The following is a 228151-nucleotide window of genomic DNA, read 5'->3' on the forward strand; positions in this document are numbered from 1 at the left end:
GCGCATCATCCGCGTGTATTACACCGAGCAGCTGGCCGGTCGCCTGGATGGGCAATTCGATGAGGTGTCGGCACGCCGTCTGCTCACGGCCAAGGTGCAGGCGCCGGTGGGCGTGGTGCTGGCGCGCTACCGTGATCTCTCGGCCGCACGTGACCTGCTCTCGTCGAACTACATGCTGCTGCTGGTGGACCTGCCTTTCCTGGCGTTGTACCTGGTGGTGCTGGGCTTGATCGGCGGCCACATGGTGTGGGTACTGCTGGTGGGCGGCGGGCTGCTGGTGGGCATGCAGCTGCTGCTCAAAGTCCCGGCCAATGATTATGCGCACGCGGCCATGAAGGCCGGTACCGGCAAGGTCGATAAACTGGCCAGCATCGTCTACGGCATGGAAACGCTCAAGACCACCCCGCTGCAGGACCGCCTCATGCGCGCCTTCCTGGCCGATGCCGGCGCCAATGCCGTGGCGCAGGCCAAGAGCCGCTTCTGGATGAATACCAGCTATGCCATCTCTACCGTGGGCTATACCTTCATCTCGGTGGCCACGCTGGTGGTGGGCGTCTATCTGGTGGAGGACAACCTGCTCACCGTCGGCGCCCTGATTGCCTGCTCGCTGCTGATCAGCCGCGCCACCACGGTATTGTCGTCGCTGGCGGCACTGCTGGGCCGCATCGAGATGTTCCGCCGCGCCCGCGCCGAATTCGACCAGCTTTTCGAAGAGCAGGAGCAGACCCCGACCGCCGATGTACTGCGCCAGGAAATGCGCGGCCTGATCCAGGTCGGCAACCTGCTGCTGCACCTGGACCAGAAAGAAAACGCCACCTTGAAGAACATCTCGCTGACCATCCAGCCTGGCGAGAAAGTCGGCCTGGTGGGGCGCTCGGGCTCCGGCAAGTCCACGCTGCTGCGCGCCCTGGCCGGCCTGCACAAGCCCGATGAGGGGCATGTCCTCATCGATGGCGTGGCCGTGACGGCCTATGCGCCCGAGGTGCGCATGCGCTGTATCGGTTTCAAGCCGCAGGAACCCTTCCTCTTCGATGGTACGGTGGCGGCCAACATTTTCGTGGGTGACCGCGTGCCGGGACAGGTCTACGAAGCGGCGCTGGCGGTGTCTTCGCTGGATGACCTGATCGCGCGCGGCGAGCTGCGCCTGGACCAGGCCATCAAGGCGCCCGGCAATCTCTCCGGTGGCCAGCGCCAGATGGTGGCCCTGGCGCGCGTGATTGCCTGCACCCCGCGCATCCTGCTGCTGGACGAACCGACCACCGGCGTGGACCAGCAGACCGAGGCCCGCATCATCGAGCGGCTGGCGGCCTATGCAGGCCCGCGCACGCTGGTGGTGGCCACCCATAGCCCGGCGCTGTTGCGCCACGTGGACCGCATCATCGTCATCGATGGCGGGCGCATCGTGGCAGATGGACCGCGCGACCAGATTTTGCAGTGATCCTGCGTGGCAGGTTCACCTTGAACCAGCTCCAGATTTTGATTCAGATTCAGATTCAGATTCGACATCCGAACGATCTTCGATAGCGAGGAAACATGGCAACCGCAAGCTCATCACAAGCGAACTCCGCGGACAAAGTGGCAGGACCCGTGCGCGTGGTCATGCCCGACCAGGCCGGCAGCTTCCAGGTCAGCGCCAACCGCGCGGCCGTGCAGCACGTGCAGGTGGTCGACGTGGACATGGTGCTGCACATGGCCGATGGCACAAAGGTGGTGCTGGCCGGCGGTGCCATGGAGGCCATGGACGACAAGTCCAAGGTCAAGTTCAACGACATCAGCGCCGATACCGGCAAGCTGCTCGATACCGTCGGCAAGATCTCGCTCAAGCCCAATGACCAGTCGCGGGTGCTCAATTCCGATCCGGTGGTCGCCCCGCCCAACGTGGCACCGGCCCAGCAGGTCACGGTGGACCGCAACTCGGCCAGCATCGGCAATGAAGGCGCGACCCAGTTCGCCCAGATCATCAGCGACAATTCAGCCTCGCTGACCACCAGCAGCGGCACGTCCAAGTCTTCCACCTCGGCCGGCGCGGTCGTCGGTGGCGATACCACCCACACCACCGTCGGGGCCACGGCAGCGGCCGCGCAAAACCTGGTGTCCAATACGCCTCCGGTGTTTTCGCCCCAGATCAATCCGAATTCCAATGATGCGCCGGTCAAGCCGACCGAACCGCAGCTGCCGCCGGAACGCCCTGGTACCAAGCCCTCCACCATCGTGGTGGATCCGTCCCAGCCGTCCATGGCGATCAAGCTGGTCAACCTGGCCACCACCACACAGACCGGCGACACGCTTTACGGCAGCGGCGGCATTCCTGTCTCGGCCACGGATGCGGGGCTGCCCTTGCAGTTCAGTACCCAGGTCATCAATGCCCCTGACAGCGTGCGTACCATCTACGCGGCAGGCAACAATGCCGGCACCTTCATCAAGGTCTTCGATGTCACCATCACCGGCAACGGCACGGTGCTGTCGGTGACGGTCTCGGGCGTGCCGGCGGGCATGTCCATCGTCAACGGCACCGACCTTGGTGGCGGACGCTTCCAGATGACGGTGGCTGCCGGCCAGACCGACTTCCCGATACAGTTCCAGTACAGTACGGTGGAAGCCAATTCAGCCTCACCGGTACACCAGGCCTTCGACCTGAGCTTCAGTACCGTGGTGGCTACCTCCAATGGCCAGCTCACCCTCAGCGACACGCGCCATGTGGCCGTCAAGGATGCCACCGCCTATGGCGACCTGAGCTACCTCGATCCGGCCACCGGCGACCCGGTGCTGGTGCTGCCGGCCCAAGGCCTGCCGCACGAGATCCATGCCGGCAACGGCGGCGTGACCGTCTATGGCAGCAATGCCAATGACCTGCTCTACGGCGGCAGCGGCAACGACGTGCTCATCGGCGGGACCGGCAATACCTTCTTCCAGGGCGGTGCCGGGGCCGACCAGATCGTGGGCGGCGTCAACAGCACCGGCACCAACGTCAACACCGCCAGCTATGCCGGTTCCTCGGCCGGTGTGACGGTCAACCTGGTGACTGGCGCCGGCACCGGCGGCGATGCCCAGGGCGACCAGCTGAGCAACATCCAGAACCTGCGCGGCAGCGCCTTCGACGATACCTTCGTGGCCAATGCAGCAGTCAACCGGCTCGACGGTGGCAGCGGCGGGTCCGATACAGTGTCGTACACTTCATCGAACAGTGCCGTGACAGTCAACCTGGTCACCGGCACCGGCACCGGCGGATACGCGCAGGGCGACACCTATACACATATCCAGAACGTCATCGGCAGCGACTACAACGACGTCTTTGTCGCCAGTGGCGAGGCCAATCGTTTCGATGGCGGGCTGGGATCCAACACGGTGTCCTATGCCAGCTCCAACGCCGGGGTGAACGTCAACCTGCAAAGCGGCGTGGGCAGCGGCGGGGCGGCGGCGGGTGACAGCTACGTGCGCATCCAGAACATCATCGGTACCGCCTACAACGATACCTTCGTGGGCAGTGCGGACGTCAACAGTTTCGATGGCGGCAGCGGCGGCAGCGATACGGTCAGCTATGCCGGATCAACGGCTGGGGTGTCGATCAACTTCGTCTCCGGACGCGGCACCGGTGGCTATGCCGAGGGCGACAGCTACAACCACATCCAGAATGCGATCGGCTCAGCCTTCGATGACGTCTTCATCGCCGGTGTGGACAGCGTGCACTTCGACGGTGGCAGCGGGGGTTCCGACACGGTGAACTACGGCGCCTCCACCGGTGCGGTCACGGTGAACATGATCACCATGAGCGGCAGCGGCGGCTACGCGCAGAACAATACCTACACCAACATCCAGAACATCGTCGGCAGCTCCTATTCCGACACCTTCATCGCCAGTGCTGCCGCCAACAATTTCAACGGCGGACTGGGCGGCTCGGATACGGTCAGCTACGCCAGTTCCAACGCCGCAGTCACGGTCGACCTGACCCATACGGACGGCACCGGCACCTTCGGCGGCTATGCCCAGGGCGATGTGCTGGCGCATATCCAGAACCTGATCGGCAGCGCCTACAACGATACCTTCATCGCCAGCGCCGACGTCAACAATTTCAATGGCGGCGGTGGCTCCAATACGGTCAGCTACATCTTCTCGACCGGTGGCGTGACGATCGACCTGACCAATGCGATTGGCACCGGCACCGGCGGCTACTATGCCGCAGGCGACTCCTTCAGCAACATCCAGAACCTGATCGGCAGCGCCTACGACGACACCTTCGTGGCCAGCGCCGACGCCAATGCCTTTGATGGCGCGGGCTCCAACCACAACCGCGTCAGCTATGCCGCCTCCACCACCGCAGTGACGGTGGACCTGAACTACGCCGACGGCACCGGCACCTCCGGCGGCTACGCGCAGGGCGACAAGCTCTCCAACATCCAGGACCTCACCGGCGGGGTCGGCAACGACACCTTCGTGGCCAGTGCGGCGGCCAACAACTTCGACGGTGGGGCCGGGTCGAACCGCGTCAGCTATGCCGCATCGAACGCCGGCGTCATCGTGGACCTGGTATTGGGCAGCGGCAGCGGCGGCTACGCCGACAACGATACCTACGTCAACATCCAGAACGTCACCGGCAGCGCTTCCAACGACACCTTCATCGCCAGCCTGGCCGCCAATGATTTCGTCGGCGGAGGTGGCACCAATACGGTCAGCTATGCCAAGGCCAGCGACGGCAACGGCGTCACCGTGGACCTGTTCCATGGCACCGGCAGCAACGGCTTTGCGGGGGGAGACACCTACAGCGGCATCCAGAACGTGATCGGCTCGGCCTACGACGACACCTTCATCGCCGACAGCAACACCAATGTCTTTGCCGGCGGGCTCGGTTCCAATACGGTCAGCTACGCCTTCTCGACGGCAGCGGTGACCGTCAACCTGGTCACCGGCAGTGGCAGCGGCGGCTTTGCCGCAGGCGACACCTATACCGGCATCCAGAACGTGGTCGGCTCCTCGCTGGACGACCTGATCATCGCCAGCAGCGAAGCCAACAGCATCGATGGCGGCACCAGTACGGCCAGCTCGCACAACCGCGTCAGCTATGCCAGTTCGGATGCGGGCGTGACGGTGGACCTGAACTTCACCAATGGCAACGGCACCTCCGGCGGTTACGCCACCGGCGACAAGCTCGCCAACATCCAGGATCTCACCGGCAGCGGCTTCGACGATACCTTCGTCGCCAGCCTGGCGGCCAACAACTTCGACGGCGGCGGCTCCTCGCACAACCGGGTCAGCTATGCCAGCTCCAACGCGGCCGTCACGGTGGACCTGAATTTCACCAACGGCACCGGTACCTCGGGCGGCTATGCGGCTGGCGATACGCTGACCAACATCCAGGACCTCACCGGCAGCAGCTTCGATGACACCTTCGTGGCCAGCAATGCGGCCAACCGTTTCGATGGCGGCACCAGCACGGCAAGCTCGCACAACCGCGTCAGCTATGCCAGGTCGGATGCGGGCGTGGTGGTCGACCTGAACTCCACTGACGGCACCGGTACCTCCGGTGGCTATGCAGCGGGCGATACCCTGGTCAACATCCAGGACCTCACCGGCAGTGACTTCAACGACACCTTCGTGGCCAGTGCCGCCGCCAACAATTTCGAGGGCGGTGCCGGGACCAACACGGTCAGCTATGCGCGCGCCAATGACGGCGTCGGCGTCACCGTGGACCTGTTCCAGCACGTGGGCAGCAACGGTTTTGCGGCAGGCGATACCTACAGCAACATCCAGAACGTCATCGGCAGCAGCTACGCCGATCTCTTCATCGCCGACAACAACGTCAACAGTTTCACTGGTGGCGGTGGTTCCGATACGGTCAGCTACGTCAATTCGACAGCGGCGGTCACGGTCGACCTGGCCGGCGGAACCGGCACCGGTGGCTTCGCCCAGGGCGATAGCTACAGCGGCGTCCCCAACGTCATCGGTTCGTCCTTCAACGACACCATCCTGGCCAGCAGCGTGGCCAATGTCATCGACGGCAGCGGCGGTACGCACAATCGCGTGAGCTATGCCAGCTCGGATGCGGGCGTCACGGTGAATCTGAACTTTACCGATGGCACCGGCACCTCGGGCGGCTACGCGGCCGGTGACAAGCTCTCCAACATCCAGGACCTGACCGGCAGCGCCTTCGACGATACCTTCGTGGCCAGCAGCGTGGCCAACAACTTCGACGGCGGCACCGGCACCCAGCACAACCGCGTGAGCTATGCCAGCTCCGACGCGGCCGTCACGGTGGACCTGAACTTCACCAACGGCAACGGCACCTCGGGCGGTTATGCCACCGGCGATACGCTGACCAACATCCAGGACCTGACCGGCAGCATCTACGACGATGTCTTCGTCGCCAGCGCCTTGGGCAACCGTTTCGACGGTGGTACCGGCTCGCTGCACAACCGCGTCAGCTATGCCAGGTCGGATGCGGGCGTGGTGGTCGACCTGAACTCCACTGACGGCACCGGTACCTCCGGTGGCTATGCAGCGGGCGATACCCTGGTCAACATCCAGGACCTCACCGGCAGTGACTTCAACGACACCTTCGTGGCCAGTGCCGCCGCCAACAATTTCGAGGGCGGTGCCGGGACCAACACGGTCAGCTATGCGCGCGCCAATGACGGCGTCGGCGTCACCGTGGACCTGTTCCAGCACGTGGGCAGCAACGGTTTTGCGGCAGGCGATACCTACAGCAACATCCAGAACGTCATCGGCAGCAGTTACGCCGATCTCTTCATCGCCGACAACAACGTCAACAGTTTCACTGGTGGCGGCGATTCCGATACGGTCAGCTACGTCAATTCGACAGCGGCGGTCACGGTCGACCTGGCCGGCGGAACCGGCACCGGTGGCTTCGCCCAGGGCGACAGCTACAGCGGTATCCCCAACGTCATCGGTTCTTCCTTCAACGACACCATCCTGGCCAGCAGCGTGGCCAATGTCATCGACGGCAGCGGCGGCACGCACAACCGGGTCAGCTACGCCAGCTCCAACGCGGCCGTCACGGTGGACCTGAACTTTACCGATGGCACCGGCACCTCGGGCGGCTATGCGGCCGGTGACAAGCTCTCCAACATCCAGGACCTGACCGGCAGCGCCTTCGACGATACCTTCGTGGCCAGCAGCGTGGCCAACAACTTCGACGGCGGCACCGGCACCCAGCACAACCGCGTGAGCTATGCCAGCTCCGACGCGTCCGTCACGGTGGACCTGAACTTCACCAACGGCACGGGCACCTCGGGCGGCTATGCCACCGGCGATACCCTGACCAACATCCAGGACCTGACCGGCAGCATCTACGACGATGTCTTCGTCGCCAGCGCCCTGGGCAACCGTTTCGACGGCGGTACCGGCTCGCTGCACAACCGCGTCAGCTACGCCAGTTCCAATGCGGCGGTCACGGTGGACCTGAACTTTACCGATGGCACCGGCACCTCGGGCGGCTATGCGGCGGGCGACACTCTGGTCAATATCCAGGACCTCACCGGCAGCAACTTTGACGATACCTTCATCGCCAGTGCCGCCGGCAACGCGCTCGAGGGCGGCCTTGGCTCCAATACGGTCAGCTACGCCCGTTCGACCAGCAGCAATTCCACCGGCGTCACGGTGGACCTGAGCGCGGGCACCGGCTCGGGCAACTTCGCCCAGAACGATACCTACAGCAACATCCAGAACGTGATCGGCAGCGACTTTGCCGATACCCTGACCGGCTTTGCGACCCCAGGCGTCTCCTCGGTACTGACCGGCGGCAAGGGGGCCGACAGCATCACGGCGGTGATCGCCAACCGGGCCGACACGTATGCGTCCTACGCAGGTTCCACAGCGGGCGTGAGCATCAACCTGCAGACCGGCGTGGGCACGGGCGGCGATGCTGCCGGTGACCGGCTCTACAATATCGACAACCTGATCGGCAGCAGCCTCAGCGATACCTTCTTCGCCAGCGTCAATGCCAACAAGCTCAATGGCGGCGCGGGTGGTTCCGATACGGTGAACTACTCGCTCTCCACCAGTAGCGACGGCACCACTGGCGTGACCGTGAACCTGTCCACGGGGGCGGGCAGTGGCAACTACGCGCAGGGTGATACCTACGTCAACATCGAGAACGTGGTCGGCAGCGCCTTCAACGACACCCTGACCGGTTTCGCCACGTCCGGTACCCAATCGGTGCTGGAAGGCGGCGGTGGTGCTGACACCATCACGGCGGCTCTCACCAATCGTGGCGCCACCTATGCCTCCTATGCCGGTTCGGGCTCGGCGGTGACCATCGATCTCCAGAATGGCACCGGCACCGGCGGCGATGCACAGGGAGATACCCTGGTCAACATCGACAACGTCATCGGCAGCGCCTTCAATGACCTCTTCAAGGCCAGTACCCAGTTCAACAAGTTCGATGGCGGCAGTGGCGGGGTCGATACGGTGAGTTACGAGTACGATACCGGTGGCGTGACGGTGGACCTCACCAACACCATTGCCGCCATCGGCGCCTATGCGGCCGGTGATACCTTCACCAACATCGCCAACCTCATCGGCGGCTCCGGCAACGACACCTTCTATGCCAGCAGCGTGGCCAACAGCTTCAACGGCGGGACGGGCAACAACACGGTCAACTACGCGCGCTCGGGCAGCACGCCGGTCGTGGTGGACCTGTTCCACGGCACCGGCAGCGGCGGCTACGCGGCGGGGGATACCTACGTCAACATCCAGAACGTCACGGGCAGTGCCGGCAGCGATACCTTCTACGCCAGCAGTGCGGCCAATACCTTCAACGGCGGGGCCGGGGGCAGCGATACCGTGAGCTACCTGTATTCGACCAGCGGGGATATCAACGCCAGCCTCGCATCGGGCAGCGGCAGTTCGGGTGATGCCAGCGGCGACATCTATATCGGCATAGCCAATCTGGAAGGCAGCGCCAGCGTCAACAGCACCCTGACCGGCAACGGCGGGGCCAACATCCTTTCCGCACGCGGCACGGCCACCACCAACGTGCTCAGCGGCGGTGGGGCGAGTTCAGGGACCGATGTGTTCAACGTGGTCGATGGCGGCACCAATACCGTCACGGTCGGCAGCGGCAACAACCTCATCAACGTCAGTGCTGGTTCGCACAGTGCTGGGGGCGCGCAGAGCGACATGGTCAACCAGACCACCGGCACCTCCAATATCAACAGCATCAGCGGTGGCGCAGGTGTGACGACGCTGCACTTTGCCGACCTGGGGTCCACACTGAACCTGAGCAATTTCTCCAGCAAGGTCACCGGCATCACCACGCTGGATGTGAGTGCGGGTAGCGGCACCAACGTGATCATCACCGCCGATGATGTACGCCAGATGGGCATGGCGGGTACCGGCATCTCCAAGATCCTCACGGTCAAGATGAGTACCTCCGAGAGCTTGCAGATCATGGCCAACGGCTCGGACCACTACGTCTACTTCCCCGGTTCGACCGACTATGCCTTCTACAACGCCAGCAACCAGGAAATCGCCCGCATCCACCTGGTGACGGCCTGATGCACTGATGCGCTGATGGCCTGAGAGGCAAGCGCAGGAAGGGCGATGGTTACCGATCCATCGCCCGTTCCAGGAAGCGCCAGATGCCGGGGTCCGACATCCCGGCCACGTTGATGCGCATGCGGGTGGAGGGCAGTTGGGCGGGGGAGAACAGGCTGCCCGGCGCCAGCAGGAATCCTTCTTCCATTGCCTCTTCGGTCAGCACATTGGTATCGCGGCCGGTCTCCACCCACAGGAACATGCCACAGGGCGGCGGGTCGCCCACCTCCATGCCCATGCGCTCGAGCTGGCGCATCACCTTGTCGCGCGCACCGTTCAAGCGTGCGCGCAGGCGTTCGGCATGCTTGCGGTAGTGCCCTTCGGAGAGCACCCGGTAGGCTACCCGCTCGCCGATCTCGCCCGTCGTGAGGGTTGAGAGCAGCTTGCGGTCAGCCAGGCTGCGCGCCAGTTCGGCCGAGGTGGCGATGAAGCCCACACGCAGGTTGGCCGAGAGCGTCTTGGAAAATCCCCCCAGGTAGATCACCCGCTGCAGCTGGTCCAGCGCCGCGATGCGTGTGGCCGCCTGTACCGCCGAGCCCGGATGCATGTCGCAATAGATGTCGTCCTCGACGATGATGAAGTCATTTTCCTCGGCGATGCGCAGCACCTGGAACGCCTTGGCGGCCGACAGGGAAGTGGAGGTCGGGTTGTGCAGCACCGAGTTGATCACGTACAGCTTGGGCTTGTGGATCTCCGCCAGTTCGCGCAACTGGGCGATGTCCGGGCCGTCAGCCAGGCGCGGGATGCCCACGATCTTCGCACCCAGCGCGGCAAAGGAACCGAACATCAGGAACCACGCAGGATCATCCACGAACACCACATCCCCCGGCCGCAGGAAATGCCGCGCCACCGTATCGATGGCTTGCGTCACGCCCGTGGTCAGCACGAACTGCTCGGGTGCTGCGGCGATCTCCAGTTCGGCCAGCTTGAGCTGCAACTGCTGGCGCAGCGGCAGGAATCCCAGCGGCGTGCCATAGCCCAGCAGCAGGGAAGGATTGTCGCGGCTGATGGCGCGCAGGGCATTGGCGATCAGTTCGCCGTCGAGCCAGTCCGGCGGCAGCAGGCCGCCTCCGGGCATCTTGTGCGGCGGCATCTGGCGGAACATGTTGCGCACCAGCCAGACCACATCCAGTCCGCGCTCGGCCTCGGCGACCGCTTCGGCCTGTGCGGCCATGTTGCCGTAGCCGTTGGCAATGGCCACCCGCTCCTTGACGTAGAAACCCGAGCCCCGCCGCGACTCCAGGTAACCCTGGGCCACCAGCCGGTCGAAGGCTTCCACCACCGTGAAGCGCGAGATCTCATGGGCATCGGCAAACTGCCGGATCGAAGGCATGCGCGCGCCGCCCCGCAGCAGCTTGTCGTCGATGCGCGCGCGCACGCCGCGCACGATCTGCTCCACCAGGGATTCGCCGCCCTCGCGAATGAGCAGGGGCCAGCCGGGCAGGCCGCTGTCAGGGACAACTGTCTTGGCGGGGATGCTGCGCAGATGCTTGACTGTATTGGTCATTTTACCGTGACAATGTTTGAAACTATTTGGAAAAGTGTATAGGTACTGTACTGGTATTGTCGGCTAGGATGTCAGCCAATGCAAGAGTAAGTGGCCTGGTGGAAATGCGCTGGATTGCGCTGCGATCACTGCTCTTGTTTCGCATCTTTTCGAGGAGACCATCGTCATGACCAGCCTGTCCATCCAAGCCAGCCAAGTTACCCGCACGGCCAGCGACCTGCTGCCCGGCCTGGGCGAGATCGAGCAGGCGGCCGGCATCGTCTATGCCGGCATGGCCCCGACCCCGCAACTGTGCTGGCCGCTGCTGAACCAGGCGCTGGGTGCCGAGGTGTGGGTCAAGCATGAGAATCATGCGCCGACCGGCGCCTTCAAGGTGCGCGGCGGCATGGTCTATCTGCATCACCTGGCCCGGCAGCAGCCGCAACTGTCCGGCGTCATTTCCGCCACACGCGGCAATCACGGCCAGTCGGTCGGCCTGTCGGCGCGCCGCTTCGGCATCCCCGCCACGATTGTGGTGCCCGAAGGCAACAGCCGCGAGAAGAACGCCGCCATGCGCGCGCTCGGCGTGGACCTGGTCGAACATGGCCGCGAATTCCAGGACAGCCGCGAACACGCCCAGCGCCTGGCCCGCGAGCAGCAGTTGCACATGATCCCTTCCTTCCATCGCGACCTGGTGGCGGGCGTGTCGACCTACTGGATCGAACTGTTGGCCGCCCAGCCCGCGCTGGATGTGGTGCTGGTGCCCATCGGCCAGGGCTCGGGCATGTGCGGCGCGGTCGCGGCCCGCAATGCACTGGGGTTGAAGACACGCATCATCGGCGTGGTCTCGGCGCATGCGCTGGCCTACAAGCTCTCTTTTGAAGCCGGCCGCAAGATCGAAGCGCCGGTCTCGACCCGCATCGCCGATGGCGTGGCCTGCCGCGTACCGGATGAGGCGTCGCTGCAGGTGATGTTGTCGCAGGTCGATGAGGTTGTGGCCGTCACCGACGACGAAGTCATGGATGCCATGAAGCTGGCCTTCATCGCCACCCACAACGTGGCCGAGGGCGCGGGAGCCTGTGCGCTGGCCGCGGCCCTGCAACTGCGCACGCGGCTGCGCGGCAAGAAGATCGGTGTCACGCTCTCCGGCGGCAATGTCGACCATGACGTGTTTGCCCGTGTCCTGGCGCGCTCCAGCGAGGCCGCCGATACACTGCTGGCGCCGGCACAAGTGGTGTCGCTGGCGCAGGCTGCGCAAAGGAGAAACGCATGATCGAAGCCTTGCTGCCGCTGATGTCGTTTGCTTTCGTCTCCTCCATCACACCGGGACCGAACAACATCATGCTGACCTCCTCGGGCATCTGGTTCGGCTTCCGTCGTTCCCTGCCGCACATGCTGGGCGTCACGTTCGGCTTCGGCGTGCTGCTGGCCGTATGCGCATTCGGTATAGGCGAACTGGTGGTGGCGCTGCCGCAGGTGGTGCTGCTGTTGAAGGCGCTCGGCTGCGCTTACCTGCTCTACCTGGCCTGGCAGTTGCGCCGCATGGCCGTCTCCGGGGCGGGTGAGCGGGCGGTGCGGCCGATGTCGTTCCGGGCGGCCGCCATGTTCCAGTTCGCCAATCCCAAGGCGTGGGTGATGGCCATCACCGGTGCTTCGGCCTTCATGCCGTTGTTGCATAAGCAGTCCGGATGGCTGGCCATCCTGGTCTACTGTGCGGTGTTCTGTGCCATCAACCTGCCTTGCGTGTCGGTGTGGGCCGGTGCCGGTGCGCTCTTGCGGCGCTATCTCGAACAGCCCCGGTGGCGCGCGATCTTTGCGGCGGTCATGATCCTGCTGACACTCTATTCGGCGCTGGCGATCTGGCTGTAGCAGAGGCAGGGCAGGGAAATCATTTATATCAATATCAATAAGGCGTTTTGAACCCAGGGGACCTTCATGCAAGCCAGCAGCAAGACCAGTCATCCCGCAGCAGCGCCCGGTACCGCTACGGCCCGCCACGAGAGCCGCGGCATGTGGCTGGGCCTGATCGGCGTGGCCATCTTCAGCCTCACGCTGCCCTTCACGCGCATTGCGGTGGCCGAGCTCAACCCGGCCTTCGTCGCCTTCGGCCGTGCGGTTGTGGCAGGCGTCTGCGCCCTCGTGCTGCTGGCCTGGATCAAGGCCCCGCGTCCGACCCGGCAGCAATTGCGCGGCCTCATCATCACCGCCTTGGGCGTGGTGGTGGGTTTCCCGCTGTTTTCTTCGATTGCCATGCGTTACGTCCCGGCCGCCCATGGTGCCGTGGTGGTCGGCCTCCTGCCGCTGGCCACGGCCCTGTTTGGCGCGCTGCGCTTCGGTGAGCGGCCTTCGAAGGGTTTCTGGCTGGCCGCGCTGGCGGGCTCCGGCATCGTGATCGCCTTTGCCCTGCGCGAAGGGGGCGGCAGTTTCCATCTGGCTGATTTCGCCCTGTTTGCCGCCGTGGTCACCGCCGCCATGGGCTATGCCGAAGGCGGGCGCCTGGCGCAGACCATGGGCGGCCAGAACGTGATTGCCTGGGCGCTGGTGGTGGCCTTGCCGGTGATGCTGCCGGTGTCGGTGTGGCTGGGCTGGCAGTACGGCGTGAGCGCTTCGTCGCCGGCCTGGCTGGCCTTTGCCTACGTATCGCTGTTCTCGATGTTCATCGGCTTTTTCTTCTGGTACAAGGGCCTGGCCCTGGGCGGTATCGCCCGTGTGGGGCAGGTGCAATTGTTGCAACCTTTCATGAGCCTGCTGGGCGCGGCGGTGATCGCCCACGAAGCGCTGGATGCGAGCAACATGCTCTTTGCCCTGGCCGTGATCGTGGTGGTGGCCATCGGCCGGCGCATGGCGGTGCGCCGCTGAAGGCCGCGCAGCCAGGGGGGCAGGAAGCCGCTGACGCAGCTCTGACCGGGTTTGCGAGCCGAAATAGTTCAGCTGGTACGGGCTAAAGCGGCAGTTTTTTGAGATAATCGAACACTTGTTTTTTCACATTTTGTCAACGCGCAACGCGCGAGCCAACTGCCTTTTGGCCGCAAGCGGGCGCTGTCCAACAGGGAGTACCGCATGTCCGTCTATGAAAAGCTGAAAGCATTGAACATCGAACTGCCCGCCGTGGCCACCCCGGCAGCAGCCTATGTGATGTATGCACAAACCGGCAATACCGTCTTCCTCTCCGGCCACCTGGCCAAGAAGGATGGCAAGGTATGGGTCGGCCAGCTGGGACGCGACATCGGCACCGACGACGCCAAACTGGCCGCACGCGCCGTGGCGGTGGACCTGATCGCCACCCTGCAGGCGGCCTGTGGCGGTGACCTGACCCGCGTCAAGCGCATCGTCAAGCTGATGAGCCTGGTCAATTCCACCGGCGAATTCACCGAGCACCACCTGGTGACCAATGGCGCCTCCGAGCTGATCGGCGAAGTCTTCGGCGACGCCGGCAAGCACGCCCGTTCGGCCTTCGGCGTGGCGCAGCTGCCCATGGGCGCTTGCGTCGAAATCGAAATGATCGCCGAGATCGCCTGATCGCCTTGCATGACAGGGCCGGGGCGGCCACAGTAGCCGCCCGGCCGCACGACCTTACACACCGAACACAGACTGAACGACCCGTATGAAACTCGAAAATCCCGCACCGCTGCAGTGGCAGTTCTCCCAGCGCGCCGAAGCCATGAAGAGCTCGGCCATCCGCGAAATTCTCAAGGTGACGATGCGTCCCGACATCACCTCCTTCGCCGGTGGCCTGCCGTCGCCGCTGACCTTCCCGGTCGAGCACATGAAGGCTGCCTTCGACCGCGTGCTGAGCCAGCAAGGCAAGATGGCCCTGCAATACGGCCCCACCGATGGCTACCTGCCGCTGCGTGAATGGATCGCCGCATCGCTCTCCACCAATGGCGCCCAGATCACCGCCGAACAGGTGCTGATGGTTTCCGGTTCCCAGCAAGGCCTGGACCTGCTGGGCAAGGTGATGATCGACGAAGGCAGCAAGGTGCTGGTCGAGACTCCCAGCTACCTGGGCGCACTGCAGGCCTTCTCGCTGTATGGCGCCAAGTTCGAGTCGGTGCCCAGCGATGAATTCGGCCTGCAACCCGAGACCATCGAAGCCATCGCCGGTGGCGCGCGCATGCTGTATTCGCTGCCCAATTTCCAGAACCCGACCGGCCGCACCCTGCCCACCGAGCGCCGTTTCAAGCTGGTGGAAACCTGTGCCCGCCTGGGCCTGCCGCTGATCGAAGATGATCCCTACGGTGCCCTGAGCTACCAGAATGCGCCGCTGCCCAAGATGCTGTCGATGAATCCGTCGGGCGTGATCTACATGGGTTCCTTCTCCAAGGTGCTGACCCCCGGCATCCGCCTGGGCTACGTGGTGGCACCGCGCCCGCTGATCCTGAAGATGGAGCAAGCCAAGCAAGCCACCGACCTGCACACTGCGCAGCTGACCCAGATGGTGGTGTACGAAGCCATCAAGGACGGCTTCCTGGACCAGCACGTGCCGACCATCCGCAAGCTCTATGGCGACCAGTGCCAGGCCATGCTGGACGCGCTGCAACAATACTTCCCGGCCAGCTGCAGCTGGAGCAAGCCGGAAGGCGGCATGTTCATCTGGGTGACCCTGCCCGAGCACCTGGATGCCAGCGCGCTGCTGAACGAAGCGGTGGAACAGGAGAAGGTCGCCTTCGTCCCCGGCGCACCGTTCTACGCCAACGTGGCGCAGAAGAACACGCTGCGCCTGTCCTTCGTGACGGTGCCGCCGGAGCAGATCCGCGCCGGTGTGGAGCGCCTGGGCAAGCTGATCGCTTCCAAGCTGTAAGCTGGGCCGGTCGGTTCACGGATGAAGATCGCCAATCTGCCCTTCGGCACCACCGACTGGAGCCAGGTCCCCGCCACCGAGCATGCCGGCGTGACCGGTACTGCGTGGTGGCGTACCTGCCAGTTCGGCGACCTGCGCGTGCGCATGGTCGAGTACACGCCCGGTTACCTGGCCGACCACTGGTGCGTGAAAGGGCATGTGCTGCTCTGCCTGGAAGGGGAGCTGCATACCGAGCTGGAGGATGGCCGCACTTTTGTCCTCAAGCCGGGCATGAGCTACCAGGTGGCTGACGGGGCTGAGCCGCACCGGTCGTCGACGGCGGTGGGGGCGAAGTTGTTCATCGTGGATTGATTGGCGAGGGAATGGTGGATAACGACGTTGTCCCCGCCACACAAAATGAAAGCTGGACCTGTAATCAGGTCCAGCTTTTTTTATATCAAGGCCGGTGACGATTTGCCGCGCGAATCATCTTCTCATTCGGCTCTGACTCGCTATTGAGCAACTCCAGCAGAAATTCGGCGTCTCGTGGCGTCACTGGAATGTAACCTTCGACGTTACTCCACTCCCGACAGTCTGCTTTTCGGTGGAGCGAAGATTGTTTGGGCAATGAATTTCCCGGAACTATCGGTTCTCCGCTTTCTACAGAGAACGCTGATCTATCTCTCATATCGTCTGATCCTGATTGACACACATTCTTCTCAGTCTTTAGGTGAACGCGGAGCATATCCCGAACATATAACAAGGCTAGTAACGTCGCTCGATTTTAATGAGGTTTTTCAGAAAATTTTGGGCTAGTCGCTGAGCTTCAAAGTCTCCCCATGCTTGAGCGCAACAAACTGCTCCTGCGGCAACCCCGCCTCACGCAGGGCCTTGGCCAGTTCCTTGGGCGGTTCGTCGAGCGGGTCGTCGGCCAGTTCGAAGGTCCCCCAGTGGATGGCTACCGAACGCTTGGCCCGCACGTCCTCATGGATCAGGACGGCCTGGGCCGGGTCCACGTGCTGGTTCTGCATGAACCAGCGTGGCGCGTAGGCCCCGATGGGGATGAGCGCCAGGTCGAATCGTCCGAAGCGTTCGCCGATGTCGCGGAAGTCCTTCGAATAACCCGTATCGCCCGCAAAATAGACGGAGAAGGGCTCGCCACCCGCTTGCTGCGCCGCCTGGATCACCCAGCCACCCCACAAGGTCTCTGAACGGTCGAACACGCCACGCGCCGACCAGTGCGTGGCCGGGACGAAGTAGATGTCCAGGTTGTCCAGCACGGTCTTGTCCCACCAGTCCATTTCCTTCACGTTGGTGATGCCCAACGCCAGGAACCACTCACGCACCCCCAGCGGCACCAGGAACAGCGGCGGCCCGCCCGCCTGAAGATTCAGTTGCTCCACGCTCGCCTGGTCCAGGTGGTCGTAGTGGTTGTGCGAGATCACCACCACGTCGACGTGCGGCAGCTCGCTGATCTGTACCGGCAGCGGCACCTTGCGGGACGGCCCGATGAAGGAGAAGGGCGAGGCCCGCTGCGAGAACATCGGATCGGTCAGCACGTTCTTGCCGCCCAGTTGCACCAGCGCCGTGGCATGGCCGATCCAGGTCACGCTGGGACTGCCGTGGTTGGCCTTGAGCCAGGCCAGGTCGGGCTTGACGACCGGGAACTGGTAATTGTTCCCGGGCGGCTTGGGCAGGCCCTGGGTCAGGCGTTCCCACTGCCATTTCCAGAAGGAGCCGCGTTCGGGTTGCGGGTAGTTGTTGCGAAACCCCGTCTCGGTGCGATTGCTCTTGTTGGGATCGTAGTACTTGCTGGAGGAAGAGCAGGCAGTCAGTCCGGCGGCCAGCAGCAGGACTGCCAGGCCACGGGCGAGAGGTCGCAGGGGCTGCCTCAGGCAGGATGTCGCAGGGGGCATGGAGGAGGCGCGGCAGCCGCGCAGTGATGACGATGAGCGACATCCTAGCAGGCCGCAGCGCGGCCTGCAGGCGCTGAGCCCGGTGGCGCTACATCACGTACTGCGCCAGTCCGCGCCCGAATGACCAGTTGCCCTTGTCGCCCTCGACCAGGCTGATCATCACGTCATCCGGCGCGATGCCCGGGTCCTGCTGCAGGCGCGCCACGATGGAGGCGTAGAGCGCGTTCTTCTGCGCCTGGCTACGGGTATTGCTGACCGTCAGCTGGATCAGCACGAAATCATCCGTACGCGCCATGCCCATGTAGCTGCGGCTGAAGACCAGGTCTTCCGGATCGTGTTCGGTAATGACCATGAAGCGGTCTTCCTCGGGCACATTGAAACTCTCGCGCAGGGCTTCGTAGATGTTGTCGGCGATGGCGCGGCGATCGCTGCGGGACTTGCCGCGCAATACGGAAATGCGGACCAGGGGCATGATGTTCTCCTTGCGGGTTGTTGAAAATGGCGGAGCGCTTGCTCTCCATGCCTTGCATGCTATGCTGGAGCAATCATTTGAAAAACCACTGATTGATGATTTCAATGATTGAAATTCGTCATCATTGAATCTGCACCGCGAGGGCCCTGCATCATGGATAAACCGCTGGATCTGGACGCCGTCCAGGCTTTCGTCCTGGCCGCCGATCTGCAAAGCTTCACCCGTGCGGCCGAGGCGCTGGACAGCACGCAATCGGCCATCAGTTTCAAGCTCAAGAAGCTGGAGCAGCGCCTGGGCCGTCGTCTGCTGGAACGCACGCCGCGCCAGGTGCGCCTGTCGGCCGAGGGGCAGCAGTTCCTGCCGGCCGCGCGCAGCCTGCTGGCGGCGCATGACCGCGCGCTGGAACAGCTGGACCAGGGACCGGTCCGTTTTTCGGTCGGCATCAGCGACCATGTGGCCGGTGCCACCTTGCCGCGTGCGCTGGCGCAGGTGCATGCGGTTGATCCCGGCGTGGTGGTGGAGGTGCGCGTGGGTTCTTCGCATGACCTGATGCCGGCCTATGAGCGCGGCGAGCTCGATGCCGTCATCGTGCGGCGCGAACCGCAGGACAAGGGCGGCAAACTGGTCATGGAAGAACGCATCGGCTGGTTTGCCCATCCGGATGCGCAATGCTGGGCCGGTCCGGCCTTGCGGGTAGCGACGTTTTCCTCGGCCTGCCGCATCCGCGAGCTGTCCTTGCGGCGGCTCGATGCGGCAGGCATACCGTGGGTGGAGGTCTTCGTCGGTGGCGGCATCCTTGCCGTGGGGGCAGCGGTCAGTGCGGGCCTGGCGGTGTCGGCGCTGCTCCACCGCAGCGCCCCGCCTGGTGCGGTGGAGGTGGGCGAGCGCTTGGGCTTGCCCAAGCTGCCACTGGCACAGGTAAGACTGCATGCACGGCTCAAGGAGCCGCGCTTGCAGACCGCGCTGCGCACGCTGGTGGCGGCGTTGAAGTCGTCCTGAGGCGCGGCGCTTTACTCCATCATGAATGCATCATGACCCTGCATGGACCAGTCGATCAATGCCAGCAATGATGTTTGAACTGGTCCATGTCAGGCCGGCGCCAGCAGGGGCAGGATGCGCCGTGCCAGCTCGGCGGCGCGGCGGCGGCTGTCGATGTTGGTGAAGCTGAGCATGATCATTGGCGCCACACCGGCGCGCGGTGCCAGCAGGCACTCCGACAGGGCGCGGCTGAACATGCCGTGCTGGCGCATCTTTTCGGCCAGCAGCCGGTCCGAGCGGCGGCCCTGCAGGCGCAATAACAGATGCATGCCGCCGGGCGGCGAATCGATTCGGACATGGGAATGCAACACGCCTTCCAGGCCGGCGATGGCCATGGTGCGGCGCTGGGCATAGAGGCGCCGCATGCGCTGGATGTGGCGGGCAAAATGTCCCTCGGCCATGAAATCGGCGACGATATGCTGCGTCAGGGCCGGCGCGGCTCCGGAGAAGAGTTGCGCACTGCGCCTGAAGCGCTCCACCTGCGATCGCGGCACCACCAGGTAGGCCAGGCGGATGGCCGGGAACAGCACCTTGCTGAAGGTGCCGGCATAGAGGACGCGATCCTCGCGGTCCAGGCTCTTGAGTGCGGGCAAGGGGCGGCTGACGTAACGGTATTCGCCGTCATAGTCATCTTCCACGATCCAGGCCTGCTCACGCGCTGCCCATTCCAGCAAGGCCAGGCGGCGCGGCAGCGACAGGGCCACGCAAGTCGGGCTCTGGTGCGCCGGGGTGACCACGGCGGCGCGTGCGCGGGCCGCGTGGCGCAGTCCGTACTCGACCTGCATGCCCTCGGCGTCCACCGGTATGCCAGCCAGCTGCATGCCGGCCTCGCGCAGCAGCGCGGCGCTTGGTGCATAGCCGGGGTCTTCCACCCAGATCTTGTCGCCCGGATGGAGCAGGGTGCGCGTGATCAGGTTGAGGCTGTCGCGATAGCCCGAGGTGACGAAGACCTGTTCGGCCCGGCAATCGATACCGCGTGACAGTTGCAGGTAGCGCGCAATCTCCGTGCGCAGCGCCATCAGTCCGGCCGGGGAGGGATAGAGCATGTCGGCGGCTTGCGTAGCCCGCACCGCCCGTGCGGCCAGGCGTGCCCAGATCTTGCGCGGAAAGGCGTCCAGCGCCGGGATGCCCATCTGGAAGGGGCGCGGGCCTTTTGCTTCGTCCTGTCCCTCTTCCGGCAGCAGAGGATGACGCGCCGGTACAGCGACGGTCCGCGGGCGCGACGCTGTTGCCTTGCTGGCCGCTGCCTGCACGGCCGGGCGGACCCCGGCGGCAATGACCGTCCCGGCTTGTCCGCGCGCCTCCACGTAGCCTTCGGCGGCCAGCAGCGAGTAGGCGGCCTCCACCGTGCCCCGTGCCAGTCCCAGTTCAGCGGCCAGCGCCCGCGCCGAGGGGATGCGATCCCCCGGCTGCAGCAGGCCGTCAGCCACGGCGCTGCGCAGGCGGGTGTAGATCTGGCGGTAGTAAGCTTCGCCGGTGCTGCTGTCGAGGCGGAACAAGGATGAGGGAGGATGGGACATCATGGACCAGTCAAAATGTCATTTCTTGGATCTCCCGATTATGCCATCGGCTCATTAGGATGAAGCTCCTTCCACTCTGATGGCATCGATGCTCCTACCATGGACCCATTTTCCGAGATCACTCCTGCGCCCGATTGGCGCCTCACCGACGTCGCCCTGCGCCACGCCGATATCGTCTCCGACCAGCTGGCCTGTTTTGCGGTGATGCACGAACTGCGTCCGCACCTGCGCGACAGCGACGAATTCCTTGCGCGCATCGGCCGTGCCGCCTCTCAGGGCTACCGCATCCTGGCCGCCTGGGAGCAAGGAAAGGTAGTTGCCCTGGCCGGTTACCGCTTCCAGGAGAACCTGGTCTATGGTCCCTTCCTCTATGTCGATGACCTGGTGTCCGCCAGTACTGAGCGCGGCAAGCGCTGGGGCGAACGGCTGCTCTCTGCGCTGGAGGATGTGGCGGCCCAGGCCGGTTGCGTGCGCCTGGTGCTCGATACCGGCATGGCCAATGCGCTGGCACAGCGCTTCTATTTCCGCCAGGGCATGCTGACCGGCGCACTGCGCTTCGGCAAGGCCATCGGAGGTGCCGCATGAAGATCCTGCATCTGCTGGCCTCGCCGCGCCAGGCGGCTTCCAATACCTGGTGGCTGTCGCGCCAGATCGTCGAGCGCCTGGCCGCACAGCATGCACAGGCGGAGGTCATCCTGCGCGACCTCTATGCCAGCGGGATTGCGCATGTCGATGCGGCCTATGCCGATGCCCTGGGCTCCCCGGTTGCCTTGGACGGCAGCGATGCGGGGCAGGGCACGCTGACCCTGTCGGATCGTCTCATCGACGAGCTGGAGCAGGCCGACCAGGTGGTGATCGGCACACCCATGCACAACTACACCGTCCCGTCGGTGCTGAAGGCCTGGATCGATCACGTGGTGCGGGTGCGCCGCACCTTTGCTATCACGCCGGACGGCAAGGCCGGTCTGCTGCGCGACCGGCCGGTCCATGTGGCGGTGGTGTCCGGCGGGCGCTTCACCGGCGCGTTTGCACGACAGCCGGATTTCCTCACGCCCTACCTGAAGGTGGCGCTGGCGACCATCGGGCTGCATGACCTGCGCTTTACGGCCATGGAGGGTTTGGCAGCGGGCGCGCAGGCGGTGCGCAACGAGCGCGAGCGTGTTGCCGTGGAGCTGGATCGGCAAATTTCAAGAGGTTGACGGGGCTTTTCCTGAAGGAAAAACGGGCGACCTGGCCGCTCGATTTTTTTCGAAAAAAATCCCTTGAAAACCAAAATCCCCATCCCTAGATCGGTACCAGCAGATGCTCGACGTTGAGGTCTGCGACGAAAACATCGCTTAACTGAAAGGATATTTTTATGCGTACTTTTGATCTCTCCCCCCTGTACCGTACCGCTATCGGCTTCGATCGCCTGGCCCAGATGTTCGACAACGCCCAGCGCGCTGATCAGCCCAGCTATCCCCCGTACAACATTGAACTGGTGGCCGAAGGCAAGTACCGGATCACCATGGCCGTAGCCGGTTTCGCCCGCAGCGAAATCGACATCGAGACCGAAAACGAGACCCTCAAGATCACCGGCCGCAAGCAGAAGGAAGACAAGCAGGTCAACTTCCTGCACCGTGGCATCGCCGCCCGTGACTTCGAACAGCGCTTCCAGCTGGCCAACCACATCAAGGTGGTCGGTGCCAACCTGGAAAACGGCCTGCTCAACATCGAGCTGGTCCGTGAAATCCCCGAAGCACTGAAGCCGCGCAAGATCGAAATCGGTGCCGTCGAGGACAGCAACGTGCAGCGTCTGGAACGCGCCGCCTGATCACCGACCTGGCACCGGGCGGCAGCCATTTAAGGCAGCCGCCTCACCATCACCGCCCGTTTCACCGGGCGGTTTTTTTGCGTCCATTGACATGGTTGTGATTGACGCCGCTTACCTGCTTGGTTACGTTACACACTCTGCACCGCAGTTCAGTCACCGCTCACGACCCGGCATCGCCGGACCAGCTGCTCAAAAGAAATTGGCACAGGAGCAATATCTTGCGTATATTGCGTCGGCCACAGGGAGAAACGCGTGAACGACCACCATTACCAGCATATCAACCCCGAACCCTTGCTCGATGCCATGGGCGGGGATGTTGCCGCCTGCCGGCACATGTTCGGCACCTTCCTCAAGAGCGCACCGGCCACCTTCGCGCGGCTGGATGCAGCCATCCAGCAGGACGATGCGGTCCAGGTCAAACGCGAAGCCCACAGCCTCAAGAGCACCACGGCCCTGGTCGGTGCCGGCGTACTGACTGAGATGCTCAAGGCCGTCGAGGTACAGTCCCGTGCCGAACCACCCCAAAGCGCCGTGGCCAGCCTGCCCGAGCTGCGGACCCTGTTCACTGCCGTCGTCGCCGAGGCGCAGCATTACGTGGATCAGGTGGGCGTGCCGCAGTAAGGCCGCGTCGCCCCACGCGCTTCTCGCACTTTTCGCACATCCCCCCGCAAACGGCCACCCCCCCGGCCTATCCCCGTCACATCCTTCATAAATTACCGACTCATCAGTCAGTAACCTGACGTACATCAATCGGGTTTTCAGCAGGCCTCTTCATAATGTGGACACACAAGACGAAGCATTGCGTTACCACATTTCCCGCCCGAGCCGAGATAAACGATGTGCGAGCCCTCTCTGCGAATCCGCCCCTTGCTGGCTGCCTTGCCGCTGCTGCTGGCGGCCTGCCAGTCCATGGCGCCGGACTACCAGCGGCCTGCCGCGCCGGTGGCGGCGCGCTATCCGCAGCAGGCCGATGACGCGGGTGAAGCCGTGCCGGCACTCGGCTGGCAAGCCTGGTTCCGCGATCCGCAACTGCAAGCCATCATCGCCCAGGCCCTGGCCAACAATCGCGACCTGCGCGCGGCGGCCTTGCGGGTAGAAGAGGCGAGGGCGCTCTACGGGATCCAGCGTGCCGACCTGTTTCCTGCCATTGGCGCCCAGGCAGGCCTGGACCGCTCGCGTACCCCCGCCGACCTCAACCTGACCGGCCGTCCGCTGGTGGGCAGCGCCTATCAAGCCGGTGTGGGGCTGAGCAGCTGGGAGCTGGACCTGTGGGGTCGCCTGCGCAGCCTGGATGACGCCGCGCTGCATACTGCGCTGGCCAGCGAAGCCACGCGCCGGGCTGCGGCCCTGAGCCTGGTGGCCCAGGTGGCCGATGCCTGGCTGGAGCTGGCCGAGATCGACGAACGCCTGGCCATCACCCGCGACACCATCGCCAGCCGCCAGGAGAGCTACCGCATCTTTGCGCGCCGGGTCGAGGTTGGGGCCACCTCGCGCCTGAACCTGACCCAGATCGAAACCCTGCTCACGCAAGCGCAGGCCTTGGGTGCACAACTGGAGCAGCAACGCGCGCAGCGTTTGAATGCCCTCACGCTGCTGGCAGGTTCAACCGTGGAACTGCCAGTCGGCCAGGCCCGGCCGGCACTGGATGCGGTGTTCCCGGAGCTGCCACCGGGTACGCCCTCGCTGCTGCTCACGCGCCGCCCCGACGTGGCCGCCGCCGAACACCGCCTGCAAGCGGCCAACGCCAACATCGGTGCCGCACGTGCGGCCTTCTTTCCCAGCATTTCGCTCACCGGCAACCTCGGCACGGCCAGCGCTGAACTGAGTGGATTGTTCCGCGATGGCAGCCATGCCTGGAGTTTCTCGCCCAGCGTGTCGCTGCCGATCTTCACGGCCGGCCGCCTGCGCAACAACCTGGACCTGGCCGAAGTACGGCGCGACCTGGCCGTGGCCAATTATGAAAAAGCCATCCAGTCTGCCTTCCGCGACGTCGCCGATGCGCTGGCCGCGCGCCAGTGGCTCACTCGCCAACTGGCCATCGCCGAGACGGCGGTGCAAGTCCAGACCGAGCGGGCGCGCCTGTCCACGCTGCGCTATGACAACGGCGCTGCGCCTTTCCTCGACGTGCTCGATGCCCAGCGCGACCTGCTGAGCGCACGCCAGCAGCGGGTGCAGATCCGGCGTGCGCTGCTGTCCTCGTCGGTGGCGCTGTATGCCGCGCTGGGTGGCGACAGCAATGCGCCCACGGCCTTCCCCCTTTCTTCCGGACCTCGACCATGACGCTCCCTCACGCCAAGAAACCTTTGCTGGCCGCTGCGCTGGCCGTGATCCTCGCCGGCGGTGCGGCCTATGCCTGGCTGCGCCTGCATCACAGCGGCCCCGGCGAGGGACTGGCCAGCGGCAACGGCCGCATCGAAGCCACCGAGGTGGACGTGGCCACCAAGCTGGGCGGCCGGGTCGATGCCATCCTCGTCAATGAGGGCGACTTCGTCAGCGCCGGCCAGCCGCTGGCCCGCATGCAGGTGCTCTCGTTGGAGGCACAGCGCGACGAAGCCCAGGCACGCCAGCAGCAATCGGTCTCGGCCGTGGCCAGTGCCGAGGCCCAGGTGGCCGTGCGCGAGAGCGATCATCAGGCCGCACTGGCGCTGGCCGCGCAGCGCGCCAGCGAGCTGGATGCGGCACGGCGTCGGCTGGCGCGCTCGGAGGTACTGGTCAAGGAGGGCGCCTCTTCGCTGCAGGAAGTGGACGATGACCGAGCTCGCGTGCTGGGCATGGAGGCGGCCGTCACCGCCGCCAAGGCACAGGTGACCGCCGCCCAGGCCGCCGTGGCAGCGGCCCGCACCCAGGTCAGCGGCGCACGCGCCACGGTGACCGCAGCCGTGGCCACGGTCCAGCGCATCAAGGTCGACATCGACGACAGCACCCTCGTCGCGCCGCGCGCCGGGCGCGTGCAATACCGCATCGCGCAGCCGGGCGAAGTGCTGGGCGGTGGCGGCAAGCTGCTCAACCTGGTGGACTTGAGCGATGTCTACATGACCTTCTTCGTTCCCGAGACCGTGGCCGGCAAGCTAGCGCTGGGCAGCGAAGCACGCATCGTGCTGGACGCCGCCCCGCAATACGTGATCCCGGCGCGGATTTCATTCGTGGCCAGTACCGCCCAGTTCACCCCCAAGACAGTGGAGACCGCCAGCGAGCGGCAGAAGCTGATGTTTCGCGTCAAGGCGCAGATCGATCCGGCGCTGCTGCGCCAGCACCTGACCCTGGTCAAGACCGGCTTGCCCGGCGTGGCCTGGGTGCGCACCGACAATGCGCGTGACTGGCCCGCCACGCTGGCGGTGAAGGTCCCGCAATGACAGGGACCCATGGCCCAAGCCTGGTGGCGCGCCTGTCGGGCGTATCACTGCGCTATGGCCAGAAGCCGGCCCTGCAGGCGATCTCGCTGGAGATTCCGGCCGGTTGCATGGTCGGCCTGATCGGGCCGGATGGCGTGGGCAAATCCAGTCTGCTGTCGCTGGTGGCCGGTGCACGCGCCCTGCAGGACGGCGACGTGGAGGTGCTTGGCGGCGACATGCGCCGCACCGGGCATCGTGAAGCGGTCTGCCCGCGCATCGCCTACATGCCACAGGGGTTGGGCAAGAACCTGTATCCGACGCTGTCGGTGGAAGAGAACCTGCAATTCTTTGGACGCCTGTTCGGCCAGTCCGCGCAGGAGCGCCGCCAGCGCATCGACACGCTCACCGCCGGTACCGGCCTCGCGCCTTTCCTGGCGCGCCCGGCCGGCAAGCTCTCCGGCGGCATGAAGCAGAAGCTGGGATTGTGCTGTTCGCTGATCCACGATCCTGACCTGCTGATCCTGGACGAGCCGACGACCGGCGTCGATCCGCTTTCGCGTGCGCAGTTCTGGGACCTGATCGCGCACATACGCCAGCAGCGGCCCGGCATGAGCGTCATCGTGGCCACGGCCTACATGGAAGAAGCGGACCGCTTCGATTTCCTGGTGGCCATGGATGACGGCCAGGTCCTGGCCACCGGCACGCCAGCCGAGCTGCATGCGCGTACCGGCACGGCCGCACTGGAAGAGGCCTTCATCGCCTTGCTGCCACCGGACAAACGGCGCGGCCACCAGCCCGTGCGGGTGACTCCGCTGGACCCGGCGCGGCAAGCGGACATCGCCATCGAAGCGCGCGGCCTGACCATGCGCTTCGGCGATTTCGTGGCGGTGGATCATGTGGACTTCCGCATCCGGCGTGGCGAGATCTTCGGATTCCTGGGCTCCAACGGCTGCGGCAAATCCACCACCATGAAGATGCTGACCGGCCTGCTGCCCGCCAGCGAAGGCCAGGCCTGGCTGTTCGGCCAGGCCGTCGATCCGCGCGACATGGCCACGCGTGCGCGGGTGGGCTACATGTCGCAGGCCTTTTCGCTCTATGGCGAACTGAGCGTACGCCAGAACCTGGTGCTGCATGCACGGCTCTATCGCGTGCCGCACGACCAGATTGCCGCCCGCACCGAAGAGATGGCGCAGCGCTTCGGCCTGCTGGAGGTGATGGACAGCCTGCCCGAGAGCCTGCCGCTGGGTATCCGTCAGCGACTCTCGCTGGCCGTGGCGATGGTGCACAAGCCGGAGCTCTTGATCCTGGATGAACCGACCTCGGGCGTGGACCCGATTGCGCGCGACCTGTTCTGGCAATTGATGATCGACCTGGCGCGGCGCGACCAGGTGACCATTTTCATCTCCACCCATTTCATGAACGAGGCCCAGCGCTGCGACCGCATCTCGCTCATGCACGCCGGCCGCGTACTGGTCAGCGCCACGCCGGAGGAGCTGATCCGCCAGCGCGGGGCGGCGAGCCTGGAACTCGCCTTCATTGCCTACCTGGAAGAGGCGGCGGGGAAGGGCGCAACGACGCCTGCGCCGGAAGTAAAAGTCACATCGGCCCCGGACCACGCTCCTGCTGGTGCCAGTCGCCTGCGCACCAGCCTGGGCCGTGCGCTCAGCTACAGCCAGCGCGAAAGCCTGGAACTGCGGCGCGATCCGGTGCGCGCCACCTTGGCCTTGCTGGGCACGGTGATCCTGATGTTCATCATCGGCTATGGCATCAACCTCGATGTCGAAAACCTCAGCTACGCGGTACTCGACCGCGACCAGACCGGCCTGAGCCAGAACTATGCGCTCAACCTCTCGGGCTCGCGCTACTTCATCGAGCAGCCGCCCATCCGCGATTACCAGGACCTGGACCGGCGCATGCGCAGCGGCGAGATTTCGCTGGCCATCGAAATCCCGCCCGGCTTCGCCCGCGACATCGCGCGCGGCAAGCCGGTGGAAGTGGGGGCATGGGTCGATGGCGCCATGCCCACGCGTGCCGAGACCGTGCGCGGCTATGTGCAGGGCATGCATCAACTGTGGCTGGCCGACATGGCCACGCACCGGCTCGGCCAGCGACTGGCGCAGCCGGCCACCATCGAGACGCGCTATCGCTACAACCCGGACGTGAAGAGCCTCCCGGCCATGGTGCCGGCCATCATTCCGCTGTTGCTGATGATGATCCCGGCCATGCTGACGGCGCTGTCGGTGGTGCGCGAGAAGGAACTTGGCTCCATCCTCAATCTCTACGTCACGCCGGTCACGCGCACCGAATTCCTGCTGGGCAAGCAGCTGCCTTACCTGGTGCTGGGCATGCTCAATTTCGCCATGTTGACGCTGCTGGCAGTGACCGTGTTCGGGGTGCCGGTCAAGGGCAGTCTGGCCACGCTGACGCTGGCGGCGCTGGTGTTCATCATCTGCTCGACCGGCTTTGGCCTGCTGGCCTCGACCTTTACGCGCAGCCAGATTGCCGCCCTGTTCGTGACCATGATCGGCACCATCATTCCCTGCGTGCAGTTCGCCGGGCTCTTGAATCCGGTCTCTTCGCTCGAAGGCATGGGGGCGCTGATCGGGCAGGTCTATCCGGCCACGCATTTCCTCACCATCAGCCGTGGCGTGTTCAGCAAGGCACTGTCGGTAGGCGACCTGGGGGCCTCGTTCTGGCCGCTGGTGCTGGCCGCACCGGTGATCCTGGGTTTGTCGGTGTGGCTGTTGAAGAAGCAGGAGCAATGAGATGCAGCGCGCGCCTGCCAGCCTGTCCAACATTTTCCGCCTCGGCATCAAGGAGCTGTGGAGCCTGCTGCGCGATCCGGCCATGCTGGTCCTGATCGCCTATACCTTCACGCTCTCCATCTACGTGGCTGCCACGGCCATGCCGGAGAGCCTGCACAATGCCGCCATTGCCATCGTCGACAACGATGGCTCGCCGCTGTCGGCGCGCATTGCGTCCTTGTTCTATCCGCCGCATTTCAAGGTGGCCCGGCTGGTGACGGCGCGCCAGGCCGATGCCGGGCTGGATGCGGGGGACTACACCTTCGTATTGGACATCCCCGCGGATTTCCAGCGCGACGTGCTGGCCGGGCGCGCGCCGGCGGTGCAGCTGAATGTGGATGCCACGCGCATGAGCCAGGCCTTCACCGGCAACAGCTACATCCAGCAGATGGTCAGCAACGAGGTCACGCAATTCGTCCAGCGTAGCGAGGCCACCGGCAGTACGCCGGTGGGGCTGGCCTTGCGCATGCGCTTCAATCCCAACCTGGAGCAGTCCTGGTTCGGCTCGCTCATGGAGATCATCAACAATGTCACCATGCTCTCCATCATCCTGACGGGGGCGGCGCTCATTCGCGAGCGCGAGCACGGCACCATCGAACACCTGCTGGTGATGCCGGTGAGTCCGGCCGAGATCATGCTGGCCAAGGTGTGGGCCATGGGTTCGGTCGTGGCGCTGGCGGCCTTGATGTCGCTGCTGCTGATCGTGCGCGGGGCCTTGCAGGTTCCCATCGAGGGCTCGTTGACGCTGTTCATGCTGGTGACGGTGCTGCACCTGTTTGCGACTACGTCGATGGGCATTTTCATGGCGACCTTGGCGCGCTCGATGCCGCAGTTCGGGATGCTCACCGTACTGGTGCTGTTGCCGCTACAGCTGCTGTCGGGAGGCTCCACGCCGCGCGAGAGCATGCCTGTACCGGTACAGGACATCATGCTGGCCGCCCCGACGACGCATTTTGTAGCGGCAGGGCAAGCCATACTGTACCGGGGCGCTGGCCTGGAAGTGATCTGGCCGCAACTGCTGGCTATCCTGGCAATTGGCCTGGTCCTGTTTGTAGCTGCACTGGGCCGGTTCAGGAAGACCATCAGCCAGATGGCGTGATGGAGGAGGGCACGCAACGCTGCCGTGCCCGCATGAATAGCGATGAAATCAAACGGGAGCAATCATCATGGACTTCAACAGCCCCTCTACCTGGATACCGCTCATCAGCATTGCACTGCTGCTGATCGGCTATGGTCAACGCGCGCAACGCTGGGCACCTTATTGCATTCTGGCGGGGGCGTTTGGATTGCTGGGGGTGTTGGTGTATCGGGTGTCGGTGGCGATTGGGTGAAGTGGTTTCAGGTGCCGCCATTGGCATACGCTTCGCCGATGGCGCGCAGTGCCAGCAACGCGGCAGGGCGATCATCCGGACTGTCCAGTGACTCCAAAGCAGCCTTCAGGTACTCGATGGCCAGCAGAGGGTTCGCGCGCAGTTCGGCGATTTCACGCTCGTGGTGAGAAACCGCTGCCTTGATCTTGTTCATGGTTGACTCACTGATGTTGCCTGTTGCTGGCATAAATCATTTAAATAATATTTCCGGTCGCCATTGGCAGGCGCGGGGCCTTGCAGATCTTCATTCGGGAGTCGCTTGAAAGAGGACCAATGTCTTCGTGGCAGCGATACGAATCCGCTTTGGCACACGGCTGAAATTGCTTGTGGGTTTTCGCCACAACGCAGGTCATTGTTGATGACACAGCGTTCAGCCTCGGCGATGCCCAGTGTGGGGAGTGGTTCCTCTGAAATCACCATGAGGCTGTATTCGATATCCGGGTAAACCTGCTTGCCATGCAGTCTCCAATATTTCTCGTGAAGGCCGTAGGCATACATCGAGAGGGCCGGTAGCAGAACGGTGGCTGCCAGTGCTGCAGCAACCAACATGGTGTTGGCGACCGTGTGCCGCGTCTTTTTGCGCAGGAGATGGCCGATAACGGGAAATGTGATGGAACACCCCAGCGCCCACAGCAGCGGGTCGTCCGGGCAACTTTCTCCGCAATTCGTGATGAAGGCGGTATTGAGCGCTCCCGCTGCAGCTCCGCATGCAATGCCCACAATACTAAGTAATGGAGGTGCAAAGCAGCTTCTCATTTGATCTCCCAAAAAAGAATTTGGGTCGCCTTGCCCAGATCCGAATAAATCAGGCCGTTGTCGAAACCTAGCGTAAATCTGCTGAATGTCGTCAGCCTTGCCCTGAGGCTGCCGCTACCTGTCGTCAACCTGTTGCCATTCCAGAGATCGATATGATCGCCGGTGGGCTGACTTTCTTCGGTGCCGTTACGGTTTGTTCGACGCCAGTAATCCGCGAAATAGACGATCCCCGTCTTTTCCTTTATTCGCTCTTGCCAGTCAGTGCCTTTGATGTCGATGGGTTTGGTACAGCCTACAAACGGCTGGAGTTTGAGCCAATCTGCAAGCTCTCTGGCTCGGAGCAAGTGATCTGTATGGCCTTTGAACCAGCATTTCCCCTTGCTCGGATAGGATTTGAACGTCACACCGACTTTCTTTAAAGCGACACCTACGCGAATAGCACACTGATCGCTAAATGCTGGCTTCCCATCCTGTTCTTTTCCATCGCAAGGACTTCCCCCTGGATAAGAGGCCCATAGTTCGGAGAACCTTACCGAAGGAGCCTCAACCCTGCACACTGAATCCTTGATTGAGTTGGTGCGTACCTTTATCTGCTGCACCAGTTTTTTTTCTGTCATGATGAGCTCCTTTGACTCTTTGCCAGAGCATCGTCTCCCCATAAAACTGTGTATTCATCTTCATCATAAGTATCGATTCGGGGAAGTAGTCCATTAGCCACAATACGGCCGGAGAATCTGCGACCGTCAGTTGTTTCGATGTGGTATGGAACCCCTTCTATCGTTGGTGCGACGATGTGCAGTTGTTCGTCGTAGGGCTCGTCGGGAGGGCAATGCGCGGTGATACCGGTCCACTGCCCATCGGCATTGCGGAAGTATTGTTCAGCGATAGTTTCTCCGTCGCTATTTCCTACGCCATCGATGTCGTTAAGCGAGGAAAGGCATGGACAGCCGCCACTGGTTTTCATGCCATGAATGACCTGCGCACGCCCATTGGTCAGCGTCGAGCGCACGAACCCTTGCGCAATGACGCAATTTTTGGGGCAAGCCATTCGCGCACCGACGAACGCATAAGCCCGCCCATGGCTGCGACAGGTAGGGTCGCCCTCGATAACCGTTGCGCCGCAAGCGGCCCGGTCGCCTTCACGAATCCATCCGATGATTTTCATCTTGCGCACTCCTCGCTTTCAACAATGAGCGCGCATTCTCCCCAGCAGGCGTTGGCTCTTCCACGCCATCACCCCAAACTCCACCCCGCATTCGAATTGCTTCGACCACCCCATGCCCACGAAGCAATCAGTTGTGCAAGCCATCAAAAAAATCGCCCCCTGCCAAACTGCACAGGGGGCGACTTCACCGCAAAAAGAAACCGGGCATCAACCCTGCGAACGCAACCCCGTCGCCTTGATGCGCGACTCCAGCACGCGGCCCTTGCGTGCGCGCTTGCCCACGTGCGCCAGCAGCTTCTCGCCGCTCAAGGCGATCTCCTTGGGCTTGCTCATGTTGCCGGTGCCGTGGACCACGACACCCTTCTGGCTGATGGCCTGTGCGGCAACCAGCTTTTCGTTCTTTTCCAGCTCCATCAGGTTTACGCCACGGCCACCGGAAGACAGGGTCTTCATCTCGTCCAGGCCAAACACCAGCAGGCGGCCATTGGCCGAGACGCAGGCCACGGCGCTGGCGTCGGCGGCCACCGGCGTCGGTGCCAGCGGCAGCGCACCTTCATCGAGCGTGAAGAAGCTCTTGCCGCCCTTGACGCGGCCAAACATGTCGGACGCCTTGGCGATGAAACCAGCCGCCGCATCAGAGGCCAGCAACAGCGTGGTATCGGCCGGACCGGCAAAGTAGTGCTGGATGCTGCTGCCGCTGGCCAGTTCGATCAGCGTGGTGACAGGCACACCATCGCCGCGCGCATTGGGCAGCGCATTGACCGCAATCGTGTAGACCCGGCCGTTGGAGCCGAAGGCCAGCAGGTTGTCCACGGTGCGGCATTCAAACGCGCCATACAGGCTGTCACCGGCCTTGAAGGTGAACTGCGTCGCATCGTGGCCATGGCCGGTGCGCGCGCGCACCCAGCCCTTCTGCGAAATGATCACCGTCACCGGTTCATCGATCACCTTCTGCTCGAAGGTGGCGCGCTCGGCTTCTTCGATGATGGTGCGGCGGGCATCGCCGTAGGTCTTGGCGTCGCCTTCGATTTCCTTGATGACCAGACGCTTCATCGAGGAAGGATTGTCCAGCAGGTCCTGCAGCGTGGTCTTCTCGTTGCGCAGCTCGGCCAGTTCCTGCTGGATCTTGATGGCTTCCAGTCGCGCCAGCTGGCGCAGGCGGATTTCCAGGATGTCTTCGGCCTGGCGGTCGGAGAGCTTGAAGGCGTCCATCAGGGCCGGCTTCGGTTCGTCCGATTCGCGGATGATCTTGATGACCTTGTCGATGTTCAACAGCACCGCTTCCCGGCCTTCCAGGATGTGGATGCGGTCGTCCACCTTCTGCATGCGGAACTGCGTGCGGCGGGTCACCGTGTCGAAGCGGAAGCTGATCCACTCGGTGAGGATATCGGTCAGATTCTTCTGGCGCGGACGGCCATCGCCGCCGATCATCACCAGGTTCAGCGAGGCACTGGTCTCCAGCGAGGTCTGTGCCAGGAGCGTGTTCATGAACTCGGTCTGGTCCTGGTTCTTGGACTTGGGCTCGAACACCAGGCGCACCGGCGCTTCGCGGCCGGACTCATCGCGCACTGCATCGAGCAGGCCCAGGATGGCAGCCTTCTGCGCCTGCTGTTCAGGTGTAAGCGACTTCTTGCCCAGCTTCAGCTTGGGGTTGGTCAGCTCTTCGATTTCTTCCAGCACGCGCTGCGAGGAAACGCCCGGCGGCAGTTCGGTAATGACCGCCTGCCACTGGCCGCGCGCCAGGTCTTCGATCTTCCAGCGCGCACGCACCTTCAGGCTGCCACGGCCGCTCTGGTACATCTCGGCGATGGTCGATTTCGGGGTGATGATCTGGCCGCCACCGGGGAAGTCCGGGCCGGGGATCAATTCCATCAGCTCGGCGTGCGTGATCTTGGGATTGCGGATCATCGCCACGGCCGCCTTGGCCACCTCGGTCAGGTTGTGCGAGGGGATTTCAGTGGCCATGCCCACGGCAATGCCGGAGGCACCGTTCAAGAGCAGGAAGGGCAGGCGCGCCGGCAAGAGGCGCGGCTCTTCGGTGGAGCCATCATAGTTGGGCTGGAAATCCACCGTGCCCATGTCGATTTCATCGAGCAGCAATTTGCTGATGGGGGTCAGGCGTGCTTCGGTGTAGCGCATCGCCGCTGCGCCATCGCCATCGCGCGAACCGAAGTTGCCGTGGCCGTCGATGAGGGGATAGCGCAGTGAAAAATCCTGCGCCATGCGCACCAGCGCGTCATACACCGACTGGTCGCCGTGCGGGTGCAGCTTGCCCAGCACGTCACCGACCACGGCGGCGGACTTGCGCGGCTTGGCCGCCGAGTTCAGCGACAGTTCGTTCATCGCGTAGAGGATGCGGCGCTGTACCGGTTTCTGGCCGTCGGCGACATCAGGCAGGGCGCGGCCCTTGACCACCGAGATCGCGTAATCGAGATAGGCGCGCTCGGCGAAGGTGGACAGCGTCAGCGATTCGCCATCGGGCGCAGCCGGGGCTTGGTCAAACAGGGTCGGTTGATCGGTCATGGAGCTTGTCTTGTTGTGTTCGTAATGACAGGGTTAATCGTTGATGGCGGGCTCGCGCGGCGGCAGCGTCACTTTCAGGCGCGCATTGCCGCTGGCGTTGGCATTGCCGCGCTCGCCCGCGGCCAGGCGCACCGCGCCGGCAGGCCGGTACAGTTCATAGAAACGCGACACCAGCCGCACATAGCCCTGGGTCTCGGGATAGGGCGGGATCTTGTTGCCATACTTCTGCACCGCGCCTTCCCCGGCGTTGTAGGAGGCAATGGCCAGTTCCACGTGCTGCGGGAACATTGCCATCAGGTCGCGCAGGTAGCGCGCGGCCAGGCGGATGTTGATCTTCGGGTCGGTCAGCTTCTGGTGCAGCGTCTTGCGGCGATCGCCCTGCAGGCCGTAACGCTCGGCAGTATCGGGCAGGATCTGCATCAGGCCCACCGCACCCTTGCTGGACACCGCCGTGGCATTGAAGCCGGATTCGGCCGTCATGACGGCCTTGAGCAGCGCCGCATCCAGGCCGAATTCGCTGGCCGCTTCGGTGAGCAGGCTGTCGTACTTGCGGGCATCGCGATGGGCCAGCATGGTCTTGACGAAAGGCGGATCGGCCGGCGTCACCGCTTCCTTGCTGCCGGGATGATTGAGCAGCGATGCACTGCTGGCCATGAGCTTGTCCGGGTCGTCCAGGGTCTGGGCATAGAAGTGCACCGCACCCTCGGCATCGGTGTACCGGTACACAATGGTCTTGGACTTCTTTGCAGCGGCAGCCGTACCGGTACTGGCCCGGCCACTGTCCGCTGCTTCCACCCGCATGTGCTGTACACCATCGGCATCGGTGTACCGGACCACTTGCTGCGACTGTACCGGTCCGGCGCAGAGCAGCGCCGCCGCGCCCAGGAGGGCGGCGACAGCGCTGGTGTGCAGGAACGCGGCGCGGCGCATGTCAGATGTCCGCTTCGGCTTCGTTGCCGTGCTCTTCGATCCAGGCGCGGCGGGAAGCGGCTTCGCCCTTGCCCATGAGCATGTTGAAACGCTCTTCGGAAGTCTGCACGCCAGGCTCGCCGAAGCTGATCGGCAGCAGGCGGCGGGTGTCCGGGTTCATGGTGGTTTCCCACAGCTGCTCGGCGTTCATCTCGCCCAAGCCCTTGAAGCGGGAGATGCTCCAGGCGCCTTCCTTCAAGCCATCCTTGCGCAGCTTGTCTTCGATGGCTTCGAGTTCGCCATCGTCCAGCGCATAGAGCTTCTGCACCGGCTTCTTGCCGCGTGCCGGCGCATCCACGCGATACAGCGGCGGGCGCGCCACGCAGATGTGGCCGTTCTCGATCAGCTTGGGGAAGTGGCGGAAGAACAGCGTCAGGAGCAGCACCTGGATGTGTGAACCGTCCACGTCCGCATCTGACAGGATGCAGATCTTGCCGTAGCGCAGGCCGGACAGATCCGGCGTGTCGTTGATGCCATGCGGATCGACGCCGATGGCCACGGCGATGTCGTGGATTTCATTGTTGGCGAAGAGGCGGTCGCGCTCGGTTTCCCAGGCGTTCAAGACCTTGCCGCGCAAGGGCAGGATGGCCTGGAATTCCTTGTCGCGGCCCATCTTGGCCGAGCCGCCGGCGGAGTCACCCTCGACCAGGAAGATTTCATTGCGAGTCACATCCGAGGATTCGCAATCGGTCAGCTTGCCCGGCAGCACGGCCACGCCTGAAGATTTCTTCTTTTCGACCTTTTGCGCCGAGCGCAGGCGGCTCTGGGCCTGCTTGATGACCAGCTCGGCCAGCTTCTTGCCGTATTCCACGTGCTGGTTCAGCCACAGCTCCAGCGCCGGACGCGAGTAGCCGGCGACCAGCCGCACGGCATCGCGCGAGTTCAGGCGTTCCTTGATCTGGCCCTGGAATTGCGGGTCCAGCACCTTGGCGGAGAGCACGAAGGAGACGCGCGCAAAGACGTCTTCGGCCAGCAGTTTGACGCCCTTGGGCAGCAGCGAATGCATCTCCGCAAAACTCTTCACCGCCGAGAACAGGCCTTCACGCAGGCCCGATTCGTGGGTGCCGCCGTTGGAGGTGGGGATCAGGTTGACGTAGGATTCGTGCACCACGGCGCCTTCTTCGGTCCAGGCCACCACCCAGGAGGCGCCTTCGCCCTCGGCGAAGCCTTCGGCATCCTTGCCGGCGAACTGTTCGCCTTCAAACAGCGGGATCAAGGTTTCGCCGCTGCCGGTCTGGGCCAGCTGCTCCATCAGGTAGCCGCGCAGGCCTTGATCGTACTGCCAGTTCTGGGTGTCGCCGGTTTTGGCGTTGATCAGCGTGACCTTCACGCCCGGCAGCAGCACCGCCTTGGAGCGCAGCAGGCGTTGCAGCTCGCCCAGCGGAATGGTGGCCGAGTCGAAGTATTTGGCATCCGGCCAGACGGTCACGCGGGTGCCGGACTTCTTGTCCTCGCGGGTGGCGGGGCGCGACTTCAGTTTCTCGATGACGTCGCCGCCCGAGAAGGCCAGCGTGTGCACGCCGCCTTCGCGCCAGACCGTGATTTCCAGGCGCGTGGCCAGCGCATTGGTGACCGAGACGCCCACGCCGTGCAGGCCGCCGGAGAAGGCGTAGGCGCCGCCCGACCCCTTGTCGAACTTGCCGCCCGCATGCAGGCGGGTGAAGACGATCTCGACGGTCGGGACCTTTTCTTCCGGGTGCAGGCCGACCGGGATGCCGCGGCCATCGTCCTCGACGCTGACGCTGCCGTCGGCGTTGATGGTGACGATGATGCTCTTGCCGTAGCCGCCCAGCGCTTCGTCGGAGGCGTTGTCGATCACTTCCTGGAGGATGTGCAGCGGATTCTCGGTGCGCGTGTACATGCCCGGACGCTGCTTGACCGGCTCCAGTCCCTTGAGGACACGGATCGATGATTCACTGTAATCGGACGGGGTTGTTTTTTTGGTTGCCATGCAGATGAGTGGTCGTGGCTGATGCCGGAGGGTTGTTGTCTGTTCATCCAGCGCAGCGGCCCGCCTGGGGGCCATCTTGCGCTGCAAAAGCGCATTCTAATGAAAATTCCGTGGATTCGGCGTCTGGCAAGGCGGATTGTTCCCTACCGGGCAGGACTTGTCGGTAACAGCATGTAAATGCGGCTAAAAGCGCACACAAAAAAGGCTTGCGCGCACGAAAGCCTTGTCAAGGGAGCAAATCCGGGGATCAGGCGGCCAGCAGTCCTTCCACCGCCAGGGCAATCGACAGCAGGCGCTTGTCCTCACCGCCGGCCGCCGCCAGCGACAGCCCGACCGGGGCGCTGCCCGGCGCATGGCAGGGCAGGGAGACGGCGCAGCCATCGAGGAAGTTGATCAGCGTCGGATTGCGCAGGATCTTGCCGTTGGCGGCGTAATAGGCATCATCGCTGGCTTGCAGTTCGGCAATGCGGGGCGCAACGATGGGGACGGTCGGCATGACCAGCGCATCGTAGCCGGCCAGTTGCGCCTGCACCTGGGCGATCCAGCGCGGACGGGCGTGCAGCACGTCGAGCAGGTCGGCGGCGCTCATGTCCTTGCCGCGCAGGATGCGCGAGACCACGCGCTGGTCGTAGCCGGCGGCGTTCTCGGCGATCAGGGCGCGATGCCAGGCGTAGGCTTCGGCAGCGGTGAAGCCGCCCTTGGCGTTGATGGCGGCCAGGGCGTTGAAGGCCGGTACTTCGGCTTCGACGATGACGGCACCGGCGGCGGCGAGTTTGTCCAGCGCGGCGCGATAGGCCTTGCCGACGGTCTCGTCCATGGCGTCCAGCACCACGTTGGTCGGGGCCAGCAGGCGCAGGCCGCGCAGCGGGTGCGGGACCACAGGCACATACGTTTCACCGGCCAGTACAGCGTCCATGATGGCGCAGCATTCTACCGATACAGCCAGCGGGCCAATCGAGTCCAGGTAAGCGGACAGTGGCAGTACACCTTGCATGGACACTCGCGCGGCCGTGGGCTTGAATCCGGTCAGGCCGTTCAGTGCCGAGGGGATGCGCACGGAGCCGCCGGTATCGGACCCGACCGCGGCGAAGGCCATGCCATCGGTCACCGAGATGGCCGCGCCGGAAGAAGAACCGCCGGGAATGCGGCCGCCTTCGACATTGCGCTCCCAGGTGTTTTGCGGCGTGCCGTAATGCGGATTGATGCCCAGGCCCGAGTAGGCGAACTCGGTCATGTTGGTCTTGCCGATGACGATGGCACCGGCCTTGAGCAGGTTCTGCACCACCGCCGCATGTGCGGTGGCAGCGGGCTTGCCGCGCAGCACGACCGAGCCGGCCAGCGTGGTTTCGCCGGCGACATCAAACAGATCCTTGACCGAGACCGGTACACCTTCCAGCGGCGAGCGGCACAGTTTGGCCGCGCGCAGGGTGTCGGAAGCACGGGCGGCAGCGCGCGCCTGCTCGGCGTAGACGCTGGTGAAGACGCGCGCGCCTTCGCCCGCCGGATCGGCGATGCGGGCCAGGGCTTGTTCGGTCAGTTGCAGGGAAGTGATGCGGCCGGCATCGAGGTCGGCGGCCAGTTGGGAGAGTGTGCTCGGCATGATGAGGAAGTCGTGTGGTCGGACGAAGACATTTCGCAGATGCGCAAGTATCGCATTGCCTGGCGCATCCAACAAAGGCACAAGGGCGGCCCGGCTGGACCGCCCTGGAAAATCAGGCCACTTCGGCCAGCGACTCGGCCACGTAATGGTGGCGCAGGGCGCGCTGGCGGCGCGGGTCGAACAATTCCATGGTGAAGGAGGCCGCAGCACGGATGCCGCCGATGGCCCCCACGGTGCCGCAGGTCATGCCGCAGCCCTCGGGCAGGGTGGCGCCGCCTTGCGTGAAGCGCGCGATCAGGTCGCCGGGCGTACGCAGCGAGGCCAGCGTGCCTTCCTGGTAGAGCTTGGTGGCGCCGTCTTCCTCGATCCAGGAGCGGATCACCAGTTCATCCCAGTACTCGGCCACCTCCGAGAGCTTCCATGCGCTGCTGCCCACGGGCTTCACGCAGGCCTGCTTGGAGAAGGCCACGCTGTGCGCTTCCAGCTTGCGGTCGGTGTGGTCGGAGGCGATCGAGACATACAGTTCGCCACTGCAGTTGAAGACGAAGGTCTCCACTTCGCCGGAAGACGCCTCGCCCAGCACCTGCACCTGCGCGGCTTGCGAAAGCTGGTTGGCCGAGACGCGATAGAACAGCGGCACCGCGCTGGGACGCGAGATGCCCAGGGCTTCCAGTTCTTCGATGTGATGCTCGATGGCCGCCATGTCGCGGCCGGCCCAGCCGGCGATGACCAGCGTGTCGATGTCGGCCTGGAGGGTGGATTGGTCGGGGAGGGTAAAGGTCAGCTTCATGAGTTTCTGTTCCTACAGGGTGATTCAGGGGAGGCTGGCCGGGGAGGCGGCCAGCCAAGGGGGAGATCAGTGCATCATCAGTGTTTTTTGACGAATACCACCACCAGGAAGCTGGCGAGGAATTCAAGGGCGGCCACGAAATACAGGCCCGACGAGAGCGACCCGGTGCTGGTCTTCAATGCGCCGATCATGTAAGGGGCCACGAAGCCGGCCAGGTTGCCGATGGAGTTGATCAGGGCGATGCCACCGGCCGCAGCTGTGCCGGCCAGGAACGCACCGGGAATCGACCAGAACACCGGGAAGGCTGCCAGGATGCCGATGGCGGCCAGCGTCAGCGAGCACAGGGCCAGCGTCGCATTGCCCAGCGTCATGCCGGTAGCGATCAAGCCGATGCAGGCGATGAGCGTGGCGATGGCGCTGTGCAGGCGGCGCTCGCCGGTCTTGTCGGAGTGGAAGCCGTTCCACACCATGGCCAGCGTGCCGGCCACGAAGGGGATGGCCGAGATCAGGCCGATCTGCAGGTTACCCTTGACGCCGATTTCCTTGATGATGGACGGCGCCCAGAAGGCGATGGTGGCATTGCCGCTGACCACGCAGAAATACACGGCGGCGCAGATCCAGACGCGGTAGTTGGCACAGGCGTCCTTGAAAGAAAAATGCTTGCCCGGTGCGCTGTTCTCGGCGGCCAGCACTTGCGTGACGGCGGTTTTTTCAGCATCGCTGAGCCACTTGGCATTGGCCGGCTTTTCCGGCAGCCAGGCCAGCACGGCGAAGCCCGCCAGGATGGACGGAATGCCCTCGATGATGAAGAGCCATTGCCAGTTGGCCAGGTGGCCCACGCCTTCCATGCCGCTCATGATGAGCCCGGCAATGGGGCCGCCGACTGCACCGGCGATGGCGAACGAGGTCATGAAGAGGCCATTGACGCGGGCACGGCGCTTGGCCGGGAACCAGTAGGTCAGATACAGCACCACGCCGGGGAAGAAGCCGGCTTCAAAGATGCCCAGCAGGAAGCGCAGGATGTAGAAACTGGTCGGCGTGGTGACGTAGGCCATGGCCATCGAAGCCAGGCCCCAGAGGATGGTGATGCGGGCCAGCGTCTTGCGGGCACCGATTTTTTCCAGCAGCAGGTTGCTGGGCACTTCAAAGAGGAAATAGCCGATGAAGAAGATGCCCGCGCCCAGCCCGTAGACCGCCTCGGAGAACTGCAGGTCCTGCAGCATCTGCAGCTTGGCGAAGCCGACGTTGACGCGATCGATCCAGGCCAGCACGAACAGGAAAACCAGGAAGGGAATCAGGCGCCAGGCGATCTTGCCGTAGGTGGCCTCGAGGCTGGCGCTGCTGCTGGCCGCGGGCACCGCGGTGGCCGCAGCGGATGGGGAATAGGACATGGAAAACCTCCTCAAGTGTGGCCGGCGTCCGCGTGACGGCGCCGTGTCGTGTTCTGCATGGTTGGGATGGGAGCGGCTGCAGGCATTGCAGGGCTGGGCATTCCGGAGCCAGCCCGAAGGCGCCGGTCTGAATTCAGTATGGGGATGCAGGGCGGGCGCTGTCCAACAAGAAAATCTGAACGGCCTTGATTGAAAAATCTTATGAGCAAAAGCAGGGCGCCGTTTGCTTCAGGATGGTGCTGTCCAGGCGCGCCCGCTCATCGGCGCGCAGGCCAGCGTGCAGGCGGGAGGACGGGCGACCTCAGCCGAGCGGGGCGGGCAGCCGCGCAATCTCCTGGCCCCAATTGAGTGCGAAGTCGGACGCCGTTTCCTGCGCGATGCGGGCCACGGTTTCGGTCAGCGGGTTTTCATGATCGGCGCGGAAACAGGCGATCAGCGCCAGCGCCGGAAACTCGGTATCCACGCGCAGCAGGTGCAGGCTCTCTTCGTTGAGTTCGCGCTGGATGATCGCCGGTGGCACGGCCGTGATGCCGAAGCCATCGGTGGCCAGCCGGATCATGGTGGCCACCGAGGCGATGCAGTTGATGTGCAGCGTGCGCTCACCGCGCTCGCTGCCCGAGAACAGGCGCTCGATCACCGCATGCGGCCCCGAATTGCGGGCGAAGCTGATGATGGGAAAGGCCGCCAGGTCGGCCAGCGAGAGCGTCTCGCTGCCGATGTCGAGCTTGGGGCTGCCGACCCAGCGCATGGGGAATTCGCACAGCGCGATGTTGCTGACTTGCGGCCCGATCACCGGCTCGGCCTGCAGGACCAGGTCCAGGTTGCTTTTGCTGAACTGCTCGTGCAGGTGGATGGTGGTGTCGCTGACGATCTCGATCTGCAGGCGCGGAAAGGCTTTATGCAGGCGCCCGAGGAAATCCGGAAACCAGCTGTGCACGATGGATTCGATCACGCCGATGCGAATGACGCCGGCAAACACTTCACGGTCGGACATGTCGTCCTTCATCTCGCGCATGAGCTTGACCATGCGTTCGGCATACACCAGCGCCTTGCTGCCATCAGCGGTCAGCGCGACTTCGCGCGCGCTGCGGTCGAACAGGCGCACGCCGAAGTCCTGTTCGAGCGAGGCGATGCGGCTGGAGACGGCGGCCTGCGTGGTGTGCAGTCGCTCGGCGGTGAGCCGGAAATTGCGCAAGCGGGCCAGCCAGACGAAGGTTTCGAGGAAGCGGATATTCATGAGCGGGCAGGGCTGGGGGAAGGGGCGTATTTTATCGTCTTCGGATCGGCCTTCGGCCTGTCATTTTTGGTGCGCTGCGCAATGAATCTTCGTTGATCCGGCGCACATCTGGTGCATTTCATGCGGGCAATCGCGTGCTTCTGGTGCGTTATAAGGATATTCGGTTTTTGAAAGTATTTTTTCTTTACTCGCGGGGAAAATGAAAATATATTTACATTTTTTCGGCGGGACTGATGCAAATGACAAGTCCTGCGCGATGATAAAGACGTCCGCCCCAGCGGGCGCAACAGGACAAGAACAGTGGTGGCAGGGCTCCCTGCAAACGAGATAAACGAAATAAATGATTTGAACGATTTATTTCTTTTGCGCTTTGTTTGCAGGAGGCGGTGAATTCAATGACGACGGGGTAGCGGGCGGTGACACAACAGCCGAAGAACATCAGTTTGCAGGGAGCCGGTGCGGTAGCGCAGGCCGTGGGCAAGCTGTATCCGCAATTGTCCAAGTCGCACCGCAAGACGGCCGACTACGTGCTGGGCAATCCCTTCCGCGCCGCCACCATGACCATCGACGAACTCTCGGAAGCGGCCGGCATCTCGGTGGCCACCGCCAACCGCTTCGCCCATGCGCTGGGCTTCGACGGCTATGCCTCTTTCCGCGCCGCGCTGGTTTCCGATTTTGCGACCACCCTGGCCCCGGTGGAAAAACTGCGCGAGCAGGTCCAGCGTACCGCTACCAGTGCCGAGATCATGGCTGCCGCCTTCGACAGCGACATCGCCAACATCGAGGCCACGCGCCGCATGCTCACGCCTGAACACTGCGAGCAGGCGGTCGACATGATCCTCTCTGCGCAGCGCATCTTCATCACCGGCTTTGGTGCCTCGGCCTATCTGTCCGGCCTGATGGCCCATACGCTGGAACCCTATGTGCGCACCGTCAGCTCGGTGGCCATGGCGGGCGGCCCCTCGCAGGCGGCGCGCCAGTTCTTCAAGCTCGACAGTGATGACCTGGTGATTGCCATGGTCTTCCCCCGCTATGCGGCTGACACCGTCTGGCTCACCCAGCGCGCGGTGGAGAAGGGGGCACGGGTGATCGCACTCACCGATACGCCCGGCTCGCCGCTGGTGCCGCTGGCCGACGTCGCTTTGTATGCCCAGACCCATGGCCGCCTGGCGCCCACTTCGGATGCGGCCGCACTGATCCTGATCCAGGCCCTGTGCGATGCGGTGGCGCATCGCGCACGCCGCTCGGTGCAGGCGGCGACACAAATGACTGAATTCGTGCTGCCCTGGCTGTACCTGGCCCAGCAGCAACAGCGCGGCGGCGCCACGCCGGTCGGCAAGCCCGTGCGGGCCACTGCCAAGCGCGCTCCAATCAAAGGAAAGACCAACGCATGACCACTCCGGTAATTGCCATCCATGGCGGCGCAGGTACCATCACGCGCGCTTCGCTCACGGCCGAGGACGAGGCCCGCTATCACCAGGCCCTGTCCGACATCGTCGCGGCCGGCCAGGCCGTGCTCAACGCCGGCGGTTCGGCGCTGGAAGCCGTCACCGAAGCCGTGCGCCTGCTGGAAGACTGCCCGCTCTTCAACGCCGGCCATGGAGCCGTCTACACCAGCGAAGGCAAGCATGAGCTGGACGCTTGTGTCATGAATGGTGCCGACCTCGCCTCGGGCGCGGTGGCCTGCGTGACCAAGCTGCGCAACCCCATCCTGGCCGCACGCACGGTGATGGAAAACAGCGAACACGTCCTGCTGGTGGGCCCCGCCGCCGAAGCCTTTGCGGCGCGCCACGGTGCGGTCACGGTCGAACCCGCTTACTTCCATACCGATGCCCGCCACGAACAATGGCAGCGGGTGCGCGGCCAGTCGCGCGCGATGCTGGACCACGATGCCTCATCCTTCGCCTTCGCGGAAAAAGCCGCCGAGCCCAAGGAGCCCATCGACCCCGACAACAAGTTCGGCACCGTCGGTGCCGTCGCGCTGGACCAGTTCGGCAACCTCGCTGCGGCCACCTCGACCGGCGGCATCACCAACAAGCAGCCCGGCCGCGTAGGCGATTCGCCCATCATCGGGGCCGGCTGCTATGCCAACAACGCCACCGTGGCCGTGTCGGCCACCGGCACCGGCGAAGCCTTCATGCGCACCGCCGCCTGCTACGACATCGGCGCGCGCATGGCCTATGCCGGCCAGTCGCTGGAAGACGCCAGCCGCGCCGTGGTCTTCGAGACCTTGCCCAAGGTGGGCGGACGCGGTGGCCTCATCGCCATCGACCGCCACGGCAACCTGGCCTTGCCCTTCAATACCGAAGGCATGTATCGCGCCTGGGGCTGTGGCGAACTGGCCCCGGTCACCGCCATTTACGCAGCACCGGCCTGAAGCGGCCGAGCAGGAGAGAATCAAGATGCAACAGTCCCAACGCGTGCTGGATGTCCGTCAGCTCAATGTCCGCTTTGCCACCTCCGAACGGACGGTCGATGCGGTGCGCGACCTGTCCTTCCACGTCAACCAGGGCGAGACCCTGGCCATCGTCGGTGAATCGGGCTCGGGCAAGTCGGTGTCGTCGCTGGCCATCATGCGCCTGATCGAACACGGCGGCGGCAAGATCGCCAGCGGCAGCATGCAGTTCCTGCGCCGCAGCGGCCAGTCGCTGGACCTGGCGCAGGCCGACAACGCCACCATGCGCAGCATCCGGGGCGCGGAGATCGCCATGATCTTCCAGGAACCGATGACCTCGCTCAATCCGGTCTTCACCGTCGGCGAGCAGATTGCCGAATCGATCCGCCTGCACCAGGGCATGAGCCGCGCCGCCGCCCAGGCCGAGGCGCTGCGCATGCTGGAGATGGTGCGCATTCCTGAAGCCAGGCGCGTGCTGGGCCGCCATCCGCACCAGCTCTCCGGTGGCATGCGCCAGCGCGTGATGATCGCCATGGCCTTGTCCTGCAAGCCTTCGCTGCTCATTGCCGATGAACCGACCACGGCGCTGGATGTGACCATCCAGGCCCAGATCCTGCAACTGATCCGCTCGCTGCAGCAGGAGATGCAGATGGGCGTGATCTTCATCACCCACGACATGGGCGTGGTGGCCGAAGTGGCCGACCGCGTGGTGGTGATGTGCCGTGGCGAGAAGGTCGAAGAGAACGAGGTCAAGCCACTCTTTGCCGCTCCTGCGCATCCCTACACCCAATCCCTGCTGGCGGCCGTACCGCGCCTGGGTTCCATGCGCGGCACCGACAAGCCGCTGCGCTTTGGCATCGCGCCCCAGGCCGAGGTACGTCCCGACCTGATCGCCAGCGAACTGCAGGCCCAGGCGGAGATTGCCGCGCAGCGCCAGCCCATCCTCAAGGTGCGCGACCTGACCACACGCTTCGACGTGAAGAGCGGCATCTTCGGCCGCGTCAAGCAGCGCGTGCATGCGGTCGAGAAGGTGAGCTTCGATCTCTATTCCGGCGAGACCCTGGCCATCGTCGGCGAATCCGGCTGCGGCAAGTCCACCACCGGGCGCTCGTTGCTGCGCCTGGTCGACATCGCCGGCGGCAAGGTCGAGTTCGGTGGCCGCGACCTGGCGCAACTGCCGCGTTCGGAACTGCGCGAGCTGCGCCGCGATATCCAGTTCATCTTCCAGGATCCTTTCGCTTCGCTGGACCCGCGCATGACGGTGGGCTACTCCATCATGGAGCCGATGCTGGTGCACGGCCTGAAGGAGGGTGCGCAGGAACGCGTGGATGCGCTGCTGACCCGCGTGGGCCTGACACCTGAGCACGGCCAGCGCTATCCGCACGAATTTTCCGGTGGCCAGCGCCAGCGCATTTGCATCGCCCGCGCACTGGCGTTGAACCCCAAGATCGTCATCGCCGATGAATCGGTATCGGCGCTGGACGTATCGATCCAAGCCCAGATCGTCAACCTGATGCTGGACCTGCAGGCCGAGCTGGGCATCTCCTTCATCTTCATCTCGCACGACATGGCGGTGGTGGAACGCATCAGCCATCGGGTGGCGGTGATGTACCTGGGGCAGATCGTGGAGATCGGACCGCGCCGCGCCATCTTCGAAAATCCCCAGCACCCTTACACGCGCAAGCTGATGGCGGCCGTGCCGGTGGCCGATCCGACCCTGCGCCAGCCGGGCAAGAAACTGATGACCGATGAAATTCCCAGCCCGATCCGGCTGGTGGGCGATGAGCCCAAGGTGGAGCCGCTGCGGGAAGTGGCTCCGGGGCACTTCGTGGCCCAGCACCGTATTGCCGGCGCTTTTTGAGCGCTGGCGTGATGTTCCCTCAGTCGTATCTGTAATTTGGTAAATGCAGTCAGCGCAGTAATCTCAACCAAGCTGTAACCACTCAAGCGTCACTGATCAGGAGAGACCGATGTCCGCATCCGCAAAAAACAAAGCAATGAGCGCCGCCAAATGGCTGGCCCTGGGTACCCTGGGCGCCGCCCTGCAATTCGGCGCGGCCAATGCCTTCGCCGCCAAGACCGCTACCGTGGCCGTAGCGTCGACCTTCACCACGATGGACCCGTATGACGCCAACGATACGCTGTCGCTGTCGGTGATGAAGTCCTTCTACCAGGGCCTCTATGGCTTCGACAAGGACATGAAGCTGATCCCGGTGCTGGCCGAAGGCTACCTGGTGAGCAAGGATGGCCTGGAATACACCATCCGCCTGAAGCAAGGCGTGAAGTTCCATGACGGTACCGTCTTCAAGGCCGATGCCGTCAAGGCCGTCTTCGACCGCGTGACCAACCCGGACAACAAGTTGAAGCGCTACAACCTCTTCAACCGCATCGCCAAGACCGAAGTGCTCAACGACTACACCGTCAAGGTGGTGTTGAAGGAACCGTTCTCGGCCTTCATCAACGTGCTGGCGCACCCGTCGGCCGCGATGATCTCCCCGGCTGCGCTGAAGCAGTACGGCAACAAGGACATCGCCTTCCACCCGGTCGGTACCGGTCCCTTCAAGTTCGTGGAATGGAAGCAGACCGACTACGTGAAGGTGGCCAAGTTCGACGGTTACTGGAAGCAGGGCTACCCCAAGGTCGACGAGATCCTGTGGAAGCCGGTGGTGGACAACAACTCGCGCTCGGCCATGCTGCAGACCGGCGAAGCCCAGTTCACCTATCCGCTGCCCTACGAACAGGCTGACCTGCTCAAGGGCAAGGGCAACCTGGACGTGATCGCCGGTCCCTCCATCATCCAGCGCTACATGTCGATGAACGTCAAGCAAAAGCCGTTCGACAACCCGAAGGTGCGCGAAGCGATCAACTACGCCATCAACAAGGATGCCCTGGCCAAGGTTGCCTTCAATGGCTATGCCACCCCGATGGATGGCGTGCTGCCGCAAGGCGTGGACTACGCCTTCAAGACCGGTCCCTGGCCCTATGACGTGAAGAAGGCCAAGGCCCTGCTGGCCGAAGCCGGTTATCCGAACGGCTTCGAAACCGAACTGTGGTCGGCCTACACCCACACCACTGCCATGAAGGTGATCCAGTTCCTGCAGCAGCAGCTGGCGCAAGTGGGCATCAAGACCAAGATCCAGGCCCTGGAAGCCGGCCAGCGCGTGGAGCGTGTGGAAAGCTGGCAGGATCCGGCCACCGCGCCGATCCGCCTGTTCTACGTCGGCTGGTCGTCCTCGACCGGTGAAGCCGACTGGGGCCTGCGTCCGCTGCTGGCATCGGAATCCTTCCCGCCGCGCCTGTTCAACACCGCTTACTACAAGAGCGACAAGGTCGATGCGGACATCGCCAAGGCCCTGACCGTCTCCGACCGCAAGGAAAAGGAAGCGCTGTACAAGGACGCCCAGCAGGAAGTCTGGAAGGACGCACCGTGGGCCTTCCTGGTCACCGAAAAGCTGCTGTATGCCCGCGCCAAGAACCTCAAGGGCATCTACATCATGCCGGACCAGGCTTACGAATTTGAGAACATCGAGTTCACCAAGTAAGCAGGCGCCGTGTTTTCGGCCCTTGCGGGCCGATGCAAAAATGCAGTGCTGTGAGACCGCGTCATGCAGTTTTGCAGCACTGGGCAGGTTCTCTGCATCGTCGTAACGAGCAGAAAAGAGCAGCAATGAAGCGGGGAGGGTGGCTGGCCATCCTCCCCCACAGATTCACGATGCGTTGCCATGCAAGCCGGCAGCGCAGGGAGCGACTCCACCGCAGGGTGTGGACACACCAGCGACGGGCAGCCTTATTCAGAGAGTCCCATGTTTTCCTATGTCATCAAACGCCTGTTAGGCCTCATTCCCACGCTGTTGCTGGTGGCGGTGCTGGTTTTCCTGTTCGTGCACCTGCTGCCGGGTGACCCGGCACGCCTGGCCGCTGGTCCCGAAGCCGATGAAAAGACGGTCGCCCTGGTGCGTGCCGATCTCGGCCTGGACAAGCCGCTGCCGGAGCAGTTCATCAACTTCTTCATCAATGCCGCCCACGGCGACTTCGGCCGTTCCATCCGCAGCAAGCGCCCGGTCTCCGAAGAGATCGCCGCGCGCTTCTGGCCCACCTTGTGGCTGACCATCGTGGCGATGATCTGGGCCGTGCTGTTCGGTCTGATCATCGGCATTTCCTCGGCCGTGTGGCGCAACAAGTGGCCGGATCGCCTGGGCATGACGCTGGCCGTCTCCGGCATTTCCTTCCCGGCGTTCTCGCTGGGCATCCTGCTCATGCAGGTCTTCTCGGTCGAGCTGGGCTGGCTGCCCACGGTCGGTGACGAAACCTGGCGCCACTACATCCTTCCCTCACTGACGCTGGGTGCGGCAGTGGCCGCGGTGATGGCGCGCTTTACCCGTTCTTCCTTCATCGAGATCCTGCAGGAAGACTTCGTCCGTACCGCCCGTGCCAAGGGCCTGACCGAGACCGTGGTGGTCATCAAGCACTGCCTGCGCAATGCGTTGATCCCGGTGGTGACGATGATGGGCCTGCAGTTCGGCTTCCTGCTGGGCGGCTCCATCCTGGTCGAGGTGGTGTTCAACTGGCCGGGCATGGGACGCCTGCTGGTCGATGCCGTCGAGATGCGTGACTACCCCATCATCCAGGCCGAGATCCTGCTGTTCTCGCTGGAATTCATTTTCATCAACCTGGTGGTGGACGTGCTCTATGCCGTGATCAACCCCAGCATTCGTTTCAAGTGAGGGGAATCATGTCGCTCTCCAATTCGCCTCTGGCCACTACCTCCGAAACCGGCGCGCCGCTGCCGCCGCCCGATCCGGCCGCCGTCGCCGCCTCCGGCCAGAAGATCCGCACCCCCTGGCGCGAGTTCTGGCGCAAGTTCAAGAAGCAGCGCCTGGCCGTCTACGCGGGCGTGTTCATCCTGCTGCTGATCCTCATTGCCATCCTGGCTCCCTGGATCGTGCCCTTCGACGCCGAGAATTTCTTCGACTACGATGCCCTCAATTCGCCGCCGACCTGGACCCACTGGTTCGGGGTCGATTCGCTGGGCCGCGACATCTTCAGCCGCATCCTGATGGGGGCGCGCATCTCGCTGGCCTCGGGCTTCTTCTCGGTGGCCATCGGTGCCGTGATCGGCACTGTGTTCGGCCTGCTGGCCGGCTACTATGAAGGCTGGTGGGACCGCATCGTCATGCGCATCTGCGACGTGCTGTTCGCCTTCCCCGGCATCTTGCTGGCCATCGGCATCGTCGCCATCCTGGGCGGCGGCATGATCAACGTCATCATCTCGGTGTCGGTGTTCAGCATCCCGGCCTTTGCGCGGCTGGTGCGCGGCAATACGCTGCAGCTCAAGAACCTGACCTACATCGAGGCCACCCGCAGCATCGGTGCGTCCGACACCACCATCATGTGGAAGCACATCTTCCCCGGTACCATCTCGGCCATCGTGGTGTATTTCACCATGCGCATCGGTACCTCCATCATCACGGCGGCCGGCCTGTCCTTCCTGGGCCTGGGCGCGCAATCGCCCACGCCCGAGTGGGGCCTGATGCTGAACGAAGCCCGCGCCGACATGGTCACCTCGCCGCACGTGGCGCTGGTGCCCAGCATCGCGATCTTCCTGACCGTGCTGGCCTTCAACCTGCTGGGCGACGGCTTGCGCGACGCGCTCGATCCCAAGATCGACCAGCGCTGATGATGAACCTGCAGGTGCCGCATATCGGCCGCTTGCCCGCCGGTGCGCGCAACAGCATCACCGATGTCGAGGGTGTGCGCGTGGGTCACTGCACCCTCGATGCCGGTGCGGTGCAGACCGGCGTGACCGTGATTGCGCCGCATGGCGGCAATCTCTTCACCCACAAGCTGCCGGCGGCGGCGGCCGTCATCAACGGTTTCGGCAAGAGTGCGGGGCTGGTGCAGCTGGAAGAACTGGGTTTGCTGGAAACGCCCATCGCACTTTCCAACACCTTTGCCGTGGGGGCGCTGCTCAATGCGCAAATCGCCCACACGGTGCGCGCCAATCCGGAATGCGGGCGCAGCCTGCCCACGGTCAACGGGCTGGTGCTGGAATGCAATGACGGCTATCTCAACGACCTGCAGGCCATGGCCGTGCAGCCAGCGCATTTTGAGTTGGCGATGGCGGCCTTGTCGGTCGAGGTCGCGCAAGGCGCGGTCGGGGCGGGGCGGGGCATGTCCAGCTTTGGCCTCAAGGGTGGTATCGGTACCGCTTCGCGCGTGGCCGCTTTGGATTCACAGGGGCAGTCCTATACCGTCGGCGCGCTGGTGCTCTCCAACTTCGGGCGCCTGCCCGAACTGATCCTGGCAGGCGATCCGCTGGGTGTGCGATTGGCTGCCAGCGAAACGGCCGATACCGCGCCCGAGAAGGGCTCCATCATCATGATTCTGGCTACCGATGCGCCGCTGGATGCGCGGCAGTTGAAGCGCCTGGCCATCCGCGCCGGGGCAGGACTGGCGCGCACCGGGTCGGCCTACGGCCATGGCAGCGGCGATATTGCGCTGGCCTTCTCGACCGCCCAGGCCATCGAGGCCGATGCCGATTGCCTGCACCTGGCGCTGCTGGCCGATCATCTGCTGGACCCGCTGTTCCATGCCGCCGCTGATTGCGTCGAACAAGCCATCGTGCATGCGCTCTTTGCGGCCGAGACCGTGCGCGGGCGTGATGGCCATGTACGCGTGAGCCTGCGCGAGCGCCTGGCTTCCTGAATTGCTTCCCCTGAAAGACCGCCTCATGAACAAGCGTGCCAACATCCTGGTTTCCGTCGACATCGAAGGCGTGGCCGGGGTCTTCCACACCGAGCAGACCCGCGCCGGCAATGGCGAATATGAGCGCGCCCGGCGCTGGATGACCGAAGAGGCCAATGCCGTCATCCGTGGCGCATTGGCGGCCGGCGCGACGGCCATCAAGGTCAACGATTCGCATGGCGGCTTCCGCAACCTGCTGCCGGACCTGCTGCATCCGGATGCGCGCATGGTACTGGGCAAGCCGCGCGTGCTGGGCATGATGGGCGGCGTGGATCACGATATCGATGCGGTCATGCTGGTGGGTTACCACTCGCGTGCACAAGGGCGCGGCATCCTGGCGCACACCACCAACAGCTTTGCCTTCGCCCGTGTATGGCTGGGCGGGCAGGAGCTGGGCGAGGCCGGGCTGTATGGCGCACTGGCGGCCGAACATGGCGTGCCGGTGATCTTCGGCAGCGGTGACGATGCCTTCATCGAAGAGAATCAGCCCTTGTTCCCGCATGCGATCTTTGCCGAAACCAAGAAGGCCTATGGCGCCAACAGCGGCGATTCGCTCACGCCCGGGCAATCCTGCGCGCTGCTGGAAGAGCGCGCCCGCCAGGCTGTCACTGCGCTGCTGGCCAACCCGGCGGCCATGCCGGTACTGCCCTTGCGCGGCCCGCTGCGTTGTCGCCTGCAGGCGCAGACGGTGGCGCTGGCGGATCTCTTCAGCCAGTTGCCAATACTTGAGCGTACCGACAACGTCACCGTCGAATTCGATGCCCCCACGGCGGAATATGCGGTGCGGGTGCTCAACAGTTTGTCGGCGATGTCGGCCATGTTGCGCTGACGGCAGGCAACTCTCATTTGATGGGAGATTGACGCTCATTTGGGAAGCTTCTAAGATGAGAGTCTGCATCTGACCAAATGAGAGGTTCAACATGGCAACACGTGCCACGGTCGAGGCCGCCGCCAGCAAGCGTTCCCCCGGATTGGGTGCCAAACCGCGCGACTTCGAACGGTTTGCCCGCATGGATCCGATCAGCCAGGGCCGTACCATCCGCGACGGTATGGACGCCATCATTGCCGAGCGCGTCGCCCGGGAGCTGTTGCAGATTCCCTTGCAGACCTTGCTGTCCGGCCTGGGGCTGCCCAGTTCCACCATCCTGCGCAAGATTTCCCGCAAGGAACGCCTTTCCGGTTCCGAGTCCGACCGCATCGCCCGTGTGCTCTACATCCGCGAGCAGGCGGCCGATGTGTTCGAGGATGCGGGCCTGGCTGCGCAGTGGATGCGTCGCGGTAATGCGGCGCTGGGGGGATTGACCCCGCTGGAAGTGCTCGATACACAGCCGGGTTATGACCGGGTGCGCGACATCCTGGCCCGCATCGCCTTCGGGGTGGCGGCTTGAAGGTATACCGGCTGGCCAAGGACAAGCCGGGGCACTATGCGGCCGATGACTTGTCCGGCAATGGCGCCGCGCTCAGCGGCGGCCGCTGGAATCCGCGCGGCTTGCGCGTGCTCTACACCTGCTGCAGCGCTTCGACGGCCTTGCTGGAGTCGCTGGTGCAGATGGCCGGGCTGATGCCGCGGGCCAACTACTTCCTCATCGTGCTGGAGATACCTGACACCGACGTGCGCAAGGCCTATGTGCCTGGCTTGCCGCCGGACTGGTCCGACATCGCGCGCGACCCGGCCAGCACCGCCGCCATCGGCCAGCACTGGATTGAACAGGGCAAGCAACTGGTGATGAAGGTGCCATCGGTGGTGAGCCCGACCGACTTCAATCTCTTGCTCAATCCGCTGCATGCGCAGATGGCCAGCGTCAAGGTGCTGGAAAAAAAGATCTTCCGTTTCGATGCCCGGCTCTTCGGTTGAACCCTTGGCCCGCTTTCAGCGCGCCTTGCTCTCGATCAGCTTGACCAGGGCATGCACGGTCAGGTTGACCGGCGTTGCGATGCCATGCGCCTGTCCACGCCGCACGATGTAGCCGTTGAGGTGATCGATTTCGCTGGGCTTGCCGCGCGCCACGTCCTGCGCAGTGGAAGAGAATTGCGTGGGCATGGTCTCGATGATCTTGCGGATGGCCACATCCACATCCCCGGCCAGGGTCACGCCCTCGGCGGCGGCTACGGCCTTGCATTCGCTGACCAGGTGGCCCATCACTTCCGGCACGCCCGCACCTTCGACCAGCTTGCCGTAGGGCAGTTGCGTGATGGCAGAGAGAGCGTTGTAGGCGCAGTTGATGATGAGTTTCAACCACAGCGCGCCGCGCACGTTGTCGGAAATCTCGGTCGGCACGCCGGCCGCAATCAGCGCCTCGGCGGCTTGCTGGCTGCGTGCGGCCGGTTCGATCACCAGCTCGCCACGGCCGTGGTGCTTGACGTGTCCGGGTCCGGCCATTTCCGTGGCGACGTAGACCACGGCCGCCGAGACCGGTTGCGGGATCACCGTGCGCAGGCGCTCGGCATTGTCAGTGCCGTTCTGCAGCGTCAGCACCAGCGTATCGGGGGCAAGATGCGCACGCAGTTGCGCGCCGGCGGTTTCGGTATCGGGGGATTTGACGCAGAAGAGCACCAGGTCGGCACCTGCCACGATGGCCGGGTCGGTGCTGGCCTTCACGGGGATGGTCTCATCGAAGGTTTTGGCTTCCAGCCGCAGGCCCTTGGTATTGAACGCTTCCACGTGTTGTGGCCGGCCCACCAGGACCACCTCGTGTCCCGCCCGCGCCAGCATCCCGGCGAAATAACATCCCACGGCACCTGCGCCCATCACGGCAACTTTCATGTGTGTCTCCCCGCTTGGCAAATTGAAGTCAGGCGGGAAGCCTAACACAGCATCGGCGCGCTTTCAGCGCAGGTCAGCATTGGACAGGAGAGAGCCGGCGTGCCGGGGACAGATGAGCTTGCATCGATAAAGCTCGGGCTGACCTTCGCCTGATCAGAGCGAGGAGGCATCCGACGGCGGTCTATCGCGGCGCCGAAGATGGCTTGGACGGCACCGGTTTGAGTGGAGCAGGGGGGCGATTATCTTGAACGTATCGAATGGGAGGCGGCGGTGGGGGCGGTGGAATCTTTTTGGTTTCGCTCATTTACTTCTCCAGTGTGATGGGCGCGGTGATCAATACCCGTACAGGTGAGTCTTTTTCCTGCTTGTTCAATCCGGAAAAGTAAAACACCATCAAGGCAAACATGGCATACATTCCGGCATGAATGAGAAATTTCAGCGTGAGATGCAGATGGTAAGCCCTCATGTCGTTGGCAATCGCATTCGCTGATGATGTGCGGCCGTATTGGTCGGATAACATGGAGCGAAACGCGTCTCTTGCAAGCTCGTCAGCATTGTCGAGATGCTGATAGAAGCTGTAGCACTCTGATTTGTAGTTAGTCCAAAATATTCCAGGAGCTACGAACTGATACTCTGTACCCCATGCAGCCTTGATGAAATACCAGGTGCCCAGAAAGATGAAGGAGCCCGAGAAAAAGTAACATCCATAAAAAATATGGAGCCAAGTTCCCGAGACCGTCCGGTCAAGATTTTGCAGCATAAAACTCAGGATGCCTACCATCGCAACCCCAATGGCGAATGGCATTTGGAGCCGTGCATTTACCTTGTCGCGAATATCCACTTCGTGGAAATACAGCTTCTCGCAGAGCCCGAATAATTCGTCATTGATGCTGTTGCTCTTTTCATCAGTCGACATGATCTTGACCTCTCGTGTTCCGGGAACCACTTTGTGCCCAATACTCGCCACAGCTCGGCGAGCTTGGTGACCTTACTACTGTCTCAAGGGCCGTTCACGATCGAGGAGCAATACGCCGGAGGAAGTCGAAAATTTTGCATGTCATCGCAGTAGCCGTTTGTAGTCAGCTACCACGAAGTGCTATTGCGCAGATACAGGAGATGTGCGACGCCGCTTGGTAGTCGCACTTTGAAATTAGAAAGACCGCCGCACCCGCACTGACACATAAGCCGGCGGCTTGGTGGTCGCCGTCGCCCGCGCACTATGCAACCGATGCAAGGTGATCTGGTTGACCTCCGCATGGCTGCCATCGATGTGCTCGCCCATCAGGCGCATCGCGCCCTCGGCGTCGCCGGCGGCGATGCTGTCGAGGATGGCGGCATGTTCCTCGTAGGTCGAGTGCAGGCAATCGCCATACAGGAAATCCAGCCGCCGCACGATGCGGATACGGTCGGTAAGACGGTCGAATGACTCGGCCATCTCCTGGTTGCCGGCCGCACGCACCAGGCTCTGGTGGAAGACCTCATCGAGCTGGGCTGCCTTGGGCCCGTCCTGTTCGCGTGCCTCGGCGGCCACACACCAGGTCGCGCGCAGGCCGGCCAGCACGGACTGGTCTGCGCCCTGGGCGCAGAGGCGGCGCACGGCGTGCGTCTCGATGAGCTTGCGCATTTCATAAAGATCGGAAAAACGCTTGAAATCGATCGGCACTACCTCCCAGCCCCCGCGCACATAGCCCTGCATCAGGCCATCGTTCTGCAGGCGTTGCAGCGCCTGCCGCACCGGCGTGCGCGAGACCTTGAAATGCGCCGCAATCTCGGTCTCGGTGATCTGGTCGCCAGGCAAGAGGCGCATGTCGAAGATGTCCTGCCGCAATTGGGCATAGACATACTCGGGCAGGGAGCCATTGCGCACCAGCGCGTCCTCGCCCTCGGCATCAGGGGCGAGCGCAACGGCGTCAGCGGCGGGGGAGGAAGCGGCCAGGCTTTTCACGATGTGCTTTCTTTACCAGGCTGCCACACTGCCATCGGTACGCGGTTCGGTCCCGCCGCAGAGCACGCCTTCGTCATTGCGCCAGATGATCTGGCCGCGACCGAAACCGAGCTGGTTGCCCGACCACGACACTTCGTGTCCCAGCCCGCCCAGGCCACGGAAGAGATGTTCGGCCGTGCTGTGCTCGATGCTGACCTTGTTTGCTTTCTCCCATTCCCAGCGCGGTGCATCCAGCGCGGCTTGTGGATTGAGGCCGAAGTCGACCGTGTTCATCACCATCTGCACGTGGCCCTGCGGTTGCATGAAGCCACCCATCACGCCGAAGGGACCGACTGCCTGCCCATTGCGCGTCATGAAGCCGGGGATGATGGTGTGGTACGGACGCTTGCCCGCGGCCAGCACATTGGGATGCCCGGCTTCCAGCGTGAAATTGTTGCCGCGATTGTGGAGCGCGATGCCGGTGCCCGGTACTACAAGGCCCGAGCCGAAGCCCATGTAGTTGCTCTGGATGAAGGACACCATGTTGCCCTCGGCATCGGCCGTGCACAGGTACACCGTGCCGCCGCGCGAAGGGTCGCCCGCCACCGGCAGCGTGGCGCGCGGGCCGATCAGCTTGCGGCGTTCATCGGCATAGGCGTCGGAGAGCAACTGCTCCACCGTCACCTTCATGTGCGCCGGGTCGGCGATATGGGCCAGGCCATCGGCATAGGCCAGCTTGATGGCTTCGATCTGGCGGTGGTAGGTCGCCAGCGTGTCGCGCTCGGAGAAGTCGTAGGCCTTCAGCAGGTTCAGCGCCATCAGGGCCACCATGCCGTGGCCATTGGGCGGGATTTCCCAGACATCGTAGCCGCGATAGTTCACGCCGATGGGATCCACCCATTCCGGCTGGAACGCCGCCAGATCCGAGGCCTGCATATATCCGCCGGCCTTCTGCAGGAAGGCGGCAATCTTCTCCGCCAGGGCACCGCGATAGAAGCCCTCGGCATTGTCCTCGGCAATGGCCTGCAGGGTGGCGGCATGGCCGGCCGAGCGCCACAGCTGGCCGGCTTGCGGTGCCTGCCCATCGATGCAGAAGGTGTCGAACCAGGACTGGAAATGCGGCTCCTTGAACTCGCGCTTGAAGTTCTGCTGTGCGACCTGCCAGGCATGCGCCACCATCGGCGAGACCGGGAAGCCCTCACGCGCCAGGGTGATGGCGCCGGCCATGGAATCGGTCAGCGCCAGCTTGCCGAAGCGCTTGGCCATGGCGGCCCAGGCACTGGGCGTGCCGGGCACGGTGACCGGCAGGGCACCGTACTTGGGTACGTCCTTTAGGCCGGCGCTGGTGAGCTTGTCGGCGGAGATCGATTGCGGCGCCGGGCCGCTGGCATTCAAACCATGCAGCTTGCCGCCATGCCAGACCAAGGCGAAGGCGTCGCCGCCGATGCCGTTGGCGGTCGGCTCCACCACGGTCAATGCCGCAGCTGCGGCGATGGCCGCATCGATGGCGTTGCCGCCGCGCTGCAGGACTTCCAGCCCGGCCTGCGCGGCCAGTGGCTGCGAGGTCGCCACCATGCCCCGCCGGGCATAGACGGCGCTGCGGCGCGAAAAGTAGGGATAGTGGTTGCTGCTGAAGTCGGGGAAGGCGGGCATGGCGGTCTCTCGTTCTTGGTTCAGGGGCGTATTTTATCGTTTGGCTTGCGTATTACGTCGGGTGCAGCGTCAGCTCAGGGCGGCTCAGGTGGCAGGCCACGGTATGGGTGGCGCTGACCTTGACGGCCGGTGGCGCTTCGGTCTTGCATATTTCCATGCAGGACGGGCAGCGCGGATGAAAATGACAGCCCGAGGGCGGGGCGGCCGGATTGGGGATGCTGCCCTGCAGGATGATGCGTTCACGATGTTGGCGTGGATGTTCACGTGGGATGGCCGACAGCAGCGCCTGCGTATAGGGATGGCGCGGCTGGGTGTAGACCTCTTCACATCTGCCCGATTCGACCATGCGTCCGAGGTACATCACGCCGATGGTGTCGCTGACATGACGGATTACGGCCAGGTCGTGCGAGACGAAAAGATAGGTCAGCCCCAGCTCCTGCTGCAGCTCGCGCAGGAGGTTCAGGATCTGCGCCTGGATCGAGACATCGAGGGCCGACACGGCTTCATCGGCCACCACCAGCTTGGGCCGCGTGATGATGGCGCGGGCGATGCCCACGCGCTGGCGCTGACCACCGGAGAACTCATGCGGATGGCGTGCTGCATAGGCCGGGTTGAGGCCGACCATGTCCAGCGCTTCGGCTACCTTGCGCTTGCGGGTGGCGCGGTCGTGCAGCTTGTGCACGATCAGCGGTTCTTCCAGCACTTCGCCGATGGTCATGCGCGGGTTCAGCGAGGCATACGGATCCTGGAACACCATCTGCATGTGCCGGCGCATGGCACGCAACTGGCCCTCGGGAAGCAAGGTCAGTTCCTGGCCCATGAAGCGCACGCTGCCTTCGCTGGGTTCGATCAGGCGCAGCACGCTGCGACCGGTGGTGGACTTGCCGCAGCCGGATTCGCCGACCAGGCCCAGGGTCTGTCCTTCGGCCAGGCTGAAGGAGACATCGTCAACGGCCTTGACGGTGCTGCTGCCGGAAGCGAAATATTTTTTCAGCCCGTGGACTTCGAGCAGGGGAGGTAGTGTCGTCATGATCAGGCCTTCAATGCGGATACCAGCAGCGCACGCTGTGGCCATCGCCCAGGTTTTCCAGCACCGGCATCTCCTGGCGGCAGATGTCCTGGGCGCGGGTGCAGCGTGCGGCGAAGCGGCAGCCCTGCGCGATGGTGCCGGGCGGTGGCACGCTGCCGGGGATGGCGGTCAAGGGCGCACCGGGCGTGGCGTCCAGCGCCGGGCGCGCGCGCATCAGGGCATGCGTGTAAGGATGGGCGGGGCGGTCGAACAGGTCTTCCACGCTGCTCTGCTCAACCACCTGGCCGGCATACATCACCACCACGCGCTGGCACATCTCTGCCACTACGCCCAAGTCGTGGGTGATCATGAGGATGGAAGTCTTCTGCTCGCGTTTGAGGTCGCGCATCAGGTCGAGGATCTGCGCCTGGATGGTCACGTCCAGCGCGGTCGTCGGTTCATCGCACACCAGCAGGCGCGGCTGGCACAGCAGGGCCATGGCAATCATGACGCGCTGGCGCATGCCGCCGGAAAGGCTGTGCGGATATTCGTCGACCAGCTGCGCCGCACGCGAGAGGCCCACGCGTTCCAGCATGGCGATGACCTTGGCGTCGATCGCCTGGCGCGACAGCGAGGTGTGGATGCGCAGCATCTCGCCCAATTGGTCGCCGATGCGATGCAGCGGGTTCAGCGAGGTCATCGGCTCCTGGAAGATCATGGCGATCTCCTTGCCGCGGATGCTGCGCAGGGTGGCGTCATCGGCCTGCAGCAGGTCGCGCTCGCCAAAGCGGATCGCGCCCGACAGCCTGGCCTGGCTGGCCATGGGGAACAGGCGCAGGATGGACAGGGCGGTGACGCTCTTGCCGCAGCCGGATTCACCCAAGAGGCCCACGGTTTCATCCTGGCCCAGCGAAAAGGAGACGCCATCGACGGGTGCAACGCGGCGGCCGTGGCTCTTGAATTCGATCTTGAGATTTTCGATGGTGAGCATGGTGGTTCCTCAGCGGCTCAGTTTGGGGTCGAACACTTCGCGAATGCCATCGCCCAGCAGGTTGAAGCCCAGCACCACCAGGAAGATCGCCAGTCCCGGCCACATGGCCAGCATGGGCGTGGTGTTCAGGTAGCCCTGGGCAATGTGCAGCATGGAACCCCAGCTCGGGTCTTCCGGCTTGGCGCCCAGGCCGAGATAGGACAGCCCGGCCTCGGCGATGATGGCCGTGCCCATGGCGAAGGTGGCCTGGATCACCAGGGGCGCCAGCGAATTGGGCAGGATGTAGCGCCACATGATGCGCAGGTGCCCGGCACCGATGGAGCGCGCTGCCATCACGTAGTCGAGGTTGCGGATGGTCATGGCCTGCCCGCGCGCCAGCCGCACGAAGGACGAGGTGAAGCCGATGCCGACGGCCACCATGGCATTGTAGAAACCGCCCCCCAGCGCGGCGGCCAGCGCCAGCGCCAGGATCAGCGAAGGAAAGGCCTGCAGCGCATCGACCACGCGCATGACGATGGCATCGACCGCGCCGCGATAGTAGCCGCTGACGATGCCGATGGGCACGCCCAGCGAAAAGGCCAGCCCGACCGAGATCAGTGCCGCCTGCAGGGAGATGCGCGAACCGTACAGCATGCGGGTGTAGATGTCGCGGCCCAGGTCATCTGTACCGAGCCAGTGCTCGGCACTGGGACCAGACAGCAGGTTGCCGTAGTCCTGGTCAAAAATCGGATCGTACCGGGCCAGTACCGGTGCAGTGATGGCCAACAGTACCAGTACAGCGATGATCACCGCACCGATCACCGCCAGACGGTTGCGGCTGAAGCGGCGCAAGGTACGCCAGCGGGGCAGCGCCGGCAGGGCCTGCGCAGGGGAGGGAGGGTTCATGTCGGGAGACGTCATGGTTGGATGCGCTGGACGGGCAATCAGCGGGCGATGCGCGGGTCGATCACGCTGTAGAGCAGGTCCACGCACAGGTTGACGATGACCACCATCACGGTGGCGGCCAGTACACCGGCCTGTACAGTCACGTAGTCGCGCTGGAAGATGGCGTCGACGATCATCTTGCCCATGCCGGGAATGCCAAAGATGCTTTCGGTGATGACCAGTCCGCCCAGCATGCCGGAGACCATCAGGCCGCTGGCCGTGACCACCGGGATCATGGCATTGCGCAGCGCATGGCCCAGCACCACCTGCCAGTCGCGCAGGCCCTTGGAGAAGGCGGTGCGGATGTAATCCTCGTTGAGCACTTCCAGCAAACTGCTGCGCACCATGCGCATGAGGATGGCCGATTCACGCAGGCCGGTCACGACCATGGGCATGATCATGGCGACCAGGTTGGCGTGCCAGTCCACCGACAGCGGCACGAAGCCCGAGGCCGGCAGCCAGCCCAGCTTGACCGCAAAGAGGATGATGAACAGCATGCCCAGCCAGAAGTGCGGCACCGACATGCCGAACAGCGCGATCAGGGTGCCGATGGCATTGGCCCAGCCACGTGGGCGTGCCGCCGAGAGGATGCCGGCTGGCACCGCAATGATGACGGCCACCAGGAAACTGCCGATGGCCAGTTCGATGGTCACCGGCAGGCGCTGCCACAAGGCATCGGCCACCGGGGTGTTGTCGATGAAGGAGCGGCCCAGGTCGCCATGCAGCACCGCCCACAGCCAGCGCCCGTACTGCACCAGCAGCGGATCATCCAGGCCCAGTTTCAGGCGCAGCGCGGCCGCCGCTTCCGGCGTGGCTTCCATGCCGAGGATGGCGGCCACCGGGTCGCCCGGGAGCACCGCCAGCAGGGAGAACACCACCATGCTCACCAGCAGCAGGGTGGGGATCGACAGCAGCAATCGCCGGGCCAGCTTGGGCAGCTTGATCGTCGTGGCCATGTGGCTTACTTGGACACGGTCGCAGTGCGGATCACGCCATCGGGCACGTACTGGAAGCCCTTGACCGACTTGGCAATGCCGAAGAGCACGTTGTCATGCACGGTGTAGATGTAGGGCACTTCCTTGACCAGGATCGCCATGGCCTGGTCGTAGAGCGACTTGCGCTTGGCCTGGTCGCCTTCCACGCGGGCCTGCTGCAGCAGGTCGTCCACTTCCTTGGCGCCGAAGTGCGAGTAGTTCAGCGAGCCATTGGTGGTGACGAAGTCGTAGATGTTCTGGTCCGGATCGGGACGCCCGCTCCAGCCCACGAACAGGCCTTCAAAGTTGCCCGCCTTGCCGGCCTCGATCTGGGTGGCCAGTTCGGTCTTCTCCAGCGTGACGGTGATGCCGGCCGGGCGCAGCATGCCCTGGATCATCTGGCCGACCTGCAATTCATCGGGCGTGGTCGGCAGGGTCAGCTTGAAGCTGAAGCCATTTTCTTTGCCGGCCGCCTTGAGCAGGGCCTTGGCGCGGGCCACGTCGACCTTGGGCGGCACATCGCTGGGGCCATTGGCAAACTGCGCCTTGGAGAAGGGCGAATGGCCGGCCGCCACGGCATTGTTGTAGACCACCTTGGCGATGGCGTTGCGGTCGATCAGGATGTCGACGGCTTCGCGCACTTCCTTCTTGTCGAAGGGGGGCTTGCCGGTGTTCATGTAGAAGCCGCGGAAGCCCAGCGACGGCTTGTTGAGCACGGTGTAGCTGGCGTTGGCGGGGACGTTGGTGATTTCCTTGTAGGGGAAGCGGTTGCTGATGTCGACCTGGCCGCTGCGCAGGTTGTTGAAGGCCACATTGACGTCCGGCATGATCTTGTAGACCACTTCATCCACCTTGGGCAGGCCGGCGCGCCAGTAGTCGGGATTCTTCTTGAGCGTGATGGTGGCCCCCTTGAGGCGGCCTTCGTAGACGAAGGGCCCGGTGCCGACCGGATGGTTGACGTAGTCTTCGCCGTATTTCTTCACTGCTGCGGGTGACGACATCATGCCCGCGCGGTCGGTGAGGATGGAGAGGAAGGGCGCGAAGGGCGTGGACAGGTCCAGCTTGATGGTGTGGTCATCCACCACCGTGATCTTGCTGACGTATTTCAGTTCATTGCGGCGCAGGGAGGTTTTTTCCTGGCCGCGCAACAGGTTGAATTCCACCGCCTTGGCATCGAAGGGCGTGCCGTCCTGGAACTTGACTCCCTTGCGCAGGAACAGCGTGTAGGTCTTCTGATCCTCGGACACGGTCCAGCGCTCGGCCAGCATGGGGATGATCTTGCCCTCGCCATCCAGGTCCACCAGCTTGTCGAAGATGCTCTGGTAGACGATGCGTTCGTTGAGCATGGAGGACTGCGTGGGATCGAGCTTGCCGGGGTCGGCATCCAGGGAGATGTTGAGCGTCGCCGCCCATGCGGGCAGGCTGCAGGCGGCCAGCACGGCCGAGGACATTGCGGACAGCAGGAAACGGGAGACACGCTGGTTCATTCGTTTTTCCTTTCAGAAGTCATCACGGATCGAGCGCAACCGGCTTGGGCGGCAAGCCCGCCTGCCATGGCCATCGGGCCAGCTTAGGCGATGGATACGGTGAAGGCAAGCACGGATACGTCAATGTATACAACGACGAAGACATGCAGGAAGCGTGCCATGGCGGCAGCTTCGCGTCGGTCGGAAAACTCCTATCACGGGCCGGGAAAGCAGGCGGGGCAGGCCTCCCGCCGGATGGCTGCGAAGCGGGCGATGGCGTGCGACGTCGCGCACCCGTCCTTCCTCCTTGTGCAGGCGTGCTTCGCGATGGTGCGCAATCGCGCTGCTGTTTGTGCGAGGAAGGGGCGTGGCAAAGCTGCGACGACAATGCGTAAATTTTTTTATTAAATCGCTTGCTATTTAATTTTGGCCTCGTTAAACTGCGCTGCATGAATTCGAAAACAGACAAACGCAAGTCGGCCCCGCTGCTGGATGCCCAGTTGTGTTTTGCGCTGTACTCGACCTCGCTGTCGATGAGCAAGCTCTATCGCAAGCTGTTGCGCAACATGGGCATCACCTATTCGCAGTACCTGGTGCTGATGGTGTTGTGGGAGCAGGACCAGTTGACGGTGTCGGACATCGGTGAACGCCTGGTACTGGATTCGGCCACGCTGACCCCGCTGCTCAAGCGCATGGAGGCACAAGGCCTGGTGACCCGGGAACGTGCGGCCAGCGACGAACGGCAAGTGGTCGTCTCGCTCACCGCAGACGGTGACAAGCTGCGCGAACAGGCGGTCGAGCTGCCCCGTGAAGTATTGCGGGCGACCGAGTCGACGGCGGCGGAACTGACCGCCATGAAGGAAGAATTGATGGCCTTGCGGGCCCGCTTGCACAAGAATACCGGCGAGTGAGCAGGGCAGGTCCGAGGGACGCGGCGACGATGCCAAGTCCCTTTTTGAAAGTTAAATATATAGCGCGCTATTAAATAGTTCAGTATATTGTTGGCAGGTCGCTCGGAAAAAATCGCTGGCAACTGGCATCGGCAGTCGCCAGGCAACGGAAGTGGTGCAACCGCATCATTCGTGGAGCCGCAGTTATACCCAGAGCCAATAGCGCCAACTAAGTAGTTTGCTATTTAATAGGTATTTATGTTTTCGTCGCATTGCCAGTTTTCCTGGCCGGCAACGGCCGGAGCAGTACAGCAGTACAGCAGGACAGCAATACAGCAGTACCCGGTAGCAAAGCAACAAACATGCAGTTCCCTCGCAGCACTTACCCGGTGAACCCCACCGATTCGCTCATCTGAGATTAGAGAAAAGGAAGAAGATCATGACCTCGTTCAAGCAACTCGCCGCCGTCGCCGCCATTGGCCTCGTTTTTGGCAACGCCTATGCCGCCGGTGATGCCGGCGTGGAACCGACCACCCAATCCTTCTTGCAGGCGCTGGAAGCCGGCGGTGGCAAGCCCCTGGAACAGCTCTCGCCGCAGGATGCACGTGCCGTGCTGGTGGGCGCACAAGCCAGCGTGAAGCTGGAGCTGCCCAAGGCAGACGTCTCGGAAAAGACCATCACCGCGGACGGCCAGCAGATCAAGCTGACCATCGTGCGTCCGGCGGGCGTGACCAAGACTTTGCCGGCCTTCATGTTCTTCCACGGCGGCGGCTGGGTGCTGGGCGACTTCCCGACCCACGAACGCCTGGTGCGTGACCTGGTGGCCAACTCGGGTGCCGTGGCCGTGTTCGTGAACTACACCCCGTCGCCGGAAGCCGGCTATGGCGTGGCCATCAACCAGGCCTATGCCGCCACCAAGTGGGTGGCCGAGCACGGCAAGGAAATCAAGGTTGACGGCAAGCGCCTGGCCGTGGCCGGCAACAGCGTCGGTGGCAACATGGCCGCTGTCGTGGCCCTGATGGCCAAGGACAAGGGTGGCCCCGCGCTGCGTTCGGAAGTGCTGCTGTGGCCGGTGACCGATGCCAACTTCGAGACTGCTTCCTACAACCAGTTCGCCAATGGCTACTTCCTCACCAAGAACATGATGAAGTGGTTCTGGGACAGCTACACCACCGACGCCGCCAAGCGCAAGGAAATCACCGCCTCGCCCTTGAATGCAACCCCGGCGCAACTGGCTGGCCTGCCGCCGACCCTGATCCAGACCGCCGAAAACGACGTGCTGCGTGACGAAGGCGAAGCCTATGGCCGCAAGCTGCAAGCCGCCGGCGTGGCAGTGACCAGCGTGCGTTACAACGGCATGATCCACGACTTCGGTCTGTTGAACGTGCTGGCCAAGGTCCCGGCCGTGCAGACCGCGATGCGCCAGGCTGGCGAAGAACTGAAGTTCCGCCTGAAGTAATTGCAAGGCTGCCCTGCGCGTAACACCGCGCAGGGAAAACGACAACGCCCCCGCACGAGTGCATCGTGCGGGGGCGTTGTCATTGCAGGTGCAGGTGCTGCGTGATCGGACTCAGGCCAGGACCTTGGCCAGCCACGCGCCAATATCCTCGACCTCCTCACCGCACACCGAATGCTGCATCGGATAGTCATGCCACTCGACCTTGTGGCCCAGCTGGGTCAGCAATTCGCGCGACTTGACGGCGCGCTCCAGCACCACCACCGGATCCATGGTGCCGTGGGCCATGAAGATGGGGGTGTCATGGTTGGCAGCGTGGCGTTCGGCCTCGATGGTGGCGGCCAGCGGCAGGTAGCCGGACAGGCACATCAGGCCGGCCAGGCGCTCCGGATGGCGCAGGCCGGTCTGCAAGGTCATCGCGCAGCCCTGCGAGAAACCGGCCAGCACGATGCGCTCGGCGGGAATGCCGCGTGCACGCTCTTGCGCGATCAGTGCTTCGATGGCGGCCTGCGAGGCGCGCAGGCCGGGTTCGTCTTCACGGCGGACCAGGTCGGGCGCGAAGATGTCGTACCAGGCGCGCATCACGTAGCCGCCGTTGATGGTCACCGGCATGGTCGGCGCGGTCGGGAAGATGAAGCGGATGGGTGGGCAGCCGGACAGGTCCAGCTCGCGCACGATGGGTACGAAGTCCGAACCATCGGCACCCAGGCCGTGCAGCCAGATGACGGAGGCAGTGGGGTTGGGGGCGGTATCGATCTGTATCGTCTCAAGGGGGGCGGACATAAGCGTGCGGTTCCTGTTGCGGTCGGTGGATGAAAGGGCGGGGCGCGGCATTTGTGTCTGTCCCTGCACGGGAGCACAATACGGCCTTGCCCCTTGTCATGCGCAGCGTCTGCGCTGCAATGGGCTCACATCATACGATGAACGCCGCCGCGATGGCGGCGCTGCAAAAGGAAAACCCATGAAGTGCATCCCATCGCGCCGCCTGCTGGCCCCGCTGCTGGCCTCCCTGCTGGCCTCCCTGCTGGCCATGGCGCCCCTGGCCGGACATGCCGAAGCCGAAGGCCGGCTGTTCCAGCCACGCGGCGAAAACCTGATGATCTCGCCCCCGCCGGGCTGGCGCCTGGCCTACATGGACGGCGACCCGGACGGCAATTATGTCGTCGACTTCCTGCCGCCCAACGAAGCCCATGACTCCTGGCGCGAGGGCTACATGGGCGTGCAGCGCCGTGGCTATCCCGATGCAGGCCTGGTGGCCAACATCCAGGCGCGCAACCTCACCGTGGCGCAGGTGGCCTTGACTGAAGTGATGCAGGGCGCCCAGCGCAATTGCCCGGGCCGCTTCGTGGCGATGGCGCAGAAGGATGGCAGCACCAACAATATTCCCGTCTCTGTCAGCGGAGGCTTCTGCGACCGTACCGGGCCAGTTGCGCCCTATGGCGAGGGAACTGTACTGGCGGTGTACCAGGGCAAGCAGCAACTGTTTGTCGTGCAGTTCAGCTGGCGTCCGCCGACCGAAAATGCGCTGAAACAGTATCCGTACCGGATCTCGCCGGCCGGGCTGCAGCAGTATCTGGATCTGCTCAATGCGGCCACGCTGTGCGGTGGGCCGGAGGAGAGGAAGTGTCCTGACTGAGGGGAAGGCGGGCCCGCATGGTCGTGCGGGCCGCCGGGCTGCTGTTACTTGCTGGCAGGGCGGATTGCCGACTTGGGCCGGAAGGCCTTGCAGACGCTCTCATCAGTGTCGATGTAAGGACCGCCGATGAGGTCGATGCAGTAGGGGATGGCGGCGAAGATGCCGGGCACCTTGACCTTGCCGTCCTCGTCCTTCAACCCTTCCAGTGTTTCGCGGATGGACTTGGGCTGGCCGGGCAGGTTCAGGACCAGAGCGGCATGGCCGTCGGTCTCGCGGATGACGGCAACCTGGCGCGAGAGAATGGCGGTCGGCACGAACTGCAGGCTGATCTGGCGCATCTGTTCGCCAAAGCCCGGCATTTCCTTGGTACCGATGGCCAGAGTGGCTTCGGGCGTGACGTCGCGGCGCGACGGGCCGGTACCGCCAGTGGTCAGCACCAGGTCACAACGGGCCACATCGACCAGCTCCACCAGGGTCTGTTCGATCTGTGCACGTTCATCGGGGATCAGGCGGGTCTCGACTTCGAAAGCGCTGGTGAGCGCTTTGCTGAGCCATTCCTGCAGGGCCGGGATGCCCTGGTCCTGGTAGACGCCACCCGAGGCGCGGTCGGAGATGGAGACCAGCCCGACCCGCAGCACCTCATGGACGACGGGCGTGACGGCCTCAACGCTCATCGTCATCCTGCTCGCCGGCCTCATCCTCGGCGGCTTCGTTCTTGGCGCGCGCGGCGTCGGCCTGCAACTGCTTGAGGATCTGGAAGATTTCGCGGTAGGCCTTGGGCGGCTTGTTTTCCGCCTGCTCCTTGCGGGCGTTGCGGATGAGCGTGCGCATGTGCTGCACGTCAACTTCGGGATGGCGGTTCAGCAGTTCGGTCAACGCCTGGTCATCGGCCAGCAGCTTTTCGCGGCGGCGTTCCAGGGCGTGCATGGCGGCGGTTTCAGCCTTGGAGGCGCCGTGCCAGCTGTCGATGGTCTTCTGGATGATGGCGATCTCGTCGGCTTCCAGCGTGCGCATTTTCTTGCCCACGTACTGCATCTGGCGGCGACGGCCTTCGTGATCCTTGATCTGCTGGCATTCGAGGATGGCGTCGCGCACGTCTTCGGGCATGGGGACGCGCTTGACGCGGTCGCGCGGTTCATTGACCAGCGATTCGCCCAGCTTTTGCAGGGCATCCATCTCGCGCTTGAGCTGGGACTTGGAGGGGCGGTCGTATTCCTGTTCGAATTCGCTGGATTGGAATCCGACAGCACCGCGGTTGGCATTGGGCATATCGTGACTTCGAGAAATAAAGCTTAACGACTGCTATGATAACCGCTTTACCCGCATTTCAGAGAAAACAGGCTCATGAGCGATACCCCATTCACGCACAGTCAGGACCAGTTGAAGCAGTTGGCGCAGGATGTCTTGCGTTATGCCCGGGACAAGGGCGCCTCGGACGCCGCCGTCGACATCAGCGAAGGCAGTGGCCTCTCGGTAGCGGTGCGCAAGGGCAAGATCGAGACCATCGAGCAGAACAAGGACAAGGGCATCGGCGTGACGGTGTTCCTCGGAGAAGGCCGCCAGGTGCGGCGCGGCAATGCCAGCACCTCGGATTTTTCGCAGCAGGCGCTGAAGGAAACGGTCGAGGCCGCCTACAACATCGCCCGCTTCACCGCCATCGATGATTGCGCCGGCCTGCCCGACGCCGAGATGCTGGAAATGGCCCCGCGCGACCTGAAACTGTTTTCGCCATGGAACATTTCCGCCGAAGAAGCTGTGGCGCTGGCCCAACGCTGCGAGACCGCAGCCCTCGAGACCGACCCGCGCATCACCAACAGCGAAGGGGCCGGCGTCTACGTCCAGCACTCGCATTTCGTCGCGGCCAACAGCCGTGGTTTCATGGGCGGCTATCCGTTCTCGCGCCATACCATCTCGGTGGCCCCCATCGCCGGCAAGGGCGCGGGCATGCAGCGCGATGACTGGTATTCCTCCAAACGCGATCCGAAGAAACTCGCCAAGCCCGAAGCCATCGGCCGTTACGCCGCCGAGCGCGCGCTGGCCCGCCTGAACGCGCGCAAGCTCACGACCCGCAAGTGCCCGGTGCTGTTCGAAGCGCCGCTGGCAGCGGGTCTCCTGGGGGCTTTCGTGCAGGCGGTGTCGGGCGGTGCGTTGTACCGCAAGTCGACCTTCCTGCTCGATTCGCTGGGCCAGCAGGTCTTCCCAGAGCACATCCAGATCCTGGAAGATCCGCACGTGGTCGGCGGTGTCGGTTCGGCGCCCTTCGATGAAGAGGGCGTGCGTACCGTCAAGCGCGAGGTCATCAAGGATGGCGTGGTGCAGGGCTACTTCCTGTCGACGTATTCGGCCCGCAAGCTGGGCATGCAGACCACCGGCAACTCCGGTGGCTCGCACAACCTGACGCTGCGCTCGGACCTGACGACCAAGGCCGATACCTTCAAGGGCATGTTGAAGAAGATGGGCACAGGTTTGCTGGTGACCGAGCTGATGGGGCAGGGCGTGAACTACGTGACGGGCGATTATTCGCGCGGTGCCTCGGGTTACTGGGTCGAGAATGGCGTGATCCAGTATCCGGTGGAAGAAATCACCATCGCCGGCAACATGAAGGACATGCTGCGCCAGATCGTGGGCGTGGGTAACGACACGCTCATTCGCGGCAGCAAGGAAACGGGTTCCATCCTGCTGGAAAACATGACCATCGCTGGCGACTGATCGTGCAGCACGCCGCCCGGCCGCCGTTGGCGCACCGGGTGGTGCCACGGCCAGCGCCGCCCATCTTGGGGAGGCAAGCCATGGACGACATCCACATCCGGCGCGGCTATCTGCCCGGCGCCATCGGGCGTGTAGCCGAGCTGCACGCGGCGTATTACACCGAAAACTGGAGCTTCGGCGTGTATTTCGAAGCCCGCATCGCCACTGAACTGGCGGCCTTCATGAGCCGCTACGACGACAGCCGTGACGGCTTCTGGACGGCCACCGTGCATGGCCGCGTCGAAGGTTCGCTGACCATCGACGGCCAGCATGGGCAGCAGCAGGGCGCCTGGCTGCGCTGGTTCATCTCTTCCGAAAAATTGCGTGGACGCGGCGTGGGCGATGCCCTGCTGAGCGAGGCCATCCGCTTCTGCGCGCAGTGCGATTTCCCCTCGATCTACCTGTGGACCTTCGAGGGCCTGCACGCCGCGCACAACCTCTACCAGCGTCACGGATTCATCCTCACCGAGGAGCGCATCGGCTCGCATTGGGGCGTCAAGCTCAACGAGCAGCGCTACGAACTGCTGCTGTAGCACGCAAGGCAGGCCATGCCGCTCAGCGCTAGAATGTCGGATTGGCGCACGCGCGCAACTTCGGACATTCGTTCTCCGCACATGGCCCTACACACCGACGCCGCCCACTCCAGCGGCCAAGTCCTGCCGTTCCGCGAATCCCTGCTGGCCACGCTGGGCATCTGCTTCGTCATCATGCTGGTGGCCCTGGACCAGACTATCGTCGGCACTGCGCTGCCGACCATCGTGGCCGAACTCAAGGGCTTTGAACTCTATGCCTGGGTCGCCACGGCCTATCTGCTGACCTCGGTCATCACCGTGCCCATCTTCGGACGGCTCGGCGATTATTTCGGGCGCAAGCCTTTCGTGATTGCCTCCATCATCGTCTTCGTCGGTGCTTCCGCCTTGTGCGGCATGGCCAACAGCATGCTGTTCCTGGTGCTCGCGCGCGGGCTGCAGGGTATTGGCGGGGGCATGCTGGTGGGCACCTGTTTCGCTTCCATCGCTGACCTGTTTCCTGATCCGCGCGTGCGCTTGCGCTGGCAGATCATCCTGTCGGCCTCCTTCGGCATCGCCACGGCAGTCGGTCCTTCGCTGGGCGGCTTCCTCACGCAAGGGCTGGGCTGGCGCTGGGTGTTCTATTGCAACCTGCCCATCGGCGTGCTGTCGCTGTTTTTCGTCTGGCGCTTCGTACCCCACATCCGCCACATGCAGCACGCGGGCAAGATGCGGCTGGACTGGCCGGGTGCGCTGTTGATCTCGCTCTCGCTGGGCAGCCTGCAATTGCTGGTCGAACTGCTGCCCAAGCGCGGCATCACCGGCAGCATGCTGCTCTTGCTGGCGGTTTCGGTGGCGGCCTTTTATGCGCTCTGGAAGTGGGAGCAGCGCGCCGCGCAGCCCATCCTGCCCTTTGAAATGCTGCGTGACCGTGCGCTGGCCAGCCTGTTCCTGCTGTCGGTACTGGCCGGATTTGCCATGTTCTCGCTGCTGATGTATGCGCCGCTGCTGTTCCAGGGCGGATTCGGTTTGAGCCCGCGTGAAGCCGGGCTGCTCATCACGCCGCTGGTGGCCTGTATTACCGTGGCCAGCATCGTCAATGGCCGCATTATCACGCGCATTCCCAATCCCAACCTGATGATGAACCTGGGCTTTGCACTGATCGCTGCGTCCTGCCTGGGTGTGGTGCTGTGTGATCGCACGACCGGCAATGGCTTCCTGCTGGCAGTGATGCTGGCCGGTGGTTTCGGGCTGGGCCTGGTCTTGCCCAATCTCACCGTGTTTGCCCAGCAGGCTGCCGCACGCGAGCACCTGGGTATCGCCACTGCCTTGCTGCAGTCACTGCGCATGATCGGCGGCATGCTGGGGACGGCCATCACCGGCACGCTGGTGAGCCAGATGTATGGCGCAGGCGTGCAGAAGGCCCTGGAAGGAGACCACGCGGCGCAATGGCTCAAGGACTTCAGTGATCCGGAAGTGCTGGTCAACCATGACATCCAGTCGGTGCTGCTGGCCCAGCTGATGCAGGCCGGACATGATGGCTCGGCCTTGCTGGAAGCGGCGCGCGAGGCGCTGGTCGGGGCCATTCACATGGGCATCGCCATTGCCATCGTGGCCGCGCTGGCAGGGCTGTGGATGGTGCGGCGCGTGCCACCCATCCGCTTTGACCAGGACAAGAAGGTCGAGCCGGTGATGTCGGAATGACAGACATGGGTCGGCCGCATGCAAAAACGGACCCGCGGGTCCGTTTTTTTTGCTTGCCGTGCTTGTGGTGCTTGTGGTGCTTGAAGTAGCGCGGCGCGCTTATTCGGCCTTTTCCGTTTTCTTGACCACGGCATAGCGTTCCAGCGTGCGTTCCCGCGCCTCGGCGTGGTCCACGATGGGGCGCGGATAGTTCGTTCCCAGCGTCACGCCGGCCGTCATGCGCTCATCGGGGGTGGCCGTCCACGGTGCATGGATGCGCTTGTCCGAGAGCTTGGCCAGTTGCGGCAGGTAGCGGCGTATGAACTTGCCTTCCGGATCAAACTTCTCCGATTGCGTGACCGGGTTGAAGATGCGGAAGTAGGGCTGCGCATCACAGCCTGAAGACGACGCCCACTGCCAGCCGCCATTGTTGGCCGAGAGGTCGAAGTCGTTGAGATGGAGCGCAAAATATTTCTCACCCCAGCGCCAGTCGATCCCCAGGTCCTTGGTGAGGAAACTGGCCACCACCATGCGCAGGCGGTTGTGCATGTAGCCGGTCTGGTTGATCTGCGCCATGGCGGCGTCTACCAGCGGATAGCCGGTGCGTCCCTCGCACCAGGCGGCAAAGAGTTCTTCGGCGTGCTTGCCGTGCTCCCATTTGATCGCATCGTACTCGGGCTTGAAGGCCTTGGCCGTCACGCGCGGATGGTGGTGCAGGATCATGAAGTAGAAATCGCGCCAGGTCAGCTCCGACAGCCAGACCGCCGCACCCGCCGCGCCTTGTCCGGCATGCATGGCCTGCATCGCGGCCCGCGCGAGCGTGCGGATGGAGACCGTGCCGAAGCGCAGGTGGATCGACAGGTAGGATGGCCCCTTCACTGCCGGAAAATCACGCGCCGTGCCGTAGGCGCCGATACGGCCCAGGAAGTCCTCCAGCAGGGACTGGGCACCGGACATGCCGGTCGGAATGTTCAGTTCCTGCAGGTTGCTGGGTTGGAAGCCCAGGGCCTTGTGCGAAGGTAGTCCGTGATGCGCCTTGCCTGGCGGCTTGGCCAAGGCCCTGAAGTATTTCTCGACCGGATAGGGTTTGAGGTAGAAGTCGCCACCGGCGGCGGCCAGCTTGGCCATCCACGCATTCTTGTAGGGCGTGAAGACCGAGAAGGGCTTGGCCGACTGGGTCAGTACTTCGTCCTTTTCAAAGATCACCTGGTCCTTGTAGCTCAGCAGTTGTGCGCCGTGTTTCTTGAGGGCCTTGTCTACGGCCGCATCCCGCGCGATGGCCGCAGGCTCATAGTCGGTGTTGGCAAAGACCGCCTGCACGCCCAGCTCGGCGGCCAAGTCCGGAATGCATGTGGCGGCCGATCCGTGCAGCACGATCAGCCCGCCGCCGGCCTTGCGCAAGGCCTCATCCAGTTCGGCCACGCTGGCCAGCAGGAAGTCGACGCGGCGATCCTGCTTCACGCCATCGGCCTTCAAGGCATCGAGGATGTCGGTATCGAAGACGAACACGCACCACACGGACTGGCTCTGCGTGAGCGCGTAGTAGAGGGCAGCATGATCGGTGTGGCGCAGGTCGCGGCGGAACCAGACCAGGGACTTGTCGAATTGGGGCATTGCGTTGGTGTTCTTCTTCAATGGGTTTGACTTCGGCCCGCGCGAACGGAATCACGTTGCGGCGGTGGCTACTGGTTGGTAGCGTTTTGGGTGAATGATAAAAGATTTTCATGGATTTGACCCGTCGCATCTCAAGGAGGCTATCGTCTGGCCGATAATCACGTATCCGCATACGATGCGGAGAACGAGGGAGGGCGCTGCGATCCGCATGCGTCTCGTGCAATGGGAGATGGGGAAACAATGAAGAACATGACGATCGGCACCCGGCTGGGGCTGGGTTTTGCCGCGATTCTGGGTTTGATGCTGGTGATTGCCGCCATTGGCGTGGGGCGGCTGCAAGCGGTGGGAAACCTCAATGACACGATGGTCAATGACGCGCTGGTCAAGGAAAGGCTGGTCATCACCTTCTATCGCTCCATCGAGCTCAACGTCGGGCGCATCGTGGCCGCGGCCAAGAATCCGGATGTCGAACAGCAGAAGTTCTACAAGCAGGAGATCGGTGCCACCATCAGCAAGAACAATGAGCTGGTCAAGCGCATGGAAGAACTGATCACCGATGATGCCGGGCGTGCTGCCCTGGCCGAGATCAACGAACGCCGCAAGGTGGTGCTGGCGGCCAATGCGCAGGTCTTCAAGGAAAAAGACGCAGGCAATGAAGAGGGGGCGCGCAAGGCGGTGGACGAGCTGCTGCTGCCGAGTACGCGCGTCTACCTGGCTGCCATCGACAAGCTGGCCGTGATGCAGTCCGACCGCATCAAGAACCAGACCGCAGAAATCGATAGTCTCTTCCGCAATGCGCGTACGCTCATGATCGTGCTGGGCGTAGTCGCGCTGCTGCTGGGCGTGGCCCTGGCGTGGGCCATCACGCGTTCGATCACGGCACCGCTGCACAAGGCGGTGGACGTGGCCAACCGCGTGGCCAAGGGGCAGCTGGACAACCATATCGAGGTGCGCGGCCAGGATGAAACCGGCCAGCTCATGCGCGCACTCAAGGAAATGAATGACAATTTGGTGGGCATCGTCACCCGGGTGCGCCAAGGCACCGATACCATCGCCACGGCCTCCAGCGAGATCGCCGATGGCAACCTGGACCTGTCCAATCGCACCGAGCAGCAAGCCAGTTCGCTGGAAGAGACCGCCTCGGCCATGGAAGAACTGACCTCGACCGTGAAGCAGAACGCCGATAACGCGCGCCAGGCCAACCAGTTGGCGGTGTCGGCATCGGAGGTGGCGGTGCAGGGCGGTTCGGTGGTGTCGGAGGTGGTGGCCACCATGGGCTCGATCAACGATTCCTCGCGCAAGATCGTGGACATCATTGCGGTCATCGATGGCATCGCTTTCCAGACCAATATCCTCGCCCTCAATGCCGCCGTGGAAGCAGCGCGCGCAGGCGAGCAGGGGCGCGGTTTTGCGGTGGTGGCCTCCGAGGTGCGTACCCTGGCGCAGCGTTCGGCCAGTGCCGCCAAGGAGATCAAGGAACTCATCGGTGACTCGGTGGGCAAGGTGGAGGCGGGCAGCAAGCTGGTCGAGCAGGCTGGTTCGACGATGGAAGAAGTGGTGGCCAGCGTGCGCCGCGTGACCGACATCGTGGCCGAAATCACCTCGGCTTCGCAGGAGCAGAGTGACGGGATCGAGCAGGTCAACCAGGCCATCAACCTGATGGACGAAGCGACCCAGCAGAATGCGGCGCTGGTGGAACAGGCGGCTGCGGCGGCGCGGCAGATGCAGGAGCAGGCGGCGGGCTTGAGTGAGACCGTGAGCGTGTTTCGTTTGAAGGGATAAGAAAACCAGGGCAGGGCGCGCAGGCGCCTTGCTCGCGGTTCCCAAAAAACTAAAGGCCGACTGACTTTCTGAACTGACCCCGTAAAGTTGGACGGTTTAAAAACTTAGCTGGCCAAGGCCTGAGTCCGGTATTGCACCGGACTCAGGCCTTTCAGTTTGAGCCGGATACGTTGATGGTTGTAGTAGTGGATAAACTTTCCGATGTCAGTTCTGAGTTGCTCGACGTTGTCGTAGCGGTTCAAGTAGAAGCACTCGGTTTTGAGTGTGGCAAACCAGCTCTCCATCGCTGCGTTATCCAAACAATTCCCTTTGCGCGACATGCTCTGCACCAGACCATTGTCGGCCAGCAGGCGTTGGTAAGCTGGGTGTTGATACTGCCACCCCTGGTCAGAATGCAGCAGGGCTTGTTTTGTGAATCAAGACGGCCGAGCGCTTTCTTGAGCATGTTCTGAACCAGTCCGAACTGCGGGCGTGTACTGGTCTCGTAGGCGACGATCTCGCCGTTGTACAAGTCCAGCACCGGCGACAGATACAGCTTCTGATCTCCGACTTTGAACTCAGTCACGTCGGTAACCCATTTCTGGTTGGGGCGATCTGCCTCGAACCGGCGTGCAAGCACGTTCGGAGCGGTTCGGTTCATGTCGCCTCGATACGAACGATATTTTTTCGGGCGCACCAAGGACTTCAGCCCCAGAGCTTGCATCAGCTTTTGTACGGTCTTGTGATTCACGCATTGCCCCGTCTGACGTAGCGTAGCGGTGATGCGTCGGTAGCCGTAGCGCCCCTTGTGGCGTGCGTATATCTGGCCGACGGCCTTCTTGAGTTCTACATGCTTATCAACGACTTGAGCCGCTTTTGCCTGATAGTAATACGTACTGCGCGCTAGATCGGCCGCCTTGAGCAAGGCCGCCAGCGGATAGTGCTGCCTTAATCCAGTTACTGCTTGGGCTTTTTCTGCGCAGTTGCCCGCTTCTCTTGGATCAAGGCATCGAGTTTTTTTAGGTACGCTACCTCCGCGCGCAACTCAATCAATTCCTGATTCTGGCGGGCAATGATCTGCTTATCGGTCAACTCGCTCTCTGGAACGATTACCTTGGGAGACTTGGTGCGCTTGGTGCTCATAGACTTGGGCCGCCCCCTGCGGCGGGGCTGTAGTGCGTCGAGACCGCCATTATGATACTGGCGCGCCCATTTGCCGATATGGCCGGCAAAACGAATGTTGAAAGCGGCTGCCGTCTGCTCTTGATTCCAATGTTCGCGCTGCATCCGCTTAAGAACCTGGAGCTTGAAGTGGGCGTCATAGCTCGCCCCCTTGCGAAGCAAGCCTGAAACTCCATGCGCCTCATAAAGCCGAACCCAACGCCTCACAACAGAGGCGCCAACACCATGCTCAGCGCTGATCCTTGCCAAGCTCTCTAAACTCGATAAATACTGCTTTACTACTTTTAGCTTGAAACGCTCATCGTACTTCGCCATGAAAAACACCCCAAAGATTGGATTGATGTCCAACTTTTGGGGTGCAGTTCATTCGTCAATCGGCCTTTTTTGTTTTGCTGCGCACGGAGGACCTCGGTCACGTCCCGCGACCCCGTCCGGCCTTGCTCGTGGACCCCAAAACGCAAAAGGCCGATTGATTTTCATCAATCGACCTTTTTTGTTTTGGTGCCCACGGAGGGACTCGAACCCCCACACCTCGCGGCACATGGACCTGAACCATGCGCGTCTACCAATTCCGCCACGTGGGCTGCGCTGTAAAGCGAAGACCATTATTATAGTTGGTCTGAGGGCGATGTCAACAACTTTTTTGATGCCGTTCCATCATTTTCGTTGCAATACGATGCTTCGCCCCTTTTTAAGCTTCGTATTGCGGTTAGGTAAATGGCCGCAACTCCGTTACACTAGGCACATCCGTCCGCCTGGGCGACTTTCGCCTTGGCATTTATAACAATTGCGCGAAACGAAACTTTTGAGCCAATTCCCCTATTCCATTCCCAGCCGGGAAGAGATCCTCGGCATCCTGCGTACTTCCTCGGGCGCGCAAAATGCTGCCGCGCTGGCCGCCGCGCTCGGCGTCAAGCCTGAAGAAATGGATGGCCTCACGCGCCGCCTCAACGCCATGGAACGCGACGGCCAGATCAAGCCGGATCGCGCCGGACACTACAAGCTGACCCATTCGCCGGACTTCATCCTGGGCCGTGTTTCGGCCCACCGCGATGGCTTCGGTTTCCTGCTGCCCGACGAAGGCACCGATGACCTGTTCCTGCCCGAGAAGGAAATGCAGAAGGTCATGCACGGCGACCGCGTGCAGGCCCGCATCACCGGCACCGACCGCCGTGGCCGCCCCGAAGGGACCATCGTCGAAGTGGTGGAGCGCGCCAACACCCACGTGATCGGCCGTCTGCTCAATGAAAACGGCGTCTGGGTGGTCGCCCCCGAAGACAAGCGCATCGGCCACGACGTGCTGCTGGCAGGCCCCCCGGGCAAGGCCAAGGCCGGGCAGGTGGTCAGTGTGGAGCTGACCGAACATCCTTCCCGCTACACGCAGCCGGTGGGCAAGATCGTCGAGATCCTCGGTGACATCGACGACCCCGGCATGGAAATCGAAATCGCCGTGCGCAAGTACGGCGTGCCGCACGAATTCTCGGAAGCCGCCAAGAAGCTCTCTTCCAAGCTGCCCAGCGAAGTCAAGGCCGCCGACCTCAAGGATCGCGTCGACCTGCGCGACGTGCCGCTGGTCACCATCGACGGCGAAGACGCACGCGACTTCGATGACGCCGTCTACTGCGAACCGGTCAAGATCGGCCGCACCAAGGGCTATCGCCTGATCGTTGCCATTGCCGACGTGAGCCACTACGTCAAGCCCAACGACGCGCTGGATGTGGATGCGCTCGAGCGCAGCACCTCGGTGTATTTCCCGCGCCGGGTGATCCCGATGCTGCCGGAAAAACTCTCCAACGGCCTGTGCTCGCTGAACCCGGACGTGGACCGCCTGACCCTGGTGTGCGATGCCGTCATCACCGCCAAGGGCGAGATCAAGGCTTACCAGTTCTATCCGGCCGTGATCCACTCGGCAGCCCGCCTGACCTATACCGAAGTGGCCTCGATCCTGGCCAATACCAAGGGCCCGGAAGCGGCGCGCCGCATCGGCCTGGTGCCGCACCTGACGCACCTCTACGAAGTCTTCCAGGCGCTGCTGACGGCACGCCAGGCACGCGGTGCCATCGACTTCGAGACCACTGAGACCTACATCGTCTGCAACGCCGCCGGCAAGATCGAGAAGATCCTGCCGCGCACCCGCAATGATGCGCACCGCCTGATCGAGGAATGCATGCTGGCCGCCAACGTCTGCGCGGCCGACCTGTTGAAGCGCCACGATCATCCGGCGCTCTACCGCATCCACGCCGGTCCGACCAAGGAAAAGCTGACGCAGCTGCGCACCTTCCTCAAGCAGATCGGCCTGACCCTGGGCGGCGGCGACACCCCCAGCGCGTCCGATTACGCCGAGCTCATGCCCAAGGTCAAGGCGCGTCCCGATGCGGTGCTGATCCAGACCATGCTGCTGCGCTCGATGCAGCAGGCGGTCTACAGCCCCGACAACATCGGCCACTTCGGCCTGTCCTATGAATCCTATGCGCACTTCACCAGCCCGATCCGCCGCTATCCCGACCTGCTGACGCACCGCGCCATCAAGGCCGTGCTGCAGGGCAAGCGCTATGAGCCCAAGGGCATCGACAGCACGGCGCTGAACACCTCGATCTCGCCCGCCGCCCGCAAGGCGCAGGCGCAGCAGCGTGCCGCCGACAAGGCCGCCGGCAAGAAGCCGCGTGGCGAGAGCGCCCTGGCGATCTGGGAAGCATTGGGCCTGCACTGTTCGGCCAATGAGCGCCGTGCCGATGAAGCTTCGCGCGATGTGGAAGCCTGGCTCAAGTGCTACTTCATCCGCGACAAGCTGGGCGAGGAATTCACCGGCACCATCGCCGGCGTGGCCACCTTCGGCATCTTCGTTCAACTGGATGCCCTGTACATCGAAGGCCTGGTGCACGTCACCGAACTGGGTGCCGATTACTTCCAGTACGACGAAGCGCGCCACGAACTGCGCGGCGAGCGCACCGGCATCCGCTACCAGCTGACCGATCGCGTCACCGTGCAGGTCAGCCGCGTGGACCTGGATGCGCGCAAGATCGACCTGGCACTGGTCAACGAGCCGGGCATCCGCACCCTCATCAAGAACGAAGCCAAGCGCGCTGAAAACGCCGCGCGTGGCAAGTCCGGTGGTGGCAGGCAAGCCCAGGCTGAAGTTCAGCCTGCCGCGCGCGGCAAGAAGGGCGCTGCCGCCAAGCCAGCTGCGGCTGCAGCGGGCAGCAAGCCCAAGGGTGGCGCCAAGGCCAAAGCTGGTGCTGCGCGCACCGCCCCGGCACGCCCCGGCGAAGCCGACCGCAAGCGCGCGGCATCCAAGGGCTACACCAAGGGCAAGAAGAAGCGATGAGCATGTCCCCGGACCTGCGGTTTGCGCAGGCCGGGTTTGATGGAACGCGGGGCACATGCCCCACCAAGCAAGACGAAAGACACAAGCAGGATCTATGAAGAGCAAAATGATTTTCGGCTTCCATGCCGTGACCTCCCGTATCCGCCACGAGGCTTCCTCGGTGGACGAGATTTACGTGGATGCCGAGCGCCGCGACCGCCGCATGCTGGATTTGCTGCATGCCGCCAAGGAAGCCAATGTACGCATCATCCAGGCCGACGACCAGCGCCTGGCCGCCATGGTCGGTACGCGCCGTCACCAGGGCGTGGTAGCCAAGGCTGCTGCGCTGTCGCTGGCGCGCACCCTCGATGAACTGCTGGATGCGGTGGTCGGTCCGCCGCTGCTGCTGATCCTCGACGGCATCACCGATCCGCACAACCTGGGCGCCTGCCTGCGTGTGGCCGATGGTGCCGGCGCGCATGCCGTGATCGCTCCCAAGGATCGCGCCGTGGGCTTGAATGCCACGGCCATGAAGGTTTCCAGCGGTGCCTCCGACACCGTGCCCTACATCACCGTCACCAACCTGGCCCGCACCATGCGCGACCTCAAGGAGCGCGGTGTATGGATCATCGGCACTTCCGATGATGCGGAGAAGGGCCTCTACGAAGGCGACTTCACCGGTCCCACCGCACTGGTGATGGGTTCCGAAGGCGAAGGCATGCGCCGTCTCACCCGTGAGACCTGCGATGTGCTGGTCAACATCCCCATGTTCGGTTCGGTCGAGAGCCTCAACGTCTCCGTGGCTTCCGGCGTCTGTCTGTACGAGGCGCGACGCCAGCGCTTGCCCAAGTAAGTCCGGTCATCCCGCATGACACCATCGCCGGACTTCGCGTCCGGCGATTTTTTTTGCCGTTCCATTGTTGGATCACTTCAATTTCACTTCAGTAGCCGTTTTCATTCAACGTTTCAGGAAGCACACCATGTTCAACCGACTCAGAGAAGACATCGCCAGCATCCGTGAGCGCGACCCCGCCGCACGCAACAGCTGGGAGGTGCTGACCTGTTATCCGGGCCTGCATGCGGTGATCCTGCATCGCTGGGCCCAGGCTTGCTGGAAGGCCGACCTGAAGTGGCTGGGCCGCTTCATCTCGCAGGTCGGCCGTACGCTGACCGGCATCGAGATCCATCCGGGTGCGACCATCGGCCGCCGTGTGTTCATCGATCACGGCATGGGCGTGGTGATCGGCGAGACCGCCATCGTCGGCGACGATTCCACCATCTACCAGGGCGTGACCCTGGGCGGCACTTCGCTGGCCAAGGGAGCCAAGCGTCATCCGACGCTGGGGCGCGGTGTCATCATTGGTGCCGGCGCCAAGGTGCTGGGCGGCTTTACGGTCGGGGATGGCGCCAAGGTCGGCTCCAATGCGGTGGTCACCAAGGAAGTGCCGGCCGGCGCCACCGCCGTGGGCAACCCGGCGCGCATCGTCGAGCGCAATGCCGTGCCGTCCGGGCGTGAGCAGGCCGCAGCGCGCCTGTTTGCGGCCTATGGCGTCATGCCCAATGGCGATGATCCGCTGTCGAAGGCCTTGCATGGGCTCATCAACCAGGTCGCCACCCAGGAGCAGCAACTGGAAGCCGTGCTGGCCGCCTTGCAGGGTGCGGGGATAGGGTGTCGACGCCTTGAAGAGGCCGGACAATTCGACGCCGCGCAACTGAACCGGCTGGTCGATTGAGGAGCAGGGGCGCAGCCGGGTTCAGGCCGGCTGCGTAGTTCGCCACGGCCTGTGCCGCAGCGATGAAGTGATGAGGCTGTGAACTGTGCGGGATCAGGCGATCTCGTCGCCGTTCACATCATGCCGGTGCAGCGCGCCGTCGGCCGTCAGGCTGATCCAGCCGCCACGTGGCGTTTCCACGTCGTATTCCCAATCCGGCAGCACATAGCGCAGCTTGCCGCCGTCCAGGCGATGCAGGGCAGGGCGGTGCGTATGGCCGTGGATCAGGACATCGGTCCCGGTCTGCGCGAAGAGCGCATCAATGGCACCGGCATTCACATCCATGATCGCCATGTCCTTGCTCTGGTTGGCGTCCTGGCTGTTCTTGCGGATACCTTCAATGATGGCCTTGCGCTGCGCCAGCGGCATGGCCAGGAACTGCTGCTGGTAGGCCGGCTGCCGCACCTGCGCACGAAAGGCCATGTAGGCCTGGTCATCGGTGCATTGCGCGTCGCCATGGGCCAGGGCCAGCGTTCGGCCGGCGGCGGTGATGACGTGCGGGTCGTCGAGCAGCGTCAGCCCGGCGGCATCGGCAAATGCCTGGCCGACCAGGAAATCGCGGTTGCCCGCCATCCAGTACAGTTGCACACCTTGCGCCTGTACAGTTCTCAATGCGTCAGCAATCAGTTGGTTGTAGGGAGCAGTACGGTCGTCGTCACCGGCCCAGTACTCGAACACGTCACCCAGCAAGTACAGTTGCTGCGTCCGTACTGCATGGCTCTGCAGGAAGGAGAGAAAGGCTTGCGTGGTGCGGGGCAGGGCGGCTTGCAAATGGAGGTCGGAAACAAAAAGCGCAACCGTCGGTTGCGCTTTCTGCATGAACTGGAAATCAGTCATGGTCGGTGAAGTCAGCGATCCGGATCAGGCTCAGACCACTTCTGCCTTCTCGATCACCACATCTTCAGCAGGCACGTCGGCGAACATGCCGGCGCGGGTGGTCTTGACGCCCTTGATCTTGTCGACCACTTCAGTGCCTTCGACGACCTTGCCGAAGACGCAGTAGCCCCAGCCGTCCTGGCCCGGGTAGTCCAGGAAGCTGTTGTTCTTGACGTTGATGAAGAACTGCGCCGAGGCCGAGTGCGGTGCGGCGGTGCGGGCCATGGCCAGGGTGTAGGGCTCGTTCTTCAAGCCGTTCTTGGCTTCGTTCTCGATCGGCTCGCGGGTTTCCTTCTGCTTCATGCCGGGTTCGAAGCCGCCGCCCTGGATCATGAAACCGTCGATGACGCGGTGGAAGATGGTGCCGTTGTAGTGGCCGGCGTTGACGTAGGCCAGGAAGTTCTCAACGGTCTTGGGGGCCTTCTCGGCATCCAGTTCGATCTTGATCGTGCCGTGGTTGGTGGTGAGCAGAACTGCCATGATGAATCCTTTGCTTGTGGGGGAATGAAAAAAACCGGCGGGCGACTTGGGCCCGCCTTGGCTGCGTGACGGCAGGCCGGCCTTACTTGACCAGGGTGGCCGATTCGATCACCACGGGCGTGGCCGGCACGTCGCCGGCGCCGGTGCGCACCTGCTTGATCTTGTCGACCACGTCGGTACCGGCGATGACCCGGCCGAACACGGCGTAGCCCCAGCCGTCCTGGCCGGGGTAGTTCAGGAAGCGGTTGTCCGCCACGTTGATGAAGAACTGGGCCGTTGCCGAATGCGGTGCCGACGTGCGCGCCATCGCCACAGTATAAACCTCGTTCTTCAATCCGTTATTGGCCTCGTTCTTGATGGGCGCCTCGGTGGCCTTCTCGCGCATGTTCTGGTCGTAGCCGCCGCCCTGGATCATGAAGCCGTTGATGATGCGGTGGAAGACGGTGCCGTTGTACTGGCCCTTCTTGACGTATTTCAGGAAATTGTCGACCGAGACCGGGGCCTTTTCGGGGTTCAGTTCCAGGGTGATGTCACCCATGCTGGTCTTGAGCAGCACGCGCGGTGCATCGGCCGCCAGCACAGGGGCGGCCAGCGTGGCCGACAGGGAGAATGCTGCGGCCATGCGCAGCAGATGACGACGGGAGAGGATCATGCGTTGCCTTCGTAAATGATTTTCCATTGCGATCCTTCACGCACCCAGTACTGGCGCTTGCGGATCGCGTTCTTGCTCTTGCCGACCGCACTTTCCTGGGTGAAAGTGCTGACGATCATGTCTTCCGGTGTGCCGGGATAGCGGAACAGGCTGACATCGCGCAGTTTGACACTGGTATAGCGCGCACCGTTCAGGCTCTTCTGCTGGCGGCCGAACCAGGTGGCCAGGTTCTCGCCCTGGGCCGAGCGGAATTCCGGAGAGTAATACGACAGCACCTTGTCGGCATCCGCATTCTCCAGCGACTGGCCCCACTGTTCCAGCATGGAGGAGGCGGCGTCGCGCTGGCGGGCCCATTCGTTTTTGTCGACGAACTGCACGTGCTGGCTGATGACCACCACGGTCTTGCCGACCTCGGCGGTGGAATACAGGTTTTGCAGGTCCGGATTGGCCAGTACCACGCAGCCATCGGAGGACAGCGGCGGACGGCTGAAATTGTCCGAGGGCGTGCCATGCAGCCAGATGCCATAGCCGCTGCGGCCGTTGCGCTTGTCCCATTCATTGGGATAGGACAGCGGCAGGGCGCCGGTGCCATAGAAATCGGGCAGCTTGGGGCCGGGGATGCGATTGTTCACGTAATACACGCCGATGGGCGTGCGCTGGTCGCCGGACTTGGTCTTGTTGGCGCCGAAGCGGCCTTGGGAAATGTAGAAGTCGTTCTGGAACTTCAGTTCGCCGCCCTGGTTCTCGTAGACGTACATGCGCGAACGGGTGGTGTCGACCACCAGCACGTTCTTCTGGTCCTCGCCCACTTGCAGCACCGCCTTGGGGATCAGCTTGGGGTCGGGCTTTTCCTGCAGGGAGCGGATGCGCACCATGGCTTCATCGCGCAGTTCCTTGAGCTTGTCGCTGGGGCCGTCGGCCATGGCGCCGAAATTGCGCACCGGACGGGCATGCATCAACAGCAGGTCGCCGCGTACCAGGTGGCCCAGGCGGAAGGTGGGATAGGCCGCCACCAGCGCGTCGGCCTTGGCCTGGGCTTCGCGCAGGCGGTTGGCACCCAGGTCCTTGTAGATATCGATGAGCAGGGCTTCCGGATCCGGCTTGGCCACAGGCGCGCCGGCCGTATTGGCCGGCGGCGGGATGGAAGACGAGGATGCCACGCTGCCCATTGCAGGCACACCCGCCAGGCACAACATCAACAGGCGTCCCAGCATGCGCGCGGGACGCCCTTGCAAAGCGCTAGCCACCAATTACCCTCCCGATCGTTCCTGTTTGATCAGCCATCGATTGCCCTGTTTGACGAAAATCAGGGTCTTGCGGCTGTCCACCGTCAGCCGATCCGAATTATATATCTGGCGATAGCGCACGGTCGCGATGTTGCCATTGATGCTCACCGTGGCGTTGCTGACCTTGACGCTGATGCGGCCCTTGTCCTCGATGCGGGCGCGGCGTTCTTCGGCCCATTCCTTGCGGGAGGCGCCACGGGGTGTCTCGAAGTCGCTGGCGTAATGGCCCAGGTAGCTGCGCACGTCCTTGTCGCTCCAGGCCTTGGCCCAGCCATTCAAGGCCGCCAGCACGGTGGCCTTGTCCTGTTCGGCGCTGGCTTCGGCCTTGGCCTTTTCCTTGTCGGCACGGGCCTTGTCGGCCTTGGCCTTTTCTGCTGCCGCCAGTTTCTCGGCCTTGGCCTTCTCTGCAGCCGCCAGTTTCTCCGCCTTGGCCTTCTCGGCCGCAGCCAGCTTGTCGGCTTGCGCCTTCTCGGCGGCCGCCTGGGCGGCCTTGTCCTTCTCGGCGCGGGCGGCTTGTTCGCGGGCCAGCTTGTCGGCGTGTTCCTTGTCCTTCTGCGCCTGCAGTTCCTTCTGCTTCTGCTCGGCGGCGGCCTTGTCGGCGGCGGCCTTCTGCGCACGCGCCTGTTCGGCTGCCAGCTGTTCGGCGCGCGCCTTCTCGGCCTTGGCACGCTCGGCGGCGGCGCGGTCTGCTGCCGCCTTCTCGGTGGCAGCCCTGTCCGCGGCAGCCTTGTCGGCAGCGGCTTTCTCGGCGGCCGCCTTGTCGGCTGCGGCCTTTTCCTTCTCGCTGGTGGCCTTGGAGATGGCCGTCTTTTCGGCTTCGGCCTTGTCGGCCGCTGCCTGCTGCGCCAGTTTTTCGGCCGCCAGGGCGCGATTGCGTTCCTGCTGTTCTGCTGCTGCCGCTTCGGCCTTGGCCTTGGCGTCGCGCTGGGCTGCTGCGGCCGACGCCAGGCGCGGCACGGTGCCACCGGTGGTGTTGCCGTTGAGCGAGCGCAGCAGGGTCAGCTTGGGCTGCGGCACGTTGGCGCCCGGATCGATCTGCAGCGCCTTGTCATAAGCCTGGCTGGCCAGCTTGGCATAGACGTCGCCCAGGTTTTCCAGTGCGGTGGCATAGGTCGGATTGGTGCGCATGGCCATGTCCAGCGCCGCGCGCGCCTTGTCGTACTGGCCGTCGGCCGCGTACAGCACGGCCAGGTTGTTGTACGGCTCAGGCAGGTCGGGGAAGTCCTCGGTGAGCTTGGTGAACACCGCGATGGCCTCGGCAGAACGGTTTTGTTCTGCTAAGATCAGGCCCTTCGTGAAACGCAGTTGCGCATCGCGCGGGTGTTTGGCCAGCACGGCATCGGTCTTGGTCAGTGCTTCGGCATACTGTCCGGCCCGCATCAGCTTGTTGATGTCAGACATTTCACTGGCATGCGCAAGCGTGGCGGGCACCCCGAAGAGGGCTGCCACCAGGCTCGACAACACTGCCGTCTTGTGGGCAGTCTTGCTGATCAAACCGCGCAAACCATGAATGGATGTCTCTTCTTGTGATTCTGGGGCCATGGTTTTATCGATGCTATACTCGAAGAAATTCGAAGAAAGCTGGCATTTTATATCAAACAAGTAAGACAAAAAGAGGTTTGGCTACCGTGACCCGTTCATGTTGCAACTGCTGCTAGAACAATGAAACCCAGGCAGGGGCCTGCCAGCGCCACGCTTTTACACGGTGCCGGCCCCAGGTAGTGCATGAACCCGTCGCCCACAGCGGCAACGCCAACCCCAGAATTCCCATCCCATGAGCGAGCTCAAGATTTACAACACGCTGGCGCGTGATAAGCAGACCTTTTCCCCGATCGAACCCGGCAAGGTGCGCTTGTACGTGTGCGGCATGACCGTGTATGACTATTGCCATATCGGCCATGCGCGCGTGCTGGTGGTGTTCGACATGGTGCAGCGCTGGCTGCGCGCCTCCGGCTATGCCGTGACCTACGTGCGCAACATCACCGATATCGATGACAAGATCATCCATCGTGCCGCCGAGAACGGCGAGACCATCGCCCAGCTGACCAACCGCTTCATCGATGCCATGAACGAGGATGCCGCCGCTCTGGGCGTGCAGCGTCCCGACCATGAACCGCGTGCGACGAAGTACGTGCCGAAGATGCTGGACCTGATCGGCAAGCTGGAAAAGAACGGCCTGGCCTACAAGGCCAGCGATGGCGACGTCAATTACTCCGTGCGCGATTTTCCCGGCTACGGCAAGCTTTCCGGCAAGTCGCTGGACGACCTGCGTGCCGGCGAACGGGTGGACGTGAACACCGGCAAGCGCGATCCGCTGGACTTCGTGCTCTGGAAAGCCGCCAAGCCCAGCGAACCGGACGAAGCCAAGTGGGACTCGCCCTGGGGCTGTGGTCGTCCGGGCTGGCACATCGAGTGCTCGGCCATGTCCAGCGACCTGCTGGGCGACCATTTCGACATCCACGGCGGCGGACAGGATCTGCAGTTCCCGCATCATGAAAACGAGATCGCCCAGTCGGAGGGTGCGCACCAGCACACCTTCGTGAATTACTGGATGCACAACGGCTTCGTGCGCATCGACAACGAGAAGATGTCCAAGTCCCTGGGCAATTTCTTCACGATTCGCGACGTGCTCAAGAAGTACGATCCGGAAGTGCTGCGTTTCTTCATCTTGCGCGCGCATTACCGCAGCCCGCTGAACTACTCGGATGCCCATCTGGACGATGCCCGCCAGGCGCTCACCCGCCTGTACACGGCCTTGAAGGATGTGCCGCCGGAAGCGGGCGCGCTGGTGGCCGATGAAGCCCATGCACAAAGGTTCACAGAGGCCCTGAACGATGACTTCAACACGCCGGTGGCGATATCGGTGCTCTTCGAGCTGGCCAATGAAGTCAATCGCGACCGTTCCCCGTCGCAGGCGCGCCAGTTGAAGGCGCTGGCCGGCATCCTCGGCCTGCTGCAGCGCGAGCCGGGCGAGTACCTCAAGGGCGGCGTGGCAGCGGCAGACGGTCTGGGCGAAGCCGAGATCGAAGCCTTGATCGAAGCGCGCAAGGCGGCCAAGGCGGGCAAGAACTTCGCCGAAGCCGACCGCCTGCGTGCCGAGCTGACCGCGGCCGGCATCATTCTGGAAGACAAACCGGGCGGCCTGACCGAATGGCGGAGAGCTTGATTTGAATACCAACCGAAAAGCCAGCGAGGCCGATCCCGGCATGATCGTGCCGGCCTACTGGGAAGAGGCCAAGGCCGAGCTGATGAAGCGCGACCGCATCATGCGCAAGATCATCCCGCAGTTCGGGGATCTGCAACTGACGGTGCGTGGCGACGCCTTCACCACGCTGGCGCGTTCGGTGATCGGCCAGCAGATCTCGACCAAGGCCGCCAATGCGGTATGGCAGCGCTTCCTGGAAGCCTGTCCACGCTGCACGCCGGGCCAGGTGATGCGCACCGGTCCGGAAGGGCTGGCGGCCTGCGGCCTGTCCAAGCGCAAGGCCGAATACATTCTCGATCTGGCGGCCCACTTCAAGGCCAAGACGGTACATCCCGACAAATGGGCGGAGATGGAAGACGAAGCCGTCATTGCCGAGATGATCCAGATCCGTGGGATCGGCCGCTGGACAGCCGAGATGTTTTTGATATTTAATCTGCTGCGCCCGAACGTGCTGCCGCTGGATGACCTGGGATTGCTCAAGGGCATCAGCATCAGCTATTTCTCGGGCGAGCCCGTCTCGCGCAGCGATGCGCGGGAAGTCGCCGCGAACTGGGAACCGTGGCGCACCGTGGCGACCTGGTATCTGTGGCGCAGCCTGGACCCGCTGCCCTCCGATTATTGATCCAAGGGGAAGAGGGTGCGTCCGGCGCTGCTGCGCTGGCGCCGTGCTGGTGTATACTCCGCACCTCCCAAGATTTGAAGGCAAACCGATGCATCCGGGGATCATCGAGCCGCAACCCGCACCGGGCCGGCGTCCCTGTCAGATGATCGGACTTGTTGAAAAAGGAACACAATGAGTAAATCGACAACGACTTTTCTGGGCTTCGAGCAGGCCATCGCCGAGCTGGATGCCAAGATCGAAGAGTTGCGTTTTGTACAGGATGACTCGGCCGTCGACATCTCCGAAGAGATCGAGCGCCTGGTCAAGAAGAGCCAGCAGCTGACCAAGGACATCTACGCCAAGCTCACGCCCTGGCAGGTCTCGCAGATTGCGCGCCATCCGCAGCGTCCCTACACCATGGACTACGTGCGCGAGATCTTCACCGATTTCCACGAACTGCATGGCGACCGCACCTTTGCGGACGACCAGTCCATCGTCGGCGGCCTGGCCCGTTTCAACGGCCAGGCTTGCATGGTGATCGGCCACCAGAAGGGGCGCGACACCAAGGAACGCGCCATGCGCAACTTCGGCATGCCCAAGCCGGAAGGCTATCGCAAGGCGATGCGCCTGATGAAAGTGGCTGAAAAGTTCGGTTTGCCGATTTTTACCTTCGTTGACACCCCAGGCGCCTTCCCCGGCATCGATGCCGAAGAGCGCGGCCAGTCCGAAGCCATCGGCCACAACCTGTACGTGATGGCCGAACTGAAGGTGCCGCTCATCGCCACCATCATCGGTGAAGGCGGTTCCGGCGGCGCCCTGGCCATCGCCGTGGGTGACTCGGTGCTGATGCTGCAATATGCGACCTACTCGGTGATCTCGCCGGAAGGCTGCGCTTCCATCCTGTGGAAGACCGCCGACCGCGCTGCGGATGCGGCCGAAGCGCTGGGCCTGACCGCCCATCGCTTGAAGGCCATCGGCCTGATCGACAAGATCGTCAACGAACCGCTGGGCGGCGCCCATCGTGATCCCAAGCAGATGGCCGGTTTGCTCAAGCGCGCGCTGTCGGATTCGCTGCGCCAGTTCCAGGGCATGAAGACCAAGGACCTGCTGGCCGCGCGTCACGAAAAGCTGATGGCCTATGGCAAGTTCAAGGAATTGAATTCGGCCGAATAATTTCCGGTTCGCATTCCTGTCCTCCCAGGCGCCAGCGATAGCTTCGCTGGCGTTTGTCTTTTCTGGCGCCGGTTTCCCATGTCCGAACATCCTTCTTCTCCTTCCTCCGGCAAGATCACCGGCAAGCTGCTGCAGGCACTGCAGGCCACGCTGGCCGCAACCGGTTTCGATCCCGCACAGGACACGCTGGCCGTAGCCTTCAGCGGTGGACTCGATTCCACGGTGCTGCTGGAAGCGGCCGCGCAGTGGCAGCGTGAAAGCGGCGCCCGCGTGGTGGCGCTGCATGTGCATCATGGGCTGTCACCCAATGCGGATGCCTGGCTGGCGCACGCCGAGCAGGTATGTGCGCAGCGCGGCCTCACCTGCGCGCACGAGCGCGTGCAACTGGAACGGGTGGCCGACAGCGGCGTGGAAGAAGCGGCAAGGCTGGCGCGTTATGCCGCGCTGGGACGGCTGTGCCGGGCGCACGGTGCGCGCCTGCTGCTGACCGCACATCATCTCGATGACCAAGCCGAAACGGTGCTGCTGCAACTGCTGCGCGGCAGCGGGCTGGCGGGCATGTCCGGCATGGATCAATGCAATGCCGCGCCCGGTTTGCTGGGCGATGCCGATACGCTGGTCGCACGGCCTTTCCTGGCCATTCCGCGCGCCCAGCTGGAAGAGGGCGCACGCGCCTGGTCGCTCGCCTGGATCGAGGATGAATCCAACAGTGATCCGCGCTATACCCGCAATGCCTTGCGCCATCAGGTGATGCCAGCGCTGGGCCAGGTCTTCCCGGGCTACCAGCAGCGCCTGGCGCGTGCGGCCGGACATGCGCAGGGCGCGCAGGAACTGCTGCGCGAAGTGGCCGAACAGGATCTGGCCCAATGCCGTGAAGACGATCATCTGCGCATGCCTGCGCTGCGCGCCCTGAGCGAGCAGCGTTTCCTGAACCTGATGCGTCACTGGTTCGCACTGCGCGGCATGCGCATGCCATCGGCCGCGTGGATGCAGGAGATGCGCAGCCAGTTGCTGGAAGCCGATGTGGAGGCGCAGCTGTGTGTCTCCCATCCTGACGGCGAAGTGCATCGCTACCGCGAGCGCGTCTTCCTGGCCCCGCGCCGCAGCCTGCCTGATGAGGGCGCGTCACTGTCGCTGCGCTGGAGCGGGCAGGCGCAGGTCCACGTGCCGGTCTTCCACGGCACCCTGCAGTTCGAGCCCGTTTCCGCTGGCGATGCGCGGCCCGGCTTTGATGCCGCGTGGCTGCGTGCGCAATCGCTGCTGGTGTGTGGACGCAGCGGGGGAGAACGCATCAAGCTGGCGCAGAATCGTCCGGCGCGCAGCCTCAAGCAGCAGTACCAGAGCGCGGATGTGCCTGCGTGGGAGCGGCCTTACCTGCCGCTGGTGTGGGCGGGCGAAGACTTGCTGTTCGCGGCGGGCGTGGGCATGGACTGTGCGCACTTTGCGCATGCGGGAGAACGCGTCGCCTTGCGGTGGCAGCAGGATTGATCCTCATCGGGCGTATCGGCCAGAGCGGGTGGTCGAAGCGACGAAAACAATTTAAATGATATAAAAAATATCGCCCCCGGACCTGAAGGTGCGGGGGCGATATCCCTGTCATCCCTGACATGTCCGGGCAGCAGATCGATCCGATGCCCGGGTTGCTGCTCCTTGCGGACGTCTTACTTGGCGGCGGCGTCAGCTGCCGGCTTTTCGGTGCCGGCGGCTTCCTTCTTGGCGGCCTTCTTCTCGGTCTTGCCTTCAGCCTTCTTTTCCGACTTCTTGTGCTTGGCGTGATGTTCCGACTTGGCCTTCGGCGCGGTCTCGGTCTTGGCAGCTTCCGCCTTGGCCGGAGCAGCGGCGGCGCCGGTCTGGGCGAATACCGGCAGGGTCAGGGCCGACAGCAGGGAGGCAACGATGATGGTCTTGGTCTTCATGGTGATGTCCTTTCAACGACGGGTGTCTGGTCAGTGTCAGTAATACGTGCGCACGGTGTGTGCGATGTGTCTGCCAAGTGTTTGCTATCTGTACCGGGCGCTGGCCCGGTACGGTCTGGCCTGGATTACTTGGTCTTGGCGGCCGTGTCGGTGGCGGCCGTCTTGGTGTCGGCAGTGCCGGCTTCCTTCTTCTCAGCCTTGGCTTCCGTCTTGGTGTCAGCCTTTTTCTCCGACTTCTCCGACTTCTCGGACTTCTTGTGCTTGGCGTGATGCGTGGCCTTGGCCTTCGGTGCGGTCTCGGTCTTGGCGGCTTCCGCCTTGGCCGGGGCGGTTGCGGTGGTGGCCGGGGCGGCCGGCGCGGCTGCTGCGCCAGTCTGGGCAAACACCGGCAGGGTCAGGGCCGACAGCAGGGAGGCAACGATGATGGTCTTGGTATTCATGGTGATGTCCTTTCAGAGACAAGTGTCTGTTTGCGTCAGTAGTACGGTGCGTACGGTGTGTGCTGCGTGTCTGCTACGTTACTGCTTTGTATCTGCTATCTGTACCGGGACTGGCCCGGTACGGTCTTACTTGCTCTTGGTCGCTGTATCGGTGGCGGCCTTGGTGTCGGTCTTGGCTTCGCTCTTGGCGTCAGCCTTCTTCTCCGACTTTTCGGACTTCTTGTGCTTGGCGTGGTGGGTGGTCTTGGCCTTGGGCGCGGTGTCGGTCTTGCCGGCTTCCGCCTTGGCCGTAGCTGCTGCTGGCGCGGCCGGCGCAGCGCTGCCGGTCTGTGCGAACACCGGCAGGGCCAGTGCGGTCAGCAGGGAAGCGACGATGACGGATTTGGTTTTCATGGCAATTTCCTTTAGAAAGTGGTTGTTACGCTCGGCGCTTGATTTTGCGTAATCGCTTCATCATGTCGTGTCGCCTTGCTTCCTATAACGAGCCGTCGACGTGAAAGACGACGTGAAAGTGTTTCAATTCATCGTGGATTTGTAAGCATTCGTTGCTGCTTTGCTTATAATGGTTGGCACGTTGGTGCAGCCGTGTTTCAGCGCTGCTTGCGGGCTCCTGCGCTGCACCGCGTGCCTTGCCGGTGGTCTTTGCGGTTCCTTCTTTCCTGTTGCCTCATCGAGTTTTCTCATGGCCTATCAAACCTGGTTTGCATTTTTCCTCGCCGCCTGTGTCATCGCCATCTCGCCCGGATCGGGTGCGGTGCTCTCCATGAGCCACGGCCTCAATTACGGCCTGCGCCGTACTACCGCCACCATCCTGGGCCTGGAGATTGCCCTGGTGGTCGTCCTCATCATCGCCGGTGCCGGTGTGGGTTCGCTGCTGGTGGCTTCTGAAACCGCCTTCAACGTGGTCAAGATTGCCGGTGCCCTGTACCTGATCTACCTGGGCTTCTCGCAGTGGCGTGCGCGCGTGCCTTCGGAGCAGGAAGGCGAAGCCCTCGACAACGCCAACGCCGTGGCGCGCGCGCAGCGCGGCCAGCACTGGTGGCAGCGTTGCATGACGGGTTTCCTCACCAATGCCACCAACCCCAAGGGCATCGTCTTCATGGTGGCGGTGCTGCCGCAATTCATCGATCACGAACGCCCGCTGTGGCTGCAGCTGCTGGTGCTGGCCGTGACCATGGTGGCGGTGGACCTGGTGGTCATGCACGGCTACGCCTTTGCGGCCAGCCGCCTGCAACGCTTCTTCCGCAGCCAGAAGGCGATCAAGGCGCAGAACCGTTTCTTCGGTGGCGTGCTGATGCTGGTCGGCGCCGGTTTGTTCTTCTTCAAGCGCACGCAGCACTGACTGTCCTGCACGCAGACAACAAAAAACCCGCAAGCTGCCTTGCGGGTTTTTTGTTGTGCATCCCCACCGGCCTGGCGGGGAGGTGAAGGGAAATTACTTGTCCTTCTTCAGGCAGGACGACATGAAGGCTTTGCGCTCATCGCCCTTCTTGCCGGCGGCGTCGGCGTTACATTGCTTCATCTTGTCTTGCTGGGTGGCCGGCTTGGGCTGTTCCTTCTTCAGGCAGGAGGACATGAAGGCCTTGCGCTCATCGCCTTTCTTGCCGGCGGCGTCGGCGTTGCATTGCTTCATCTTGTCCTGCTGCGCATTCTGGGCCATGGCGGGGGAACCCAGCAGCAGCGGGGCGGCCAGTGCGAACGAGGTCATGGCGAAGAACATTTTTTTCATGAGAGACTCCCTGGGGCAAGGTGGATTCGTGGGTCTGATCGGTCTGATTCTTCAGACGCGAGCATTACAGCATGAAAGTTAATGTTCTGACTAGCGCACGCAGTTGAGGTCGCCTTCCTGGCAGCCCGCCAGATTCTTCAGTTCGTCCGCACGCTGGCGGGTCTTGTCGGCCAGGCAGGTTTGCAGCGCAAGTGAAGCGGCGGACCCGCCGGCGCTGGCCGAACTCTCAAAGCGGCAGGACAGGTCGCGATACTTCAGCCAGGCCAGCTGCACTTCGCGCAACTGGTTCTGCTGCGCCTTGTTGAGCTTGTCGCGATAGGCCATATAGGTGGCATTGAGGTCGGCATCGTTCTGGGTCAGGGTCTGCGAGGCGCAGGCATTCATTTCGGCCTGGGTGGCAGCCTTGGTGCAATCGGCGGCGAAGGCGCTGCCGGCACACAGCAGCAGGGCGGCCGCCAGCAGGGACAGGGGGGCTTTCATGGGACAGGACTCCGGTTTCTCAGGGGACGAGGCTGCATGCTCCCGGTCGGCAGGGTCATCGTGGCGACTTGCGGAGAGCTTGCAGCTTGTCGGGATAAAATGACATTTTGCCTGTCTTAGAAGAAGACGGAGCAGGCCGGTTCGCCCGTTTCTGCAACGAAATTGCAACAAGCCGTATCTGATTTTCCTTATCCAAATCTTTTTCAGGAGTAGCGCAGATGGGATTGAGCTGGCTGTCCGCCATCAAACTGATTCCCTGGGGCGACGTGGTCCAGGCCACCCCCGGCATCGTCAAGGGCGCGCGTGACCTGTGGTCGCGCACCCGCAAGGCCAAGACCGCAGTCGATGCCGCGCCGCCCGCGCCGGTCACCGGCGACGTCGGCCAGCTGGCCCAGCGCATCGTGCAGCTGGAAGCCGAGCAGCTCGAAGCCAGCCAGTTGATCAACACCCTGGCCGAGCAGAACGCACAACTGGTTGCCACCATGGATGCCATGCGCCGCCGCCTGCGCATGCTGGGGGCTTTCTGCGTGCTGCTGGCGGTGGGCGTGGCGGCGCTGTGGCTGCGCTGAACGTCGCGTTTGGTTTTTCCTGATCCCTGATTCCTGATTTCTTGACGACTGGCCCTGCATGTTCCAACAAGCATTGCGCATGACCCTGCGCGACTGGCGCACCGGTGAACTCCGTTTCCTGCTGATCGCACTGATCGTGGCGGTAGCGGCATTGTCCTCGGTCGGTTTCTTCGTCGACCGCATGCGCGCCGGCATGACGCGCGATGCGCACCAGCTGCTGGGGGCCGACCTCCTGATCGCGGCCGACCAGCCGCTGGCGCCGCAATGGCTGCAACAGGCCGCTACGCAAGGCCTGCAGCAGGCGCAGACCCAGGTTTTTCCCAGCATGGCGCAAGCCGGGCAGGGCGATGCGGCGCGCTCGGTACTGGCCTCCATCAAGGCCGTGACCACCGGCTATCCCTTGCGCGGCCAGTTGCGCTTGCAGGGCGGCGATGGCCGCGACCGGCCCGCCCAGGGCATTCCCCAAGCGGGTACGGTCTGGGTGGATCCGCAGATCCTGTCGCAATTGGGCGTGCAGGTCGGCGACACCCTGCAGCTCGGTGACCTGCCCCTGAAGATCGCCGCCGTCATCGCCATGGAACCGGATCGCGGCAGCGCTTTCGTCAATTTCGCGCCGCGCGTGATGCTCAATGACGGCGACCTGGCCGCCACGCACCTGGTGCAGGTCGGTTCGCGCGTGACCTACCGCCTGTTGATCGCCGGGCCGCCCGAGGCCGTGCAGCGCTACCAGCAACAGATCGAAGGCCAGATTGAGGCCGACAAGCTGCGCGGCGTGCGCCTGGAATCGCTGGAAAACGGCCGTCCGGAAATGCGCGCCACGCTGGACCGTGCCGAGCAATTCCTGTCGCTGGTGGGGCTGCTGTCGGCCATGCTGGCTGCGCTCGCCGTGGCCATGGCAGCGCGCCGCTTCATGCTGCGCCATCTGGATGCCTGCGCCATGCTGCGTTGTTTCGGCATGACCCAAGCGCAGGTGACCACGCTCTACCTGACCGAATTCATTCTCATCGGGCTGGCAGCCAGCTTCATCGGCATGCTGGTCGGCTTTGCCGCGCACTTTGCGCTGCTGCAATGGCTGGGCAACTTCCTCCCGACCGCCTTGCCGCCACCGGGCTGGGCGCCCGCGCTGCAGGGCGTGGCCACCGGTTTGCTGCTGCTGGTCGGGTTTGCCTTGCCCCCCATCCTGCAATTGCGCAACGTGCCGCACAACCGCGTGATCCGCCGCGACCAGGGTGCACCACAGGCGCTCACGGTGGGCACTTATGTGCTGGGCACGCTGGTGTTTTCCGGACTGCTGCTGTGGCAGGCGGGCGATCTCAAGCTGGGGCTGCTGACCATCGCCGGCTTCCTCGGCGGCTTTGGTCTCTTCGCGCTGGTGGCCTGGCTGTGCCTGCGCGCGCTGCGTTCGCTGCGCGGCCTGGTGGATCGCCAGAGCTGGCGCTTTGCCATCGACGGCTTGCAGCGTCGTCCGGCGGCGGCCGTCATGCAGGTGGTGGCGCTGGGCCTGGGCCTGATGGCGCTGCTGTTGCTGACCGTGATCCGCGGCGACCTGGTGGGCGCATGGCAGCAGGCCACGCCGGCCGATGCCCCCAACCGCTTCATCATCAACATCCAGCCGGACCAGCGCGACGCCGTGCAACAGGCGCTGCGCCAGGGCGGGGTGCAGGATGCGGCGCTGTATCCGATGATTCGCGGGCGGCTGGTGCAGATCAATGGCCGTGCCATCTCGGCGGCGGATTATCAGGAAGACCGTGCCAAGCGGCTGGTGGATCGCGAATTCAATCTCTCGACCATGCGTGACATCCCGCCCGGCAATGGCATCGTGGCCGGGCGCTGGTACGACGACCGCCAACCCGAAGCCTCGGTGGAACGCGGACTGGCACAGACCCTGGGCATCAAGCTGGGGGACAAGCTGCAATTCGACATCGCCGGACAACTGGTGGAGGCCCCCGTGACCAGCCTGCGCAAGCTGGAGTGGGGTTCGCTGCGGGTGAATTTCTTCGTCATCCTCAACCCGACGCTCATGCGCGATACGCCGCAAAGCTGGATCACGGCGGTACACCTGACGCCACAGCAGGAGGCTTTGGGCAACACGCTGGCGCGCGACTTCCCCAATCTGACCGTTGTGGACATAGGAAGTGTACTGGCACAGATCCAGGAAGTGGTCGGCCAAGTGATTGCAGCTGTAGAGTTCCTGTTCCTGTTCACTTTGTGTTCAGGTGTACTGGTACTGTACGCTGCACTGGCAGGGTCCCAGGATGAACGTGTACGGGAAGCTGGCCTGTTGCGTGCCCTTGGTGCGACCCGCCAGGAGCTCTCCCGCGCCCAGCGCATCGAGGTACTGCTGGTGGGTTCGCTGGCCGGGCTGCTGGCCGCCAGCGGCGCGGCGGGCATCGGCTGGGCGCTGGCGCATTACGTCTTCAATTTCGAGTGGAGCTTCAGTCCGCTGGTGTGGGTGGCCGGCATGGGGCTGGGCGCGGCTTGCTCGACCCTGGGCGGCTGGGCCGGATTGCGTCACGTGTTGCGCCGTCCGCCGCTGCAGACCTTGCGCGAGGCCTGATCCGATCCAGGTCAAACATGGCTGGCAATCGCAGCCGGGCGGCCCGACGCGGCAGGCCGGCTGCGGTATCATGGCGGTCTTATGCAAATCGAAGATCCCAACCAACCGACCACGTTCGAACTCATCGGCGGCGCAGAAAAGCTGCGCGAGATGGTCGACCGTTTCTATGACCTGATGGACCTGGAACCGGAGTTCGCCGGCATCCGCGCACTGCATCCGCCTTCGCTGGAGGGTTCGCGCGAGAAGACCTACATGTTCCTCTCCGGCTGGACCGGCGGTCCCAGCCTGTACATGGAAAAATTCGGTCATCCGCGCCTGCGGGCGCGCCACCTGCCTTTCCCCATCGGCATCTCCGAGCGCGACCAGTGGCTGCGCTGCATGACCTGGGCCATGCAGGACGTCGGCCTGCCGGAAGACCTGATGAAGCGCCTGCTGGCCGCGCTCTACCAGACGGCCGACTGGATGCGCAACAAGCCCGAGTAACACGCACTGGATGGGTTCCATGTCCCTTTTTGAAATGATCCTCACCGGCCTGGTCGTGGTCGGCGTCGTGCTGCAAGTGCTGATCCTGCTGCGGGGCAGCCAGCGTCAGGAGGACGACACTGCGCTGGTGATCGAAGACGCGCTGCTGCAGGTCAAGCAGGACCTGCAACGCCACCAGCAGGACACCGGCGAGCGCATCGAGCGCGAGCTGCGCAGCCAGGTGCAGGCCAGTGCCCAGAACACGCGCCAGGAACTGGGCGCGAACTTTGCCCACCTGCAGCAGACGCTGGCCACGCAACTGACCAGCGTGGCGGGTTTGCAGAACCAGCAGATCGATGGCTTTGCGCAGCAGCTGGTCAAGCTCAACGAAAGCAACACGCAGCAGCTGGACAGCATGCGCCAGTCCATCACGCTGCAGGCCCAGGTGAACCGTGAAGAGCAGGCGGTCTCGCTCAAGCGTTTCGGCGATACCTTGCACCAGCAACTCTCGGCGCTGACCGAGTCGAACGCCCAGCGCATGGCCGAGGTACGTGCCACGCTGGAAGCCAGGATCAAGGACCTGCAGAACGACAACGCGCAAAAGCTGGAAGAGATGCGCAAGACCGTGGACGAGAAACTGCATGCCACGCTGGAGCAGCGGCTGGGTGAATCCTTCAAGCTGGTCTCGGACCGGCTGGACAAGGTGCACCAGGGCCTGGGCGAAATGCAGCAGCTGGCCACCGGCGTGGGCGACTTGAAGCGCGTGCTGACCAACGTCAAGACGCGCGGCACCTGGGGCGAAGTGCAGCTGGAAATCCTACTGGAGCAGATGCTCACTCCCGACCAGTACGCCAAGAACGTGGAGACCGTCCCGGCCAGCGGCGAGCGGGTGGAATTCGCCATCCGCCTGCCGGGCGCGAAGGAGGATGCGGACCAGGTCTGGATGCCCATCGACGCCAAATTCCCCAAGGAACAGTACGAACGCCTGGTCGATGCCGCCGAGCGCGCTGACGCTGACGGCGTGGCCACGGCCGGCCGCGAGCTGGAGCGGGCCGTGCGCGGCGAGGCCAAGACGATTGCCGAGAAATACCTGTCGCCGCCGTTGACGACCGACTTCGCCATCCTCTTCCTGCCCACCGAAGGGCTGTATGCGGAGGTGATGCGCCGGCCCGGCTTGTCGGATGAATTGCAGCGCACCTGCCGGGTCACCATTGCGGGCCCGTCGACCTTGTCGGCGCTGCTCAACAGCTTGCAGATGGGCTTCCGCACGCTGGCACTGGAAAAGCGTTCGTCGGAGGTGTGGCAGGTGCTGGGCGCGGTCAAGACCGAGTTCGGCAAGTTTGGCGAAGTGCTGGCGGCCACCAAGACGGCGCTGGAGCGCGCGGCCAAGAACATCGACCAGGCCGAGACCCGCACCCGCCAGATGACGCGCAAGCTCAAGTCGGTGGAGGCGCTGCCGGTGGAAAATGCGCAGAAGCTGCTGGGTACCGGGGAGCTGGATCTGGGTGAGGATGCCGAGGGCGTCTGATTGGCCTTTTTGGCCTTTTCCTTCACCAGCGGACGAGGCTCAGGAGGCTGGAAAACACAAAGGGACGGCTTGCCGTCCCTTTTTCTTCATCTGCGCCTGAAAAACCATCACACCAGGCCGTCGAACAGCACCACCGCCACCTCTTCGCCGGCAGCCACATCACTGCGTTCGTGCTCCAGTTCGATGATGCAGTTGGCGTCCGACATCGAGCGCAGGATGCCCGAACCCTGCATGCCGGTCAGCCGCACTTGCCACTGACCATTCTCGTCCGGGGCCAGGATGCCGCGCTGGTATTCGGTGCGGCCGGCCTTCTTGCGAATGGCCGTGGCCGTCTTCACCCGCAGGCGCGGCAGCGGCCTGGCTTCAGCACCGGCCAGGCGCAGCAGTGCATCGCGCACGAAGAAGGAAAAACTCACCTGCACCGCCACCGGATTACCCGGCAAACCGAACAGGTAAGCCTCCCGCCCGCGCGAGCGGATGCGGCCAAAGGCCAGCGGACGGCCGGGGCGCATGGCGATCTTCCAGAACGTCATCTCGCCCAGGCTGGCCATGATCTGCTTGGTGTAATCCGCCGCTCCAACGGAGACGCCACCGGAGGTGATGACCGCATCGGCTTCTTCGCAGGCACTGCGGAAAGCCGCTTCCAGGGCGGCCGGATCGTCCGGTACCACGCCCATGTCCAGCACCTCGCAACCGAGGCGCGTGAGCATGCCGTGCAGGGTGTAGCGATTGGAGTCATAGACGCAGCCGGCATCGAGCGGCTCGCCGACCGAACGCAATTCGTCGCCGGTGGAGAAGAAGGCCACGCGCAAACGGCGCTGCACCGGCACTTCGGCGATGCCCAGCGAAGCCAGCAGGCCGATGTCGGAGGGGCGCAGCACGCGCCCGCGCGGCAGCGCCACGCTGCCCAGGGCCAGGTCTTCACCCCGCAGGCGGCGATTGTCGCCGGGGCGCACGCGGCCGGCAGGCAGGGTCACGCCTTGCGCGTCGGCATCGGTGGTCAGTTCCTGCGGGATCACGGTATCGCAGCCCTCGGGCATCGGTGCACCGGTCATGATGCGCACGCACTGGCCGGGGCCGACGCTGCCGGCGAATTGTTCGCCGGCATGTACGGCGCCCACGATCTGCAGGCGCACTTGCTGGCCCGCGGCCACGTCCTCGCCACGCAGGGCATAGCCATCCATGGCCGAGTTGTCGTGCGCCGGGACGTCGATGCGGGAAATGATGTCGCGTGCCAGCACGCGCGAGAGGGCGCTGCGGATGGCCAGCTTTTCCACGGCCTCGATGGGCGTGATGAATTCCTGGATCACGGCTTGCGCGCGCGCCACCGTCATGGCGTTGGGGTCATAGCCGCTGATGCAGCTGACGATGTCGTGGAGTGTGGCGGTGTGGGTCTCGATCATTGTTCTGCTTCGAGCTGTTGCAAATCCAGCCCGGTATTGATGTTGCTGAAGGCGCGCTCGTCGGGGAAATCCACTTCGATGCAATCAAGGCTGGCAAACCAGCGGTCCATCTTGCGGCCGCCGGCGGCCAGGAAGGCGTCCAGCGACGCGCGCGTCGTCGCCTGGAGCAGCGAGCAGACAGGATGGCGCTGGCGTCCGTGTACGCCTTCGGTAACCGCGATGGCGGCCTGTGCGCCGCTGGCGCTGAGGGCGTCGTACAGGTGCGCTACCAGGTCATAGGGGATCAGCGGCGAGTCGCACGGAACGGTGGCCAGCAGCGGCGTATGGCAATGGGCCAGGCCGCATTGCAGACCCGCCAGCGGGCCGGGGAAATCCCCCTGCAGGTCGTGCCAGACCGGATAGCCGAAGCGCGCGTATTCCAGCTGGGAGCGGTTGGCGTTGATCGCCAGGGTGCCGACCTGCGGGGCCAGGCGTTCCAGCACGTGCTGCACCAGCGGCTTGCCATGCAGGACTTGCAGGCCCTTGTCCACGCCGCCCATGCGCGTGCCACGCCCGCCTGAGAGGACCAGGCCGGTGATGTGGCTGGCGGCGGTGGCGGGGGAAGACATGGGACGGAAAATGAAGGAGCAGGGCAGGCGTGCCGGATCAGCCGCCGATGTAAGACATCTCGACCTTGCGCGCCGGGGTCGCCTGCATGGCGCTGCGCAGCTCGGAATAACGGTCGCCGCGCTGGCCCCAGAGGGCGGCGATGGCACCGGCAATCTCGGCATCGCTGCTGCCATTGCGCACCAGGCTGCGCAGGTCATGGCCTTCGCTGGCGAAGAGGCAGGTGTAGACCTTGCCTTCGGTAGAGAGGCGCGCGCGTGAACAATCCTGGCAGAAAGCCTGGGTCACGCTGGAGATCACGCCGATCTCGCCGCTGCCATCCACATAGCGCCAGCGCTCGGCGGTCTCGCCGGTGTAGTTGGGGTCGGCCACTTCCAAGGGCATCTCGGCGGCGATGCGGCGGACCACTTCGCGCGAGGGCAGCACTTCATCCATGCGCCAGCCGTTGGATGAACCCACGTCCATGTATTCGATGAAGCGCAGGATGGCCGGGCTGCCCTTGAAGTAGCGCGCCATGGGCAGGATCTGGTCGTCGTTGACGCCCTTCTTGACCACCATGTTGATCTTGATCGGACCGAGCCCGGCGGCGTGCGCCGCTTCTATCCCTTCCAGCACGCGCGCCACCGGGAAGTCGACGTCGTTCATGCGGCGGAAGCTCTCGTCATCCAGGGAATCCAGCGACACCGTCACGCGCCTGAGCCCGGCCGCCTTGAGCGCCTGGGCCTTCTGCTTCAACAGCGTGCCGTTGGTGGTGAGGGTCAGGTCGATTTCTTCGCCGTCCGGGGTGCGCAGGGCGGCCAGCATGGCTATCAAGGTCTCGATGTTCTTGCGCAGCAGCGGCTCGCCGCCGGTCAGGCGGATCTTGCGCACGCCATGCGCCACGAACTGGGCCGCCACGCGGGTCAGCTCTTCGAAGGTCAGCAGGTCGGAGTGCGGGAGGAACTGGTATTGCTTGTCGAAGACATCCTTGGGCATGCAATAGACACAGCGGAAATTGCAGCGGTCAGTCACCGAGATGCGCAGGTCGTGCAGCGGACGTCCCAGGCTGTCGCCCAGCCAGCCGGTCGGCTCGACCGCGACCGGCGTCAGCAGGCCGGCCGCAATAGCAGTCGGGGCTTGCCGGACATCGACGATGGGGATGACGCGCTTGTTCATACGATCTGGCGATAAAAGGTGTGTAACGATAGCACGCCTGCGGCTGGCGCGCAGATGCACAATCATGCATATAGTGTATGCGTACGACTGAATCTCGCGCTAGCTGCCGCCCGCCGTGCGGCCCCGCTGGCGTCTGGCTTGCAGCGTGGTCGTGGACTGCCGTGACTGTATCGCGGCGGCGAGGTGGCAACTGTGCCCAAATAGGAGGTCTGTTGCCGATGGACGGTGAAGGCAAAGGCTTCATTCGAAAACCTGTAGACATGAAAAAGGGAGCCTGAGCTCCCTTGATCATTGCCACGATTTCCAGCTTCCGGTCCACCCTGCGGCAGGGTGGCCGGATGCTTTATCAACGGCGGGTTTCGACCTGCACCAGCGGTTCGGTCGACTGCGGCGGCAGCGGCTTGCGCTCGCGCGGCACGCGCGGTGCCGGGACGAAGGCAGCCGCGGCTTCCTGGGCAGCGCGCAGCTTGACCGGATCGGTCGTGGCCAGGGTCAGGCCGGCTTGCGACAGCATCTGCTCCAGCGACTCCGAGCGGGCGCCGTTGCCAGTGCTGGCTGCCGCTGCGGGTGCAGGGGCAGCAGCGGCTGCCGGTGCGGCTTGCGCCACGACCGGGGCCGGTTCGACGGCCACCGGTGCCGGGCTGGATTCAACGGCGTCCAGCAGGCTGATCTGTTGCGGCACGGCCGGTGCTGCAGGAGCAGCATGCACCACCTCGACCGGGGCTTCCGATGCGGCAGGAGCCGCAGCGGGGGCTTGCACCGGCTCGAAGGCCGGGGTCGGGGCGAAGCTGGCATCGATCGACGGGGCCGCCGGTTCGATGGCCGGCTGGTTCGAGAACACGGCCTGGGTCGCTTCAGCAGCGGCTGCGGCCACGGCTTCGACCGAGTTCACGCCGCTTTCCACGTGCACGGCAGCCTCAGACGGGGCTTGTTCCGGCACCGGGGAGGCAGCGAAGGAGGCCTGCGCCACAGCGGCTTGCGCCACTTCCACGGGAGCGGCCGGGGTCTCGGCGACGGTCTCGACGTTCACGCTGGCAGCAACGGCGCTGGCCACGACCACCGTCTCTACGCCTTCGGCGGCTTCGGATTGCTCGTTTCCTTCACCTTCGCCGTTGTCGATCACATTGCCGTTTTCATCACGTTCGCGACGATGACGGTTGCGGCCGCCACGACGGCGACGACGACGCGGTTCGGTGCCGCCTTCGGCAGCTTCCGCGCCCTCGACGCCTTCAGTGGCTTCGGAGCCTTCGACTTGCGCAGCTTCCACCTGGGCGGCTTGCTCGTCATTGGACAGGGCCACGGCACCGGCGGCAACTGCTACGCCTGCGGTGGCTGCGCCGGCAGCCAGTGCGACTTCCAGCGGCAGGCCTTCCTCGGCCTTCAGGTCCTTGCGTTCACCACGCGGGGCACGCGGTTCACGCGGCTGGCGCGGTTCACGGCCTTCACGACCCTCGCGCGGCTCGCGGCCTTCGCGCGGTTCGCGGGGCTCACGGGCTTCACGCGGCTCGTTGCGGCGGGCTTCCTTCGGTTCCTGGCCTTCGCGGGCTTCGCGCGGCTCGCGGCCCTCGCGCACTTCACGGCCTTCACGCGGTTCGCGGCCTTCCTTGGGCTCGCGCGGACCACGCGGTGCACGGGCTTGCTTGGATTCAGCGGCGTCGCCGGTCTTCAGTTCGACGGCAGCCGGGCCACGCGGGGCACGCTGCTCAGCATTGCGCTCGCCACGTTCGACGCGCTCGCCACGCTCACCGCGTTCACCACGGTTGCGGTTGCGGCCATTGCGGTCGCCACCACGGCCATTGCGATCACCTTCGCGCTTGGCCGGGGCCTTGGCTTCCACCGGCGCCGGCACTTCCACCGGTGCGACCGGCTTCTTGCGGAAGAAGGCGAAGATCTTGCCCAGCAGGCCCGATTCCGGGGCCAGGGTCGGCGGCGGTACGGGGGCAGCCACCGGTTCCGGGGCCTTGCGCTCGACGATCGGGGCCGGCTGGTCGGGGGTGATGCCCTTGACCACGGCTTCCTGGCGCGGACGCACTTCTTCCTTCTGGCGCTTGCTGTAGCCGATATCGGTATCGGCTTGCTCGGCCATGGTGTAGCTGGCTTGGGCGTCGTCCAGGCGCGGATCGTCGTGCTTGATCCGTTCCATCTTGTAGTGCGGGGTTTCCAGGTGCTTGTTGGGGATCATGATGACCGTGACGCGATGGCGCGTCTCGATCTTCAGGATTTCGCCACGCTTCTCGTTCAACAGGAAGGCGGCCACGTCCACCGGCGCTTGCACGTGGATGGCGGCTGAATTTTCCTTCATCGCCTCCTCCTGGATGATGCGCAGCACCTGCAGGGCGGAGGATTCGGTATCGCGGATGTGGCCGGTGCCGTTGCAACGCGGGCAGGTCACGTGGCTGCCTTCGGACAGCGACGGACGCAAGCGCTGGCGCGACAGTTCCATCAGGCCGAAGCGGGAGATCTTGCCCATCTGAACGCGGGCGCGGTCGTGGTGCAGGGCGTCCTTGAGGCGGCCTTCCACTTCGCGCTGGTTCTTGGAGTTCTCCATGTCGATGAAGTCGATCACGATCAGGCCGCCCAGGTCGCGCAGGCGCAACTGGCGGGCCACTTCATCGGCGGCTTCGAGGTTGGTGTTGAAGGCGGTGGTCTCGATGTCGCTGCCACGGGTGGCGCGCGCCGAGTTCACGTCCACCGACACCAGCGCTTCAGTGTGGTCGATGACGATGGCGCCGCCGGAAGGCAGCGGGACCGTACGCGAGTAGGCGGTCTCGATCTGGTGTTCGATCTGGAAGCGCGAGAACAGCGGCACGTCGTCGCGGTAGCGCTTGACGCGATGGACCATGTCCGGCATCACGTGGGCCATGAACTGCTGGGCCTGGTCGTGGATGTCGTCGGTATCGATCAGGATTTCGCCGATGTCGGGCTGGAAGTAGTCGCGGATGGCGCGGATGACCAGTGACGATTCCTGGTAGATCAGGAAGGCACCCGAGCCGGACTGGCCGGCGCCTTCGATGGCGCGCCAGAGTTGCATCAGGTAGTTCAGGTCCCACTGCAGTTCATCGACGTTGCGGCCGATGCCGGCGGTACGGGCGATGACGGACATGCCGCTGGGCAGGTCCAGCTTGTCCATGGTTTCGCGCAGTTCCTGGCGGTCTTCGCCTTCGACGCGGCGCGAGACGCCACCGCCGCGCGGGTTGTTGGGCATGAGCACCAGGTAGCGGCCGGCCAGGGAGATGAACGAGGTCAGGGCCGCGCCCTTGTTGCCGCGTTCTTCCTTCTCGACCTGGACGATGATTTCCTGGCCTTCGCGCAGCGCTTCCTTGATGCTGGCGTTGCGGACGTCAATGCCTTCCTTGAAATAGGTGCGGGCCACTTCCTTGAAGGGCAGGAAGCCGTGGCGCTCTTCGCCGTAGTTGACGAAGCAGGCTTCCAGCGAGGGCTCGATGCGGGTGATGACGCCCTTGTAGATGTTGGACTTGCGCTGCTCGCGTCCGGTGGTTTCGATGTCGATGTCGATCAGTTTCTGACCGTCAACGATCGCTACGCGCAGTTCTTCCTGCTGCGTGGCGTTGAACAACATACGTTTCATGTTTTCACTCCGGGATCCGAAGATCCTTCAAATGGCCCGTCCGTATGTGGTAGCGGGCCAAAAGTACAGGGGATGTACGCGAGAACGAAGTGATTGGGGAGGGAATTGCCTTGATTGTGTGAGTGCGCCTTAGCGGGCGCTCCAGCACAAGGGGGCGCGGATGCGGCAGACGGGAACGCCGGGCAGCACCGTATCCGCGCCGCGCGCTCCGCCATAGGCGGTCGCGCAGGCAACTGCGGACGGTAAGCTGGTCTGTGGAGCCAAACGTAACATGGTGATGGGTTGGCGACGGCGATCGGGTTCTGTTGCATCAACCGGCAAGCTTCGCGGTGCTTCGGCCAGGACTGCGGCATTGGCCCGGGCAATGCGCTGCAAGAGGGGCGGGCGGATGAGCCTGCCGCCGGTTGCGCTGCAAGATACTGCTTTGCCGGGGGCTGTGCGCTGCGGACCTGAACCGGAACACCGGATGCGAGTCTTGCCAGACTTTTATCCTGATGATCCAAACAATTCTGTTCCACTTCCAGGCGCGCTGTCCGATTGCAACTGCGGTGCAAACTGGAATCGCGCAGGGAAGGTGCGTACTCGTTTCGAGGCCTTTACGTGGACCAGGCAAGCGGCATGATCGGCTGTATTGTCAACCGTTGCAGCGCTTTTATTGCGTCTGCGATGCCGCGCGTCGTGGTTTTCGGGGCCCCCTCCGTCTATTTTGCAAATGAGCGAGGCTGACGAAGTCTCCTCTTGTGTAGAATGTTCCTTTTTATTCTACTGACGCTGATTTTTTGTTCAGCGTCGAACGATTATATATTCAAAATGAAGGACTTAGCGAGATTTTCTAGGGGGGCTTCTGAAAGCGCCGCAACCGCGCCTGCCTCCCGGAGCGAAGCCGCCTCGCAGAACCTTCCCCAGGTGCAGTTGCTGACCATTTCCGACGAAGAAGCCGGGCAGCGGATTGACAATTTCCTGCTGCGTATCTGCAAGGGTGTTCCCAAGAGCCATATCTACCGTGTCCTGCGTTCGGGCGAGGTGCGCGTCAACAAGGGCCGCATCGACCAGACCTATCGCCTGGCCGAAGGCGACGTGGTGCGCGTGCCGCCAATACGAGTTGCCGAGAAGCAAGATCAGGTGGTTCCCGGGGCCGAATTCCGCATCCTGCTGGAAGACAGCCACATGCTGGTCATCGACAAGCCGGCCGGCGTGGCCGTGCATGGCGGCTCGGGCGTGAGCTATGGCGTGATCGAGCAGCTGCGCGCAGCGCGCCCGCAGGCCAAGTTCCTGGAGCTGGTGCACCGCCTGGACCGCGATACCTCGGGCGTGCTGCTGATCGCCAAGAAGCGTTCGGCCCTGACCAACCTGCACGACCAGATGCGCGAAGGTACCACCGACAAGCGGTATTTCACGCTGGTCCAGGGCGACTGGAAGAATGCCCGCCAGCACGTGAAGTTGCCGCTCTTCAAGTACAGCACCCCGGACGGCGAGCGCCGCGTGCGGGTGCAGGCCGATGGCCAGCCTTCGCATACGATCTTCTCGCTGTTGCGCCGTTTCGGTGAATTTGCCTTGCTGGAAGCTGAACTCAAGACCGGTCGCACCCATCAGATCCGGGTGCACCTGTCTTCCAGCGGTTTTCCCATCGTGGGCGATGACAAGTACGGCGATTTCACGTTGAACAAGTCGCTGCAGAAGGCCGATGGCAATCGCGTGGCCTTCAAGCGCATGTTCCTGCATGCCTGGCGCATCAGTTTCCGCCATCCGGAAAGTGGCGAGACCGTCACCCTCAAGGCCGGCCTGCCCGAGGAATGCGCGCGCTTCCTGCGCAGCCTCGAAGGCGGTGCCGAGGGTGACCTGCTGCCCCACAACATGTTGGCCGGAACCGAAGAGTGAAGGGATGCGCGCAGACGGCCGGGATGTGATACTTTCTGCCCGGCATTAACAGAAACGCATGCTCATCTGGCAATTGCCATCATGGCAATCGAACCGGCAGCGTGCCAGCGGAAAGAGCTCAGCACATGGCAAGAAAGCAATTCGACCTGATCGTCTTCGACTGGGACGGCACCCTCATGGACAGCACCTCGACCATCGTGCGCTGCATCCAGGCGGCCGCGCGCGACCTCGGGCTGCCCATTCCCGACAAGAGCGCGGCGTCCTACGTGATCGGCCTTGGTTTGCAGGACGCGATGCAGGCCGCCATTCCTGATGTGGACCCGAAGTACTATCCGCGCATCGTGGAGCGCTATCGCCATCACTATCTCGGCCAGGACAAGGACCTCACGCTCTTCGAGGGCGTGCCCGAGATGCTGGCCGACCTGTCGCAGCAGGGCTATTTCCTGGCCGTGGCCACCGGCAAGAGCCGGGTGGGGCTGAACCGCGCCATGAACAGCACCGGCCTGCTCTCCAAATTCGATGCCACGCGCTGCGCCGATGAAACCTTCTCCAAGCCGCATCCGGCCATGCTGCAGGAACTGACCCGCGAACTGGGCCAGGACATGCACCGCACCGTCATGATCGGCGACACCACCCACGACCTGCAGATGGCCATCAACGCCGGAGCCAAGGGTGTGGCGGTGGAGTTCGGCGCGCATCCGCCGCAGCAGCTGCAGACCTTGGCGCCGCTTTATTCAGCCCGTTCCATCCGCGAGCTGCATCAATGGCTCAATGACCACGCCTGAGGCGGCTTGCCATGACGACGCCTGAAGAAATCTTCATCTGCCCCTCAGCCGCCCTCCAGGAGGGCGGCCTGGGCAAGCGCTTCCCGGTGCAGGTACACGGGGATGAGACCACCGGCTTCGTGGTGCGCTATGGCGGCGTGGTGTACGGCTACCTGAATCGTTGCGCCCATGTGCCCATCGAACTGGATTGGGCGGAAGGGGAATTCTTTGAATCCAGCGGCCTGTATCTCATGTGCGCAACACATGGCGCGGTTTATGCGCCCGATACCGGAAAATGCGCAGGCGGACCTTGTACCGGTGCGCATTTGCGTAAGATCATGGCGGTGGAACGCGACGGCCAGGTGTTCTGGCGTCCGGATGACATCGTCCAGCCCGTCGAGGCATGAGCTTCGCGGAAAAACCAGCGTAGCGCGATGGCGCTGCCCAGAGTGAGCCTATGAGCAACAACGAATCTGACAACCCGCAAGACCGTCCCCCCCAGTCTTCTTCTTCCCCGGCTTCCCCGCCGCCCGCAGCACCGTCTTCCTCCATCCCCGCCAGCGTGCGCGAGGACAAGAAGAGCGGCTGGGAGCGCGACGTCCTGGAAAAGCTGGCCCTGTTCGCCGTCAAGGAACAGCGCGCCCGCCGCCGCTGGGGCATCTTCTTCCGCATCGCCATCCTGGTGGTGATCGTGCTGGGCGGCTGGATGGCCTTCACCTACAACAAGATCGAGAGCGAACCGCTGGGCACCCATACCGCCCTGGTCGAGATTCGCGGCACCATCGAATCCGAAGGCCAGGGTTCGGCCGGGGTGGTCATTCCGGCGCTGGATAAAGCCTTTGCGGCCAGCGACTCGGTGGGCGTGATCCTGAAGATCAACAGCCCCGGCGGCAGCCCCGTGCAGGCCGGCATGATCAACGACGAGATCACCCGCCTGCGCAAGGCCTATCCCAAGAAGCCGATCTATGTGGTGGTCGAAGAGATGTGCGCTTCGGGCGGCTATTACATCGCCGTGGCGGCCGACAAGATCTACGTCAACAAGGCCAGCCTGATCGGTTCGGTGGGCGTGCTGATGGATGGCTTCGGCTTCACCGGCCTGATGGACAAGCTGGGCGTGGAGCGTCGCCTGTTGACGGCGGGCGAGAACAAGAGCTTCCTCGATCCCTTCAGCCCGCAGAGCCCCAAGCAGCGTGAATACGCGCAATCGATGCTGCAGGAGATCCACCAGCAGTTCATCGAAGTGGTGCGCCAGGGCCGCGGCACGCGCCTGAAGGAAACCCCGGACACCTTCTCGGGCCTGGTGTGGACCGGCTCCAAGGCAGTCGAACTGGGCCTGGCCGATGGCTATGGGACGGTCGACAGCGTGGCGCGCGATGTGATCAAGGCCGAGGATGTGGTGGACTACACCCAGACCGAGAATCTCTCCGAACGCGTGTTGAAGAAATTCGGTGTGGCCTTCGGTGCGGGCTTTGCCAAGACCTTGATGTCGGCGCCGTTGTCGCAGTTGCGCTGAGCGATTCCGCAGCATTCAAGCAAAAGGCCGGTTGCTGATGCAACCGGCCTTTGTTTTTTTGTGATGCTTATTCAGCCAGCAGCAGGAACACCGTCGGCTTCTTGTGGAAGTCCGGTGCCTTGTTGGCCGCCAGCGCGGCCTTCCATTGCGCGGCGCTCTGCGTGCGTACCGTTTCGGTGGGCAGCGAAAGATCGGTCGCCACGCAGATCAGCGTGCCCGGCTGGCAGGACTGCGCCAGCGCTTCCAGCATGGCACCGTTGCGATAGGGCGTTTCGATCAGCAGCTGGGTCTGCTTCTCCTTGCGGGAGCGGTCCTCCAACTGGCGGATGCGCTTGCTGCGGGCTTCGGCGTCGGTGGGCAGGTAGCCGTTGAAGGCGAAGCTCTGGCCGTTCAGTCCGCTGGCCATCACCGCCAGCAGCAGGGACGACGGTCCCACCAGCGGCCGCACGGTGATCCCGTGCTGATGCGCCAGGCGCACCAGGTTGGCGCCGGGGTCGGCCACCGCCGGCACACCGGCTTCCGAGATCAGGCCACCGTCGCGGCCTTCCAGCAGCGGTGCCAGCAAGGCGGGCAGGGCGGCCGGGGGCGTGTTGACGTTGAGTTCGCTGATCTGGATTTCCTGGATGGGCTTGGCCAGTGCGGTGCTGCTGTCCAGCAGCTTCAAGAAGGCGCGCGTGGTCTTGGCGTTCTCGGCCACAAAATAATCCAGGCGCGCCGCGATGGCCTGCACCTGGCGCGGGATGATGGACTCCAGCGGATGCACTGCGCCGGGGTCGGCAGCAAGCTCGGTCGTTCCCAGCGTGTTGGGAACCAGGTAAAGAATGCCGGGCATGGAAGGGAAAATGGGATAAATTGTATAAAATAATATGTGCAACGCAGCACGACTTCGCTGAGCCGCCATTCTACAGGGTGCAAGCTGTCATCAAAGTGTAATGCGCGCCCATTATCTTGTCGGATGGGAGACAGGATGCGGTTTAAATTATTTAGCAATTGCTGCGCGCCGCCCGGCCCGCAACCCTTGCGAAAGGAAATGCATGTTTGCAGCGGTAGATCTCGGTTCCAACAGTTTTCGCTTGCACATCGGCAAGTATGAGGACGACGGCATACGCGTCATCAAGAGCGCGCGTGACCCCATCCGCCTGGCCGCGGGCATCGACAAGAGCGGCAACCTCACGCCGCAGGCCTGCCAGAGCGCCATCGACTCGCTGACCCGTTTTCGCTCCGTCCTGCGCGACTACCCGCTGACCGCCGTGCGGGTGGTGGCCACCAATACCTTGCGCGTGGCCAGGAATGCCGCCGAGCTGCTGCCGGAACTGGAGCGCGCCATCGGTTATCCGGTCGAAATCATTTCCGGCGAGGAAGAAGGGCGCCTGATCTACATGGGCGTGGCCGGCGTGCTGTCCGATGCGGGTGAAGAACGCATGGTCATCGACATCGGCGGCGGTTCCACCGAAGTCATCCGTGGCCTGGGCGAACATATCCGCCACGTCGAATCCTTTGGCATCGGTACCGTCAACCAGAGCCTGGCCTTCTTCCCCGATGGGGCGATCACGGCAGCGGCCTTCGAGCGCGCCATCATTTCCGCCCGTTCGCATGTGGAAGATGCGGTGCATCTGTTCAGCTTCGATGCGGCCAGCGTCAATGTCTATGGCTCCTCCGGCACCATGCGTGCCATTGCCGACACCATCCGCCGCAACAACATGGGCGACGGCCGCGTCACGCTGCCCAGCCTGGCCGACCTGATGCAGCGCCTGATCGATTTCGGCCACGTCAGCCAGATTTCACTCGATGGCATGAAGCCCGACCGCGCCGGCGTCATCATGGGTGGACTCGCGGTGCTGATCGGCTTCATGCAGGAGTTCGGCATCGAGGTCATCACCCCGGTGGAAGCCGGCCTGCGCATGGGCGTGATGTGGGACCTGCAACTGCGTGCCACCAAGGCCGACCGCCGCGACCGTTCGGTGGAAGAATTCGCCCGCCGCTTCCACGTCGATGCGGCACGCGCCCACGGCGTGGCCGATACGGCGCAGGGCTTCTTCCAGAGCCTGAAGCCGGCTACCGATTCCTATGCGCGCTATCTCTACTGGAGTGCACTGCTGCATGAAACCGGCCTGGTGGTGTCGCCGACCGGGTATCACAAGCATTCGGCCTACATGATCGCCAATGCCGACTTGCCCGGCTTCACCACGCGCGAGCAGCGCCTCATGAGCACGCTGATCCTCGGGCAGAAGGGCAACCTGAAAAAGATCAGCGAGATGCTGGCCGATGTCGATTTCGCCAAGGCGGTACTGGCCTTGCGGCTGGCGGTGATGTTCCGCCATGCGCACATCACGCTGGACCTGGAGAAGGTCAGGGTCAAGCTCAAGAGCCGCATCGACCTGGAGATCCGCCGCGATTACATCAAGGAGCATCCGAGCATTTCCTTCTGGTTCCAGAAGGAACAGGAATGGTGGGCCGGCATTGGTGTGGACTTTGCGGTCAAGCTCATCTGATTTCTTCATATTGCGCCTGACGCGCCCTTGCCGAGCGAGAGCCGGCAAGGGCGTTTTCCATGGCGGCCGGCGCGACGTACATCCGTGTAGATGATAATGCTTCTTGTTTGTGATATAGTCGCCAGCGGTCTATGAACCGCACTGCCATGGCGTCACCGCCATGCGCCCACAACGAGGTGATCCCGAGATCGCCCACTGCGACAGCCAAGTCCACTCTCCCTGGACCGCCTTCCGCGCCAAAAGAAAACGCCGTTTCCACGACGGCGGTCGTTCACTCTTTTTGAAAAGGATGGTCCATGTTCCACCGTCAACTCGCCGTCGGCGCCGTGCTGGCTGCCATTGCCGCTTCCAGCTTTGCGCAGGAGAAGGTCATCAATCTCTATTCGGCGCGCCACTACCAGACTGACGAAGCGCTCTACGCCGATTTCACCAAGGCCACCGGCATCAAGATCAACCGTGTCGACGGTGATGATGCAGGCATCCTCGCGCGCTTGAAGAGTGAAGGCGCTTCCAGTCCCGCTGACGTGATCCTGCTGGTGGATGCGGCCCGCCTGTGGAAGGCACAGAGCGAAGGGCTGTTCCAGCCGGTCAAGTCCAAGCTGCTCGATGAGCGCATCCCCGCCAACCTGCACAGCAAGGAAGGCAGCGAGGGTACGCAGTGGTTCGGTTTCTCCACCCGTGCCCGCGTGATCGTCTACAACAAGGCCAGCGTCAAGCCGGAAGATGTCGATACCTACGAGGCCCTTGGCGACCCGAAGAACAAGGGCAAGCTGTGCACCCGCAGCGGTTCGCATCCGTATAACGTGTCGCTGTTTGGCGCATTGCTGGAACATGACGGCGCGGCCAAGACCGAAGCCATCTTGAAGGGCATGGTTGCCAACCAGGCGCGCCAGCCGGTCGGTGGCGATACCGACCAGATCAAGGCGGTCGGTTCGGGTGAGTGCGGCGTGGCCATCTCCAACTCCTATTACGTGGCGCGCCTGCTGCGTTCGACCAAGCCGGAAGACGTGGCACTGATGGAAAAGGTCGGCATCGTCTGGCCCAACCAGAAGAGCTACGGTGCGCATGTCAACATCGCCGGTGGCGGTGTGGCCAAGCATGCGCCGCACAAGGCTGAAGCCGTGCAGTTCCTGGAATACCTGGCCAGCGATTCGGCCCAGCGCTACTTCGCTGAGGGCAACAACGAGTGGCCCGCCGTCAAGAGCGTGAAAACCGAGAATCCGGCACTGGTGAAGATGGGCCCGTTCAAGGCCGAAGTCATCAACGTGGGTGCGGTCGGTGCCAACCAGCAGAAGGTGTTGCAGATGCTGGATCGTGTTGGCTATAAATAATTAAAAGGATTTAAACGATTTAAATCGTTTATATTTTTTGATGAGGCCGGTCTGTGTGATGCACGGACCGGTTTTTTTTATGTCTGCGAGAGAAGGACGAATCAGCGCGGCGGATCCCGGAAGGGATTGTGCTCGTTCAGCTCCGAGATATAGCCATCGATGCCATTGCTTTCCCGCGAGAGGAAGTGCTCCACCGCATCGTAGAACCCCGGATGCGCCAGCCAGTGCGCCGACCAGGTCTTCTGCGGCAGGAAACCGCGTGCCATCTTGTGCTCGCCCTGGGCACCGCCTTCGAACCAGGTGATTTTCTCGGCGATGCAGAATTCCAGCGGCTGGTAATACGCGGTCTCGAAATGCAGGCAGGGCACGTGTTCCAGTGCGCCCCAGTAGCGGCCATAGAGTGTATCGGCGTCATGCACCGTCAGCGAGGAAGCGATTGGCTCATCCCCCCGCAGCGCCACCGTCAGCAGCAGGTGCTGCGGCATGGTTTCACCGATACGGCGGAAGAAATCCAGGTTCAGGTAAGGCGTGGAGTAGTGCGCGGCATAGGTGTGCCGATAGCAGCGATTGAAAAAGCGCCAGTGCGCCTCCGTGATCTCGGCCCCGCGCAGCCAGGCGAAGCGCACGCCTTGCTCGGCCACCTTGCGCCGTTCGGCCAGGATGTTCTTGCGCTTCTTGCGGTCCAGCGTGTCGACGAATTCCGCAAAATTGCCATACCCTTCATTGTGCCAATGGAACTGCACCCCGCTGCGCAGCAGGAACCCGGCGTCGGCCAGCTGCTGCGCCTGTTCCGGCGGGGGATAGAGGATGTGGGTGGAGGAAACTTCATTTCGCTCCTGCAGCGCCCGTAGTGCGGCTACCAGCGCGCCGCGCGCGGTCTCGTCGATGGCCATCAGGCGTGCGCCGCGTACCGGCGTGAAGGGGATGGCCGAGAGCAGCTTGGGGTAATAATCCACGCCATGCCGCTGGTAAGCCTCGGCCCAGGCCCAGTCAAAGACGTATTCACCGTAGGAGTGAAACTTGCGGTACAGGGGCAGGGCGGCCACCAGTTGCTCCTGCTGGCCCTCGCCCTGCCACAGCGTCAGGTAATGCGGCTCCCAGCCGGACTCGGGACTGGCGCTGCCGCTCTCATGCAGCGCATGCAGGAAGGCATAGGAGAGGAAAGGATTGCCCTCGGCCTGGGCGGCGACCAGCGCGTCCCAGCGGGCCGGGCCGATCTCGGCCAGAGAAGAAACGATTCGCGTGCGATAATCCATGGACTGCGAGTGACCTGCGAAAGTTGGCGCGGCCCTCGGCCCCGCTGGAACAGGCATTCTACGCAAAATGAACAGAACGCGTCGCCGCCCTGGCGAAGTGCACGGAGTCCAACACACGCTATGCAAAGCCCCTTCTTCAATCTCTACAACCACGGTTTCGCACGCGTCGCCGTGGCGGTGCCGGACTGCAAGGTGGCCGATCCCGGCTTCAACGCCGAGCGCACCATCGCCCTGGCCGAACAGGCCGCCGCCCGTGGCGCGGCCCTGGTTTCCTTCCCCGAACTGGGCCTGTCGGCCTACAGCTGCGAAGACCTGTTCCAGCAGCGCGCCTTGCTGGAGGCTTCCCTGCAGGCCCTGCAATCGGTGCTGCAGGCTTCCTTGCGCATCGCCCCGGCCCTCATCGTCGGCCTGCCGCTGAAGGTCGATCACCAGCTCTACAACTGCGCCGTGGTCGTGCATGCCGGCCGCATCCTGGGTGTGGTGCCCAAGAGCTACCTGCCCAACTACAGCGAATTCTACGAAGCGCGCCAGTTCAGCAGCGCCGATTGCGCCGTCACCCGCCGCACCCGCCTGCTGGGTCAGGACGTGGACTTCGGCAGCCATCTGCTGTTCGAGATCGGCAACATCCCCGACTTCCGTTTCCATATCGAGATCTGCGAAGACGTGTGGGTGCCGATCCCGCCGTCTTCCTTTGCCGCGCTGGCCGGTGCCACCGTGCTGGTGAACCTGTCGGCTTCCAACATCGTGGTCGGCAAGTCGGGTTACCGCCATCAGCTGGTGTCGCAGCAATCGGCGCGCTGCCTGGCGGCCTATCTGTATTCGTCGGCGGGCAATGGCGAGTCCACCACCGACCTGGCCTGGGACGGCCAGGCCCTGATCTGCGAGAACGGTGAACTGCTGGCCGAGTCCGAGCGCTTCGCCGAAGGCGGTCACGTGATCTATGCCGACATCGACCTGGAACGCCTCTCGCGCGAACGCTTCCACCAGACCACGTTTGGCCAGTCGGTGCGCCGCCACGCCGACGAAGTGCGCCGCTTCGAGGTAGTGCGTTTCGATGTGCAGGTTCCGCAAGACCAGGACTTGCCGCTGCAACGCCGGGTCGCGCGCTTCCCCTACGTGCCGGCCAATGCCGAACAGCGCGAACTGCGCTGCCGCGAGGTCTACAACATCCAGGTGCAGGCATTGGTGCAGCGCCTGTCTTCCTCGAACATCAAGAAGGTCGTCATCGGTGTGTCCGGTGGCCTCGATTCGACCCATGCGCTGCTGGTCTGCGCCAAGGCCATGGACAAGCTGGGCCTGCCGCGTTCCAACATCCTGGCCTATACCATGCCCGGCTTTGCCACCAGCAGCCGCACGCTGGTGCAGGCGCATCAGCTGATGGCGCAAGTGGGCTGTTCGGCGCAGGAGATCGATATCCGACCCAGCTGCGAACAGATGTTGAAGGACCTGGATCACCCGTATTCACGCGGTGAGCCGGTCTATGACATCACCTTCGAAAACGTGCAGGCGGGCGAGCGCACCAATCACCTGTTCCGCCTGGCCAATCATCACGGTGCCATCGTCATCGGCACCGGCGACCTGTCCGAACTGGCGCTGGGCTGGTGCACCTATGGCGTGGGCGACCACATGTCGCACTACAACGTCAACGCCAGCGTGCCCAAGACCTTGATCACGCACCTGGTGCGCTGGGTGGCCGAATCGGGTTCGCTGGAACTGAAGCAGCCGGAAGTGCTGATCCACATCCTCGAAACCGAGATCAGCCCGGAACTGGTGCCGGGCGCCTCGGACGGCGAGCCGGGCCAGCGCACGCAGGATTTCATCGGTCCCTACGAGCTGCAGGATTTCAATCTCTATTACATCCTGCGCTATGGCTTCACGCCGGCCAAGGTGGCTTTCCTGGCGCACAGCGCCTGGCAAGACCGCAGCATCGGCCATTGGCCGGATGGCCTGCATGGGGCGCGCAACCAGTACAGCTTGCCGCAGATCAAGAAAAACCTGGGCATCTTCGTCTATCGCTTCTTCAAGACCAGCCAGTTCAAACGCTCCTGCGTGCCCAATGCCCCCAAGGTCGGTTCGGGCGGCTCGCTCTCGCCGCGTGGTGATTGGCGCGCGCCCAGCGATGGCGAGGCTACGGTCTGGTTGCAGGATCTGGAGCGCATCCCCGATCTGGAGGCCTGAAAAAACGGCTTTTTATGGCCCGGCTGGTTCAAGAAGGTTGAAAGCCGGGCACGCCTGATTGACAATGTGCAAGTGGGCAGGGCACCACGGCCTTGCCAGTAAAATAACAACGAAGGTTGTATCCGCTATTCAACAGATCGTTGAAATCGTTTCTTTACGACATACCAAGAGAGGAATTGCCATGAAACAAGTGACCGCCATCATCAAACCGTTCAAGCTGGACGAGGTGCGTGAATCCCTCGCCGAAGTCGGCGTCACGGGCCTGACGGTCACCGAAGTGAAGGGCTTCGGACGCCAGAAGGGTCACACCGAACTCTATCGCGGTGCCGAATACGTGGTCGACTTCCTGCCCAAGGTCAAGATCGAGGTCGTGGTGGACGACAAGGTAGTCGAGCAGGCCGTGGACGCCATCATCAAGGCGGCCCGCACCGGCAAGATCGGCGACGGCAAGATCTTCGTGCAGGAAGTGGAGCAGGTGATCCGTATCCGTACCGGCGAAACCGGCCCGGATGCCGTCTGATCCAGCGCTCCCCGCGCCTCATGAAGCACGAAAGACCGGCCTCTGGCCGGTTTTTTTACGTCCGCAGAAAAGTGCGCAGGGTGTGGCAGGCTGTTGCTCAACGCTGTCCCAGGCTGCGCCAGATTGACACAGCGTGACAATGGCGCTGGCGCAAGAGGCGCTTGCAGAGCGGGTTTGCAGGCTGGCATGCGATTTGCCATCTTGGGGGATGAACCGCCGCTGCGGCCATGATCGCGGCGGGATTTCAACCATAAACCGAACGGAGACGACATGAACCTGGCAGACATCAGCAAACTCGGCGTACGCGATCCCTTCAAGCAACGTTACGACAACTTCATCGGTGGCAAATTCGTGCCGCCGGTCAAGGGCGAATACTTCGAGAACATCAGCCCGGTGATCGGCCGCGCCTTCTGTGAAGTGGCGCGTTCCAGCGCCGAAGACGTGGAGCTGGCGCTGGACGCCGCCCACGCGGCCAAGAAGAGCTGGGGCAAGACTTCCCCCACCGAGCGCGCCAACATGCTGCTCAAGATCGCCGACCGCATGGAAGCCAACCTCGAATTGCTGGCCACCGCCGAGACCCTGGACAACGGCAAGCCCATCCGCGAAACCATGGCCGCCGACATCCCGCTGGCCATCGATCACTTCCGCTATTTCGCCGCCGCCGTGCGCACCCAGGAAGGCAGCATCTGCCCCATCGACAGCGACACTTACGCCTATCACTTCCATGAGCCGCTGGGCGTGGTCGGCCAGATCATCCCGTGGAATTTCCCCATCCTGATGGCGGTGTGGAAGCTGGCCCCGGCACTGGCTGCCGGCAACTGCGTGGTGTTGAAGCCGGCCGAGCAGACGCCCGCTTCCATCATGGTCCTCATCGAACTGATTGCCGACCTGATCCCGCCGGGCGTGGTCAACATCGTGCAGGGCTTTGGCGTCGAAGCAGGCAAGCCGCTGGCCTCCAACAAGCGCATCGCCAAGATCGCCTTCACCGGCGAGACCACGACCGGCCGCCTGATCATGCAGTACGCCTCGCAGAACCTGATCCCGGTGACCCTGGAGCTGGGTGGCAAGTCGCCCAACATCTTCTTTGCCGACGTGCTGGACAAGGATGACGAGTTCTTCGACAAGGCCCTGGAAGGCTTCGCCATGTTCGCGCTGAACCAGGGCGAGGTCTGCACCTGCCCCTCGCGCGTGCTGGTGCAGGAATCGATCTATGACCGCTTCATCGAACGTGCCTTGAAACGCGTGGCCGCCATCAAGCAGGGCAATCCGCTGGACAAGAGCACCATGATCGGCGCGCAGGCTTCGCAGGAGCAGCTGGAAAAAATCCTCTCCTACATCGACATCGGCAAGCAGGAAGGCGCCAAGGTGCTGGCCGGCGGCGGACGTGAAGAACTGGGCGGCGACCTGGCCACGGGCTACTACGTCAAGCCGACCGTCTTCCAGGGCAACAACAAGATGCGCATCTTCCAGGAAGAAATCTTTGGCCCCGTGGTCTCGGTGACCACCTTCAAGGACGAGGAAGAAGCCCTGGCCATCGCCAACGACACCCTCTACGGCCTGGGCGCGGGCCTGTGGACCCGCGATGGCACGCGTGCCTTCCGCATGGGCCGCGAGATCCAGGCCGGTCGCGTGTGGACCAACTGCTACCACCTGTATCCGGCACATGCAGCCTTCGGCGGCTACAAGCAATCCGGCATCGGCCGCGAAAACCACAAGATGATGCTGGATCACTACCAGCAGACCAAGAACCTGCTGGTCAGCTACAGCCCCAAGGCGCTGGGCTTCTTCTGATGGCGTGATTTCGTTTGACTCCTTGCAGCAAGGCAGCTTCGGCACCGGTCCGCAACTCTCGCGGCCGGTGCCGCTTTTATTGGCAGAACCAGACTCAACAGGAGAGCGGCGAATGAATGCATTGCCCAGGGTGACGGCCACCGAGGCGACGGTGGAGTTGCTGCGCCAGTTGAAGGCGCGGCATGGCGAACTGATCTTTTTTCAATCCGGTGGCTGCTGCGATGGCAGTGCGCCGATGTGCTATCCGGCCGGCGACTTTACGCTGGGCGACACCGACGTGCATCTCGGGGAAATCGATGGGGTGCCGTTCTACATCGGTGCCGACCAGTTCGAATACTGGAAACACACGCAACTGATCATCGATGTGGTCACCGGCAACGGCGGCATGTTCTCGCTGGAGAACGGCAGCGGCAAGCGCTTCCTGACGCGCTCGCGGCTGTTTTCCGATGAGGAATATGACGCGCTTGCCCCGCTCAGTGCCCGCGTGACTTGAAGCGGCGATAGAGCGTATTGCGCGACACCCCCAGCGCCTTGGCGGCCGCGCTGACGTTGCCGTCATGGGTGCGCAGGGCACGCTCGATGGCAGCCCATTCGCTGTCGAGCATGGACAGCGGCTTTTCGCCCGTTTCTTCATGGGTTGCGGGGGCCGGCATGCCACCAGCCGCCTGCAGCGGCGCTGCCTCGTCCAGAAAATCATCTGGCAGGTGTTCCACGCCTATCCAGGTCTCTCCATCGGCCATGGCCAGGGCGGTGCGGATCAGGTTGGACAGCTGCCGCAGGTTGCCCGGCCAGCGGCTGGCCTGCAGCAATGCCATGGCCTGGGCATCGAAGCGAGGGGCATGGCGTCCGCCTTCCTGCTCCAGGATGCGGTCGATCAGCTTGCCCAGGTCGCTGCGCTCGCGCAAGGCGGGCAGTTTTACCTGCAAGCCGTTGATGCGGTAATACAAATCTTCACGGAAGGCATGGCGCGCGGCCATCTCGCGCAAGGGCTGGTTGGTGGCACAGACCAGCGCAAAGTCCACCGGGATCACACGCTGGCTGCCCAGTGGCGTCACTGCGCGCTCCTGGAGCACGCGCAGCAGGCGGCCCTGCAGGGCCAGCGGCATGTCGCCGATTTCATCGAGGAAGAGTGTGCCGCCCTGGGCTTGCGCGATCTTGCCCAGCGCGCCCTTGCGGCGGGCACCGGTGAAGGCGCCGTCTTCATAGCCGAAGAGTTCGGCTTCGATCAGGTTCTCTGGAATGGCCGAACAATTCACGGCCACGAAAGGCGCTGCGCCACCCCGGGTTTGGCTGGCGTGGAAGCGCGCGCTTTCGCGGTGGATGGCTTGAGCCAGCCACTCCTTGCCGGTGCCGGTTTCACCGGTGATGAGCACCGGGATGTCGCGGTCGATCACCTTGCGCAGCTTGGCGATGATGGCGCTCATGCGGGCGTCGCCGGTATCGAGGGCGTTCAGGCCGCCACGCGGCTGGCCCGGATGGGGGCGCATGGGCGGTGCCTGGCGTGTGGCCGGACTGGCGGGCAGTGCTTCCGGGGCCTCGATCACGGCCTCGCGCGCGTTCTGGAAATGCTGGTCGCGCAGCCTCAGCTCGGCGCGGCCATGGATGCGGATGCCGTTGTGCAGGCACAGCTCCAGCAAGCCCGATGCGGCCTTGCGATGGTGTTCGAACAGCAGCGACAGCGGCACCCCGAAGAGCGACGCAAAGGTATGCGACTGCAGCGTCGAGAGCGTCAGCCCCAGCTGGAATTGCGCGCTGCGGTTGGCCGCCAGGAAACGCCCGCCCGGTGTGAAGCTGACGATGCCTTCGACCAGCGTGCCCACGAATTCGGCGCGGCTGTGGAAGTGCAGGGTGATGCAATCGGGGAAGCTGCCGGCCAGCAGGTGGTTTTCAATCATCTGCGCCGACATGCGCACCAGGGCCATGGTGTGCTTGTGGAAGCTGCCGCATTCGCCCGAGACATCCAGCACCCCCAGCACTTGGCCGCGATGATCGAAGATGGGCGCGGCCGAGCAGGTCAGGAAGCGGTTGGCATCCAGGTAATGCTGCTGGGCGTGCACGGTAGTGGGTTTTTGCTCGAAGAGGGCCGTGCCGATGGCATTGGTGCCGCGCAATTGCTCGGACCAGCGTCCGCCCGGGCCCAGGGCTACGCGATCGGCCTTGGCCAGGAAGTCGCTGTCGCCCAGCGTATGCAGGATGGTGCCCTCGGCGTCCGAGAGGATCACCATGCTGTGGGTATTGCGGATCTGGTCGTAGAGGGTTTCCATGACCGGGCGGGCATGGCCGGAGAGGGCCTGGTTGGCTTCCAGCGTCTGGGCCAGGTCGGCGCGCGAGAGTGAATCCAGGTCGGGCCGCTGGCCGCGCGTGATGCCGTAGGACGAGCTGCGCTGGTGCGAGCGTTCGATGGCCTGCAGGTCCGGCACACCATCCGCGCTGGCCTGCACCAGGGGCGAAGCCCCCAGCAATGCACCGGCACCGGGCCGGTTTGCCTGGTATTGCATCCTTGTCTCCTTGGGACCTCTGGCGGTCCTTGTTCCCCCTATATGGTCGCTTTCTTCGCTGATGGGAAGCTGAGGGTGAACTAGCATAACCGATTAATGCGGCAGGAGGACAAATTGAAACAGCATTTGCAGCGCGTCCGAAGTGAAGGCAGAATACTGTATATAAAAACAGTATCGATGAGCTTTCCTTGGCCTCTTTTCCCAAATTCCCGCAGGGCATTGCCCGGCCTTTCCCGGGGCAGCCGGCCCGTTCGGCGGCCTCCGGAGAGGACGACGCCACCCTGACGCCAGAAACCTTCATCCACCGCGACCAGGTTGCGCAGAAGGGCCGGGGCGCGGTCACCAACCTGCGTGGCCGCTATGAGTCGGTGGCGCGGGAGGAGTTCGACGATGGTTGGCAGTCCGTCCGTTTTGCCGAGGCGCGGCCGGAGGCGGGCGAGGGCATGGAAGAGGATGAGCCGCCCCGCCTGAAGACCATCGTCACCGAGGAAGACGCCCGATCCGTCATCACCCGCAACAGCTCGCCGGATCTGCCGTTTTCACTTTCCCTCAATCCCTACCGGGGCTGCGAGCACGGCTGCATTTACTGCTTCGCGCGGCCTTCGCACAGCTACCTGGGCCTGTCCCCGGGCCTGGATTTCGAAAGCCGCCTGGTGGCCAAGCGCAATGCCCCCGAAGTGCTGCTGCGCGAACTGGCCAAGCCGTCCTATGAACCCGACACCATCACGGTGGGCATCAATACCGATGCCTACCAGCCCATCGAGCGCGAACGCCAGCTGACCCGGCGCATCCTGCAGATCCTGCACGACTGCGAGAATCCGGTGGCGCTCATCACCAAGTCCTCCTTGATCGAACGCGACATCGACCTGCTGGCGCCCATGGCAGCCAAGGGGCAGGCCATCGTCGCGGTGACGATTACCACACTGGATGCGGCCATCGCGCGCACACTGGAGCCGCGGGCGGCCAGCCCGGCGCGGCGGCTGCGGGTGATCCGCACGCTGGCCGAGGCCGGCATTCCGGTGAGCGTGTCGATTGCACCGGTGATCCCCTTCGTCACCGAACCGGACCTGGAACGCGTCATGGAAGCGGCCGTCGAGGCCGGGGCGCGCCAGGCGGGCTACATCGTGCTGCGCCTGCCATGGGAGGTCAGCCCGCTGTTCCGGCAGTGGCTGCAGGCGCATTTCCCCGACCGTGCGGCGCGGGTGATGAACCGCATTCAGGACATGCGCGGCGGCAAGGATTACGACGCCGATTTCGCCACCCGCATGCGCGGCACCGGGGTCTGGGCCGACCTGCTGCACCAGCGCTTCGAGAAGGCCAGCCGGCGCCTGGGTATCGATCACCGCCATCGTGCCTTCGCCACGCTGGATGCCAGCCGCTTCAGGCGGCCAGTGATGGTGCCGGCGGGGCAGGGGCGGTCGGTGGGCGATACCCAGCTCGATTTGTTCTGAGCGGGACGGCCGGCGGCTGGTAAGATCCGCGTTTTCGTCCGTTTCTTCACTTCTCTGCATGCACACCCTGGAACAACTGCGCAGCGGCGCGCTGGAAGGCATTACCCGCCTGTCCCTGTCGTGCGGGCTGCGCGAATTCCCGCCAGAAATCTTCACCCTGGCCGAAACCCTTGAGATTCTGGACCTCAGCGGCAATGAGCTGACGGCCTTGCCCGAGGACCTGCCGCGGTTGCACCGGCTGCGCATCGTCTTCTGTTCCGACAATCCCTTCACCGAATTGCCCGCTGTATTGGGACGCTGCCCGTCGCTGGAGATGATCGGTTTCAAGGCCAACCGGATCGAGCACGTTCCTGCCGAATCGCTGCCCCCCACGCTGCGCTGGCTGGTCCTGACCGACAACCGGATCGAACAGCTGCCATCGAGCATCGGGCAATGCCCGCGCCTGCAGAAGCTGATGCTGGCGGGCAACCGCCTGCGCGCGCTGCCGCCGGAACTGGCGGCCTGCCGCAACCTGGAGCTGCTGCGCCTGTCGGCCAATGCGCTGGAGGCGTTTCCGCATTGGCTGCTGACCTTGCCGCGCCTGAGCTGGCTGGCCATGGCAGGCAATCCCTGGTGTGCGGCGGTGGAAGAGGCGGCGGATCGCAACGCGCAAGTCGCGGCCATCGATTGGGACGACCTGGCCTTGGGCGAAAAGCTGGGGGAAGGCGCCTCCGGTGTGATCCACGCGGCCCGGTGGACCGTGGAGGGCAGGTCGCAGCCAGTGGCGGTGAAGCTGTTCAAGGGCGCGGTCACCAGTGATGGCCTGCCCGAGCGCGAGATGGCGGCCTGCATCATGGCCGGCAGCCATCGCGGGCTCATCCCCGTGCTGGGCCGGTTGCATGGGCATCCGCAAGCGGTGCAGGCCCTGGTGATGCCGTTGATCGATCCTGATTTCAAGGTGCTGGCCGGCCCGCCCAGCCTGCAATCCTGCTCGCGCGATGTCTATGCACAAGGCTTCACGCTGGCCTGGAGCCAGGTGATCGCCATCGCCCGCGATATCGCCTCGGCAGCAGCCCACCTGCACGCGCAGGGCATCGTGCACGGCGACCTCTATGGTCACAACATCCTGCATCGGGAGGGCGAAGCCTTGCTGGGCGATTTTGGTGCGGCCTGGTTCTACGATGTCGAACAGCCGCATGCCTGGGGTGTGCAGGCCATGGAGGTGCGGGCCTACGGCTGCCTGCTGGAAGAGTTGCTCGCGCATGGCCAGCCGGCAGATGACGCCGGCAAGAAGCAGCGAGCAGCCCTGGCCGGAGTGCGCCAAGCTTGCCTGAGCGCTGATGCCGCCGCGCGGCCGCATTTCGAGGCCATCGTGGCCATGCTGGATAATCTGACTGCGGGCTGAAGCGGCGTTCAGGCCCGTTCGCTGGAACGCAGCAGCACCACCAGCGCACCCGCGCCGCCATCGGCTGCGCGGGCCTGGCAGAAGGCCATCACCTCATCCTTCTGCGCCAGCCAGTTGCGCACCTTGTGCTTGAGTACGGGCTCCTTGTTCACCGAACCGAGTCCCTTGCCGTGGATCACCCGCACGCAGCGCAGGCCGCGGCGGCGTGACTGGCGCAAGAATTCACCTAACGCTTCACGGGCCTGGTCGCGGCGATAACCGTGCAGGTCCAGCTGGGCCTGGATTACCCAGTTGCCGCGCCGCAGCTTGCTCAGGACATCCATGCCCACGCCGGGGCGGGCGAAACTGAGGTTTTCGTCGCTGTCCATGAGCGTGTCGACGGTGAACTCGTCGGAGAGCGACTCCAGCAGCGCGGCCTGTTCATCGGCCAGGTGCTGGCGGGGAATGGGGAGGGGAGGTTCCGGCAGGTAATGCGCCTTGTCGACCACTTCGGGACGCAAGGGCGCCACCTGGCCGATGCTGTTGCGGAAGATGTTGGCTTCCTCGCGGGCTGCCGCTTCCTGGCGCTGGCGCTCGGCCAAGGCCAGTGCGCGCGCTTTTTCCTGTTCCTGCAGATCGCGGCGCAATCCCTGGAGCGCCGAGAAATCCTTCATTGTCGCCATGACAGCCACCCAACCCTGTAGCGTATTGTTCCCTAGGTGACTACTTTAGCAGAAGCGGGCGAGCTCTTCAGCCGCAGGCGACCTTGATGATGACCAAGCCCGGATCGACGTGCAGGTTCAGGCGGCGCGGGTTGAAGTCCATGGTGGCAGCGTCATCGGGTTTGAGCACGCGGATGTCGGTGGCGCCGGACTCGGCCAGCGCCTGGCGTTCCACGTAGCCGCTGTAGTTCTCGCCGATCAGGTGGTCGGCGCGGGAGGCATCGCATTGGCCGGCTGTGGCATTGGCCACCGGGGTGTCGCGCGAAGCGCTGCAGGCCACCAGCACGGCGCCCAGGCTCATGGTGGCCAATACCGCCTTGATGCCCGGTGATCGCACGCCGGCGCGGGAGGGAGTTGAGTGATAGGGCACGATGCTTTCCTCGGTCTTGATGATTCTTGTGTTGGATTGCTCGAGTGAAACAAAAAAGCCGGGACGACAACTCGTCACCGGCTTTTGGAGTGCCCGTTGCGTTGCGAGTTCTCGCAGCGCAGCATTTTACATGGCTTTATTTGCTTATTCGAGCCCTTCGAGGTAGCGCTGTGCATCCAGTGCCGCCATGCAACCCGTGCCGGCGCTGGTGATGGCCTGGCGGTAGATGTGATCCTGCACGTCGCCCGCAGCGAAGACGCCGTCGATGCTGGTGGCAGTGGCAAAGCCTTCGGTGCCGGTACGGGTTTTCAGGTAGCCGTTCTGCATCTCCAGCTGGCCTTCGAAGATGCTGGTGTTGGGCTTGTGGCCGATGGCGATGAACAGGCCGTGCACCGGGATGTCGGTGATGGCACCATCCTGGGTCGACTTGATCTTGATGCCGGTCACGCCGCTGTCGTCGCCGACCACTTCATCCAGGGTGGAATGCCACTGGATGGCGATCTTGCCTTCGGTGACCTTGTGCAGCAGGCGGTCGATCAGGATGGGCTCGGCGCGGAACTTGTCGCGGCGGTGCACGATGGTGACCTTGCTGGCGATGTTGGAGAGGTACAGCGCCTCTTCCACGGCGGTGTTGCCGCCGCCCACCACGGCGACTTCCTTGCCGCGATAGAAGAAACCGTCACAGGTGGCGCAAGCCGACACGCCACGGCCCATGAAGGCTTGTTCCGAGGGCAGGCCCAGGTATTGGGCCGAGGCGCCGGTGGCGATGATGAGGGCATCGGCGGTGTATTCGCCGCTATCGCCGATGAGGCGGAACGGACGCTCGGAGAGCTTGGTGGTGTGGATGTGATCGAAGATGATCTCGGTGTTGAAGCGCTCGGCGTGCTGCAGCAGGCGCTGCATCAGTTCCGGACCTTGCACGCCCAGCGGGTCGCCGGGCCAGTTCTCGACGTCAGTGGTGGTCATCAGCTGGCCGCCTTGCTCCACGCCGGTGATCAGCACGGGGTTCAGGTTGGCGCGCGCGGCATAGACGGCGGCGCTGTAACCGGCGGGGCCGGAGCCGAGAATCAGGACCTTGGCATGTTTGGGCGTGCTCATAAGCTACTCATCAAATGTTGTGGGATCGCTTCTGCAAATGAGGCGACTCCCGGGGATTTCAATTCCCGGCCGGCCTGGCAGTTCAGCCAGACCGGCCGGCACAAGCGGGGTGGGTTGCCAGCGCACAAGTTTGCGGTTTGCCGCGCTGCAAAACGGGTAAGATTATAGTCCATGCCCCCGACCGGGCTCATGGAATTACGCTATGCCGGCAATAGCCGCGGGCGGGGCGGGCAGTAGCAGTGATGCTGTCCAGAATATGAACAAAATGACAGCACGACCAGAACGATAGCGGTCGATCAGGGTCTGTGCAGCGGGTTTCCCGCCGCCCTGCGCAAAACCGCGAAGCGCCAATTCAATGCCGTTACAATGACGGCGTGTATTTTTTGTACGGAAGTTATGTCCAAGACGAGTCAAGCCCACATCCGCACCAACAAGACGCCGGCGCCTCCCATGCCCAACCGTCTGGTGCGGCTGTTATCGGAGGCGCGCTGGCTGGCGCTGGCGGCCTTGCTGGCCTATCTGGCGCTGATCCTGCTGAGCTATGCCAAGACCGACCCCGGCTGGTCGGTGGCCAGCTCGGTGCCGCGCGTGGGCAACTGGGGCGGCCGCGTGGGGGCCTGGATGGCCGACCTGCTGCTCTACATCTTCGGGCTCTCGGCCTGGTGGTGGTGCGTGCTGCTGGGGCGCTCGGTATGGACCGGCTACCGCCGCCTGTCGAACCGCTTCCTGGTCGCCCAGCCGGTGGAACCGGAACACCATCAGGAACCGCTGATCCGCGCGGTCGGCTTCGTCTTCATGCTCACCGGCAGCATGGGCATCGAATTCACCCGCATGCAGCGCTTTGCGCCCAAGCTGCCGCATTCGCCCGGTGGCGTGCTGGGGGAGATGATCGGTTCGGGCATGCAGCCGACCTTCGGTTTCACGGGGTCCACCTTGCTGCTGTTGCTGCTGTTCGGGCTGGGTTTCTCGCTGCTGTTCCAGGTCTCCTGGCTGGCGGCGGTGGAACGCATCGGTGGCATGATCGAGGATGGCCTGTTCTGGGTGCGCGACTTCTTCGCCGCCCGGGCCGATCGCCGTGCCGGCCAGGAAGCCGCCGTCAAGCGCGAGGAAACCGTGGTGCAGGAACGCGCCAAGATCGTGGAAGCGCCGCCGATCCGCATCGAACCGCAAATCGTCGAAGTGCAGAAATCCGACCGCGTCCAGAAGGAGAAGCAGACCAGCCTCTTCGATGACCTCAACAGCGAATTGCCGCCCCTGTCCCTGCTGGATGAAGCACCGCCGGCGCAGCAGACGGTCTCGGTGGAAACCCTGGAATTCACCAGCCGCCTGATTGAAAAGAAGCTCGCCGACTTCGGTGTCGAGGTCAAGGTGGTGGCGGCCTATCCCGGCCCGGTGATCACCCGCTACGAAATCGAACCGGCCACGGGGGTGAAGGGCAGCCAGATCGTCAACCTGGCGCGCGACCTGGCGCGTTCGCTGTCGCTGACCTCGATCCGCGTGGTGGAAGTCATCCAGGGCAAGAATTTCATGGGCCTGGAACTGCCCAATCCCAAGCGCCAGATCGTGCGCCTGACCGAGATCCTCGGCTCCAAGGTCTACAACGACAGCCATTCGAGCCTGACCGTGGCGCTGGGCAAGGACATTGCCGGCAATCCAGTGGTGGCCGACCTGGCCAAGATGCCGCACTTGCTGGTGGCCGGTACCACCGGTTCGGGCAAGTCGGTGGGCATCAATGCCACCATTCTGTCGCTGCTGTACAAATCCTCGCCACGCCAGGTGCGCCTGATCCTGATCGATCCCAAGATGCTGGAACTGTCGATCTATGAAGGCATTCCGCACCTGCTGGCGCCGGTGGTGACAGACATGCGCCAGGCCGGCCACGCCCTGAACTGGGCGGTGGAAGAGATGGAGCGCCGCTACAAGAAGATGTCCAAGCTGGGCGTGCGCAACCTGGCCGGCTACAACCAGAAGATCATCGACGCCGAGAAGCGCGGCGAGAAGATCCCCAATCCCTTCAGCCTCACCCCGGATGCGCCGGAACCGCTGGAGCAGCTGGAAACCATCGTCATCATCATCGACGAACTGGCCGACCTGATGATGGTGGTGGGCAAGAAGGTGGAAGAACTGATTGCCCGCATCGCCCAGAAGGCGCGCGCGGCCGGCATCCACCTGATCCTGGCCACGCAGCGGCCGTCGGTGGACGTCATCACCGGCCTGATCAAGGCCAACGTGCCGACGCGCATTGCCTTCCAGGTGTCGTCCAAGATCGACTCCCGCACCATCCTTGACCAGATGGGTGCCGAAACCCTGCTGGGCATGGGTGACATGCTCTACAACCCGCCGGGTACGGCCTTGCCGGTGCGCGTACACGGCGCCTTCGTCTCGGATGACGAAGTGCATCGCGTGGTGGAGCACCTCAAATCCCAGGGGGAACCGAATTACATCGAGGGCATCCTAGAGGGAGGCGTGCTGGAGGACGCCGACGGTGGCGGTGGCAGCGGTGCTGCGGCCGGTGCCGGTGGCGGCGAAGGTGACGAGATGTACGACCAGGCCGTGGCCGTGGTCCTGAAACATCGCCGGGCCTCGATCTCGCTGGTACAGCGTCACCTGCGCATCGGCTACAACCGCGCGGCGCGTTTGCTGGAGCAGATGGAGCAAAGCGGTCTCGTCTCCACCATGCAATCCAATGGCAACCGTGAAATCCTGGTGCCGGCAGGTGCCAGCGATGCGGCTGAATAAGCCGCGTTCCTGCCAGATTGCATCCCGTCATCAACAGCACGCCCAGAAGGCCGGCCACTGTCGCGCCGGCCGCCACCTTGCTGGTGGCATCCGTCAAGAAGGAATCGAATAACATGGACAATTCCAGAAACGCTCTCCGCTCGCGCACTGCGCAAGCCCGCACCTTGAACCTGCGCCGCCTGGTCATGGCAGCCGGTCTTTCGGCACTGGCGGTGGCCAGTGCCATCGCCATCACCGCGCTGACCCCCGGCCGCGCCTCGGCTGCTGCGCTGGACCAGTTCAAGCAGTTCGTCAGCAGTACGCAATCGGCCAAGGGGGCGTTCACCCAGCGCATGGTGCGGGTCGAGAACGGCAGCTCCAAGGTGGTCAATACCTCCAGTGGCAGCTTCGTGTTTTCGCGTCCGGGCAAATTCATCTGGACCTACCAGAAGCCCTATGAGCAGGTGATCCAGGCCGATGGGGAAAAACTCTTCATCTACGACAAGGACCTCAACCAGGTCACCACCAAGAAACTGGGCAATGCGCTGGGCTCTTCGCCGGCGGCCATCCTTTTCGGCAGCAATGACCTGGAAAAAAACTTCACCTTGAAGGAAGCCGGCACCAAGGATGGACTGGAATGGCTGCAAGCCGTACCCAAGAGCAAGGATACGACCTTCGACAACATCGGCATCGGCCTGAAGAACGGCACGCCAGTGGCCATGGAACTGCATGATTCCTTTGGCCAGATCTCGGTGCTGAGCTTCGACAGCTTCGAGAAGAATCCGCCGCTCAAGGGCAACAGCTTCAACTTCACGGTGCCGAAGGGTGCGGACGTGTTCGAGAACTGATCGGTTTCCCCCTTCACATGAAAACAGCCCCGCAAGCGCATGCCTGCGGGGCTGTTTTCATGTCGGGCGCGTGGATGTCAGGGCTCGGGCATTTTCAGCAACGGCAGCTTGTCGCTAACGTCTTTCCACTGCGCATGATCGGGCAGGGGCGGCTGGGCCCTGGTGATGGGTTTCCAGCTGGGCAGCTTGGCCAGGCGGGCGTTGAGGTCCTCGAAGTGCGACAGGGCGGCGGGCAGGTCGGTGGCGTTGTAGATGGCACCGACCGGGCATTCCGGCACGCACATGGAGCAGTCGATGCAGCCGTCCGGATCGATGGCCAGGAAATTCGGGCCTTCCACGAAGCAGTCCATGGGGCAGACGCTGACGCAATCGGTGTACTTGCACTGGATACAGGAATCGGTGACGACGAAGGGCATGGAAAGCAGGGGAAAGGGCAGGTAAAAGGGCGATGTGAAGAAAAACGCGCAGGCGGCATTTTAACCGCTGCCGCTGATGGCTGCAGGCGCAGCCCGTCATCGCGCCATCGCCCTCGCGGCGGCCTGCTGCGTTAGACTACGGCCTTTGGTGAATGCGCCTTGCAATCCGGCGCTGCGCCCGCATCCTGATGACTATGAACTTTATTTCGCTGGCCGCGCTGTGGCCGACCTCTTTGCCTGTTGATTCCCGCTGCCTGCAGGAGGCTGCCCATGGCTGACCTGTTTGCGCAAGAGCCAGCCGCGCCGCTGGCGGAGGCCCTGCGGCCCAAGACGCTGGACGAGGTCATCGGTCAGTCGCACCTGCTGGGCGAGGGCAAGCCGCTGCGCCTGGCCTTCCAGTCCGGCAAGCCGCATTCGATGATCTTCTGGGGGCCGCCGGGCGTGGGCAAGACCACGCTGGCGCGGCTGACCGCGACTGCCTTCGATTGTGAATTCATCGCGCTGTCGGCAGTGTTCTCGGGCGTGAAGGATATCCGTGCGGCCATGGAGCAGGCCGAGCAGAATCTGGCGATGGGCAAGCACACCATCCTGTTCGTCGATGAAATCCACCGCTTCAACAAGTCGCAGCAGGATGCGCTGTTGCCCTATGCAGAAAGCGGGCTGGTGACTTTCATCGGCGCCACCACCGAGAACCCTTCCTTCGAAGTCAATTCGGCGCTGCTGTCGCGGGCGCAGGTCTATGTGCTCAAGTCGCTCACCGATGAGGAGTTGAAGCAACTGCTCAAGCGTGCGCAGGACAAGGCGTTGGGCGACCTGCAGTTCGACGGGCAAGCTACGGAGACTATCATCGGATACGCCGATGGCGATGCGCGGCGTTTCCTGAACCTGCTGGAGCAGACCCAGACTGCGGCGCACACGACCGGCACCCAGCTGGTCACGGCCGAATTCCTGCAGAACGCATTGACGCTCAACAGCCGCCGTTTCGACAAGGGCGGCGACAATTTCTACGACCAGATTTCAGCGCTGCACAAGTCGGTGCGCGGTTCGCATCCGGATGCCGCGTTGTATTGGCTCACGCGCATGCTCGACGGCGGTGCCGATCCGCGCTACCTGTCGCGGCGCATCGTGCGCATGGCCTGGGAAGACATCGGCCTGGCCGACCCGCGCGCCATGCAGATCGCCAACGATGCCGCGCTGACCTATGAGCGGCTGGGCAGCCCGGAGGGCGAACTGGCGCTGGGGCAGGCGGTGATCTACCTGGCGGTGGCGGCCAAGAGCAATGCTGGCTACAACGCATACAACGCTGCGCGCGCTTTCGTGAAGCAGGACAAGAGCCGCGAGGTGCCGGTGCATCTGCGCAATGCGCCGACCAAGCTGATGAAGGAATTGGGCTACGGGCATGAATATCGGTATGCCCATGATGAGCCCAATGCTTATGCGGCGGGGGAGACGTATCTGCCCGACGGTATTGCCGAGCCGGGGTGGTATCAGCCTGTGCCGCGGGGGTTGGAAATCAAGATTGGTGAGAAGCTCAATACGCTGCGGCAGTGGGATGAAGAAGCGCGTAAGCAATAGTGTTCAGGCAACGACGTCATATCGAACCAACGCCTCCCCCTTCTTGATCCGCACCGATTCAATCCGGATCTGCCCGATCTCCCCCAAGGCCGCCACATGCGTGCCGCCACAAGGGTAGGCGGGCAGTTCTCCAAATCCAATCTGCCGCAAGCCATTCTCCATGGCCATCACACAGGGCAGATCCTGCGCCAGCAAGTCATTGCAGCGCCGCTCCAGTTCCGCCGGCACCAGTTCCTGCGCTGCGCCGTCAGCTGCTGCAGCCACGCCCACCACGCGCGCCTCTCCCGGCCAGTGATGGGCCTTGGTTGGCTTCCATCCCAGTTCTGCCATCACTTGCCCAATCACGTGGCCTGCCGAATGCAGGCGCGCATGCAGCTGGCGCGGCTCGGCGTCGACGGTCGCCACGGCCGGGCCCGGTACGACGGGGGCGGCGGTGTAATGGATGATGCCTTCACTTTCGCTGACCACGCGCAGTACTTCCACGTCGCCGATCCGGCCGGTATCACTGGGCTGTCCGCCGCCCTGTGGATGAAAGGGTGTGGCCGAAAGGCGCACGGCGTAGCGGCCATCGTCCTGCGGGGCGCAGTCGAGCACGTGGATGTCAGCGCGCAAGGCGCGGTCGGTCAGGTAAAGGCGATCAGTCATGGCTAGGCTTTCAACGTGGCTTGCTGCGAGTGTCCTGCATTGTATCGGCCGCACGAAGTTGCGATAATCCGGCACCGACGCAAAGGATCTTTGCACCATGAGCACAAATCAAAGCATCGCCCTCCTGAACGAAATGGCCGTCTTCGCCAAGGTGGTGGAGACCGGCAGCTTCTCCGAAGCGGCACGGCAACTCGGTGCCACGCCCTCGGCCACCAGCCGCGCCGTGGCCCGGCTGGAAAAGGCCCTCGGGACGCAACTGCTCCAGCGGACCACCCGCAAGCTGCGCCTGAGCGACAGCGGCGAGGAAATCCACGCCCGCTGCCGCGACATGCTCAATGCCGCGCAAGCCGTGCTGTCGGTGTCCGGCGCCTTCGATGCCGAGCCGCAAGGGCAGGTGAGGGTGAGCGTGCCCAAGGCGGTCGGCCATGCGCTGGTGCATCCGCACATGCCGGATTTCCTGGCCGCGCATCCCAAGGTGGATGTGCTGCTGCGACTGGAAGACCGCTACATGGATCTCATCGACGACCAGGTCGACCTGGCCATCCGTATCACCGACCAGCCGCCGCCTGGCCTGATGGGCCGGCGCCTGATGCGCATCGACCATCTCCTGTGCGCCACGCCGCAGTACCTGCAGCGCCATGGGATGCCCGCCCACCCCCAGGCCTTGAAGGAGCACAGCTGCATCTACCTCGGTGAATCACCGGCGGACGCACGCTGGCGATTTCGCCGGCAGGGAAAGTCCGTCAATGTCGAGGTACGGGGAAGGTATGCCGCCAACCATACCGGCGTGCGGCTCGATGCCACGCTGCGGCATCTGGGGATTGCCAGCCTGCCGTATTTCATCGCCAGGCCGGCATTGGAAGACGGGAATCTGGTGCAGGTGCTGCCCCAGTGGAGTTTCAGGACGCGTTATTGCGGCGAGCTGTGGGCGCTCTATCCGGCGACGCGCCATCTGCCGCCGCGCCTGAGCGCCTTCGTGCAGTTTCTGGCGCAGCGACTGGCGCAGGAGCCAGCCCTGGCAGCGGGCGCCAAGCCGCTGCGCTGACGGGGTTCAGGCCGCAGGGCGGTGCCAGATGTGGAAGCTGCCTTCCATGGCGGACATGGCGGCGATCACGGTTTCGTAGTTCTTGTCATCGTCATAGCCGGGCAAGCGGGTCTTCATGGCTTCCATCAAGGCTTCCAGGCCATCGGCGTCATTCGGGACCAGCACGCCCTTGATGCCCTCGGTGCTCTTGCCGGCCAGGATCCATTGCGGCTGCGGCAGGGCATCGTCGCTGATGCGGATGGTGACGTCATCGACTGCACTCCAGGCAATGCCTTCGCGCTTGGCGCCGCGCACCATGGTGCGGATTTCTTCATCGTCGAATTCCACGCTGATCTTGCGCGCCTGCTGCGCGGCCACGCGCGTGGGCGACAGCTCGGCTGCACCCGGGGCCTGCACCTTCCAGTCGGTCTTGCGGACCTTGGGCGGGACCAGGCGGTTCTTGATCTGCTGGCCGAAGGCAAAGGTGGCGCCGAAGGAAAGTCCGGCGATCAGTCCGTAGAACAGGCTGGCCTCGTTGGACATGTAGTGGATGCCCGCCCACAAGCCCACGGAAAGGGCGGCGACCAGGCCCAGCAGGGAAAACAGGACAGGGACTTCGCGCGGCGGACGGGGATCGGGCTGGACGGACATGGGCAAACGGGTCTCATGAGGGATGCAATGGGCCGCATGGTAACCCGCATGGGCGATGGCGGCTACCGCTGCGGCCGGATTTTATTGGGCGTCCGGCGCACGGGAGGCCCGTGGCGGGCGCGCGACTTGGTACAATCGCGTTTTCGAGCACCAACCCTATCGTAATTTCTTCCCATGATCGACATTCAACTCCTCCGTAAAGACATCGAGAACGTCGCAGCCCGCCTGGCGGCCCGCAAGTTCGTCCTGGACGTGGCCGGCTTCAATGCGCTGGAAGCCGAGCGCAAGCAGATCCAGACCCGTACCGAAGAACTGCAGGGCAAGCGCAATTCGCTGTCCAAGCAGATCGGCATGCTCAAGGGCAAAGGTGAAGACGCTTCCGCCGTCATGGCCGAAGTCAATGGCATCGGCGACGAGTTGAAGGCGTCCGCCACCCGCCTGGAAGAAGTGCAGCAGCAGATGACCCTGTTCCTGCAGGCCGTGCCCAACCTGCCGCACGAATCCGTGCCCGCCGGCAACGACGAAAGCGGTAACGTCGAGCTGCGCAAGGTCGGTACACCCCGCAGCTTCGACTTCGAGATCAAGGATCACGTCGACGTCGGTGCCCCCCTGGGCCTGGACTTCGATACCGCCACCAAGCTGACCGGTTCGCGCTTCGCCGTGCTCAAGGGCGGCATCGCCCGCCTGCATCGCGCGCTGGCGCAGTTCATGCTCAATACCCATACCATGGAGCATGGCTACACCGAGTGCTACACCCCTTACATCGTCAATGCCGACAGCCTGCGTGGCACCGGCCAGCTGCCCAAGTTCGAGGCGGACCTGTTCGCAGCCAAGAAGGGCGGCCAGGAAGGCGAGGCCGAGAACGCCGCGCTGTACCTGATCCCCACGGCCGAAGTGCCGCTGACCAACTTCGTGCGCGATGAAATCGTCGCCGGCGATGCGCTGCCGATGAAGTTTACGGCGCACTCGCCGTGCTTCCGCTCGGAAGCCGGTTCCTACGGCCGCGACACGCGCGGCATGATCCGCCAGCACCAGTTCGACAAGGTGGAAATGGTGCAGATCGTCCATCCGGAGAAGTCCTACGAAGCCCTGGATGAGATGCTGGGCCACGCCGAGACCATCTTGAAGAAGCTCGGCCTGCCGTATCGCGTCATCACCCTGTGCACCGGCGACATGGGCTTTGGTGCGGCCAAGACCTACGACATCGAAGTCTGGCTGCCGGCGCAGAACACCTATCGCGAGATCTCCTCGGTCTCCAACTGCGAGGCCTTCCAGGCGCGCCGCATGCAGGCCCGCTTCCGCAATGCCCAAGGCAAGCCGGAACTGCTGCATACCTTGAACGGTTCGGGCCTGGCCGTGGGCCGTACCTTGGTGGCCGTGCTGGAAAACTACCAGCAGGCCGATGGCAGCGTGGACATTCCCGAGGTGCTGCAGCCCTACATGGGCGGCGTGACCAAGCTGGTGCCGGGCGCCTGATCCGGTTTTCCTGAGCGCCAAATGAAGACGGCTGCCTCGCAAGAGGCAGCCGTTTTTTTATCTTCGCACCGAGTGAGAAAACGTTTTCGCAAGCAGGCTGGTTAAGCGTCCTTGAGCGCCCAGGAGAAGGTTGTCGGGATGCGGCGCTCAATAAAGAGGCTGTTGCCCTGGATCTTCTTGGCTTCCTTCTTGGCGCGGGTGGCGGCCGAGGCGATCTGGTGCGGTGACGAGTATTGCGACGGTTCGATCTTCACCGAGCCCAGCGACAGCGACACCAGCGGGTGGAAGACCCGGTTGCCCTGGCGGTCCTCGGTGTAGTAGCCATTGCGCGCTACGTCTTCGTCGTAATAGAAGCTGCGGGTGTCGGCCTCGAAGGTGTCGAGGATGGTGCGGCAGCGTTTTTCCCAGTCCTCGCTCTGGAACAGGATGAGGAAATCGTCCCCGCCGATATGCCCGATGAAATCCAGGTTGGGGTCGCAGGCCTGCTGCAGCACGCGGCCGGTGGCCTGGATCATGTCGTCGCCCTTGCGATAGCCGTAGACGTCGTTGAAGGGCTTGAACTGATCGAGGTCGCAGTAGCAGATGCAGAATTCCACGCCGCTCTGCAGCAGGTATTCGATGTGATCGTTGATGGGCACGTTGCCCGGCAACTGCGTCAGCGGATTGGCGTGGCGGGCGGCGTCGATCTGCATCTGCGTGATCTCGCGCAGCAGGTCGTGGCCGGTACCCAGGCCCACATACTGGCCGCGATCGGTGATGATGAAGCCGTTGGAAAGGTGGTGCGACTCGGCATGCACCAGCAGGTTGGAGAGGTCCTGCAGACTGGTGTCCTGCTCGGTCAGGATGGGATTGGGGTCCATGAAGAAGGCGCAGGACTTCTTGCCGTACAGCTCGCGTCCATACAGGCGGGCAAAGCGTTCCACCATGCTGTAGCGGTTGATGAGCCCGATCGGCAAGCCATTGCTGACCACCGGCAAGGCCTGCAGCTGCGGATCATTGACGAACATGTCGTAGGCCGCATCATTGGTCACTTCCGGGCTCACGTACTGGGTCTCGCGCAGCAGCTTGGCCACCGTCGCGCTGCGCTTGCCAGGACCATACTTGTTGGCCGACAGTGGCACCTTGTCGCGGCGCAGGGTCTTGCTGACATCCTCCGAGATCGACACCGGCGGCTCCGGCAGCGGGCGCGAGATGTGGTAGCCCTGGCCGCAGGCAATGCCGAGGTCGCGGATGGTCAGCAACTCGGCTTGGGATTCAATGCCTTCGGCGATGACGATGGAGCCGGATTTCTCGGCAATTTCCTGGATCGAGCGGACGAACTGCAGTTTCATCGGATCATGGTTGATCCCCTGCACGAAGTGCATGTCGACCTTGACGTATTCCGGCTGCAGCTCCGACCACAGGCGCAGGCTGGAGAAACCTTCACCCAGGTCGTCGATGGCGATCTGGAAGCCCATGTCGCGGTAATGCATGGCGGCATTGCGCAGCAGGGCATAGTCGTAGGTAGGCTCGTTCTCGGTCAGTTCGATGATGATGCGCTGCGGATTGACGCCCAGCTTTTCCAGATACCGCAGGGTTTCGCCCTGGATCGCCTCCGGCTGCATGAGCGCACCCGGCGAGACGTTCAGGAACAGGTTGCCTGGCAGGCCCAGTTGCGCGAAGCGGGTCAGTACGATGTGGCGGCACAGGTATTCCATCTGCACCGACAGGTTGTGCGCGCGTGCCACCTTGAACAGCGCCAGCGGCGAATGCAGCGGGGTATTGGACGGGCCGCGGATCAAACCTTCATATCCCAGGATCTCGCCATTGCGCATGCGCACGATGGGCTGGAACAGCGCCGAGAGCTTGCGCTGGGCGATGATCTCATGCAGCAATGACAACATCGGATCGTCTGCACTGCGCAAGGCGGCGCCGGAGGCGCGGGCGATCAGGTCGACGACTTCGGCGCCGAGCGGGAAGGAAGTGCTGGAGAGGGGAGCCATCTGGCTGAATCCGGGGTTGAAGGTTCCAAAGAACGGCGGTGCATCAGAAAATAGTTTACGGATGCTAGAAGTGATTTATGACAAGATGATGATAAGCAATTCACTTCCGCTATTTTAAGTGTGAATGATGATTGGTGAGGGTTGCGAATAGTACGTCCGCAGCAGGATGCAATGGCGGGAAGATAATTTTTTGAAGTTTTTTCAAAAAATAGTTCCACTCCGAAAATGTTTCTGCTATAGTCGCTGTCTTCGCTGCACCACGCAGTTGAACGACCGAAGTTAACCGGAGAGGTGGCAGAGTGGTCGAATGTACCTGACTCGAAATCAGGCGTACGGTTTCCCGTACCGTGGGTTCGAATCCCACCCTCTCCGCCAGTTGGCTTACATGTTGTCGAAGTTGTAGAGATAAGGCTCTGATTTTGTCAGGGCCTTATTTTTTTGTCCGTCGGTTTCGCGCTGGAGGGAGCGCGTTCGGCGGCAAGTCATTTACTGGTCACCGGGTGTTTTTCGAGGGGGAGAACATCCGGGATGCGCCAGGCCCGTCTCATTTGCCGGGAGGGTTCCTGCCGGTTTCGTCGCGTCGCCGCGATAGTACGGTCAAATTTCTTCCCGCTCGCGAAGTCGCCGCGCCGCCCTTGGCTGCGGCTTGATATAGTCGTCTCATGCATTTGCGTTTGCTTTCCATGGCGGGCTCATCATGTCCCTGAATCGTCTGTTCCGGCTGATCTCGGTCGCTTTGCTGGCGCTGTTCCTGGCGTTTGCAGTGGCCTTGGTCTGGACGGAGTGGAGCACCTATCGCAGCGGTGCCAACAGCGTGCCGGCCTTGCGCAAGCTGCGCCTGGCGCTGCTGGCCATGGAAAAGGTTTCCGCCGAGCGCGGGCCCGCCAATGCCGTCATGGGGGCGGCAGCGCCACTGGCGCCGGAGCTGCAGGTCCGGCTGGCCGATGCCCGTGCCCGCAGCGACGCCGCCCTGAATCAATTGCGTACTGCGCTGGAGACCGATAGCAAGCTGCGCCAGTCGTGGGCCATGGACAAGGTGCGGCTGGTCCAGCAGGGCTTGGTTCCGGCACGCGCCAATGTCGATCGGGTGGCGCACCTGGCGCCGCAGGATCGCAGCGACGTGCTGGTGGTCGCCGCCGTGAGCAGCATGGTCGATCTGATGCCGCTGATGGTGCGCGTGGTCAGTGACCTGAGCAATGAGGCTGACCGCGCCGATCCCTTGCTGCGGGATGGACTCTCGGCAGTGCGTGCCGTCGCCAGCCTGCGCGAGTATGCCGGGCAGGTCGGATCGCGGTTCGCCGCGCCGCTGATCGCGCACCGTCAGCTGACCCAGGATGAAGTCATTGAAATCGGGCGCCTGTATGGACGCATCGAGTTGCTGCGCACCTTTATTGGCGGCCAGTTGAACAGCTACAGTCGCGCCCCGGAATTTGCCACGGCCCTGGAGCGGGTAGAAAAGGAATTTTTCGACGGTGGCTTCCAGTTCCTCGACTTCCTGCTGCAGATAGGCCTGAAGTCGGGTGATTTCGGTGTCACGCCCTCGGATCTCTTCAAGTTCTATGTGCCCTCGATGGCTTCCATCACGGACCTGCGTGACCTGCTCCTCGATGACCTGCTGGAGCAGGCTGAGCGCCACAACACGCGTGCCCGCAACCTGCTGATCCTGGTGGTGAGCTTGACGGGGGTGGCTTGCCTGTTCTTCCAGCTGCTGGTGGTGCTGATCGGCCGGCGCGTGGTGCGCCCGCTCGTGCAGGCCACCGACCTGGTCTCCGGGCTGGTCGACGGCAAGCTGGAGCAGCAGATTCCCGAAGGGCAGCACCGGGATGAGATCGGCGCCATGATGCGCGCGCTGCGCGTGCTCAAGGAGCGCATGCGCGAGCGCAACAGCCTGGCCAAGGAACGTGAAGCCCTGATCACCCAGCTGCAGACCTCCTCCAACACCGATTTCCTCACGGGCGCGCTGAACCGGCGCGCCTTCTATACCCATGCCGACCAGCAGCTGGGTGTCGCCCAGCGCTATGGGCGGGCGGTGTCGGTGGTGCTGTTCGACATCGATCATTTCAAGCGCATCAACGATACCTATGGCCACCAGGCCGGTGACGTGGTGCTGATTGGGGTGAGCCAGTGCGTGGCGCAGCTGCTGCGCAAGGTCGATGTGCTGGCGCGTTACGGCGGCGAGGAATTCATCATCCTGTTGCCCGAATCCGACCTGGCCCAGGCGGGCGCGGTGGCGGACAAGCTGCGGGTTGCCCTGGAGGAGTGCGTGTTCGATGTCGAGGGCGATCGGCGCATCAAGGTCACGGCCAGCTTCGGCGTGGCTGCGCTGGCCGGTGGCGAGGCGCTGGACAAGCTGACCAAGCGCGCCGACATCGCGCTGTACCGCGCCAAACGCCTGGGGCGCAACCGCGTCGAACTGGCCGGGGATGAGGTCGAAGAACCCTGAGCTGCGCCGCTGAGGGGGCAGGGTGGTCTCAGGTGCTTTCGCGTTCCAGGATTGAATACCCCAGGTCGCACAGCGGCTCGGGTACGGTCTGCCCGTCGAAGCGGGTCAGCAGCATCTCGGCTGCGGTCAGGCCGATCTGGTGTGCGCTGATCTGCACCGTGGTGAGGGCGGGCAGGACTTCGGTGGCGATCTCCAGGTTGGCGAATCCGGCCAGGGCGATGCGCCGGGGCACGGCGATGCCGCGCCGCGCGCATTCCAGTGCGGCACCGGCGGCCATGACGTCATTGCTGAAGAAGGCAGCTTCGATGTCCGGCTGCAGTGCCAGCAGCCGGCAGATGGTCTCGCGGCCGGCCTGCAGGAAGCTGCCCACCGGTACCACCAGATGCACCGGCTCCGGCGCGCCCTGTGCCAGCAGGGCAGCGCGCATGCCGGCAAAGCGTGCCAGGCCGCGCGGATCATCGCCGCCCACGAAGGCCATGCGGCGATAGCCCTTGCGCACCAGGTAATCTCCCATGGCCTGTCCGGCAGCATGGTTGTCGAAGCCGACCAGCATGTCGATGGGCTGCGGGCTCATGTCCCAGGTTTCCACTACCGGAATGCCGGCCGCCTTGAGCCGCTGGCGCGTGCGTGCCGAATGCTGCACGCCGGTCAGCACCAGGCCATCCACCCGGCGGCCGATGAAGGCTTCCACCAGGCCGGTTTCCGCTTCTTCCGAATAATTGGTCTGCCCCAGCAGCAACTGGTAGCCCTGCAGGCTGAGCTGCTCGGACAGGCCGCGCACGGTCTCGGCAAAGATCGAATGGCTGATGGTCGGCACGATGGCCGCCACGATGCGGGTGCGGCGTGAGGCCAGGCCGCCGGCCAGCATGTTGGGGATGTAGCCCATGCTGCTGATGAAGGATTCGACCCGTTCGCGCGTGGCAGGGGACACCTTTTCAGGCGTATTGATGACCCGCGAGACCGTGATGTGCGATACCCCGGCAGCGCGCGCCACATCTTCCTTGGTAATGGCGCGGGCGGGTGCAGCGGTAGGGGCGTCTTTGCGGGTCATGGGAAAGGCTGGAGAGAAGTTGTCGCCAGCATAACAGCAGCTGGCTCCGGCGGGTCTTGCGGATATCCGCAAGACCGTTGGCGCAGGGTCGGTAGCCGGGTTCAGTCGCGGTCGTTGAAGGCCGAGATGTGGGACACCTGGAATACGCCCGACAGCGACTGCAACTCATTGCGATGCAATTGCGCCAGGCGATGCAGGTATTGCTCGCCCAATTCGGTGAGGCGGACCTGGACCAGGCGCTTGTCGCGATCATCAGGGGTGCGCGTGACCAGGCCGGCCTTCACGCAGCGCGTGACCAGTGCCACCACGCCGTGATGCTGGGCTTGCAGGCGTTCGGCCAACTCGCTGATGCTGGCCCAGTCGCGCCCGGGATAGCCTTTGATGTGCAGCATGAGCAGGTATTGCAGCGGCGTCAGGCCTTCACCTTGGGCAGCGTCCTCCGAAAAGCGCAGGAAACGGCGTAGCTGGTAGCGAAATTCCGACAGCGCTTCGAAATCGTCTTTTTGCAGGCGGGGCGCGGCATTCATTGGCACACGCCTCCACTGTGAAGGAAAAGGGAGAGGGGCAAACGGGACATATATATCATCTTGTGATGTAATTGTGGCTTTGGCGCGCGCGCTGTCACGCGCGTGCCGTGTTGAAGACCCGTCGTCACGGAAGGGATATGCCCGATTCTATCTTGCTGTGGTTGAAAAGTTTTATTCCTGCCAAGACCAATGTCGATCGCTTCGAGCGCATGCGTGCTTGCGCCGGCAGTCTGTTCGGCATCCTGCTGGTCGGATTGATCAGCTATGCGCTGTTGCCGCATGAGGCGCATACCATCTGGCTGATCGCGCCCATGGGGGCGTCGGCGGTGCTGCTGTTCGCGGTGCCGTCCAGTCCGCTGGCCCAGCCTTGGTCGATCGTGGGTGGCAACCTCTGGGCCGCGTTCATCGGGGTGAGCTGCGCCAAGCTGGTGCAGGAGCCGGCCCTGGCGGCGGCGCTGGCCATTGCGCTGGCCATCGGCGGCATGTTCCTGTTGCGCTGCATTCATCCGCCCAGCGGGGCGGTCGCCTTGACGGCGGTGCTGGGCGGGCCGGTAGTGCATGACATGGGTTATGCCTTCGTGCTCTCGCCGGTGCTGCTCAATTCGGTACTGCTGCTGGCAGCCGCGCTGTTCTACAACAATGCCACCGGACGCCGCTATCCGCATGCCCAGCAGAGCGCTGCACCGCATCCGCACCAGACCCGCGACGAATTGCCGATCACGCGGCTGGGGTTCTCGCATGAAGATCTGGACGAAGTGCTGAAGGATTTCAACCAAGTGCTCGACATCGGCCGCGACGACCTTGAAGAAATCTTCCTGCAAACCGAAATGCGGGCCTATCACCGCCGCTTTGGCCAGACCCTGTGTGCCGCCGTGATGTCGCGCGATGTGGTCGCGGTGGAATTCGCTACCGGCCTGGACGAGGCCTGGCGCCTGCTGCAGGAGCACCAGTTGCGGGCCCTGCCGGTGCTCGATCGGGGGCGGCATGTGATCGGCATCGTCAGCCGGACCGACTTCCTCGAGCATGCCGGCGTGGAAGTGCATACGGGCCTGGCTGCACAGTTGCGCCGCTTGCTGCATCGTGTGCCGTTCTCGCATTCGGACAAGCCGGAAGTGGTCGGCCAGATCATGAGCCGGCCGGTCATTGCTGCGCAGGTCGATACGCCCTTGCTGGAGCTGGTGCCGCGCATGGCTGATGGATTGCACCAGATCCCGGTAGTGCAGGCTGATGGCAAGCTGGCCGGCATGCTGACGCAGTCGGACATGATCGCGGCCCTCTATGAGAAAAACCTGGCGGCCGCCCGTGCGGTGCCGGCCGCTGGCGCGGTGGGCAGCCTGCGCAGCGCCGCCTGATCGGCTTGACAGGCGGGCCGGGCGGGCGGAAGGTCGCATTCTATGCAGGGAAATTCATACACGGAGGCTGCGATGAGAATGAATGCGCTGATTTTGCTGGTGTTCGCTCTGTTATTGTCTTTGCAAGCCTGTGACCGCAAGGGTGGCAATCCACCCAAGCCGATGACGTCAGCGGTGCAGGGTAGCGGGGGGATGGGGTAGGTGGCAGGCCGCATGTGGTGCGGTTCGCACGGTAGATATGACGAATGTGAATATCAGCTATTGCCACAATAAAGCAGACTCGGCCGGGGTGCATCGCTATAGTTGCACCTGTCTCCTCCAATCTCCTTAAGAAATTGGATTCAAGCCCGCACCTCTTGGTCGCGGGCTTTTTTTTTGCCTGTCGCTTTTGCCTGTCGCTTTGGTGCAGCGGCGATGGACTCTTCATATCCCTTCGATCAGCAGGGAAAGGCTGTCCCCGGTTCTTGGTAAGATGCGAGGCATCGCGTTGCTGGTCAAGTGAAGGTTCTTGCCCGTTTGGTCTTCGTCCGGGCAGGCCGCTTGCGCAATGCTTCATCTTCCTCATTCAGATTCACTCAATGTCTTCCAGCTCTTCTTTGCCGTCTGCCATCCCGTCCGCACCCGAGCGTCCCGACACGCCTTGCGTGGCCGTCTGCTCCACCACCTTTGATGATGTGTGCCGCGGCTGCGGCCGTACCGTTGATGAAGTGGCGCAATGGGTCTTCATGGACAAGGACCAGCGCGAAGTCGTGTGGCAGCGCATCCTGGCCGAAGGCTATCCGCGCCGTAATTATTGAGTCGTACGGCCTGCTGCGAAGAACGCTACGCCCGCCCGCCGCAGCATGCCGGTCAATGCGATCAGGGGCAGGCCGGTGAGGGCCGTGGGATCGTCGCTGCGGATGCTCTCCAGGATGGCGATGCCCAGGCCCTCGTTCTTGGCGCTGCCGGCACAGTCGTAGGGCTGCTCGATACGCAGGTAGGCATCGAGCTCGGCGTCTTCCAGTGCGCGGAAACGCACCACCGTCTGCACATTGCAGACCTGCGCAGCGGCGGCCGCATCGGCTTGGCGGCCATCCCACAGGCACAGCGCCGTATGAAAGATCACTTCGCGCCCGCGCATCAGTTGCAATTGCTTCAGGGCATTGGCGTGATTGCCGGGTTTGCCGATCTGCAGGCCGTCCAGCGTGGCGACCTGGTCCGAACCGATCACCAGGGCGGGCCCGACCCGGGCGGCAATGGCGGCGGCCTTCTCGCGCGCCAGCCGCAAGGCCGTCGCTTCCGGCGTTTCGCCGGGCTGCGGGGTTTCGTCGATGTCCGGGGCCATGGTCTCGAAGGGCAGGCCGAGGCGGCCCAGCAATTCCTTGCGATAGACGGAGCTGGAGCCCAGGATCAGGCGGGGCAGGGCGGAATCGGTGCGGTGTGATGTCATGGTGAAGGCGCCTCACGCGCCGTGCTGAAACAATAAAACCCGGATTTTGGCGGAAATTCGCCACAAAAGTAGGGGTGCTTCCTCCGGCGAAGCCATTTTTAGCGAGATTTTCGCAAGCAACGCGCTAAGGCTTTGACTGGTAAGGAAATTTTCTGTTATGATCGCAGGTTTTCCGGATTCTGCTTTGGCTATGAATGCATTTGTTATCGACGCGTTCGAATTCTGCAGGCTGAAACAGCAGGCGCAGGGTGAGATTCCGGTTGCTGAATTAGGTCGTCTGGCGCAAGAGACGGTTGACCGTTCCGGCACGATTCGTTGGGCTTTGTCCGGCGATATCGACAAGCTGGGACATGCTCAACTCAGTCTGGCAGTGTCGGGTGCAGTTAATCTGATCTGTCAGCGTTGCCTGACGGCATTGAATTTCGAGATTGATTCGAAGTCGCTGCTGGTATTGGCAAAAGATGAGGCGCAAGCCGACACCATCGAAGAACTGCTGGATGATGACGAGATCGATGTCATCGTCGGTTCGGCGGCCTTCGACGTGAACTACCTGATCGAGGACGAGGCGCTGCTGGCCCTGCCGGTGGCACCCAAGCATGACGTCTGTCCTGACGGTAGTGTGGCGGACCAGGCCAAAGGTGCTGAACGGGCTTCCCCGTTTGAGGTACTGAAGAAGTTGAAGCAGTAACAAGTATTGTTGGGGAATGTCTGGCAAAGGCCGGGCAGCGGCACAGCGGGGTTGGAGAAACACCGATCCGATGTGTTAAAATTTTCAATCTTAAGTAAGGTTTAGGAGTAATCATGGCCGTTCAACAGAACAAAAAGACCCCGTCCAAGCGCGGTATGCATCGCGCACACGACTTTCTGACTGCACCCCCGCTGGCTGTGGAGCCGACCACTGGTGAGACCCACCTGCGTCACCACATCAGCCCCAACGGTTTCTACCGTGGTCGCAAGGTGCTGAAGACCAAGAACGACGAGTAATCTCATTCATTGAGCTTGCTGTTTTTGGAGAAAAGCGGCGCAATGAGCTTCTGTTTCAGGAGGTTCATTTTGCGCCGCTTTTTTATGTCCGCGACATCCGTCAGCGGACCTGCCTGCCTGCTTGCGTGAAGCTTCACCTGGTGCGCTGTCCAAGTGTGCCATTTTGAAGGCTTTGCAATCTGCCTCATAATGTGGGCTGGCAAGGCTCTGAATCAAATCGATGACCATCAAAATTTCAATCGACTGCATGGGTGGCGATCATGGCCCGTCAGTCACGCTCCCGGCCGCTGCCTCCTTCCTCAAGCGCCAACCTGATGCAGAGCTGATCCTGGTCGGCCAGGAAGCCGTGCTGCAGCCGCTGCTGAAGAAATACAAGCTGGCCGGCGAAGCCCGCATCCGCATTCACAATGCCACTGAAGTGGTGACCATGGACGACCCGATCGAGGTCGCCCTGCGCCGCAAGAAGGATTCTTCCCTGCGCGTGGCCGTGACCCTGGTCAAGGAGGGGGATGCCCATGCCGCCGTCTCGGCCGGCAACACCGGCGCCCTCATGGCGGTCTCGCGCTATGTGTTGAAGACCCTGCCGGGCGTGGACCGTCCGGCCATCTGCACCATCCTCCCCAACCAGAAGGATGGCCCCACCTACATGCTCGATCTCGGCGCCAACGTCGACTGCGAGCCACAGCATTTACATCAATTTGCACTCATGGGCTCGGCCCTGGTCGCGGTCATGGAAGGCAAGGCCAAGCCGACCGTGGGCCTGTTGAACGTGGGTGAAGAGGACATGAAGGGCAATGAGCTGGTCAAGGCGACCGCCGCCCTGCTGCGGGCCGACCATGAGAAGGGTATCCTCAACTTCTACGGCAACGTGGAAGGCAACGACATCTTCGAAGGCACGACCGACCTGGTGGTGTGCGATGGTTTCGTGGGCAACGTCACTCTGAAGGCCTCGGAAGGCCTGGGGCGATTCGTCAAGCAGGTGCTCACCAGCGAATTCAAGAAGGGCATCATCAACAAGCTCGGCGCCCTGATCGCCTACGGTGCCATCAAGGCCCTGTCACGCCGCCTCAACCCTTCCCGCTACAATGGCGCCAGTTTGCTGGGCCTGAAGGGCCTGGTCTTCAAGAGCCATGGCGGGGCCGATGTATATGCTTTCGAATGGGCCATCCGCCGCGCGTATGATGCGGCCAAGTATGATGTGCTCGCCCGTATTGCCGCCAGCATGGCGGAGCTGATGCCCCAGGAGCAGGGGCGCACGGCCGAGGCCCCTGCCAAGGCTTTCGAGCCGGCACCGGTCTCCCTGGATCAACCGAACTAACAGAGCAAGAAGACGGCATGACCACTTACAGCAAAATCGTCGGCACCGGCAGCTACCTGCCGGCCAAGCGCGTCACCAACCATGAGCTGGCCGCGCAGCTGGCCGAGCAGGGCATCGAGACCTCGGATGAATGGATCGTCACCCGCAGCGGCATCTCCGCGCGCCACTATGCCGAACCGGACCAGCTCTCCAGCGACCTCGCCCTGCAGGCAGCGCAGCGCGCCCTGGAAGCGGCGGGCATGCAGCCCAATGATATCGACCTGATCATCATGGCCACCTCCACCCCGGATCACCTGGGTGGCTTCCCGAGCACCGCCTGTGTGGTCCAGCGCAAGCTGGGCATCACCAATGGCGCGCCGGCCATGGATGTGCAGGCCGTCTGCAGCGGCTTCGTCTACGCCATGTCGGTGGCAGACAGCTTCATCAAATCGGGTGCTCACAAGAACGTCCTGGTCATAGGCGCCGAAGTGTTCTCGCGCATTCTGGATTTCAAGGATCGCACTACCTGTGTGCTCTTCGGCGACGGCGCCGGCGCCATCGTCATGAGCGCCTCGCAGGAGCCAGGCGTGCTGGCGACCAAGCTGCACGCCGATGGCAGCCATGGCCACATCCTGTGCGTGCCGGGCAGTGTCAACAATGGCACCGTTGCTGGCAGTGCCTACCTGTACATGGACGGCCCGGCGGTCTTCAAACTGGCCGTTTCGCTGCTGGACAAGGTGGCGCGCGAAGCGCTGGAAGCGGCCCGGATGCAATCCACCGAGGTCGACTGGCTGGTGCCGCACCAGGCCAATATCCGCATCATGCAGGGCACGGCCAAGAAGATGGGCCTGCCGCTGGAAAAGATGGTGGTCACCGTGGCCGAACACGGCAATACCTCGGCGGCCTCGATTCCCTTGGCGCTGGACCAGGCAGTGCGCGATGGTCGCATCCAGCCGGGCCACACCGTCATGATGGAAGGCGTCGGCGGCGGCTTCACCTGGGGCGCCGTGCTGGTGCGCATGTAAAGCGGGCAGGGAGGGCTGCTGATGCAGTCCTTTCGTTCACTGGCTTCATCGATTTCCTGCATTTTCATCCAATTTACCTACATCCAAGCATGACAACATTTGCTTTCGTTTTCCCGGGCCAGGGTTCGCAGGCCATCGGGATGCTCAATGGTTTTGCCGACAATGAAGTCGTTCGCCAGACCGTCGCTGAAGCTTCCGACGCACTGCAATTCGACCTGGGCAAGCTCATCGCTGAAGGTCCCAAGGAAGACCTGGACCTGACCACCAACACCCAGCCCGTCATGCTGACGGCTGCCGTGGCCTTCTATCGCGCCTGGCTGGCCGCAGGCGGCAAGAAACCGGCGCTGGTCGCCGGCCACAGTCTGGGCGAATACTCGGCGCTGGTCGCCGCTGGCGTGATCGCCTTCAAGGATGCGGTGCCGCTGGTGCGCTTCCGCGCGCAAGCCATGCAGGAAGCCGTGCCGGTCGGGCAGGGCGGCATGGCAGCCATTCTCGGCCTGTCCGATGAGGATGTGCGTGCGGCCTGCGCCGAAGCGGCGCAAGGTGAAGTGGTCGAAGCCGTCAATTTCAACGCCCCCGCACAAGTCGTGATCGCCGGCCACAAGGCTGCTGTCGGTCGTGCCTGCGACATCGCCAAGGCCAAGGGTGCCAAGCGCGCATTGCCGCTGCCGGTGTCGGCGCCGTTCCACTCTTCGCTCTTGAAGCCCGCTTCGGATCGCCTGCAAGCCTATCTGGCCAACGTGGTGTTTTCTGCCCCGCAGATCCCGCTGATCAACAACGTCGACGTGGCCGTGGTCAATGATCCGGCTGCCATCAAGGATGCCCTGGTGCGCCAGGCGGCCGCGCCCGTGCGCTGGGTCGAGACGGTGCAGAAGATGGGGGCCGACGGCGTCACCCACCTGATCGAATGCGGTCCGGGCAAGGTGTTGACCGGCCTGACCAAGCGCATCAATGGCGATCTGGTGGGTGAGGCCATCGTCGACCAGGAATCCCTGAACAAAGTATTGGAGTTGCTGAAATGAGTGCACAGAATCTGCAAGGCCAGGTTGCCCTGGTGACCGGCGCCTCGCGCGGTATTGGCCGAGCCATCGCTACCGAGCTGGCAAAGCAGGGCGCCAAGGTGGTCGGTACGGCGACCTCGGAATCGGGTGCGGCCGCCATCAGCGAGTACCTGGCAGCACTGGGTCCGGAAGCCGGTCGCGGTGCGGTCCTCAACGTCAACGACGCAGAAGCCAGCGTGGCCCTCGTGGAGCAGGTGCAGAAGGAATTCGGCACACTCTCCATCCTGGTCAACAATGCCGGCATCACTCAGGACCAACTGGCCATGCGCATGAAGGACGAGGAGTGGGACAGCGTCATCGCCACCAACCTGACCGCCGTCGGCCGCCTGTCGCGCGCCGTGCTGCGCGGCATGATGAAGGCGCGTACCGGCCGTATCATCAACATCACTTCCGTGGTGGGCGAGGCCGGCAATCCCGGCCAGATGAACTATGCTGCCGCCAAGGCCGGCGTGGCCGGCATGAGCCGCGCGCTGGCGCGCGAGATCGGCAGCCGCAACATCACCGTGAACTGCGTCGCGCCCGGTTTCATCGATACCGACATGACCAAGGCGCTGAACGAACAGCAGTCCGCCGCCATCCTGCAGCAGATCCCGCTGGGACGCCTGGGCGCGGCAGAGGAAATCGCCTATGCGGTAGCCTTCCTGGCCTCCCCGCAAGCGGCCTACATCACCGGTACGACGCTCAATGTCAATGGCGGCATGTACATGGGTTAAGTAAGTCTTGGGGGCTTGATTCAAGTCCTTTTGACGACTTTTGTTTGCAGTTAAGCTGGACTTGGCACAATCTTGCCAGGAATAGTTAAAAGTAAATTTTCCGCGCGCAAACCTGCTAAAATGCGCGCACTTTTGTAACCTATCATCCCTCTGGAGGAACACTATGTCCGATATCGAACAACGCGTGAAGAAGATCGTCGCTGAGCAACTGGGCGTCGCCGAAGCCGACATCAAGAACGAATCGTCGTTCGTGGACGACCTGGGCGCCGACTCGCTGGACACCGTCGAGCTGGTCATGGCACTGGAAGATGAGTTCGAAATGGAAATCCCCGACGAACAAGCTGAAAAGATCACCACCGTGCAACAGGCGATCGACTACGCAAAGTCGCAAGTCAAGGCCTGATAAGGGCTTTGGTCAAAGTTTCAGGAGAATTGCTTGAGCCGCACTCGTGAACGTCGTGTAGTCATTACCGGCCTGGGATGCATCTCGCCTGTCGGCAACAACGTCGCCGATACGTGGAGTGCCATCAAGGAAGGCAAGTCCGGCATCGCTACCGTCACCAAGTTCGACGCAACCCCCTTCACCACGCACTTCGCCGGTGAAGTCAAGGGCTTCAATATCGAGGATTACATCCCCGCCAAGGAAGCGCGTCATATGGATACCTTCATCCACTTCGGCATGGCCGCCGGTATCCAGGCCATCCAGGACAGTGGATTGACGGTGACTGATGAGAATGCCGAGCGCATTGGCGTCATGATCGGTTCGGGCATCGGCGGCTTGCCGCTGATCGAAGAAACCCATGCCGAACTGACCAACCGTGGTCCGCGCCGCATCAGCCCCTTCTTCATTCCGGCCTCGATCATCAACATGATCTCGGGCAACTTGTCCATCAAGTTCGGTCTGAAGGGCCCCAACCTGGCGATCGTTACCGCCTGCACCACCGGCCTGCATTGCATCGGCTCTGCCGCACGCATGATCATGTACGGCGATGCGGACGTGATGGTTGCCGGCGGCGCAGAATCCAGCGTTTCGCCGCTGGGTATCGGTGGTTTCGCTTCGGCGCGCGCACTGTCGACCCGCAACGATGATCCCGCGACCGCGTCCCGCCCCTGGGACAAGGATCGCGACGGCTTCGTGCTGGGCGAGGGTGCCGGCGTGATGGTGCTCGAAGAGTACGAACACGCCAAGGCCCGTGGCGCCAAGATCTATGCAGAGCTGCTCGGCTTCGGCATGAGCGGCGATGCTTACCACATGACTGCGCCCAACCTGGATGGTCCGCGCCGCTGCGTGCTCAATGCACTGCGCGACGCCGGTGTCAATCCGGATGAAGTGCAGTACCTGAACGCGCACGGTACGTCGACCCCGCTGGGCGACAAGAACGAATCCGACGCGATCAAGGCCGCATTCGGCGACCATGCTTACAAGATGGTTGTCAATTCGACCAAATCCATGACCGGCCACCTCCTAGGTGGTGCCGGTGGCCTGGAAACGGTGTTGACCGTGCTGGCAGTGCACAATCAGGTGTCGCCGCCGACGATGAACATCTTCAACCAGGATCCGGAATGCGATCTGGATTACTGCGCCAACCAGGCGCGGGACATGAAGATCGATATTGCCGTCAAGAACTCCTTCGGGTTCGGTGGCACCAACGGTACCCTGGTCATCGGCAAGATGTAAAATGCAAGACCCGGCTTCCCTTCGGAAGCCGGGTTTGTCGTTTTAATGGCGCACATTGCGCACTTTCCGCCCGGGTAACCCATGTCGATCGCAGTGTCTGCGGATATCAAACCTTCCCGCTTGCTCCTCCTGGTCACTGCCTTTGCTTCGCTGTGCGTGGCCTTGATCGGCGTAGTGCTGGTGTTTGGCCTGCCGGGTGCGTTGTCCTGGACTGCCCGCATCCTCCTGGCCATGAGCTGCATCCTGGCGGCGGCGCTGGCCATGGCGCTGGTGTTGCGCGCGCGCAAGGTGATCTGGCTGCATATTTCCGGCACCGGGCAGATTCGCGTAGTAGAGCACCTGCTGCCCTCGGCGCGCGCCAAGCCGCAGGTGATGAAAGCCGGGCTGGCCCAGCTGCTGGCTGGCAGCACCATCTGGCCAGGCATGCTGTTTCTGCGCCTGCGCCTGGAAAATGGCAAGACCCGAACCATTCCCATTCTCACGGATTCCGTCTCCGAAGATACATTCCGTGCACTTTCCGTGGCGTGCCGCTGGCTGATCAGTCACAATACGGCCAAGGCAAGGATGCTGGAAAAATAAGGCTGGCAGACTTGAAAATTGCCGAGCTGGAAGCATCTGCGCGAGGCAATGACGATAAAACAACACGGCCATAAAAAACAAGGAACCCGGTTTGACGACAGAACGCGAAATAGACCAACAGCTTGTTGAGCGCGTCCAGCGTGGCGACAAGAAGGCGTTCGAGCTATTGGTAGTCAAGTATCAACGCAAGCTGATGCGCCTGGTGTCACGCCTGGTGCGCGACCAGGCCGAAGCCGAAGACGTGGTGCAGGAAGCCTTCATCAAGGCATATCGTGCGCTGCCGCAATTCCGCGGCGATTCGGCCTTCTATACCTGGCTTTACCGCATCGGCATCAACACTGCCAAGAACTATTTGGTCACCATGGGCCGCAGGGCGCCAACTTCGACAGAAGCAGATGCAGAAGAAGCTGAAACTTTTGACGACGCAGACCATCTGAGGGACATCAACACTCCAGAGTCGATGTTGGCCACCAAGCAGATTGCTCAAACGGTCAACGTGGCGATGGAGGCATTGCCGGAAGAATTACGTACTGCCATCACGTTGCGCGAGATCGAGGGGTTGAGCTACGACGAGATTGCAGATGCGATGAATTGTCCGATCGGCACCGTGCGCAGCCGTATTTTCCGCGCCCGGGAAGCAATTGCCGAGAAGTTGCGTCCACTGCTGGATACGGCGGCGGACAAGCGCTGGTAATGAGGCCACAAGCCTGTTGTTAAAAAGAAAATAATAAAGCGGGTATGGAACTAAGATATTTGCCGGGTGACTGCACATGGATACCAAAGTAACGACCAAAGAACAGATCTCAGCCCTCGCCGATGGTGAGCTGGGTTCTGAAGAAATGACCCTTGCCTTCGCGGCCCTGCGTTCTTCCAAGGACGCCCAGGACGCTTGGGAGGATTACCATCGCATCGGCGAGGTGCTGCGTTCGGAGGAGATGGATGTCTCCCTGAGTGCTGGCTTCTCGGCCAAGATGAGCGCCTTGCTCGACGCCGAGCCCGCCATCGTGGCACCGCAGCTTGCGCCTGCCCAGCCGGTGGCAGAGGTGGCACCGGCCGCGCAGGCCGTGGCAGCGTCCAAGACCGCCGCCAATGGCGACCATCGCGCGAGCCGTCCCGGCCGCCTGGTGCGTTTCCTGATGCCCAGCGCTGCAGCGGCTGCAGCTGCCGTAGCCGCGGTGTTCGTGGCCATGCCGCAGCAAGCGGTGGTGACGGCCGACGCCAAGGGGGCAGCGCCTGTGGCCCAGGTGGCTTCGGCACCGGTCAATGTGCCCTCGGCCATTGCCACCGTCGCCGATACCAACGGCAATCCGCAGAACGTGAACCAACTGAGCTCGCTGGCGCAACAGGGTGAAGTCAAGCGCGATCCGCGCATCGACGATTACCTGTTCGCTCATCAGCGTTTCTCGCCGTCCTACAGTTCGGCGCAATACACCCGTTCCGCAGCCTTCTCCTCGGACGCAGACAAGTAAGATGCATCTGACGGGGCGTCTGTACGGCGTACTGTGCTTGCTGACCACGTTGTTGGGGTTTTCCTTGGCGCCATCCGCTCATGCGGCGGATGGCGTTTCCACAACTGCGGCCAGCGAAGCCACCACTTCTTCCGCCATGCTGGCGCAATTGCAAAAAATGCAATCTGCTGCCCAGCGTCTCAATTACTCAGGCAGTTTCGTCTACCAGCAGGCCGCGCAGATGCGCAGCTCGCGGGTCACCCATGTGGTGGCCGGCAAGAGCGAGCTGGAAAAGCTGGAACTGCTCGACGGCAAGCCGCGCGAGTTCGTGCGCGACAACGAGGAGGTCGCCAGTTACGACCCCGAGCAGCGCATCGTGCGCCGTGAAAAGCGGGTCACCCGCGATACTTTCCCGGCCATCGTCGATGCGCGCCCGGAAGACCTTGCCCGCTACTATCGGCTGCAGTCCGACGGCGATGAGCGCGTGGCCGGCCGCAACTGCCAGGCCATCGTGCTGGCGCCGCGCGACAAGCTGCGCTACGGCTACCGTTTCTGCGCCGACCAGGCCACCGGCCTGCTGCTGCGTGCACAGACGCTGGATGGCCGTGGCGAGGTGATCGAACAGATCGCCTTCACCCAGATCGACATCGGGGGGATTGATCGCGCCCGCGTCAACCCCACTTACAAGGACACGCGCGGCTGGCGCATCGAAAAGGCCGCCACGGTGCCGGCCGACCTGTCGGCCTGGCAGGTCGTGCCGCCGCCTGGTTTCCAGAAGATCCAGCAGGTGCGGCGCGTCATTTCCGACAGCGGTGAGGCGGGTGCTGCGCCGGCCCAGAACCGTCCGGCTGAACGCGAAGTCCTGCAAGTCGTGTTTTCCGACGGGCTGGCTGCCATCTCGGTGTTCATCGAGCCAGGCAGCCAAGGCCGGGAAGAGGGTACGATACAGCAGGGTGCCATGAATATCCTGGGCAAACGCCAGGGAGATTACTGGCTCACTGTGGTGGGAGAGGTGCCCGCCGCTGCGATTCGTCAGGTCGCCAATTCCATTGAACTGAAATCCAAATAAAAGAGACCGTTGCAATGACTCCCATGAAGAACACCCTTGCCGGCGCCTTGCTGGCCGCTTCCGTCTTCGCTGCAGCACCGGCCGTGGTGGCGGCGCCTCCCGTGGCTTTGCCCACGGTCGCAGCCCTGCCTGACTTCGCCGATATCGTCGAGCGCACCGGTCCGGCGGTGGTGAATATTCGTACTACCGAGCGCGTGCGCCAGAATGCCCAAGGGCAGGGCGGCATGGATGATCCGGAGATGCAGGAATTCTTCCGCCGCTTCTTCGGCATCCCCATCCCGCGCCAGCAGCAACCTGGTACCCCGCGCGGCAATGGCAAGCAGGGCGGCCAGGGCCAGCAGGAAGAAGTGCCGCGCGGCGTGGGCTCGGGCTTCATCATCTCGGCCGATGGCTTCATCATGACCAATGCGCACGTGGTGGATGGGGCCAGCGAGGTCTACGTAACCCTGACCGACAAACGTGAATTCAAAGCCAAGATCGTGGGCTCGGATACCCGCACCGACGTGGCCGTGCTCAAGATCGATGGCAGCAACCTGCCGCGCCTGAACATGGGCGACTCCGACAAGATCCGCGTCGGTGAATGGGTATTGGCGATCGGCTCGCCCTTCGGCCTGGAAAATACCGTGACCGCCGGCATCGTCTCGGCCAAGGCGCGCGACACCGGCGACTACCTGCCGTTGATCCAGACCGACGTGGCGGTCAACCCGGGCAATTCGGGTGGCCCGCTGATCAACCTCAAGGGGGAGGTGGTCGGCATCAACTCGCAGATCTACAGCCGTTCCGGCGGCTTCATGGGCATCTCCTTTGCGGTGCCCATCGATGAGGCGCTGCGTGTAGCCGACCAGCTCAAGGCCAGCGGACGCGTCACGCGCGGCCGTATCGGCGTGCAGATCGGCGAAGTCACCAAGGATGTGGCCGAGTCGCTGGGCCTGGCCCGTGCGCAGGGCGCGCTAGTGCAGCGCGTGGAAGCCGGTGGCCCGGCTGACAAGGCGGGCCTGGAGGCGGGCGACATCATCCTGAAGTACAACGGCGCAGCCATCGAGCGCCCCAGCGACTTGCCGCGCATGGTCGGTTCCACCAAGCCGGGTGCCAAGGCCACCGTCAATATCTGGCGCAAGGGCAGTGCCCGTGACGTCAGCGTGACCGTGGTCGAGCTGGAAGCCGACAAGCCCAAGCAGGCCGAGGAAAAGAAGGCCAAGCCCGACAACGCCCCCAACTCCCTGGGCCTGGTGGTGAGCGACCTGAGCGATGCGCAGAAGAAGGAGCTGAAGGTCGAAAACGGCGTGCTGGTGGAAAACGTCAGCGGTGCCGCTGCTGCCGCCGGCATCCGTCCGGGCGATGTCATCCAGCGTCTCAACGAGGTCGATGTCAACGACAGCAAGCAATTTGGCCAGCTGGTGGCCAAGCTCGATGCCAAGAAGCGGGCGGCGGTGCTGGTGCGCCGTGGCGACTCCTCGCAGTTCGTGCCGCTGCGTCCGAACGGCGGCAACTGAGGTCGGGCCATTTTTCCGTAAAATTGCCTGATACTTCAGCATGAAGGCTGCGGCTCACAAGGGCCGCAGCCTTTTTCCTTGGTCCGCGCCGGGCTGAGGAAAGAAACTTTCATATGAGCCTATGACCACCCCTTCTTCGCACCCGGTCGCCGGGCAAGCCCTGCACTTCATCATCTATTCGCGCAGCTACTGCCACCTCTGTGAAGACCTGCGTGAGGCCTTGCGCCAGGCCCTGGGGGATATCCCGGCGGAGATCGAGATGGTCGATGTAGATGCCGATGAGGCGTTGGTCGCGCGTTACGACGAACTGGTGCCGGTGCTGATGGGGCAGGGCGGCGATGGCCAGTGGCAGGAGTTGTGCCATTACCATCTGGATAAGCCGCGCCTGCAGGCGTTTGTTGCTGGAATGAAATAAGTTGTGTTGTCGCAGCCAGGTCCGGCTGCGCGGCCTGGCACCGGAAAGTCGGGCTTGTCCCTGTGAATTCCGGTAAAATGCTGGGTCGAATAAGCTGTTGCAAAGGCGCTCGGCTGGGCAAAGCCCGCTACAGAGCGCCTTTTTTCATCGTTTCCAGTCTGTTAATGAACAATATCCGTAATTTCTCGATCATCGCCCACATCGATCACGGCAAGTCCACGCTCGCCGACCGCATCATCCAGTTGTGCGGGGGCTTGTCCAACCGCGAGATGGAAGCCCAGGTGCTGGATTCGATGGATATCGAGCGCGAGCGCGGCATCACCATCAAGGCCCAGACCGCCGCCCTGGCCTACAAGGCCAAGGATGGCCAGATCTACAATCTCAACCTGATCGACACCCCGGGGCACGTCGACTTCAGCTATGAAGTCTCGCGCTCGCTGTCGGCCTGCGAAGGCGCGCTGCTGGTGGTCGATGCCTCCCAAGGCGTGGAAGCGCAGACGGTGGCCAACTGCTACACGGCCCTGGACCTGGGCGTGGAAGTGGTGCCGGTCTTGAACAAGATCGACCTGCCCTCCGCTGATCCGGACAACGCCAAGAGCGAGATCGAGGACGTGATCGGCATCGACGCATCCGACGCCACTCCCTGCTCGGCCAAGACCGGCCTGGGCGTGGAAGACGTGCTCGAAGCCATCGTGGCCAAGGTGCCGGCCCCCAAGGGCGACCCGGATGCCCCGCTGCAGGCGCTGATCATCGATTCCTGGTTCGACAACTATGTCGGCGTGGTCATGCTGGTGCGTATCGTCAATGGCACCTTGCGTCCCAAGGACAAGATCCTGCTGATGGCCACCGAGACCCAGTACCTGACCGAAAGCATCGGCGTGTTCACGCCCAAGTCGCAATCGCGCGACGCCCTGACGGCTGGACAGGTCGGTTTCGTCATCGCCGGCATCAAGGAATTGAAGTCCGCGCGCGTGGGCGACACCATCACCCTGGCCGGCAAGCCGGCACCCGCGCCGCTGCCTGGCTTCAAGGAAGTGCAGCCGCAGGTGTTTGCGGGCCTGTTCCCGGTGGAAGCCAACCAGTACGATGCCCTGCGCGACTCGCTGGAAAAATTGAAGCTCAACGACGCCGCCCTGATGTACGAGCCGGAAGTGTCGCAGGCGCTGGGCTTCGGCTTCCGCTGCGGCTTCCTGGGCCTGCTGCACATGGAAATCGTGCAGGAGCGCCTGGAGCGCGAGTTCGACATGGACCTCATCACCACCGCGCCGACGGTGGTGTATGAAGTGCAGCAGCGCGACGGCACCCTGCTGATGGTGGACAACCCGTCGAAGATGCCGGAAGTCTCCAAGATCGAGGAAATCCGCGAACCCATCGTCACCGTCAACCTGTACATGCCGCAGGAATACGTGGGCTCGGTCATCACCCTGTGCACGCAGAAACGCGGCATCCAGATGAACATGAGCTACCACGGCAAGCAGGTGCAGCTGACCTATGAAATGCCGATGGCCGAAATCGTGCTGGACTTCTTCGATCGCCTGAAGTCCACCTCGCGCGGCTACGCCTCCATGGACTACGAGTTCAAGGAATACCGCGCAGCCGACGTGGTCAAGGTCGACATGCTGATCAACAGCGAGAAGGTCGATGCGCTGGCCATCATCGTGCACCGTGCCGCGGCCCAGATCCGCGGTCGCCAGGTGGCGGCCAAGATGCGTGAGCTGATCCCGCGCCAGATGTTCGACGTGGCCATCCAGGCCGCCATTGGTGCCACCATCATCTCGCGTGAAAACGTCAAGGCCATGCGCAAGAACGTGCTGGCCAAGTGCTATGGCGGCGACATCTCCCGCAAGCGCAAGCTGCTGGAAAAGCAGAAGGCCGGCAAGAAGCGCATGAAGCAGGTGGGCTCGGTCGAAATTCCGCAGGAAGCATTCCTGGCAATCTTACAAGTGGACGATAAATAACATGCAGGCTTTGTTGGGCAACTTCGCACTCATTCTGTTCGTGCTGATGCTGGTGACCGGCGTGATCTGGTTCGCCGACACCTTCTTCCTCTCCAAGCAGCGCCGCGCCCGTGCCGATGCCGCCCTGGCCGAGTTCGATGCCGCGGTCGCGCGCGATCAGGCGCAAGGCGTCAAGCGTGACGGTACCGTCGCCACCGCCCGTGCCGACCTGCAGGCGCGCCACTTGAAGCAGCCAGCCTGGATCGAATATTCCGGCAGCTTCTTCCCGGTCATCGCACTGGTGTTCTGCCTGCGTTCCTTCCTGTATGAACCGTTCAAGATTCCATCCAGCTCGATGGTGCCGACCCTGCTGGTGGGCGACCTGATCCTGGTGAACAAATTCACCTACGGTATCCGCCTGCCCATCATCAACAAGAAGATCATCGAAGTGAACCAGCCGCAGCGCGGTGACGTCATGGTCTTCAAGTACCCGAAGGACATGTCGGTGGACTACATCAAGCGCGTAGTGGGCGTGCCTGGTGATAAAATAGTCTATAAAAACAAGCGCTTAACGGTTAATGGTGAACAAATTTCTTACAAAGCGCTGCCGGATTATCTGGATGAGGAAAATCTGACGTACTATAAGCAATGGCAGGAAAACCTGACCGGCGTGGAGCACAAGATTCTCACCGATGAGCGTGCCCCCAACTTCGTGCCCAATCCCGATGCCTTCCCGCATCATGAGCTGTGCACCTACAACGCCGAAGGTTTCGCCTGCACGGTGCCGCCGGGTGAATATTTCATGATGGGCGACAACCGGGACAACAGCCTCGACAGCCGCTACTGGGGCTTCGTGCCGGACCAGAACATCGTCGGCAAGGCCTTCTTTGTCTGGATGAACCTGGGCGATATCAAGCGGATCGGCAGCTTCCACTAAGAGCGCGCCGCATCCTGGTCCAGCAGCTTACGCAGTTTCTGCAGTTTCCAACTGGCAACTTTGCATTGTGGAGGCAGACCCGGAGCAGTTTTCAGCTTTGCTTTGAACCGATCCCGCTGACTGGTCAGGCTGGTAATCCCCGATCCACGCGCCACTGCGCGTATCGGGGCGGCAGACTGAATGACGGATGAAAAAATGGATCCTCAACTCTTGCAACAACGGCTAGGCCACCCATTCAAGGATGCTTCGCTCCTGCAGCAGGCCTTGACCCACCGTAGCCATAGCGCCTTGCATAACGAGCGGCTGGAATTCCTCGGCGATTCGGTGCTGAACTGCGTGGTGGCTTCGCTGCTCTTCGAACGTTACGACAAGATCGACGAAGGCGACCTCTCGCGCCTGCGCGCCAACCTGGTCAAGCAGCAATCGCTGTATGAAATCGCCCAGCGGCTGGAGCTGTCGCAGTTCCTGCGCCTGGGAGAAGGCGAACTCAAATCCGGCGGCTTCCGCCGTCCCTCGATCCTGGCCGATACCCTGGAGGCGCTCTTTGGCGCGATCTTCCTCGATTCCGGCTTCGAAGCGGCACGCGCGGTGATCCGCTCGCTCTACGTCCCGGTGCTGGAACACGTCGATCCCAAGACCTTGGGCAAGGATGCCAAGACCCTGCTGCAAGAGTTCTTGCAGGGCAAGAAGATCCCGCTGCCGCAGTACAACGTCATCGCCACCCATGGTGCGGCCCACAGCCAGGAATTCGAGATCGAATGCCTGGTGCCCAAGCTGGACATCCAGGTCTTCGGCACCGGTGGCAGCCGCCGCGCCGGCGAACAGGCCGCCGCCAAGCTGGCCCTGGAAGCCGTGCAGCTGGCGCTGGCCAAGACCCCGTCGGCCGGCCGCAAGCCGCGTGCCCGTACCACCCAGCTCAAACTGGCCGGTATTGCAACCATCCAGCCGGATGCACCCGAGCACGAAGCGGGCAAGGGCAATCGTCCTGACGCCTCGACGGTCAATGGCAGCAAGCCTGCCAAACCGCCCAAGGAGCTGAAGGAGCAGAAGGAAACCAAGGAACAGAAGGGCGGGCCCGTCACCGTGCGCAACGATGGCAAGACCACCGGCGACCGCACTGAAACGGCCGCAGCAGAACCCATTTCGGCGGCTTCATCCGCCTCGCAATCCAGAACAGCATGACAGATTCCCCCATGGCCGATGACGCATCGGCGCAGACCCCCGAGAGCGATTACCGTTGCGGTTACATCGCCATCGTCGGTCGTCCCAACGTTGGCAAGTCGACCCTCATGAACGTGCTGGTCGGCGCCAAGGTCAGCATCACCTCGCGCAAGGCCCAGACCACGCGCCACCGCATCACCGGCATCCAGACCATCGAGAACACCCAGTATGTCTACGTCGACACGCCGGGCTTCCAGACGCGTCACAGCAATGCCCTCAACAAGACCCTGAACCGCACCGTCACCAATACCCTGACGGCGTCCGACGTGATCCTCTTCGTGATCGAAGCCGGTACTTTTGGCCCCGCCGACAAGCAGGTGCTTGATCTCCTGCCGGCCAACGTACCCTGCATCCTGGTGTTGAACAAGGCCGACCGCAACAAGGACAAGACCACGCTCATGCCCTTCGCCCGCGAAGTGGCTTCGCACCATGATTTTGCCGCCGTGGTACCGGTCTCGGCCAAGCAGCGCTTCCAGCTCGATCGCCTGCAGGAAGAAGTGCGCAAGCTGCTGCCGCAGAATCCGCCGATGTTCGACGAAGACGACATCACTGACCGCAGCGAGAAATTCCTGGCCTCCGAAATCGTGCGCGAAAAGGTATTCCGCTTCGTCGGTGAAGAATTGCCCTACACCAGCACGGTCCTGATCGAGAAGTTCGAGCAGGAAGGCAACCTGCGCCGCATCTTCGCGGCCATCCTGGTCGAACGCGACACCCACAAGGCCATGGTGATCGGCCAGAAGGGCGCACGCCTGAAGGAAATTTCCACCCAGGCGCGCCTGGACATGGAGCGCCTCTTCGGTGGTCCGGTCTACCTGGAGATCTGGGTCAAGGTCAAATCGGGCTGGGCCGACAACGAAGCCGGCCTGCGCGCCTACGGCTACGAGTGAGCCCGCGTGCGGCCTCCTGCGGGCTGCGCGCAATCCCTGCATAATCATGGCATTACGCCGCGCCCCAACGACGTGGCTTCACGCATTCAGGACGGATATCCATGACCACCATGCTCAACGAACCCCAGCTCGACGGCCAGGTAATCGATCCGGCCGCGCCGGTCGCGCCCCAGGCGCCTGCCAAGGCCCCGGCGCGCAAGCCGGCCGCGCCCCGTGCGCGCAGCCGCGCGGTGCCGGAGAAGGAGCACAAGGTACTGGCGCAGCCGGGCTTCGTGCTGCACAGCTATCCCTACAAGGAAACCAGTCTCATCATCGACGTGTTCTCCCGGGATCACGGCCGTATCGCACTCGTAGCCAAGGGCGCCAAGCGTCCGCACTCCAAGCTGCGCGGTGCCTTGCAGACTTTCCAGCCGCTCTCGCTGTCGTGGAGCGGCAAGTCCGAAGTGCGCACGCTGACCGACGCCGAATGGGTGGGCGGCCTGCTGCCGCTGGAAAAATCGGCCCTGCTGTGCGGTTTCTACCTCAATGAATTGCTGGTCAAGCTGCTGGCGCGCGAAGATGCGCACCCGGCACTGTTCGACCATTACGTGGCTACCCTCAACAAGCTGGCCCATGGCGAGAATGCCCCCATCGTGCTGCGCCAGTTCGAACGCATCCTCTTGAAGCAGACCGGCGTGGCCGGCAACTGGAGCCATTGCGTGGCCAGCGGCAAGACCGTGCAGCCGGATGGCATCTATGTCGTGGATCCGGAGCAGGGCACACGCCCCGAGCGCATTTCCGACCGCGCGCCCAAGGTCTCCGGCAAGACACTGCTGGACATGGAGCGCGAGGACTACAGCGACCCCACCACGCAGTTGCAGAGCAAGTTCCTGATGCGCTACCTGCTGTCGCATCACCTGGGCGGTGCGCAGCTCAACACGCGCCAGATCCTGATCGACCTGATGCAGCTGTGATGGCGCGGGCGGCCTGCCTGCCGCCGGCCAGAACATGCCGCCACTTGATCCCGTCTGCCCCCGCGTGCGATCCCGAGCCGCTACAATCCGACATTGGCTGCGCGGTTCTTCACGTGCAGCCTTGATCACATCCCGACATCATTCAAACGAAGCTTCCTGACACCATGAGTTTCCTGCAGCCTGCCGGCCCGGCCATTGACCTGGGCATCAACATCGATCACGTCGCCACCCTGCGCAATGCGCGCGGCACCCGTTATCCCGATCCCATCCGCGCCGCGCTGGAAGCCGAGGAGGCCGGTGCCGATGCGATCACCCTGCACCTGCGCGAAGACCGCCGCCACATCCGCGATGAAGACGTCAAGGCCATCCGCCCGCTGCTGCAGACGCGCATGAACCTGGAAGCCGCTGTGACGAAAGAGATGATCGATTTCGCCTGTGGCATCCAGCCGCAGGATGTCTGCCTGGTGCCGGAAAAGCGCACCGAAGTCACCACCGAAGGCGGCCTGGACGTGCGCGGCCATTTTGCCGATGTGCAGGCGGCGATCGTGCAGTTGCAGCAGGAACGCATTCGCGTCTCTTTGTTCATTGATCCGGATGTGGAGCAGATCCAGGCGGCCGCAGAATCGGGTGCACCCGTCATCGAACTTCATACCGGCCGTTATGCGGACGCCACCAGCGAGCGTGAACAGCAGGAAGAGCTGGAGCGCATCCGCATTGCCGTGCAAGCCGGCATCAAGCTCGGCCTGAAGGTCAATGCCGGCCACGGGCTGCACTACACCAATGTCCAGGCCATCGCCGCCATCCCAGAGATCGCTGAACTCAACATCGGCCACGCCGTAGTCGCCCATGCGGTCTTTGCCGGCTGGCGCAATGCGGTCTCCGAGATGAAGGCCATCATGGTCAAGGCCCGCCTGGACACCCTCAAGGCCAAGGCTTGAGGCGCGCCGCATGATTTACGGCATCGGTACCGACATCCTCCAGATTTCGCGCCTGGAGGCGACCCTGGGGCGTCACGGCGACCGTTTCGCCGCCAAGATCCTGGGCCCGCAGGAAATGGAAAAATACCTGCGCCGCAAGGCCAAAGTGGAAGCACGCGGCGTGCGCTTCCTGGCCACCCGTTTCGCCGCCAAGGAAGCCTTTTCCAAGGCCATCGGCATGGGCATGCGCATGCCCATGACCTGGCGCGCCATGCAGGTGTTGAACGCCCCCAGCGGCAAGCCGGTGGTGGTCTGCAGCGGCGCCTTGCAAGAATGGATGGAAGAGCAGGGCTTGAGCGCCCAGGTTTCCGTCACCGACGAAGTGGAATACGCCGTCGCCTTTGTCATCGTGGAGAAGTCATGAATCAAGCCGTCAAGCCGCTCGGTCCGGTGATGCTGGACGTGGTCGGCACCACGCTGGATGCCGCCGATATCGCGCGCCTCCAGCACCCGCTGACGGGCGGGGTCATCCTGTTTGCCCGCAACTATGAGAACCGTGCGCAACTGGTCGCCTTGACCAGTGCGATTCGCCAGGCCCGTCCCGGTATCCTCATCGCCGTGGACCACGAAGGCGGCCGCGTGCAGCGCTTCCGCACCGATGGTTTTACGCGCCTGCCGGCCATGGGCCAACTGGGCCAGCTGTGGGATCGCGACGTACTGCAAGCCACCAAGGTGGCCACGGCCACCGGCTTCGTGCTGGCCGCTGAACTGCGCGCCTGTGGCATCGACCTGTCGTTCACGCCGGTGCTCGACCTGGATTACGGCGTCTCCAGCGTGATCGGCGACCGTTCCTTCCATCGCGATCCGCGCGTGGTCACGCTCATGGCCAAGAGCCTCAATCACGGCCTGGCGCTGGCGGGCATGGCCAATTGCGGCAAGCATTTCCCCGGCCATGGTTTCGTCACGGCCGACTCCCACGTGGCCATACCGGTCGATGAGCGCGGCCTGGGCGACATCCTCGGCGACGACGCCACACCGTATGACTGGCTGGGCATGAGCCTGGCCGCGGTCATGCCGGCGCACGTCATCTACCCCAAGGTGGATGCGCAACCGGCCGGTTTCTCCAAGGTCTGGCTGTCGATGCTGCGCGAGCGCTTCGGCTTCCAGGGGGTGATCTTCAGTGACGACCTCAGCATGCACGGTGCCAGTGTCGCCGGTGGTCCGCTGCAGGCCGCACAGGCTGCGCTGGATGCGGGCTGCGATGTGGCGCTGATCTGCAACTCGCCGGACAAGGCCGACGCCATCCTCGCCGGGCTCCAGGGCGGTACCGATGCGGCCTCCGCCGCACGCCGCGCGACCCTGCTGCCCTGTGGCGAGGCATTGGGCTGGGATGCGCTGCAAGCCGATCCGCGCTACCTGGCCGCACGCTCGCTGGTGCAGTCGCTGTAAGTCATTCGTTTTCGCTCATGTCCGAGATCCCAGTATCCCCGCTCCCCGACCCGCGTGAAGTCGTGCTGGACACGGTTGCCCGGCTGCCGCACCTGCCGGGCGTCTATCGCTACTTCGACGCCGAGGACAACGTGCTCTACGTGGGCAAGGCGCGCGACCTCAAGAAGCGTGTCTCCAGCTATTTCCAGAAGACCCTCACCAGTGCGCGCATTGCCATGATGGTCGAGCGCATTGCGCGCCTCGAAACCACGGTCACCCGCAGCGAGGCTGAAGCGCTGCTGCTGGAAAACAATCTCATCAAGACGCTGCGCCCTCGCTTCAACATCCTCTTCCGCGACGACAAGTCCTATCCCTACCTGAAGATCACCGGCCACGCCTTCCCGCGCATGGCCTACTATCGCGGCGCGGTGGACAAGCGCAGCCAGTATTTCGGTCCGTTCCCCAACGCCGGCGCAGTGAAGGAATCGATCCAGATCCTGCAGAAGGTGTTCCTGCTGCGCACGTGCGAAGACACCGTCTTCACCAACCGTACGCGGCCCTGCCTGCTGCACCAGATCCACCGCTGCAGCGGACCCTGCGTGAACCTGGTCAGCCGCGAGGATTACGCGCTCGACGTGGAGAATGCCTCCAAATTCCTGCGCGGCCGCCAGAGCGAAGTGATGGAAGCGCTGGAGCAGAAGATGCATGCCTTCGCCGCCGACCTGAAATTCGAACAGGCCGCTGCCGTGCGCGACCAGATCGGTTCGCTCTCCAGCGTGCTGCACCAGCAGAGTATGGAGACGGTCAGCGACGCCGACATCGACATCATCGCCGTGGTGGTGCAGGGCGGCCGTGCCTGCGTGAACCTGGCGATGGTGCGCGGCGGGCGCCACCTCGGCGACCGCGCCTATTTCCCCACGCATGTGGATGATGCGATGGACACCGCCGAGGACAGCATCGAGGTGGAAGTGCTCAAAGCCTTCCTGGCCCAGCACTACATCGACAAGTTCATCCCCGGCTCGCTCATCGTCGGCACCGAATTCGATGATCCGGCCCTGATGATGGCCTTGATGGAGCAGTGCGGCCATCGCATCACGCTGACTTTCCAGCCACAGGGCCAACGTCGCCAGTGGCTGGAGATGGCCGCCAAGGGGGCCGGGATCGCACTGGCACGATTGCTGTCCGAGCAAGGCTCGCAGCAGGCCCGCACGCGTGCGCTGGCCGAAGTCCTGGAGCTGGAACGCGAAGACCTGGACGAACTGCGCGCCGAATGCTTCGACATCAGCCACACCCAAGGTGAAGCCACGCAAGCCTCGTGCGTGGTGTTCCATCACCATGCGATGCAGAACGGTGAATACCGCCGCTACAACATCAACGACATCACGCCCGGCGATGACTACGCCGCCATGCGCCAGGTGCTCACGCGCCGCTACGAGAAGGTCGCCAACGGCGAAGGCGTGATGCCGGACATCGTCCTGATCGACGGCGGCAAAGGCCAGGTCGAGATGGCGCGTCAGGTGCTGACCGAACTGGGGTTGGACATCAGTCTGATCGTCGGTGTGGCCAAGGGGGAAGGGCGCAAGGTCGGCCTGGAGACCCTGGTCTTCGCCGATGGCCGTGCGCCCAAGGAGCTGGGCAAGGAATCGGCTGCACTGATGCTGATCGCGCAGATCCGCGACGAAGCGCACCGTTTTGCCATCACCGGCATGCGCGCCAAGCGCGCCAAGGCACGCCAGACCTCGCGCCTGGAAGAGATCGAGGGCATCGGTGCCAAGCGCCGCCAGCGCCTGCTGGTGCGCTTCGGTGGCCTGCGCGGCGTGGCCGATGCCAGCGTGGATGACCTGGCCTCCGTGGAAGGCATCTCGCGCCAGCTGGCCGAGGAAATCTACCGCCAGTTGCACTGAGTTCGTTCAAGCTGCTGCACCGCTGCTGCGCGCACCGACGTAAAGGCGGGCGCAGCAGGGGATGACTCTGCTACTATTCGGTAAATTTTTTTTCGTGTACGCCGCTCCAACCCTCCAAGACGTATGCCTTTCAATATTCCGATTCTGCTGACCTGGTTGCGGGTGGCGCTCATTCCTCTGGTCGTCGGGGTCTATTACCTGCCTGAGATTGGCTTGAACCGTTACGAGCAGGGCATCGCCGCCACGGCCGTGTTCATCGTCGCGGCCGCTACCGACTGGTTCGATGGCTTCCTGGCGCGCCGCTGGAACCAGACCTCCGCCTTTGGCGCCTTCCTCGACCCGGTGGCCGACAAGCTCATGGTCACCGGCGCCTTGCTGGTGCTGGTGCACCTGGATCGCGTGCATCCGGTGATCGCCTTCATCATCATCGGCCGCGAGATCGCCATTTCGGCGCTGCGTGAATGGATGGCCCAGATCGGCGCCTCCAAGTCAGTGGCGGTCAGTTCGCTGGGCAAGATCAAGACCACCGCACAGATGATCGCCATCCCCATGCTGCTGTACTACGACAGCCTGTTCGGCTTCATCGATACGCGCCTGTGGGGCAGCTTGCTGCTGCTGGTGGCGGCGGTGCTGACGGTGTGGTCGATGCTGTACTACCTGCGCCGCGCGATGCCGATGATCAAGGAAGCCGATGCCGGGAACAGAAAAAAATAATTAAATAATTAAGATCGATAGTTGACAAATACCAACGCTGCCTTATAATAGCGTTCTGTTTTCGATGCGGGAGTAGCTCAGTTGGTAGAGCGATACCTTGCCAAGGTATAGGTCGAGAGTTCGAGACTCTTCTCCCGCTCCAAGTTACTTGGAAAAAAGGAAGCCTGACAAAGCTTCCTTTTTTTATTGTGATAGGTGAGCGAGCATTGAAATTTTGGCTGCGGCGCAAGTCGAAAAAAGTCAAAAAAGATGTTTGCAAACAACACGTGTTTTAGGTAGTATGCGTGTCCCCAAGGCGGGGTAGCAAAGTGGTTATGCAGCGGCCTGCAAAGCCGTCTACGCCGGTTCGATCCCGACCCCCGCCTCCAAAACGCTCCATGCGGGAGTAGCTCAGTTGGTAGAGCGATACCTTGCCAAGGTATAGGTCGAGAGTTCGAGACTCTTCTCCCGCTCCAGATTCAAGGCAGGCAGCTTCGGCTTCCTGCAGCAGTAAAGTGTAAGTTTCCATGCGGGAGTAGCTCAGTTGGTAGAGCGATACCTTGCCAAGGTATAGGTCGAGAGTTCGAGACTCTTCTCCCGCTCCAGTTTCAAACCAGGCAGCTTCGGCAGCCTGTTGCAGTAGATGTAAAAGTCCCATGCGGGAGTAGCTCAGTTGGTAGAGCGATACCTTGCCAAGGTATAGGTCGAGAGTTCGAGACTCTTCTCCCGCTCCAAATTGAAAGAGGAAGCCTTCGGGCTTCCTCTTTTCATTTCTGCGCTGCATTTGCGCACCCGCCGCTCTCGTTGCTTTTCCTTCCTCAACGCCGAGTGCATCCTGCACATCACGCGGATACCCCCAGTTTTTGGTTTCCTCGTCTGCTTGTTCGTCGTGGCGGTACGATGCGTCTCTCCTGCCAGGCAGCGAGCGTGGTATTTCGATACATGCGACAAGGCAAGAATGAAAAATGTCGACTATCGGCATTTGCCTGATTGCCACGACCATCTTTCCCTACTACATTGCTGAGTCAGGCTTTTCGCCTGTCACTATCATTCGCATCCTGGGGAGGGGGCATGGACAATTTTCAGAAAGAGATTGACGAAAGAACCAATCTCACCGCATCCAACAAGTTCGAGCTGCTGCTGTTCCGCCTGGGGGCGGATCCACATGGTGAGCGTTCCGAGCTGTTTGGCATCAACGTCTTCAAGATCCGCGAAATCGTGCCCATGCCGCCGGTTACCAAGGCCGCCGGTACGCAATCGCCGATGCTGGGCATGGTCAACATCCGTGGCCAGATCATCTCGGTGATCGACCTGCCGGCGGTGGTGGGCTGTGTGCCCAAGACGGGCCTCAACATCCTGCTGGTCACCGAATACGCGCGCAGCACCCAGGCCTTTGCGGTGGAATCGGTGGACGAGATCGTGCGCCTCGAATGGAGCCAGGTCCTCTCGGCCGAAACCAGCAGCGGTGGCGCCTTCGTCACCAGCATCGCGCGCCTGGACCAGGACAAGGACACCAGCCGCCTGGCGCAGGTGCTGGATGTGGAGCAGATCCTGCACGAGATCATGCCCAGCGATCGCAACATGAAGATGGAAAACCTGGAAAAGAGCGCCGGCCATGGCATGCGCCCCGGCGCGGTGGCCATCGCCGCCGACGATTCCAAGGTAGCCCGTTCGCTCATCGAGCAGGGCTTGCGGGCCATGGAAATTCCCTTCGAGATGCATGTCACCGGCAAGGATGCCTGGGACAAGATCCAGAAACTGGCCAAGGAAGCGCGCGCCGAGGGCAAGCCGATTGCTGACAAGATCTCCTTCGTGCTGACCGATCTGGAAATGCCGGAGATGGACGGCTTCACCCTCACGCGCAACATCAAGCGCGAGGACTTCCTGAAAAACATTCCCGTCATCATCCACTCTTCACTGTCCGGTTCGGCCAACGAGGATCACGTCAAGAGCGTGGGCGGGGATGCCTACGTCGCCAAGTTCGAAGCCAACGAACTGGCCGCGACCATCTTCGGCGTGCTCGACAAGGCCGCGGCCAAGGCCTGACCTGCCCGCGCTGCAATCACCATGAAGGGAGCCTTGGGGCTCCCTTTCTTTTTCACCTGCGCCGGCCACTGTCCTGCCGCTGCAAGCGCCGATCTCGTATACTGACGCTCCCTTGATCCTGCCGCATCGTGCGGCGCAGAGCCTCTCTTCATGCAGATTCCCGCCATCGCCTCTCCGTATGACGCCGCCCTGGCCGCGCGTCTCGACGCGCGCATCAACGACAAGACCAAGCCCCTTGGCAGCCTCGGCGCGCTGGAGCGCCTGGCGCGCCAGATCGGCCTGATCCAGGGCAGCGACCATCCGGTGCTGCGCCAGAGCGCCATCGTGGTCTGTGCCGGGGATCATGGCGTCACCGCGGAGGGCGTCTCAGCCTATCCGCAAAGCGTGACCTGGCAGATGGTGGAGAACTTCCTCGCTGGCGGTGCCGCGATCAACATCTTCGCGCGCCAGAATGAATGCGCGCTCTATATCGTCGATACCGGCGTCAATCATGATTTCGGCCAGCGCGATGGCCTGCTGGACCGCAAGATCGCAGCCGGTACCGCCAATTTCTGCGAAGCGCCGGCAATGACGGCACCGCAATGCGAGGCCGCGCTGCAGGCCGGCCTCCAGTTCGCCGAATCGCTGCAGGCCGATGTGCTGGGCTTCGGCGAGATGGGGATCGGCAATACCACAGCCGCTGCCGCGTTGATGGCGGCCTTCACAGGCGTGCCGGTGCAAGAATGCGTCGGCGCCGGTACCGGCCTTGATGCCCAGGGAGTCGCCCGCAAGGCCGATGCGGTGACGCGCGCGCTGCACCTGCATGCGCAAGCGAGCACACCGCTGCAGCGATTGGCGGCCTTGGGTGGCTTCGAGATCGCCTTCATGGCGGGGGCCATGCTCGGTGCAGCACAGCGCCGCAAGGTGGTGCTCATCGATGGCTTCATCGTCACCTCGGCGCTGCTGGTGGCGGCCGCCCTGCAGCCGGCCGTGCTGGAGTACTGCGTGTTTTCGCATTGCTCGGATGAGGCCGGCCATCGCCGCATGCTGCAGTACCTGGGGGCCACGCCGCTGATGCAGTTGGACCTGCGCCTGGGCGAGGGCACCGGGGCCGCGCTGGCCTTGCCGCTGCTGCGTGCGGCCGTCAATTTCCTGGAACGCATGGCCACTTTCTCCTCGGCCAGCGTCAGCGAAAAACATGTCTGACAAAGACTTCACCTCTGCGCCGCCATCGTGCAGTGAGGGCCCGCTGTACCAGCTGCGCCTGTTCTTCACGGCGCTGCAATTCTTCACACGGCTGCCGATCCCGCGCTGGGTGGGCTTCCAGCCACACTGGCTGCAGCACGCCACGCGCTATTTTCCGCTGGTCGGCTGGATCGTGGCCTGGGCCTGTGCCCTGGTCTACCTGCTGGCCGTGCAGTTCTGGCCACAGGGGGTGGCGGTGCTGCTGTCCACCGCAGCCGGGATCTGGCTTACCGGCGCCTTCCATGAGGACGGATTCGCCGATGTCTGCGATGGCCTCGGTGGCGCAGTCAGCCGTGAACGTGCGCTGGAGATCATGCGTGATTCGCGCCTGGGCAGTTATGGCGTGATCGGTATCGTCGCGCTCTTGCTGGCCAAGCTGGCGGCCTTGCAGGCGCTGCTGCCGTTGCAGGTGCTGGCCGTGCTGGGGATGGCTCATCCGCTGTCGCGCTGGCTGGCCACCTGCCTCATCTGGCGCATGGATTATGTCCGTGAGGAGGGCAAGGCCAAGCCACTGGCGCAGCAGATGGGGCATGGCGAATTCCTGTTGGCGACCTCGTTTGCGGTGCTGCCGGTGATCGGCGTGATCGCGCTGGGCATGATGTCCTGGCAGCGCATCGCTGCCGGCATGCTGCTGGCGACACTGGCGACGATCTGGCTGGCCTGGCGCTTCCGGCGTCGCCTCGGCGGCTATACCGGGGATTGCCTCGGTGCGGTCCAGCAGTTGAGCGAGACGGCCTTCTATCTCGGTGCGCTTGCCTCACTGCCTTCGTGGTGGAATCCCTGAGCCATGCCCATGCGCCTGCATCTGGTCCGGCATCCCCAGCCGCTCGTGGACAAGAGCACCTGTTATGGTCGCAGCGATATTGCGGTCGCTCCCGAGATGCTGGCGCAGAGCGCGGCGCAACTATTGCCGCAGTTGCGGGCGCTGCCCCATGACTGGCCGCTGGTGAGCAGCCCCCTGCAGCGCTGCGCGAAGCTCGCGCACTCCCTCGCGCAGGCCATGCATCGTCCCGCACCGCAGCTGGATCCGCGGCTGCAGGAAATGGATTTCGGCCAATGGGAGCTGCGCCCCTGGGATGACATCCCCTGGGCCGAAGTCGAGGCATGGAATGCCGATCTTGCGCATTACGCACCCGGCGGTGGCGAGACTTTGACCGAGGTGGCAGGCCGCATGTGGCAAGCCTTCGACGACCTGCTCGCCACCAGCGCCGAGGGCGTCATCGTGATCTGCCATGCCGGGTCCATCCGCATGCTGCACGCCTGCGCCGCATGGCGTGCAGGGCAGGGCGCGTCTGCCAGTCCGGAGGCCGCAGACTTCCGGGAGATCGCCCTGAACGCCGCAGCCCATCGCACCGAGATTCCCTATGCCCGCCCGCTGGTGCTGGATGTCTCCCCCAGCCCGGCGCGCTAGCCCGCCCCGCGCGATTCCACCGCAAATTTGATCAGTTCCGCCTGCCCATCGATATTGAGCTTGCGCTTGATGTTGAGCCGGTGGGTTTCCACCGTCCGTACGCTCAGGTCCAGCTCGCGGGCGATCTGCTTGTTCGATTCACCATTGGCAATGTGCTGCAGCACTTCGCGCTCGCGCTGCGTGAGCAACTCGCGCACCGGCAGTGGCTGGGTCAGCTGGCGCGCCAGTGCGGCGCTGTAGTAGATCCCGCCCGAGCGTACCGTTTCGATGGCATGCACGATGTCCTGGCTGGGCGCGTCCTTGAGCACATAGCCGCGGGCACCTGCCTGGATCGATTGCATCACGTATTCCGCCTTGTCATGCATGCTCAGGATCAGTACCGCGATCTCCGGATGCAGCGCATGAAAACGCGCCGTCAGCTCGATGCCGTTGATGCCGCGCATGTTGATGTCCATCAGTGTGAGATCGATCTGATGCAGGGCGGCGGCGGCCAGTGCCTCCTCGGCATTGCCCGCCTCGGCCACCACTTCCAGTCCGGGCACGGTTTCCAGTCGCGCGCGCAAGCCGTCGCGCACCAGCGGATGATCGTCGATGAGCATGATGCGCGTAGTAGCAGCGGCAGGGGCGGGGGAGATGGGGTTGGCGGTCTCAGACATGGGGCGAAGGGAAGAGGGAAGAGCGGGCAATGACGGCGCTGATGCTGGTACCGGCAGCCGATGAATCGATGGCCAGCTCACCACCAACGGCTTCCATGCGTTCGCGCATGTTGCGCAGTCCGATGCCGTGGCGCGAATGATCGTCTACCTGGCCGGGATCGAAGCCGTTGCCGTTGTCCTGCACTTGCAGCATCAGCAGGTTGTGGCCGTCATACAGGCGCATGCGGATCTGGCTGGCGTTGGCATGCCGTGCAATGTTGGTGAGCGCTTCCTGCGCCACGCGGAACAGCACGGTGTTGACCACGTCCGAGAGCGCCGCGCCGTCCTCGCGTTGGCGCTCATGCTCGAAGACGATCTGTGTCTGCGGGCTGCTTTCGCGCCACTCGCCGCACAGGTGTTCCAGTGCCGCCGCCAGTCCGAGATCATCGAGGATGGCCGGCCGCAAATCGTGCGAGATGCGGCGCACTTCGGCCAGCACGCCGTTGATCTGGATGGCGGTCTTTTCAAAGCCGGCGCGCGCCGCCGCCGCCTGTTCGGGCGTGCCGCGCAGGCGTTCCAGGGCGGCTTCGATCTGCAGCTTGATGGAGACCAGCCACTGGCTGATGCCGTCATGCAGGTCGCGCGAGAGGCGCGCGCGTTCTTCTTCCTGCGAACGCACCACGCGCTGGGCCAGCTGGCGCAGCTTGGCATCGGCCACGCGATGCTCGCTCAGGTTCAGCAGCAGGCCGGCCAGTCCCACCGCCAGCGCGCTGGATAAAGCGATGATCGCGATGAGCAGCATGGTCTGGTGCAGGTAGCCGGAATTCTGGTGATCGACCTGGGCCAGTGCCGCTTCCACATCATCGAGGTAAATGCCGGTGCCGATCACCCAGCCCCAGCGCGGCAGTGCGATCACGTAGCCCAGCTTGGGCGCCACGGTCTTGCTGGAGGGCTTGCGCCACAGGTAGCGCTCAAAGCCGCCGCCCTGGTGGGCGCGTTCGATCAGGTGCTGGATGGTCGGGCTGCCGGAGGCATCGCGCCAGTCCCACATCTCGCGCCCGACCAGTTCCGGCTGGCGCGGATGCATGATGCTGCGGCCCTGGTCGTCATAGACGAAGAAATAGCCGTCGTCGCCAAACTCCAGGTCGGCCAGGATGCGCCTGGCTTCTTCTTTGATGGCGTCATCGGTGCGTCCGGTGTCGTAGAGATGGGCCAGCGCATGCTGGGCCAGGTCGACGTAGTGGCGTAGCTCCGTATTCTTGCTGGCCAGGTAGGCGGCTTCGATGGTGGAACGCTGCTGGCGCGCCAGTTCCACCGCCTGGTAACGCACCACCAGCGCGATGGCCGCAAAGGCCAGGCACAGCGGGACGATGGCGAGGAAGATGATTTTCTGGCGCAGTTTCATGCCCGCGATTCTACCCAAAGCCTATGGGTGCCCGCGTAAATCTTCATCTCGTTTGCCTGCCCGTTATCACCACGGAAGAAAATCCCTTCACCCTGCGTAATTCTACGTAGCGGCTCTGCGTAGTGCTGCGCTTGTGGGGCAGCAGGGGCATGCCGATACTGGCGGGCATCCTGCGCAGTGCGTCCGTTCGATCAGTTTCATTCATGTGGACCTGGACGACGACGCACTGACGACAACAAGATTTCCCACAACAATTCATATCCGCAAGGAGGAGAACAATGAACCGCTTGGTTTCCAGACTGGGCTGGCTGGCTGTCGCCCTGGGTGGCGCCGGGGCCTGCGCCTACGTCGCATTGCAGCGCGGCGAATCGATCAATGCCGTCTGGCTGGTCGTGGCCTCGGTGTGCGTCTACCTGATCGCCTACCGCTTCTACAGCAAATTCATCGCCGAGCGCGTGCTGGGCCTGGATGGCGCGCGCATGACGCCGGCCTACAAGTTCAACGATGGCCTGGATTACGTGCCCACCAACAAGTACGTGCTGTTCGGCCACCACTTCGCCGCCATCGCCGGTGCCGGTCCCCTGGTGGGCCCGGTGCTGGCCGCGCAGATGGGCTATTTGCCGGGCATGCTGTGGATCCTGGCCGGCGTGGTCTTTGCCGGTGCCGTGCAGGACTTCATGGTGCTGTTCATCTCCACCCGCCGCGACGGCCGCTCGCTGGGCGACCTGATCAAGTCCGAACTGGGGCAGGTACCCGGCGTGATCGCGCTCTTCGGGGCCTTCATGATCATGGTCATCATCCTGGCGGTGCTGGCGCTGATCGTGGTCAAGGCCCTGGCCGAGTCGCCGTGGGGCACTTTCACCGTGGCCGCGACCATTCCCATTGCGCTCTTCATGGGCGTCTATTCGCGCTACATTCGTCCGGGCCGCATTGGCGAAGTCTCGTGGATCGGCTTCGTGCTGCTGATGCTGGCCATCGTCGGCGGCCAGTTTGTGCAGGAACATGCCGTGCTGGGCCAGATGTTCACCTTCAACGGCAAGCAGCTGACCTGGATGCTGATCGGCTATGGTTTCGTTGCCTCGGTGCTGCCGGTGTGGCTGCTGCTGGCACCGCGCGATTACCTGTCCACCTTCCTGAAGATCGGCACCATCGTGGCGCTGGCGCTGGGCATCATCTTCATTGCCCCGCACCTGAAGATGCATGCGGTGACCCGCTTCATCGACGGCAGTGGTCCGGTGTGGTCGGGTTCGCTGTTCCCGTTCCTGTTCATCACCATCGCCTGCGGTGCGGTCTCGGGCTTCCATGCGCTCATTTCCTCGGGCACCACGCCCAAGCTGCTGGAAAACGAAAAGCACGCCCGCTTCATCGGCTATGGCGCCATGCTGATGGAATCCTTCGTGGCCATCATGGCGCTGATCGCGGCTTCCTGCATCGAGCCGGGCATCTACTTCGCCATGAACAGTCCCGCCGCGCTGATCGGCACCACGCCGGAGAACGTGGCCCAGGTAATCTCGCAGTGGGGCTTCCACATCACCCCCGAGATGCTGACCCATACCGCCCAGGCCGTGGGTGAACATACCATCATCTCGCGCGCCGGCGGCGCGCCTACGCTGGCCGTGGGCATGGCCCAGATTCTCTCCGGCGTGACGGGGGAAGCCATGATGGCCTTCTGGTACCACTTCGCCATCCTGTTCGAGGCGCTGTTCATCCTGACTGCCGTGGATGCGGGTACCCGTGCCGGCCGCTTCATGCTGCAAGACTTGCTGGGCGCCTTCATCCCGCCGATGAAGCGCACCGATTCCTGGGCTGCCAGCCTGATCGCCACCGGCCTGTGCGTGACCGGCTGGGGTTACTTCCTGTACCAGGGCGTGGTCGATCCGCTGGGCGGCATCAATACCCTGTGGCCGCTGTTCGGCATCTCCAACCAGATGCTGGCCGGTATTGCCCTGATCCTGGCGACCTGCGTGCTGTTCAAGATGAAGCGCGACCGCTTCGCCTGGGTCACCGTGGTGCCCACGACCTGGCTGCTGATCTGCACCCTGACCGCCGGCTGGCAAAAGGTCTTCGATGCCAATCCGCGCGTGGGTTTCCTGGCGCATGCGCAGAAGTACCAGGCGGCGCTGGACGAAGGCAAGCTGCTGGCACCGGCCAAGTCGATCGAGCAGATGCGCCAGGTGATCTTCAACGATTACGTCGATGCCGGCCTGGCCGCGATGTTCATGCTGGTGGTGGTGAGCGTGCTGGTGTTCGGTATTCGTACCGTATTGAAGGCGCGTGCGGCGCACCAGCCCAGCGTCAAGGAATCAGCCTACCAGGCGCTGCCAGCCAGTGCCGTAGCCCCGCAGTGAAGCTTTTTGCAGCAAGGAGAACAGCATGAGCAAACCTGGCGCCCTGGCGCAACTGATGGCCTGGCGGCGCCAGGTCGGCCGCACCCTGAACCTGATGGTGGGCATGCCTGAATACGATACCTATGTGGCCCACATGAAGGCCTCTCATCCGGATCACTGCGTGATGACCTATGAAGAATTCTTCCGCGAGCGCCAGGAAGCGCGCTATGGCGGCAAGGGGCGGGTGGGGCGCTGCTGTTGAACTGTGCTGACTTCCCGCCGGCCGCAAGCACGGCCCGGGCCGATGAGAAAGAGACCTTCGGGTCTCTTTTTTTTCGATGTTTCCATGATGCAGGTTATTTCATATCAGGAATTCCCTAATACGAAGCATGTTGCTTCTGACTTATCATTTTTGAACGCATGACAAGAAGTCAGCATTCTTCAGTTTTTTGATGGTCAAGGTGATTCAAGATGGCAAGCAACGACAACAGCAAGACTATCCTCATCGTCGATGACAGCAAGGTTTCGCGGATGGTGATCAAGGCCAACGTACTGGCCGTGCATCCGGACTGGCAGGTGATGGAGGCCGGTACTGGCGAGGAGGCCATCGCCCAGGTACAGCAACGCGTGCCCGACTACTGCACGATGGACATCAACATGCCCGGCATGCTGGGCACCGAGGCTGCCGCACAGATCCTGCAGGCGCATCCGTCGGTACGCATTGCCATTTTCTCGGCCAACATCCAGGAAGCCGTGCAGACCCGCGCCCAGCAACTGGGGGCACTGTTCGTGGCCAAGCCGGTCACGGAAAAATCGATTGGCCAGGCGTTGCTGCATTTCCGGGGCCAGCCGTGAGCATCCTCAACGAGATCGAACGCGATGCGCTGACCGAGATCTTCAATGTGGGCGCAGGGCGCGCCGCGCAGAGCCTGTCTGAAATCGTGGGCGACGAAGTCCGCCTGTCAGTACCCTCCGTGGAAGTGCTGCGTACGGCCGCCATCGACGAACAGGTGCTGCCGCGCACGCGCGGCCGCTTTGCCACCGTGAGCCAGAAGTTCGACGGCCCCTTCGATGCCGAGGCGGTGCTGCTCTTCACCGAGGACCGCGCGCTGTCCATCGTGCGCGACATGATGGGCTCGCAGATGAGCCTGGACGAGCTGGCCGAGTTCGAGCGCGAAGCCATGTGCGAACTGGGCAACATCATCCTCAATGCCTGCCTCTCGGCCATGGCCGACATGCTGGAGATCACCCTCAACAGCTCGCTGCCGCAATACCTGGTGTCTTCCCCGGAAGACATTTCGGAGCGGCTGGCCGCCACCCGCAGCGACGACAGCTACGTGCTGGTGCTGCATATCGACCTGGTCATCGAGAAGCACCAGACCGACGGCCACCTGATCTTCCTGCTCAGTTCTTCCTCCTTGCATGCCCTGGTGGAGAACGTGCAGCGCTACCTGGGCAAGATCGGATTGGCATGAGCATCGCCGTAGCACCGCGCTTTCGCGCAGAGGATGTGCTGGAACAGCTCCATGGTGGCCTCATCATGCTCGATGCCCGGCGCCAGGTCCTTCTCTGGAACGCCTGGGTGGCGCGCTGTAGCCGCGTGCCTGCCGCGCAGGCCCTGGGGACGCACTTTGATGCCTGCTTCGACCAACCGGTGTCGCCAGCCTTGCTGCGGGCGATCGACAGTACCCTCAATTACGGTCTGCCGGCGGTGCTCTCCAGCGCCTTGCACCGCTCGCCACTGCCGCTGTATCCGGAGCATGCTTCTGCCGCAGGCGCGGCGCGCATGGTGCAATCGGTGGTCCTGACGCCCTTCGACAATGAAGAGGGGGAGCGCCTTTGCCTGATGCAGATCAGCGATGCCAGCAACTCGGTGCGCCGCGAAAAGATGCTGCAATCCCGTTCCGACGTGCTCAAGCGCCAGGTGGCGACCGACGGCCTGACCGGCATTCACAACCGCCGCCATTTCGATGAACACTACGCCCAGACCTTGCAGCGCATGGGGCCGACCGGCGGATCGCTGTCGCTGTTCATGGTGGATGTCGATTTCTTCAAGCAGTACAACGATCATTACGGCCATGGGCCTGGCGACCAGGTCCTCAAACGCGTGGCCGCGGCGCTGCAGGCAGGCTTGCAGCGCCCGGGCGACCTGCTGGCGCGTTATGGAGGTGAAGAATTCATCCTCCTCATGGAGGGCCTGACGCCCTCGCAAGCCGCCGAGACGGCTGAAACGCTGCGCGAAAGCGTCCATGCACTGGCCGAACCGCACGCCAAGTCGCTGGTTGCCCATCGCGTCACCATCAGTGTGGGCGTATGCACGCGTCGCATCGAGGGCGAGGCGGATGGGCGCCAGCTCATGGCGACCGCCGATGCGGCGCTGTACCGGGCCAAGCTGGGTGGGCGCAACAAGGTGGTGGCGACCGACTGAATTCCCCAGCGTCATGCTTCAGGGAAATTTCTTCACTTTTGTACAATTCAAGAGCAATTTATAGGAAACCCTTGCTGAGCAAGCATGTCAGAAAATGGCAGCTTGCTTATCAACAGGCTTGTTCACAGCTTTTGTGGATAACTTGCCTGGCGGCTTGGTTTCCAGGGGGGAACCGGCCGGCACGGAGCGGGGGCGAATTTGCGTATAATGCGCATCCGTTCATGCTGACAAAAGCCTGACGTGCCGGGGAAGTCGAGGAGATTCCTGGAACCTCCACACCCGGTCCACCATGTTTGTTTTTTTCTTCACCAAGGGTTTGATGCGCCGACTGCTGCTCCTGCTGCTGACTCTGCTGATCCCGCTGCAATTGCTGGCAGCCACGGGAGAGGTCCAGCTGCGCGAGCAGTTGCGTGAACAGTTGCAGGCCCCGGCCACCTCAGCATCGGCTGCGCACCTGCACGCGTTTGCCAAGGGCAGCGGCCATGCCTGCCCGGCCGCCGTGCCTGCCGCCTGGCCGGCCGCCGCAGTCGATGCGTTGGCTGCGGGCAGCCTGACGGGCGATGAAGTGCCCGCCAGCGACGATGACGACCAGCCTGGTGCCCAGGGCGAGCTGGAAGATCCCGCGTTGCCCGCCGCCATTGCCACGCCCGGCCTGCACTGGTTTCCGTTTCCCCACGCCTTTGCGGCAAGCCTGAACTGGTCGTCCTTCCTGCGCGACCAGCTGCGTCCCCCGCCATTGGCATAAGCCCTCCGTCGTGCGCACCTGCCGCGGGGCAGGGCGCAGGTGCGGCTGCAGTGTGCTGCCTTGCCGCGCACGCCTGACCATTGACTCCCATTGTTCCATCCGCCGTGCTGCGCTTGCGCACGGTACCTTTTCGTTCATCAGGAAAAACCATGAAACGCATTGTTCTGTTCCTCGTCACCAACCTCGCCGTGATGTTGGTCCTGAGCTTCACCGCCAGCCTGCTCGGCGTGAACCGCTACCTCACTGCCAACGGCCTCAACTTCGGCATGCTGCTGGTGTTCTGTGGCCTGATGGGGTTTGGCGGCTCCTTCATTTCGCTGTTGATGTCCAAGACCATCGCCAAGTGGTCCACCGGTGCACGCGTGATCGAGCAGCCGCAGAATTCCACCGAACTGTGGCTGCTGCAAACCGTCCAGACCCTGGCCACCCGCGCCCAGCTGCCCATGCCGGAAGTGGCGGTCTATGACGGCCCGCCCAATGCCTTCGCCACCGGTGCCAGCAAGAGCAATTCGCTGGTGGCGGTTTCCACCGGCCTGCTGCAAGGCATGACCAAGGAAGAAGTGGAAGCCGTGCTGGCCCACGAAGTGGCCCACATCGCCAACGGCGACATGGTCACGCTGACCCTGATCCAGGGCGTGGTCAATACCTTCGTGATGTTCTTCGCGCGCATCGTCGGCTATTTCGTCGACTCTTTCCTGCGCAGGAACAACGAAGAAAACAGCGGCCCCGGCATCGGCTACATGGTGACCGTGTTCGTCTGTGAAATCGTCTTCGGCATCCTGGCCAGCATCATCGTCATGTACTTCTCGCGCCAGCGTGAATACCGCGCCGATGCCGGTGCCGCAGCCCTGATGGGCAGCAAGGTGCCGATGATGAACGCGCTGCGCCGCCTGGGTGGCCTGCAGTCCGATGGCCTGCCGCAGAACCTGCAGGCCTCCGGTATTTCCGGCCGTGAATCGTGGCTGGGCCTGTTCTCCAGCCACCCGCCGCTGGAGTCGCGCATCGCCGCCCTGCAGGCTGCACGCTGATGCCATGCTGGCGGACCGCACCGCGCCAAGTGCGGCCCGCCGGCGGCGGCGCCTGCGTAGCTGTCATGCCCGCGTATTCACGCGCGTGTTAGTCTTTGTGACGCTTCGTTCCCGCGTTTCGCGCGCAGGCACGAAGCCGTCCGGCCGCCAGTGTCACAGTCATCTCCGACAAATTCATCCACCTTAGAAAGGAACCCTGACTGATGCCCCATCACACTCCCCTGATCGCCACCATTGTCGCCGGCCTGGTCCTGGCCTTCATCTTCGGGACCCTGGCCCATCGCCTGAAAATGCCGCCGCTGATCGGCTACCTGGTGGCCGGTATCGCCATCGGCCCGTTCACGCCCGGCTTCGTGGGCGACGCCGACCTGGCCCAGGAGCTGGCCGAGATCGGGGTGATCCTGCTGATGTTTGGCGTCGGTCTGCACTTTTCGCTGAAGGACCTGTTGTCGGTCAAGAACATCGCCATTCCAGGTGCAGTGGCGCAGATCGCCATTGCCACCTTGCTCGGCATGGGCCTGGGCTGGTTGCTGGGCTGGCCTGTCGGGGAGGGCTTCCTGTTCGGCCTGGCGCTGTCGGTAGCCAGTACTGTCGTGTTGCTCAAGGCGCTGCAGGAACGCCGCTTGGTGGAGACCCAGCGCGGCCGCATCGCCGTGGGCTGGCTCATCGTCGAGGACATCGCCATGGTGCTGGCGCTGGTGCTCATTCCTGCGCTCTCCGGCATCCTCGGTGGCAAGGGCGAGGCGCTCTCCGGTAATGCCGTGCTGCTGACCCTGGGCCTGACGCTGGGCAAGGTGGTGGCCTTCGTGGCGGTGATGCTCATCGTCGGGCGCCGCGTCATCCCGTGGATCCTGGAGCGCATCGCCGATACCGGCTCGCGTGAGTTGTTCCGCCTGGCCGTACTGGCCATCGCGCTGGGCTTTGCGCTGGGGTCGGCCTATGTGTTCGGGGTGTCCTTCGCGCTGGGGGCGTTCTTTGCCGGCATGATCCTGTCCGAATCCGAACTGAGCCACCGTGCTGCCGAAGAGTCGCTGCCGCTGCGCGATGCCTTCTCGGTGCTCTTCTTCGTTTCGGTGGGCATGCTGTTCGACCCCTCCATCCTGGTGCGCGAACCGCTGCTGGTGCTGGCGACCGTGCTCATCATCGTGGTCGGCAAGTCGCTGGCGGCCTGGCTGATCGTGCGCGCATTCGGTCACCCGAATTCGACGGCGCTAACCATTTCCGCCAGCCTGGCGCAGATTGGTGAATTTTCTTTCATCCTGGCCACACTCGGCCTGTCGCTGGACCTGCTCTCGCCGATGGCGCGCGACCTGATCTTGGGTGGGGCGATCCTGTCGATCCTGATCAATCCCTTGCTGTTCTCCCTGCTGGATCGCTACGAAGCGCGTCACGCCGAGCCTGCAGACGTGCAGGATGTGCCGCCCACGGTGGACCTGCAGGATCACGTGGTCCTGGTGGGCTATGGCCGTGTTGGCCGGGGTATCGGCGAGCAGTTGCGTGCGCAGGGCAGGCCTTTCGTGGTGATCGAGGCGCAGCGCGAGCATCTGGAGGCGTTGCGCCAGGATGGCGTGCCGGCGCTGTATGGCAATGCGGCCCAGAGCGAACTGCTCAAAGCGGCTGCTGTTGAGCGCGCACGCTGGCTGCTGGTGGCGATTCCGGAAGTCTTCGAAGCCGGGCAGGTGATCGAAAATGCGCTGGAGCTCAATGCCGGGCTGAAGGTCGTGGCGCGCGCCCATTCCGATGCCGAGATCGAGCACCTGGAAAAGCATGGTGCCCAGCGCGTCATCATGGGCGAGCGCGAGATTGCGCGCGGCATGCTGGAGTCGGTGGGGCAGGGTGCCTGAAGCGGGTTGGGATGTTTTGCCCTGCGCGCCTGCAGCATTTTTCTTCACGTGCTAAAGTCCCGGCTGCTGTCGTGGCGGACCACAGGTCCGCTGCGCGGCAACAAGTTCTCGGGGCGGGGTGAAACTCCCCACCGGCGGTAATCAGGCGGCACCTGGCGGTGTTGCGTGTAGCCCGCGAGCGCCCGGCCTGTCGCCATGACGAGCCGGGGTCAGCAGACCTGGTGTGATTCCGGGGCCGACGGTCACAGTCCGGATGAAAGAGAACGGGATGTCCGGTGTCGTGCCGCTTTTTGGCGGCGCGCGCGGCCGCGCATTCCCACGCCCTGTTTATTCATCGAACAGGAGTCCTGAACCATGTCGCAATCGCATCAATCGCATCTCTCTGCCGTACCTTCCCACCACGCCCAACGCATCGCCTTCGTCCAGGCCAGCTGGCACAAGGACATCGTCGACCAGTGCCGCATCGCCTTCACCGAGGAGATGGCCAAGCTGGGCTGGCCGGCCTCCAGCATCGATTTCTTCGAACTGCCGGGCGCCTTCGAAATCCCCCTGCACGCCAAGGTCCTGGCCAAGACCGGCAAGTACGCCGGTATCGTGGCCAGTGGCCTGGTGGTCGATGGCGGCATCTATCGCCATGACTTCGTGGCGCAATCGGTCATCTCGGCGCTCATGCAGGTGCAGCTGGACACCGAAGTGCCGGTCTTCTCGGCCGTGCTGACCCCGCATCATTTCCACTCCCACAGCGAACACCACGATTACTTCCACCAGCATTTCCTGGTCAAGGGACGTGAAGCCGCGCACGCTTGCGCTACCACGGTGGCCAAGCTGGCGGAAGTGCGCGCAGCCGATGCTGCGCAGCGCAGCCTGAACGCGGCCTGAGGCCTGGTCCCGGCCGCCTGCGCTTCTGATGCAGGCGGTTGAAGCATCGATTCCGGGGGATTCGTCGGAATCGCCCGCCGGGTGCGGAAGTGGCCAAATTTAGCTTCACATTGCGCTTAACATTTGTGAAGCATTTGCTTACAACCCTTACGGCTTTCGCCTAGAGTTGTCAGGTTCGGGGGGGTATAGTCACGCTACGTCATTCAGAACAACGAGGAGCTATCGTGAAAAAGTCGATTTCCCTGATTGCCGGCATGGCTGTCTTTGCTGCCGTTGCCGGTCTGTCCGCAGCACCGGCCATGGCCGGACATGTGTCCATCGGCGTCAACATCGGCGTGCCTGCTTACGTGGCTCCGCAGCCTGTGTACGTGCAGCCGGCCCCCGTGTATGCGCCACCGCCGGTGTATGTGCGCCCGGCACCGGTCTACGTGCGTCCGGCACCGGTTTATTACGCACCGGCCCCGGTGTATGTGGAGCGTGAGTACCATCGTGGCCATCACCGCCACTGGCATCGTCCGCCGCCGCCCCCGGGCTACGGCTACTGGGGTCGTTGATTCCCGGGCAGCAGGCAAGAAAAATGGCGGCTTGAGGGCCGCCATTTTTTCGTTCATGCAACGCTCAGCCATCGTGCCCGGCTGAACCCGGGCAAGGCTTATTTCTTCGCGGGTGCGGTGTCGTCATCGACGTCGACCAGCAGGTAGCGTTCGGCCGCGCCGAAGAAGCGATCGTAGAAGTCCGGCGAGCGGATGGTTTCGCTGGACACGCGCACCATCGAATCATCGCTGGCGGCAAAGGGCATCGACACCGATCCCAGCACGCTCACGCCCAGGCTGGCCGAGCTGTTGCTCTTCTTGATGCCGTAGCCATCCTGGGTGGCGCTGGCGAACATGGTCGAGCTCTTGCCGTTGCCGTTGGAGGCGCACACGACATGGAAGGCGATTTCCATGTGCTTGTCGCTGGCCGGCTGGAAGCTCTTGTTGCCATCCAGGGTATTGTCGGTGGACTTGTTGATCACGTAACCCTGGCCCAGCAGCGCACGGCGTGCGGCTTCGCAGACGGCTTTCTCGCTGCCGGGGAAGCTGCGCGAGAAGGCGCTGGTATCGCTGAATTCCTCTTGGTGATAGAAGGCGGTCTTGCCAGTGGTACAAGCAGTCAGGCCGAGGCTGGCGGCGGTGACGAGCAGCAGTGGAATAGAAAAACGCGGGCGCGGCATGCGGCGGATCTCCGGCAACAATGAGAAGTGGCGTGAATTGTAAAGGATTCACGAAGCTCAGAGTTTGGGCGGATGGTAAAGATCCGTAACAGATGGCGTATCAGCTGATGAGAACAGGAATGAAGACGCGCGCAGGCAGTCGACATGAAGGTAAAATCACTTGTCGAATTGCCTGACTGAAAGTAATGTTAGGAGATTCAAGGGAGTGGTCTTCCATCGGGACGATCATGAATTTGCCGGGCAAGCCGGGCACATTCGCAAACGGCCTCGTCAAGGAACATGGACAAAAATCAGAAAGCGGAATTGGAGCGCATCCAGAAGGAATTGGTGGATGCACACAATAAGGCTGCGTGGCAGATGGCCGCAACGATCATCAAGGCCTCGCTGGTCAAGAACGGCATGGACCAGCCGCCCACTCCGGCCGAACTGGCGGACCTCAACGCCACCATCACCAACCTGCGCAGTGTGGCGGAAGATGCGCTGGAGTTGCTCAAGCGCTGAGCCCTCTCGCATTCGCCCTGCTTGCACCCACCGAGGCAGGGCTTTCCGCCTGCCTCATCGGGTCTGAACGCAGCGCTTCTGCTGCCGCGTTTCCTGTGTTTTCCTAACTTGCCTTGCCTTTCTCAGCGCGTCGCTTCAGATAGAACAGCGCTGCTGTCGCGATGCTCAGTCCGAAGGCCCAATTGACCAGTTGCGAGTGGGTCTGCGTCAGCCGGCCAGGAGAACTCATGAAAACGGCGAAGGCGGTGGGGGCGACCAGCCAAGCGAAGCTTGCACACAGGTTGAAGAGCCGCTTGATGGCGCCGCTCGGGCCACCCAGTATTTCTGCCAGCAGCAGGATGGGCAAGGCGATGAATCCCAATTTGTCACGCTGGTAGGTTGCGGGGTAGATGCGGGGCAGATCCAGTATCAGTGCGTTGAAGGTCCAGACTAGATAGATGGCAGTCAGGACATAGAGGATGCTGCGACTCTTGCGTCGCAGGCGCACCGTCCACGGTAGTGTCGCCGGTAGTGGCAAGCCTTCGCGAAAATACCGATTGGACGGCGCGCGCGTCAGCAGGTAGAGCGCGTAGACAAAGATGAAGATGTTCAACAGCTGTGCGCTAACCGCAACTCTCAACGAGGGGGGAGCGGAAAACCAAAGGACCAGCGCTAACACGGGGCCCAGGAGTAGCAAAGGTCGGGCCCACCGCTTCGCCTTGAGTAAGGCATAGGCTTGCAAGGGTGGAACGAGAACTTGATACCAGCAACTCGCCCAAAACACTTTCAGATACAACGAGGCGTCTGGCTGCGCCAAGGCCGCCAGGTAGCTTTTGCCGTAGAGCACCAGCAAGCACGAGGACGTGCCAGCGCCGATGAGCAGGGCGTAGGCGAAGATGGTGACCACTGCAGGACGTTCTCTGATAGGCGGGGACGACGGAACCGGCGCTTGAGCGCCATCCGCGTGCAGGACATTCTCATCGGGAAGGGGCATGCTGCCCGATCGGGCGGCCTCTTGGGTAGTCATCATGGCTGGGCAGTCATTTTGAGGGCGCGTCAAGCTGTGGGGTGCAACTTTTCTTGCTGGCTAAGCGCAACAATGGAAAATAACTGCGTATGTTATCGAAATTTCCGGAAGGAAACTGATTCGTATTCTAGCGCGTTGACGGAAAGTATTGCGCCCAATTCGATGGCGGCAATTGCCAGAGCTGGCTGTCTTGAGTTCCTGAGAACACTGGTGGTGGGGGTAGTCGGAATCGAACCGACACGGCCTTGCGGCCGAGGGATTTTAAGTCCCTTGTGTCTACCAATTTCACCATACCCCCGGTCTTGCAGTTGCCGCCATGCCGCACGCAGGTGCGCTGGCCGGACTGTCTTGGTCATCGCCTTTGCTGCCGCGATGCCGGCGAGGGCCGCCGGAAAAGGGACGCATTATAGCAGCGACTTGCGCCGCATCATTTGTTTTTTCCTGCGGAAATTCCTGAATTTTTCTTGTGGGCGGAGGCGGGCGCGCCTGCTGCCCCGTTTGCCGTCGACAGACAGCATTCCCTCCTGTTCCAGGGTGCCATTTCCGGCCGACAAGCTGTCTTGAAAGGGTAGAATGACGACTTCTTTCATCTGGAAAGCCCTCACCATGACTGAAGCGGTAGTCAAGACAGTGCAGTGCATTTCACCCGCCGGCCTGCACACCATGGCTTACAAGGAGTGGGGCGATGCACGCAATCCCAATGTGCTGGTGTGCGTGCACGGCGTCACGCGGGTCTCCGACGATTTCGACCGCATGGCCCGCGAGCTCTGCGATACTTATCGGGTGATCTGCCCCGACGTGGTCGGACGCGGCCGTTCCGGCCGCCTGGCCAATGCGCAGTTCTATACGGTGCCGCAATACGTGAGCGACATGGTGACCCTGCTGGCTCGCGCCGATGCCGAGATCGTCGACTGGTTCGGCACCTCCATGGGCGGCCTGATCGGCATGGGACTGGCCTCGCTGCCGGGCAACCCGATCCGCCGCCTGGTGCTCAACGATATCGGCCCCTCCATCAACGGTGCCGCCCTGGCGCGCATCGGTGACTACATCGGCCAGGACGTGCGCTTCGACACCTTCGAGGAAGCGGCCCAGTTCATCCGTACCATTTCCGTCAGTTTCGGTCAGCACAGCGATGAAGAATGGCACAAGCTGGCCAAGGACGTGCTGCGCCAGAACGAAGAGGGCAAGTGGGTGCGCCATTACGACCTGGGCCTGGCCGTCCCCTTCAAGCTGACCACGCCGGAAGCCGCCAGCGCGGCCGAGCAGATGCTGTGGGCAGCCTATGATGCCATCCGCTGTCCGACCCTGGTGGTGCGCGGGGCACAATCCGACCTGCTGCTGCCGGAAGTGGCACAGGAAATGACCCGTCGCGGCCCCAAGGCCAAACTGGTGGAACTGCCCGACGTGGGCCACGCTCCCACTTTCATGCATGCCCCGCAGATCGAGGTGGCGCGCCAGTTCCTGCTGGGCTGAGCGCCCGGCGATCCGATTGCGTTTTTCATTGCCGGCGCGCATTGCCGCCGGGTTTTACTAGGAAGGAAATTTCATGTCCGTACAACGTCTGCACGTCGGCAAGCGTCTCTCCGAGGTCGCCATTCACAACGGTACCGTCTACCTGGCCGGCCAGATCGCCGAAGACGCCACCCAGAACATCGAAGGCCAGACCCGCGAAGTGCTGGGTCATATCGACCGCCTGCTGGGCGAAGCCGGCAGCGACAAGACCAAGATCCTGTCGTGCCAGATCTTCCTGTCCGATGTGAAGGATTTTGCTGGCATGAATGCCGTCTGGGACGAGTGGGTCGCCCCCGGCAATGCGCCCCCACGCGCTACCGTTGAAGCCAAGCTGGCCCGTCCCGAACTGCTGGTGGAAATCATCATCGTCGCTGCACAGAAGTAATCTATGGTTTCGGTAGCAAGCACCCAGGGCGAAGGCCTGGCGGCCATTACCGCCGGACTTGGTCCTGACGATGTCGCACGGGTCGAGCAGGCCGTGGCCGAACTCGAACCGCTGTATGCCGACAGGCAGATCCTGTCCGGGCAGAATGCGCTGCAATTCGCGGTGTCGGTGGCCACCGTGCTCACTGCCCTCAATGTCGATGCCGCCACCCGCATTGCCGGGCTGGCCTTCGAGGCCCAGATGCTCCATCCCGAGCTGGAAGAAAAGCTCGAAGAACGCTTCGGCAAGGAAATTGCCGAGCTGGTGGGCAATGTGCGCCAGCTGATGCGCTTTCACAGCCTGAGCTTCCAGCCCCAGAACCAGGAAGTCCTGCGCGGCAAGAATGCCGCCCAGCAGGCTGCGGCCCAGGTCGAAACCCTGCGCAAGATGCTGCTGGCCATGGCCACCGACATGCGCGCGGTGCTGGTGCGGCTGGCTTCGCGCGTGGCCACGCTGCGCTACTTCGCCGAGACCAAGCAGGAGAACGAAGCCAGCGCGCAGTATGCGCGCCAGACCTTCGATCTCTATGCGCCGCTGGCCAACCGGCTGGGCATCTGGCAACTGAAGTGGGAACTGGAGGACCTGTCCTTCCGCTTCCTGGAGCCGGTGACCTACAAGCGCATCGCCAAGATGCTGGAAGAAAAGCGGCTGGAGCGCGAAGCCTTTGTGGCCAATGCGATCACGCGCCTGCGCACCGAGATGGCGGCGCAGGATATCCGCGCCGAGGTCAGTGGCCGCCCCAAGCACATCTACAGCATCTGGAACAAGATGCGCGGCAAGTCCATCGATTTCTCCGAGCTTTACGATGTGCGCGCCTTCCGTGTCATCGTCGATGATGTGAAGACGTGTTATGCGGTGCTGGGCATCGTGCACGATATCTGGACGCCGATTCCCGAGGAGTTCGACGACTACATTTCGCGCCCCAAGCAGAACGGTTACCAGTCCCTGCACACGGTGGTCATGGCTGAAGATGGCCGGGCGCTGGAAGTGCAGATCCGCACGCACGAGATGCATCACTTCGCCGAATACGGCGTGGCGGCGCACTGGCGCTACAAGGAAAGCGGCGGCTCCAATTTCTCGGCGCAGAAGTATGACGAGAAGATCGCCTGGCTGCGTCAGCTGCTGGCCTGGAAGAACGAAGTCACCGACGCCGTGGTGGACCAGGAAGAAGTGCGCCGCGACTGGGTGCAGAAGCTCAAATCGGCCACCCTGGACGAACGTATCTACGTGCTCACGCCCCAGGCCCGCGTGATCGAATTGCCCAGCGGCGCCACGCCGATCGACTTCGCGTATCACCTGCACAGCGACGTCGGCCACCGCTGCCGTGGGGCACGGGTCGATGGCGTGATGGTGCCGCTCAACACCACGCTCAAGAACGGCCAGACCGTGGAGATCATCACGGCCAAGAGTGGGGCCGGTGTGGGGCCGTCGCGCGATTGGCTGGGGGCGGGCTACGCGGCCAGCTCGCGGACACGCTCCAAGATTCGCGCCTGGTTCAATGCCATCGAGCAGCAGGAGACGCTTTCCGTGGGCCGTGGCCTGCTGGAAAAGACCCTGCAGCGCGAGGGCAAGACTGCTGTCAACCTCGAAGAGCTGGCCCAGAAGCTGGGCTTCGACAAGGTCGATGACCTATGCCTGTCGCTGGCCAAGGAAGAGTTCAGCCTGCGGCACGTCGAGCAGGCGCTGCACGAGGGTGAGGAAAAGAAACCCGAGATCGATGACGAAGCCCTCATCACCCGCAAGAGCCGCGCATCGAGCATCGTGCAGGGGGCCAAGTCGGGCGTGCTGGTGGTCGGTACGGACGGTCTGCTGACCCAGCTGGCGCGCTGCTGCAAGCCGGCGCCGCCCGATGTGATCGCCGGGTTCGTCACGCGTGGCAAGGGTGTCTCCATCCATCGGGTCAACTGCAAGAATTTCGCCGAGATGAGCTCGCATGCGCCGGAACGGGTGATCCAGACCACCTGGGGTGCGCCGGCACGCGATACCGTGTATCCGGTCGATATCTTCGTGCTGGCCAGCGATCGCCAGGGCTTGCTGCGGGATATCTCCGATATCTTCCTGCGCGACAAGATCAACGTGATCGGGGTGAGTACCCAAAGCGTGAAGGGGCATGCGCGCATGGCCTTTACGGCCGAGATCGGCTCGACCGAGCAATTGCAGAAAGCACTCACGGTGATTCGCGAGGTCAAGGGCGTGATCGAGGCCAAGCGGCAATAAGCGACTGGTCTTGGGCAGCAGGTATGGCAGGAGCAGCAAGCAAGAGGGGAGGGAGGCTGGATACTTGGCGAAATACGCTAACTATTTTTAATTTTTCATCATTTACCCCTTGGCAAATTTTGAAAAGCCTCCTATACTCTCGCTTCTTCGTTAGGCGCGTAGCTCAGCTGGTTAGAGCACTACCTTGACATGGTAGGGGTCGTTGGTTCGAGTCCAATCGTGCCTACCAATTCTTCCGGTTCCGTTCGGGATGGTTGGGTTGGGGCGAAGCTAACAAAAGGAGGCGCGTTCTCGGCTTCCTTTTTTGTTTTATCAAGTTCTTGCAGTCTTCGATAGGCGCGTAGCTCAGCTGGTTAGAGCACTACCTTGACATGGTAGGGGTCGTTGGTTCGAGTCCAATCGTGCCTACCAATTCATTTGCTTCCTGATGGGGCAAAAGGGTTGGTTGAAGAAATCTGCAGAATTCAACAAAAGGAAGCGCATTGGCGGCTTCCTTTTTGTTTTTCTGCCTCCCTTTTCTTTCACTTTTTTCCATCTTCCTCCTGTCCTGACTGCCGCTGACGCGGTGCTCATCCTGGCTGCGCGCGTGGTTTTGCGAAGGGTCAATGGCGGGTGTAAAAAAACGCGTTTCGTGACGGAATACGCCAGATGTTTCGCGGAAGCATCTCAAAATGCTTTACACTTGCGTCGAATTTTTTCGGCAACAACATCTCCAATCCTCATTTTCACGGTTCAGCGAATTTCCCTATGGCAGCAGATGATCAGTATTTCCTCGTGGTTGATGACTTTTCGACGATGCGTCGCATTGTCAGCGGCCTGCTCAAGGAGCTCGAATACACCAAGATGGTGGAGGCCGACGACGGTTCTTCGGCACTGAAGATCCTGGAGGCGGGCGCCTTGCCGGTGACCTTTGTGCTGACCGACTGGAACATGCCGGGCATGGATGGGCTGACGCTGCTCAAGAAAATCCGTGCCACGCCTTCTCTGGCGCACCTGCCGGTACTGATGATCACGGCCGAAGCCAAGAAGGAAAACATTGTCATGGCGGCACAGTCGGGTGCGGATGGTTATATCGTCAAGCCCTTTACGGCAGCTACCCTGAAGGAAAAGATCGAAAAGATCCTGGCGCGGCGCGCTACGATGGCCGCCGCGTAATCGGCTGCTGTATCCGGGCTGGGGTGCAGCTGGTCCCGGGCAAAGACGGCATCCTTGGATGCCGTTTTGCTTTTGGGGATCAAGCTTCAGTTTCGGGTGGGTGAAAAAGAAGGAATCTGCTTTTCATCGCTGTTTCTGGCTGGTCGCACCGACCTGCAAGGCCCTGGTGACGGCGGTTCCGGCGGTGCCATGCGGGAGTGGTGCCGATGTTCGCGCAAAGTTTGCTATAATGCGCGGCCATGGCCTGATCTGCCCTTGCTGGCAGCGGCCTCCAGTATTCATCCCCTCATCTGTAAGAGCGAGAAAGGCAAACCGGTTATGACACCGCGAACTACCACCGAGGTTTTCACGCGACGCTAGTCGGGTTCTTTTTCGTCCTTTGAAAAAGCGCGGCTGGTCCGCGTTTTTTTTCGTCCTTCTTTTCGACATTACCCTCAACAGGCAAGGCAGCAAGGCTGCCGACATGGAGTGCACAATGGTTTCAGTTCGTCTTCCCGATGGTTCGCAACGCCAGTTCGACAATCCGGTCACGGTGGCGCAGGTCGCCGCCAACATCGGCACCGGCCTGGCCAAGGCGGCGCTGGCTGGCCGCGTCGATGGCAAGCTGGTCGATACCTCTTATCTGATCGATAAGGACGCCGACCTGGCCATCATCACCGACAAGGATCCGGACGGCCTGGAAGTGATTCGCCACTCCACCGCCCACTTGTTGGCCTACGCGGTCAAGGAGCTGTTCCCTGAGGCGCAAGTGACCATCGGTCCGGTCATCGACAACGGTTTCTATTACGACTTCTCGTACAAGCGTCCCTTCACCCCTGAAGACCTGCAAGCCATCGAGAAGAAGATGGCCGAGCTGGCCAAGAAGGATGAGCCGGTCACCCGCAAGGTGCTGCCGCGTGACGAAGCCGTGGCTTATTTCAAGTCCATCGGCGAAGCCTACAAGGCCGAGATCATCGCCTCCATCCCGCAGAATGAAGACGTGTCGCTCTACACCGAAGGCAGCTTCACCGACCTGTGCCGCGGCCCGCACGTGCCGTCTACCGGCAAGCTGAAGGTGTTCAAGCTGATGAAGCTGGCCGGTGCCTACTGGCGTGGCGATTCCAATAACGAGATGCTGCAGCGTGTCTACGGTACCGCCTGGGCCAAGAAGGAAGACCAGGAAGCCTACCTGCACATGCTGGAAGAGGCTGAAAAGCGCGATCACCGCAAGCTGGGCCGCGCGCTGGACCTGTTCCACTTCCAGGACGAGGCCCCGGGCCTGATCTTCTGGCATCCCAAGGGCTGGACCATCTGGCAGCAGGTGGAGCAGTACATGCGCCGCGTGTATCAGGACAACGGTTATCAGGAAGTGAAGGCACCGCAGATTCTGGATCGTTCGCTGTGGGAAAAGACCGGCCACTGGGAAAACTATCGTGAAAACATGTTCACGACCGAGTCGGAAAACCGCGCCTATGCCTTGAAGCCCATGAACTGCCCGGGCCACATCCAGATTTTCAATTCCGGTCTGCACAGCTACCGCGACCTGCCGCTGCGCTACGGCGAATTCGGCCAGTGCCACCGCAACGAGCCCTCGGGCGCGCTGCACGGCATGATGCGCGTGCGCGGCTTCACCCAGGATGATGGTCACATCTTCTGTACCGAAGACCAGATCCAGGAAGAAGTGGCGGCCTTCAACCGCGTGGTGCGTGAGGTTTATGACTGCTTCGGTTTCAAGGAAGTGGCCGTGAAGCTGGCCCTGCGCCCGGAAAAGCGCATCGGCGCAGAAGAGGTCTGGGACAAGGCTGAAAACGCCCTGCGTGAGGCCATCCGCGCCTCCGGTTCTGAATGGGAAGAGCTGCCGGGTGAGGGTGCTTTCTATGGCCCGAAGATCGAATACCACCTGAAGGATTCCATCGGCCGTTCCTGGCAGTGCGGCACCATGCAGGTGGACTTCTCCATGCCGGCGCGCCTGGGTGCTGAATATGTCACGGAAGACAACAACCGCAAGGTGCCCGTGATGTTGCACCGGGCCATCGTCGGTTCGCTGGAGCGCTTCATCGCCATCCTGATCGAAAACCACGCCGGTGCCATGCCCTTGTGGCTGGCGCCAACGCAAGTTGTCATCCTGAATATTTCCGATGCGCAGGCCGATTATGTGCAGAACGTTGCACAAACGCTGAAAAAACAAGGGTTTAGGGTTGAGACCGATTTGCGCAACGAGAAGATTACCTATAAAATACGGCAGCATTCCATTCAGAAGCCGCCCTACATCCTGGTTGTCGGCGATAAAGAACGGGATGCCAACACTGTGGCCGTGCGAGCGCGGGGCAATGTCGATCTGGGCGTGATGTCCATCGACACCTTGGTGGAGCGCCTCAAGGATGAGGTGGCTGCCAAAGCCTGAGACGGGGAAGCCTAGGGCTTCCTCCCAGCGCAAGAGCACGGCTTAATTCATTGGATTTTAAAAGGAAACTGCAATAGCTACTGACAAGTCGCATCGCCTCAATCGCGAGATCACTGCGCCGGAAGTGCGCCTTTCGGGTGTCGATAACGAGCCTCTGGGCATCGTCAGCCTGGCCGAAGCCTTACGGCTTTCCGAAGAGGCTGAAGTCGATCTGGTCGAGATTGCGCCCACTGCGCAACCTCCGGTTTGCCGTCTGATGGACTACGGCAAGTTCAAGTACCAGGAGCAGAAGAAGGCACACGAGGCCAAGCTCAAGCAGAAGGTCATCCAGGTCAAGGAAGTCAAGTTCCGCCCGGGTACCGATGATGGCGATTACAACATCAAGCTGCGCAACCTGACCAAGTTCCTGGAAGACGGTGACAAGACCAAGATCACGCTGCGTTTCCGCGGTCGTGAAATGGCTCACCAGGAAATCGGCATGCGCGTGCTGGAGCGCCTGAAGGCTGACCTGGAGCCGTATGGCCAGGTCGAGCAGTTTCCCAAGATGGAAGGTCGCCAGATGATCATGGTGCTGGCGCCCAAGAAAAAGAAATAAATCGTTTGGATCGTTTCGATCGTTCATAACGTTTATATTTTTTTCGGTTTTCCGGATTGCACGTTGTAGTTTCAGTCTAGCCGTATCAGGACGACATCCCTCCGGTGTCGTCCATGTCGCAACAGCCCGGGCAATCCAGGCGGTGGCGGCAGTGTAGGGCCGACAAAGGATTTGCAGGGCGCAGGTAAAGCGCCAGGCAAAAGCAGCGGGTTCACCCGCTGTCAAATAAGTGAGAGCAGGCATCCAAGAGCAGCGAGCGTGCTGCCACCTGCAATCATCAAAAAATGGAGCTGTCCGAAAGGACAGAGTTGCTATGCCTAAGATGAAATCGAAGAGCAGCGCGAAGAAGCGTTTTCGCGTCCGCCCGGGCGGTACCGTCAAGCGCGGTCAAGCCTTCAAGCGTCACATCCTGACCAAGAAGACCACCAAGAACAAGCGTCAACTGCGCGGTACCGAGGGCGTCCATGAGACGAACCTGAATTCCGTTCGCGCGATGCTGCCGTTCGCTTAACCTCACCATACACTAAGGAGCTACTATGCCTAGAGTCAAACGTGGGGTAACAGCACGTGCCCGCCACAAGAAAGTCCTCGCACTCGCCAAGGGTTACCGCGGCCGTCGTAAAAACGTCTACCGTATCGCCAAGCAAGCAGTCATGCGCGCTGGCCAGTACGCGTACCGTGACCGTCGTAACAAGAAGCGCGTGTTCCGCGCACTGTGGATCGCCCGTATCAACGCCGCTGCGCGTTCGCATGGCGTGACCTACAGCGTGTTCATGAACGGCCTGAAGAAGGCTGCGATCGAACTGGATCGTAAGGTCCTGGCCGATATGGCTGTCACCGACAAGGCTGCTTTCGCTGCCATCGTCAACCAGGTGAAGGCCAACATCGCTGCCGCCTAAATCGACAGCGTGTTTGCGGTAGCCGGCCGCAACATCGGACGCAAGTCAGACGAGCAGCCGGCGCTGCAAAATCCTGCGGGGCAGAGGTGATACACCGATGCCCCGTATGTTTTTGATCCACGGTTTCGTGGATTTTTTTGATTCACCTTCCGTGAATCCCTTCTTTTCGACTTCGTCGTCGGATTTTCGATTGGAGCGAGACTTACCGCATGAATCCCCTAGACCAACTCCTGGGCCAACTGGTCACGCAGGCGCAGGCTGATTTCGCCGCCGCGCCCGACGCCGCCGCACTGGAAAACGCCAAGGCCAAGTACCTCGGCAAGACCGGTCAGATCACCGAGCAGATGAAGGGACTGGGCAAGCTGGCGCCGGAAGAGCGCAAGGTACAAGGGGCGATCATCAACGTCGCCAAAGAGCAGATCGAAACCGCGCTGACCGCACGTCGCGATGCACTGGCCAATGCCCAGATGCAGGCGCGCCTGAATGCGGAAGCCATCGATGTCACCTTGCCGGGCCGCGGCCGTGGCGTGGGCGGCATCCACCCCGTGATGCGCTCCTGGCAGCGCGTCGAGGAAACCTTCCGCTCCATCGGTTTTGATGTCGCCGACGGTCCCGAGATCGAGACCGACTGGACCAATTTCACCGCATTGAACAGCCCCGAGAACCACCCGGCGCGCTCGATGCAGGACACCTTCTACATCGAAGGCAACGACACCCAGGGCAAGCCGCTGCTGCTGCGTACCCACACCAGCCCGATGCAAGTGCGCTACGCCCGCATGAACAAGCCGCCCATCAAGGTCATCGCACCGGGCCGCACCTATCGCGTCGACAGCGATGCCACCCATTCGCCGATGTTCCACCAGGTCGAAGGCCTGTGGATCGCCGAGGACATCAGCTTCGCCGACCTCAAGGGCGTGTACCTCAACTTCGTCAAGGCCTTCTTCGAGACCGACGACCTGCAGGTGCGCTTCCGTCCCTCGTATTTCCCCTTCACCGAACCTTCGGCCGAGATCGACATCGCCTTCGGCAGCGGTCCCCTGAAGGGGCGCTGGCTGGAAGTCTCCGGTGCTGGCCAGGTGCACCCGACGGTGGTGCGCAACATGGGCCTGGATCCTGAGCAGTACATCGGTTTCGCGTTCGGCTCGGGCCTGGAGCGCCTGACCATGCTGCGCTACGGGATCAACGACCTGCGCCTGTTCTACGAAGGCGACCTGCGCTTCCTGAAGCAATTCAATTAATTCGATCACGCAGGACGCCGCGCTGTCGCGGCGTGCCTCCGGCTCATAGCTCATAGCCGATAGCTGAAAGTCTGAATCATGCAATTCTCTGAAAACTGGCTGCGTACCATGGTCAACCCGACCATGACCTCGGATGAACTGTCGCACCTGCTGACCATGTCCGGCCTGGAAGTCGAGGAAGTCGAACCGGTTGCGCCTCCCTTCACCAACGTGGTGGTGGGCGAAGTGCTGGAAGTCTCCAAGCACCCGGATGCGGACCGCCTGAACGTATGCCGCGTCAATGTTCATACCGGCACCATCCTCAACATCGTCTGCGGCGCGCCCAATGTGCGCCCTGGTCTCAAGGTGCCTTGCGCCATGGTCGGCGCCGTGCTGCCGCCGGGTGCCGATGGCAAGCCTTTCGAGATCAAGGTCGGCAAGCTGCGCGGCGTGGAGTCGCAAGGCATGCTGTGCTCAGCCCGCGAACTGAAGCTGTCGGAAGATCATGGTGGCCTGCTGGAGCTGCCCGACGATGCACCGGTCGGCCAGAATTTCCGCGACTACCTGCAACTGAACGACCTGAAGTTCACCATCAAGCTGACCCCCAACAAGGCGGATTGCCTGTCGGTGCTGGGCGTGGCACGTGAAGTGTCGGCCCTGACCGGTACGCCCCTGAAGGCGCCGGTCTATCAGGCTGCCGCCGTCAATCTGGATGAGAAGCTGCCGGTGCGCATTTCCGCGCCCGAGCTGTGCGGCCGTTTTGCCGGCCGCGTGATCCGTGGCCTCAACGCCAAGGCCGCCACCCCGCAGTGGATGAAGCAGCGCCTCGAGCGCAGCGGCCAGCGTTCGATCTCGGCGCTGGTCGATATCTCCAATTACGTGATGCTGGAGCTGGGCCGTCCTTCGCACGTGTTCGACCTCGACAAGATCCATGGCGGCCTGGACGTGCGCTGGGGCCGCAAGGGTGAATCCCTGAAGCTCCTCAACGGCAATACCGTGGAAGTCGATGAGTGGGTCGGCGTGATCTCCGATGACAAGGAAATCGAATCCCTGGCCGGCATCATGGGTGGCGACGCCACTGCGGTCTCGCTGGATACCACCAACATCTACCTGGAAGCCGCGTTCTGGTTCCCGCAGGCGATCCAGGGTCGTGCCCGCCGCTACAACTTCTCGACCGATGCCGCGCATCGTTTCGAGCGAGGCGTGGACTTCGCCACCGTGGTCGATCACATCGAGCGCATCACGGCGCTGCTGCTGGAAATCTGCGGTACGCCCGATACCCGCGTGGGCCCGGTGGACGACCAGATCGTCAACCTGCCCAAGCGCGAACCGGTTTCCCTGCGCACCGCACGCGCGGCCAAGGTGATCGGCGTGGAGATCACTGACGAGATGGTCTCGGACATCTTCAAGCGCCTTGGCCTGACGTTCGACTACCAGCCTGGCCTGTTCTCGGTGACCCCGCCGTCCTATCGCTTCGACATCGAGATTGAGGAAGACCTGATCGAGGAAGTCGCGCGCGTCTACGGTTTCGAGAACATTCCGGCGCTGCCGCCGGTGGCCGCCAATGCCATGCGCATCGCGCCGGAGAACACGCGTTCGCTGTTCGCCATCCGTCGCCTGCTGGCCGATCAGGACTACCAGGAAGTGGTCAACTTCAGCTTCGTGGAAAGCGCCTGGGAAGCTGACTTCGCCGGCAACACCGATCCCATCAAGCTGTTGAATCCGATCGCCAGCCAGATGAGCGTGATGCGTTCGTCGCTCATCGCCGGCCTGGTCGCCAATGCACGCTACAACGTCAACCGCAAGGCGGCGCGTGTCCGCGTCTTCGAAGCGGGTGCCGTGTTCCACAAGAACGCCGCCATCAGCGATGGTCCGCTGGCTGTCGCCGGTTTCGAGCAGCCCAAGCGCGTGGCCGCGCTGGCCTATGGTCCGGTGGCCGACGAGCAGTGGGGCCAGCCGACCCGCAACGTCGACTACTTCGACGTCAAGGCCGACCTGGAAGCACTGTTCGCGCCGCGCGCGCTGCGTTTCGTCAAGGCCGAACATCCGGCTCTGCATCCGGGACGCACTGCGCACGTACTGCTGGGTGAGAAGGTGGTCGGCGTGATCGGTGAACTGCATCCCAAGTGGCAGCAGAAGTACGACCTGCCGCTGGCGCCCGTGGTCTTCGAAGTGGATGCCGAGGCGCTGCAGCAGCGTGACCTGCCGTCCTACTCGGAAATTTCCAAGTTCCCGGCGGTCAGCCGCGACATCGCGCTGGTGGTGAAACAGTCGGTCGGTGCCCAGCAATTGCTGGACGTATTTGCCGCTGAAAAGCAGGCCAATCCGGATTGCGGCATCTTGCAAGCCCTTGTTTTATTTGATGAATATCAAGGCAAGGGGCTGGAAGCGGACGAAAAAAGCCTTGCGTTCCGCTGCACCTTGCAAGATACTCAAAACACCCTTCAGGATGACAAGGTTGACCTTGCGGTGAATGCACTGGTTGCCGCGGCGAGCGCCAAGCTCGGCGCCAGGTTGCGTGCCTGATGTGATGTCCGAGAGCGAAAATAATTACAGACCGGAATCGGTTGAGGCCCAGTCATTCATCGCCATGAACAACGTGAATTCGAACGAATTTCAATCCGTGCTGGACGCCGACCTGCATCGTGCCGTACTGGAATCCCAGGCACGTTCGCAGGCCGACAAGAACCTGCCGACGCTGACCAAGGCCGAGCTGGCCGAACTTTTGTTCGAGCAGGTCGGTCTGAACAAGCGCGAAGCGAAGGACATGGTGGAAACCTTCTTCGACGAGATCCGCAACGCTCTCGAACGTGGCGAGGCCGTCAAGCTGTCCGGCTTCGGTAATTTCCAGCTGCGCGACAAGCCGCAACGGCCTGGCCGCAATCCCAAGACTGGCGAGGAAATCCCCATCACCGCGCGCCGCGTCGTGACCTTCCACGCCAGTCAGAAATTGAAGGAAATGGTGGAACTCTCCAGCGGTGACGCCGTTGAAATGTCCGTCTAATTTATGAACGATCGTGTCAACAAACCGGCGGCCATCGTCTTGCCGCCCATCCCGGCCAAGCGTTATTTCACGATAGGCGAGGTCAGCGAACTGTGCGGTGTGAAGCCGCACGTGTTGCGCTACTGGGAACAGGAATTCACCCAGCTGAAACCTGTGAAGCGCCGTGGCAACCGGCGTTATTACCAGCACCACGAAGTGCTGCTGATCCGCCGTATCCGTGAACTGCTGTATGAACAAGGCTTCACTATCAGTGGTGCCCGCAACAAGCTTGATGGCACGCACGAGGCCGAGCAGCCGCAAGAACCGCAGCGCCCCGTCATCAGCCTGGATGAAGCGGCCATCGATGCGCTGCGCGCGGAGTTGCAAGCCGTGCTGGAAACACTCAAGCCGGGAGCAGCTGCCTGAGTCCAACAGGCTAGGCCGATTTCTCTGATGCATATTCTTGGCGCCACACGCCGGTCTTCATGGCCGCCGTGTGGCGTGTTCATTTCAGGGCCATGCCGGCACACCGGCAGGCCGGGGACTAATCATGATGTGTTACCAATGGCGCCCCATGCGGGCCGATGATCTGCCGCGCGTGATGGCGATTGCCGAACAAGTTCATGTCGGTTATTTCGAAGCTGAAGAGGTCTTCGCTGAGCGCCTTGCGCTGTTTGCACCCGGATGCCTCATCGCCGTGCGTGAGGCAGGGGAGGGCGAGGAAGAGGTGATCGGCTATGCCTTCCTGCATCCGGCGCGCCAAGGTTTTCCGCCCGCCCTCAATACTTTGCTGGGGCATCTGGACCCGGCGGCCGATTGCCTGCATCTGCATGATGTGGCGCTGCTGCCTGCAGCGCGCGGTTCCGGTCTCGGTCGCCGTCTTGTGGACGTGCTCGCTGAACTTTGTCAGGCCCATGGCTTGTCCAAGGCTGCCTTGGTCGCTGTTCACGCGTCCAATGGCTATTGGCAGGCGGCGGGCTTCCTGGAGAATGCCCAGGTGTCGGTGCAAGGCAGGGCATACCTGGCGAGTTATGGTGACGACGCCCTCTACATGACGAAGAATCTCACCTGGTAATCACCGCTGTTGGACAGGATGGCGATCGCGAAACATGTTGCAAAAATATCACGTAAGCGCAATTGCACTTTGGTCTTGATCAAATAACAATAGTTGCATTAAAATTAATAAAAAATTTACAACTATTTGTGTAGATTTGCGTCGGTGTAACGCCATCTTTCAGTCCGGCCTCCTAGTACGACACCAACAGGCGGCATCCGTTATAGAGGTAACGATTCATGTCGCGGTTTTCGAAGTCGGTATTGTGCAGTGTGGCGGTCCTTCCCATTTTTACCCTCGCTTTGACCGATGCGCACGCGGCGACCACGCCGCTCACTGGCGCCGAGGCGCTCAGTCAGTTCAACCTGATCACGCTGGGTAACGTCAACTCCAACTCCCACGTAGACGGTCGCGCCTGGATCGGGGGCTCGGCCAACGGCGGCGACTACGTGCAGCATGTTGGCAGCACGCCGGGTTCCGACTATGCCGGACTGACCGTCATGGGCAGCGCCAACAATGTGCACGTCAATGGATTGGGTTCGTATATTGGTGGATCGCTGACCAATTCCATCGTCAACAGCGGCTCGAGCTACATCGGCGGAGCGGTCGGCAACAGCAACCTGAATGGCGCGTCCTATGTGGCGGGTGGCAGTAGCGGGACCAACTTCAATGGTCCCCGTTTATCGACCCCGAGTGCACTGATCCAGTCCAATGCATCAGCAGCTGCTTCGACCAATTTCGGCAACACCCTGTCCACCTTGTCCAATACGCTCAAGGGCGCGGTAGCCAACAGCACGGTATCCGTCGTGGGCAACAAGGCGACGTTCAATGCCGTGGCCAACAGCAAGGGTGTAGCGGTATTCGACCTGAGCAACGCCACCAGCGCATCGGTTTTCTCGGCGGGCGAGTTTTCGTTTGCGGCCAATGGTGCCAGTACCATCATCATCAATTCCAGCGTGAGTTCCGCCGTCATCGGTGCCAACTTCCTGGGTGGTCAAGCGCAATCCCTGGGCAAGTCGATTGTCTGGAATTTCTACAACGCGACCAGCCTGACCATCAACAACCAGTTCGGTGGATCGATCCTGGCAACCCGCGCCAGCCTGACCAACAACCAGAACATCGAAGGCGGCGTCTTCGTCAACAGCTTGACCCAGAATGGTGAGCTGCACCTGCAAGCCTTTACGGGCAACCTGGCCTCCGTGGCGCCGGTACCCGAGCCGGAAGAATACCTCTTGATGGTGGCGGGCCTGGTGCTCGTCGTTGGAGCGGCTGCATTGCGTCGGCGCCGCATTGTGGCCTCAGGCATGTTGGCTGCCTGATTCCCGGGGCTGCAAGGGGGATCGTCGATGCCGTTCAGCGTGCGCTGGACGGCATTTTTCATGAGGGACGGGTGTCAGAGCGGCTCATGCCGCATGTAGACCTCGGTGCGGCCGGACAGATTCTTTGCCAGTTCCTGCAGGAAGCTTTGGGTCGGGGCGGGCTTGTCGAACCCGGTCATCATCAAGGCAACCGCCAGGCCCAATGGCAGAAGCAGATGGCGCAAGGGTGGGGCCGACTGTCGCAGCGACAGCCCGAAAGCCCAAGCAGCAGTCGCGCCGACCAGCAGGCCGAGCAGGACTTCGGATTCAGAATGGACCTTGATCATCAAGCGAGACAGGCCCACTGCGGTAACCAGCACCGCCGTCAGCGTCAGCACCACGGCACGGCGCAAGCGGCTGCTGTCTTGCGTAAGAAGCAGGGCAATCGACAGATAAAGGGCGCTGGAAGAGGCCGTGTGGCCGCTGAAGCCGGTGAAGTTGAGCATGGGCAGGGTGATGTTCCAGCCCATGAAGAGCAGCTTGCTGATGACCACGATCATCATGGCGCCGCCAAAGGCGAACAGCCAGGCAAGCATCGGCCGCCACATGCGGTTGATGCCCAGCCAGAGTGCCAGGATGCATGCGCCGGGAATGGTCATTGTGCTATCGCCTAGAAATGTGATGGTGTGCCAGTTCATTCAATGAAGTCAAAGAGGGTGGAATTCGGAAGATGTGGCGGAAAGGGATTCGCCAAGGCATCTTAGCGATTTGGGGGACGGGGAGAAAGCGCTGTGAGTCTTGTCGCAAGATAAACGTTCAGTTTTTGTTGCGTTGCGATATAAATAGTTTATGTGATTTGACGAGTGTGTTGTTGAATTACAAATTTTCCATTTGTCCTACAAGGGCATTCTCGGTTGTCTGATTGCCCCATTTTTAGCGGCGAGTATCCTTACGTGATTCTTTTCTATGTGGCAATCTTCTACACATTTTTTTGCCTAATTCAAAAAAATCATGCATGATAACTTCTAATTTTTTCTGTGTTGCAGTGCAGCAATGCGGACGCCAAACATTGCCATTGTTTTAAAAGTAGAACTAAAAAAGAAAGGGCTCTGATTCGTGATGCCACGGCAGTTTCGCAACAGCAGCAAGCGCAAGACCCGGGTGCAAGTGTGCGCTCTGATGGTGTCGATGGCTTGCCCTCTTGCATACGCGGCAGACCCCGGTCAGGTGGTTGTTCCGTATGTGCAGTACACGTATTTGCATGACGATAATTTGTTGCGCTTGAGCAGCCCGGAAGCGGCGCAGGCCGCATTGGGTACTTCGCGTCTTTCAGACAATGTGCAGAGCAAGCTCGGCGGGATTCGGATTGATCGCATGATCAGTCGCCAGCATATTGCTCTGGATGCAAGCGTCACCAAGAATACCTTCGACTTTTTCAAGCAGTTCGACAACGATTCGCGGGATTTGAAAGCAGATTGGGCCTGGGTTCTTGGAGAGCGATTTTCAGGGAACGTCGGCTATGTCTATTCGCGTTCGCTGACACCTTTCCAGAATCTTCGAGTCTTTGAGCCAAACATCCGCACGATGGACACCAAGTATGCGAGCGCTGCATGGCAACTGCACCCTGACTGGACGGTACGTGCCGTAGCGTCCGAGTTTGGTTTGTCATATGGTTTGCCAGCTCAACAGGTCAACAATTTCACGCAGAACGTGGCCGAACTTGGCCTGGACTACACTGCGCGCAGCGGCAGCATTGCCGGGCTTCAGGTACGTCGGACCACGGGGCACTATCCGTTCGATACGATCATCGGAACCAGTGCGCTGAACAATTCGTTTACTCAGGAAGATTACAAGGCCAAGATCGTCTGGCTCTACAGTGCAAAGACCAAGCTGCAATTTCTGGGTGGCCTGACGCAGCGGGAGCGCAACTCCGCGGCCAGCGGCAATGGATACCGCGGCTTCAATGCGCGTCTGGTCGCTGACTGGACTCCATCTGCAAAGACTGGCTTTAAGGCAAACCTGTGGCGTGAAATCGGGGGTGTCAATGACGTGGACGCGAATTTTTCGCTGACTACAGGGGCCAGCGTGGCCGCGGTTTATCTGCCGACGGCAAAGCTCCGGGTGGATGGCCTGGTGGATGTTGAGCGCAGAAATTATAACGGTGCGTCCATCATCACAGGCATCACTCCCTCCAATCGCCGCGACAATTATGACAAGGCCAGTGTGAGCCTGACCTATTCGCCCACAACCTCGCTGTCTCTGGTGCTCGCGGTGTACCGCGAAAAATTGGAATCAAACATCACCAGTTTCAGCTATCTCTCCAACGGCATCTCGCTGACTTCGCGCTATGAATTCTGAGGCCCCCAAAATGAGTGACCTACACGATGGCCTGCCGTTGGTCAACGTCAAGCCCAATACCATTACCATGGTATTCAAGCGCTTCGTCGAGCCAGCATTGATTGTGGCGTATCTATGGGTGCTGGTGCGAATTCACGGACATCCTTTCATCGGGGATTATTGGGTGCTGGCCATTATGGCTTTCTTCCTGTCGTCCTATTTCTTTACCGAGTTTCATCAGAGGCGCTTGCGCCGCAATCCCAAAGGTCCTTCCGCGCTTTCGCCGCTGATGGACTGGGTCGCCGTGGCGGCGGTGCTGGTGCTGGTGGCTTATATCTGCGATTTCTATCAGAACCTGTCGATGCGGGCGATCTTCTTCTGGGTCGTCAGCACCCCGATTGGCCTGATCGTCTCGCAGCATTTGCAGGCGCGAGTAATGCGCGACCTTCACACCAAAGGCGAGGTGCGCAAGGCGATCATCATTGGCGTCAATCCCGCTGCACTCAAACTTGCTGATCGCATGGAGAAATATCCCTCCTTGATGATCAAGCTGATGGGTTTCTTTGATGACCGCGAGCTCAATCGGCAGCCACCAGGGACTTACACGCCCCTTCACGGCAAGATGTCCGATGTGGCGGCCTACGTACGCGAAAACAATATCAACATGGTGTACATCAGCATGCCTATCTCTGCACAGCCGCGCGTTTTGCAGATGATTGACGAGTTGCAGGACACCACAGCTTCAATTTATTTCATTCCAGATATCTACATTTTCAACCTGATCCAGGCGCGCTTCGATTACGTCGGCGGCATGGCCGTGATGGCGATCTGCGAAACACCGTTTACCGGTACCAACAACATTGTCAAGCGCGTCAGCGATCTGGTACTGGCCTCCGGCATTCTGCTGATGCTTCTTCCGGTGATGATGGTCATCGCGATCTGCGTCAAGCTGACTTCTCCGGGTCCAATCATCTTTAAGCAACGCCGCTACGGATTGGATGGCGAGGAAATCGTGGTCTATAAATTCCGCTCCATGACAGTGATGGAGGATGGTGGCAAAGTCACCCAAGCCACCAAGGGTGATATGCGCTTGACCAAGATCGGTGGTTTCCTGCGCTCCAGTTCGCTGGACGAACTGCCGCAGTTCTTCAATGTCTTGCAAGGGCGCATGAGCATTGTAGGTCCGCGGCCCCATGCGGTGGCTCACAACGAGCTATATCGCAAGCAGATCAAAGGCTACATGCTGCGTCACAAGGTCAAGCCCGGCATCACGGGATGGGCCCAGGTCAATGGCTTGCGCGGTGAGACCGAAACACTGGACAAGATGAAGGCGCGGATTGAATTTGACTTGGAATATCTGCGCCGCTGGTCATTGATGTTTGATCTTTGGATCATCTTCCAGACCGTGCGCATGGTTATCAAGCGCGACAACGCTTACTGATGGACAAGCCCCCCACAGGGGAGAGCAAATTCGCACCGGCCCAGACGGCCGGCAACAAGTGACAGAAAAAAAGAAAGCTTGGTCAAATGAAAATCGGGAAGGCAGTACTTTCACAGCATCACAATCTCACCGGTAAGGTGATTGTCTCGGCCATGCTCATGCTGGCTCTGGCTGCTTGCGGCGAGAAAAAGGCGTCTTCCGGCTCTACTCAGGTGGTGGCCAATGTGGATGGGCAAGAGATCACGATCCACCAAGTCAACAACGAACTGGCCAAGACCGGTGGAACGCAGGTCACCAAGCAGCTGCTAGATGGGCTGGTGGCGCGGCAATTGCTTGTCAATGCCGCCAAGAAGGACAAGCTTGATACCGACCCTGCCGTATTGGCTGATATGGAGCGTTCGCGAAATCTGGTGCTGGCACAGAGCTATGTCTCCAGCAAACTCAAGGCGCCGACTCGCCCGTCGGAACAGGAAGTCGAGGACCTCTACCGGAAAAACCCGGACTGGTTCGCTCAGCGTCGACAGTATGAGTTTGCTCAGTTGATTATCGCAGGTACTAATTTGACGCCGGAGCTCAACGCATTGATGGAGCAGCCGGGAAAACGCCTGGAAGATGTCGTTGCGTGGCTTGATTCCCACCGAATTCAGTATGCGCGGCAACAGGTCCTGAAGACCTCGGCAGATCTGCCGCCACAAATGAATTCCAGTTTGAAGAACATGGAGCGCGGCGCACTGTTCGTGGTGATTGAAGGCCCGACCGCGATTCTGACTTCGTTGCAGGATGCCAAGAGTGCGCCGGTCACATTGGCGCTGGCGACCCCGCAAATTCAGCAGTACTTGGTGAGCCAGAAGCAAAACCAGGCCTCCGAGCAACTGGTGGAGCGGCTGAAGAAGGATGCCAAGATCGAGTATTCGGAGCAGGCCAAATCATTCAAGGATCTGGGAGCCACACCTGTCAGCACTGGTGAGGGCGTCAAAGACGATGAGAGCGGGAAAAACGAAGCGATTTCCCGCGGTGTGACTGGTTTCAAATAAAGAAGTCCTGATCAACCTCCGGGCGTATGACGCCTGAATCAAGAACCTGAAGTACTGCGGAGTAATGACAATGATGAGAAAAGTGGTGTTCCTGTTGGTCGGCCTGATGCTCGCCAGTTGGAGTTTGTTTGCCCAGGCCGACGATATCCTGCTGGGTGCGGGTGACGTGATTCGGGTTAAGGTCTACGGCAGTGAAGACCTGACTCTGGAGACGCGAATCAGTGAAGCAGGTGTGATCAGCTATCCCCTGGTCGGTGAGGTCAAGATCGGCGGCCTTTCTACCGCGCAGGCAGAAAGCAAAATTGCCGGCTTGTTGAAGAAGGGCGGCTATCTGGTCAATCCTCAGGTCAATATCCTGGTCACTGTGCCGCAGAGCCAGATGGTCTCCGTCCTGGGGCAGGTAAACAAGCCAGGGCGTTATCCGCTGGATGGCAAGCGCAACGTGGCAGATGTCGTTGCGTTGGCAGGAGGGGTCACGCCTGATGGCGGTGATGCGCTCACCATTGTCCGAAATGATGGCAATAACGTCACCAAGCAGCTGGTCGATATCTACGCCATCACGCACAGCGGCGACACGACTTCTCTGCCTGAGGTAAAGGGCAATGATGTGGTGTATGTCGAGCGTTCGCTGCGTTTCTACATCTACGGCGAAGTGCAACGCCCCGGTATGTACAAACTGGAGCGTGGCACAACTGTTCTTCAGGCTTTGTCGGTCGGCGGTGGTCTGACCCAGCGTGGTACCGAGCGCGGACTGACGGTCAAGCGCCGCGATCCGGAAGGCAACCTGCAAGAAATCACCGTTAAAAAGGACGATCTTCTGCAGGCTGACGATATCGTCTATGTCAAGGAAAGCTGGTTCTGAGTGCCGCTGTGCACACCTCTTCCTATGTGTTTTTCCGTTTAGTAATCGAAGACGCCAACCAGGAGGCGTAATCCCATGAACCTATCTCAATTTCTTCTGATCCTTCAGGCACACCGTAAGGTCATATTGCTCATTCTTTCGATTACGGTCGTCGTCGCGTTGGTGGTGAGCCTTGTATTGCCCAAGCAATACAAGGCGACGTCCTCCGTGGTGCTCAATTACAAGGCCTCCGATCCAGTGACCGGCTTGGTGGTTGCGCCACAAGCTCTGCCAGGATTCATGCCCACGCAAGTAGCCATCATCAACAGCCCATCGGTGGCCCTGGGCGTGGTTGACAGCTTGAAACTGGCTGATCAGCAGGAGGTCAAGGATGCCTATGCCGACGATAATCACGGTGACTTGGATATCCGCAATTGGCTGGCTGCACTGTTGCTCAAGAAAATGGATGCAGTGGCGTCCAAGGAAAGCAGCGTAATTGACATCACTTTCAAGGCGCAAGACCCGCAGTTTGCAGCCTTGGTGGCCAATGCCTTTGCCGCATCGTATCAACGCGTAAGCATGCAACTCAAGCTGGACCCCACCCGCAAGGCTTCGTCGTATTTCAATGATCAAGTCAAAGTACTGCGCGATACCTATGAGCAGGCGCAGGCCAAGTTGTCCAAGTACCAGGAAGAACACGGCATCACCAATATCGACAATCGCACCGATGTCGAGACTAATCGCCTCAATGATCTGTCCACGCAATTGGTGATGGCACAGGCCGCATTGTCCGAGGCGCAGTCGCGTCGTCGCCAAGCTTCCGCCGGGGCTGGTACGGAGTCGCCGGACGTCAACGCCAACCCTCTGGTGCAGACTTTGAAGACCAACCTGGCCGCGTCAGAGGCGCGCTTCGAGCAAGCTTCCAAGCGCTTGGGCGTGAATCATCCAGACTACCTGGCAGCCAAGGCCGAGCGAGACGGCCTGCGCTCGCAGTTGAGTGCGGCCACAGCATCCATTTCTTCTTCCGTTGGTACCAACGCGACTATCCTCGCCAAACGTGAGGCGGAAATCCGCGCCGAATTCGAAGCGCAGAAGCGCAAGGTCCTGGAAATGAATCGGACCCGTGATGAACTGGCCGTTCTCAGCCGGGAGCTGGATAGCGCTCAACGCGCCTACGAACTGACCTCGCAGCGCTTTGCCCAGACAAATCTGGAAGGCCAGTCCAACCAGTCCGATATCTCCCTGTTGTCGGCAGCGGTTCCGCCAGCACAGGCGTCTAGCCCGAAGATTTTCCTCAATCTCATCCTGGCCATCTTCGTTGGGGGGATTCTGGGCGTGGTGGCCGCGGTAGGTTTGGAGCTGGCCAACCGCCGTGTGCGATCGGAGCACGATCTGGTAGAAGAACTGGGCTTGCCCGTGCTGGGTTCGATCACCAGGCCTGTTGCCAACAAGCGCCGCCGCTTCTGGTTCGGTCGGACAAAGCCGGCCTGATCCCCGGGCCGCCACCTTGCGAATAAAAATACGATTACCGGAAATATCATGACTACAGCAACCTTGACACTCACTGAAGGCACAGCGCTGCCCAATCGCTCGATCGGTGCCATTCTGGTGGATAGCGGAAAGCTTTCGCCTGAGAACGCCGAACGCATCGTGCGTTTGCAACGCGAGCGCGGCTTGCGCTTCGGCGATGCGGCGATCCAGTTGGGATTGCTGACCCAGTCCGACATTGAGCAGGCGCTGTCACGGCAGTTTGATTATCCCTATCTGCTCAAGGGGGAAAGCAAGGTCAGCGAGAAGGTTGTCGCTGCCTACAATCCTTTCAGCAAGCAAGTAGAGGCTTTGCGTGCTCTGCGCAGCCAGTTGATCGTGCGGTGGTTTGACGTCGACGGCAAGCACAAGTCGCTGGCCATCGTTAGCCCGGAAAGCGGAGAAGGGCGCAGCTTCATTGCATCCAATCTTGCCGTGGTGTTCTCGCAGCTCGGTGAGCGGACCTTGCTGATCGATGCCGATATGCGCACACCTTGCCAGCATGAGCTCTTCGGATTGGACAATCGAAATGGTCTTTCAGGCGTGATCGCTGGCCGCTGCACGGCGGCAGATGCGGTACAACGAGTTCCTGATCTGCTGGATTTGTCGGTGCTTCCCGCCGGCCCGACACCGCCCAATCCGCAAGAACTGCTGGGGCGTCCCAATTTCACGCAGCTACTGACGGATCTGGCGCAGGAATACGACATCATTTTGGTAGATACGCCAACCGGCGGTCAGTTTGCAGACGGCAACATGATATCCGCACGCACCGGTGCCAGTCTGGTCGTAGTGCGCACCAACATGACGCATATTTCTGCTGTGCGGACACTTACTGAAAAACTTACCAGCGCTCACGTGGCAGTTGTTGGTAGTGTGATCAACGAGTTTTGATGCCCACCGGTTCCTGAAAGTGTGAAGATGACTGCGGATTCAATACGCCCGGCGATGCCTCAACGGCGTTTTTCCGGCCTTCCCTGGCTGGTCGTCGCGGCAGGCCTTGCTGCGATGTACATCCCTAGCTTCATCGATTTGTTCCACGGCGTGTGGGGTACTGAGCGCAATGCGCATGGACCCATCGTGCTGGCAGTTGCTTGTTGCTACATGTTCGTACGCGTCAGGCAGTTGCGGGATGACGGCTTGATTGAACGTAAGCCGGCGCCGCTGATGGGCAGCGTCTTTCTGCTGCTGGGCTTGCTGTGCTTTGTGCTGGGCCGATCTCAGACCGTTCTGTTCATGGAGGCGGGCTCCCTCATTCCGATCTTGATGGGGATCGTCTTGGTGCAATTTGGGAAGCGGACTTGCCGTCGACTCTGGTTCGCTTTCTTCTTCATGCTGTTTATGGTGCCGTTACCGGCCTCGGTAGTGGACCTGCTGACTCAGCCGCTGAAGATCGGCGTGTCCTATGTCTCTGAAGTGATCTTGCGTCATCTGGGTTATCCAATTGCTCGCAGTGGCGTGATTCTTTACATCGGACCGTATCAGCTGCTGGTGGCCGATGCCTGCGCAGGTTTGAATTCGCTGTTCACGCTGGAGGCGCTCGGGTTGCTGTACATGAATTTGGTGCGTCACCAATCGGTATTTCGCAACTTGCTATTGGCCGTCTTGATTGTGCCTATCTCGTTTACCGCCAACACCGTACGGGTGATGGTGCTGGCCCTCATCACTTTTTATATGGGCGACGCAGCCGGTCAGGGTTTTCTGCATGGTTTTGCCGGCATGCTGCTGTTTATGGTTGCGCTTGCCCTGATCATTGCTCTGGACGGCATATTGCGCTGGATTGCGGTGCGTTATGCCAAATGGCGTGGTGTGGCCGCTCCCGCCGCCGTGCAACGTCAGCGTGCTGCGGTAGCTTCCTCTGATGATAATGCCAAATTCAGCATGAGGCTGCCGGTGGCTGCGCTGCTTGCCTTGATGATGGTGCTTTCGGTCGGCGTGGTGCAACTGCTCATCCCGCACGAGGTTAACGTCGTGAAAAAGGGCAAGTTCAACGACATTATTCCCACCCGCTTCGGCGATTGGCATGAGGTACCTTCCCCCTTCCTGCAGGTGAATGTCAATGTGGAAGACGGGACTGATCGCAGCTCGGACCAACCCTATGATGATGTACTTGGAAGGACTTACGTCAACGGCCGCGGGCAGATGGTGATGCTGGCGCTGGCTTATGCCAGCGAACAGACCCAGGACGTCAAGATCCACTTGCCCGAGGTCTGCTATGTTGCGCAGGGCTTCAACCTCAAGGATCAGAAGCGAGTAGGTTTGCAGATGCAGGCGTCCGGTAAGACCGTCAATGGCGCGCAGTTCGTTGCTACGCACCAGAACCGGCTTGAGGCGGTGACGTATTGGGTCCGCATCGGCGATGGCTTCCCCAATGGCGGCATGGCCGCCCGGCTGAAGATCTTCGAAGATGGCATGGCGGGACGTGTTTCCGACGGCATTCTGGTCCGTGCTTCGAGCTTGCTGCAGGAGAACGACAAACAGGCGGAGGCCTTTGATTTGCAGCATCGCTTCCTTGAAGACTTGCAGACGGCAGTAAGGGCGAACAGTCCCGGTTTGCTGGTGCCAGTGTGATTGGCACTCGGACAGCCCTCTATTGCTTGCGAAGTTTCGGTATGTGCATGTTGAAGTTTGGCGCTCTGCCGAGGACAACGATATGAAAAAAATTGATCTGGATTCATCGCAGTTGCTGGTGCTAGGGGCCGCGGTGATGGTTGCCGTGGTGGTCGGCATGGCATTGCCCGTAGTGGCGGCTCTGTTGGGCGATAGTTATGCCAGGCTCGCGGCCTTGCCCGTCTTGTTCCTGCTCGGTGGCGTATTTCTCTTCAACAAGCGGCTTTTATTGTTGATGGTGCTTCTCTTGCGCGCTTCCGGCGATATCGTGCTGGAAGCTACCCGCGTCGGCGCTACCGGAGCGTCGACCGGTCTGGGTGGGGCCATCAATGCCTTGGTCATCCTGATTGCACTATTGCTCTTTATCGAGAGGCCGCGCCTGTTGCCGCGGAAGGCGGCCGTGGTTTGGTTAATACTGATTGCAGTGGAGGCCGTGGGTGTGGTGGTGACCCCGGTTCCGAGTTTCGGCGTGAAGATGGCGCTGGCGTTCTGTTCCTATTTTGCAGTTTTTGTCTGCGCATTTTATACGGTACGTACGCAAGATGACTTCCGTTTCATGGTTCGTATCATCGTCGGTTCGTCCGTGATTCCTGTGATATACGGCCTGATCAGCATTGCTCTCAAAGGGGCCGGTGGTATCAGCACTCTTCGTGTCCAAAGTACCTTCACTCATCCAAACATCTTTGCCTTCTATCTGACGCTGGTAATTTCGCTCGGGTTGTATGTATTGAAGAGCTCGACTTTCAAGCTCAGCTCTATTCAGCGTGTCAGCTTTACAGCTTATGTCGGTCTGCTGGCGGTGATGTTGTTGCTGACGCAGACGCGGAGCGCGTGGCTGGCGTGTTTTCTGTTATTCGTGTTGTATGGTGCGCTGTTCGAACGGCGCTATCTTGTCTATATCTTGGTGCTCTGTTGTTTGGCGATGCTGATCCCCAGTGTTCAACAGCGGATCATGGATCTGGATGCCGGTAACAGCATGGCCAACTACGCCAAGCTGAATTCTTTTGCCTGGCGCGTGTTGCTATGGGATTCGGCCCTGAAATGGATGTCTGCCAGTCGCTATTTCACCGGCTACGGCGTGGAAGCGTTCGGATTCTACGCGCCGCTATTTTTCCCCATGGCGGGCAATACCGAATGGAGCGCCCACAACGTGTACGTGCAGCTGTTCTTTGACGTCGGGTTGCTTGGACTGCTAGCGTATTTTGCAGTGTTCTATCAATGCTTCCGTGCGCTGCTCAAGTATTACAAACGCGATCGTCTCGCTGCCGGAATATTGATGTGCGCGCTGGTCCAATATCTGGTGGTATCGGCCTCGGACAACATGCTCGGTTATCTGGCGTTCAACTGGTATTTCTGGACGGCTATGGGAATGGGATGGTCTTTGTGCTCAAATCTGGAGCGCCAGGAGAAAGTCGGCATCCAGAAATCGATAGGGCCGGCTACTGCTCCCCTGACGCCCGCTTGATGTGACCATTTCCTCCCCCTGCAGCGGGGGAGGGAGTGCATGGGATTCAGTCGGCCTTGATCAATTCGGCGGCTGCGGATGAGCTTGCTCCGCCGCTCTGGGCGTAGAGTGCGAGCTTTGGCGTGTTTGCCGTCCACTTGAAGGTGGCGCTTTGACCATTGCTGAGATACCCGGTGTCAGTGACGACTTTGCCCACCAGCTGGTCGTAGACCGTGAAACGCAGTTTGGCTCCTCCAGTAGTGCGGGCGGTCAGCTTGTAGTTGCTGCCCATTACGGGTTTGGCCCAGTTGACGCCAACGATGCCTCGGTTGGAGTAATTGACTGCGGTGGTGTTGGCGCTGCTGTCTGTAAAGACGACGGCTTGATCCCATGAGCTGAACTTCGCTTGTCCGGTTCCGGACTGCAAGGTCCAAGTGCCGCGCATGGATAGAAGGTTGAGGTTTTGATTCGGTGTAAAAGGCTTGCCATTGCCGTCGATCCAGCCGCTGGCGCCGGTCACGCGCCGCAAGGCCGCCCGAATCATATGCAGTTCATTGCCGGCGACCGAATTCCATCCATTAGGCGCTGGATTGGCGCTGGAGCCGATCTCGGCATAGATCACGAAAGGCGTGCCGTAGTTTGCATCGGTGACGTAGGCACCATAGCGCTTGAGTGTTTCGGCGATACGGCGCAACTCTTCATTGGTGATCTTGCTGGTGTCAAAGGAGGGCGGCAGCATCATCAAGGCGCCCTCAGGAATGGTGCCCTTGTTGAGCTTGGGTGCGTTTGCATCGGCGGAAGTGGCCGGAAAGACGTAACCAGGATTGGCACTCAAGGTGTTGAAGGTCAGCGACATGGTCAGCGCGTGCGAGTAATACTGTGGCTTGGCGGCAGCTTCATGAATTCGGATGAGTCCCGCCGAGGCCGGGATGCCTGTGGCACGCGCGCCCTGGTAATAGTGTGCGGGGTCAGCCCAGCCGCGGCCGTCCAGACGCGTCCATGCGTAAAGCATGGCGGTCCACTGTCCGTCCTTCTGCTTCAGACCCCAGAATGAATGAATGATGTTGGTGGTCGGGTCGACGATGTCGGCATGTCCGTCATTGCCTGTCGCAGGCTTTGTACTGGCGGGCCAGTGAGGAATGGTGATGTCGTGAAATGTCTCTTCATCCGCAATTTTCAGGCTTCCGCTTCCGGTCGGACCGGTCACCGTCACTGGCGGGTCGTTGGGACTGGCCAGAAAAATGCCGGTAGAGACGTTGCTGTTGTTGACCATCGGATAGTACTCCGAGGTCAGTACCACATCGTCGGAAAATGTCGGATTTACTGGCCTGCTGTTCCAGAGCGAATCAGCAGCGAAGGGTTTGAGGTAAGTACCCCATTCCTGAGCCCAAGTAGGTGCGCAAGCGAGCAACGCAGTTGCCGCGAGAGTGAATTGAAGACGTCGTAGCTTTTTGGGTGGCCTAGGCATGTGCAGCTCCGGTGAGGTGGAATAGCGATGATCTGGGTTGGAGGATTAAGTTCGACTGATCTGTAAAAGCAAGTACAGATCAACGTAGAGGAAAAGTATAGCGACCCTTGCACTTTGGCATCTTTGAATATGTCGAATAAGACTTCTTTTTCTTGGTTGATTATATGAAGTAATGTTTTTCGGTCGGCTGGAGAATTAATTTTTGTGCAACGCAGTAGATTGCGTTTGGACTGTCGCATAATTGAGTCGATGCTGGTGTCTGGGCGGGTTTCGCTCAGTTTGCAATTGTCTTTGGGATCAGCATGGCGACGTTGAGCGTGCGCTTTGCAAACGGTTTTTTAGCCAGAAAGACGGGATGCCGTCCGCAATCCTCCAGATACGAGTTACTACCGCATTTGGCGCTCTTGTTTTTTAAGGAAATGGAAATATCGATGATCCTCGTTCTGCTGCAAATGATCCTGTGGTTGGTGCTCTTCATGCTGGCATTGCCGGTCTTGGTGCTGCTGGTACAGGTACTGGCTGCACGATGGGCACCACCCAGGAGCACTGGCTCAAGCCTGCATCGTCCGCGTATTGCGGTTCTGGTGCCGGCACACAATGAGGCCGCTGGCATCGCTGATGTGGTGGCCGGGATTCGCCTGCAGCTTGAGACCGGTGATCGCGTTTTGGTGGTGGCAGATAATTGCTCCGACGAGACCGCGCGCATTGCCGGGGAAGCCGGGGCTGAGGTTACCGAACGTTTTCACGACCTGTTGCGAGGCAAGGGCTATGCGCTGGATCACGGCATACGCCAACTTTCATCTGATGCGCCGCAGGTGGTGATCATCGTCGATGCGGACTGTTACCTGAAGCCGAAGGCGCTGGAGACTGTGGCAAGGGCGTGCGTGCAACACAACCGTCCGGTGCAGGCGTTGTATCTGATGCATGCCCCCGAAGGCGGAGGTCCGATGCGCAAAATTGCAGAATTCGCCTGGTTGGTCAAAAACCTGGTGCGTCCCCTTGGATTCCAGAAACTGGGCCAGCCCTGCCAGTTGATGGGAACAGGAATGGCGTTTACTTGGCAGCAGATCAGTCAGGCCAATCTGGCTACTGGTCATATTGTGGAAGACATGAAGTTGGGGGTCGATCTTGCGGAAGCTGGACAGCCGCCGCTGTTCTGTCCGGAAGCAACGGTCTACAGTTTCTTCCCCTCCAGCGACACCGGTGTCAGCACCCAACGTACCCGCTGGGAGCACGGCCACTTGAGTGTGATCCAGTCCTATGTTCCGCGGTTGTTTGTCGGCTCTGTGCGGCGCAGTAACTCTGCACTGGCAGCGTTGGCGCTGGACCTCAGCGTGCCTCCCTTGGCCCTGTTGGTGATGCTTGTGCTGGCGGCTAGTTTGGTCGCCGCCGTTGCTTGGCTTGCGCTGGGCCTGATCTGGCCCATGCTTGTGTCGGCATTGCTGGTGTGCTCGATGGGTGCCGCCATACTGCTCGCTTGGTCCGGTTACGGCCGCGACGTCATCAGTTTGGGCGAATTGCTCAGTGCATTCGCTTATGTGGCACGCAAAATTCCACTGTATTTCAAGTATCTCTTCAACCGCCAAGTGGCGTGGGTAAGGTCCAAACGTGACTCAGAATAACGTCTATACGATTGCGCCGGAGCAGGTCACTCCCGTGGCGGCGCAGGCAGTGTCCATTCCTGATTTCAACCGCGATGTATTTTGTATCCTTGGCTTGCCGTTTGATCGCGTCAGTCTGGCTGATGCCGAGCACATTGCACGCACTGCCGTGCAAAGCGGTCAGCGATGCTTTCTTTCGACGCCCAATCTCAACTTCGCTATCGCTTGCCTGGACGACGAGCAATTCCGTCTCTCTGTCATCCGCAGTGATCTGTCCATCGCGGACGGCATGCCCTTGATCTGGATTGCTCGCGCCACTGGCGTGCCGATTGAAGAGCGCGTGGCAGGATCGTCATTGTTTCAAGCGCTGCGCGAAGCAACGCTGCCGGCCGGTGCTTCCCCCATGCGGGTGTATTTTTTTGGCGGCCCGCCCGGTGTGGCTCAGGCAGCTTGCGAGAAACTCAATTCAACTTCCTCAGCGATGATTGGTGTGGGCTTCGACAGTCCCGGATTTGGCTCGATCGAGGACATGAGCGACTCCGCAGCGATTGCGCGAATCAACGATAGCAATGCCGATTTCCTCGTGGTGGCGTTGGGTGCCAAAAAGGGACAGGCGTGGATTCAACACAATCTTCCGAGGCTGCGGGTGCCGCTGATCAGTCACCTTGGCGCAGTGGTCAATTTCGTGGCGGGTACCGTATCGCGTGCTCCTGGATGGGCACAGAAATCCGGTTTGGAGTGGCTCTGGAGAATCAAGGAGGAACCCAAATTATGGCGTCGCTACTGGGATGATGGCATCGGTCTTTTGACACTCTTGGTTGATCGCGTCATTCCGCTGGCGCGCATGCAGCGGCGCGTCCCTCTACTGCCTGCACGGTTCGAAGCAGCGACGATGTTGGTCGATGAGGGAGAGGGTGAATGTATCCTCACCCTTGCCGGGGTAGTTGGCACCGCCAATGTTTCGCGTCTGCGCGCTCTCCTGCCAATAGCGGCGAGATCGACCAAGCCTCTCGTGCTTGATTGCACGGGTCTTGAGGAGATTGATAGTGCTGCCTTGGCATCACTGATGTTGTTATACGGTGCCTGCCGTGCCGCAGGCCGCCCATGGGCCGTCCTCGGCGTCAATGTAGAGCTGCGCAAACAATTCGAACTGCATTGTGCGGCATATTTATTGCAACCGGTGGCCTGAGCGGGCCGCACTGGATGCGTTGGAGGAATCAGCAGTGTGCGATTACCTTCAAGGTATAGTGCGTATCGCTTGATTAGGTAGTGCTGATTACATTTCATCAATAGAAGAGGCATTCATGAAAGCAATGATTCTGGCAGCGGGCAAGGGGACCCGTGTCCGCCCCCTGACCTATGCGCTGCCCAAGCCGATGATCCCCATTCTGGGCAAGCCCGTGATGGAGTATTTGATCGAGCATCTGGTGAAGTTCGGCATCCAGGACATCATGGTCAACGTCAGTTACCTGCACGATCGCATCGAGAATTACTTTGGGGAAGGCCAGCGTTTCGGCGCGCGTATCGGCTATTCGTTCGAGGGCTATGTGGATGATGATGGCCAGGTCTTTCCCGACCCGATCGGCTCGGCCGGTGGCATGAAGAAGATCCAGGAGTTCGGTGGTTTCTTCGATGAAACTACACTGGTCATCTGTGGCGATGCCTTGATCGACCTGGATATTCATTCCGCACTGTTCGAACATCGCCGCAAGGGTGCGCTGGTCAGCGTCATCACCAAGCAAGTGCCGATGGAGCAGGTCTCCAGCTACGGCATCGTGGTGGCCGAGAAAGATGGCAAGGTCAAATCTTTCCAGGAAAAGCCCAAGCAGGAAGAAGCCCTGTCCAATCTGGCCAGCACCGGTATCTACATCATGGAACCTGCTGCCCTGGACCTGATTCCCAAGGACAAGTTCTTCGACATCGGCGCCGATCTGTTCCCGTTGCTGGTGGAAAAACAATTGCCTTTCTATGCCCAGAACCGCTTCTTCAATTGGATCGACATCGGCAACGTCACCGATTTCTGGTCGGTGCTCCAAAGCGTGCTCAAGGGCGAAGTGGCGCAGATGTACGTCCCCGGTACCCAGATTCAGGAAGGTGTTTGGGTGGGCCTCAATACCCGCATCGAATGGGAGGGCACCACCATCGAAGGCCCAGTCTATATTGGTGCCGGCTCCCATGTGGCCGCCGGCTCCACCATCGTCGGTCCGGCCTGGATTGGCCACGGAAGCCATATTTGCAGTGGTGCAAAGGTGATTCGCAGCGTGCTCTTCGAATATACTCGCGTGGCCAGCGGTACCACGTTCGAGAACAGCGTCGTGTATGGCGCCTACAGTGTCACCCACGAAGGCGAAATGAAACATACCTCCGATCAGCCGGACGAACAATGGAACGATGCGCGGGATCGCCGCCTCAAATCGCGCAGTGCAAATCAGGAAACCAGGAGTGCTTAATGTCTAATACCAAAATTTATCCCGTCATCTTGTCCGGCGGTTCGGGAACCCGCTTGTGGCCGCTGTCGCGTGCTGCTTATCCGAAGCAGCTCCTGCCTTTGGTGAGCGAGCAGACCATGCTGCAGGAAACCGTGGCACGGGTCAGCTCCTGGCCCGAGGTCCAAGCACCGTTGGTCGTCTGCGGCAATGATCACCGCTTCATGATCGCCGAGCAGCTCCGTGAGATCGGTGTACGACCGCTGGGCATCGTGCTCGAACCGCAAGGCCGCAATACTGCGCCCGCCGTGGCCGCCGCCGCCTTGCACCTGCAGCGCCTTGATCCGGAAGCGATCATGCTGGTGCTGCCCGCCGACCATGTCATCACCGATGTGCTGTCCTTCCACGAAGCGGTTCGCCGCGCGTTGGCTTCAGTGCAGAACGGCGCCTTGGCGACCTTCGGCATCGAACCGACGCATCCCGAGACCGGTTATGGCTACATTCTCAGGGGTGCATCCGATAGTGCCGGGAGCGGCAATTTCCTGGTCGACCGCTTCGTCGAAAAGCCGGATCTGGCCACGGCCACCGGATTCCTGCAGCAGGGGGGCTACTACTGGAACAGTGGCATGTTCCTCTTCAAGGCGCGTGATTACCTGGCCGAGCTGGAGGTACATCGTCCATTGATCGGTGCGGCCGTCAAGGAGGCCGTGGCCAAGGCTTACGCCGATCTCGATTTCTGCCGCCTCGATGAGACTGCGTTCGCAGCCTCGCCCTCCGAGTCGATCGACTACGCAGTGATGGAAAATACCACCCGTGCCGTGGTGGTGCCAGCCAGCATTGGCTGGAGCGATGTCGGTTCCTGGAGCGCCTTGCACGAAGTGCTGCCCGCCGATGCTGATGGCAATGTGGTGCGCGGCGACGTACACCTCAAGCAGGTGAAGAACACAATGGTTCGTGCTGAGAGCCGCATGGTCGCGGTGTTGGGCGTGGAAGACCTGGTGGTCGTGGAAACCGATGATGCCGTCCTGGTGGCCCATCGGGACAAGGTGCAGGACGTAAAGGCCTTCGTTGACAAGCTCAAAGATGCCAAGCGGACCGAACACGTCCACCACAAGCGTGTCTTCCGTCCCTGGGGCAGCTATGAGAGCGTTGACTCGGGTGAACGCTTCCAGGTCAAGCGCATCATCGTCAAGCCGGGCGAGAAGCTGTCTTTGCAGATGCACTATCATCGCGCCGAACACTGGGTCGTGGTCAGCGGTTCCGCGCTGGTTACACGGGGTGAGGAAGTGACGCTGCTCAGCGAGAATGAATCGATCTACCTGCCCATCGGCGTGACTCATCGCCTGGAAAATCCTGGTAAGCTGCCGCTGCATCTGATCGAGGTGCAGTCGGGGAGTTATCTGGGAGAGGATGATATCGTCAGGTTTGACGACGTCTACAAGCGGGCCTGAGAGTAATTGGTGCCCGTAAAAAAGGAGAGCATGGTGCTCTCCTTTTTTTGTCTCTTCGTTAGCAGCCTCAGCCGTTGGCGGTTGCGGGGTGTGAAAGAGCCGCGTTTCCACCTTCCAATTGGGGATTTCGTTCGTACAAGGCCAGCAGCCTCTCAGCCAGAGCAGGGCCCGTCCGAATGCAGGCAGGATGCTTCCAGGTACCTTTGACGAAGAGCGTACGATTCAACGCGTCGAGGAAACGATCGATGCGAATGGACATCATCTCATCCACCCCTTGGGCTGCACGATGGACGATGGCATCCAATTCGGCCAGGTCCTTCACGACAAAGGCAATCTCTGGCTTGGAGTAGAAGGACTCGCCCAGCACGACCGTCGGTTTCTTGCGGCCAACTGCCTGCAGGCCGACCGACGAGTTGATGACGAAGACCATATTGGCGCGGTCGAGCAAGAGTTCGATATCAAACTTGCGTAGCCAGATCACATCCGGGTATTTCCGCCTTAGCGCGGTGTAGTCATAGCGACCGAGATCTTCGGGGTGCTCCTTGACGATGATAGGGTAATCTGCACCACAGGTACGACGGATGGCGGCATGTACGGTCTCGAAGAACTCTTCGACAGAGTGGACCAATTTTGAATTGAGCAGAACTTGCGTATCGTCATGCACCTGCAGCGGCACAAAGGCGAATTGCTCCGGGAGAGTCACTTGGTCGTTCGGAATGGCGGCGCGCTGGCGTTTGATCTTCCAGGTCTTGATGCGGCTGAAGCCCCGCTGCTCAGGATACTGGGTGTAATAGCCCAGATTGGCACGATGAGCCAGTGCAATGCTGGCCAGTTGGGTACGCGTCAGGGGGCGCAGCAGGAAGGGGGGCGCTTCGGCGTCGGTGCTGACTGAACCTGCCTGTGCTTTCGCAAGGACCGCTTCGTAATCCAGCGAGGCCAGCGTAGCCGATGCATTCACCCCGGCCAGATCGGCTTGTAGCGTGTTTGCGAAATAACCGTTCTCCAGATAGACAACAGGAATGTGCTGGCGCTGGGATAGAGCGGTGATGACTTGGCCAATATGGTCCTGTCCGTTCCAGACTACAAAAAGTTGAGGTTGATGTTCGTCTATGAAGTGACGCACGTATCGCGCAACCGTGTTCACGCGGCCGTACCATTCACTTAAGCTGCCCCCGTGCTTTGCCTGCATGAAGCCAACCATGGTTTGTACTTCATCTTGCGAAAATATATTCTCCGACATCTGGGCGGTACCATCGAGCGTCTCCAGATTGCGGGGGTAAAGCTGATCCGTGTTCTTGGCGAGCAGCTTGTGATCGTGCGGCAGGAAATTCAGGTAGCGCACTTGGTGGGCATGGCGCTTTTCCAGGCAGTTGCCAGTGCTGAGCAAGAGGGGCACGAACATGTCGGCAAGGACGAAGATGGCGATTTTCATGGTGGGCATCCGTTGGCAATAAGCTCTATTTTTTGATTCGTTTGAACGCTAGGCGGAAGAATTCTTTGGCCGCAGTCCGCTGGAAGAGCACGACCGTCATCAGCCAGAAAAGCAGTCCGATTCCTGCCAGCAGCACGAATAGCGAGGTCCCGGTGGCCGCGATGTGGGCGCGGCAGGCCAGGATACAGAACATCATGGCGACACCGGAGAGTAGCGAGGGCAGCAACGCGGACAGAAATTGCTTCAGTCGCACCCCGATCAGCCGGCAGGCAAAATGGAAGGTGGGGAAGGCCATCACGATCGAGACTGCCAGATAAGCCATGGCCAGTCCTTCGGCTCCTCCCTGGCGTGCGCCCAATACATACCCTATGACGTACAGCGGGGTACCGATGAGCGAGAGACGCAGCATCCAACCGGTCTTGCCCAGTGCCATGAAGACCGGTGCGGCAATGCTTGTAATGACTTGGAGATAGCCGACCAGCCCCAAGAACAGCAGGATATCTCCCACCAGAGACCACTTCGGCCCGAGGAAAACCGTCACGAATAAATCCGACAGACTGGCGACCCCGAACATCATCGGCGCAGCTACGAAAGAGATCAGGCGCAAAGAGCGTAGCGACAAACTGGCAAGGTAGGCCTGGTCATCCTGACGACGACTCATCACCGGGAATAGCGACCGTACGGCAACCCAAGAGATGTTTTGTACCGGGAACAGCATCAGCTTGTAGGCGAGTGAATAATTGCCCAGGATAGTGGCGCCCAGCATTTTGCCGACAACGAAGCTGTCGGCGTTTCGGAAGACGTAGGCTGCCATCTGGTTGCCCGCCATTGCACCGCTGAACGAAAAGACGCTGCGCACCGAAGCGCGGTCAAATAGCATTTTCGGTCTCCATGGCGAATAGCGCCACAGCAGCAAGGTGGTGCAGGCAGCCGTCATGACGGCTTGGGCCGTCAGGCTCCATACGCCAGCGCCACGAAAAGCCATTAGCAGCGCGATGACCAGTGAGAGCAAGGAGGCCGCCGATTCGATGCCAGCAATGAGCCGGAAGCGTGACACCCTTTCCAGTAGCGCTTGATGAACCATGGAGCTGGCAGCGATCGGGAAGGTGATTGCCAGCACCCACAGCACCTCTGTCAGACGTGGCTCATGGAAGGTGGAAGCCATGAAGGGGGCCGCCAGCCACAACATCAGCATCAGCATCAGGCCGCCGATCATGTTGAGCCAGAAGACTGAGGAGCTGTCGTTTTCGTGCAGTTCAGGCTTCTGGATGATTGCGGCTGCCGTGCCCATGTCGCGCAGGATGAAAGCGAGGTTGGTGGCAATCCCGGCCATTGCCATCAAGCCGTATTCAGATGGCGGGATCAGTCTCGTCAACACAAACATGTTGACGAGTTGGGATCCGATCTTCACGACCTGGGTGACCGCAATCCATCGTACGTTGGATGCTGCACTCATTCTGACGCGAGCCCGATTTCATGGTGGCGAGCGCCACATGCCAGTATCAAGCGTGTGGCGCGTGAAACTGGCATTCTGGCCTTGATGAGTGCTCCCATGCTCAATGCGTATCCAGTTCAGGCAGGCTCTTGACCAGATCATCGACCGCCTTGACCTGCTCCAGGAATGCCTTGAGCTGCGACAGGCGCAATGCGCTCGGACCGTCGCACAGGGCCTTGCTCGGATCCGGGTGGGCTTCCAGGAACAGGCCGGCGATGCCCAGTGCCATGCCCGCGCGGGCCAGTTCGGTGACCTGGCCGCGACGGCCACCCGATGCGGCGGCGCCGGATTCGCGCTGTTGCAGGGCGTGGGTCACGTCGAAGATCACCGGTTTGTTGCCGCTGACCTGCTTCATTACGCCAAAGCCCAGCATATCCACCACCAGGTTGTCATAGCCGAATTGCGCACCACGGTCGCACAGCATCACATTGGTGTTGCCGCCTTCTTCGAACTTCTCGACGATGTTCTTCATCTGCGGCGGGCTGACGAATTGCGGCTTCTTGATGTTGATGACCTTGCCAGTCTTGGCCAAGGCGATGACCAGATCAGTTTGCCGTGCGAGGAAGGCGGGCAGTTGCAGGACGTCGCAGACGCTGGCTACTTCCTCGGCCTGGTAGGGTTCGTGCACGTCGGTCAGTACCGGCACGCCATGGGCTTTCTTGACCGCTTCGAAGATCTTCAGCCCAGCTTCCAGGCCCGGGCCGCGATAGCTCTTGATCGAAGAGCGGTTGGCCTTGTCGAAGGACGCCTTGAAGACATAGGGGATGCCCAGTTCCTTGGTGATGCGCACGTACTCACCGCAGACGTCGACGGCGAATTGTTCCGATTCCAGCACATTGATGCCGCCGAACAGCACGAAGGGCAGTTCGTTTCCAACCTGAATCTCATTGATCTTGATCATGTTCCGTTTCCTCATGCAGGAGGGTGATTTTGAAATACCGGCGCATTGCGCGTGCGCCTGGGGGGAAGAATACGTATGTTTCCGCCGCAATCAAAGCCGCTTCGCATCCAGCAGCTTGAGCACGCCCACTACATGTTGCTGCGCGTTCAGTGCCACCAGGGCGGTGATGTTCAGTTCCAGCATCTTGGCTTCGGCATCGACGAACATTTCGTCGTCCGCGACCGTCTTGGGCGAGGTGTTCATCAGGTCGGCTGCAGTGATGTGATAGATATCCTTGCGTGCGGCCAGGGCGCGGCGCAGGTCGCCGTCGGTGATCACGCCGCACAGGGCCTGGCGGTTGCCATCGGCGCTGACCAGGGCCATGCCCAGGCCGCCTTCGGTCATCTGGCCGATGACGTCGATGAGCGGGGTATCTCGCATGACCCAAGGTACCTGCGTATGCATCACATCCTTGACCCGGGTCAGAAGGCGTTTGCCCAGGCTGCCGCCCGGGTGGAAGCGGGCAAAGTCGTTGGGCTTGAAGTCGCGTTTCTCGATCAGGGCCACTGCGAGCGCATCGCCCATCACGAGGGTAGCGGTGGTGGAGGTGGTGGGCGCCAAGTTGTTGGGACAGGCTTCACGCGGCACCGATACGTCCAGCACCACGTCAGCATTCTTGCCCAAGGTGGATTCGCGCTTGCCGACAATGGCGATGATGCGCAGGCCGAAGTGGCGCAGTGAGGGAATGAGGCGGATCACCTCTTCGGTTTCGCCGCTATAGGAGATGAGGATGGCGGTATCGGCTTCGGTGAACATGCCGAGGTCGCCGTGATAGGCCTCGCCCGGGTGCACGAAGAAGGAAGATGTCCCAGTGGAGGCCAGGGTGGCGGCGATCTTGCTGCCGATGATGCCGGACTTGCCCATGCCGGAGACGATCACGCGGCCGCGGGTGTTGTACATCAGTTCGACGGCCTGCTCGAATTCTTCGGCCAGGCGATCGGCGATCATGTTCAAGGCTTGTGCCTGTTCCTGGAAGACCCGGATTCCGGTTGTTCTCATGCTGTTCTCACTTGGTTTGTTGGGCAGCTCACTGCGTCATGCGGCTCATGGCCTGGGCATAACCAGCAACGCTGTCATAGATGGCTGAACGGTTCAGTGCGTTCAGTATGCTGTCGGAAAACTCCCGGAAGGCCCCTTGGCCACCCGCCTTGGCCAAGACCACGCGCGCGTGGCGCTTGACGTAATCCGGCGCGTCGCCCACTGCGACCGGCCATGCGCAAACGGCAAAGCCGGGCAGGTCGATGCTGTCGTCACCGATCATGGCGGTGGCCTCGGCCTGCACGCCATACTGCGCCATGATGGCACCACAGGCAGCGGCCTTGTCCTTGGCGCCGAGGTGGAAGACGGTAATGCCCAGGTCCGCCAGGCGGCGGCGCAGCGTGGCCGAATCGCGCCCCGAGATGACTGCCACGTTGATTCCGGCTTCTTGCAGCATCTTGATACCCATGCCATCGCGCACGTGGAAGCGTTTGAGGCATTCGCCGCTGTCGTCGTACCAGATGCCGCCATCGGTGAGCACACCATCGATGTCGGTGATGACCAGCTTGATGTCGGCCAGGCTGCCGGCCTTGAGCGCCGGGTCGGGCAGGCCGGCCATGAGGGCGCGCACACGTTCCAGGCAAGCGGGCGTATCGACGCCCGGCGCGGCATGGTCGACCTCGATGACGCGGATCTGCCAGCCTGCATCCATGATGCGCAGCTGTTCCAGCATTTCCGAGCTCTCCAGGTCGCTGGGCGGCAAGCCGGGGAAGGCTTCCAGCAGTTCTGCGCGATAGGCATAGACGCCGATATGCTTGAAATAGCGGGTCTTGCCGCTGGCCTCGCGGTCGAAGGGGATGCGCGCGCGGCTGAAGTACAGGGCGTCGCCGGCCCGGTTGCGCACCACCTTCACGGTATTGGGATTGTCCGCCTCGGCGGCGCTGATCGGATGGCACAATGTGCCGGCTTGTACCTGTGGCGCGGCCAGCATGGCCTGCAACAGTTTGCGCAGGTGCTCCGGATTCACGAGGGGCTCGTCGCCTTGCACATTGAGATAGAGATCAGCCGGATGGTGTCGCATCACTTCGCGCAGACGGTCGGTCCCCGAGGGATGGTCCGGCGAAGTCAGCAAGGCCTTGCCGCCAAAGGCGGTGACGGCGTCGACGATGCGCTCGTCGTCGGTGGCCACCACCACATCGGCCAGCTCTTGCAGGGCTTTTACGCGTTCATGGACATGCTGGATCATGGGCTTGCCCAGGATATCAGCCAGCGGCTTGCCGGGCAGGCGGCTGGAACCGAAACGGGCGGGAATGACGGCGATGCAGCGCATGGCAGGCCTCACGCTTGGGGAGCTGCTGGAGCAGGCGCGGCGCCTTGCATCGCGGCCACGGCATGGCGGATTTGTTTCCTGCAGGAGCGGCAAGAGAAGTTCAGGAGGGTGGAAGTCTCGGGCCAGCTCGATACCGTGATCATGGAAGCGCTTTCAGATGAGAGGGGTGGATCCATTCAGAAGTACCGGCCGTTTGCGCCGCGATGTCATACGCTTGGCGGCGGCCGTGTGACGACGATTCCATTGTTCAGGTCCCTGCCATCATTGCGGCGCTACGGAAAGAATCCTCAGGCAAAACCCGTTTCATTCTTCCGGAGCAGCACGAGGGCATTTGCTCTTGTCACGAATCGAAGTCCCATCCACTCCCCAGCTCGCTCCGTCGAACCGGTCTTGCCGTGAGGAAGTGTGATACTTCATGAAGCCAGCTGAACTGAACCGGACAGCGAAATAAAGTTCCTGGGCGTTTTTGCCAATCGGAAATTTTTCGCGTCAATTAATCGCAGTTGCTGGATTGTTTGGCAAATTTATCATATTGTTGCGCTGCACAGTCGCCTTTTTCATCTAAAAATCTGGTGAAATAATCGTGGTATTTTGTTGTCACCTTGTGAATTTTTCTTCGAGAATCATGACAAGACAGCAAGATCGCAACGAATGCTGGAAGAAGCTTCAAGAATGACCGATTTTGAAAGGAATATTGATGTCGCGGGACCCTGACTGGCTGGCTGACCTGGAGCGCTACAACGTGCCCCGTCCATTCTTGAAGGAGCAATCGATCTGGGCCATTTGGGTCTATCGCTGGGG

The 228151-nt window shown here is 62.3% G+C and carries 200 protein-coding genes, 10 tRNA genes, 2 pseudogenes and 1 riboswitch (2 of these 213 only partly in view); of the genes and pseudogenes, 141 read left to right on the forward strand and 71 right to left on the reverse strand.

All coding sequences use genetic code 11. The features are described 5' to 3' along the window. Positions 1-1438, forward strand: the 3' portion of a protein-coding gene (locus FYB76_RS01100; RefSeq protein ID WP_088754213.1) for a peptidase domain-containing ABC transporter. 266 nt of this gene lie to the left of the window's left edge; only the last 1438 of its 1704 coding nucleotides appear in the window; its start codon lies off the left edge, out of view; its stop codon occupies positions 1436-1438. 161 nt (positions 1439-1599) lie between these two features. Continuing rightward, on the forward strand, positions 1600-9510 hold the full coding sequence (locus tag FYB76_RS01105) for a calcium-binding protein (protein WP_154132608.1): 7911 nt from the start codon (positions 1600-1602) through the stop codon (positions 9508-9510). 49 nt (positions 9511-9559) lie between these two features. Here the strand turns inward: FYB76_RS01105 and FYB76_RS01110 are convergent, their stop codons facing one another. Further along, positions 9560-11056 carry a PLP-dependent aminotransferase family protein gene (locus FYB76_RS01110; RefSeq protein ID WP_154132398.1) on the reverse strand — a complete coding sequence of 499 codons (1497 nt, stop codon included), beginning with the start codon at positions 11054-11056 and terminating at the stop codon, positions 9560-9562. Between the two features lie 166 nt (positions 11057-11222). Here FYB76_RS01110 and FYB76_RS01115 point away from each other — a divergent pair, with 166 nt between their 5' ends. The 6 genes from FYB76_RS01115 to FYB76_RS01140 all read left to right on the forward strand — a co-directional run bounded on the left by FYB76_RS01115 (position 11223) and on the right by FYB76_RS01140 (position 16187). Then, positions 11223-12308, forward strand: a complete 1086-nt coding sequence (locus tag FYB76_RS01115; protein WP_154132399.1) for a threonine dehydratase — start codon at positions 11223-11225, stop codon at positions 12306-12308. Beyond that, the gene (locus FYB76_RS01120) at positions 12305-12904 is read left to right on the forward strand and encodes a LysE family translocator (protein WP_154132400.1); all 600 of its coding nucleotides are present in this window, start codon (positions 12305-12307) and stop codon (positions 12902-12904) included. Before FYB76_RS01115 ends, FYB76_RS01120 begins: the two co-directional genes overlap by 4 nt. A gap of 66 nt (positions 12905-12970) precedes the next feature. Beyond that, complete coding sequence (locus FYB76_RS01125; protein WP_088754218.1) at positions 12971-13894, forward strand: DMT family transporter; 924 nt, start codon at positions 12971-12973, stop codon at positions 13892-13894. A 201-nt stretch (positions 13895-14095) separates the two neighbouring features. Beyond that, positions 14096-14554, forward strand: coding sequence for a RidA family protein (locus FYB76_RS01130; RefSeq protein WP_039786637.1), 459 nt, complete (start codon positions 14096-14098; stop codon positions 14552-14554). An 85-nt stretch (positions 14555-14639) separates the two neighbouring features. Continuing rightward, entirely contained in the window at positions 14640-15836 is a 1197-nt protein-coding gene (locus tag FYB76_RS01135; RefSeq protein ID WP_088754219.1) for a PLP-dependent aminotransferase family protein, read from the forward strand. A gap of 21 nt (positions 15837-15857) precedes the next feature. Beyond that, positions 15858-16187 (forward strand): DHCW motif cupin fold protein, encoded by a 330-nt coding sequence (locus FYB76_RS01140; protein WP_088754220.1) that lies wholly within the window; start codon positions 15858-15860, stop codon positions 16185-16187. Positions 16188-16627: 440 nt separating this feature from the next. Here the strand turns inward: FYB76_RS01140 and FYB76_RS01145 are convergent, their stop codons facing one another. Together FYB76_RS01145 and FYB76_RS01150 are read right to left on the reverse strand one after the other, a co-directional pair. After that, on the reverse strand, positions 16628-17731 hold the full coding sequence (locus FYB76_RS01145; protein ID WP_154132401.1) for an MBL fold metallo-hydrolase: 1104 nt from the start codon (positions 17729-17731) through the stop codon (positions 16628-16630). A gap of 88 nt (positions 17732-17819) precedes the next feature. Then, complete coding sequence (locus FYB76_RS01150; RefSeq protein ID WP_088754222.1) at positions 17820-18203, reverse strand: tautomerase family protein; 384 nt, start codon at positions 18201-18203, stop codon at positions 17820-17822. Positions 18204-18356: 153 nt separating this feature from the next. On the opposite strand from FYB76_RS01150, the gene FYB76_RS01155 reads away from it, so the two are divergent. Beyond that, positions 18357-19202, forward strand: a complete 846-nt coding sequence (locus tag FYB76_RS01155; protein ID WP_154132402.1) for a LysR family transcriptional regulator — start codon at positions 18357-18359, stop codon at positions 19200-19202. 89 nt (positions 19203-19291) lie between these two features. Here FYB76_RS01155 and FYB76_RS01160 read toward each other — a convergent pair whose 3' ends face one another. Then, positions 19292-20764 carry a PLP-dependent aminotransferase family protein gene (locus FYB76_RS01160; protein ID WP_154132403.1) on the reverse strand — a complete coding sequence of 491 codons (1473 nt, stop codon included), beginning with the start codon at positions 20762-20764 and terminating at the stop codon, positions 19292-19294. A gap of 96 nt (positions 20765-20860) precedes the next feature. Between FYB76_RS01160 and FYB76_RS01165 the strand changes: the two genes are divergently transcribed. From FYB76_RS01165 to FYB76_RS01205, 9 genes are all read left to right on the forward strand, one after another. Next, complete coding sequence (locus FYB76_RS01165; protein ID WP_088754225.1) at positions 20861-21346, forward strand: GNAT family N-acetyltransferase; 486 nt, start codon at positions 20861-20863, stop codon at positions 21344-21346. Beyond that, entirely contained in the window at positions 21343-21960 is a 618-nt protein-coding gene (locus tag FYB76_RS01170) for an FMN-dependent NADH-azoreductase (RefSeq protein ID WP_154132404.1), read from the forward strand. Before FYB76_RS01165 ends, FYB76_RS01170 begins: the two co-directional genes overlap by 4 nt. 158 nt (positions 21961-22118) lie before the next feature. Next, entirely contained in the window at positions 22119-22574 is a 456-nt protein-coding gene (locus FYB76_RS01175; protein ID WP_154132405.1) for an Hsp20 family protein, read from the forward strand. 252 nt (positions 22575-22826) lie between these two features. Further along, positions 22827-23195 carry an Hpt domain-containing protein gene (locus FYB76_RS01180; RefSeq protein ID WP_370516281.1) on the forward strand — a complete coding sequence of 123 codons (369 nt, stop codon included), beginning with the start codon at positions 22827-22829 and terminating at the stop codon, positions 23193-23195. A 216-nt stretch (positions 23196-23411) separates the two neighbouring features. Next, positions 23412-24854: an efflux transporter outer membrane subunit gene (locus FYB76_RS01185; RefSeq protein WP_154132406.1), complete on the forward strand. Its 1443-nt coding sequence runs from the start codon at positions 23412-23414 to the stop codon at positions 24852-24854. Further along, the gene (locus FYB76_RS01190) at positions 24851-25927 is read left to right on the forward strand and encodes an HlyD family secretion protein (protein WP_154132407.1); all 1077 of its coding nucleotides are present in this window, start codon (positions 24851-24853) and stop codon (positions 25925-25927) included. The genes FYB76_RS01185 and FYB76_RS01190 overlap by 4 nt, the downstream gene beginning before the upstream one ends. Then, positions 25924-28671, forward strand: a complete 2748-nt coding sequence (gene rbbA, locus FYB76_RS01195; RefSeq protein WP_154132408.1) for a ribosome-associated ATPase/putative transporter RbbA — start codon at positions 25924-25926, stop codon at positions 28669-28671. Before FYB76_RS01190 ends, rbbA begins: the two co-directional genes overlap by 4 nt. A 1-nt stretch (position 28672) precedes the next feature. Continuing rightward, the gene (locus tag FYB76_RS01200) at positions 28673-29809 is read left to right on the forward strand and encodes an ABC transporter permease (RefSeq protein ID WP_154132409.1); all 1137 of its coding nucleotides are present in this window, start codon (positions 28673-28675) and stop codon (positions 29807-29809) included. Positions 29810-29876: 67 nt separating this feature from the next. Next, positions 29877-30041: a hypothetical protein gene (locus FYB76_RS01205; RefSeq protein ID WP_154132410.1), complete on the forward strand. Its 165-nt coding sequence runs from the start codon at positions 29877-29879 to the stop codon at positions 30039-30041. Positions 30042-30054: 13 nt separating this feature from the next. On the opposite strand, the pseudogene FYB76_RS01210 reads toward FYB76_RS01205, so the two are convergent. The 11 genes and pseudogenes from FYB76_RS01210 to FYB76_RS01260 all read right to left on the reverse strand — a co-directional run. After that, positions 30055-30234, reverse strand: a pseudogene (locus tag FYB76_RS01210) (transcriptional regulator); the annotation flags it as partial. Continuing rightward, positions 30231-30836: a hypothetical protein gene (locus FYB76_RS01215; RefSeq protein WP_154132411.1), complete on the reverse strand. Its 606-nt coding sequence runs from the start codon at positions 30834-30836 to the stop codon at positions 30231-30233. The pseudogene FYB76_RS01210 and the gene FYB76_RS01215, both read right to left, overlap by 4 nt. Next, complete coding sequence (locus FYB76_RS01220) at positions 30833-31453, reverse strand: T6SS effector amidase Tae4 family protein (RefSeq protein ID WP_195724546.1); 621 nt, start codon at positions 31451-31453, stop codon at positions 30833-30835. The genes FYB76_RS01215 and FYB76_RS01220 overlap by 4 nt, the downstream gene beginning before the upstream one ends. Then, positions 31450-32001 (reverse strand): PAAR domain-containing protein, encoded by a 552-nt coding sequence (locus tag FYB76_RS01225; RefSeq protein WP_154132413.1) that lies wholly within the window; start codon positions 31999-32001, stop codon positions 31450-31452. Before FYB76_RS01225 ends, FYB76_RS01220 begins: the two co-directional genes overlap by 4 nt. Before the next feature lie 207 nt (positions 32002-32208). Next, a complete protein-coding gene (gene parC, locus FYB76_RS01230; RefSeq protein ID WP_154132414.1) occupies positions 32209-34524 on the reverse strand; it encodes a DNA topoisomerase IV subunit A in 2316 nt (771 codons plus the stop codon). Between the two features lie 33 nt (positions 34525-34557). Next, positions 34558-35454 carry a lytic transglycosylase domain-containing protein gene (locus FYB76_RS01235; RefSeq protein ID WP_154132415.1) on the reverse strand — a complete coding sequence of 299 codons (897 nt, stop codon included), beginning with the start codon at positions 35452-35454 and terminating at the stop codon, positions 34558-34560. 1 nt (position 35455) lies between these two features. Continuing rightward, positions 35456-37444: a DNA topoisomerase IV subunit B gene (locus FYB76_RS01240; RefSeq protein WP_154132416.1), complete on the reverse strand. Its 1989-nt coding sequence runs from the start codon at positions 37442-37444 to the stop codon at positions 35456-35458. 247 nt (positions 37445-37691) lie between these two features. Beyond that, a complete protein-coding gene (locus FYB76_RS01245) occupies positions 37692-39044 on the reverse strand; it encodes an amidase (RefSeq protein WP_154132417.1) in 1353 nt (450 codons plus the stop codon). 112 nt (positions 39045-39156) lie between these two features. Then, positions 39157-39834 (reverse strand): DUF2848 domain-containing protein, encoded by a 678-nt coding sequence (locus tag FYB76_RS01250; protein WP_154132418.1) that lies wholly within the window; start codon positions 39832-39834, stop codon positions 39157-39159. A 77-nt stretch (positions 39835-39911) separates the two neighbouring features. Continuing rightward, positions 39912-41225: an MFS transporter gene (locus FYB76_RS01255; RefSeq protein WP_154132419.1), complete on the reverse strand. Its 1314-nt coding sequence runs from the start codon at positions 41223-41225 to the stop codon at positions 39912-39914. Positions 41226-41526: 301 nt separating this feature from the next. Next, complete coding sequence (locus FYB76_RS01260) at positions 41527-42462, reverse strand: LysR family transcriptional regulator (RefSeq protein ID WP_154132420.1); 936 nt, start codon at positions 42460-42462, stop codon at positions 41527-41529. Between the two features lie 416 nt (positions 42463-42878). On the opposite strand from FYB76_RS01260, the gene FYB76_RS01265 reads away from it, so the two are divergent. From FYB76_RS01265 to FYB76_RS01310, 10 genes are all read left to right on the forward strand, one after another. Then, on the forward strand, positions 42879-43856 hold the full coding sequence (locus FYB76_RS01265; RefSeq protein WP_145602654.1) for a MurR/RpiR family transcriptional regulator: 978 nt from the start codon (positions 42879-42881) through the stop codon (positions 43854-43856). Beyond that, positions 43853-44839 (forward strand): isoaspartyl peptidase/L-asparaginase family protein, encoded by a 987-nt coding sequence (locus FYB76_RS01270; RefSeq protein WP_088754243.1) that lies wholly within the window; start codon positions 43853-43855, stop codon positions 44837-44839. Before FYB76_RS01265 ends, FYB76_RS01270 begins: the two co-directional genes overlap by 4 nt. A 25-nt stretch (positions 44840-44864) precedes the next feature. Then, complete coding sequence (locus FYB76_RS01275; RefSeq protein ID WP_088754244.1) at positions 44865-46718, forward strand: dipeptide ABC transporter ATP-binding protein; 1854 nt, start codon at positions 44865-44867, stop codon at positions 46716-46718. Between the two features lie 136 nt (positions 46719-46854). Beyond that, the gene (gsiB, locus tag FYB76_RS01280) at positions 46855-48399 is read left to right on the forward strand and encodes a glutathione ABC transporter substrate-binding protein GsiB (protein ID WP_370516282.1); all 1545 of its coding nucleotides are present in this window, start codon (positions 46855-46857) and stop codon (positions 48397-48399) included. A 261-nt stretch (positions 48400-48660) separates the two neighbouring features. Beyond that, entirely contained in the window at positions 48661-49581 is a 921-nt protein-coding gene (gene gsiC, locus FYB76_RS01285; protein WP_154132421.1) for a glutathione ABC transporter permease GsiC, read from the forward strand. Between the two features lie 8 nt (positions 49582-49589). Next, positions 49590-50534, forward strand: a complete 945-nt coding sequence (gene gsiD, locus FYB76_RS01290; protein WP_034337513.1) for a glutathione ABC transporter permease GsiD — start codon at positions 49590-49592, stop codon at positions 50532-50534. Then, complete coding sequence (locus tag FYB76_RS01295) at positions 50534-51562, forward strand: P1 family peptidase (protein ID WP_195724547.1); 1029 nt, start codon at positions 50534-50536, stop codon at positions 51560-51562. The genes gsiD and FYB76_RS01295 overlap by 1 nt, the downstream gene beginning before the upstream one ends. Before the next feature lie 25 nt (positions 51563-51587). Further along, a complete protein-coding gene (locus FYB76_RS01300; RefSeq protein WP_154132422.1) occupies positions 51588-52430 on the forward strand; it encodes a M55 family metallopeptidase in 843 nt (280 codons plus the stop codon). 91 nt (positions 52431-52521) lie between these two features. Beyond that, complete coding sequence (locus FYB76_RS01305) at positions 52522-52989, forward strand: antitoxin Xre/MbcA/ParS toxin-binding domain-containing protein (RefSeq protein WP_154132423.1); 468 nt, start codon at positions 52522-52524, stop codon at positions 52987-52989. Beyond that, on the forward strand, positions 52986-53456 hold the full coding sequence (locus tag FYB76_RS01310; protein WP_154132424.1) for an RES family NAD+ phosphorylase: 471 nt from the start codon (positions 52986-52988) through the stop codon (positions 53454-53456). Before FYB76_RS01305 ends, FYB76_RS01310 begins: the two co-directional genes overlap by 4 nt. 15 nt (positions 53457-53471) lie before the next feature. Here the strand turns inward: FYB76_RS01310 and FYB76_RS01315 are convergent, their stop codons facing one another. The 9 genes from FYB76_RS01315 to FYB76_RS01355 form a co-directional block, all read right to left on the reverse strand. Continuing rightward, positions 53472-54365, reverse strand: coding sequence for a ketopantoate reductase family protein (locus FYB76_RS01315; RefSeq protein WP_154132425.1), 894 nt, complete (start codon positions 54363-54365; stop codon positions 53472-53474). Between the two features lie 304 nt (positions 54366-54669). Then, positions 54670-55281: a hypothetical protein gene (locus tag FYB76_RS01320; protein WP_134222042.1), complete on the reverse strand. Its 612-nt coding sequence runs from the start codon at positions 55279-55281 to the stop codon at positions 54670-54672. 234 nt (positions 55282-55515) lie between these two features. After that, positions 55516-56310 carry a GntR family transcriptional regulator gene (locus FYB76_RS01325; protein ID WP_370516283.1) on the reverse strand — a complete coding sequence of 265 codons (795 nt, stop codon included), beginning with the start codon at positions 56308-56310 and terminating at the stop codon, positions 55516-55518. Between the two features lie 12 nt (positions 56311-56322). After that, positions 56323-57942, reverse strand: a complete 1620-nt coding sequence (locus tag FYB76_RS01330; protein ID WP_154132426.1) for a gamma-glutamyltransferase family protein — start codon at positions 57940-57942, stop codon at positions 56323-56325. Between the two features lie 52 nt (positions 57943-57994). Further along, the gene (locus FYB76_RS01335; protein WP_154132428.1) at positions 57995-58972 is read right to left on the reverse strand and encodes an ABC transporter ATP-binding protein; all 978 of its coding nucleotides are present in this window, start codon (positions 58970-58972) and stop codon (positions 57995-57997) included. Positions 58973-58982: 10 nt separating this feature from the next. Then, positions 58983-59942 (reverse strand): ABC transporter ATP-binding protein, encoded by a 960-nt coding sequence (locus FYB76_RS01340; RefSeq protein ID WP_154132430.1) that lies wholly within the window; start codon positions 59940-59942, stop codon positions 58983-58985. 9 nt (positions 59943-59951) lie between these two features. Continuing rightward, entirely contained in the window at positions 59952-60827 is an 876-nt protein-coding gene (locus tag FYB76_RS01345; protein ID WP_229296842.1) for an ABC transporter permease, read from the reverse strand. A 38-nt stretch (positions 60828-60865) separates the two neighbouring features. Then, a complete protein-coding gene (locus FYB76_RS01350; RefSeq protein WP_154132432.1) occupies positions 60866-61822 on the reverse strand; it encodes an ABC transporter permease in 957 nt (318 codons plus the stop codon). Between the two features lie 5 nt (positions 61823-61827). Next, a complete protein-coding gene (locus tag FYB76_RS01355) occupies positions 61828-63327 on the reverse strand; it encodes an ABC transporter substrate-binding protein (RefSeq protein WP_154132433.1) in 1500 nt (499 codons plus the stop codon). Between the two features lie 428 nt (positions 63328-63755). Here FYB76_RS01355 and FYB76_RS01360 point away from each other — a divergent pair, with 428 nt between their 5' ends. Both FYB76_RS01360 and FYB76_RS01365 read left to right on the forward strand, forming a co-directional pair. Further along, the gene (locus FYB76_RS01360; RefSeq protein ID WP_088754260.1) at positions 63756-64217 is read left to right on the forward strand and encodes a MarR family winged helix-turn-helix transcriptional regulator; all 462 of its coding nucleotides are present in this window, start codon (positions 63756-63758) and stop codon (positions 64215-64217) included. A gap of 418 nt (positions 64218-64635) precedes the next feature. Continuing rightward, positions 64636-65655, forward strand: a complete 1020-nt coding sequence (locus FYB76_RS01365; protein WP_039786511.1) for an alpha/beta hydrolase — start codon at positions 64636-64638, stop codon at positions 65653-65655. 111 nt (positions 65656-65766) lie between these two features. Here FYB76_RS01365 and FYB76_RS01370 read toward each other — a convergent pair whose 3' ends face one another. After that, positions 65767-66435: an alpha/beta hydrolase gene (locus FYB76_RS01370; RefSeq protein WP_154132434.1), complete on the reverse strand. Its 669-nt coding sequence runs from the start codon at positions 66433-66435 to the stop codon at positions 65767-65769. Between the two features lie 178 nt (positions 66436-66613). Between FYB76_RS01370 and FYB76_RS01375 the strand changes: the two genes are divergently transcribed. Then, positions 66614-67288 carry a hypothetical protein gene (locus tag FYB76_RS01375; RefSeq protein WP_154132436.1) on the forward strand — a complete coding sequence of 225 codons (675 nt, stop codon included), beginning with the start codon at positions 66614-66616 and terminating at the stop codon, positions 67286-67288. 44 nt (positions 67289-67332) lie between these two features. On the opposite strand, the gene mog is transcribed toward FYB76_RS01375, so the two are convergent. Next, a complete protein-coding gene (gene mog / locus FYB76_RS01380; protein ID WP_154132438.1) occupies positions 67333-67962 on the reverse strand; it encodes a molybdopterin adenylyltransferase in 630 nt (209 codons plus the stop codon). Continuing rightward, entirely contained in the window at positions 67952-68557 is a 606-nt protein-coding gene (gene yjgA, locus FYB76_RS01385) for a ribosome biogenesis factor YjgA (RefSeq protein ID WP_088754264.1), read from the reverse strand. Before yjgA ends, mog begins: the two co-directional genes overlap by 11 nt. Before the next feature lie 75 nt (positions 68558-68632). Between yjgA and pmbA the strand changes: the two genes are divergently transcribed. The 3 genes from pmbA (at position 68633) to FYB76_RS01400 (ending at position 72249) form a co-directional block, all read left to right on the forward strand. Beyond that, a complete protein-coding gene (gene pmbA / locus FYB76_RS01390; protein WP_088754265.1) occupies positions 68633-69997 on the forward strand; it encodes a metalloprotease PmbA in 1365 nt (454 codons plus the stop codon). Positions 69998-70077: 80 nt separating this feature from the next. Further along, positions 70078-70569, forward strand: a complete 492-nt coding sequence (locus tag FYB76_RS01395; protein ID WP_088754266.1) for a GNAT family N-acetyltransferase — start codon at positions 70078-70080, stop codon at positions 70567-70569. An 81-nt stretch (positions 70570-70650) separates the two neighbouring features. Further along, a complete protein-coding gene (locus tag FYB76_RS01400) occupies positions 70651-72249 on the forward strand; it encodes an MDR family MFS transporter (protein ID WP_154132439.1) in 1599 nt (532 codons plus the stop codon). 99 nt (positions 72250-72348) lie between these two features. Here the strand turns inward: FYB76_RS01400 and FYB76_RS01405 are convergent, their stop codons facing one another. Next, positions 72349-73842, reverse strand: a complete 1494-nt coding sequence (locus FYB76_RS01405) for a deoxyribodipyrimidine photo-lyase (RefSeq protein WP_154132441.1) — start codon at positions 73840-73842, stop codon at positions 72349-72351. A 240-nt stretch (positions 73843-74082) separates the two neighbouring features. On the opposite strand from FYB76_RS01405, the gene FYB76_RS01410 reads away from it, so the two are divergent. Beyond that, positions 74083-75624 (forward strand): methyl-accepting chemotaxis protein, encoded by a 1542-nt coding sequence (locus tag FYB76_RS01410; RefSeq protein WP_154132443.1) that lies wholly within the window; start codon positions 74083-74085, stop codon positions 75622-75624. Positions 75625-75728: 104 nt separating this feature from the next. Here FYB76_RS01410 and FYB76_RS01415 read toward each other — a convergent pair. Both FYB76_RS01415 and FYB76_RS01420 read right to left on the reverse strand, forming a co-directional pair. Beyond that, positions 75729-77100 (reverse strand): annotated as a pseudogene (locus FYB76_RS01415) (IS3 family transposase). 184 nt (positions 77101-77284) lie between these two features. Continuing rightward, positions 77285-77369, reverse strand: a tRNA-Leu gene (locus FYB76_RS01420). Between the two features lie 221 nt (positions 77370-77590). Between FYB76_RS01420 and rnr the strand changes: the two genes are divergently transcribed. The 3 genes from rnr to cysE all read left to right on the forward strand — a co-directional run bounded on the left by rnr (position 77591) and on the right by cysE (position 81822). Further along, on the forward strand, positions 77591-80110 hold the full coding sequence (gene rnr, locus FYB76_RS01425) for a ribonuclease R (protein WP_154132444.1): 2520 nt from the start codon (positions 77591-77593) through the stop codon (positions 80108-80110). A gap of 94 nt (positions 80111-80204) precedes the next feature. Beyond that, entirely contained in the window at positions 80205-80942 is a 738-nt protein-coding gene (rlmB, locus tag FYB76_RS01430; RefSeq protein ID WP_013233865.1) for a 23S rRNA (guanosine(2251)-2'-O)-methyltransferase RlmB, read from the forward strand. 127 nt (positions 80943-81069) lie between these two features. Then, positions 81070-81822 (forward strand): serine O-acetyltransferase, encoded by a 753-nt coding sequence (cysE, locus tag FYB76_RS01435; protein ID WP_154132445.1) that lies wholly within the window; start codon positions 81070-81072, stop codon positions 81820-81822. Between the two features lie 93 nt (positions 81823-81915). Here cysE and FYB76_RS01440 read toward each other — a convergent pair whose 3' ends face one another. The 5 genes from FYB76_RS01440 to FYB76_RS01460 form a co-directional block, all read right to left on the reverse strand. Next, a complete protein-coding gene (locus FYB76_RS01440; protein WP_154132447.1) occupies positions 81916-82698 on the reverse strand; it encodes a UDP-2,3-diacylglucosamine diphosphatase in 783 nt (260 codons plus the stop codon). 30 nt (positions 82699-82728) lie between these two features. Beyond that, entirely contained in the window at positions 82729-83217 is a 489-nt protein-coding gene (locus tag FYB76_RS01445) for a peptidylprolyl isomerase (protein WP_013233868.1), read from the reverse strand. 82 nt (positions 83218-83299) lie between these two features. Then, complete coding sequence (locus FYB76_RS01450) at positions 83300-83869, reverse strand: peptidylprolyl isomerase (RefSeq protein WP_088754272.1); 570 nt, start codon at positions 83867-83869, stop codon at positions 83300-83302. Continuing rightward, entirely contained in the window at positions 83866-85083 is a 1218-nt protein-coding gene (locus tag FYB76_RS01455) for a murein L,D-transpeptidase family protein (RefSeq protein WP_088754315.1), read from the reverse strand. Before FYB76_RS01455 ends, FYB76_RS01450 begins: the two co-directional genes overlap by 4 nt. Before the next feature lie 36 nt (positions 85084-85119). Continuing rightward, on the reverse strand, positions 85120-86697 hold the full coding sequence (locus FYB76_RS01460; RefSeq protein ID WP_154132449.1) for a tetratricopeptide repeat protein: 1578 nt from the start codon (positions 86695-86697) through the stop codon (positions 85120-85122). 232 nt (positions 86698-86929) lie between these two features. Here FYB76_RS01460 and cysS point away from each other — a divergent pair, with 232 nt between their 5' ends. The 4 genes from cysS (at position 86930) to tilS (ending at position 91622) form a co-directional block, all read left to right on the forward strand. Continuing rightward, on the forward strand, positions 86930-88321 hold the full coding sequence (gene cysS, locus FYB76_RS01465; RefSeq protein ID WP_154132450.1) for a cysteine--tRNA ligase: 1392 nt from the start codon (positions 86930-86932) through the stop codon (positions 88319-88321). A gap of 1 nt (position 88322) precedes the next feature. Beyond that, a complete protein-coding gene (locus FYB76_RS01470) occupies positions 88323-88982 on the forward strand; it encodes a DNA-3-methyladenine glycosylase (RefSeq protein ID WP_088754275.1) in 660 nt (219 codons plus the stop codon). Positions 88983-89153: 171 nt separating this feature from the next. Further along, positions 89154-90134 (forward strand): acetyl-CoA carboxylase carboxyltransferase subunit alpha, encoded by a 981-nt coding sequence (locus FYB76_RS01475; RefSeq protein WP_008327848.1) that lies wholly within the window; start codon positions 89154-89156, stop codon positions 90132-90134. Positions 90135-90212: 78 nt separating this feature from the next. Next, the gene (tilS, locus tag FYB76_RS01480) at positions 90213-91622 is read left to right on the forward strand and encodes a tRNA lysidine(34) synthetase TilS (protein ID WP_088754276.1); all 1410 of its coding nucleotides are present in this window, start codon (positions 90213-90215) and stop codon (positions 91620-91622) included. A 173-nt stretch (positions 91623-91795) separates the two neighbouring features. Here tilS and FYB76_RS01485 read toward each other — a convergent pair whose 3' ends face one another. The 3 genes from FYB76_RS01485 to FYB76_RS01495 form a co-directional block, all read right to left on the reverse strand. Further along, a complete protein-coding gene (locus tag FYB76_RS01485) occupies positions 91796-92050 on the reverse strand; it encodes a hypothetical protein (RefSeq protein WP_154132451.1) in 255 nt (84 codons plus the stop codon). Positions 92051-92175: 125 nt separating this feature from the next. Next, positions 92176-92490, reverse strand: a complete 315-nt coding sequence (locus FYB76_RS01490) for a hypothetical protein (protein WP_154132452.1) — start codon at positions 92488-92490, stop codon at positions 92176-92178. Between the two features lie 126 nt (positions 92491-92616). Next, positions 92617-92883, reverse strand: a complete 267-nt coding sequence (locus tag FYB76_RS01495) for a hypothetical protein (RefSeq protein WP_154132453.1) — start codon at positions 92881-92883, stop codon at positions 92617-92619. Positions 92884-93172: 289 nt separating this feature from the next. Between FYB76_RS01495 and FYB76_RS01505 the strand changes: the two genes are divergently transcribed. After that, complete coding sequence (locus FYB76_RS01505; RefSeq protein WP_034339732.1) at positions 93173-93832, forward strand: LysE family transporter; 660 nt, start codon at positions 93173-93175, stop codon at positions 93830-93832. A gap of 93 nt (positions 93833-93925) precedes the next feature. Here FYB76_RS01505 and FYB76_RS01510 read toward each other — a convergent pair whose 3' ends face one another. Continuing rightward, complete coding sequence (locus FYB76_RS01510; RefSeq protein ID WP_088754280.1) at positions 93926-94219, reverse strand: PsiF family protein; 294 nt, start codon at positions 94217-94219, stop codon at positions 93926-93928. A gap of 90 nt (positions 94220-94309) precedes the next feature. After that, positions 94310-94699 carry a lysozyme inhibitor LprI family protein gene (locus FYB76_RS01515; protein WP_088754281.1) on the reverse strand — a complete coding sequence of 130 codons (390 nt, stop codon included), beginning with the start codon at positions 94697-94699 and terminating at the stop codon, positions 94310-94312. 218 nt (positions 94700-94917) lie between these two features. Between FYB76_RS01515 and FYB76_RS01520 the strand changes: the two genes are divergently transcribed. The 4 genes from FYB76_RS01520 (at position 94918) to rmuC (ending at position 99815) form a co-directional block, all read left to right on the forward strand. Further along, positions 94918-95268: a hypothetical protein gene (locus tag FYB76_RS01520; RefSeq protein ID WP_154132455.1), complete on the forward strand. Its 351-nt coding sequence runs from the start codon at positions 94918-94920 to the stop codon at positions 95266-95268. A 58-nt stretch (positions 95269-95326) separates the two neighbouring features. After that, on the forward strand, positions 95327-97825 hold the full coding sequence (locus FYB76_RS01525) for an ABC transporter permease (RefSeq protein ID WP_154132456.1): 2499 nt from the start codon (positions 95327-95329) through the stop codon (positions 97823-97825). 81 nt (positions 97826-97906) lie between these two features. Continuing rightward, on the forward strand, positions 97907-98308 hold the full coding sequence (locus FYB76_RS01530; protein ID WP_013233882.1) for a group II truncated hemoglobin: 402 nt from the start codon (positions 97907-97909) through the stop codon (positions 98306-98308). Between the two features lie 19 nt (positions 98309-98327). Next, positions 98328-99815 carry a DNA recombination protein RmuC gene (rmuC, locus tag FYB76_RS01535; protein ID WP_229296843.1) on the forward strand — a complete coding sequence of 496 codons (1488 nt, stop codon included), beginning with the start codon at positions 98328-98330 and terminating at the stop codon, positions 99813-99815. A 107-nt stretch (positions 99816-99922) separates the two neighbouring features. Here rmuC and glp read toward each other — a convergent pair whose 3' ends face one another. From glp to FYB76_RS01555, 4 genes are all read right to left on the reverse strand, one after another. Continuing rightward, positions 99923-101218, reverse strand: a complete 1296-nt coding sequence (gene glp, locus FYB76_RS01540) for a gephyrin-like molybdotransferase Glp (RefSeq protein ID WP_154132457.1) — start codon at positions 101216-101218, stop codon at positions 99923-99925. Beyond that, positions 101215-101826 (reverse strand): molybdenum cofactor guanylyltransferase MobA, encoded by a 612-nt coding sequence (gene mobA / locus FYB76_RS01545; RefSeq protein WP_088754285.1) that lies wholly within the window; start codon positions 101824-101826, stop codon positions 101215-101217. Before mobA ends, glp begins: the two co-directional genes overlap by 4 nt. A 37-nt stretch (positions 101827-101863) precedes the next feature. After that, positions 101864-102979, reverse strand: coding sequence for a GTP 3',8-cyclase MoaA (gene moaA, locus FYB76_RS01550; RefSeq protein WP_088754286.1), 1116 nt, complete (start codon positions 102977-102979; stop codon positions 101864-101866). A gap of 346 nt (positions 102980-103325) precedes the next feature. Further along, positions 103326-106568: an Rne/Rng family ribonuclease gene (locus tag FYB76_RS01555; RefSeq protein ID WP_154132458.1), complete on the reverse strand. Its 3243-nt coding sequence runs from the start codon at positions 106566-106568 to the stop codon at positions 103326-103328. 810 nt (positions 106569-107378) lie between these two features. Here FYB76_RS01555 and rluC point away from each other — a divergent pair. From rluC to FYB76_RS01575, 4 genes are all read left to right on the forward strand, one after another. Continuing rightward, positions 107379-108446: a 23S rRNA pseudouridine(955/2504/2580) synthase RluC gene (gene rluC / locus FYB76_RS01560; protein ID WP_154132459.1), complete on the forward strand. Its 1068-nt coding sequence runs from the start codon at positions 107379-107381 to the stop codon at positions 108444-108446. A 125-nt stretch (positions 108447-108571) separates the two neighbouring features. Then, entirely contained in the window at positions 108572-109231 is a 660-nt protein-coding gene (locus tag FYB76_RS01565; RefSeq protein ID WP_034331648.1) for an HAD-IIIA family hydrolase, read from the forward strand. 11 nt (positions 109232-109242) lie between these two features. Beyond that, on the forward strand, positions 109243-109617 hold the full coding sequence (locus FYB76_RS01570; RefSeq protein WP_034332207.1) for a Rieske (2Fe-2S) protein: 375 nt from the start codon (positions 109243-109245) through the stop codon (positions 109615-109617). 50 nt (positions 109618-109667) lie between these two features. Next, positions 109668-110723, forward strand: a complete 1056-nt coding sequence (locus tag FYB76_RS01575) for a S49 family peptidase (protein ID WP_154132460.1) — start codon at positions 109668-109670, stop codon at positions 110721-110723. Between the two features lie 67 nt (positions 110724-110790). Here FYB76_RS01575 and FYB76_RS01580 read toward each other — a convergent pair whose 3' ends face one another. Beyond that, a complete protein-coding gene (locus FYB76_RS01580; protein ID WP_154132461.1) occupies positions 110791-111555 on the reverse strand; it encodes an SAM-dependent methyltransferase in 765 nt (254 codons plus the stop codon). A 202-nt stretch (positions 111556-111757) separates the two neighbouring features. Here FYB76_RS01580 and FYB76_RS01585 point away from each other — a divergent pair, with 202 nt between their 5' ends. Continuing rightward, a complete protein-coding gene (locus FYB76_RS01585; protein WP_088754292.1) occupies positions 111758-113215 on the forward strand; it encodes a Ppx/GppA phosphatase family protein in 1458 nt (485 codons plus the stop codon). Positions 113216-113511: 296 nt separating this feature from the next. Next, entirely contained in the window at positions 113512-114546 is a 1035-nt protein-coding gene (locus tag FYB76_RS01590) for an extracellular solute-binding protein (RefSeq protein ID WP_154132462.1), read from the forward strand. A 101-nt stretch (positions 114547-114647) separates the two neighbouring features. Here the strand turns inward: FYB76_RS01590 and FYB76_RS01595 are convergent, their stop codons facing one another. Continuing rightward, positions 114648-115802 (reverse strand): GNAT family N-acetyltransferase, encoded by a 1155-nt coding sequence (locus FYB76_RS01595; protein ID WP_187697636.1) that lies wholly within the window; start codon positions 115800-115802, stop codon positions 114648-114650. A 120-nt stretch (positions 115803-115922) separates the two neighbouring features. On the opposite strand from FYB76_RS01595, the gene FYB76_RS01600 reads away from it, so the two are divergent. The 4 genes from FYB76_RS01600 to FYB76_RS01615 all read left to right on the forward strand — a co-directional run bounded on the left by FYB76_RS01600 (position 115923) and on the right by FYB76_RS01615 (position 120784). Next, complete coding sequence (locus FYB76_RS01600) at positions 115923-117980, forward strand: NAD(+) synthase (RefSeq protein WP_088754295.1); 2058 nt, start codon at positions 115923-115925, stop codon at positions 117978-117980. A 181-nt stretch (positions 117981-118161) separates the two neighbouring features. Continuing rightward, the gene (locus FYB76_RS01605) at positions 118162-118500 is read left to right on the forward strand and encodes a P-II family nitrogen regulator (RefSeq protein ID WP_006463535.1); all 339 of its coding nucleotides are present in this window, start codon (positions 118162-118164) and stop codon (positions 118498-118500) included. Positions 118501-118770: 270 nt separating this feature from the next. Then, a complete protein-coding gene (gene adh, locus FYB76_RS01610) occupies positions 118771-120291 on the forward strand; it encodes an aldehyde dehydrogenase (RefSeq protein ID WP_088754296.1) in 1521 nt (506 codons plus the stop codon). Positions 120292-120403: 112 nt separating this feature from the next. Then, complete coding sequence (locus tag FYB76_RS01615; RefSeq protein ID WP_154132463.1) at positions 120404-120784, forward strand: DUF779 domain-containing protein; 381 nt, start codon at positions 120404-120406, stop codon at positions 120782-120784. Here FYB76_RS01615 and FYB76_RS01620 read toward each other — a convergent pair. Then, a complete protein-coding gene (locus FYB76_RS01620; protein WP_154132464.1) occupies positions 120765-122789 on the reverse strand; it encodes a sigma-54-dependent Fis family transcriptional regulator in 2025 nt (674 codons plus the stop codon). The genes FYB76_RS01615 and FYB76_RS01620 overlap by 20 nt on opposite strands. Before the next feature lie 188 nt (positions 122790-122977). On the opposite strand from FYB76_RS01620, the gene FYB76_RS01625 reads away from it, so the two are divergent. Both FYB76_RS01625 and FYB76_RS01630 read left to right on the forward strand, forming a co-directional pair. Continuing rightward, complete coding sequence (locus FYB76_RS01625) at positions 122978-124240, forward strand: PA0069 family radical SAM protein (protein ID WP_154132465.1); 1263 nt, start codon at positions 122978-122980, stop codon at positions 124238-124240. Positions 124241-124298: 58 nt separating this feature from the next. Continuing rightward, positions 124299-125624 (forward strand): leucine-rich repeat-containing protein kinase family protein, encoded by a 1326-nt coding sequence (locus FYB76_RS01630; RefSeq protein ID WP_154132466.1) that lies wholly within the window; start codon positions 124299-124301, stop codon positions 125622-125624. Positions 125625-125632: 8 nt separating this feature from the next. Here FYB76_RS01630 and FYB76_RS01635 read toward each other — a convergent pair whose 3' ends face one another. From FYB76_RS01635 to trxB, 3 genes are all read right to left on the reverse strand, one after another. Continuing rightward, entirely contained in the window at positions 125633-126286 is a 654-nt protein-coding gene (locus FYB76_RS01635; protein ID WP_186450043.1) for a Smr/MutS family protein, read from the reverse strand. Positions 126287-126353: 67 nt separating this feature from the next. Then, on the reverse strand, positions 126354-126695 hold the full coding sequence (locus tag FYB76_RS01640) for an I78 family peptidase inhibitor (protein WP_187697619.1): 342 nt from the start codon (positions 126693-126695) through the stop codon (positions 126354-126356). A gap of 144 nt (positions 126696-126839) precedes the next feature. After that, entirely contained in the window at positions 126840-127793 is a 954-nt protein-coding gene (gene trxB, locus FYB76_RS01645; protein ID WP_088753636.1) for a thioredoxin-disulfide reductase, read from the reverse strand. Positions 127794-128189: 396 nt separating this feature from the next. Here trxB and FYB76_RS01650 point away from each other — a divergent pair, with 396 nt between their 5' ends. Together FYB76_RS01650 and lolA are read left to right on the forward strand one after the other, a co-directional pair. Next, positions 128190-130532, forward strand: coding sequence for a DNA translocase FtsK (locus tag FYB76_RS01650; RefSeq protein ID WP_088753637.1), 2343 nt, complete (start codon positions 128190-128192; stop codon positions 130530-130532). 113 nt (positions 130533-130645) lie between these two features. Continuing rightward, a complete protein-coding gene (lolA, locus tag FYB76_RS01655) occupies positions 130646-131359 on the forward strand; it encodes an outer membrane lipoprotein chaperone LolA (RefSeq protein ID WP_154132467.1) in 714 nt (237 codons plus the stop codon). A 77-nt stretch (positions 131360-131436) separates the two neighbouring features. Here the strand turns inward: lolA and fdxA are convergent, their stop codons facing one another. Beyond that, entirely contained in the window at positions 131437-131775 is a 339-nt protein-coding gene (gene fdxA, locus FYB76_RS01660; RefSeq protein ID WP_154132468.1) for a ferredoxin FdxA, read from the reverse strand. A 270-nt stretch (positions 131776-132045) separates the two neighbouring features. Here fdxA and FYB76_RS01665 point away from each other — a divergent pair, with 270 nt between their 5' ends. Then, the gene (locus tag FYB76_RS01665; protein WP_088753640.1) at positions 132046-133350 is read left to right on the forward strand and encodes a replication-associated recombination protein A; all 1305 of its coding nucleotides are present in this window, start codon (positions 132046-132048) and stop codon (positions 133348-133350) included. Between the two features lie 3 nt (positions 133351-133353). Here FYB76_RS01665 and FYB76_RS01670 read toward each other — a convergent pair whose 3' ends face one another. Then, positions 133354-133995, reverse strand: a complete 642-nt coding sequence (locus FYB76_RS01670) for an alanyl-tRNA editing protein (protein WP_154132469.1) — start codon at positions 133993-133995, stop codon at positions 133354-133356. Between the two features lie 97 nt (positions 133996-134092). Here FYB76_RS01670 and FYB76_RS01675 point away from each other — a divergent pair, with 97 nt between their 5' ends. Then, the gene (locus FYB76_RS01675; RefSeq protein WP_154132470.1) at positions 134093-135040 is read left to right on the forward strand and encodes a LysR family transcriptional regulator; all 948 of its coding nucleotides are present in this window, start codon (positions 134093-134095) and stop codon (positions 135038-135040) included. A 6-nt stretch (positions 135041-135046) separates the two neighbouring features. Here the strand turns inward: FYB76_RS01675 and FYB76_RS01680 are convergent, their stop codons facing one another. Then, positions 135047-135670, reverse strand: a complete 624-nt coding sequence (locus FYB76_RS01680; RefSeq protein WP_088753643.1) for an anaphase-promoting protein — start codon at positions 135668-135670, stop codon at positions 135047-135049. Positions 135671-135844: 174 nt separating this feature from the next. Here FYB76_RS01680 and serS point away from each other — a divergent pair, with 174 nt between their 5' ends. Then, positions 135845-137146, forward strand: coding sequence for a serine--tRNA ligase (serS, locus tag FYB76_RS01685; protein ID WP_088753644.1), 1302 nt, complete (start codon positions 135845-135847; stop codon positions 137144-137146). A gap of 101 nt (positions 137147-137247) precedes the next feature. Here serS and FYB76_RS01690 read toward each other — a convergent pair whose 3' ends face one another. Next, complete coding sequence (locus FYB76_RS01690) at positions 137248-139128, reverse strand: GGDEF domain-containing protein (protein WP_088753645.1); 1881 nt, start codon at positions 139126-139128, stop codon at positions 137248-137250. A gap of 285 nt (positions 139129-139413) precedes the next feature. On the opposite strand from FYB76_RS01690, the gene FYB76_RS01695 reads away from it, so the two are divergent. Both FYB76_RS01695 and FYB76_RS01700 read left to right on the forward strand, forming a co-directional pair. Then, positions 139414-139503: transfer RNA gene (locus FYB76_RS01695), tRNA-Ser, on the forward strand. Positions 139504-139825: 322 nt separating this feature from the next. Next, positions 139826-141571, forward strand: a complete 1746-nt coding sequence (locus tag FYB76_RS01700) for a diguanylate cyclase (RefSeq protein WP_154132471.1) — start codon at positions 139826-139828, stop codon at positions 141569-141571. Positions 141572-141599: 28 nt separating this feature from the next. Here FYB76_RS01700 and FYB76_RS01705 read toward each other — a convergent pair whose 3' ends face one another. Beyond that, the gene (locus FYB76_RS01705) at positions 141600-142622 is read right to left on the reverse strand and encodes a LacI family DNA-binding transcriptional regulator (protein ID WP_154132472.1); all 1023 of its coding nucleotides are present in this window, start codon (positions 142620-142622) and stop codon (positions 141600-141602) included. 101 nt (positions 142623-142723) lie between these two features. Then, on the reverse strand, positions 142724-143149 hold the full coding sequence (locus FYB76_RS01710; RefSeq protein WP_088753648.1) for a MarR family winged helix-turn-helix transcriptional regulator: 426 nt from the start codon (positions 143147-143149) through the stop codon (positions 142724-142726). A 137-nt stretch (positions 143150-143286) separates the two neighbouring features. Between FYB76_RS01710 and FYB76_RS01715 the strand changes: the two genes are divergently transcribed. Together FYB76_RS01715 and FYB76_RS01720 are read left to right on the forward strand one after the other, a co-directional pair. Beyond that, positions 143287-144501 (forward strand): HPP family protein, encoded by a 1215-nt coding sequence (locus FYB76_RS01715; protein ID WP_195724548.1) that lies wholly within the window; start codon positions 143287-143289, stop codon positions 144499-144501. A 578-nt stretch (positions 144502-145079) separates the two neighbouring features. After that, positions 145080-145298, forward strand: a complete 219-nt coding sequence (locus tag FYB76_RS01720) for a DUF1289 domain-containing protein (protein ID WP_088753650.1) — start codon at positions 145080-145082, stop codon at positions 145296-145298. Here FYB76_RS01720 and FYB76_RS01725 read toward each other — a convergent pair. Beyond that, entirely contained in the window at positions 145292-145930 is a 639-nt protein-coding gene (locus FYB76_RS01725) for a Maf-like protein (protein ID WP_154132473.1), read from the reverse strand. The genes FYB76_RS01720 and FYB76_RS01725 overlap by 7 nt on opposite strands. 157 nt (positions 145931-146087) lie before the next feature. On the opposite strand from FYB76_RS01725, the gene FYB76_RS01730 reads away from it, so the two are divergent. Both FYB76_RS01730 and rpmF read left to right on the forward strand, forming a co-directional pair. Continuing rightward, a complete protein-coding gene (locus FYB76_RS01730) occupies positions 146088-146618 on the forward strand; it encodes a DUF177 domain-containing protein (RefSeq protein WP_088753652.1) in 531 nt (176 codons plus the stop codon). 113 nt (positions 146619-146731) lie between these two features. Further along, positions 146732-146914 carry a 50S ribosomal protein L32 gene (gene rpmF, locus FYB76_RS01735; protein WP_006463510.1) on the forward strand — a complete coding sequence of 61 codons (183 nt, stop codon included), beginning with the start codon at positions 146732-146734 and terminating at the stop codon, positions 146912-146914. 6 nt (positions 146915-146920) lie between these two features. Here rpmF and FYB76_RS01740 read toward each other — a convergent pair whose 3' ends face one another. Continuing rightward, on the reverse strand, positions 146921-147163 hold the full coding sequence (locus tag FYB76_RS01740) for a hypothetical protein (RefSeq protein ID WP_154132474.1): 243 nt from the start codon (positions 147161-147163) through the stop codon (positions 146921-146923). Between FYB76_RS01740 and plsX the strand changes: the two genes are divergently transcribed. The 31 genes from plsX (at position 147135) to FYB76_RS01895 (ending at position 173250) form a co-directional block, all read left to right on the forward strand. Beyond that, entirely contained in the window at positions 147135-148232 is a 1098-nt protein-coding gene (gene plsX, locus FYB76_RS01745) for a phosphate acyltransferase PlsX (RefSeq protein WP_088753654.1), read from the forward strand. The two genes, FYB76_RS01740 and plsX, sit on opposite strands and share 29 nt — an antisense overlap. A 17-nt stretch (positions 148233-148249) precedes the next feature. After that, positions 148250-149236, forward strand: coding sequence for a beta-ketoacyl-ACP synthase III (locus FYB76_RS01750; protein WP_088753655.1), 987 nt, complete (start codon positions 148250-148252; stop codon positions 149234-149236). A gap of 89 nt (positions 149237-149325) precedes the next feature. Then, positions 149326-150258, forward strand: a complete 933-nt coding sequence (fabD, locus tag FYB76_RS01755) for an ACP S-malonyltransferase (protein WP_154132475.1) — start codon at positions 149326-149328, stop codon at positions 150256-150258. Then, entirely contained in the window at positions 150255-151010 is a 756-nt protein-coding gene (gene fabG, locus FYB76_RS01760; protein WP_154132476.1) for a 3-oxoacyl-ACP reductase FabG, read from the forward strand. Before fabD ends, fabG begins: the two co-directional genes overlap by 4 nt. A gap of 163 nt (positions 151011-151173) precedes the next feature. Beyond that, positions 151174-151413: an acyl carrier protein gene (acpP, locus tag FYB76_RS01765; RefSeq protein WP_006463505.1), complete on the forward strand. Its 240-nt coding sequence runs from the start codon at positions 151174-151176 to the stop codon at positions 151411-151413. Between the two features lie 33 nt (positions 151414-151446). Beyond that, positions 151447-152688, forward strand: a complete 1242-nt coding sequence (gene fabF / locus FYB76_RS01770; protein ID WP_039786392.1) for a beta-ketoacyl-ACP synthase II — start codon at positions 151447-151449, stop codon at positions 152686-152688. A gap of 81 nt (positions 152689-152769) precedes the next feature. After that, entirely contained in the window at positions 152770-153267 is a 498-nt protein-coding gene (locus FYB76_RS01775; protein ID WP_088753658.1) for a protein YgfX, read from the forward strand. Positions 153268-153358: 91 nt separating this feature from the next. After that, complete coding sequence (gene rpoE / locus FYB76_RS01780; RefSeq protein ID WP_006463502.1) at positions 153359-153961, forward strand: RNA polymerase sigma factor RpoE; 603 nt, start codon at positions 153359-153361, stop codon at positions 153959-153961. 76 nt (positions 153962-154037) lie between these two features. Beyond that, complete coding sequence (locus FYB76_RS01785) at positions 154038-154736, forward strand: sigma-E factor negative regulatory protein (RefSeq protein ID WP_154132477.1); 699 nt, start codon at positions 154038-154040, stop codon at positions 154734-154736. A 1-nt stretch (position 154737) separates the two neighbouring features. Continuing rightward, complete coding sequence (locus FYB76_RS01790) at positions 154738-155784, forward strand: MucB/RseB C-terminal domain-containing protein (RefSeq protein WP_154132478.1); 1047 nt, start codon at positions 154738-154740, stop codon at positions 155782-155784. Between the two features lie 14 nt (positions 155785-155798). After that, positions 155799-157277 (forward strand): DegQ family serine endoprotease, encoded by a 1479-nt coding sequence (locus tag FYB76_RS01795; protein WP_154132479.1) that lies wholly within the window; start codon positions 155799-155801, stop codon positions 157275-157277. A 121-nt stretch (positions 157278-157398) separates the two neighbouring features. Further along, positions 157399-157692, forward strand: a complete 294-nt coding sequence (locus FYB76_RS01800; protein ID WP_154132480.1) for a glutaredoxin family protein — start codon at positions 157399-157401, stop codon at positions 157690-157692. Positions 157693-157856: 164 nt separating this feature from the next. Continuing rightward, positions 157857-159650, forward strand: a complete 1794-nt coding sequence (gene lepA, locus FYB76_RS01805; protein ID WP_154132481.1) for a translation elongation factor 4 — start codon at positions 157857-157859, stop codon at positions 159648-159650. Between the two features lies 1 nt (position 159651). Continuing rightward, positions 159652-160566, forward strand: a complete 915-nt coding sequence (lepB, locus tag FYB76_RS01810) for a signal peptidase I (RefSeq protein WP_088753664.1) — start codon at positions 159652-159654, stop codon at positions 160564-160566. A gap of 195 nt (positions 160567-160761) precedes the next feature. Continuing rightward, positions 160762-161748: a ribonuclease III gene (rnc, locus tag FYB76_RS01815; protein WP_154132482.1), complete on the forward strand. Its 987-nt coding sequence runs from the start codon at positions 160762-160764 to the stop codon at positions 161746-161748. Further along, a complete protein-coding gene (era, locus tag FYB76_RS01820; RefSeq protein ID WP_088753666.1) occupies positions 161745-162674 on the forward strand; it encodes a GTPase Era in 930 nt (309 codons plus the stop codon). Before rnc ends, era begins: the two co-directional genes overlap by 4 nt. A gap of 101 nt (positions 162675-162775) precedes the next feature. Next, the gene (gene recO / locus FYB76_RS01825) at positions 162776-163627 is read left to right on the forward strand and encodes a DNA repair protein RecO (RefSeq protein WP_088753667.1); all 852 of its coding nucleotides are present in this window, start codon (positions 162776-162778) and stop codon (positions 163625-163627) included. 164 nt (positions 163628-163791) lie between these two features. Then, positions 163792-164565, forward strand: a complete 774-nt coding sequence (gene pdxJ, locus FYB76_RS01830; protein WP_154132483.1) for a pyridoxine 5'-phosphate synthase — start codon at positions 163792-163794, stop codon at positions 164563-164565. Between the two features lie 10 nt (positions 164566-164575). After that, positions 164576-164968, forward strand: coding sequence for a holo-ACP synthase (gene acpS / locus FYB76_RS01835; protein WP_088753669.1), 393 nt, complete (start codon positions 164576-164578; stop codon positions 164966-164968). After that, positions 164965-165993, forward strand: a complete 1029-nt coding sequence (gene nagZ, locus FYB76_RS01840; protein WP_154132484.1) for a beta-N-acetylhexosaminidase — start codon at positions 164965-164967, stop codon at positions 165991-165993. Before acpS ends, nagZ begins: the two co-directional genes overlap by 4 nt. Before the next feature lie 17 nt (positions 165994-166010). Further along, positions 166011-167876 (forward strand): excinuclease ABC subunit UvrC, encoded by a 1866-nt coding sequence (uvrC, locus tag FYB76_RS01845; RefSeq protein ID WP_154132485.1) that lies wholly within the window; start codon positions 166011-166013, stop codon positions 167874-167876. 123 nt (positions 167877-167999) lie between these two features. Further along, positions 168000-168590 (forward strand): CDP-diacylglycerol--glycerol-3-phosphate 3-phosphatidyltransferase, encoded by a 591-nt coding sequence (pgsA, locus tag FYB76_RS01850; RefSeq protein WP_088753672.1) that lies wholly within the window; start codon positions 168000-168002, stop codon positions 168588-168590. A 66-nt stretch (positions 168591-168656) separates the two neighbouring features. After that, positions 168657-168732 (forward strand) — tRNA-Gly (locus FYB76_RS01855). A 152-nt stretch (positions 168733-168884) separates the two neighbouring features. Then, positions 168885-168958: transfer RNA gene (locus FYB76_RS01860), tRNA-Cys, on the forward strand. Between the two features lie 11 nt (positions 168959-168969). Further along, positions 168970-169045 (forward strand) — tRNA-Gly (locus tag FYB76_RS01865). Between the two features lie 53 nt (positions 169046-169098). Next, positions 169099-169174: transfer RNA gene (locus FYB76_RS01870), tRNA-Gly, on the forward strand. A gap of 53 nt (positions 169175-169227) precedes the next feature. After that, positions 169228-169303: transfer RNA gene (locus FYB76_RS01875), tRNA-Gly, on the forward strand. Between the two features lie 337 nt (positions 169304-169640). After that, positions 169641-170615, forward strand: coding sequence for a chemotaxis protein (locus FYB76_RS01880; protein WP_088753673.1), 975 nt, complete (start codon positions 169641-169643; stop codon positions 170613-170615). A 150-nt stretch (positions 170616-170765) separates the two neighbouring features. Beyond that, complete coding sequence (gene cobT / locus FYB76_RS01885) at positions 170766-171800, forward strand: nicotinate-nucleotide--dimethylbenzimidazole phosphoribosyltransferase (protein ID WP_154132486.1); 1035 nt, start codon at positions 170766-170768, stop codon at positions 171798-171800. Beyond that, entirely contained in the window at positions 171793-172623 is an 831-nt protein-coding gene (locus tag FYB76_RS01890) for an adenosylcobinamide-GDP ribazoletransferase (RefSeq protein WP_154132487.1), read from the forward strand. The genes cobT and FYB76_RS01890 overlap by 8 nt, the downstream gene beginning before the upstream one ends. A 9-nt stretch (positions 172624-172632) precedes the next feature. Beyond that, the gene (locus FYB76_RS01895; protein ID WP_154132616.1) at positions 172633-173250 is read left to right on the forward strand and encodes a histidine phosphatase family protein; all 618 of its coding nucleotides are present in this window, start codon (positions 172633-172635) and stop codon (positions 173248-173250) included. On the opposite strand, the gene FYB76_RS01900 is transcribed toward FYB76_RS01895, so the two are convergent. Together FYB76_RS01900 and FYB76_RS01905 are read right to left on the reverse strand one after the other, a co-directional pair. Continuing rightward, entirely contained in the window at positions 173247-173906 is a 660-nt protein-coding gene (locus FYB76_RS01900; protein ID WP_154132488.1) for a response regulator transcription factor, read from the reverse strand. The genes FYB76_RS01895 and FYB76_RS01900 overlap by 4 nt on opposite strands. Then, positions 173899-175290: a cache domain-containing protein gene (locus FYB76_RS01905; protein WP_154132489.1), complete on the reverse strand. Its 1392-nt coding sequence runs from the start codon at positions 175288-175290 to the stop codon at positions 173899-173901. Before FYB76_RS01905 ends, FYB76_RS01900 begins: the two co-directional genes overlap by 8 nt. Before the next feature lie 278 nt (positions 175291-175568). On the opposite strand from FYB76_RS01905, the gene FYB76_RS01910 reads away from it, so the two are divergent. The 10 genes from FYB76_RS01910 (at position 175569) to FYB76_RS01955 (ending at position 185095) form a co-directional block, all read left to right on the forward strand. Further along, the gene (locus FYB76_RS01910) at positions 175569-177638 is read left to right on the forward strand and encodes a carbon starvation CstA family protein (RefSeq protein ID WP_154132490.1); all 2070 of its coding nucleotides are present in this window, start codon (positions 175569-175571) and stop codon (positions 177636-177638) included. Positions 177639-177693: 55 nt separating this feature from the next. Then, on the forward strand, positions 177694-177879 hold the full coding sequence (locus tag FYB76_RS01915) for a YbdD/YjiX family protein (RefSeq protein ID WP_370516285.1): 186 nt from the start codon (positions 177694-177696) through the stop codon (positions 177877-177879). Positions 177880-178088: 209 nt separating this feature from the next. Next, positions 178089-178472: a response regulator gene (locus tag FYB76_RS01920; RefSeq protein WP_154132491.1), complete on the forward strand. Its 384-nt coding sequence runs from the start codon at positions 178089-178091 to the stop codon at positions 178470-178472. After that, a complete protein-coding gene (locus tag FYB76_RS01925) occupies positions 178469-179092 on the forward strand; it encodes a chemotaxis protein CheC (RefSeq protein WP_088753682.1) in 624 nt (207 codons plus the stop codon). The genes FYB76_RS01920 and FYB76_RS01925 overlap by 4 nt, the downstream gene beginning before the upstream one ends. Next, positions 179089-180045 carry a GGDEF domain-containing protein gene (locus tag FYB76_RS01930; RefSeq protein WP_154132492.1) on the forward strand — a complete coding sequence of 319 codons (957 nt, stop codon included), beginning with the start codon at positions 179089-179091 and terminating at the stop codon, positions 180043-180045. Before FYB76_RS01925 ends, FYB76_RS01930 begins: the two co-directional genes overlap by 4 nt. Positions 180046-180364: 319 nt before the next feature. Continuing rightward, positions 180365-180790 carry a hypothetical protein gene (locus tag FYB76_RS01935; protein ID WP_154132493.1) on the forward strand — a complete coding sequence of 142 codons (426 nt, stop codon included), beginning with the start codon at positions 180365-180367 and terminating at the stop codon, positions 180788-180790. Positions 180791-180939: 149 nt separating this feature from the next. Next, a complete protein-coding gene (gene htpX / locus FYB76_RS01940) occupies positions 180940-181818 on the forward strand; it encodes a protease HtpX (protein ID WP_154132494.1) in 879 nt (292 codons plus the stop codon). 203 nt (positions 181819-182021) lie between these two features. Then, on the forward strand, positions 182022-183662 hold the full coding sequence (gene ybaL, locus FYB76_RS01945; RefSeq protein ID WP_088753685.1) for a YbaL family putative K(+) efflux transporter: 1641 nt from the start codon (positions 182022-182024) through the stop codon (positions 183660-183662). 100 nt (positions 183663-183762) lie between these two features. Beyond that, positions 183763-183931: riboswitch (FMN riboswitch) on the forward strand. A gap of 85 nt (positions 183932-184016) precedes the next feature. Continuing rightward, positions 184017-184541 carry a 6,7-dimethyl-8-ribityllumazine synthase gene (locus tag FYB76_RS01950; RefSeq protein WP_154132495.1) on the forward strand — a complete coding sequence of 175 codons (525 nt, stop codon included), beginning with the start codon at positions 184017-184019 and terminating at the stop codon, positions 184539-184541. 224 nt (positions 184542-184765) lie between these two features. Then, entirely contained in the window at positions 184766-185095 is a 330-nt protein-coding gene (locus tag FYB76_RS01955; RefSeq protein WP_088753687.1) for a hypothetical protein, read from the forward strand. 98 nt (positions 185096-185193) lie between these two features. Here FYB76_RS01955 and FYB76_RS01960 read toward each other — a convergent pair whose 3' ends face one another. Then, positions 185194-185754: a DUF2242 domain-containing protein gene (locus tag FYB76_RS01960; RefSeq protein WP_088753688.1), complete on the reverse strand. Its 561-nt coding sequence runs from the start codon at positions 185752-185754 to the stop codon at positions 185194-185196. 327 nt (positions 185755-186081) lie between these two features. Here FYB76_RS01960 and FYB76_RS01965 point away from each other — a divergent pair, with 327 nt between their 5' ends. Further along, positions 186082-186255, forward strand: a complete 174-nt coding sequence (locus FYB76_RS01965; protein ID WP_227022621.1) for a hypothetical protein — start codon at positions 186082-186084, stop codon at positions 186253-186255. A gap of 103 nt (positions 186256-186358) precedes the next feature. On the opposite strand, the gene FYB76_RS01970 is transcribed toward FYB76_RS01965, so the two are convergent. The 3 genes from FYB76_RS01970 to FYB76_RS01980 all read right to left on the reverse strand — a co-directional run bounded on the left by FYB76_RS01970 (position 186359) and on the right by FYB76_RS01980 (position 187851). Beyond that, positions 186359-187264, reverse strand: coding sequence for a hypothetical protein (locus tag FYB76_RS01970; protein ID WP_154132496.1), 906 nt, complete (start codon positions 187262-187264; stop codon positions 186359-186361). Positions 187265-187472: 208 nt separating this feature from the next. Beyond that, positions 187473-187559: transfer RNA gene (locus FYB76_RS01975), tRNA-Leu, on the reverse strand. A 106-nt stretch (positions 187560-187665) separates the two neighbouring features. After that, a complete protein-coding gene (locus FYB76_RS01980; protein ID WP_154132497.1) occupies positions 187666-187851 on the reverse strand; it encodes a hypothetical protein in 186 nt (61 codons plus the stop codon). Between the two features lie 16 nt (positions 187852-187867). Here FYB76_RS01980 and FYB76_RS01985 point away from each other — a divergent pair, with 16 nt between their 5' ends. From FYB76_RS01985 to FYB76_RS02060, 16 genes are all read left to right on the forward strand, one after another. Next, positions 187868-188734 (forward strand): alpha/beta fold hydrolase, encoded by an 867-nt coding sequence (locus tag FYB76_RS01985; RefSeq protein WP_088753692.1) that lies wholly within the window; start codon positions 187868-187870, stop codon positions 188732-188734. Positions 188735-188807: 73 nt separating this feature from the next. Then, positions 188808-189158, forward strand: a complete 351-nt coding sequence (locus tag FYB76_RS01990; RefSeq protein ID WP_088753693.1) for a RidA family protein — start codon at positions 188808-188810, stop codon at positions 189156-189158. Positions 189159-189161: 3 nt separating this feature from the next. Continuing rightward, complete coding sequence (locus tag FYB76_RS01995) at positions 189162-191414, forward strand: bifunctional (p)ppGpp synthetase/guanosine-3',5'-bis(diphosphate) 3'-pyrophosphohydrolase (protein ID WP_154132498.1); 2253 nt, start codon at positions 189162-189164, stop codon at positions 191412-191414. Between the two features lie 152 nt (positions 191415-191566). Continuing rightward, a tRNA-Val gene (locus FYB76_RS02000) sits at positions 191567-191643 on the forward strand. A 105-nt stretch (positions 191644-191748) separates the two neighbouring features. Beyond that, positions 191749-191825: transfer RNA gene (locus FYB76_RS02005), tRNA-Val, on the forward strand. A gap of 336 nt (positions 191826-192161) precedes the next feature. Beyond that, a complete protein-coding gene (locus tag FYB76_RS02010) occupies positions 192162-192569 on the forward strand; it encodes a response regulator (protein ID WP_088753695.1) in 408 nt (135 codons plus the stop codon). A gap of 475 nt (positions 192570-193044) precedes the next feature. Continuing rightward, positions 193045-194952, forward strand: coding sequence for a threonine--tRNA ligase (thrS, locus tag FYB76_RS02015; protein WP_039786292.1), 1908 nt, complete (start codon positions 193045-193047; stop codon positions 194950-194952). A 73-nt stretch (positions 194953-195025) separates the two neighbouring features. Further along, positions 195026-195547 carry a translation initiation factor IF-3 gene (gene infC / locus FYB76_RS02020; protein WP_088753697.1) on the forward strand — a complete coding sequence of 174 codons (522 nt, stop codon included), beginning with the start codon at positions 195026-195028 and terminating at the stop codon, positions 195545-195547. Positions 195548-195860: 313 nt separating this feature from the next. Further along, complete coding sequence (gene rpmI, locus FYB76_RS02025) at positions 195861-196058, forward strand: 50S ribosomal protein L35 (RefSeq protein ID WP_006712688.1); 198 nt, start codon at positions 195861-195863, stop codon at positions 196056-196058. A 25-nt stretch (positions 196059-196083) separates the two neighbouring features. Then, the gene (gene rplT, locus FYB76_RS02030) at positions 196084-196446 is read left to right on the forward strand and encodes a 50S ribosomal protein L20 (RefSeq protein WP_006712690.1); all 363 of its coding nucleotides are present in this window, start codon (positions 196084-196086) and stop codon (positions 196444-196446) included. A gap of 209 nt (positions 196447-196655) precedes the next feature. Further along, a complete protein-coding gene (pheS, locus tag FYB76_RS02035; protein ID WP_154132499.1) occupies positions 196656-197684 on the forward strand; it encodes a phenylalanine--tRNA ligase subunit alpha in 1029 nt (342 codons plus the stop codon). A 78-nt stretch (positions 197685-197762) separates the two neighbouring features. After that, on the forward strand, positions 197763-200189 hold the full coding sequence (gene pheT, locus FYB76_RS02040; protein ID WP_154132500.1) for a phenylalanine--tRNA ligase subunit beta: 2427 nt from the start codon (positions 197763-197765) through the stop codon (positions 200187-200189). Between the two features lie 64 nt (positions 200190-200253). Then, complete coding sequence (locus FYB76_RS02045; protein WP_051057415.1) at positions 200254-200667, forward strand: integration host factor subunit alpha; 414 nt, start codon at positions 200254-200256, stop codon at positions 200665-200667. 3 nt (positions 200668-200670) lie between these two features. Continuing rightward, a complete protein-coding gene (locus tag FYB76_RS02050; RefSeq protein WP_088753699.1) occupies positions 200671-201072 on the forward strand; it encodes a MerR family transcriptional regulator in 402 nt (133 codons plus the stop codon). Between the two features lie 148 nt (positions 201073-201220). Continuing rightward, complete coding sequence (locus FYB76_RS02055) at positions 201221-201721, forward strand: GNAT family N-acetyltransferase (protein ID WP_229296844.1); 501 nt, start codon at positions 201221-201223, stop codon at positions 201719-201721. Positions 201722-201939: 218 nt separating this feature from the next. Continuing rightward, on the forward strand, positions 201940-203019 hold the full coding sequence (locus FYB76_RS02060) for a choice-of-anchor A family protein (RefSeq protein WP_154132501.1): 1080 nt from the start codon (positions 201940-201942) through the stop codon (positions 203017-203019). Positions 203020-203093: 74 nt separating this feature from the next. Here FYB76_RS02060 and FYB76_RS02065 read toward each other — a convergent pair whose 3' ends face one another. Beyond that, on the reverse strand, positions 203094-203657 hold the full coding sequence (locus tag FYB76_RS02065) for a phosphatase PAP2 family protein (RefSeq protein ID WP_229296846.1): 564 nt from the start codon (positions 203655-203657) through the stop codon (positions 203094-203096). Positions 203658-204117: 460 nt separating this feature from the next. Here FYB76_RS02065 and epsL point away from each other — a divergent pair, with 460 nt between their 5' ends. From epsL to FYB76_RS02105, 8 genes are all read left to right on the forward strand, one after another. Beyond that, positions 204118-205356, forward strand: coding sequence for an XrtB/PEP-CTERM-associated polysaccharide biosynthesis outer membrane protein EpsL (gene epsL / locus FYB76_RS02070; protein WP_154132503.1), 1239 nt, complete (start codon positions 204118-204120; stop codon positions 205354-205356). 10 nt (positions 205357-205366) lie between these two features. Continuing rightward, a complete protein-coding gene (locus tag FYB76_RS02075; protein ID WP_154132504.1) occupies positions 205367-206776 on the forward strand; it encodes an undecaprenyl-phosphate glucose phosphotransferase in 1410 nt (469 codons plus the stop codon). Positions 206777-206862: 86 nt separating this feature from the next. Then, entirely contained in the window at positions 206863-207810 is a 948-nt protein-coding gene (locus FYB76_RS02080; RefSeq protein WP_154132505.1) for an EpsD family peptidyl-prolyl cis-trans isomerase, read from the forward strand. 70 nt (positions 207811-207880) lie between these two features. Next, positions 207881-208672, forward strand: a complete 792-nt coding sequence (gene epsE, locus FYB76_RS02085; protein WP_154132506.1) for a polysaccharide export protein EpsE — start codon at positions 207881-207883, stop codon at positions 208670-208672. A 75-nt stretch (positions 208673-208747) separates the two neighbouring features. Continuing rightward, positions 208748-210142, forward strand: a complete 1395-nt coding sequence (gene epsF / locus FYB76_RS02090) for a chain length determinant protein EpsF (RefSeq protein WP_154132507.1) — start codon at positions 208748-208750, stop codon at positions 210140-210142. 48 nt (positions 210143-210190) lie between these two features. Next, complete coding sequence (epsG, locus tag FYB76_RS02095) at positions 210191-211069, forward strand: chain length determinant protein tyrosine kinase EpsG (protein ID WP_154132508.1); 879 nt, start codon at positions 210191-210193, stop codon at positions 211067-211069. 27 nt (positions 211070-211096) lie between these two features. Further along, a complete protein-coding gene (gene xrtB, locus FYB76_RS02100) occupies positions 211097-212746 on the forward strand; it encodes an exosortase B (protein ID WP_154132509.1) in 1650 nt (549 codons plus the stop codon). A gap of 82 nt (positions 212747-212828) precedes the next feature. Then, entirely contained in the window at positions 212829-214250 is a 1422-nt protein-coding gene (locus tag FYB76_RS02105; protein WP_154132510.1) for an O-antigen ligase, read from the forward strand. Between the two features lie 46 nt (positions 214251-214296). On the opposite strand, the gene FYB76_RS02110 is transcribed toward FYB76_RS02105, so the two are convergent. After that, entirely contained in the window at positions 214297-215502 is a 1206-nt protein-coding gene (locus FYB76_RS02110; RefSeq protein ID WP_229296847.1) for an Atrophin-1 multi-domain protein, read from the reverse strand. 626 nt (positions 215503-216128) lie between these two features. On the opposite strand from FYB76_RS02110, the gene FYB76_RS02115 reads away from it, so the two are divergent. The 4 genes from FYB76_RS02115 (at position 216129) to FYB76_RS02130 (ending at position 221175) form a co-directional block, all read left to right on the forward strand. Then, on the forward strand, positions 216129-217319 hold the full coding sequence (locus FYB76_RS02115) for a glycosyltransferase family 2 protein (protein WP_154132620.1): 1191 nt from the start codon (positions 216129-216131) through the stop codon (positions 217317-217319). After that, entirely contained in the window at positions 217306-218487 is a 1182-nt protein-coding gene (locus tag FYB76_RS02120) for a WecB/TagA/CpsF family glycosyltransferase (protein ID WP_284079010.1), read from the forward strand. Before FYB76_RS02115 ends, FYB76_RS02120 begins: the two co-directional genes overlap by 14 nt. A 124-nt stretch (positions 218488-218611) precedes the next feature. Further along, entirely contained in the window at positions 218612-219748 is a 1137-nt protein-coding gene (locus FYB76_RS02125; protein ID WP_154132622.1) for a sugar phosphate nucleotidyltransferase, read from the forward strand. Next, positions 219748-221175 (forward strand): mannose-1-phosphate guanylyltransferase/mannose-6-phosphate isomerase, encoded by a 1428-nt coding sequence (locus FYB76_RS02130; protein ID WP_154132512.1) that lies wholly within the window; start codon positions 219748-219750, stop codon positions 221173-221175. Before FYB76_RS02125 ends, FYB76_RS02130 begins: the two co-directional genes overlap by 1 nt. A 67-nt stretch (positions 221176-221242) precedes the next feature. Here the strand turns inward: FYB76_RS02130 and FYB76_RS02135 are convergent, their stop codons facing one another. From FYB76_RS02135 to kdsB, 5 genes are all read right to left on the reverse strand, one after another. After that, positions 221243-222607 (reverse strand): capsular biosynthesis protein, encoded by a 1365-nt coding sequence (locus tag FYB76_RS02135; RefSeq protein ID WP_154132513.1) that lies wholly within the window; start codon positions 222605-222607, stop codon positions 221243-221245. 25 nt (positions 222608-222632) lie between these two features. Beyond that, positions 222633-224063 carry a lipopolysaccharide biosynthesis protein gene (locus tag FYB76_RS02140; RefSeq protein ID WP_154132514.1) on the reverse strand — a complete coding sequence of 477 codons (1431 nt, stop codon included), beginning with the start codon at positions 224061-224063 and terminating at the stop codon, positions 222633-222635. Positions 224064-224163: 100 nt separating this feature from the next. Then, positions 224164-225003 (reverse strand): 3-deoxy-8-phosphooctulonate synthase, encoded by an 840-nt coding sequence (kdsA, locus tag FYB76_RS02145; RefSeq protein ID WP_154132515.1) that lies wholly within the window; start codon positions 225001-225003, stop codon positions 224164-224166. 90 nt (positions 225004-225093) lie between these two features. After that, complete coding sequence (locus tag FYB76_RS02150; RefSeq protein WP_195724549.1) at positions 225094-226041, reverse strand: SIS domain-containing protein; 948 nt, start codon at positions 226039-226041, stop codon at positions 225094-225096. Between the two features lie 28 nt (positions 226042-226069). Further along, positions 226070-227350: a 3-deoxy-manno-octulosonate cytidylyltransferase gene (gene kdsB, locus FYB76_RS02155; protein ID WP_154132516.1), complete on the reverse strand. Its 1281-nt coding sequence runs from the start codon at positions 227348-227350 to the stop codon at positions 226070-226072. A 697-nt stretch (positions 227351-228047) separates the two neighbouring features. On the opposite strand from kdsB, the gene FYB76_RS02160 reads away from it, so the two are divergent. After that, on the forward strand, positions 228048-228151 hold the 5' end (the start) of the coding sequence (locus FYB76_RS02160) for a serine O-acetyltransferase (RefSeq protein ID WP_154132517.1). 424 nt of this gene lie beyond the right edge of the window; the window shows 104 of its 528 coding nt (coding positions 1-104); its start codon is at positions 228048-228050; its stop codon lies beyond the right edge, outside the window.

The sequence above is a fragment of the Herbaspirillum sp. CAH-3 genome, assembly GCF_009668275.1.
Classification (GTDB): domain Bacteria; phylum Pseudomonadota; class Gammaproteobacteria; order Burkholderiales; family Burkholderiaceae_D; genus Herbaspirillum; species Herbaspirillum aquaticum.

Excerpts from the sequence above, each read along its gene's own strand:
- FYB76_RS01615 (WP_154132463.1), top strand. The coding sequence starts at position 120,404 with ATGAATGCATTGCCCAGGGTGACGGCCACCGAGGCGACGGTGGAGTTG.
- xrtB (WP_154132509.1), top strand. The coding sequence starts at position 211,097 with ATGACTGCGGATTCAATACGCCCGGCGATGCCTCAACGGCGTTTTTCC.
- FYB76_RS01320 (WP_134222042.1), bottom strand. The coding sequence starts at position 55,281 with ATGTCGACTGATGAAAAGAGCAACAGCATCAATGACGAATTATTCGGG.
- FYB76_RS01950 (WP_154132495.1), top strand. The coding sequence starts at position 184,017 with ATGTCGCAATCGCATCAATCGCATCTCTCTGCCGTACCTTCCCACCAC.
- htpX (WP_154132494.1), top strand. The coding sequence starts at position 180,940 with ATGAAACGCATTGTTCTGTTCCTCGTCACCAACCTCGCCGTGATGTTG.
- FYB76_RS01220 (WP_195724546.1), bottom strand. The coding sequence starts at position 31,453 with ATGACAGAAAAAAAACTGGTGCAGCAGATAAAGGTACGCACCAACTCA.
- FYB76_RS01670 (WP_154132469.1), bottom strand. The coding sequence starts at position 133,995 with ATGACTGATCGCCTTTACCTGACCGACCGCGCCTTGCGCGCTGACATC.
- FYB76_RS01330 (WP_154132426.1), bottom strand. The coding sequence starts at position 57,942 with ATGCCCGCCTTCCCCGACTTCAGCAGCAACCACTATCCCTACTTTTCG.
- FYB76_RS01980 (WP_154132497.1), bottom strand. The coding sequence starts at position 187,851 with ATGAAAGAAGTCGTCATTCTACCCTTTCAAGACAGCTTGTCGGCCGGA.
- FYB76_RS01355 (WP_154132433.1), bottom strand. The coding sequence starts at position 63,327 with ATGAACCAGCGTGTCTCCCGTTTCCTGCTGTCCGCAATGTCCTCGGCC.
- pheS (WP_154132499.1), top strand. The coding sequence starts at position 196,656 with ATGAATCCCCTAGACCAACTCCTGGGCCAACTGGTCACGCAGGCGCAG.
- FYB76_RS01405 (WP_154132441.1), bottom strand. The coding sequence starts at position 73,842 with ATGCCCCAATTCGACAAGTCCCTGGTCTGGTTCCGCCGCGACCTGCGC.
- kdsA (WP_154132515.1), bottom strand. The coding sequence starts at position 225,003 with ATGATCAAGATCAATGAGATTCAGGTTGGAAACGAACTGCCCTTCGTG.
- FYB76_RS01720 (WP_088753650.1), top strand. The coding sequence starts at position 145,080 with ATGTCTTCCAGCTCTTCTTTGCCGTCTGCCATCCCGTCCGCACCCGAG.
- FYB76_RS01225 (WP_154132413.1), bottom strand. The coding sequence starts at position 32,001 with ATGAAAATCATCGGATGGATTCGTGAAGGCGACCGGGCCGCTTGCGGC.
- FYB76_RS01165 (WP_088754225.1), top strand. The coding sequence starts at position 20,861 with ATGGACCCATTTTCCGAGATCACTCCTGCGCCCGATTGGCGCCTCACC.
- FYB76_RS02130 (WP_154132512.1), top strand. The coding sequence starts at position 219,748 with ATGTCTAATACCAAAATTTATCCCGTCATCTTGTCCGGCGGTTCGGGA.
- rplT (WP_006712690.1), top strand. The coding sequence starts at position 196,084 with ATGCCTAGAGTCAAACGTGGGGTAACAGCACGTGCCCGCCACAAGAAA.
- fdxA (WP_154132468.1), bottom strand. The coding sequence starts at position 131,775 with ATGCCCTTCGTCGTCACCGATTCCTGTATCCAGTGCAAGTACACCGAT.
- rpmI (WP_006712688.1), top strand. The coding sequence starts at position 195,861 with ATGCCTAAGATGAAATCGAAGAGCAGCGCGAAGAAGCGTTTTCGCGTC.
- FYB76_RS01785 (WP_154132477.1), top strand. The coding sequence starts at position 154,038 with ATGGATACCAAAGTAACGACCAAAGAACAGATCTCAGCCCTCGCCGAT.
- FYB76_RS01185 (WP_154132406.1), top strand. The coding sequence starts at position 23,412 with ATGTGCGAGCCCTCTCTGCGAATCCGCCCCTTGCTGGCTGCCTTGCCG.
- FYB76_RS01295 (WP_195724547.1), top strand. The coding sequence starts at position 50,534 with ATGATGAACCTGCAGGTGCCGCATATCGGCCGCTTGCCCGCCGGTGCG.
- acpS (WP_088753669.1), top strand. The coding sequence starts at position 164,576 with ATGATTTACGGCATCGGTACCGACATCCTCCAGATTTCGCGCCTGGAG.
- FYB76_RS01795 (WP_154132479.1), top strand. The coding sequence starts at position 155,799 with ATGACTCCCATGAAGAACACCCTTGCCGGCGCCTTGCTGGCCGCTTCC.
- FYB76_RS01200 (WP_154132409.1), top strand. The coding sequence starts at position 28,673 with ATGCAGCGCGCGCCTGCCAGCCTGTCCAACATTTTCCGCCTCGGCATC.
- yjgA (WP_088754264.1), bottom strand. The coding sequence starts at position 68,557 with ATGCCCAATGCCAACCGCGGTGCTGTCGGATTCCAATCCAGCGAATTC.
- FYB76_RS01920 (WP_154132491.1), top strand. The coding sequence starts at position 178,089 with ATGGCAAGCAACGACAACAGCAAGACTATCCTCATCGTCGATGACAGC.
- FYB76_RS01665 (WP_088753640.1), top strand. The coding sequence starts at position 132,046 with ATGGCTGACCTGTTTGCGCAAGAGCCAGCCGCGCCGCTGGCGGAGGCC.
- FYB76_RS01905 (WP_154132489.1), bottom strand. The coding sequence starts at position 175,290 with ATGAAACTGCGCCAGAAAATCATCTTCCTCGCCATCGTCCCGCTGTGC.
- FYB76_RS02050 (WP_088753699.1), top strand. The coding sequence starts at position 200,671 with ATGAACGATCGTGTCAACAAACCGGCGGCCATCGTCTTGCCGCCCATC.
- FYB76_RS01750 (WP_088753655.1), top strand. The coding sequence starts at position 148,250 with ATGACCACTTACAGCAAAATCGTCGGCACCGGCAGCTACCTGCCGGCC.
- adh (WP_088754296.1), top strand. The coding sequence starts at position 118,771 with ATGAACCTGGCAGACATCAGCAAACTCGGCGTACGCGATCCCTTCAAG.
- FYB76_RS01110 (WP_154132398.1), bottom strand. The coding sequence starts at position 11,056 with ATGACCAATACAGTCAAGCATCTGCGCAGCATCCCCGCCAAGACAGTT.
- FYB76_RS01775 (WP_088753658.1), top strand. The coding sequence starts at position 152,770 with ATGTCGATCGCAGTGTCTGCGGATATCAAACCTTCCCGCTTGCTCCTC.
- FYB76_RS01275 (WP_088754244.1), top strand. The coding sequence starts at position 44,865 with ATGCAACAGTCCCAACGCGTGCTGGATGTCCGTCAGCTCAATGTCCGC.
- FYB76_RS02105 (WP_154132510.1), top strand. The coding sequence starts at position 212,829 with ATGAAAAAAATTGATCTGGATTCATCGCAGTTGCTGGTGCTAGGGGCC.
- pgsA (WP_088753672.1), top strand. The coding sequence starts at position 168,000 with ATGCCTTTCAATATTCCGATTCTGCTGACCTGGTTGCGGGTGGCGCTC.
- FYB76_RS01790 (WP_154132478.1), top strand. The coding sequence starts at position 154,738 with ATGCATCTGACGGGGCGTCTGTACGGCGTACTGTGCTTGCTGACCACG.
- FYB76_RS01715 (WP_195724548.1), top strand. The coding sequence starts at position 143,287 with ATGCCCGATTCTATCTTGCTGTGGTTGAAAAGTTTTATTCCTGCCAAG.
- ybaL (WP_088753685.1), top strand. The coding sequence starts at position 182,022 with ATGCCCCATCACACTCCCCTGATCGCCACCATTGTCGCCGGCCTGGTC.
- FYB76_RS01400 (WP_154132439.1), top strand. The coding sequence starts at position 70,651 with ATGGCCCTACACACCGACGCCGCCCACTCCAGCGGCCAAGTCCTGCCG.
- kdsB (WP_154132516.1), bottom strand. The coding sequence starts at position 227,350 with ATGCGCTGCATCGCCGTCATTCCCGCCCGTTTCGGTTCCAGCCGCCTG.
- FYB76_RS01445 (WP_013233868.1), bottom strand. The coding sequence starts at position 83,217 with ATGGCAGTTCTGCTCACCACCAACCACGGCACGATCAAGATCGAACTG.
- rbbA (WP_154132408.1), top strand. The coding sequence starts at position 25,924 with ATGACAGGGACCCATGGCCCAAGCCTGGTGGCGCGCCTGTCGGGCGTA.
- rlmB (WP_013233865.1), top strand. The coding sequence starts at position 80,205 with ATGAAGAGCAAAATGATTTTCGGCTTCCATGCCGTGACCTCCCGTATC.
- gsiB (WP_370516282.1), top strand. The coding sequence starts at position 46,855 with ATGAGCGCCGCCAAATGGCTGGCCCTGGGTACCCTGGGCGCCGCCCTG.
- FYB76_RS01700 (WP_154132471.1), top strand. The coding sequence starts at position 139,826 with ATGTCCCTGAATCGTCTGTTCCGGCTGATCTCGGTCGCTTTGCTGGCG.
- cobT (WP_154132486.1), top strand. The coding sequence starts at position 170,766 with ATGCAGATTCCCGCCATCGCCTCTCCGTATGACGCCGCCCTGGCCGCG.
- era (WP_088753666.1), top strand. The coding sequence starts at position 161,745 with ATGACAGATTCCCCCATGGCCGATGACGCATCGGCGCAGACCCCCGAG.
- rmuC (WP_229296843.1), top strand. The coding sequence starts at position 98,328 with ATGTCCCTTTTTGAAATGATCCTCACCGGCCTGGTCGTGGTCGGCGTC.
- FYB76_RS02140 (WP_154132514.1), bottom strand. The coding sequence starts at position 224,063 with ATGAGTGCAGCATCCAACGTACGATGGATTGCGGTCACCCAGGTCGTG.
- FYB76_RS02150 (WP_195724549.1), bottom strand. The coding sequence starts at position 226,041 with ATGAGAACAACCGGAATCCGGGTCTTCCAGGAACAGGCACAAGCCTTG.
- FYB76_RS01145 (WP_154132401.1), bottom strand. The coding sequence starts at position 17,731 with ATGCCCCCTGCGACATCCTGCCTGAGGCAGCCCCTGCGACCTCTCGCC.
- FYB76_RS01160 (WP_154132403.1), bottom strand. The coding sequence starts at position 20,764 with ATGATGTCCCATCCTCCCTCATCCTTGTTCCGCCTCGACAGCAGCACC.
- FYB76_RS01930 (WP_154132492.1), top strand. The coding sequence starts at position 179,089 with ATGAGCATCGCCGTAGCACCGCGCTTTCGCGCAGAGGATGTGCTGGAA.
- FYB76_RS02115 (WP_154132620.1), top strand. The coding sequence starts at position 216,129 with ATGATCCTCGTTCTGCTGCAAATGATCCTGTGGTTGGTGCTCTTCATG.
- FYB76_RS01115 (WP_154132399.1), top strand. The coding sequence starts at position 11,223 with ATGACCAGCCTGTCCATCCAAGCCAGCCAAGTTACCCGCACGGCCAGC.
- parC (WP_154132414.1), bottom strand. The coding sequence starts at position 34,524 with ATGACCGATCAACCGACCCTGTTTGACCAAGCCCCGGCTGCGCCCGAT.
- FYB76_RS01260 (WP_154132420.1), bottom strand. The coding sequence starts at position 42,462 with ATGAATATCCGCTTCCTCGAAACCTTCGTCTGGCTGGCCCGCTTGCGC.
- FYB76_RS01515 (WP_088754281.1), bottom strand. The coding sequence starts at position 94,699 with ATGAAAGCCCCCCTGTCCCTGCTGGCGGCCGCCCTGCTGCTGTGTGCC.
- FYB76_RS01460 (WP_154132449.1), bottom strand. The coding sequence starts at position 86,697 with ATGGCCCCAGAATCACAAGAAGAGACATCCATTCATGGTTTGCGCGGT.
- cysE (WP_154132445.1), top strand. The coding sequence starts at position 81,070 with ATGTTCAACCGACTCAGAGAAGACATCGCCAGCATCCGTGAGCGCGAC.
- FYB76_RS01730 (WP_088753652.1), top strand. The coding sequence starts at position 146,088 with ATGATCGCAGGTTTTCCGGATTCTGCTTTGGCTATGAATGCATTTGTT.
- thrS (WP_039786292.1), top strand. The coding sequence starts at position 193,045 with ATGGTTTCAGTTCGTCTTCCCGATGGTTCGCAACGCCAGTTCGACAAT.
- FYB76_RS01450 (WP_088754272.1), bottom strand. The coding sequence starts at position 83,869 with ATGATCCTCTCCCGTCGTCATCTGCTGCGCATGGCCGCAGCATTCTCC.
- FYB76_RS01520 (WP_154132455.1), top strand. The coding sequence starts at position 94,918 with ATGGGATTGAGCTGGCTGTCCGCCATCAAACTGATTCCCTGGGGCGAC.
- FYB76_RS01575 (WP_154132460.1), top strand. The coding sequence starts at position 109,668 with ATGAGCAACAACGAATCTGACAACCCGCAAGACCGTCCCCCCCAGTCT.
- nagZ (WP_154132484.1), top strand. The coding sequence starts at position 164,965 with ATGAATCAAGCCGTCAAGCCGCTCGGTCCGGTGATGCTGGACGTGGTC.
- FYB76_RS01605 (WP_006463535.1), top strand. The coding sequence starts at position 118,162 with ATGAAACAAGTGACCGCCATCATCAAACCGTTCAAGCTGGACGAGGTG.
- FYB76_RS01440 (WP_154132447.1), bottom strand. The coding sequence starts at position 82,698 with ATGACTGATTTCCAGTTCATGCAGAAAGCGCAACCGACGGTTGCGCTT.
- FYB76_RS01350 (WP_154132432.1), bottom strand. The coding sequence starts at position 61,822 with ATGGCCACGACGATCAAGCTGCCCAAGCTGGCCCGGCGATTGCTGCTG.
- uvrC (WP_154132485.1), top strand. The coding sequence starts at position 166,011 with ATGTCCGAGATCCCAGTATCCCCGCTCCCCGACCCGCGTGAAGTCGTG.
- gsiD (WP_034337513.1), top strand. The coding sequence starts at position 49,590 with ATGTCGCTCTCCAATTCGCCTCTGGCCACTACCTCCGAAACCGGCGCG.
- moaA (WP_088754286.1), bottom strand. The coding sequence starts at position 102,979 with ATGAACAAGCGCGTCATCCCCATCGTCGATGTCCGGCAAGCCCCGACT.
- FYB76_RS02110 (WP_229296847.1), bottom strand. The coding sequence starts at position 215,502 with ATGGTCAACAACAGCAACGTCTCTACCGGCATTTTTCTGGCCAGTCCC.
- cysS (WP_154132450.1), top strand. The coding sequence starts at position 86,930 with ATGAGCGAGCTCAAGATTTACAACACGCTGGCGCGTGATAAGCAGACC.
- FYB76_RS01800 (WP_154132480.1), top strand. The coding sequence starts at position 157,399 with ATGACCACCCCTTCTTCGCACCCGGTCGCCGGGCAAGCCCTGCACTTC.
- FYB76_RS01125 (WP_088754218.1), top strand. The coding sequence starts at position 12,971 with ATGCAAGCCAGCAGCAAGACCAGTCATCCCGCAGCAGCGCCCGGTACC.
- FYB76_RS01970 (WP_154132496.1), bottom strand. The coding sequence starts at position 187,264 with ATGATGACTACCCAAGAGGCCGCCCGATCGGGCAGCATGCCCCTTCCC.
- lepA (WP_154132481.1), top strand. The coding sequence starts at position 157,857 with ATGAACAATATCCGTAATTTCTCGATCATCGCCCACATCGATCACGGC.
- FYB76_RS01985 (WP_088753692.1), top strand. The coding sequence starts at position 187,868 with ATGACTGAAGCGGTAGTCAAGACAGTGCAGTGCATTTCACCCGCCGGC.
- FYB76_RS01495 (WP_154132453.1), bottom strand. The coding sequence starts at position 92,883 with ATGAAAACCAAATCCGTCATCGTCGCTTCCCTGCTGACCGCACTGGCC.
- FYB76_RS01490 (WP_154132452.1), bottom strand. The coding sequence starts at position 92,490 with ATGAATACCAAGACCATCATCGTTGCCTCCCTGCTGTCGGCCCTGACC.
- FYB76_RS01175 (WP_154132405.1), top strand. The coding sequence starts at position 22,119 with ATGCGTACTTTTGATCTCTCCCCCCTGTACCGTACCGCTATCGGCTTC.
- FYB76_RS02080 (WP_154132505.1), top strand. The coding sequence starts at position 206,863 with ATGAAAATCGGGAAGGCAGTACTTTCACAGCATCACAATCTCACCGGT.
- FYB76_RS01710 (WP_088753648.1), bottom strand. The coding sequence starts at position 143,149 with ATGAATGCCGCGCCCCGCCTGCAAAAAGACGATTTCGAAGCGCTGTCG.
- FYB76_RS01215 (WP_154132411.1), bottom strand. The coding sequence starts at position 30,836 with ATGAGAAGCTGCTTTGCACCTCCATTACTTAGTATTGTGGGCATTGCA.
- FYB76_RS01895 (WP_154132616.1), top strand. The coding sequence starts at position 172,633 with ATGCGCCTGCATCTGGTCCGGCATCCCCAGCCGCTCGTGGACAAGAGC.
- pdxJ (WP_154132483.1), top strand. The coding sequence starts at position 163,792 with ATGAGTTTCCTGCAGCCTGCCGGCCCGGCCATTGACCTGGGCATCAAC.
- FYB76_RS01335 (WP_154132428.1), bottom strand. The coding sequence starts at position 58,972 with ATGACGACACTACCTCCCCTGCTCGAAGTCCACGGGCTGAAAAAATAT.
- FYB76_RS01880 (WP_088753673.1), top strand. The coding sequence starts at position 169,641 with ATGGACAATTTTCAGAAAGAGATTGACGAAAGAACCAATCTCACCGCA.
- plsX (WP_088753654.1), top strand. The coding sequence starts at position 147,135 with ATGACCATCAAAATTTCAATCGACTGCATGGGTGGCGATCATGGCCCG.
- FYB76_RS01255 (WP_154132419.1), bottom strand. The coding sequence starts at position 41,225 with ATGTCCTATTCCCCATCCGCTGCGGCCACCGCGGTGCCCGCGGCCAGC.
- FYB76_RS01915 (WP_370516285.1), top strand. The coding sequence starts at position 177,694 with ATGGCCTGGCGGCGCCAGGTCGGCCGCACCCTGAACCTGATGGTGGGC.
- FYB76_RS01585 (WP_088754292.1), top strand. The coding sequence starts at position 111,758 with ATGTTTGCAGCGGTAGATCTCGGTTCCAACAGTTTTCGCTTGCACATC.
- FYB76_RS01590 (WP_154132462.1), top strand. The coding sequence starts at position 113,512 with ATGTTCCACCGTCAACTCGCCGTCGGCGCCGTGCTGGCTGCCATTGCC.
- acpP (WP_006463505.1), top strand. The coding sequence starts at position 151,174 with ATGTCCGATATCGAACAACGCGTGAAGAAGATCGTCGCTGAGCAACTG.
- FYB76_RS01365 (WP_039786511.1), top strand. The coding sequence starts at position 64,636 with ATGACCTCGTTCAAGCAACTCGCCGCCGTCGCCGCCATTGGCCTCGTT.
- FYB76_RS01910 (WP_154132490.1), top strand. The coding sequence starts at position 175,569 with ATGAACCGCTTGGTTTCCAGACTGGGCTGGCTGGCTGTCGCCCTGGGT.
- FYB76_RS01395 (WP_088754266.1), top strand. The coding sequence starts at position 70,078 with ATGGACGACATCCACATCCGGCGCGGCTATCTGCCCGGCGCCATCGGG.
- mobA (WP_088754285.1), bottom strand. The coding sequence starts at position 101,826 with ATGTCTTCCCCCGCCACCGCCGCCAGCCACATCACCGGCCTGGTCCTC.
- FYB76_RS01245 (WP_154132417.1), bottom strand. The coding sequence starts at position 39,044 with ATGCCGAGCACACTCTCCCAACTGGCCGCCGACCTCGATGCCGGCCGC.
- FYB76_RS01995 (WP_154132498.1), top strand. The coding sequence starts at position 189,162 with ATGGTTTCGGTAGCAAGCACCCAGGGCGAAGGCCTGGCGGCCATTACC.
- FYB76_RS01740 (WP_154132474.1), bottom strand. The coding sequence starts at position 147,163 with ATGCAGTCGATTGAAATTTTGATGGTCATCGATTTGATTCAGAGCCTT.
- rnc (WP_154132482.1), top strand. The coding sequence starts at position 160,762 with ATGGATCCTCAACTCTTGCAACAACGGCTAGGCCACCCATTCAAGGAT.
- FYB76_RS01510 (WP_088754280.1), bottom strand. The coding sequence starts at position 94,219 with ATGAAAAAAATGTTCTTCGCCATGACCTCGTTCGCACTGGCCGCCCCG.
- FYB76_RS01725 (WP_154132473.1), bottom strand. The coding sequence starts at position 145,930 with ATGACATCACACCGCACCGATTCCGCCCTGCCCCGCCTGATCCTGGGC.
- FYB76_RS02065 (WP_229296846.1), bottom strand. The coding sequence starts at position 203,657 with ATGACCATTCCCGGCGCATGCATCCTGGCACTCTGGCTGGGCATCAAC.
- FYB76_RS02075 (WP_154132504.1), top strand. The coding sequence starts at position 205,367 with ATGAGTGACCTACACGATGGCCTGCCGTTGGTCAACGTCAAGCCCAAT.
- FYB76_RS02135 (WP_154132513.1), bottom strand. The coding sequence starts at position 222,607 with ATGAAAATCGCCATCTTCGTCCTTGCCGACATGTTCGTGCCCCTCTTG.
- FYB76_RS01530 (WP_013233882.1), top strand. The coding sequence starts at position 97,907 with ATGCAAATCGAAGATCCCAACCAACCGACCACGTTCGAACTCATCGGC.
- epsG (WP_154132508.1), top strand. The coding sequence starts at position 210,191 with ATGACTACAGCAACCTTGACACTCACTGAAGGCACAGCGCTGCCCAAT.
- FYB76_RS01675 (WP_154132470.1), top strand. The coding sequence starts at position 134,093 with ATGAGCACAAATCAAAGCATCGCCCTCCTGAACGAAATGGCCGTCTTC.
- FYB76_RS01635 (WP_186450043.1), bottom strand. The coding sequence starts at position 126,286 with ATGGCGACAATGAAGGATTTCTCGGCGCTCCAGGGATTGCGCCGCGAT.
- FYB76_RS01250 (WP_154132418.1), bottom strand. The coding sequence starts at position 39,834 with ATGAAGCTGACCTTTACCCTCCCCGACCAATCCACCCTCCAGGCCGAC.
- FYB76_RS01960 (WP_088753688.1), bottom strand. The coding sequence starts at position 185,754 with ATGCCGCGCCCGCGTTTTTCTATTCCACTGCTGCTCGTCACCGCCGCC.
- FYB76_RS02010 (WP_088753695.1), top strand. The coding sequence starts at position 192,162 with ATGGCAGCAGATGATCAGTATTTCCTCGTGGTTGATGACTTTTCGACG.
- FYB76_RS02125 (WP_154132622.1), top strand. The coding sequence starts at position 218,612 with ATGATTCTGGCAGCGGGCAAGGGGACCCGTGTCCGCCCCCTGACCTAT.
- FYB76_RS01650 (WP_088753637.1), top strand. The coding sequence starts at position 128,190 with ATGTCCAAGACGAGTCAAGCCCACATCCGCACCAACAAGACGCCGGCG.
- FYB76_RS01595 (WP_187697636.1), bottom strand. The coding sequence starts at position 115,802 with ATGGATTATCGCACGCGAATCGTTTCTTCTCTGGCCGAGATCGGCCCG.
- rluC (WP_154132459.1), top strand. The coding sequence starts at position 107,379 with ATGAAGGACTTAGCGAGATTTTCTAGGGGGGCTTCTGAAAGCGCCGCA.
- tilS (WP_088754276.1), top strand. The coding sequence starts at position 90,213 with ATGTCCGAACATCCTTCTTCTCCTTCCTCCGGCAAGATCACCGGCAAG.
- fabD (WP_154132475.1), top strand. The coding sequence starts at position 149,326 with ATGACAACATTTGCTTTCGTTTTCCCGGGCCAGGGTTCGCAGGCCATC.
- FYB76_RS01235 (WP_154132415.1), bottom strand. The coding sequence starts at position 35,454 with ATGCGCCGCGCCGCGTTCCTGCACACCAGCGCTGTCGCCGCCCTCCTG.
- FYB76_RS01205 (WP_154132410.1), top strand. The coding sequence starts at position 29,877 with ATGGACTTCAACAGCCCCTCTACCTGGATACCGCTCATCAGCATTGCA.
- FYB76_RS01705 (WP_154132472.1), bottom strand. The coding sequence starts at position 142,622 with ATGACCCGCAAAGACGCCCCTACCGCTGCACCCGCCCGCGCCATTACC.
- FYB76_RS01525 (WP_154132456.1), top strand. The coding sequence starts at position 95,327 with ATGTTCCAACAAGCATTGCGCATGACCCTGCGCGACTGGCGCACCGGT.
- FYB76_RS01505 (WP_034339732.1), top strand. The coding sequence starts at position 93,173 with ATGGCCTATCAAACCTGGTTTGCATTTTTCCTCGCCGCCTGTGTCATC.
- FYB76_RS01630 (WP_154132466.1), top strand. The coding sequence starts at position 124,299 with ATGCACACCCTGGAACAACTGCGCAGCGGCGCGCTGGAAGGCATTACC.
- FYB76_RS01240 (WP_154132416.1), bottom strand. The coding sequence starts at position 37,444 with ATGGCAACCAAAAAAACAACCCCGTCCGATTACAGTGAATCATCGATC.
- FYB76_RS01155 (WP_154132402.1), top strand. The coding sequence starts at position 18,357 with ATGGATAAACCGCTGGATCTGGACGCCGTCCAGGCTTTCGTCCTGGCC.
- trxB (WP_088753636.1), bottom strand. The coding sequence starts at position 127,793 with ATGAGCACGCCCAAACATGCCAAGGTCCTGATTCTCGGCTCCGGCCCC.
- mog (WP_154132438.1), bottom strand. The coding sequence starts at position 67,962 with ATGAGCGTTGAGGCCGTCACGCCCGTCGTCCATGAGGTGCTGCGGGTC.
- epsL (WP_154132503.1), top strand. The coding sequence starts at position 204,118 with ATGCCACGGCAGTTTCGCAACAGCAGCAAGCGCAAGACCCGGGTGCAA.
- FYB76_RS01360 (WP_088754260.1), top strand. The coding sequence starts at position 63,756 with ATGAATTCGAAAACAGACAAACGCAAGTCGGCCCCGCTGCTGGATGCC.
- FYB76_RS01555 (WP_154132458.1), bottom strand. The coding sequence starts at position 106,568 with ATGAAACGTATGTTGTTCAACGCCACGCAGCAGGAAGAACTGCGCGTA.
- glp (WP_154132457.1), bottom strand. The coding sequence starts at position 101,218 with ATGATCGAGACCCACACCGCCACACTCCACGACATCGTCAGCTGCATC.
- pheT (WP_154132500.1), top strand. The coding sequence starts at position 197,763 with ATGCAATTCTCTGAAAACTGGCTGCGTACCATGGTCAACCCGACCATG.
- FYB76_RS01130 (WP_039786637.1), top strand. The coding sequence starts at position 14,096 with ATGTCCGTCTATGAAAAGCTGAAAGCATTGAACATCGAACTGCCCGCC.
- epsE (WP_154132506.1), top strand. The coding sequence starts at position 207,881 with ATGATGAGAAAAGTGGTGTTCCTGTTGGTCGGCCTGATGCTCGCCAGT.
- FYB76_RS01340 (WP_154132430.1), bottom strand. The coding sequence starts at position 59,942 with ATGCTCACCATCGAAAATCTCAAGATCGAATTCAAGAGCCACGGCCGC.
- FYB76_RS01680 (WP_088753643.1), bottom strand. The coding sequence starts at position 135,670 with ATGTCCGTCCAGCCCGATCCCCGTCCGCCGCGCGAAGTCCCTGTCCTG.
- FYB76_RS01140 (WP_088754220.1), top strand. The coding sequence starts at position 15,858 with ATGAAGATCGCCAATCTGCCCTTCGGCACCACCGACTGGAGCCAGGTC.
- FYB76_RS01150 (WP_088754222.1), bottom strand. The coding sequence starts at position 18,203 with ATGCCCCTGGTCCGCATTTCCGTATTGCGCGGCAAGTCCCGCAGCGAT.
- FYB76_RS01315 (WP_154132425.1), bottom strand. The coding sequence starts at position 54,365 with ATGAAAGTTGCCGTGATGGGCGCAGGTGCCGTGGGATGTTATTTCGCC.
- FYB76_RS01370 (WP_154132434.1), bottom strand. The coding sequence starts at position 66,435 with ATGTCCGCCCCCCTTGAGACGATACAGATCGATACCGCCCCCAACCCC.
- FYB76_RS01690 (WP_088753645.1), bottom strand. The coding sequence starts at position 139,128 with ATGGCTCCCCTCTCCAGCACTTCCTTCCCGCTCGGCGCCGAAGTCGTC.
- FYB76_RS01990 (WP_088753693.1), top strand. The coding sequence starts at position 188,808 with ATGTCCGTACAACGTCTGCACGTCGGCAAGCGTCTCTCCGAGGTCGCC.
- lolA (WP_154132467.1), top strand. The coding sequence starts at position 130,646 with ATGGACAATTCCAGAAACGCTCTCCGCTCGCGCACTGCGCAAGCCCGC.
- FYB76_RS01580 (WP_154132461.1), bottom strand. The coding sequence starts at position 111,555 with ATGCCCGGCATTCTTTACCTGGTTCCCAACACGCTGGGAACGACCGAG.
- FYB76_RS02045 (WP_051057415.1), top strand. The coding sequence starts at position 200,254 with ATGAACAACGTGAATTCGAACGAATTTCAATCCGTGCTGGACGCCGAC.
- FYB76_RS01890 (WP_154132487.1), top strand. The coding sequence starts at position 171,793 with ATGTCTGACAAAGACTTCACCTCTGCGCCGCCATCGTGCAGTGAGGGC.
- FYB76_RS01485 (WP_154132451.1), bottom strand. The coding sequence starts at position 92,050 with ATGAAGACCAAGACCATCATCGTTGCCTCCCTGCTGTCGGCCCTGACC.
- FYB76_RS01300 (WP_154132422.1), top strand. The coding sequence starts at position 51,588 with ATGAACAAGCGTGCCAACATCCTGGTTTCCGTCGACATCGAAGGCGTG.
- FYB76_RS01135 (WP_088754219.1), top strand. The coding sequence starts at position 14,640 with ATGAAACTCGAAAATCCCGCACCGCTGCAGTGGCAGTTCTCCCAGCGC.
- FYB76_RS01565 (WP_034331648.1), top strand. The coding sequence starts at position 108,572 with ATGGCAAGAAAGCAATTCGACCTGATCGTCTTCGACTGGGACGGCACC.
- rpmF (WP_006463510.1), top strand. The coding sequence starts at position 146,732 with ATGGCCGTTCAACAGAACAAAAAGACCCCGTCCAAGCGCGGTATGCAT.
- FYB76_RS01270 (WP_088754243.1), top strand. The coding sequence starts at position 43,853 with ATGACCACTCCGGTAATTGCCATCCATGGCGGCGCAGGTACCATCACG.
- lepB (WP_088753664.1), top strand. The coding sequence starts at position 159,652 with ATGCAGGCTTTGTTGGGCAACTTCGCACTCATTCTGTTCGTGCTGATG.
- FYB76_RS01475 (WP_008327848.1), top strand. The coding sequence starts at position 89,154 with ATGAGTAAATCGACAACGACTTTTCTGGGCTTCGAGCAGGCCATCGCC.
- serS (WP_088753644.1), top strand. The coding sequence starts at position 135,845 with ATGATCGACATTCAACTCCTCCGTAAAGACATCGAGAACGTCGCAGCC.
- FYB76_RS01375 (WP_154132436.1), top strand. The coding sequence starts at position 66,614 with ATGAAGTGCATCCCATCGCGCCGCCTGCTGGCCCCGCTGCTGGCCTCC.
- FYB76_RS01410 (WP_154132443.1), top strand. The coding sequence starts at position 74,083 with ATGAAGAACATGACGATCGGCACCCGGCTGGGGCTGGGTTTTGCCGCG.
- FYB76_RS01170 (WP_154132404.1), top strand. The coding sequence starts at position 21,343 with ATGAAGATCCTGCATCTGCTGGCCTCGCCGCGCCAGGCGGCTTCCAAT.
- FYB76_RS01455 (WP_088754315.1), bottom strand. The coding sequence starts at position 85,083 with ATGCTGGGACGCCTGTTGATGTTGTGCCTGGCGGGTGTGCCTGCAATG.
- FYB76_RS01105 (WP_154132608.1), top strand. The coding sequence starts at position 1,600 with ATGCCCGACCAGGCCGGCAGCTTCCAGGTCAGCGCCAACCGCGCGGCC.
- FYB76_RS01900 (WP_154132488.1), bottom strand. The coding sequence starts at position 173,906 with ATGTCTGAGACCGCCAACCCCATCTCCCCCGCCCCTGCCGCTGCTACT.
- epsF (WP_154132507.1), top strand. The coding sequence starts at position 208,748 with ATGAACCTATCTCAATTTCTTCTGATCCTTCAGGCACACCGTAAGGTC.
- gsiC (WP_154132421.1), top strand. The coding sequence starts at position 48,661 with ATGTTTTCCTATGTCATCAAACGCCTGTTAGGCCTCATTCCCACGCTG.
- FYB76_RS01935 (WP_154132493.1), top strand. The coding sequence starts at position 180,365 with ATGCGCCGACTGCTGCTCCTGCTGCTGACTCTGCTGATCCCGCTGCAA.
- FYB76_RS01345 (WP_229296842.1), bottom strand. The coding sequence starts at position 60,827 with ATGAACCCTCCCTCCCCTGCGCAGGCCCTGCCGGCGCTGCCCCGCTGG.
- FYB76_RS02060 (WP_154132501.1), top strand. The coding sequence starts at position 201,940 with ATGTCGCGGTTTTCGAAGTCGGTATTGTGCAGTGTGGCGGTCCTTCCC.
- FYB76_RS01305 (WP_154132423.1), top strand. The coding sequence starts at position 52,522 with ATGGCAACACGTGCCACGGTCGAGGCCGCCGCCAGCAAGCGTTCCCCC.
- FYB76_RS01120 (WP_154132400.1), top strand. The coding sequence starts at position 12,305 with ATGATCGAAGCCTTGCTGCCGCTGATGTCGTTTGCTTTCGTCTCCTCC.
- fabG (WP_154132476.1), top strand. The coding sequence starts at position 150,255 with ATGAGTGCACAGAATCTGCAAGGCCAGGTTGCCCTGGTGACCGGCGCC.
- FYB76_RS02055 (WP_229296844.1), top strand. The coding sequence starts at position 201,221 with ATGCGGGCCGATGATCTGCCGCGCGTGATGGCGATTGCCGAACAAGTT.
- pmbA (WP_088754265.1), top strand. The coding sequence starts at position 68,633 with ATGAGCGATACCCCATTCACGCACAGTCAGGACCAGTTGAAGCAGTTG.
- recO (WP_088753667.1), top strand. The coding sequence starts at position 162,776 with ATGACCACCATGCTCAACGAACCCCAGCTCGACGGCCAGGTAATCGAT.
- FYB76_RS01600 (WP_088754295.1), top strand. The coding sequence starts at position 115,923 with ATGCAAAGCCCCTTCTTCAATCTCTACAACCACGGTTTCGCACGCGTC.
- FYB76_RS01190 (WP_154132407.1), top strand. The coding sequence starts at position 24,851 with ATGACGCTCCCTCACGCCAAGAAACCTTTGCTGGCCGCTGCGCTGGCC.
- FYB76_RS01620 (WP_154132464.1), bottom strand. The coding sequence starts at position 122,789 with ATGCAATACCAGGCAAACCGGCCCGGTGCCGGTGCATTGCTGGGGGCT.
- FYB76_RS01570 (WP_034332207.1), top strand. The coding sequence starts at position 109,243 with ATGACGACGCCTGAAGAAATCTTCATCTGCCCCTCAGCCGCCCTCCAG.